General features: G+C 65.1%; 200 protein-coding genes, 1 other RNA gene and 1 riboswitch (1 of these 202 cut by a window edge). Of the genes, 79 read left to right on the top strand and 122 right to left on the bottom strand.

Translation table 11 applies throughout. The annotated features are described in order from the left end of the window. From BEP01S_RS12170 to BEP01S_RS12140, 7 genes are all read right to left on the bottom strand, one after another. On the bottom strand, positions 1-207 hold the beginning of the coding sequence (locus BEP01S_RS12170) for a class I SAM-dependent methyltransferase (protein WP_062243612.1). 1,098 nt of this gene lie to the left of the window's left edge; only the first 207 of its 1,305 coding nucleotides appear in the window; it begins with the start codon at positions 205-207; its stop codon lies off the left edge, out of view. Positions 208-260: 53 nt separating this feature from the next. Further along, the gene (locus BEP01S_RS12165) at positions 261-542 is read right to left on the bottom strand and encodes an HPr family phosphocarrier protein (protein ID WP_025778672.1); all 282 of its coding nucleotides are present in this window, start codon (positions 540-542) and stop codon (positions 261-263) included. Between the two features lie 121 nt (positions 543-663). Beyond that, positions 664-2,334 (bottom strand): phosphoenolpyruvate--protein phosphotransferase, encoded by a 1,671-nt coding sequence (ptsP, locus tag BEP01S_RS12160; RefSeq protein ID WP_062243609.1) that lies wholly within the window; start codon positions 2,332-2,334, stop codon positions 664-666. Positions 2,335-2,372: 38 nt separating this feature from the next. After that, a complete protein-coding gene (locus tag BEP01S_RS12155; RefSeq protein ID WP_083532697.1) occupies positions 2,373-4,604 on the bottom strand; it encodes a PTS fructose transporter subunit IIABC in 2,232 nt (743 codons plus the stop codon). Continuing rightward, positions 4,601-5,824: a 1-phosphofructokinase family hexose kinase gene (locus BEP01S_RS12150; RefSeq protein WP_083532696.1), complete on the bottom strand. Its 1,224-nt coding sequence runs from the start codon at positions 5,822-5,824 to the stop codon at positions 4,601-4,603. Before BEP01S_RS12150 ends, BEP01S_RS12155 begins: the two co-directional genes overlap by 4 nt. Beyond that, the gene (locus BEP01S_RS12145; protein ID WP_062243607.1) at positions 5,821-6,615 is read right to left on the bottom strand and encodes a DeoR/GlpR family DNA-binding transcription regulator; all 795 of its coding nucleotides are present in this window, start codon (positions 6,613-6,615) and stop codon (positions 5,821-5,823) included. The genes BEP01S_RS12150 and BEP01S_RS12145 overlap by 4 nt, the downstream gene beginning before the upstream one ends. Positions 6,616-6,890: 275 nt before the next feature. Further along, complete coding sequence (locus BEP01S_RS12140) at positions 6,891-8,252, bottom strand: MFS transporter (protein WP_062243604.1); 1,362 nt, start codon at positions 8,250-8,252, stop codon at positions 6,891-6,893. A gap of 225 nt (positions 8,253-8,477) precedes the next feature. Here BEP01S_RS12140 and BEP01S_RS12135 point away from each other — a divergent pair, with 225 nt between their 5' ends. Beyond that, positions 8,478-8,888: a universal stress protein gene (locus BEP01S_RS12135; protein ID WP_039209735.1), complete on the top strand. Its 411-nt coding sequence runs from the start codon at positions 8,478-8,480 to the stop codon at positions 8,886-8,888. A 120-nt stretch (positions 8,889-9,008) separates the two neighbouring features. On the opposite strand, the gene BEP01S_RS12130 is transcribed toward BEP01S_RS12135, so the two are convergent. The 4 genes from BEP01S_RS12130 to sucC form a co-directional block, all read right to left on the bottom strand. Beyond that, positions 9,009-9,797, bottom strand: coding sequence for an HAD family acid phosphatase (locus BEP01S_RS12130; RefSeq protein ID WP_062243599.1), 789 nt, complete (start codon positions 9,795-9,797; stop codon positions 9,009-9,011). A 111-nt stretch (positions 9,798-9,908) separates the two neighbouring features. Then, positions 9,909-11,000, bottom strand: coding sequence for a threonine aldolase family protein (locus BEP01S_RS12125; protein ID WP_157070579.1), 1,092 nt, complete (start codon positions 10,998-11,000; stop codon positions 9,909-9,911). Between the two features lie 193 nt (positions 11,001-11,193). Then, positions 11,194-12,090, bottom strand: coding sequence for a succinate--CoA ligase subunit alpha (gene sucD / locus BEP01S_RS12120; protein WP_062243595.1), 897 nt, complete (start codon positions 12,088-12,090; stop codon positions 11,194-11,196). A gap of 18 nt (positions 12,091-12,108) precedes the next feature. Then, positions 12,109-13,278: an ADP-forming succinate--CoA ligase subunit beta gene (gene sucC / locus BEP01S_RS12115; RefSeq protein WP_062243592.1), complete on the bottom strand. Its 1,170-nt coding sequence runs from the start codon at positions 13,276-13,278 to the stop codon at positions 12,109-12,111. A 197-nt stretch (positions 13,279-13,475) separates the two neighbouring features. Between sucC and BEP01S_RS12110 the strand changes: the two genes are divergently transcribed. From BEP01S_RS12110 to BEP01S_RS12095, 4 genes are all read left to right on the top strand, one after another. Further along, positions 13,476-13,970 carry a MarR family winged helix-turn-helix transcriptional regulator gene (locus tag BEP01S_RS12110; protein ID WP_039209741.1) on the top strand — a complete coding sequence of 165 codons (495 nt, stop codon included), beginning with the start codon at positions 13,476-13,478 and terminating at the stop codon, positions 13,968-13,970. Between the two features lie 55 nt (positions 13,971-14,025). Then, positions 14,026-14,715: a GNAT family N-acetyltransferase gene (locus BEP01S_RS12105; RefSeq protein WP_039209743.1), complete on the top strand. Its 690-nt coding sequence runs from the start codon at positions 14,026-14,028 to the stop codon at positions 14,713-14,715. Positions 14,716-14,825: 110 nt separating this feature from the next. Then, complete coding sequence (locus tag BEP01S_RS12100; protein ID WP_062243589.1) at positions 14,826-15,536, top strand: hypothetical protein; 711 nt, start codon at positions 14,826-14,828, stop codon at positions 15,534-15,536. 39 nt (positions 15,537-15,575) lie between these two features. Next, a complete protein-coding gene (locus BEP01S_RS12095) occupies positions 15,576-16,772 on the top strand; it encodes an FAD-dependent oxidoreductase (protein ID WP_062243586.1) in 1,197 nt (398 codons plus the stop codon). Here the strand turns inward: BEP01S_RS12095 and BEP01S_RS12090 are convergent. The 5 genes from BEP01S_RS12090 to BEP01S_RS12070 form a co-directional block, all read right to left on the bottom strand. Continuing rightward, entirely contained in the window at positions 16,748-17,188 is a 441-nt protein-coding gene (locus BEP01S_RS12090; RefSeq protein WP_244882212.1) for a hypothetical protein, read from the bottom strand. The two genes, BEP01S_RS12095 and BEP01S_RS12090, sit on opposite strands and share 25 nt — an antisense overlap. Further along, positions 17,185-18,288 carry an adenosine deaminase gene (locus BEP01S_RS12085; RefSeq protein WP_039209750.1) on the bottom strand — a complete coding sequence of 368 codons (1,104 nt, stop codon included), beginning with the start codon at positions 18,286-18,288 and terminating at the stop codon, positions 17,185-17,187. Before BEP01S_RS12085 ends, BEP01S_RS12090 begins: the two co-directional genes overlap by 4 nt. Positions 18,289-18,323: 35 nt before the next feature. Next, positions 18,324-19,490, bottom strand: a complete 1,167-nt coding sequence (locus BEP01S_RS12080) for a BMP family lipoprotein (RefSeq protein ID WP_062243583.1) — start codon at positions 19,488-19,490, stop codon at positions 18,324-18,326. 38 nt (positions 19,491-19,528) lie between these two features. Beyond that, positions 19,529-20,701, bottom strand: coding sequence for an amidohydrolase (locus BEP01S_RS12075; RefSeq protein WP_062244327.1), 1,173 nt, complete (start codon positions 20,699-20,701; stop codon positions 19,529-19,531). A gap of 150 nt (positions 20,702-20,851) precedes the next feature. Continuing rightward, positions 20,852-21,961, bottom strand: coding sequence for a mannose-1-phosphate guanylyltransferase (locus BEP01S_RS12070; protein ID WP_039209754.1), 1,110 nt, complete (start codon positions 21,959-21,961; stop codon positions 20,852-20,854). Positions 21,962-22,306: 345 nt separating this feature from the next. Here BEP01S_RS12070 and sdhC point away from each other — a divergent pair, with 345 nt between their 5' ends. The 6 genes from sdhC (at position 22,307) to BEP01S_RS16845 (ending at position 27,632) form a co-directional block, all read left to right on the top strand. After that, positions 22,307-22,684: a succinate dehydrogenase, cytochrome b556 subunit gene (gene sdhC, locus BEP01S_RS12065; protein WP_082018941.1), complete on the top strand. Its 378-nt coding sequence runs from the start codon at positions 22,307-22,309 to the stop codon at positions 22,682-22,684. Between the two features lies 1 nt (position 22,685). Continuing rightward, entirely contained in the window at positions 22,686-23,135 is a 450-nt protein-coding gene (locus tag BEP01S_RS12060; RefSeq protein ID WP_062243580.1) for a succinate dehydrogenase hydrophobic membrane anchor subunit, read from the top strand. Between the two features lie 9 nt (positions 23,136-23,144). Further along, on the top strand, positions 23,145-24,905 hold the full coding sequence (sdhA, locus tag BEP01S_RS12055) for a succinate dehydrogenase flavoprotein subunit (protein ID WP_062243578.1): 1,761 nt from the start codon (positions 23,145-23,147) through the stop codon (positions 24,903-24,905). Then, positions 24,905-25,693, top strand: a complete 789-nt coding sequence (locus BEP01S_RS12050; RefSeq protein ID WP_062243576.1) for a succinate dehydrogenase iron-sulfur subunit — start codon at positions 24,905-24,907, stop codon at positions 25,691-25,693. The genes sdhA and BEP01S_RS12050 overlap by 1 nt, the downstream gene beginning before the upstream one ends. 164 nt (positions 25,694-25,857) lie before the next feature. Continuing rightward, complete coding sequence (locus BEP01S_RS12045) at positions 25,858-27,084, top strand: D-alanyl-D-alanine carboxypeptidase family protein (RefSeq protein ID WP_062243574.1); 1,227 nt, start codon at positions 25,858-25,860, stop codon at positions 27,082-27,084. A 377-nt stretch (positions 27,085-27,461) separates the two neighbouring features. Next, positions 27,462-27,632: a hypothetical protein gene (locus tag BEP01S_RS16845; protein ID WP_157070567.1), complete on the top strand. Its 171-nt coding sequence runs from the start codon at positions 27,462-27,464 to the stop codon at positions 27,630-27,632. A gap of 232 nt (positions 27,633-27,864) precedes the next feature. Here BEP01S_RS16845 and nrdF read toward each other — a convergent pair whose 3' ends face one another. The 4 genes from nrdF to nrdH form a co-directional block, all read right to left on the bottom strand. After that, positions 27,865-28,836: a class 1b ribonucleoside-diphosphate reductase subunit beta gene (nrdF, locus tag BEP01S_RS12040; protein WP_062243572.1), complete on the bottom strand. Its 972-nt coding sequence runs from the start codon at positions 28,834-28,836 to the stop codon at positions 27,865-27,867. A 146-nt stretch (positions 28,837-28,982) separates the two neighbouring features. Next, positions 28,983-31,109 (bottom strand): class 1b ribonucleoside-diphosphate reductase subunit alpha, encoded by a 2,127-nt coding sequence (nrdE, locus tag BEP01S_RS12035; RefSeq protein WP_244882246.1) that lies wholly within the window; start codon positions 31,107-31,109, stop codon positions 28,983-28,985. Between the two features lie 5 nt (positions 31,110-31,114). Next, positions 31,115-31,528 (bottom strand): class Ib ribonucleoside-diphosphate reductase assembly flavoprotein NrdI, encoded by a 414-nt coding sequence (gene nrdI, locus BEP01S_RS12030; RefSeq protein WP_039209767.1) that lies wholly within the window; start codon positions 31,526-31,528, stop codon positions 31,115-31,117. A 5-nt stretch (positions 31,529-31,533) separates the two neighbouring features. Next, positions 31,534-31,779, bottom strand: coding sequence for a glutaredoxin-like protein NrdH (nrdH, locus tag BEP01S_RS12025; RefSeq protein ID WP_025778731.1), 246 nt, complete (start codon positions 31,777-31,779; stop codon positions 31,534-31,536). A gap of 728 nt (positions 31,780-32,507) precedes the next feature. On the opposite strand from nrdH, the gene BEP01S_RS12020 reads away from it, so the two are divergent. From BEP01S_RS12020 to BEP01S_RS11990, 7 genes are all read left to right on the top strand, one after another. Next, complete coding sequence (locus BEP01S_RS12020; RefSeq protein WP_062243569.1) at positions 32,508-33,503, top strand: AAA family ATPase; 996 nt, start codon at positions 32,508-32,510, stop codon at positions 33,501-33,503. A gap of 12 nt (positions 33,504-33,515) precedes the next feature. After that, the gene (locus tag BEP01S_RS12015) at positions 33,516-34,400 is read left to right on the top strand and encodes a DUF58 domain-containing protein (protein ID WP_062243566.1); all 885 of its coding nucleotides are present in this window, start codon (positions 33,516-33,518) and stop codon (positions 34,398-34,400) included. Next, positions 34,387-34,839: a hypothetical protein gene (locus tag BEP01S_RS12010; protein WP_039209775.1), complete on the top strand. Its 453-nt coding sequence runs from the start codon at positions 34,387-34,389 to the stop codon at positions 34,837-34,839. Before BEP01S_RS12015 ends, BEP01S_RS12010 begins: the two co-directional genes overlap by 14 nt. Then, positions 34,830-35,804, top strand: a complete 975-nt coding sequence (locus BEP01S_RS12005) for a vWA domain-containing protein (protein ID WP_062243563.1) — start codon at positions 34,830-34,832, stop codon at positions 35,802-35,804. Before BEP01S_RS12010 ends, BEP01S_RS12005 begins: the two co-directional genes overlap by 10 nt. After that, positions 35,801-36,967, top strand: a complete 1,167-nt coding sequence (locus BEP01S_RS12000; RefSeq protein WP_083532694.1) for a vWA domain-containing protein — start codon at positions 35,801-35,803, stop codon at positions 36,965-36,967. Before BEP01S_RS12005 ends, BEP01S_RS12000 begins: the two co-directional genes overlap by 4 nt. After that, positions 36,964-37,746, top strand: a complete 783-nt coding sequence (locus BEP01S_RS11995) for a tetratricopeptide repeat protein (protein ID WP_062243559.1) — start codon at positions 36,964-36,966, stop codon at positions 37,744-37,746. The genes BEP01S_RS12000 and BEP01S_RS11995 overlap by 4 nt, the downstream gene beginning before the upstream one ends. A gap of 70 nt (positions 37,747-37,816) precedes the next feature. After that, the gene (locus BEP01S_RS11990) at positions 37,817-38,941 is read left to right on the top strand and encodes a histidinol-phosphate transaminase (protein ID WP_062243557.1); all 1,125 of its coding nucleotides are present in this window, start codon (positions 37,817-37,819) and stop codon (positions 38,939-38,941) included. Between the two features lie 54 nt (positions 38,942-38,995). Here BEP01S_RS11990 and BEP01S_RS11985 read toward each other — a convergent pair whose 3' ends face one another. Further along, positions 38,996-40,417, bottom strand: a complete 1,422-nt coding sequence (locus tag BEP01S_RS11985; RefSeq protein WP_062243555.1) for a PucR family transcriptional regulator — start codon at positions 40,415-40,417, stop codon at positions 38,996-38,998. Positions 40,418-40,562: 145 nt separating this feature from the next. On the opposite strand from BEP01S_RS11985, the gene speB reads away from it, so the two are divergent. The 4 genes from speB to BEP01S_RS11965 all read left to right on the top strand — a co-directional run bounded on the left by speB (position 40,563) and on the right by BEP01S_RS11965 (position 46,909). Then, the gene (speB, locus tag BEP01S_RS11980; protein WP_062243552.1) at positions 40,563-41,573 is read left to right on the top strand and encodes an agmatinase; all 1,011 of its coding nucleotides are present in this window, start codon (positions 40,563-40,565) and stop codon (positions 41,571-41,573) included. Positions 41,574-41,575: 2 nt separating this feature from the next. Beyond that, positions 41,576-43,279: a thiamine pyrophosphate-binding protein gene (locus BEP01S_RS11975; RefSeq protein WP_062243549.1), complete on the top strand. Its 1,704-nt coding sequence runs from the start codon at positions 41,576-41,578 to the stop codon at positions 43,277-43,279. A 24-nt stretch (positions 43,280-43,303) separates the two neighbouring features. Further along, positions 43,304-44,890, top strand: coding sequence for a sodium:solute symporter family protein (locus tag BEP01S_RS11970; protein WP_062243545.1), 1,587 nt, complete (start codon positions 43,304-43,306; stop codon positions 44,888-44,890). Between the two features lie 342 nt (positions 44,891-45,232). Continuing rightward, a complete protein-coding gene (locus tag BEP01S_RS11965; protein ID WP_062243542.1) occupies positions 45,233-46,909 on the top strand; it encodes a thiamine pyrophosphate-binding protein in 1,677 nt (558 codons plus the stop codon). On the opposite strand, the gene BEP01S_RS11960 is transcribed toward BEP01S_RS11965, so the two are convergent. The 12 genes from BEP01S_RS11960 to BEP01S_RS11905 all read right to left on the bottom strand — a co-directional run bounded on the left by BEP01S_RS11960 (position 46,890) and on the right by BEP01S_RS11905 (position 59,462). Then, positions 46,890-47,084 (bottom strand): DUF418 domain-containing protein, encoded by a 195-nt coding sequence (locus BEP01S_RS11960; RefSeq protein WP_062243539.1) that lies wholly within the window; start codon positions 47,082-47,084, stop codon positions 46,890-46,892. The two genes, BEP01S_RS11965 and BEP01S_RS11960, sit on opposite strands and share 20 nt — an antisense overlap. Before the next feature lie 223 nt (positions 47,085-47,307). After that, positions 47,308-47,661, bottom strand: a complete 354-nt coding sequence (locus tag BEP01S_RS11955; RefSeq protein WP_062243537.1) for an SdpI family protein — start codon at positions 47,659-47,661, stop codon at positions 47,308-47,310. Positions 47,662-47,859: 198 nt separating this feature from the next. Continuing rightward, positions 47,860-48,237, bottom strand: a transfer-messenger RNA (tmRNA) gene (gene ssrA / locus BEP01S_RS11950). Between the two features lie 222 nt (positions 48,238-48,459). Then, a complete protein-coding gene (smpB, locus tag BEP01S_RS11945; RefSeq protein WP_062243535.1) occupies positions 48,460-48,930 on the bottom strand; it encodes an SsrA-binding protein SmpB in 471 nt (156 codons plus the stop codon). Positions 48,931-49,093: 163 nt separating this feature from the next. Next, on the bottom strand, positions 49,094-50,323 hold the full coding sequence (locus tag BEP01S_RS11940; protein WP_039209808.1) for a peptidoglycan DD-metalloendopeptidase family protein: 1,230 nt from the start codon (positions 50,321-50,323) through the stop codon (positions 49,094-49,096). A gap of 1 nt (position 50,324) precedes the next feature. Then, positions 50,325-51,239 (bottom strand): permease-like cell division protein FtsX, encoded by a 915-nt coding sequence (gene ftsX, locus BEP01S_RS11935; RefSeq protein ID WP_039209809.1) that lies wholly within the window; start codon positions 51,237-51,239, stop codon positions 50,325-50,327. After that, a complete protein-coding gene (ftsE, locus tag BEP01S_RS11930; protein ID WP_025780920.1) occupies positions 51,236-51,925 on the bottom strand; it encodes a cell division ATP-binding protein FtsE in 690 nt (229 codons plus the stop codon). The genes ftsX and ftsE overlap by 4 nt, the downstream gene beginning before the upstream one ends. A gap of 163 nt (positions 51,926-52,088) precedes the next feature. Further along, complete coding sequence (gene prfB, locus BEP01S_RS11925; RefSeq protein WP_062243533.1) at positions 52,089-53,213, bottom strand: peptide chain release factor 2; 1,125 nt, start codon at positions 53,211-53,213, stop codon at positions 52,089-52,091. A gap of 148 nt (positions 53,214-53,361) precedes the next feature. Continuing rightward, a complete protein-coding gene (locus BEP01S_RS11920; RefSeq protein WP_062243531.1) occupies positions 53,362-54,588 on the bottom strand; it encodes a globin domain-containing protein in 1,227 nt (408 codons plus the stop codon). Between the two features lie 172 nt (positions 54,589-54,760). Continuing rightward, entirely contained in the window at positions 54,761-57,565 is a 2,805-nt protein-coding gene (locus BEP01S_RS11915) for a multicopper oxidase domain-containing protein (protein ID WP_083532693.1), read from the bottom strand. Then, on the bottom strand, positions 57,562-58,677 hold the full coding sequence (locus tag BEP01S_RS11910; RefSeq protein ID WP_083532692.1) for a DUF8744 domain-containing protein: 1,116 nt from the start codon (positions 58,675-58,677) through the stop codon (positions 57,562-57,564). Before BEP01S_RS11910 ends, BEP01S_RS11915 begins: the two co-directional genes overlap by 4 nt. Further along, a complete protein-coding gene (locus BEP01S_RS11905; RefSeq protein WP_218004337.1) occupies positions 58,674-59,462 on the bottom strand; it encodes a helix-turn-helix transcriptional regulator in 789 nt (262 codons plus the stop codon). Before BEP01S_RS11905 ends, BEP01S_RS11910 begins: the two co-directional genes overlap by 4 nt. Positions 59,463-59,792: 330 nt before the next feature. Here BEP01S_RS11905 and BEP01S_RS11900 point away from each other — a divergent pair, with 330 nt between their 5' ends. The 8 genes from BEP01S_RS11900 (at position 59,793) to BEP01S_RS11865 (ending at position 68,627) form a co-directional block, all read left to right on the top strand. Continuing rightward, positions 59,793-61,016: a TadA family conjugal transfer-associated ATPase gene (locus tag BEP01S_RS11900; protein ID WP_062243526.1), complete on the top strand. Its 1,224-nt coding sequence runs from the start codon at positions 59,793-59,795 to the stop codon at positions 61,014-61,016. Next, complete coding sequence (locus BEP01S_RS11895; RefSeq protein ID WP_062243523.1) at positions 61,013-61,987, top strand: type II secretion system F family protein; 975 nt, start codon at positions 61,013-61,015, stop codon at positions 61,985-61,987. The genes BEP01S_RS11900 and BEP01S_RS11895 overlap by 4 nt, the downstream gene beginning before the upstream one ends. Continuing rightward, a complete protein-coding gene (locus tag BEP01S_RS11890; protein ID WP_039209816.1) occupies positions 61,984-62,922 on the top strand; it encodes a type II secretion system F family protein in 939 nt (312 codons plus the stop codon). The genes BEP01S_RS11895 and BEP01S_RS11890 overlap by 4 nt, the downstream gene beginning before the upstream one ends. A gap of 101 nt (positions 62,923-63,023) precedes the next feature. Continuing rightward, a complete protein-coding gene (locus tag BEP01S_RS11885; protein ID WP_157070566.1) occupies positions 63,024-63,302 on the top strand; it encodes a hypothetical protein in 279 nt (92 codons plus the stop codon). Between the two features lie 7 nt (positions 63,303-63,309). Beyond that, the gene (locus tag BEP01S_RS11880) at positions 63,310-63,759 is read left to right on the top strand and encodes a TadE/TadG family type IV pilus assembly protein (protein ID WP_244882210.1); all 450 of its coding nucleotides are present in this window, start codon (positions 63,310-63,312) and stop codon (positions 63,757-63,759) included. Next, positions 63,752-64,201: a hypothetical protein gene (locus BEP01S_RS11875; protein ID WP_062243516.1), complete on the top strand. Its 450-nt coding sequence runs from the start codon at positions 63,752-63,754 to the stop codon at positions 64,199-64,201. Before BEP01S_RS11880 ends, BEP01S_RS11875 begins: the two co-directional genes overlap by 8 nt. 1 nt (position 64,202) lies before the next feature. Further along, positions 64,203-64,676, top strand: coding sequence for a pilus assembly protein TadG-related protein (locus BEP01S_RS11870; protein ID WP_062243513.1), 474 nt, complete (start codon positions 64,203-64,205; stop codon positions 64,674-64,676). A 144-nt stretch (positions 64,677-64,820) separates the two neighbouring features. Further along, positions 64,821-68,627, top strand: a complete 3,807-nt coding sequence (locus BEP01S_RS11865; RefSeq protein WP_167348278.1) for an FtsK/SpoIIIE domain-containing protein — start codon at positions 64,821-64,823, stop codon at positions 68,625-68,627. Here BEP01S_RS11865 and BEP01S_RS11860 read toward each other — a convergent pair. Then, a complete protein-coding gene (locus tag BEP01S_RS11860; protein ID WP_062243507.1) occupies positions 68,601-69,641 on the bottom strand; it encodes a GNAT family N-acetyltransferase in 1,041 nt (346 codons plus the stop codon). The two genes, BEP01S_RS11865 and BEP01S_RS11860, sit on opposite strands and share 27 nt — an antisense overlap. 44 nt (positions 69,642-69,685) lie before the next feature. On the opposite strand from BEP01S_RS11860, the gene BEP01S_RS11855 reads away from it, so the two are divergent. Together BEP01S_RS11855 and BEP01S_RS11850 are read left to right on the top strand one after the other, a co-directional pair. Next, positions 69,686-70,495: a purine-nucleoside phosphorylase gene (locus BEP01S_RS11855; protein WP_039209829.1), complete on the top strand. Its 810-nt coding sequence runs from the start codon at positions 69,686-69,688 to the stop codon at positions 70,493-70,495. A gap of 71 nt (positions 70,496-70,566) precedes the next feature. Further along, positions 70,567-72,390 (top strand): phospho-sugar mutase, encoded by a 1,824-nt coding sequence (locus BEP01S_RS11850; RefSeq protein WP_062243504.1) that lies wholly within the window; start codon positions 70,567-70,569, stop codon positions 72,388-72,390. Positions 72,391-72,403: 13 nt separating this feature from the next. On the opposite strand, the gene deoC is transcribed toward BEP01S_RS11850, so the two are convergent. The 7 genes from deoC to BEP01S_RS11815 form a co-directional block, all read right to left on the bottom strand. Further along, the gene (deoC, locus tag BEP01S_RS11845) at positions 72,404-73,006 is read right to left on the bottom strand and encodes a deoxyribose-phosphate aldolase (RefSeq protein WP_062243502.1); all 603 of its coding nucleotides are present in this window, start codon (positions 73,004-73,006) and stop codon (positions 72,404-72,406) included. Positions 73,007-73,103: 97 nt separating this feature from the next. Then, complete coding sequence (locus BEP01S_RS11840) at positions 73,104-74,393, bottom strand: thymidine phosphorylase (protein WP_062243500.1); 1,290 nt, start codon at positions 74,391-74,393, stop codon at positions 73,104-73,106. 25 nt (positions 74,394-74,418) lie between these two features. Next, on the bottom strand, positions 74,419-74,925 hold the full coding sequence (locus tag BEP01S_RS11835; protein WP_062243498.1) for a cytidine deaminase: 507 nt from the start codon (positions 74,923-74,925) through the stop codon (positions 74,419-74,421). A 71-nt stretch (positions 74,926-74,996) separates the two neighbouring features. Next, a complete protein-coding gene (locus BEP01S_RS11830; RefSeq protein ID WP_062243496.1) occupies positions 74,997-76,280 on the bottom strand; it encodes an ABC transporter permease in 1,284 nt (427 codons plus the stop codon). A 1-nt stretch (position 76,281) separates the two neighbouring features. Continuing rightward, complete coding sequence (locus BEP01S_RS11825) at positions 76,282-77,514, bottom strand: ABC transporter permease (protein WP_039209838.1); 1,233 nt, start codon at positions 77,512-77,514, stop codon at positions 76,282-76,284. After that, positions 77,511-79,070, bottom strand: coding sequence for an ABC transporter ATP-binding protein (locus BEP01S_RS11820; protein ID WP_039209840.1), 1,560 nt, complete (start codon positions 79,068-79,070; stop codon positions 77,511-77,513). Before BEP01S_RS11820 ends, BEP01S_RS11825 begins: the two co-directional genes overlap by 4 nt. Before the next feature lie 74 nt (positions 79,071-79,144). Continuing rightward, a complete protein-coding gene (locus BEP01S_RS11815) occupies positions 79,145-80,212 on the bottom strand; it encodes a BMP family lipoprotein (RefSeq protein ID WP_373277911.1) in 1,068 nt (355 codons plus the stop codon). 338 nt (positions 80,213-80,550) lie between these two features. Between BEP01S_RS11815 and BEP01S_RS11810 the strand changes: the two genes are divergently transcribed. The 4 genes from BEP01S_RS11810 to BEP01S_RS11795 all read left to right on the top strand — a co-directional run bounded on the left by BEP01S_RS11810 (position 80,551) and on the right by BEP01S_RS11795 (position 85,593). Then, a complete protein-coding gene (locus tag BEP01S_RS11810) occupies positions 80,551-82,404 on the top strand; it encodes an ABC-F family ATP-binding cassette domain-containing protein (RefSeq protein WP_062243493.1) in 1,854 nt (617 codons plus the stop codon). 92 nt (positions 82,405-82,496) lie between these two features. Then, the gene (locus BEP01S_RS11805; protein ID WP_062243491.1) at positions 82,497-82,847 is read left to right on the top strand and encodes a TraR/DksA family transcriptional regulator; all 351 of its coding nucleotides are present in this window, start codon (positions 82,497-82,499) and stop codon (positions 82,845-82,847) included. A 113-nt stretch (positions 82,848-82,960) separates the two neighbouring features. Further along, on the top strand, positions 82,961-84,331 hold the full coding sequence (locus BEP01S_RS11800) for an acyltransferase family protein (RefSeq protein WP_083532691.1): 1,371 nt from the start codon (positions 82,961-82,963) through the stop codon (positions 84,329-84,331). Between the two features lie 212 nt (positions 84,332-84,543). Continuing rightward, entirely contained in the window at positions 84,544-85,593 is a 1,050-nt protein-coding gene (locus BEP01S_RS11795) for a homocysteine S-methyltransferase family protein (RefSeq protein WP_062243489.1), read from the top strand. 145 nt (positions 85,594-85,738) lie between these two features. Here the strand turns inward: BEP01S_RS11795 and BEP01S_RS11790 are convergent, their stop codons facing one another. Both BEP01S_RS11790 and gnd read right to left on the bottom strand, forming a co-directional pair. Next, entirely contained in the window at positions 85,739-86,881 is a 1,143-nt protein-coding gene (locus BEP01S_RS11790; protein WP_062243487.1) for a pyridoxal-phosphate-dependent aminotransferase family protein, read from the bottom strand. A gap of 81 nt (positions 86,882-86,962) precedes the next feature. Continuing rightward, the gene (gene gnd / locus BEP01S_RS11785) at positions 86,963-88,405 is read right to left on the bottom strand and encodes an NADP-dependent phosphogluconate dehydrogenase (RefSeq protein WP_083532690.1); all 1,443 of its coding nucleotides are present in this window, start codon (positions 88,403-88,405) and stop codon (positions 86,963-86,965) included. Positions 88,406-88,530: 125 nt separating this feature from the next. Between gnd and BEP01S_RS11780 the strand changes: the two genes are divergently transcribed. Both BEP01S_RS11780 and BEP01S_RS11775 read left to right on the top strand, forming a co-directional pair. Next, the gene (locus BEP01S_RS11780; RefSeq protein WP_039209853.1) at positions 88,531-89,043 is read left to right on the top strand and encodes a gluconokinase; all 513 of its coding nucleotides are present in this window, start codon (positions 88,531-88,533) and stop codon (positions 89,041-89,043) included. Positions 89,044-89,093: 50 nt separating this feature from the next. Next, a complete protein-coding gene (locus tag BEP01S_RS11775) occupies positions 89,094-90,497 on the top strand; it encodes a GntP family permease (protein WP_062243482.1) in 1,404 nt (467 codons plus the stop codon). A 70-nt stretch (positions 90,498-90,567) separates the two neighbouring features. Here the strand turns inward: BEP01S_RS11775 and BEP01S_RS11770 are convergent, their stop codons facing one another. The 3 genes from BEP01S_RS11770 to rsmA are packed head-to-tail and all read right to left on the bottom strand — an operon-like array spanning position 90,568 to position 93,163. After that, positions 90,568-91,290: a FadR/GntR family transcriptional regulator gene (locus tag BEP01S_RS11770; protein ID WP_062243480.1), complete on the bottom strand. Its 723-nt coding sequence runs from the start codon at positions 91,288-91,290 to the stop codon at positions 90,568-90,570. Positions 91,291-91,292: 2 nt separating this feature from the next. Beyond that, positions 91,293-92,240, bottom strand: a complete 948-nt coding sequence (locus BEP01S_RS11765) for a 4-(cytidine 5'-diphospho)-2-C-methyl-D-erythritol kinase (protein ID WP_062243478.1) — start codon at positions 92,238-92,240, stop codon at positions 91,293-91,295. Next, on the bottom strand, positions 92,237-93,163 hold the full coding sequence (gene rsmA / locus BEP01S_RS11760) for a 16S rRNA (adenine(1518)-N(6)/adenine(1519)-N(6))-dimethyltransferase RsmA (protein WP_083532689.1): 927 nt from the start codon (positions 93,161-93,163) through the stop codon (positions 92,237-92,239). The genes BEP01S_RS11765 and rsmA overlap by 4 nt, the downstream gene beginning before the upstream one ends. A 114-nt stretch (positions 93,164-93,277) precedes the next feature. On the opposite strand from rsmA, the gene BEP01S_RS11755 reads away from it, so the two are divergent. From BEP01S_RS11755 to BEP01S_RS11745, 3 genes are all read left to right on the top strand, one after another. Further along, positions 93,278-94,495: a class I SAM-dependent methyltransferase gene (locus BEP01S_RS11755; protein ID WP_062243474.1), complete on the top strand. Its 1,218-nt coding sequence runs from the start codon at positions 93,278-93,280 to the stop codon at positions 94,493-94,495. Between the two features lie 36 nt (positions 94,496-94,531). Further along, a complete protein-coding gene (locus BEP01S_RS11750) occupies positions 94,532-95,365 on the top strand; it encodes a sulfurtransferase (RefSeq protein ID WP_083532688.1) in 834 nt (277 codons plus the stop codon). A 419-nt stretch (positions 95,366-95,784) separates the two neighbouring features. Then, on the top strand, positions 95,785-96,684 hold the full coding sequence (locus BEP01S_RS11745) for a C40 family peptidase (protein WP_062243472.1): 900 nt from the start codon (positions 95,785-95,787) through the stop codon (positions 96,682-96,684). Between the two features lie 197 nt (positions 96,685-96,881). Here BEP01S_RS11745 and BEP01S_RS11740 read toward each other — a convergent pair whose 3' ends face one another. From BEP01S_RS11740 to BEP01S_RS11720, 5 genes are read right to left on the bottom strand one after another with little or no spacing between them, the layout of a single operon-like run. After that, positions 96,882-98,525: a glycoside hydrolase family 3 N-terminal domain-containing protein gene (locus BEP01S_RS11740; protein ID WP_244882208.1), complete on the bottom strand. Its 1,644-nt coding sequence runs from the start codon at positions 98,523-98,525 to the stop codon at positions 96,882-96,884. Positions 98,526-98,563: 38 nt separating this feature from the next. Further along, a complete protein-coding gene (locus tag BEP01S_RS11735; RefSeq protein ID WP_062243469.1) occupies positions 98,564-100,078 on the bottom strand; it encodes a mannitol dehydrogenase family protein in 1,515 nt (504 codons plus the stop codon). Beyond that, a complete protein-coding gene (locus tag BEP01S_RS11730; RefSeq protein WP_083532687.1) occupies positions 100,075-101,028 on the bottom strand; it encodes a carbohydrate ABC transporter permease in 954 nt (317 codons plus the stop codon). Before BEP01S_RS11730 ends, BEP01S_RS11735 begins: the two co-directional genes overlap by 4 nt. Continuing rightward, complete coding sequence (locus BEP01S_RS11725; protein WP_062243466.1) at positions 101,025-101,966, bottom strand: carbohydrate ABC transporter permease; 942 nt, start codon at positions 101,964-101,966, stop codon at positions 101,025-101,027. Before BEP01S_RS11725 ends, BEP01S_RS11730 begins: the two co-directional genes overlap by 4 nt. Positions 101,967-101,993: 27 nt before the next feature. Next, positions 101,994-103,352: an ABC transporter substrate-binding protein gene (locus tag BEP01S_RS11720; RefSeq protein ID WP_062243463.1), complete on the bottom strand. Its 1,359-nt coding sequence runs from the start codon at positions 103,350-103,352 to the stop codon at positions 101,994-101,996. Between the two features lie 130 nt (positions 103,353-103,482). On the opposite strand from BEP01S_RS11720, the gene BEP01S_RS11715 reads away from it, so the two are divergent. The 4 genes from BEP01S_RS11715 to BEP01S_RS11700 all read left to right on the top strand — a co-directional run bounded on the left by BEP01S_RS11715 (position 103,483) and on the right by BEP01S_RS11700 (position 108,502). Then, on the top strand, positions 103,483-104,490 hold the full coding sequence (locus BEP01S_RS11715) for a sugar-binding domain-containing protein (RefSeq protein ID WP_062243459.1): 1,008 nt from the start codon (positions 103,483-103,485) through the stop codon (positions 104,488-104,490). Then, on the top strand, positions 104,490-106,094 hold the full coding sequence (locus BEP01S_RS11710; protein ID WP_083532686.1) for a xylulokinase: 1,605 nt from the start codon (positions 104,490-104,492) through the stop codon (positions 106,092-106,094). The genes BEP01S_RS11715 and BEP01S_RS11710 overlap by 1 nt, the downstream gene beginning before the upstream one ends. Positions 106,095-106,100: 6 nt before the next feature. Further along, positions 106,101-107,198: an ABC transporter ATP-binding protein gene (locus BEP01S_RS11705; protein WP_039209878.1), complete on the top strand. Its 1,098-nt coding sequence runs from the start codon at positions 106,101-106,103 to the stop codon at positions 107,196-107,198. A gap of 176 nt (positions 107,199-107,374) precedes the next feature. Continuing rightward, complete coding sequence (locus tag BEP01S_RS11700) at positions 107,375-108,502, top strand: glutamate--cysteine ligase (RefSeq protein ID WP_083532730.1); 1,128 nt, start codon at positions 107,375-107,377, stop codon at positions 108,500-108,502. A gap of 109 nt (positions 108,503-108,611) precedes the next feature. Here the strand turns inward: BEP01S_RS11700 and BEP01S_RS11695 are convergent, their stop codons facing one another. Genes BEP01S_RS11695 through BEP01S_RS11680 form a run of 4 tightly spaced genes read right to left on the bottom strand, consistent with a single transcriptional unit; the run spans position 108,612 to position 111,700 of the window. Then, on the bottom strand, positions 108,612-109,166 hold the full coding sequence (locus BEP01S_RS11695; RefSeq protein ID WP_062244300.1) for an NUDIX domain-containing protein: 555 nt from the start codon (positions 109,164-109,166) through the stop codon (positions 108,612-108,614). Next, on the bottom strand, positions 109,153-110,232 hold the full coding sequence (gene tsaD / locus BEP01S_RS11690; protein WP_062243456.1) for a tRNA (adenosine(37)-N6)-threonylcarbamoyltransferase complex transferase subunit TsaD: 1,080 nt from the start codon (positions 110,230-110,232) through the stop codon (positions 109,153-109,155). Before tsaD ends, BEP01S_RS11695 begins: the two co-directional genes overlap by 14 nt. Continuing rightward, positions 110,229-110,756, bottom strand: a complete 528-nt coding sequence (locus BEP01S_RS11685) for an SRPBCC domain-containing protein (RefSeq protein WP_062243453.1) — start codon at positions 110,754-110,756, stop codon at positions 110,229-110,231. Before BEP01S_RS11685 ends, tsaD begins: the two co-directional genes overlap by 4 nt. After that, positions 110,753-111,700, bottom strand: coding sequence for an aldo/keto reductase (locus tag BEP01S_RS11680; RefSeq protein WP_062243452.1), 948 nt, complete (start codon positions 111,698-111,700; stop codon positions 110,753-110,755). Before BEP01S_RS11680 ends, BEP01S_RS11685 begins: the two co-directional genes overlap by 4 nt. A 151-nt stretch (positions 111,701-111,851) precedes the next feature. Between BEP01S_RS11680 and BEP01S_RS11675 the strand changes: the two genes are divergently transcribed. Continuing rightward, on the top strand, positions 111,852-112,493 hold the full coding sequence (locus BEP01S_RS11675) for a biliverdin-producing heme oxygenase (protein WP_039209888.1): 642 nt from the start codon (positions 111,852-111,854) through the stop codon (positions 112,491-112,493). On the opposite strand, the gene BEP01S_RS11670 is transcribed toward BEP01S_RS11675, so the two are convergent. Genes BEP01S_RS11670 through alr form a run of 4 tightly spaced genes read right to left on the bottom strand, consistent with a single transcriptional unit; the run spans position 112,490 to position 115,525 of the window. Beyond that, on the bottom strand, positions 112,490-112,996 hold the full coding sequence (locus tag BEP01S_RS11670) for a GNAT family N-acetyltransferase (RefSeq protein WP_062243449.1): 507 nt from the start codon (positions 112,994-112,996) through the stop codon (positions 112,490-112,492). The genes BEP01S_RS11675 and BEP01S_RS11670 overlap by 4 nt on opposite strands. Further along, positions 112,993-113,685, bottom strand: a complete 693-nt coding sequence (tsaB, locus tag BEP01S_RS11665; RefSeq protein ID WP_062243447.1) for a tRNA (adenosine(37)-N6)-threonylcarbamoyltransferase complex dimerization subunit type 1 TsaB — start codon at positions 113,683-113,685, stop codon at positions 112,993-112,995. The genes BEP01S_RS11670 and tsaB overlap by 4 nt, the downstream gene beginning before the upstream one ends. After that, positions 113,682-114,296 (bottom strand): tRNA (adenosine(37)-N6)-threonylcarbamoyltransferase complex ATPase subunit type 1 TsaE, encoded by a 615-nt coding sequence (tsaE, locus tag BEP01S_RS11660; protein WP_064485806.1) that lies wholly within the window; start codon positions 114,294-114,296, stop codon positions 113,682-113,684. Before tsaE ends, tsaB begins: the two co-directional genes overlap by 4 nt. Continuing rightward, a complete protein-coding gene (alr, locus tag BEP01S_RS11655; protein ID WP_062243445.1) occupies positions 114,293-115,525 on the bottom strand; it encodes an alanine racemase in 1,233 nt (410 codons plus the stop codon). The genes tsaE and alr overlap by 4 nt, the downstream gene beginning before the upstream one ends. Before the next feature lie 253 nt (positions 115,526-115,778). Here alr and BEP01S_RS11650 point away from each other — a divergent pair, with 253 nt between their 5' ends. After that, positions 115,779-116,456 (top strand): hypothetical protein, encoded by a 678-nt coding sequence (locus BEP01S_RS11650; RefSeq protein WP_062243442.1) that lies wholly within the window; start codon positions 115,779-115,781, stop codon positions 116,454-116,456. Positions 116,457-116,635: 179 nt separating this feature from the next. Next, entirely contained in the window at positions 116,636-117,121 is a 486-nt protein-coding gene (locus BEP01S_RS11645; RefSeq protein ID WP_062243439.1) for a hypothetical protein, read from the top strand. A gap of 6 nt (positions 117,122-117,127) precedes the next feature. Here BEP01S_RS11645 and BEP01S_RS11640 read toward each other — a convergent pair whose 3' ends face one another. Both BEP01S_RS11640 and BEP01S_RS11635 read right to left on the bottom strand, forming a co-directional pair. Next, positions 117,128-118,657 (bottom strand): bifunctional ADP-dependent NAD(P)H-hydrate dehydratase/NAD(P)H-hydrate epimerase, encoded by a 1,530-nt coding sequence (locus BEP01S_RS11640; RefSeq protein WP_062243436.1) that lies wholly within the window; start codon positions 118,655-118,657, stop codon positions 117,128-117,130. Positions 118,658-118,739: 82 nt separating this feature from the next. Further along, positions 118,740-120,044, bottom strand: a complete 1,305-nt coding sequence (locus BEP01S_RS11635) for a M20 metallopeptidase family protein (protein ID WP_083532685.1) — start codon at positions 120,042-120,044, stop codon at positions 118,740-118,742. 114 nt (positions 120,045-120,158) lie between these two features. Here BEP01S_RS11635 and BEP01S_RS11630 point away from each other — a divergent pair, with 114 nt between their 5' ends. After that, complete coding sequence (locus BEP01S_RS11630; protein ID WP_062243433.1) at positions 120,159-120,683, top strand: GNAT family N-acetyltransferase; 525 nt, start codon at positions 120,159-120,161, stop codon at positions 120,681-120,683. Positions 120,684-120,703: 20 nt separating this feature from the next. Here BEP01S_RS11630 and BEP01S_RS11625 read toward each other — a convergent pair whose 3' ends face one another. Both BEP01S_RS11625 and glmS read right to left on the bottom strand, forming a co-directional pair. After that, the gene (locus BEP01S_RS11625; protein WP_052239989.1) at positions 120,704-121,174 is read right to left on the bottom strand and encodes a holo-ACP synthase; all 471 of its coding nucleotides are present in this window, start codon (positions 121,172-121,174) and stop codon (positions 120,704-120,706) included. Between the two features lie 10 nt (positions 121,175-121,184). After that, positions 121,185-123,059 (bottom strand): glutamine--fructose-6-phosphate transaminase (isomerizing), encoded by a 1,875-nt coding sequence (gene glmS / locus BEP01S_RS11620; RefSeq protein WP_062243431.1) that lies wholly within the window; start codon positions 123,057-123,059, stop codon positions 121,185-121,187. Between the two features lie 170 nt (positions 123,060-123,229). Between glmS and coaA the strand changes: the two genes are divergently transcribed. The 3 genes from coaA (at position 123,230) to BEP01S_RS11605 (ending at position 128,361) form a co-directional block, all read left to right on the top strand. Further along, positions 123,230-124,267 carry a type I pantothenate kinase gene (gene coaA, locus BEP01S_RS11615; protein WP_062243429.1) on the top strand — a complete coding sequence of 346 codons (1,038 nt, stop codon included), beginning with the start codon at positions 123,230-123,232 and terminating at the stop codon, positions 124,265-124,267. Positions 124,268-124,572: 305 nt separating this feature from the next. Beyond that, entirely contained in the window at positions 124,573-126,435 is a 1,863-nt protein-coding gene (locus BEP01S_RS11610; protein ID WP_062243427.1) for an ABC transporter ATP-binding protein, read from the top strand. Between the two features lie 189 nt (positions 126,436-126,624). Further along, the gene (locus BEP01S_RS11605; protein ID WP_083532684.1) at positions 126,625-128,361 is read left to right on the top strand and encodes an AfsR/SARP family transcriptional regulator; all 1,737 of its coding nucleotides are present in this window, start codon (positions 126,625-126,627) and stop codon (positions 128,359-128,361) included. Here BEP01S_RS11605 and BEP01S_RS11600 read toward each other — a convergent pair. The 5 genes from BEP01S_RS11600 to rplM form a co-directional block, all read right to left on the bottom strand. After that, positions 128,300-129,721, bottom strand: a complete 1,422-nt coding sequence (locus BEP01S_RS11600) for an FAD-binding oxidoreductase (RefSeq protein ID WP_062243422.1) — start codon at positions 129,719-129,721, stop codon at positions 128,300-128,302. The genes BEP01S_RS11605 and BEP01S_RS11600 overlap by 62 nt on opposite strands. Before the next feature lie 368 nt (positions 129,722-130,089). Then, positions 130,090-130,416: a putative endonuclease domain-containing protein gene (locus BEP01S_RS16840; RefSeq protein WP_157070565.1), complete on the bottom strand. Its 327-nt coding sequence runs from the start codon at positions 130,414-130,416 to the stop codon at positions 130,090-130,092. Positions 130,417-131,223: 807 nt separating this feature from the next. Next, the gene (glmM, locus tag BEP01S_RS11590; protein ID WP_039209913.1) at positions 131,224-132,576 is read right to left on the bottom strand and encodes a phosphoglucosamine mutase; all 1,353 of its coding nucleotides are present in this window, start codon (positions 132,574-132,576) and stop codon (positions 131,224-131,226) included. Positions 132,577-132,865: 289 nt separating this feature from the next. Next, positions 132,866-133,375 (bottom strand): 30S ribosomal protein S9, encoded by a 510-nt coding sequence (gene rpsI, locus BEP01S_RS11585; protein ID WP_025779545.1) that lies wholly within the window; start codon positions 133,373-133,375, stop codon positions 132,866-132,868. 32 nt (positions 133,376-133,407) lie between these two features. Continuing rightward, entirely contained in the window at positions 133,408-133,851 is a 444-nt protein-coding gene (gene rplM / locus BEP01S_RS11580; protein WP_062243419.1) for a 50S ribosomal protein L13, read from the bottom strand. 319 nt (positions 133,852-134,170) lie between these two features. Here rplM and BEP01S_RS11575 point away from each other — a divergent pair, with 319 nt between their 5' ends. Together BEP01S_RS11575 and BEP01S_RS11570 are read left to right on the top strand one after the other, a co-directional pair. After that, on the top strand, positions 134,171-136,582 hold the full coding sequence (locus tag BEP01S_RS11575; RefSeq protein WP_062243417.1) for an alkaline phosphatase family protein: 2,412 nt from the start codon (positions 134,171-134,173) through the stop codon (positions 136,580-136,582). Continuing rightward, positions 136,579-138,822 (top strand): hypothetical protein, encoded by a 2,244-nt coding sequence (locus BEP01S_RS11570; protein WP_244882206.1) that lies wholly within the window; start codon positions 136,579-136,581, stop codon positions 138,820-138,822. The genes BEP01S_RS11575 and BEP01S_RS11570 overlap by 4 nt, the downstream gene beginning before the upstream one ends. A 99-nt stretch (positions 138,823-138,921) precedes the next feature. On the opposite strand, the gene BEP01S_RS11565 is transcribed toward BEP01S_RS11570, so the two are convergent. The 3 genes from BEP01S_RS11565 to BEP01S_RS11555 all read right to left on the bottom strand — a co-directional run bounded on the left by BEP01S_RS11565 (position 138,922) and on the right by BEP01S_RS11555 (position 143,211). Next, entirely contained in the window at positions 138,922-141,537 is a 2,616-nt protein-coding gene (locus tag BEP01S_RS11565; RefSeq protein ID WP_062243415.1) for a bifunctional metallophosphatase/5'-nucleotidase, read from the bottom strand. 196 nt (positions 141,538-141,733) lie between these two features. Next, entirely contained in the window at positions 141,734-142,588 is an 855-nt protein-coding gene (truA, locus tag BEP01S_RS11560) for a tRNA pseudouridine(38-40) synthase TruA (RefSeq protein WP_039209922.1), read from the bottom strand. Continuing rightward, positions 142,585-143,211, bottom strand: coding sequence for a LemA family protein (locus BEP01S_RS11555; RefSeq protein ID WP_052239993.1), 627 nt, complete (start codon positions 143,209-143,211; stop codon positions 142,585-142,587). Before BEP01S_RS11555 ends, truA begins: the two co-directional genes overlap by 4 nt. A 250-nt stretch (positions 143,212-143,461) precedes the next feature. Here BEP01S_RS11555 and BEP01S_RS11550 point away from each other — a divergent pair, with 250 nt between their 5' ends. Then, positions 143,462-144,643 carry a glycosyltransferase family 4 protein gene (locus BEP01S_RS11550; protein ID WP_174521231.1) on the top strand — a complete coding sequence of 394 codons (1,182 nt, stop codon included), beginning with the start codon at positions 143,462-143,464 and terminating at the stop codon, positions 144,641-144,643. Between the two features lie 129 nt (positions 144,644-144,772). Here the strand turns inward: BEP01S_RS11550 and BEP01S_RS11545 are convergent, their stop codons facing one another. The 10 genes from BEP01S_RS11545 to BEP01S_RS11500 all read right to left on the bottom strand — a co-directional run bounded on the left by BEP01S_RS11545 (position 144,773) and on the right by BEP01S_RS11500 (position 154,281). Continuing rightward, positions 144,773-145,342, bottom strand: a complete 570-nt coding sequence (locus BEP01S_RS11545; protein ID WP_244882205.1) for a cysteine hydrolase family protein — start codon at positions 145,340-145,342, stop codon at positions 144,773-144,775. A gap of 270 nt (positions 145,343-145,612) precedes the next feature. Next, entirely contained in the window at positions 145,613-146,563 is a 951-nt protein-coding gene (locus tag BEP01S_RS11540) for a hypothetical protein (protein WP_062243409.1), read from the bottom strand. 108 nt (positions 146,564-146,671) lie between these two features. Beyond that, on the bottom strand, positions 146,672-147,370 hold the full coding sequence (locus tag BEP01S_RS11535; RefSeq protein ID WP_244882203.1) for an energy-coupling factor transporter transmembrane component T family protein: 699 nt from the start codon (positions 147,368-147,370) through the stop codon (positions 146,672-146,674). Continuing rightward, a complete protein-coding gene (locus tag BEP01S_RS11530) occupies positions 147,367-148,095 on the bottom strand; it encodes an energy-coupling factor ABC transporter ATP-binding protein (protein ID WP_083532683.1) in 729 nt (242 codons plus the stop codon). Before BEP01S_RS11530 ends, BEP01S_RS11535 begins: the two co-directional genes overlap by 4 nt. Further along, a complete protein-coding gene (locus BEP01S_RS11525; RefSeq protein WP_062243406.1) occupies positions 148,092-148,748 on the bottom strand; it encodes a biotin transporter BioY in 657 nt (218 codons plus the stop codon). Before BEP01S_RS11525 ends, BEP01S_RS11530 begins: the two co-directional genes overlap by 4 nt. A 181-nt stretch (positions 148,749-148,929) precedes the next feature. Further along, on the bottom strand, positions 148,930-150,513 hold the full coding sequence (gene guaA, locus BEP01S_RS11520; RefSeq protein WP_062243403.1) for a glutamine-hydrolyzing GMP synthase: 1,584 nt from the start codon (positions 150,511-150,513) through the stop codon (positions 148,930-148,932). A 171-nt stretch (positions 150,514-150,684) separates the two neighbouring features. Continuing rightward, positions 150,685-151,122, bottom strand: a complete 438-nt coding sequence (locus BEP01S_RS11515) for a DUF3817 domain-containing protein (protein ID WP_062243400.1) — start codon at positions 151,120-151,122, stop codon at positions 150,685-150,687. A gap of 2 nt (positions 151,123-151,124) precedes the next feature. Continuing rightward, positions 151,125-152,075: an SURF1 family protein gene (locus BEP01S_RS11510; RefSeq protein WP_083532682.1), complete on the bottom strand. Its 951-nt coding sequence runs from the start codon at positions 152,073-152,075 to the stop codon at positions 151,125-151,127. A gap of 31 nt (positions 152,076-152,106) precedes the next feature. Beyond that, positions 152,107-153,240 carry a GuaB3 family IMP dehydrogenase-related protein gene (locus BEP01S_RS11505; RefSeq protein ID WP_039209937.1) on the bottom strand — a complete coding sequence of 378 codons (1,134 nt, stop codon included), beginning with the start codon at positions 153,238-153,240 and terminating at the stop codon, positions 152,107-152,109. Between the two features lie 135 nt (positions 153,241-153,375). Next, positions 153,376-154,281: a LysR family transcriptional regulator gene (locus BEP01S_RS11500; RefSeq protein WP_062243397.1), complete on the bottom strand. Its 906-nt coding sequence runs from the start codon at positions 154,279-154,281 to the stop codon at positions 153,376-153,378. A 214-nt stretch (positions 154,282-154,495) separates the two neighbouring features. Here BEP01S_RS11500 and BEP01S_RS11495 point away from each other — a divergent pair, with 214 nt between their 5' ends. Beyond that, the gene (locus BEP01S_RS11495; RefSeq protein ID WP_062243394.1) at positions 154,496-155,221 is read left to right on the top strand and encodes a LysE family translocator; all 726 of its coding nucleotides are present in this window, start codon (positions 154,496-154,498) and stop codon (positions 155,219-155,221) included. Positions 155,222-155,312: 91 nt separating this feature from the next. On the opposite strand, the gene BEP01S_RS11490 is transcribed toward BEP01S_RS11495, so the two are convergent. The 3 genes from BEP01S_RS11490 to panB all read right to left on the bottom strand — a co-directional run bounded on the left by BEP01S_RS11490 (position 155,313) and on the right by panB (position 158,789). Further along, a complete protein-coding gene (locus BEP01S_RS11490) occupies positions 155,313-156,719 on the bottom strand; it encodes a mechanosensitive ion channel (protein WP_083532681.1) in 1,407 nt (468 codons plus the stop codon). 211 nt (positions 156,720-156,930) lie between these two features. Continuing rightward, positions 156,931-157,839, bottom strand: coding sequence for a pantoate--beta-alanine ligase (gene panC, locus BEP01S_RS11485; protein WP_062243392.1), 909 nt, complete (start codon positions 157,837-157,839; stop codon positions 156,931-156,933). Beyond that, positions 157,839-158,789, bottom strand: a complete 951-nt coding sequence (gene panB, locus BEP01S_RS11480; RefSeq protein ID WP_062243389.1) for a 3-methyl-2-oxobutanoate hydroxymethyltransferase — start codon at positions 158,787-158,789, stop codon at positions 157,839-157,841. Before panB ends, panC begins: the two co-directional genes overlap by 1 nt. 396 nt (positions 158,790-159,185) lie before the next feature. On the opposite strand from panB, the gene nadA reads away from it, so the two are divergent. The 7 genes from nadA (at position 159,186) to BEP01S_RS11445 (ending at position 166,275) form a co-directional block, all read left to right on the top strand. Then, positions 159,186-160,469 (top strand): quinolinate synthase NadA, encoded by a 1,284-nt coding sequence (gene nadA / locus BEP01S_RS11475; RefSeq protein WP_062243386.1) that lies wholly within the window; start codon positions 159,186-159,188, stop codon positions 160,467-160,469. Further along, on the top strand, positions 160,469-162,091 hold the full coding sequence (gene nadB / locus BEP01S_RS11470) for an L-aspartate oxidase (protein WP_062243383.1): 1,623 nt from the start codon (positions 160,469-160,471) through the stop codon (positions 162,089-162,091). Before nadA ends, nadB begins: the two co-directional genes overlap by 1 nt. After that, entirely contained in the window at positions 162,085-162,936 is an 852-nt protein-coding gene (gene nadC / locus BEP01S_RS11465; protein WP_062243380.1) for a carboxylating nicotinate-nucleotide diphosphorylase, read from the top strand. Before nadB ends, nadC begins: the two co-directional genes overlap by 7 nt. 1 nt (position 162,937) lies before the next feature. Continuing rightward, positions 162,938-164,131, top strand: a complete 1,194-nt coding sequence (locus BEP01S_RS11460; RefSeq protein WP_062243378.1) for a cysteine desulfurase family protein — start codon at positions 162,938-162,940, stop codon at positions 164,129-164,131. Positions 164,132-164,291: 160 nt separating this feature from the next. Continuing rightward, a complete protein-coding gene (locus tag BEP01S_RS11455; protein WP_062243375.1) occupies positions 164,292-165,296 on the top strand; it encodes a universal stress protein in 1,005 nt (334 codons plus the stop codon). Positions 165,297-165,461: 165 nt separating this feature from the next. After that, the gene (locus BEP01S_RS11450) at positions 165,462-165,677 is read left to right on the top strand and encodes a hypothetical protein (RefSeq protein ID WP_157070564.1); all 216 of its coding nucleotides are present in this window, start codon (positions 165,462-165,464) and stop codon (positions 165,675-165,677) included. Positions 165,678-165,759: 82 nt separating this feature from the next. Beyond that, entirely contained in the window at positions 165,760-166,275 is a 516-nt protein-coding gene (locus tag BEP01S_RS11445) for a DUF1648 domain-containing protein (protein WP_083532680.1), read from the top strand. A gap of 83 nt (positions 166,276-166,358) precedes the next feature. Here BEP01S_RS11445 and BEP01S_RS11440 read toward each other — a convergent pair whose 3' ends face one another. The 14 genes from BEP01S_RS11440 to BEP01S_RS11375 form a co-directional block, all read right to left on the bottom strand. Beyond that, a complete protein-coding gene (locus tag BEP01S_RS11440; RefSeq protein WP_062243366.1) occupies positions 166,359-167,102 on the bottom strand; it encodes a TenA family protein in 744 nt (247 codons plus the stop codon). Positions 167,103-167,203: 101 nt separating this feature from the next. Continuing rightward, on the bottom strand, positions 167,204-168,073 hold the full coding sequence (thiD, locus tag BEP01S_RS11435; RefSeq protein WP_083532679.1) for a bifunctional hydroxymethylpyrimidine kinase/phosphomethylpyrimidine kinase: 870 nt from the start codon (positions 168,071-168,073) through the stop codon (positions 167,204-167,206). Next, positions 168,070-168,828, bottom strand: a complete 759-nt coding sequence (gene thiE / locus BEP01S_RS11430; RefSeq protein ID WP_083532678.1) for a thiamine phosphate synthase — start codon at positions 168,826-168,828, stop codon at positions 168,070-168,072. Before thiE ends, thiD begins: the two co-directional genes overlap by 4 nt. Further along, positions 168,825-169,739, bottom strand: coding sequence for a hydroxyethylthiazole kinase (thiM, locus tag BEP01S_RS11425; RefSeq protein WP_062243363.1), 915 nt, complete (start codon positions 169,737-169,739; stop codon positions 168,825-168,827). The genes thiE and thiM overlap by 4 nt, the downstream gene beginning before the upstream one ends. After that, positions 169,727-169,845, bottom strand: a riboswitch (TPP riboswitch). It overlaps the preceding gene by 13 nt. A gap of 137 nt (positions 169,846-169,982) precedes the next feature. Then, entirely contained in the window at positions 169,983-171,194 is a 1,212-nt protein-coding gene (locus tag BEP01S_RS11420) for a sugar ABC transporter permease (protein WP_062243360.1), read from the bottom strand. Continuing rightward, positions 171,191-172,015 carry an ATP-binding cassette domain-containing protein gene (locus BEP01S_RS11415; protein ID WP_062243358.1) on the bottom strand — a complete coding sequence of 275 codons (825 nt, stop codon included), beginning with the start codon at positions 172,013-172,015 and terminating at the stop codon, positions 171,191-171,193. Before BEP01S_RS11415 ends, BEP01S_RS11420 begins: the two co-directional genes overlap by 4 nt. Before the next feature lie 98 nt (positions 172,016-172,113). Next, positions 172,114-173,208, bottom strand: a complete 1,095-nt coding sequence (locus BEP01S_RS11410) for a substrate-binding domain-containing protein (RefSeq protein ID WP_062243355.1) — start codon at positions 173,206-173,208, stop codon at positions 172,114-172,116. Positions 173,209-173,300: 92 nt separating this feature from the next. Further along, entirely contained in the window at positions 173,301-174,398 is a 1,098-nt protein-coding gene (locus BEP01S_RS11405; RefSeq protein ID WP_083532677.1) for a LacI family DNA-binding transcriptional regulator, read from the bottom strand. 161 nt (positions 174,399-174,559) lie between these two features. Further along, positions 174,560-177,139, bottom strand: coding sequence for a GNAT family N-acetyltransferase (locus BEP01S_RS11400; protein WP_062243351.1), 2,580 nt, complete (start codon positions 177,137-177,139; stop codon positions 174,560-174,562). Then, entirely contained in the window at positions 177,136-178,641 is a 1,506-nt protein-coding gene (locus tag BEP01S_RS11395; RefSeq protein WP_062243347.1) for a lysine N(6)-hydroxylase/L-ornithine N(5)-oxygenase family protein, read from the bottom strand. The genes BEP01S_RS11400 and BEP01S_RS11395 overlap by 4 nt, the downstream gene beginning before the upstream one ends. Further along, positions 178,638-180,368 carry a pyridoxal phosphate-dependent decarboxylase family protein gene (locus BEP01S_RS11390; protein WP_306306264.1) on the bottom strand — a complete coding sequence of 577 codons (1,731 nt, stop codon included), beginning with the start codon at positions 180,366-180,368 and terminating at the stop codon, positions 178,638-178,640. Before BEP01S_RS11390 ends, BEP01S_RS11395 begins: the two co-directional genes overlap by 4 nt. Positions 180,369-180,790: 422 nt before the next feature. Continuing rightward, positions 180,791-182,317 (bottom strand): IMP dehydrogenase, encoded by a 1,527-nt coding sequence (guaB, locus tag BEP01S_RS11385; RefSeq protein ID WP_062243344.1) that lies wholly within the window; start codon positions 182,315-182,317, stop codon positions 180,791-180,793. A 178-nt stretch (positions 182,318-182,495) separates the two neighbouring features. Next, the gene (locus tag BEP01S_RS11380) at positions 182,496-183,158 is read right to left on the bottom strand and encodes a GntR family transcriptional regulator (RefSeq protein WP_062243341.1); all 663 of its coding nucleotides are present in this window, start codon (positions 183,156-183,158) and stop codon (positions 182,496-182,498) included. A 9-nt stretch (positions 183,159-183,167) separates the two neighbouring features. Beyond that, positions 183,168-184,256 carry a pseudouridine synthase gene (locus BEP01S_RS11375; RefSeq protein WP_062243338.1) on the bottom strand — a complete coding sequence of 363 codons (1,089 nt, stop codon included), beginning with the start codon at positions 184,254-184,256 and terminating at the stop codon, positions 183,168-183,170. A gap of 155 nt (positions 184,257-184,411) precedes the next feature. Between BEP01S_RS11375 and BEP01S_RS11370 the strand changes: the two genes are divergently transcribed. Continuing rightward, a complete protein-coding gene (locus tag BEP01S_RS11370; protein ID WP_157070563.1) occupies positions 184,412-184,864 on the top strand; it encodes a hypothetical protein in 453 nt (150 codons plus the stop codon). Positions 184,865-185,015: 151 nt separating this feature from the next. On the opposite strand, the gene BEP01S_RS16835 is transcribed toward BEP01S_RS11370, so the two are convergent. The 4 genes from BEP01S_RS16835 to BEP01S_RS11355 all read right to left on the bottom strand — a co-directional run bounded on the left by BEP01S_RS16835 (position 185,016) and on the right by BEP01S_RS11355 (position 189,330). Then, on the bottom strand, positions 185,016-185,210 hold the full coding sequence (locus BEP01S_RS16835) for a hypothetical protein (protein ID WP_157070562.1): 195 nt from the start codon (positions 185,208-185,210) through the stop codon (positions 185,016-185,018). 99 nt (positions 185,211-185,309) lie between these two features. Further along, the gene (locus BEP01S_RS11365) at positions 185,310-187,031 is read right to left on the bottom strand and encodes an acyl-CoA dehydrogenase family protein (RefSeq protein WP_083532676.1); all 1,722 of its coding nucleotides are present in this window, start codon (positions 187,029-187,031) and stop codon (positions 185,310-185,312) included. 104 nt (positions 187,032-187,135) lie between these two features. Next, entirely contained in the window at positions 187,136-188,557 is a 1,422-nt protein-coding gene (locus BEP01S_RS11360; RefSeq protein WP_062243331.1) for an ABC transporter permease, read from the bottom strand. Then, the gene (locus tag BEP01S_RS11355) at positions 188,554-189,330 is read right to left on the bottom strand and encodes an ABC transporter ATP-binding protein (RefSeq protein ID WP_062243327.1); all 777 of its coding nucleotides are present in this window, start codon (positions 189,328-189,330) and stop codon (positions 188,554-188,556) included. The genes BEP01S_RS11360 and BEP01S_RS11355 overlap by 4 nt, the downstream gene beginning before the upstream one ends. A 181-nt stretch (positions 189,331-189,511) precedes the next feature. On the opposite strand from BEP01S_RS11355, the gene BEP01S_RS11350 reads away from it, so the two are divergent. Further along, positions 189,512-189,916: an SRPBCC family protein gene (locus BEP01S_RS11350; RefSeq protein WP_062243325.1), complete on the top strand. Its 405-nt coding sequence runs from the start codon at positions 189,512-189,514 to the stop codon at positions 189,914-189,916. Positions 189,917-190,154: 238 nt separating this feature from the next. Here BEP01S_RS11350 and BEP01S_RS11345 read toward each other — a convergent pair whose 3' ends face one another. From BEP01S_RS11345 to BEP01S_RS17230, 11 genes are all read right to left on the bottom strand, one after another. Continuing rightward, positions 190,155-191,723 (bottom strand): polysaccharide pyruvyl transferase family protein, encoded by a 1,569-nt coding sequence (locus tag BEP01S_RS11345; protein ID WP_157070561.1) that lies wholly within the window; start codon positions 191,721-191,723, stop codon positions 190,155-190,157. A gap of 297 nt (positions 191,724-192,020) precedes the next feature. Beyond that, on the bottom strand, positions 192,021-193,613 hold the full coding sequence (groL, locus tag BEP01S_RS11335) for a chaperonin GroEL (RefSeq protein ID WP_062243316.1): 1,593 nt from the start codon (positions 193,611-193,613) through the stop codon (positions 192,021-192,023). A gap of 36 nt (positions 193,614-193,649) precedes the next feature. After that, positions 193,650-193,943, bottom strand: coding sequence for a co-chaperone GroES (groES, locus tag BEP01S_RS11330; protein ID WP_039209993.1), 294 nt, complete (start codon positions 193,941-193,943; stop codon positions 193,650-193,652). 478 nt (positions 193,944-194,421) lie between these two features. Next, positions 194,422-195,681: a resuscitation-promoting factor gene (locus BEP01S_RS11325; protein WP_062243313.1), complete on the bottom strand. Its 1,260-nt coding sequence runs from the start codon at positions 195,679-195,681 to the stop codon at positions 194,422-194,424. Between the two features lie 218 nt (positions 195,682-195,899). Beyond that, a complete protein-coding gene (locus BEP01S_RS11320; RefSeq protein WP_062243310.1) occupies positions 195,900-196,871 on the bottom strand; it encodes a TatD family hydrolase in 972 nt (323 codons plus the stop codon). Then, the gene (metG, locus tag BEP01S_RS11315; RefSeq protein ID WP_062243307.1) at positions 196,871-198,586 is read right to left on the bottom strand and encodes a methionine--tRNA ligase; all 1,716 of its coding nucleotides are present in this window, start codon (positions 198,584-198,586) and stop codon (positions 196,871-196,873) included. The genes BEP01S_RS11320 and metG overlap by 1 nt, the downstream gene beginning before the upstream one ends. Positions 198,587-198,731: 145 nt before the next feature. Further along, positions 198,732-199,796 carry a putative endonuclease domain-containing protein gene (locus BEP01S_RS11310; RefSeq protein WP_062243304.1) on the bottom strand — a complete coding sequence of 355 codons (1,065 nt, stop codon included), beginning with the start codon at positions 199,794-199,796 and terminating at the stop codon, positions 198,732-198,734. 290 nt (positions 199,797-200,086) lie between these two features. Next, entirely contained in the window at positions 200,087-201,055 is a 969-nt protein-coding gene (gene rsmI, locus BEP01S_RS11305) for a 16S rRNA (cytidine(1402)-2'-O)-methyltransferase (protein ID WP_306306263.1), read from the bottom strand. Further along, entirely contained in the window at positions 201,052-201,483 is a 432-nt protein-coding gene (locus tag BEP01S_RS11300) for a DUF4190 domain-containing protein (protein ID WP_039210001.1), read from the bottom strand. Before BEP01S_RS11300 ends, rsmI begins: the two co-directional genes overlap by 4 nt. A gap of 97 nt (positions 201,484-201,580) precedes the next feature. After that, the gene (locus tag BEP01S_RS11295) at positions 201,581-202,042 is read right to left on the bottom strand and encodes a DUF4190 domain-containing protein (RefSeq protein WP_083532728.1); all 462 of its coding nucleotides are present in this window, start codon (positions 202,040-202,042) and stop codon (positions 201,581-201,583) included. 224 nt (positions 202,043-202,266) lie between these two features. Further along, positions 202,267-202,938, bottom strand: a complete 672-nt coding sequence (locus tag BEP01S_RS17230; RefSeq protein WP_280512735.1) for a DUF4190 domain-containing protein — start codon at positions 202,936-202,938, stop codon at positions 202,267-202,269. A 271-nt stretch (positions 202,939-203,209) separates the two neighbouring features. On the opposite strand from BEP01S_RS17230, the gene BEP01S_RS17130 reads away from it, so the two are divergent. The 8 genes from BEP01S_RS17130 (at position 203,210) to BEP01S_RS11245 (ending at position 213,417) form a co-directional block, all read left to right on the top strand. Further along, a complete protein-coding gene (locus BEP01S_RS17130) occupies positions 203,210-205,162 on the top strand; it encodes a dolichyl-phosphate-mannose--protein mannosyltransferase (RefSeq protein WP_244882202.1) in 1,953 nt (650 codons plus the stop codon). Positions 205,163-205,592: 430 nt separating this feature from the next. Beyond that, positions 205,593-207,047 carry an acylneuraminate cytidylyltransferase gene (locus BEP01S_RS11275; protein ID WP_083532726.1) on the top strand — a complete coding sequence of 485 codons (1,455 nt, stop codon included), beginning with the start codon at positions 205,593-205,595 and terminating at the stop codon, positions 207,045-207,047. Beyond that, on the top strand, positions 207,044-207,931 hold the full coding sequence (locus BEP01S_RS11270; RefSeq protein WP_062243298.1) for an N-acetylneuraminate synthase family protein: 888 nt from the start codon (positions 207,044-207,046) through the stop codon (positions 207,929-207,931). Before BEP01S_RS11275 ends, BEP01S_RS11270 begins: the two co-directional genes overlap by 4 nt. Positions 207,932-208,045: 114 nt before the next feature. Beyond that, positions 208,046-209,041: a glycosyltransferase family 2 protein gene (locus BEP01S_RS11265; protein WP_062243296.1), complete on the top strand. Its 996-nt coding sequence runs from the start codon at positions 208,046-208,048 to the stop codon at positions 209,039-209,041. Then, positions 209,038-210,498, top strand: coding sequence for a polysialyltransferase family glycosyltransferase (locus tag BEP01S_RS11260; RefSeq protein WP_062243294.1), 1,461 nt, complete (start codon positions 209,038-209,040; stop codon positions 210,496-210,498). The genes BEP01S_RS11265 and BEP01S_RS11260 overlap by 4 nt, the downstream gene beginning before the upstream one ends. Next, on the top strand, positions 210,495-211,496 hold the full coding sequence (locus BEP01S_RS11255) for a polysialyltransferase family glycosyltransferase (protein WP_062243292.1): 1,002 nt from the start codon (positions 210,495-210,497) through the stop codon (positions 211,494-211,496). The genes BEP01S_RS11260 and BEP01S_RS11255 overlap by 4 nt, the downstream gene beginning before the upstream one ends. Next, positions 211,483-212,925 carry a DUF6716 putative glycosyltransferase gene (locus BEP01S_RS11250; protein ID WP_244882201.1) on the top strand — a complete coding sequence of 481 codons (1,443 nt, stop codon included), beginning with the start codon at positions 211,483-211,485 and terminating at the stop codon, positions 212,923-212,925. The genes BEP01S_RS11255 and BEP01S_RS11250 overlap by 14 nt, the downstream gene beginning before the upstream one ends. Positions 212,926-213,177: 252 nt before the next feature. Next, the gene (locus BEP01S_RS11245; protein ID WP_062243290.1) at positions 213,178-213,417 is read left to right on the top strand and encodes a hypothetical protein; all 240 of its coding nucleotides are present in this window, start codon (positions 213,178-213,180) and stop codon (positions 213,415-213,417) included. 36 nt (positions 213,418-213,453) lie between these two features. Here BEP01S_RS11245 and BEP01S_RS11240 read toward each other — a convergent pair whose 3' ends face one another. From BEP01S_RS11240 to BEP01S_RS11230, 3 genes are read right to left on the bottom strand one after another with little or no spacing between them, the layout of a single operon-like run. Then, entirely contained in the window at positions 213,454-213,966 is a 513-nt protein-coding gene (locus BEP01S_RS11240; protein ID WP_062243289.1) for a GtrA family protein, read from the bottom strand. Between the two features lie 21 nt (positions 213,967-213,987). Continuing rightward, on the bottom strand, positions 213,988-215,586 hold the full coding sequence (locus tag BEP01S_RS11235) for a hypothetical protein (protein ID WP_157070559.1): 1,599 nt from the start codon (positions 215,584-215,586) through the stop codon (positions 213,988-213,990). Beyond that, complete coding sequence (locus tag BEP01S_RS11230) at positions 215,583-216,653, bottom strand: glycosyltransferase (RefSeq protein ID WP_083532674.1); 1,071 nt, start codon at positions 216,651-216,653, stop codon at positions 215,583-215,585. Before BEP01S_RS11230 ends, BEP01S_RS11235 begins: the two co-directional genes overlap by 4 nt. 384 nt (positions 216,654-217,037) lie before the next feature. On the opposite strand from BEP01S_RS11230, the gene BEP01S_RS11225 reads away from it, so the two are divergent. The 5 genes from BEP01S_RS11225 (at position 217,038) to BEP01S_RS11205 (ending at position 221,688) form a co-directional block, all read left to right on the top strand. Beyond that, entirely contained in the window at positions 217,038-218,006 is a 969-nt protein-coding gene (locus tag BEP01S_RS11225) for a methionine ABC transporter ATP-binding protein (RefSeq protein WP_062243282.1), read from the top strand. Then, positions 218,006-218,680 (top strand): methionine ABC transporter permease, encoded by a 675-nt coding sequence (locus tag BEP01S_RS11220; protein WP_039210016.1) that lies wholly within the window; start codon positions 218,006-218,008, stop codon positions 218,678-218,680. Before BEP01S_RS11225 ends, BEP01S_RS11220 begins: the two co-directional genes overlap by 1 nt. A gap of 65 nt (positions 218,681-218,745) precedes the next feature. Next, on the top strand, positions 218,746-219,582 hold the full coding sequence (locus BEP01S_RS11215; protein WP_062243279.1) for a MetQ/NlpA family ABC transporter substrate-binding protein: 837 nt from the start codon (positions 218,746-218,748) through the stop codon (positions 219,580-219,582). Between the two features lie 219 nt (positions 219,583-219,801). Further along, positions 219,802-220,734, top strand: coding sequence for a class A beta-lactamase (bla, locus tag BEP01S_RS11210; protein WP_062243277.1), 933 nt, complete (start codon positions 219,802-219,804; stop codon positions 220,732-220,734). Between the two features lie 177 nt (positions 220,735-220,911). Next, positions 220,912-221,688 (top strand): NAD(P)-binding domain-containing protein, encoded by a 777-nt coding sequence (locus BEP01S_RS11205; protein WP_062243274.1) that lies wholly within the window; start codon positions 220,912-220,914, stop codon positions 221,686-221,688. Positions 221,689-221,763: 75 nt separating this feature from the next. Here the strand turns inward: BEP01S_RS11205 and BEP01S_RS11200 are convergent, their stop codons facing one another. The 6 genes from BEP01S_RS11200 to galE form a co-directional block, all read right to left on the bottom strand. Continuing rightward, on the bottom strand, positions 221,764-223,470 hold the full coding sequence (locus tag BEP01S_RS11200) for a formate--tetrahydrofolate ligase (protein WP_062243272.1): 1,707 nt from the start codon (positions 223,468-223,470) through the stop codon (positions 221,764-221,766). Positions 223,471-223,606: 136 nt separating this feature from the next. Continuing rightward, on the bottom strand, positions 223,607-224,854 hold the full coding sequence (locus BEP01S_RS11195) for a pyridoxal phosphate-dependent decarboxylase family protein (RefSeq protein ID WP_167348277.1): 1,248 nt from the start codon (positions 224,852-224,854) through the stop codon (positions 223,607-223,609). Continuing rightward, the gene (locus BEP01S_RS16935; RefSeq protein ID WP_062243265.1) at positions 224,791-225,057 is read right to left on the bottom strand and encodes a hypothetical protein; all 267 of its coding nucleotides are present in this window, start codon (positions 225,055-225,057) and stop codon (positions 224,791-224,793) included. The genes BEP01S_RS11195 and BEP01S_RS16935 overlap by 64 nt, the downstream gene beginning before the upstream one ends. After that, positions 225,054-225,638, bottom strand: coding sequence for a helix-turn-helix domain-containing protein (locus BEP01S_RS11185; protein WP_062243262.1), 585 nt, complete (start codon positions 225,636-225,638; stop codon positions 225,054-225,056). The genes BEP01S_RS16935 and BEP01S_RS11185 overlap by 4 nt, the downstream gene beginning before the upstream one ends. Positions 225,639-225,749: 111 nt before the next feature. Continuing rightward, the gene (locus BEP01S_RS11180) at positions 225,750-226,889 is read right to left on the bottom strand and encodes an FAD-dependent oxidoreductase (RefSeq protein ID WP_062243259.1); all 1,140 of its coding nucleotides are present in this window, start codon (positions 226,887-226,889) and stop codon (positions 225,750-225,752) included. Next, on the bottom strand, positions 226,886-227,869 hold the full coding sequence (gene galE / locus BEP01S_RS11175; protein ID WP_062243257.1) for a UDP-glucose 4-epimerase GalE: 984 nt from the start codon (positions 227,867-227,869) through the stop codon (positions 226,886-226,888). The genes BEP01S_RS11180 and galE overlap by 4 nt, the downstream gene beginning before the upstream one ends. A 530-nt stretch (positions 227,870-228,399) precedes the next feature. Between galE and BEP01S_RS11170 the strand changes: the two genes are divergently transcribed. After that, a partial coding sequence (locus BEP01S_RS11170) for a choice-of-anchor G family protein (protein ID WP_062243254.1) occupies positions 228,400-230,686 on the top strand: 2,287 nt, incomplete at its 3' end.

Below are 230,686 nucleotides of genomic sequence, written 5' to 3'. Positions count from 1 at the left end.
GTCAGCGGTGTTCTCGGCGTCGATGAAGGCACCGGCCGCATCGCGACCGGACACGTCGAGTTCGCGCAGTCGGCGGCCGATGATGTACTCGACGAGCATGCGCGCCTGTGGCAGACCAGGCAGGTCGATCAGTTGGGGGAATTCCGCCAGCAGATCCCGGCTGCGGTGGGCGGCGGCAGAGTCAGAGGGCAGCAGGGAGGCGGACATTCGATCAGTCTAGACTGAGCGGACCGGTCGCCGCCTCCTCGCGGGTGTGCCGCTCAGCCTTCGGCGTCGTGGTCGGTCTCGATGAGCTGCTTGAGGTCGGCCAGTGCTTCGTCGGCTCCGTCACCCTCGGCGCGCAGAACGACCTTCTGACCGTATTCCGCGCCGAGGCCCATGAGGGAGAGCACGCTGGCCGCATCGAGGGCGTCCTCGGCCGGTTCTCCCTCCAAGGCGATAGTGATCTCGAGGTCATAGTCTGCGGCGGCCTCGGCCAGCAGTGCTGCTGGACGGGCGTGCAGGCCGACGGTGCTTCCGACTGTTGCGATGGTCTCTGCCATGAGTTGTCCTTCCTGATCAGACCGGCCGTGGTTCGGCCTGCCCGGTGTTTCGGCATTTCCTGTTGGCGGTGTCTGTGGTGGTGCTGAGTATGTCACGGGGTCACTCCCCCGACGGCCGGACTCACAGGCCGAGCTCGTCGAGGAACGGCAGCTCGGCTCGCACCGCGGCCTTCGCCTCGCTCGGGCTGCGCGCCGCAAGTGCACTGCCGGCGATCTGCTGTGCCCGCTCCGGGGAGACACCGGACAGCACCTCGGCGACGGCAGGCAGCGCTCGGGGCGCCATGGACAGGCTGGTGACTCCGAGACCGACGAGCACGACGGCCAATGCCGGATCGGCTGCGGCCTCTCCGCACACGCCCACCGACTTCTCCGCCGCAGCTCCATGGGCGGCGGCCATGCCGATGAGCTGCAGGACTGCCGGCTGCCAGGAGTCACTGAGTTCGGCCAGACCGCCGAGCATGCGGTCGGAGGCCATGACGTACTGAGTGAGATCATTCGTGCCGATGGACGCGAATTCGACTTCCTCGAGGATCGTGGCGGCCTGCAGCGCCGCTGAGGGGACCTCGACCATGACACCGGCGGTGGGGAGTCCTGCCGCATGGACGAGTTCTGCGAACTGCCGGGCCTCCTCCGCGGTGGCGATCATCGGAGCCATGACGTGGACGGTCACCGCATGCTTCGAAGCGGCCAGCGCGATCGCCTCAAGCTGACGTTCGAGGACTCCCTGAGCCCTGCGGCTGGTCCGGAATCCGCGTACACCCAGGGCCGGGTTCGGTTCATCGGAGTCGGTGAGGAACGGCAGAGGCTTGTCGGCTCCGGCGTCGAGAGTGCGCACGACGACTTTGTGATCGTCGAAGGCCGCGAACACCTGCCCGTAGGCGTCGGCCTGTTCCTCGACGCTGGGTTCGGTGTCGCGATCGAGGAAGCAGAACTCGGTGCGCAGCAGTCCGACACCTTCGGCACCGGCGGCCGCCGCTGCCCGTGCCTGAGCGCCGTCGCCGACATTCGCACGCAGCGGAATCCGCGTGCCGTCTGCCAGCAGACAGGGTCCCGTGAAGGACTGCAGCCGTCCGGCCGTCTCCACCCACGCTTCGACGAGTTCAGTCTCCGACGCTCCGGGTTCGGTGCGCAGGATGCCCGCACCGCCGTCGACGAAGACGGGTGTGCGGTCGGTGATCTCGCGGACTCCGGTGGCTGCAACCACGGCCGGAATGCCCAGCGATCGGGCGAGGATGGCCGTATGGCTCTGTGGCCCGCCCTCTTCGCAGACGAGCCCGATCACAAGCTCGGGATCGAGCGTCGCGGTGTCGGCGGGAGCGAGGTCGGTGGCGATGAGCACGAACGGCTCGGTCGAGTGCGGGATGCCGGGTGCCGGCACTCCGCGCAGGTGGGCGACGAGGCGGGCACGGACGTCGAGGACGTCGGCTGCGCGTTCGGCCATATAGCCGCCGAGCTTCTCCAGCTGGGCTGCGGTTTCCGCGGCCACCGTCCAGACGGCGGTTTCCGCGTCGGTGTCGGACAGGCGTTTGATCGCCGTCTTCACCAGGGTGGGGTCTTTGGCCATGAGTGCGGTGGCCTTGAGTACGTCGCGGGCGTCTCCGGTGACGGTCTCCGCCCGCTCACGCAGTTCGGCGTGGACGGCGGCCGAGGCTTCACGGATTCTGTTCGCCTCCGCCTCGGTGTCGGCCGGGGCCGGCTTCGCCACGGGTACGGACACGGGTTCGGGCATGCTGAGCGCCGGGGCGATGACCCGTCCGGGTACGACTCCGATGCCTGAGATCTCTGAGGACATCCCCATTCCTTCCTCTCTTGCCTCTCGCACTATGGCGTTCAGACTCGCGTGGAGTCAGCGTTCGACGATACCGGTTCAGTCGGATTCGCCTCGTCGGCTGAACCGGATCCGGTGGTCGAATCGGTTCCGGTGGTCGAACCGGTCGTCGCGGCTGCGGTCGCGGTCGCTGCGGACGGGGCGGTCGCCTCGGCGAGGCCTGCCGCTCCGCCCTTGCGGACGAAGATCTTGAGCGCGAGCACGAGCAGGGCGCTGATGATCGTGCCGACGACGACGGAGAGCAGGAACAGCAGGAACGAGTCGATGGCGAAGAAGACGAACACTCCGCCGTGCGGGGCCTGGCTGGTGACGGAGAAGGCCATCGTCATGCCGCCGGTGACGCCGGCCCCGACGACCGATGCGGGGATCACGCGCAGCGGATCGGAGGCGGCGAAGGGAATCGCGCCTTCGGAGATGAATGCGGCGCCGAGCAGCCAGGCGGCCTTGCCGTTCTCCTTCTCCGCCTGGGAGAAGATGCGCGGGCGGACGGCGGTGGCCAACGCCATGGCCAGGGGCGGAACCATTCCGGCGGCCATGACCGTGGCCATGATCTCCCACGGCACGGGGTTCTCGACGGAGCCTGCGGCGAGCCCGGCTACGGCGAACGAGTACGCGACCTTGTTGACGGGGCCGCCCAGGTCGACGGCCATCATGGTGCCGAGGATGAGCCCGAGGATGACGGCGGCGGTTCCCGTCATCGAGCTCAGCCAGCTGTCGAGGCCCTTGGTCAGGGCGCTGATCGGTCCGCCGAGGACCATGAACATCAGCCCCGAGGAGACGAGGGAGGCCACCAGCGGAATGATGACGACGGGCATGAGTCCGCGCAGCCACCTCGGTGCGGCGAAGGAGCCGATCCAGTGGGCGATGTAGCCGGCGAGGAGTCCGCCGATGATGCCGCCGATGAAGCCGGCGCCCATGAGCACGGCGACGGCGCCGACGGTGAAGCCGGGAGCGATTCCGGGCCGGTCGGCGATTCCGAAGGCGATGTATCCGGCCAGGGCGGCGACGAGGAAGCTCATCGACAGGTTGCCGATCTGGAAGGCCACGGCGCCTAAGTAGGCGCCGACGGGTCCGAGGGCCAGGTCGCCGTATTCGGTGGGCAGGTTCCACAGGGAGTTGCCGAGGACGATGTCCTCGGCGTAGTCGGGGATGTCGAAACCGCCGAGGAGGAAGCCCAAGGCCATGAGCAGACCGCCGGCGGCGACGAAGGGGATCATATAGCTGACGCCGGTCAGCAGCACGCGTTTGAGATGGGCGCCGACGCTTTCGCGTGAGCCGGACTGTGCGTCGGACGAGTCGTCGGCGGCGTGAGCGGCGGTGATCCTGCGGCCGTTGGGGGCGTCCGCCTCGGCGAGGGCCTTCGTGATGAGGCCCTGCGGATCGTCGATCCCGGCCTTGACCGGCACCTGCACATAGGGTTTGCCGGCGAACCGTGCCTTGTCGCGGACGTCGACGTCGACGGCGAAGACGACGGCGTCGGCGGCATCGATGACGGCTTGGTCGATCGGGGTCGTGCCGCTCGATCCCTGGGTCTCGGTGACGACGTCGATGCCCATCTCGGAGCCGGCCTGGGCGAGCGCGTCGGCGGCCATGTAGGTGTGAGCGATTCCCGTCGGGCAGGCCGTGACGGCGACGACGCGGCGGGGATTGTCGGTCGAGGATGCGGGGGATTCGGTGGGGGCTGCTGATGTGGGGGTCGGCTCGGTGGTGGTCGGCGCTCCGCCGGTGGGGGCCGCCTCGGTGGGGGCCGCCTCGGTGGGAGTCGCCTCTTCGGGCGTCTCGCGCAGGCCCAGTGCGGTTTCGACGAGGTCGACGATCTCCTGCTCGGTCGCAGCCGCGCGCAGTGAGGCGACGAAGTCCTTCTTGACCAACGATCGCGCGAGCTTCGACAGGAGCTTGAGGTGGTCCTTGCCGGCGCCTTCGGGGGCGGCGATCATGAACACGAGGTCGGCGGGGCCGTCCTTGGCACCGAAGTCCACCGGAAGGTTCAGTCGGGCCATCGCGAGGCTGGGTTCGGTGACCGCCTCGGTGCGGGCGTGCGGGATGGCGATGCCTCCGGGAACACCTGTCGGGGTCTTCTCTTCGCGGGCGATCGCCGCGGCGGCCAGCCCGTCGGCTGAGTTCGCGCGGTCCTGTTCTGCGATCGTGGCGGCCAGGGCGCGGATGACAGCGGACGACTCCGTCCCCTGATCCGCGTCGAGGATCACCAGTTCTGTTGTGATGAGCGATGTCATCGTGCCTCCTCGGCTTCGGGGACTGTGCCCTCATGTCGGTGGGAAGAGTCGTCGGTGGGTGCGGCAGCTTGTGCTGCGGGCGCGGCTGCTGGTGCTGCCACGGTTGCTTCAAGTGGTGTCACGGTCACCGCGTCGGTCCGGGCGTCCTCCGGGCTCGGCACTCCGGTGCCGCGCAGCCCGGCTGCCGCGGCCCCATAGGCGACGGCCTGGGCCAGCGCTGCACTGGGTTCACGACCGCCTGTCAGTCCGAGCAGGTACCCGGCCAGGGTGGAATCGCCTGCGCCCACGGTGCTGACAACGTCCATCGGCGGATGCTGGGCATGCCACGCGGTCTCCGGCTGGGCGAGGACTGCTCCACCGGCGCCCAGAGTTGCCAGGATCGATCGTGGGTGGGCGCCGCCTGCCGTGAGCAGAGCCGATGTGGCGCGGGCTGTGAGCTGCGGTGAGGATTCCAGGCGCCCGGCGATCGCGAGCAGGTCTGCGGTTTCGAGGGGTGCGTCGGACTCATGCGCTTCTGCGGTCTTGCGAAGTTCGGCGGCCTCGAACGATTCGGTCGCGCCTCTGTCGCTGTCCGCCCGAGCGTCGTCCCGGGGTCCTCCGGCGTTGAGGAGACCGGCAGCCCGCAGGAGCCCTGCGGCACTGAGGAGTTCGGCGAGTTCCTCGGCGTTCGGTTTGATGAGATCCGGTGAGGCCGTCAGGGCCGCAGCCAGTGGAGCACCGGACGTGTCGACGGCGATCAGCGGCGGCTCATCGAGCTCACGGATGCGTTCGATTGCGCGGGCGTAGAAGTCATCATCGACTCCCGGCGGCAGCGACCCGGCCAGGACGACCCAGCTCGCGCCGGCGGCCTGGTCGGCAACGAGGTCGAGCAGTGCGTTCTGGGACTGCGGGCTCAAGAGTGAGCCTGGTTCGTTGATCTTCGTCGTCGTGCCGTCGGGTTCGGTGACGGTGATATTGGACCGCAGCGGTGTGCCGGTGGGAATGGAACGATGAGCCAATCCGATCGCGTCGAGGCCGGTGAGCACCGGGTCGTCGACGTCTCCGGGCAGAACCGCCAGAGTGTCACGATCGGCGGCGGCCACGGCACGGGAGACATTGACTCCCTTGCCGCCGGGCTGCTGTCCGGCCCAGACTGCGCGCTGAACCTGACCACGGAGAACCGGGCCGGGCAGTTCGATGGTCCGGTCGAGGCTGGGGTTGGCTGTGAGGGTGAGGATCATGGAGCGACGACCTCGACTTCCGCGGTCTCCAGGTGGGTCGCCATCGGCTCGTCCGGCGCATCGTCGGTGATGAGAACATCGATCTGGTCGAGTTCGGCGAACCGCACAAGCGAGACGGCATCGAACTTTGCGGAATCGGCGAGCACGGCGACCTTGCGTCCGGAGTGCACGAAAGCCGACTTCGTCGCCGCCTCATCATGATCGGGGGTGGAGACACCGTCGTCGCTGAGTCCGTTGGTGCCGAGCACCGCGAGGTCAACTCGGTGGCCGTCGATGGCCGTGACCGTCTGCGGTCCGACCATGGCCCGAGTGACCGGGCGGAAGCGACCGGGCAGGACGAAGATCTCGACGCCGGGTGCACCGGCCAGACTGTCGATGGCGGACAGGGAGTTCGTAATCACGCGCAGCTGTCGCGGGGTCTGTCCGGCAGACTGGCGCGCGTTGGCTTCGTCGGCGATCGCGCGGGCGAAGGCCGCGCAGGTCGTGCCGCCGTCCAAGGAGATGCTCATCGTCTCCTCCAGCAGGCTCAGCGCGGACCGTGCGATCGCGGTCTTCTCATCGAGATTGTGGATCTCTCTGTCGCCGAAGGTCGGCTCTTCGAGGCTGTGGGGACGGCACGGTACGGCTCCCCCATGGACGCGCTGGAGGGCTCCGGCCTTTTCCAGGGCGGCGAGGTCGCGTCGGACGGTTTCCGTGGTGATGTCGAAATCGGCGGCCAGATCGGTGACATTGACCCGGCCCGCTTCGCTGACCAGCTCAGCGATGCGTCGTTGCCGTTCTTCAGCGAACACGTCCGGCCCTTTCCTTCGCGCGACTCATCGTCAAACGGACGAATAACCACGTGGCTATCTGTTGGTTTGAATGATCTTAGGACTCTATTCACGTGCCGTCAATCACGTTCCAACATATTTCCAAATATTCCAACACCGAGTTCCGGGCAGACGACGAGTGCCCCAGAACGCAGGGCTCTGGGGCACTCGTCATTCACGGCCGGGGCGAGCCGCCTCGGTGACGGGATCAGCCGATCTGGCCGGCCGCCTCGGTGATGGGGTCGGCTATCGGCGAATCAGCTGCCGATGCGTTTGTACGCCGAGGAATCGGCGTTGTCGATCGTCGAGTGTTTGCGGTTGTCGTGCATGAACGCCACGGCGACGAAGCCGACGATCGCGATGACGACGACGTAGACGGCGAACCACGTGCCGATTCCCGCGCTGCTGAACCACAGGGCGACGTATTCGGCAGAGCCGCCGAACAGCGAGTTGCCGACCGCATAGGTGAAGCCGACGCCGATTCCGCGGATGTGGGCTGGGAACATCTCGGCCTTCACAATTCCGGAGATCGAGGTATACATGCTGATGAACGCCATGGCGATGACGATGAGGATGCCGGCGGTGAGGACGGATTCGGCCCTGCCGATCATGCCCAGCAGCGGGATGGGCAGCGCGATCATGCCGATGACGAAGATGAGCATGTTGTTCTTGCGGCCGATCTTGTCCGAGATCTTGCCGGCGATGGGCTGCATGACGACGAAGATGAGCAGGCAGATGGTCATGAGGTCGGCAATGGAGCCCTTGTTGAACTCCGCTTCGCCCGGTGTGCCTTCGTTCTGCAGCAGCAGGAACTTCTGCATGTACGTGGTGAAGACGTAGAACACGAGCGATCCGACGCTGGTGATGCCGAGGACAACGAAGAAGGCGCGCGGGTGGCGCAGCACTTCGCGGAAGCTGCCGGAGTTCTCGTCCTTGCGGCTGTCCTCGGAGGTGGTCTCTTGAAGTCCGCGACGCAGCCACAGTGAGACGATCGCGGCGGCGGCGCCGATGGCGAAGGGCAGTCGCCACCAACCGGCTTCGATCTGGTCGGTGCCCAGGGTATGGGTCATGACAACGGCCAGCAGGCTGGCCAGCAGCTGGCCGCCGATGAGGGTGACGTACTGGAAGGAGGAGTAGAAGCCGCGCTTGCCTTCGGTGGCGACTTCAGACATATATGTGGCGGTGGCGCCGTATTCGCCGCCGACAGCCAGGCCCTGGAGCATGCGCACGAGGAGCAGCAGGATCGCGGCCCAGGAGCCTACGGTCGCGCTCGTGGGCAGAAGGGCCATCATCAGGGATCCCGCGCACATAAGCAGGATCGAGATGAGCATCGAGTTCTTGCGGCCGATTCGGTCGGCAGCGCGGCCGAAGATGTACCCGCCGATTGGACGCATGAGGAAACCGACGAAGAAGACTCCGGCGGCCTGCATCAGTGACAGTGTCTGGTTGTCAGCGACGAAGAACTGGTCAGCGAAGTAGACGCTGAAGAACGCGTAGATGTAGAAGTCGAACCATTCGACGAGGTTGCCCGACGAGGCGGCCATGATGGCCTTGACCGTCTGCCATTCTGACTTCTTGCCCGCGGCCGCAGGGGCTTGGGTGGTATTCGATTCGGTCACTGAGACTTCTTTCTGTCCTGGTGGTCTTGCGGGGAGAACGCAGATCACCTTACTGCTCGGTCAAGTGAACCGACGAAGCGGTCAGTATTCGATCAGCCGTTAAGTGAGGTATCTCTCAGGGGCCGTCGGCTCTCCGGCTTCGCGGATCGGACTGCTGCCCGGGCGACCAGGGCGGATATGCTAGTAATTGAGAGAGCTTCGTCCAATGTCGCACCAGGAGAGATCATGACAATTCTCGTCGGTTATTCCCCCTCGCCCGAAGGCAAGGCCGCTGTCGAATTCGGCATCGAGCAGGCCCGCGCATTCGACGACGTCCTCGTCGTCCTCAATGCCGGAATCGGTGAGACTCCCGACGAGCGCGGCGTGGCCACCAGCAAGGACATCGAGGAGCTCAAGGAGACGCTGAAGTCCTCCGAGGTCTCTCACGAGATCCTTCAGTTCCTCCGCGGCAATGATCCCGTCGAAGAGCTCCTGGCCCTCGCCGAGGCGACCACCGACACCCGCATGATCGTCATCGGATCACGCCGCCGCTCCCCCGTCGGCAAGCTCATCATGGGTTCGACGGCCCAGCGCATCATTCTCGACTCCGAGGTTCCCGTCGTCTCCGTCAAGGTCGACCGGCGCAAGAAGAAGTAGTCGCGCGCCGGTTCGCTGGAACGAGAATGCCCCGCACTGTCGTCAGTGCGGGGCAATTTCAATGGGATCGCTGCTGGGGTCGGCGTTCAGCCGGGCCCGCAGTCGGTCCGCCGACCGACTTCAGTCATCAGCGCGAACCGGTGCGTCCCATGCGTCCAGGTCGGATTCGCTCCAGTCGCCGTAGGTCGGATTGGGTAGGACGATCCATTCGGTGCCGAACTTCGCACGGTTCTTCTCCACCAGTTTCCTCTGCTCGTCGACGGACGCATCCGCGAATGCGCCATCGAAATCGTGCAATGTGTCACCGAGCTGCATGAGCAGGGTGTGGTTCGCCTCGACCTTCGCGCGCCGTTCATCCTTCGGCGGGCCAAGCAGCATCACGTGTTCGTCATCGGCCTGGGGCAGGCCCAACTTGGCAATAGCTTCGACATTCTTCGCCCGATTCTCTTCCGTCCGGTCCGAGACGTAGTAGATGTCGACTCCGAGCTGGTCGGCATGTTCGAAGAATTCCAACGCACCGGGGATCATTGCCGGCTCCCCGTTCTCCTCCCAGTCGTCCCAGGTGTCCCAGCCGCTGAAGTCATGGCACTTGGCGATATCACGGGCCAGCAGCTTCGAATTGTCGATGGCAGTCTCGTCGAGGTCGGTCATGATAGCCAGATCGTCCCCGCCCGGGGCCTTGGAAACGGCCTTGTCGAGCTGACGCGCAGCCATCTCATAGGTCTGTCCCTGCAGTGCCATCGCCTCAGCGCTCTGCTGTTGCCACTTCACACCCATGGTGTAGGCCGAGACGTCGCAGTCATCCGCCGCTTCGTCGCCCGATACCGGACCCGAATTGAGGATGTATCCGATCACCCCGACGATGAGCACGAGCAGAATCGTCAGGGCAGGAACGAGGGCTTTCTTCATTCATCTTTTTTCTTCAGTGTTGTTCTCTGCGGACAATTGTCAGTTCAGGAGGGTATCAGCCGTCGTGGCTGGCACGGCCGCTCGACGGTTCCGCAGCCTGGGAGCGTCGGATCAGTCCCCTGCGATGGCGGCGACGAGTGCGTCGATGTCCTCGGTCGTCGTGTCGAAGGCGCACATGAGGCGGACGATGTCCTTCTCCAAGGGCCAGTCGGCGAAGGCGAACGTCTGTCGGGCACGGGCGGCCACCTCGGCGGGCATCCGGACGAACACGACGTTCGACTCAACTCTCTGCACGATCTCGATGCCGTGGACACGGCTCTGAGCGACCGCCTCGGCGAGGCTGTCCGCGAGATACAGCGCCATCTCGTTCGAGCGGGTGGCGGAGTTCCGCCACAGGTCGCCTTCGTACAGGGCGTTGAGCTGTGCGGAGAGGAAGCGCATCTTCGACGCCAGCTGCAGATTCATCTTGCGCAGGAAGCGCATTCCGTGGCCGATGTCGGGGTTGAGGACGACGACCGCCTCGGCGCCGAGCAGGCCGTTCTTCGTCCCGCCCAGGCTGATGATGTCGACGCCGACCGCGGTCGTGATATCGCCGAGTCCGACACCGAGGTGGGCGGCGGCATTGCCCAGACGGGAGCCGTCGACGTGGAGGATCATGTCGAGCTCGTGCGCAGTAGCCGCGATCGCCGCGATCTCGTCCGGAGTGTAGGTCGTGCCCCATTCGGTTGACTGGGAGATGCTCACGGCCAGCGGCTGCGCATTGTGTTCGTGGCCGCGGCCGATGATCGCGCCCTTGATGGTCTCGGGGGTGAGTTTGCCGTTCTCGGTGGCGGCACCGACGATCTTGAGCCCGCCGACCTTCTCCGGGGCCCCGGTCTCGTCGTAGTTGATGTGCGCCGAGGCGGCCGTGATCACCGCTGCCCACCGCGGCAGAGCCGACTGCAGGGCCAGCACGTTGGCGCCGGTGCCGTTGAAGACGGGGAACGCCTGAGCTTCGGGCCCGAAATGGTGGGCCATGATGTCGCGGAAACGCTGCGTCCACGGATCTCCGCCGTAGCCGGGGGTGTGGCCGACGTTGGCCTCGGCGATGGCAGCGATGACCTCGGGGTGGACTCCGGCCCAGTTGTCGGAGCCGAAGTTGCGCGGGTGCGCCTCGGGGCTGGTGTCCACGGGAGGGGCGGCGGAGCCGGTGTCGGGGAGGATGTCCGCGGGGTTCGTCGACTGCGCTGTCTGATCAGATGTCTGGGAGTTCACGATCCCAGCCTAGACCTTCCCCCTGCCCCCTGACACGGCGGTCCGAGATCGCACTACGGCCCGCCTCCGAGTGTGGAGGCGGGCCGCGGTCTGGTTCGGATGAGTGCCGGTCAGGCGCTCACCCGTGGCGGGAGTGCTCGACTCAGGCGAGGAGTCCGCGCATGAGCTCAGCGGTCTCGGTCGGGGTCTTGCCGACCTTGACGCCTGCAGCCTCGAGGGCTTCCTTCTTGGCCTGAGCGGTTCCCGAGGAGCCGGAGACGATGGCTCCTGCGTGGCCCATGGTCTTGCCCTCGGGAGCGGTGAAGCCTGCGACGTAGCCGACGACCGGCTTCGTCACGTTCTCCTTGATGAAGGCGGCTGCGCGCTCTTCGGCGTCTCCGCCGATCTCGCCGATCATGACGATGGCTTCGGTCTCCGGGTCGGCCTCGAAAGCTTCGAGCGCATCGATGTGCGTGGTGCCGATGACCGGGTCTCCGCCGATGCCGATGGCAGTCGAGAAGCCGAGGTCACGCAGTTCGTACATCATCTGGTAGGTCAGGGTGCCCGACTTCGAGACGAGGCCCAGCTTGCCCTTCTTCGTGATGTCGGCCGGGATGATGCCGGCCAGCGACTCACCGGGGGTGATGATGCCGGGGCAGTTGGGTCCGATGATGCGGGTGGCGTTTCCTGCCGCCTGCGCACGAGCCCAGACCTCTGCCGAGTCCTGCACCGGGATGCCCTCGGTGATGATGACGAGCAGACCGATCTTCGCGTCGATGGCCTCGATCGCGGCGTCCTTGGAGAATGCCGGCGGCACGAAGGCCACGGAAACGTCGGCACCGGTGGCTTCCATCGCTTCGGACACGGAGCCGAAGACGGGCAGCTCGACCTCGTTGCCGTCCTTGTCGTTGTGCTTCACGGTGGTGCCGGCCTTGCGGGCGTTGACACCGCCGACGACGTTCGATCCGGCGGCGAGCATGCGAGCGGTGTGCTTCGAGCCCTCTCCGCCGGTGATGCCCTGGACGATGATCTTCGAATCGGAATTCAGAAAGATAGACATTGTTGTAAAGACCTTTCCTTACTTGGCCGCAGCCAGTTCGGCGGCCTTGTCGGCTCCACCGTCCATCGTGTCAGTGAGCGTGACGAGCGGGTGCGCTGCGTTCTTCAGGATCGCGCGTCCCTCTTCCACGTTGTTGCCGTCGAGGCGGACGACGAGCGGCTTGGTGGCCTGGTCGCCGAGGATCTCGAGGGCCTTGACGATGCCGTCGGCCACAGCGTCACAGGCGGTGATTCCGCCGAAGACGTTGACGAACACGGACTTCACCTGATCATCGCCGAGGATGACGTCGAGACCGTTGGCCATGACCTCAGCCGAGGCGCCGCCTCCGATGTCGAGGAAGTTCGCGGGCTTGACGCCGTTGTGGTTCTCACCTGCGTAGGCGACGACGTCGAGGGTCGACATGACCAGTCCTGCGCCGTTGCCGATGATTCCGACCTCACCGTCGAGCTTGACGTAGTTGAGGTCGAGCTTCTTGGCCTTGAGCTCCAGCGGGTTCTCTGCGCTGATGTCGCGCAGTTCCTCGTGCTCCTTCTGGCGGAAGTCGGCGTTGTCGTCGAGGGAGACCTTGCCGTCGAGGGCGATGATGTCACCGGCACCGGTCTTGACCAGCGGGTTGACCTCGACGAGGGTGGCGTCTTCCTTCTCGAAGACGGTCCACAGGCTGGTCAGCACGGGGGCGACCTTCGCGGCGGTGTCGGCGTCGAAGCCGGCCGCCTCGGCGATTTCAGCTGCCTTGGCATCGTTGATTCCGTCGATAGCGGAAACGGGGATCTTGGCGAGCGCTTCCGGACGTTCCACGGCCAGCTGCTCGATCTCCATGCCGCCTTCCTTCGAGCACATGGCCAGATAGGTGCGGTTGGACCGGTCGAGGAGGACGGAGAAGTAGTACTCCTCAGCAATGTCGGCACCTTCGGCGATCATCACCTTTTCAGTGATGTGGCCCTTGATGTCGAGACCCAGGATGTCCTTGGCGCGTGCCTCGGCCTCATCGGGGTTCTTGGCGACCTTGACGCCGCCGGCCTTTCCACGGCCGCCGATCTTGACCTGAGACTTGACGACGACGACACCGCCGCCAAGATCTTCGGCTGCCTTCTTCGCTGCTTCTGGCGTCGTCGCGACCTGGGCCTTGAGCACGGGCACTCCGTGCTTCTCGAACAGGTCACGTGCTTGATACTCGAAAAGATCCACGTGTTTTCCTTCGTTTCTGCTGCCGGGTGGTTGGCCCCTGCAGGTTCGTTGACGGATGCAACAACCAAGGACAACCATATTCCCAAACGCACCCGTCCATCCAACCTTGCAGGTTAAATGGACCCTGAGCGTAAGGAATCTCTCGTCAAAAAGTATCTTTGCTATCAAGATTCTTGATATGGACGTAAAATCGATTCATGGACGAAGTGGATCGAATAGTCGCAGCCTGGCGACGAGAGCGTCCGGATCTCGACGTCTCCCCGATGGAGATCCTCTCCCGAGTCTCGCGTCTGGCCAGACAGCTGGACCTGGCACGGAAGTCGAGCTTCTCCGACTACGGCATCGAGGGATGGGCCTTCGACGTGCTCTCCGCCCTCCGCCGAGCCGGTGAGCCCTATCAGCTCTCACCCTCGACGCTGCTGCAGGAGACGCTTGTTACGAGCGGCACCATGACCAATCGCATCGACCGACTGGTCGCCCGCGGATGGGTCGAACGCCGTCCCGACCCAGGTGACAGACGTGGAGTGCTCGTCCACCTCACCGACAGCGGCCGCGCCACGGTCGACTCCGCGCTGGCGGATCTGCTCGTGAAGGAGCGAGACATCCTCAGCGGACTCACCACCGCCGGCAGCCGCAAACTGGCCACGCTGCTGCGGGAGCTGTCCACCGGTTTCGACGGCGGCGAGGACTGAGCCGGACTCCGATCCCTCCCGCCTCTCCACGAACCCCGACGACGAGGACTCAGCCATGCACGATGACCTCACGCAATTCCAGGGCGCACAGCCGCCTCGGCGAGAGACGATCCATGGTCGATATGTCGACCTCGAACCGATCGATGCGACCGATCACGGCGATAGCCTCTTCGCTGCGGTTTCGACCGCAGCGGGGATCGACGAACGGTTCCGATATCTGCCGCAGACACCGCAGACCGACCGTGGGGATTTCGATTCCTGGATCGCCGAGGCGGCCGATTCGTCCGATCCCCTCTTCTTCGCCGTCGTGGACCGGTCCACCGGTCGGGTCGAAGGTCGGCAGGCGCTGATGCGCATCGACGCGGCCAACGGCGTCATGGAGATCGGGCACATCCTCTGGGGTCCTGCACTGTCGCGGACTCGGGAGGCCACCGAGGCGCTGTTCCTCTGTGCCGATCTCGCCTTCTCTTCCGGGTTCCGCCGGTTCGAGTGGAAATGCGATGACGCGAATGCTCCGTCGAAGAAGGCCGCCGAGCGCTTCGGATTCACTTTCGAAGGAGTGTTCCGGCAGCACCTCGTATACAAGGGCCGCAATCGCGACACCGCATGGTTCTCGATCATCGACAGCGAATGGCCCGCGCTGCGGTCGGCGTATGAAGCGTGGCTCGACGAAGCGAACTTCGATGCCTCGGGTGCCCAGAGGCAGGGCCTGCGCGAGCTCATCGCCGCGGCCCGTCGCGGCTGAGGCACCCCGCCGCTTTCGCCTTCTCGCCGCGCGTCCACCCTGGCTCGGAGTCTCCCCCGCATTAGGCTGGATGCGATACCACCTGGACGCTGACGACACTTCGAGGAACCATGCGACTTCGCCCCCTTACCCTGCTGTCCGCCGCTGCGATTGTGGCCACGACGACGGCCTGCGTGTCGACCCCCGAAGAGACCCGCCCGCAGCCGCGCCCGTCGGTGAGCAAGGAAGAGGTCACCCCGATCGAGACGCCGGACGATGCACCGAAGGTGTCCATCGTCGACTCCTCCCCCGGCGGCGCGAAGGACGTCGACCCGCTGTGGCAGGGCCTCGCCGAGGCGGCCGAGAAGAAGACCGAGGCCTACCTCAAGGTCTACGTGCACACCGGCAACCCCGAGGTTCCCGAGTCCGGCGAGACGACCGTGACCGCCGACAGTCCCGACAGCGTCAGTGTCACCGTCGATGCGAAGAACGTCGATGACGGAGCCTCCCCGTTCCTGCTCATCCACGGCACCTTCGACGTCGAAGAGATCGGCAACTCGGCGTACACGCTCAAGACCGTCGACGACGAAGACATCCCCGAGCTCGACCCGAAGGGCCCGGATGACGAGAAGCGCTGCACCGCCGACGACGCTCAAGCGCGCATCGGCCTTGCCGCCGACGACCTCGCAGAAGATCCCGGCCGTCGCGAAGAGTTCCGCCAGCAGTGGGGCGGTTCGCCGCGCGTGTGGTGGGGCATCCAGAAGACCGCCATCAGCCTCGGCGAAGAGGGCGGAGTCGCCGGCGACTTCCTCACCGAAGCCTGCGGAGAGTTCCTCCAGTAGTCTCTCGCCAGCCGATGACCCGCGTGCGACGATGACTCTATGAAGATCGCTGTCATCGGAGCTGGAATCGGCGGACTCTCGGCGGCTGTCGGTCTGCAGAGAGCCGGCGCGAAAGTGACAGTGTTCGAACGTGCGCCCGAGGTCAGGGCCGAAGGGTCGGGACTGTCGATATTCGCAAACGGTCTGGCAGCGCTGGAGACTCTGGGGCTGCGTGAAGCGTTCGAAACCGTGACCGACCCCAGCGTCGAAGGTTTCGCCGCAGGTCAGCGGCTCGCCGACGGACGCTGGATCGTGCAGGTGCCCAATGATGCGGTCGGTGCCCTGCGCATCGTCGACCGTGTCGACCTCCACCGCATCCTCCTCGACGCTCTGGCTCCGGACACGGTACGCACAGGCTCCGAGGCGGCCGTGACCGGTACCGACGGAACAATGACTCTCGAAGCCGGATCCACTGGTTCCGCAGGATCCGAACGATTCGATCTCATCATCGGCGCCGACGGTCTGCACAGCGGTACCCGCACCGTCGTCGCTGGGGAGACTGTCGCTCCGCGGTACTCAGGGTATTCCGCGTGGCGGGGCATCACCACGGTGCCGGTGGATCTGTCCGGTGAAGCCGGGGAATCGGTCGGGCACGGGCGTCGCTTCGGCATCGCCCCGTTGGCCGATGGCCGCGTCTACTGGTTCGCGGTGGCGAATATGTCGCAGAACGCGGTCTTCGCCGACGAGAAGGCCACCGTCGAACAGATGTTCACCGGCTGGCACTCCCCCATCGCCGATCTCATCGCCGCCACCCCCGCCGAGGAGGTCCGCCGCACCGCGATCTCCGACCTCTCCCGCCGGCTGGCCAGGTTCTATCGTGGCCGTGTCGTGCTCATCGGCGATGCCGCTCATGCGATGACGCCGAACCTCGGCCAGGGCGGAGGTCAGGCGCTCGAAGATGCAGCGACGCTCACCGTCCTGCTCACTCCGCTGATTGCGCGCGGTCGTGCAGGAGACTCTGCCGCACTCAAGGCAGCACTTCAGCGCTATGACGCTTTGCGTCGGCCGCGGGCGCAGTCGATCGCACAGAAGTCCCGCCTCATGGGTCAGGTGTTCCAGCTCGAATCGCCGCTGTTGGCAGGCCTGCGCAATGCTGTCTTCTCAGCCGTACCGTCGAGATTCATCGCCGCTCAGGCCGCGAGCGTCCAGAAATGGTTGCCGCCGAGTCCGGCTCAGTCGGTCAGGGCGCGGTTGTAGGCGTCGACGACGGCGGGCAGGAAGAAGCCCAGGAGCACGGCGATGGCGGTGACCAGGCAGGCCAACCCCAGCCAGAGGGATCCGCCGATGACGCTGAAGGCGAAGACGATGACGAGCAGCTCGAACGCGATCGCCGCCGGACGAGCCCACCGGTGCAGGCGCCATGCACCTCGCGCCGCGGCGCCGACTCCAGCCGCGAAGATGAGGAACATGACGGCCAGGCCGATCAGCGAGGCCGCCAGCGGTCCGGCGGTGATCGCCGTGATGATGAACGACACTGCCGATCCGACCAGGGCCAGCGCCTGTATGCCGAGGACGGTCACGGGCACCAGCATCGCCCGCGGGGTCGGAACGCCGTGCCCCGCAGGCTCAGGTGTTGCACCGGACGCTGCGGCCCGGTCATTGCGTGCGGTCAAATGGTCACCCGGGCGAATCCGGGGATGAGGATTTCGTCGAGCATGCGCTCACGCACATCCAGGGGCAGGAAGGCAGCGGTCACGGCGTTGACCGTCGCCCATTCGAGGTCGGTCTGGTTCCAACCGGCTTCGTCGACGAGCAGACGCATCTCACGCGACACGGAAGTGCCGGACATGAGCCGGTTGTCCGGGTTGATGGTGACCGCGAAGCCGAGATCCTTGAGCCCGGTGATCGGGTGGCTGGCGATGGTGCCGCCGATGTCGGTCTGCAGGTTGGAGCTCGGGCACAGTTCGAGCGGGATCTGCTGGTCGAGGACCCAGGCGGCGAGGCTGCCGAGCTGTCCCTGACCTTCGACGATGTCCATGTCCTCGACGATGCGAGCACCATGGCCCAGGCGCTGGGCGTGGCAGATGGTGACCGCCTCGTGGATGGATTCCTTGCCGGCGGCCTCACCAGCGTGGATCGTCACCGGCACATATGCCTGGTGCAGGGCGTTGAATGCGGAGAGGTGCGCAGACGGCGGGAAGCCGTTCTCGGGTCCGGCGATGTCGAAGCCGACGACACCGGAGTCCGCACCCTTCTCACGATGGCGGATGGCCAGTTCGGCGATCGCCAGCGAGTTGTCGGCCTGACGCATGGCCGTGATGAGCTGTCCAACGCGGATGTACTTGCCGTCGGCAGCCGCCTCGGACACGCCCTCCTCGAGACCGGCCTGGACTGCCTCGACGACGGTGTCGAGTTCGAGCCCGCCCTCGAGGTGCTGTTCGGGAGCCCATCGGGCCTCGGCGTAGAAGACCCCGTCGGCCACCTGGTCGAGGACCCATTCCTTGGCCACGCGGCGCAGGTTGTCCTCGCTCTGCATGACCGCCACGGTGTGCGAGAACGTCTCGAGGTAGCGGACCAGGTCACCGGAGTTCGCGGACTCCGAGAACCAACGGCCCAGCGACTCGGCGTCGGTGGCAGGCAGGGTGTGGCCGATCGAGTCGGCCAGTTCGATCATCGTCGACGGGCGCAGACCGCCGTCGAGGTGATCATGGAGGGAGACTTTGGGCAGCTGCAGGATGGGGTCGTCCGATGCGACGCCGGCGGGTACATTCATCACCGTCTCAGCTTATCCGATGACGCCAGAGCCCCTCATCCTTTCTCCGGGTCGATCTCCCCGCTCTTGATCCGCTCCCTGAGGTCCGTGATTCCGCGCCCGGCGTCGGAGACGCGGGAGAGGAATCCGTCCTCGGCGACGATGCGCACCCCGCCGTTGTCGAGGGTGCCCCAGTAGTGTCGGTCGGCGACGCGGAAGCCGCCGATCTCCGCGGGCTCGGTCTTCGGTGCCGGGGCCACCTCGTCGGGGTTCTTGCTCTGCGGCCAATCGGGGAACATCGCGCGCAGTCCGCGGCGCACGTTCGGCTCGACGCTGGCCACGATCGTCTTCGAGAATCCGCCCGCAGTTCCGTACCAGACGACCTTCGGCAGACTCGGCCCATCCTCGTCGCCGTCGGGGTCCTCCGTGACCGTGTTCAGCTTCATCCGCTTCTCATCGGCTGCGGTGACCACACCCATTGCGGCGGCCGATCCGAAGGGGACGAGAACGTCGACGTCGGCGTCGAAGGACCGTTCGAAGTACTCCTGCCCCGCGCCGCGGGTATCGTCGATCGACCGAGGCGAACCCTTCGCCGAGGCGGCCCCACCCGAGGAAGGACGATAGGACTGAGCTTTCGGCTGGTCTTCGTCCTTCTCCTTGTTGTACAGGTCGACGCCGGCGTCGAAGGCAGTCAGGATGCGGTCGGACTGCGGGAATCCGTGCGAGACGACGACTCCGACCTTCCCCGTCTCCGAGGCGGTGGCCGCGGTGTAGCCGGCGATGAAGGCGGGCGGGACGAGGTCGAAATCCATGCTCAGCACGTTCTTCGGCAGGTCAACGGTGCCGCTGGAGACACCGAGGAACAGGTCGTCGGGATGGTTTGCGGCGAAGTCCGCGAGTTCGTCCGCTCCGCCGGGCCCGATGACCGTGGTCAGTGCACAGTCGTGCTTATTCATCCGATCCAGAGCCGCCGAGGTGGCCGACCCACTCGAAACGCGTTGACTCGAGGTGCCGGAGAAGACACCGGCCGCGCGGGCCAGTTCCGTCTCCTCGAGGGTGAGTGCACCGGCGGAGTGATCGTCGAAGCCGGCCGGTGCCGAGACGAGGCAACCTAGCCGTTCCTCTTCGAGAGCTTCAGGGGCAGTGACGGAGCAGCCGGTCAGCACCAGGGTGCCCACCGCAGCGAAGGCGGCGATGGAGGTGCTGCGGGCTCGAAGACTCATGGCACCCAGATTATCGGCCCGGGACACCGGCCGGGTAATCAGCGGTCGCGGTCGAGGACCTTGAGCGCGGTGGCTGTGAACACGCGGGCGGCGATCTCCACGGCGCGTTCGTCGATGAGCAGATCACCCTGGTGGATGTCGTAGGTGATGCCGCCGGGGGTGCGGGTGCCCAGTCGGATGAGGGCTCCCGGGCAGTGGGTGAGGTACCAGGCGAAGTCCTCCCCGCCCATGGACTGCGGGGTCAGCTGGACGGAGTTCTCTCCGAGCTCCCCGCGGACGGCGGATTCGATGAGGGTGACCTGGTCTTCTGTGTTGACCACCGGAGGGACGCCTCGGCGATGTTCGAGGTCGACCTCGACTCCGTAGGGTCCTGCGATGCGATCGACGAGCTCGGGCAGCACCTCGGCGACCTGGTTCCAGCCGTCGACGTCGAGGCAGCGCAGGGTTCCGCGCAGGATCCCCTCGCTGGGGACGACGTTCGCGGCATGGCCGGCGCTGATCTCACCCCACACGAGCGAGATCGCGTGACGCGGATCGATGAGGCGTCCGAGAGTCGAGGGCAGGTCGGTGGCGAGTTTGCCGAGCGCGTAGACGAGGTCCTCGGTCAGGTGCGGACGCGAGGTGTGTCCGCCGTGACCGGACAGGCGGATGATGACGGTGTCGCCGGCTGCGGTGATGGCGCCGATGCGCGATCCGACCTTGCCGATGTCGACGTTCGGGTCGCAGTGGACGGCGTAGACCTCGGGCACGTCGTCGAGGACGCCTTGGGAGATCACGCGCAGCGCACCACCAGGGGTGACTTCCTCGCCGGGCTGGAAGATCAGACGCACGCGTCCGCCGAGTCCGCCGGGACGTGACTCGTGGATCTTCTGCAGGGCGATGCCGGCGCCGATGAGTGAGGTCAGGTGGACGTCATGGCCGCAGGCATGGGCGACGCCGGGAACGGTGGACCGGAAGTCCTCATCGATGAGGTCGTCGACGGGCAGCGCGTCGATATCGGCTCGCAGTCCCACTGCAACCGGCCCTTCGCCGACTTCGCAGACGACGCCGGTGCCTTCGAGGCGCTTCGGTGTGAGCCCGGCAGCCTCGAGGCGGGCGACGATCTTGTCTGTGGTGTCGAACTCCTGGAAGGACAGTTCCGGATGAGCATGGATGTCGCGGCGGAAATCGATGAGCTCTGCACCGATCTCAGCGATTGTCGATCTGATCACGTCTGGTCCTTCAGTGCGGGGAGGTCGGGGATGGGCGATGTCGAACATTTCAAGCAATGCTAGGCACTCGATGTCACAAATGTGCCCATTGCGACCAATTTCGACATACTTCCCGCTTCGCTCCCCCAAGCCTGGAGGTGGGCGGTCGGCTCAGAGCAGTTCGTCGAGTCCGCGCTCACCGGCGACGGACACTGCCTTCTTCACATCCTGCGCGTGTGAGCGGGAGGTGATGAGCAGGACGTCGTCGGTGTCGACGACGACGAGGTCTTCGAGTCCGACGATCGCCACCGTCCGCGGCCCTTCGGAGAACACGACACCCGAGGCGTCGACTTCGAGCAGGTCGGTGTTCCCGCCGATCGAGATCACTCCCCGCGGCTCCCCCGGCACCGGCTGGCGCAGTCGGGCCACTGAGTCGAAGTCGCCGACATCGTCCCAGCCGAAGTCACCGGGAATGACGATGACCCGACCGGCCGCTGCCGCGGGCTCGGCCACCACATAGTCGATGGCTCGCTTCTCCAGTCCGGGCCACACGGCGCTGAGCACCTCGTCGTGGTCGGGGGTGTCCCAGGCCTCTGCGATCCGGGCCAGTCCGGAGTAGAGGGCGGGGTCCTCCTCGGCGAGGATGTCGAGCAGGGAAGAGGCCTTGGCGATGAACATGCCCGCATTCCAGCGGTAGCGCCCGGAGTTCACATACTGACGAGCCGTGCTCGCCTCCGGCTTCTCCGCGAAGGCCAGCGCGCGCCTGGCCGTGGGCGCCCCGTCGAGGCCGAGCAGGTCGCCGGTCTCGATATAGCCGTAGGCGGTAGCGGGATTGCGGGGCATGATGCCGATCGTGACGATATCCCCGGTCTCCGCGGCCGCGACGGCCTGGTCGATGACGAGACGGAATTCGTCGACGTTCGTGATCGAGTGGTCGGCGGAGAACGATCCGACGATGGCATCGGGATCCTCGCGGGCGATGAGCATAGCGGCCAGTCCGATGGCGGCGGCGGAATCCTTCGGGGAGGGTTCGGCGATGATCTGGCCGCGGGCGATGTGCGGCAGCTGTTCGGCGACCTGATCGAAGTGGTTCTCACCGGTGACCACCCAGACTCTGTCTTCGCCGACGATCGGCGCGACCCGGTCCCAGGTGGCCTGGATGAGGCTCCGACCGAGACCGAGGACATCGTGGAGGAACTTCGGCGTCGCCCGACGCGAGAGCGGCCACAGGCGCGTTCCGGACCCGCCGGCGGGGATGATGGCGTGGAAGTGCGTGTTCACGATTTCAGTGTCTCAGAGTTCGGGCAGACGTTCCCCGAGGTTGCCCGCCGTGTCGGATGAGCCGATCCTTAAGGCTCCGGTGGGGATCTCCCCACCTCAGGGCCGCCTCGGTGATGGTGTTCCCGTATTCCGGGGCAGTCCAGGTCAGAACGGGAGCGAAACAATTTAGAGCACACGACTGTGATGTAAATGAACTTCCGTGAGACGGTGAATCCCAGTTTTGAGGGAATTGCCAGGGTTGTCGTGTGATCCGAGCCGCTCAGCCGTGTCCCGACTGGCACAGACGGCGTCTTCGGCGTAGTTTCTAGACGTACACACCCGAATAATCAAGATGGAGGATGCTCCGTGGCCAAAGCGTCTACGGGCACTCTGTACCGAGGAAACGAAGGAATGTGGTCCTGGGTCGCGCATCGCGTCACAGGCGTCGGAATCTTCTTCTTCCTTCTGGTCCACGTGCTCGATACTGCCCTCGTCCGCGTCTCGCCCGAGGCGTACAACGCAGTGATCGGAACCTATAAGACACCGGTCATGGCATTCGGTGAGATCGCGCTCGTCGCCGCAATCGCATTCCATGCGTTCAACGGTCTGCGCGTCATTCTCGTCGATTTCTCGAAGAGTGGCCCGAAAAACCAGAAGAAGCTGTTCTGGGGAGTCATGATCATCTGGCTGATCATCATGATCGCCTTCATTCCCCGCCAGCTGATGCACACCTTCGGAGGCTGACATGAGCACAACATCCATTCCGGCTCCGCGGACCGGCTATTCCCGGCACAAGTCGACACGCTCGAAGTTCGAGATGTTCGCATGGCTGTTCATGCGCATCTCCGGCGTCGTGCTCGTCATCCTCATCTTCGGCCACCTGTTCGTGAACCTGTGGGCCGGAGACGGCGTCCAGGCCATCGACTTCGGCTTCGTCGCAGGCAAGTGGGCCAGCCCGTTCTGGCAGATCTGGGATCTGCTCATGCTGTGGCTGGCGATGCTGCACGGCACCAACGGTCTGCGCACCATCATCATGGACTACTCCGAGAAGCCCGGCACGCGCATGGCCCTGCAGGTGATCCTCTACATCGCCTCGGTCATCGTCATCGTGCTCGGCACGCTCGTCATCTTCACGTTCGATCCCTGCCCGGCCGGAGCGGACCCCTCGGTCCTGGCTGAGTTCTGCAAGGCCTAAAGGAGAAACATGCAGGTACATCATTACGACGTCGTCATCGTCGGCGCCGGCGGCGCCGGCATGCGTGCGGCGATCGAGTCGGGCCAGCGTGCCCGCACCGCCGTTCTCACCAAGCTCTACCCCACCCGTTCACACACCGGCGCCGCCCAGGGCGGAATGTGCGCCGCACTGGCGAACGTGGAAGAGGACAACTGGGAATGGCACACCTTCGACACCGTCAAGGGCGGTGACTATCTGGTCGACCAGGACGCCGCCGAGGTGATGGCCAAGGAAGCCATCGACGCCGTCCTCGACCTCGAGAAGATGGGGCTGCCGTTCAACCGCACCCCCGAGGGCAAGATCGACCAGCGTCGCTTCGGCGGGCACACCCGCGACCACGGCAAGTCCGCCGTGCGCCGCTCCTGCTACGCCGCTGACCGCACCGGTCACATGATCCTCCAGACCCTGTACCAGCAGTGCGTCAAGCACGGCGTGGAGTTCTATAACGAGTTCTACGTCCTCGACCTCGTCATGACCGAGGTCGACGGGGTCAAGCGTCCCGCCGGCGTCGTGTCCTACGAACTGGCCACCGGCGAGATCCACGTCTTCCAGGCCAAGTCTGTCGTCTTCGCCACCGGCGGTGTCGGCAAGGTCTTCAAGACCACGTCGAACGCGCACACCCTGACCGGCGACGGCATGGCCGTGACCTACAACCGCGGCATCCCGCTGGAGGACATGGAGTTCTTCCAGTTCCACCCCACAGGCCTCGCCGGCCTGGGCATCCTCCTGTCCGAGGCTGCACGTGGTGAGGGCGGCATCCTCCGCAACTCCGAGGGTGAGCGCTTCATGGAGCGCTACGCCCCCACGATCAAGGACCTCGCCCCGCGTGACATCGTGGCCCGTTCGATGGCCAACGAAGTCCGTGAAGGCCGTGGCTGCGGACCGAACAAGGACTACGTCCTGCTCGACCTCACCCACCTCGAGCCCTCGCATATCGACGAAAAGCTGCCCGACATCACCGAGTTCGCTCGCACCTACCTCGGTGTCGAGCCCTACACGGAGCCGGTGCCGGTCTTCCCGACCGCGCACTATGCGATGGGCGGCATCCCGACGAACATCAAGGCCGAAGTGCTGGCGGACAACGACAACGTCATCCCCGGCCTCTACGCCGCCGGTGAGGTCGCCTGCGTGTCCGTACACGGCTCGAACCGCCTGGGCACGAACTCGCTGCTCGACATCAACGTCTTCGGCAAGCGCGCCGGCATCGCCGCCGCGGAATACGCGAAGACCGCTGAGTTCGTCGAGCTTCCGGAGAACCCGGAGACCGAGGTCGTCGAGATGCTCGAGAAGATGCGCACCTCGGACGGCACCGAACGCATCGCCGCCATCCGCAAGGACCTGCAGGACCTCATGGACGCCAACGTCCAGGTGTTCCGCACCGACGAGACTCTCCGGGCTGCTCTGGACGAGATCGCGAAGCTGCGCGAACGCTACAACAACGTGGGCATCCAGGACCGCGGCAAGCGGTACAACCTCGATCTGCTCGAGGCCGTCGAGCTCGGCTTCCTGCTCGAGCTCGCCGAGGTCATCTCTGTCGCCGCCATCCACCGCAAGGAATCGCGTGGAGGACACTTCCGCGAGGACTTCCCGGATCGTGACGACGAGAACTTCATGCACCACACGATGACCTACCTCGATCCCGAAGCGGAGACCGACGGCATCAAGGGCATGCGTCTGGAGACGAAGCCCGTCATCGTCACCCGTTACCAGCCGATGGAGCGTAAGTACTGATGAGCACCGATACCACCCCAGAGCCAGCGTCGAAGATCGACCTGCCGACACACGTGTCCGGCGAAGGCGGAACCATTCCGTCCTTCGACTGCACCTTCCGGATCGCTCGTTTCGACCCCGAGGTCGATTCCGAAGCGCACTGGGAGGAATACAACGTCACGATGTACGGCACCGACCGTGTGCTCGACGCTCTCCACAAGATCAAGTGGGAGATCGACGGCTCGCTGTCTTTCCGCCGGTCCTGCGCCCACGGCGTCTGCGGCTCCGATGCGATGCGCATCAACGGCCGCAACCGCCTGGCCTGCAAGACTCTGCTCAAGGACCTCGACACCTCGAAGCCGATCACCATCGAAGCGATCAAGGGCCTTCCGCTCGAGAAGGACATGATCGTCGACATGGAGCCGTTCTTCCAGTCGTACCGCGAGGTCATGCCGTTCCTCGTCACCTCGGGACACGAGCCCACGCGTGAGCGTCTGCAGTCGGCCGAACAGCGTGCGGCCTTCGACGACACCACGAAGTGCATCCTCTGCGCTGCGTGCACCTCGTCCTGCCCCGTGTTCTGGACCGACGGCCAGTACTTCGGTCCTGCCGCGATCGTCAACGCGCACCGTTTCATCTTCGATTCGCGTGACGAAGGCGGAGACATGCGCCTCGAGGTCCTCAACGACAAGGAAGGCGTGTGGCGCTGCCGCACCACCTTCAACTGCACCGAGGCCTGCCCTCGCGGCATCGAGATCACCAAGGCCATCGCCGAGGTGAAGCAGGCGATCCTCCAGCGCGCCTTCTGATCGCGTCAGTCTGAGACAGACTGCAGCGGCCCCGCACCACACGGTGCGGGGCCGCTTTCGTCTGTCCAGCCTCGGTGGGGGGTGTTTCTTCGCTTGAGGACGATGATGTGCAGGTGAGGGAAACCTGAGGACGGACCGGTTGCAGCGAAAGTAGACTGGGGCGCATGCGTTTCACCCGCTCGACTGCTTCCTCACAACGTGTCCTGTCCCTGAGCATCCTCGGCATCGCTGCCGCGCTGCTCATGCTTGCCGCACAGCTCGTCCACTCCCCCGCACCCGCGCAGGCGGCGCCCCAGCCGGCAGAATCGACGGCACCGGCGTACGTCAGCCCCGATGACCTCGGTGACGAGACGAAGCCGCCGAAGCCGACGGGTACGTCCTGGCTCGTGGGCGACCTCGACTCCGGTGAGCTGCATGTGGCGAAGAACGTAGAGAAACGACACGCTCCGGCTTCGACGATCAAACTGCTCACGGCTCTGGCTCTCGTCGACGAGTTCGACGACAAGAAGAAGAAAGTGACCGCCGAGTTCGAGGATATGGAGATCGACGGGACGAAGGTCGGTCTCATGCAGACGAACAAGTACTCCATCGATCTGCTCTTCCACGCGATGCTGATGTCGAGCGCCAATGATGCGGCGAATGCTCTGGGGCGAGCAGCAGGCGGGCAGGCCAAGGCAGTGAAGCTGATGAATGAGAAGGCCGCGGAGCTGGGCATGTCGAACACGCAGGCGAAGAACACGTCGGGTCTGGACGCGAAAGGCCAGTACACGACCGCTGAGGACCTCATGAAGCTCGCGTGGGCGGTCTGTGAGGACGACTACCTCATGAAGGTCATCGGCACGGAGACCTTTAAGTTCCCGGGCGGGAAGAACCCGCAGACGAAGGAGAAGTTCAAAGGCTACGAGATCCAGAACCACACGAAGATCGTCGGTCAGGTCGACGGTGGGCTGGGTCTGAAGAACGGGTTCACCCGGGCCGCGAAGGGCTCGTATGTGGCCGTGGCCGAACGTGACGGGCACCGTGTGGTCGCGACGATGCTCGGCATCGACAACAATTCCCGCCAGGTCGCCAAGGACCTGCTCGAATGGGATTTCGCCCAGAAGGACCCGAAATCGCTGCAGACCGTTCCCGTAGGGGTACAGGCCACCGCCGAGGCAGATCCAACCGCCACCGAAAGCTCGAGTGATGCCGGCGGTGCCGAATCGGATTCCAACGGACCGATGAGAACTCAGGACTCAGACGAATCGGGATCGTCGACGGCAGCCCAATCCGTCGGTGTGGCACTGGAGAATCCCCTCGCGCTCGGTCTCCTGGTCGGCGGAGTCGTACTGTTCGTCCTCACCGTGGTCCTGTGGCTGCGACTGCGCGCACGCATGCAGGGACGACGATAACCGAATTCCAGGGCCGCCTCGGCGAGCGAGTCGGCGCAGATGCCAGGGATGGAGTCGGCGCGGGCGTCGGGGAGGCATCCGCGAACACAATTCGCGATCTCTGACGTCGAATGGACAACCTGAGCGTGAACGCGCTATGATGGTCACTTGCGTTCGAAGTTGTCCGCATTCATCGAACCGATCGTTGCGTTGCTCCTGACGACAAGCTTTTGAAGTCGTAGGCCCCGATCGTGGTTCGACTTTGCAGATGAATGTTCCGGACACTGTGTCTCTTCGACTCGCAGATCCCCATGGCGACCACCCAATCGCCGACTTGAGAACCTGAAGAATAGCGCGCGTCGTTGCCTGCTATTCACAATTGAAGAAAGGAGGGAACCATGTCTGAGTTCCCACAGTGGGTCCAGCGCGGACTCGCACACGCAGGAATGATCGAACCCCGGATCAGCCGTCAGGCTCCTGGCGAGATCACGATCGAGGATGCGACCGGCCGTCTCGTGCTGTTCACCGGCACCTCGCTGCGTGAGATCACGCCGATGGCCGCCGCCTGACCCGATATCGGTCACCCTGATCTGCAGGGATCAGCACGGCCCCATAGGACCGGCCTGATCCGGACTGATTGAGAAGACGCCCACTTGCTGCCGGGTTTTACGCAGCAAGTGGGCGTCTGTCATTCACAGCGAAGTCGGTCTCGGAGTCGTCTCGTCTCCGATCATCAAGACGAACGGCCCACCCGAGCGTACGTGCTCGAATGGGCCGTTTCGGTATGTGTGGGACGAGGACTCAGAAGTCCCAGTCGTCGTCTTCGGTGTTCTCGGCCTTGCCGATGACGTAGGACGAACCCGAGCCGGAGAAGAAGTCATGGTTCTCATCGCTGCCGGGCGAGAGAGCCGCGAGGATAGCCGGGTTGACCTTCGTGACCTCCTTGGGGAACATCGCCTCGTAGCCGAGGTTCATCAGCGCCTTGTTGGCGTTGTAGTGGAGGAACATCTTGCAGTCCTCCGACAGACCCACCGGATCGTAGATGTCGTGGGTGTAGGCGACCTCGTTCTCGTAGAGCTCGAACATGAGGTTCATGGTGTAGTCCTTGAGCTCCTGCTTGCGCTCCTCGGACTGCGACTCCAGACCCTTCTGGTACTTGTATCCGATGTAGTAGCCGTGCACAGCCTCATCACGGATGATCAGACGGATGAGGTCAGCGGTGTTCGTCAGTTTCGCATGAGCCGACCAGTACATGGGCAGGTAGAAGCCGGAGTAGAAGAGGAAGGACTCGAGCAGCGTCGAAGCGACCTTGCGCTTGAGCGGATCGTCACCCCGGTAGTAGCTGAGAATGATGTCAGCCTTCTTCTGGAGGTAGGTGTTCTCACGCGACCAGCGGAAAGCCTCGTCGATCTCCTTCGTCGAGCACAGCGTCGAGAAGATCGAGGAGTACGACTTCGCGTGCACGCTCTCCATGAACGCGATGTTCGTCAGGACCGCCTCTTCGTGCGGAGTCACGGCATCCGGGATGAGCGAGATCGCACCGACGGTGCCCTGGATCGTGTCGAGCAGAGTCAGGCCGGTGAAGACACGCATCGTCAGCGTCTTCTCATCATCGGTCAGCGTCGCCCAGGACTGGATGTCGTTGCTCAGCGGAACCTTCTCAGGCAGCCAGAAGTTGCCGGTCAGGCGGTCCCAGACCTCGTCATCGATCGGATCGACGACGCGGTTCCAGTTGATGGCGTCGACATGCGATGCCAGTGTCAGATTCTCCAACGCTTTCTCTCTTCCCAAAGTGCTGTTCGTCGTGAGTACGAGTTGTCTGCGCGGCAGACGAAAGTCATATGCGCGGGCCCGGCCGGTGGTGTGGGACCCGCATGAAGCCGGCGGACCGATTCACATCGGTCCGCCGATTCCATTGATCAGAGCATGCAGGAAACGCAGCCTTCGACTTCCGTGCCCTGCAGAGCAAGCTGCCTCAGCCGGATGTAGTAGATCGTCTTGATGCCCTTGCGCCAGGCGTAGATCTGCGCCTTGTTGATGTCACGAGTGGTGGCCGTGTCCATGAAGAACAGCGTCAGCGACAGACCCTGATCCACGTGCTTCGTGGCCTCGGCATACGTGTCGATGATCTTCTCGTAGCCGATCTCGTAGGCATCCTGGTAGTACTCGAGATTGTCGTTGTCCATGAAGGGGGCCGGGTAGTACACGCGACCGACCTTGCCCTCCTTGCGGATCTCGATCTTCGAAGCGACCGGGTGGATCGACGAGGTCGAGTTGTTGATGTACGAGATCGAACCGGTCGGCGGCACAGCCTGGAGGTTCTGGTTGTAGATGCCATGCTCGGCCACCTGAGCCTTGAGCTCACGCCAGTCATCCTGCGTCGGGATGTGCACGTTCGCCTCGGCGAACAGCTCAGCCACACGCGCGGTCCGCGGTTCCCAGACCTCATCGGTGTACTTGTCGAAGTATTCGCCGGTGGCGTACTTCGAGCGCTCGAAGCCGGCGAAGGTCTCGCCGCGCTCCTTCGCGATCTCCATCGACGCCCGCACACAGTGATAGGCGACGGTGTAGAAGTACATGTTCGTGAAGTCCAGGCCTTCGTCCGAGCCGTAGTAGATGTGCTCACGGGCCAGGTAGCCGTGCAGGTTCATCTGTCCCAGGCCGATGGCATGCGACATGTCGTTACCGCGGGCGATCGAGGGCACGGACTGGATGTCCGAGGTCTCGGCGACTGCGGTGAGTCCGCGGATCGCGGTCTCGATGGTCTGCCCGAAGTTGCTCGAGTCCATCGTCAGCGCGATGTTGAGCGAACCGAGGTTGCAGGAGATGTCCTTGCCGACGACGTCGTAGCCGAGGTCATCGTCGTACTTGCTCGGTTCGGAGACCTGGAGGATCTCCGAGCACAGGTTGGACATGATGATCTTGCCGTCGATCGGGTTCGCCTTGTTGACGGTGTCCTCGAACATCACGTACGGGTAGCCGGACTCGAACTGGATCTCGGCCAGCGTCTGGAAGAACTCGCGGGCGTTGATCTTCTTCTTCTTGATCGCCGCGTTGTCGACCATCTCGGTGTACTTCTCGGAGACGTTGATGTCGGAGAAGGGCACACCGTAGACGCGCTCGACGTCGTAGGGGCTGAAGAGGTACATGTCCTCGTTGCGCTTGGCCAGTTCGAAGGTGATGTCCGGGATCACGACGCCCAGGGACAGGGTCTTGATCCGGATCTTCTCGTCGGCGTTCTCGCGCTTGGTGTCGAGGAAGCTGTAGATGTCGGGGTGGTGGGCGTGCAGATACACGGCACCGGCGCCCTGACGTGCTCCGAGCTGGTTGGCGTAGGAGAACGAGTCCTCGAGCAGCTTCATGACGGGGATGACGCCGGATGACTGGTTCTCGATCTTCTTGATCGGGGCACCGGACTCGCGGATGTTCGTCAGAGCGAAGGCCACACCGCCGCCGCGCTTGGACAGCTGCAGAGCGGAGTTGATGGAGCGGCCGATTGACTCCATATTGTCTTCGATGCGCAGCAGGAAGCAGGAGACGAGCTCACCGCGCTGCCTCTTGCCGGCGTTGAGGAACGTCGGAGTGGCTGGCTGGAAGCGACCGGAGATGATCTCGTCGACGAGCTGGGTGGCCAGCGTCTCGTCTCCGCGTGCCAGGAAGAGAGCAACCATGACGACGCGGTCCTCGAAGCGTTCGAGGTAGCGCTTTCCGTCGAAGGTCTTCAGCGTGTAGGAGGTGTAGAACTTGAAGGCGCCGAGGAAGGTCTGGAAGCGGAACTTCTGATCGTAGGCGCGTGCCGACAGCTTCTCGATGAACTCGAAGGAGTACTGCTCGAGGACCTCGGGCTCGTAGTAGTCCTTCTCGACGAGGTAGTCGAGCTTCTCCTTGAGGTTGTGGAAGAAGACGGTGTTGTTGTTCACGTGCTGCAGGAAGTACTGACGTGCAGCCTGCTTGTCACGCTCGAACTGGATCCTGCCGTCCTCGTCGTACAGGTTCAGCATCGCGTTGAGCGCGTGGTAATCCAGATCCGTCTCTTCGCGGATGATGTCCTCTACATTGCGGTCTTCAGCGAGCTCGCGCACAGTTTGTCCAATCCTTGGTTTACAGCGTCGACATCCTCCTGAGTGCCCAGGAGTTCGACTCGATACATGAGGGGTACTTGACACTTTTCCGCGACCTTGAAGGCCGCGCGGCAGAAGTCTTCGCCGAAGTTGGTGTTTCCAGCGCCGATGACACCAAGCAGATGGCGCCGGTTCTCTTCGACATTGAGGAATTTGATGACTTGCTTGGGAACCGCCCCGCGATTGCGACCGGCCCCGTAGGTGGGGGTGACGAGAACGAATGGCTCATCCACTCGCAGCGTCGGCTCTTTGGTCAACGTCGGCAACCGCACTGCCGGGTGATGCAGCTTCGCAACGAAGCGGTGCGTGTACTCGGAGTTGGCAGAGAAGTAGACCAGCAACATTGTCGTCAGGCCACGACGGATGCAGACTGTTCGCCGGTCAGAGTAGCGATCTTGTCCGGACGGAAGCCCGACCAGTGATCGTTGTCGGTGACGACGACGGGAGCCTGCATGTAGCCCATGGCCTTGACGACGTCGAGGGCGTTCTCGTCGACGCTGAGATCCACCGACTTGTACTTCAGGCCCTTTGCGTCGAGAGCACGGTAGGTGGCATTGCACTGGACGCAAGCTGGCTTGGTGTACACGGTGATCATGACGACTCCTTCATTCTGCTGTGCAGTTCGGCATTCTGATGGCTGTGACCGTGTCCCGTCAACTGCTCGATCATGATGAAAATCACGAGGCGCAGGCTCAGGGGTGACCACTAGATGTTGTGTTCGGGTTAGACCTTACCCCTATATCCAGTGTTACACCAGTGTCATTTGAAGGTTCCACACCCTGTGTCCTCACCGTCCACAATCGTCCACAGGCTGTGAACGACACTCATGTAGTTCGATCACCTGCGCGGACGCTGGCATCGGCGGCTTCCGAGCCGATTTTCGACTCGTTCTCCACCTCCGTTTTCCACCGCTTTCCACAGGAAAAATTTTTGCCTGTGGGCATGTCGCGGAACCTGCGATCGTCGATTTCGAACTTCTCCGTGCGGTGCCGGTCACGTCGATATGGAGGCGATCATCACAAGCTCCTCCTCCCATCTGTTAGTCGGTTCCATCGACACTACAGATCGGTCCTGACATGGGATTGCCCCGCCGTGAACGCACGGTGGCGGGCCGCCGGGAACGCAAGGCGGCGGGCCGGCGGCAGCAGACCGAATCGTTGCCACCGTGTGTCAGCACTGCAACGTCCTCGGCTGTTGCGTGTCAGTGCCAGCCAATATGCTGGAGACCACAGAGACGCATCGCGCTGCGTGACTGAACGACCACGGTCACACCAAGAGACACGTGACAGCGAGCGACCAGTATCACCGAGAGACTGAGGGACCATGACGGCAACGGCACCGGCGAACACGCAGGAGATCGCGCACGCACAGACGATCCTCAAGGCCCTGGAGTCCTACCTCGACCATTTCGTCGTCGGGCAGCAGCGGCTGCGCGAATCACTGCTCATCGGACTCCTCTCCAGCGGTCACCTGCTGCTGGAGAGTGTGCCGGGTCTGGCGAAGACCACGGCGGCTGCCGCTCTGGCCAATGCCGTGGACGGCAAGTTCTCCCGCATCCAGTGCACCCCGGATCTGCTGCCGGCCGACATCATCGGCTCACAGATCTACAACGCGCACGAAGGTTCGTTCAACACCGTGCTCGGTCCGGTACATGCGAACATCGTCCTCCTCGACGAGATCAACCGGTCGTCGGCGAAGACCCAGTCGGCGATGCTCGAGGCCATGCAGGAGAAGCAGACGACGATCGGCGGCAAGCGCTTCGAACTCCCCCGCCCCTTCCTCGTCATGGCTACGCAGAACCCGATCGAACAGGAGGGTACCTACCAGCTGCCCGAAGCCCAGCTCGACCGGTTCATGATCAAGGATCTGCTCACTCACCCGAACCCCAACGAAGAGGTCGAGATCCTCTCCCGTCTCGACTCCGGGATCTTCGACAAGGACTCGGTGCCCGATCCTGCCTGCACCCTCGACGATGTCGTGACCATGCAGAGCTATGCCCGCACCGTCTACATCGACCCGGCCATCACCCGCTATCTCGTCGAACTCGTCCACGCCACCCGCAATACGACGAAGTACCTCGGCCGCTTCGCCCCGTTCATCGAATACGGGGCCAGCCCGCGCGCTTCCATCGCGTTCACGAACGCCGGCCGGGCGCTGGCGATGATCCGCGGCCGCAACTACGTCATCCCCGAAGACATCAAGGACCTCGCCCACCGCGTGCTGGCCCACCGCATCCAACTCAATTTCGAAGCCGCCGCCGAGAACATCACGAGCGCACAGATCGTCGATGCCCTTCTCATGGCCGTGCCCACTCCCTGATCGGCGAATCCGATGACTGTCCTGCTCAATCGCATCAAGGCGCGGATGACCATCCACGCCCACAGGCGGACCCGGCGCCTCCTCGACGGCGATTACTCCTCGGTCTTCCACGGCCACAGCCTCGACTTCGACGATCTGCGCGACTACATCCCCGGTGACGAGATCCGCGACATCGACTGGAAGGCCACGGCCAGGCACACAGAACCCCTGGTCAAACGCTATGTCGCCCACCGGCGGCACATCCTCGGCCTCGTCGTCGACACTTCCAGGAACTTCGACGCCGTGACCTCCGCCGGAGCCGACAAACGCCACCTGGCCATCCTCATGGCCGGGATGGTCGGCTACCTCGCCGTCCGTCACGCCGACGACGTCATGCTCATCCACGGGAATGCCGACCACACCACCGCCTCCCCGCGGAAGGGCAGCGAAGCCCACCTCGAACACCTCCTGCAGCAGATCCTCGCCGAATCCGGCAGCACCTCCCCCGGGTCCATCAACACCCAGCTGCAGTGGATCACCAGCCATATCAACCATCGGATGCTCCTCGTCGTCATCTCCGACCAAGCTCCGCTGGGACCGGAGGCCGAAGCGACGATCCGTCGCCTGCGCGCCCAACACGAAGTCCTGTGGATCACGATCACCGACGCGGACCTCGCAGGCCTGCCAGCCGCCTCGGCGCCGTTCGACGTCGCCCGACCCGAGCACGGACTGCCGACCTCGGTGATGACGAAACCCGAGGTCCGACAGGAATTCGCCCTCGCCGAGGCGGCCAGCCGTCAACAGCGCATCGACCTTCTCGCGAAGCTCTGCATCGCCCACATCGAAATCGATCACCCGAAGTCGGCCCTCGGCCGGCTCCACACTCTCCTGCTGAGGCACCGCCGTGGGCCCCGCTGAACTCATCGGGCCCCTGGAGGTCTCACCGGCGTGGTACGTGGCGGCCTGCTTCGTACTGCTGCTGGTGCTCGGAAACTTCTTCGCCCCGCTCTTCCGCGCCGCAGCCGGAGCCACACCGTCGGCAGGACCGCGCATCCCTATCCCCGTGCGCAGCACCTACCTCTCCCGCATCAGCGCAGTGGAGTCCGACCTGAGCGCCGAGGCGGCTGACGTGCGCGAATCGGCACAGGAGCTGGCGACGATCGTGCGCGAATTCGCCCATGACGCGTGGGGTGTCAAAGCCGAACACCTGACCTACCGAGATGCGGCCGTGGCCGGTCTCGACGACCTCGCGGACTGCCTGCTCGGCCTCTACGAGGCAGAGTTCGCCGAAGCAGAGCCGACCGGTCTGCAGCCGCAGATCGCCGAGGCGCGGAAGCTGGTGGCGCGATGGTCCTGATGTTCTGGTGGCTGGCACTCATCCTGCTGGCCCTCGCCGCAGCCGCAGTTTTCTTCTTCCGCCGTCCGAAGGCGACGGAGTCCTCGCTCGCCGTCGCCCACAGCGGACGGATGACGGGCCTGCCGAGTTTCCGCAGGGCCATGCACAGACGGCTGGTGACTACGGTCGCCCTCCTCGGCGTCATCGTCCTCACCGGGCTCTCCGCGTTGGCGGGAATCGCACGACCGGCCTGGGTGGAGACGGTCAACCCGGAGCGGAAGATGCGCGATGTCATGCTCTGCCTCGACGTGTCCGGGTCGATGCTCGGCTACGATGCCGATCTGCTCGAGTCCTATCAGGAGCTCGTCGACCGCTTCGACGGCGAACGCATCGGCCTGACCGTGTTCAATGCCACCGCAGTCTCCGCGTTCCCGCTCACCGACGACTACGACATGGTCCAGAACTTCCTCTCCGAAGCCGAGGAGGGGTTCCGCACCTGGGGCGCCGAGGGCACTGACTATTCGTGGTCGACCTCGCCTCCGAACATCGGCGGCTCCTCGCTCATCGGCGACGGGCTCGTCAGCTGCGTCGACAACTTCGACCGGAAGGACGAGGACCGGTCCCGGTCGATCATCTTCGCCACGGACAATATGCTCGCCGGTGAACCGCTGTTCGAACTCAACGAAGCCGCCGATATCGCCGTCGATGCGAAGGTCCGCGTCTACAGCCTCTCCCCTCCCTCCGTGCTGACGACCACTCAGACGAAGGAGCTGCGTTCCGTGTCCGACCGCACCGGCGGCGAACAGTTCGACATGGGATCGGCCTCGACGATCGACCGCATCGTCGAAGAGATCCAGAGCCAGGAAGCGGCGAACACCCCCGGACGTTCGTACACGATCGTCCACGATATGCCCGTGCTTCCGCTCGGAATCGCCGTCTTCGGCCTCGCGGGAGTGTTCGTGCTGGCGTGGAGGACGAAATCATGATCTTCGATCCCGTCTTCACTTGGTTCGGCTGGGGCTTCATCGTCCTCGCCCTGCTCACCGTGTGCATCATCCCGGCCATCCGCGGCGACGGTGCACGCTGGAAGTGGTTCGCCCGCATGGGCGTCGTCGCCGTGCTCGCGCTCGCACTGGCGCGCCCCGGCATCCCGATCAAGTCATCGACCGAGGAGTACGAGGCGCGAGCCGATGTGTACTTCGTCGTCGATGTCACGACGTCGATGGCCGCAGAGGACTTCGACGGGGACAGGACTCGCCTCGACGGGGTCAAGGAGGACATGCTCGAACTCGCCGATGCCTTCCCGGGCACCCGGATGAGCATCATCACCTTCGCCTCGACCGCGGCCACCGTGATGCCGCTGACGACCGATCACGCGGCCTTCGCCTCCGCTGTCGACGTCCTCGATCCCGAATCGTCAATGAACTCCCGTGGATCGTCGATCACCGAAGCCGGCGAGGAGCTCGAGAAGCGGATGTCGTCGAACGATGAGGACCGTCCGGAGAACAAGAACGTCGTGTTCTACTTCGGCGACGGTGAGCAGACCGTGTCGGAGTCCCCGGAATCGTGGTCGTCCTTCGCTTCTCGCATCGACAGCGGAGCCGTCTTCGGATACGGCACCGAAGAGGGCGGGAAGATGCGCGACGTGCAGCCGTTCGGCTACGGGTCCGGTGTCGGCAACCCCGGCAATGCCCCGGGAATCGGCGACCCCGATGACCCGGATGACGATCAGGCACCGCCCGAATATGTCCAGGACCGCGACGGCAATCCGGGAATTTCGAAGATCGACGAGGGCAACCTGCGTCAGATCGCCTCGGACCTCGGCGTCGACTACCACCACCGCGACGGGAAAGGCGCGATCTCCAGCGTCTATAAGGCTCCGAAATACGACCAGGCACTGGTGAAGAAGGACGGCCGGGTGACCGTCGACGAATACTATTGGGTCCCGCTCATCCTCGTCTTCGCGTGGATCGCCGTGGAGCTCGTCTTCGGAGTCCGCGAATACCTTCGCCTCAAGGCGATCACCCCGAAGCGCCCTCGCCGAGGCGGCCCGCCCGGTCCCGGAGTCATGCCGGGCCCCGGTGGTCCACCCGGCCCCGGAGGCCGAGTTCCCTACCAGCCGGTGTCCCGCCAGGGAGGTCCGCGATGAACCGCGTGAAGAGTCTGTGGTCACGGCTGCGCCGGATCACGAAGATCAACCTCACCCTCGGCACCATCTTCGCCCTGCTGTTCGGCTATATCGCGATGGCCACATACTTCGGAACCGCCTCGCAGGTCCGTTACACCTCGAACGACTTCCCCGGCGCGAAGAAGGCGGCGACGGCATTCCTCAAGGTCAGTCCGTTCCAACGCCATATCGGCTACTACAACCGCGGCACCGCCGAGGCAGCCGTCGGCGATTTCGATGCCGCCCAGACCGACCTCGAAGCCGCTTTGGACATCGCCCCGACTTCAGTCGAATGTGCGGTGCGGATCAACCTGTCCTATGTCTATGAGAAGCAGGCAGACCAGATTGCCTCGCAGGACCCCGACCAGTCGCAGGAGCTCTACGACCGTTCACTCAAGACCCTCGAAGACGCTCCCGAGGAATGTCAGCCGAAGAAGAGCGAAGAGAAGCAGAAGAGCAACCAGGCGAAGAAACGCGTCGAGGACAAGAAGCAGGGCGAGAAGGCCAAGGAAGAGGGAACCGACGACAGCGAGTCCGATGACGAGGATTCGCAGGATCAGGACTCCGAGGACGAGAAATCCTCCGGAGACGAGGGCGAGGAATCCGGCGAGGAGGAGAAGTCGGACGACTCCTCGGGCAAGTCCGAACAGGAGAAGAAACGTGACGAGCTGGAGAAGCGCCGTGAGGAATCCGAACGGCACCAGCGCCAGCAGGGCCCCGGCGGCGACGGAGGCCGGTCGACCCCGGAGAAGCCCTGGTGATCGTCATCCACGGTGTGTGATCGCTCCGGCGAGTGGCGGCGGCGCAGATCCCCTGTGACATCATGAGTCCATGAACGACTCCGACCCCGCCGCCACAGATTCCGCTTCCTCCGCAGCCGCACCCCGTCTGCGGTCCGCTCTGGATACGTTCCCGCCTTATATTCCGGGCAAACCCCCTCGCAAGGTCGAGGGATTGGAATCGTTCAAACTCTCCTCGAATGAGAACTTCCTGCCTCCCCTGCCGGCTGTCCTCGAGGCCATGGTCGCTCATGCGACGAACCCCGCGCTCTACCCCGATGATGCGGCTCTGGCGCTGCGTCAGGGACTGGCCGACCGCCTCGGTGTCGGGCTGGATCAGCTCGTCGTCACCACCGGTGCCAGCGAACTGCTCGTCGCTCTGACCCAGATCACGTCGGACGTCACCACCGAGGCGATCTATCCGTGGCCATCGTTCGAGATGTATCCGCAGACCACTGGGCTCGTCGGGTCCACCCGTCACGAGGTGCCGCTGACTGCGGAGGGTCGCCACGACCTCGACGCGATGGCGGCGGCGATCACCGATCGCACCAGCCTCATCATCCTGTGTTCGCCGAACAACCCGACCGGTCCGGTTCTGCGCGATGACGAAGTCCGCGCCTTCCTCGACAAGGTGCCGTCCCACGTCCTCGTCGCCCTCGACGAAGCGTACTGGGAGTTCGCCACGGCACCCGGCCGGGCCGATGGACTCAGTCTCGTTCGCGACTATCCGAATCTCGTCCTGCTCCGCACCTTCTCCAAGGCGCACGGACTCGCTGGACTGCGAGTCGGCTACGCAGTCGCCCACCCGCCGGTCATCGAAGGTCTGCTCAAGGCCGTCATCCCCTTCGGTGTCACCGATCTCAGCCAGGCTGCCGCCCTCGAATCCCTCAACCACTGGGATGAAGTGCTCGATCGTGCCGCCCGTATCGCGCAGTCCCGTGACGCTTTCGCGGCCGCCCTGCGAGAACAGGGGTGGGACGTGCCCGAAGCCCAAGCGAACTATGTGTGGCTGCCTCTGGGTGAGAAGTCCTCGGCGTTCGAAGACGCCTGCGTCGAACAGGCCGTGGCAGTGCGCAATCTCGGTGCCGGTGTGCGCATCAGCATCGGAGAAGACGAGGCTCTCGCCCGGGTGCTTGAGATCGCCGAACGCTTCCGCGTCGAACACTTCGCGGAGTAGTCAGCGGACACTGCCGCACAGAACACCGCGCCGAGCAGTCGGTAAGAGGGATGCCTAGAGTTCGGCGAGTTCGAGCGCCATCGACACCGCCTGCCGTGTTTCGGCGCGGGAGAGGTCGCGGCCAAGCAGCTTTTCGATCTTCGCCAACCGCGCCCGCACCGTATGCCGGTGGACTCCCAGATCGGCGGCGATGCGCTCCCGCGCCCCGGACGCGGCGATGAAAGCGCGCAGAGTCTCCAGCAGCTCTTGACCACCGCGTGCCCGGAAGAGTTCGCCGAGGACCCGATCGACGAACCGGTCGGCAGCCTCCTCATCGACTGCCGAGAGCAGCGCTCTGACCTCGGAGGCCTCGGACTCGTGCTGCGTCCGCCACAGCATCCACGTGTGGTGGAGCTGTCCCAAGGGCAGCCGCTTCTGCGTGAGCACCTCCAGTCCGGTGACCTCGGCAGCCTTCGTCACGAGCTCATCGAGTCCGCGCTCCTGTGCCCCGACGACTCCGAGCAGAGAACCGGAGCGGGTGAGCAGACTGCGGCCGACGATATCGGCGATGAGGCGTTCGGCAGAGTCCCCGCGGACCCCGCCGAAGATGTGGATCCCCACTGTCGCCACCGGGGCCAGACCCGTCGCCCGGGTCCACTCCTCGCGCGCCTCAACGTCGCTCAGATCGGTGTCGAAGAGCACCGCACGACCAGAGGGAACGGGCAGGTCTGTCAGCGTCATCGCCAACAGCGCCGAGGCGGTCGACAGCAGCAGGGCACGAGTCTTCGGAGATCCGACCGCCTCGGCGGGGGTGAGAATCCACCCGAGCGGATGGTCACCCCCGATCGGAACGGCCTCGACGATTCGCGAACCCGTGCGGATCAGACGAGGCCCGGTCGTCGGTTTCAATGACTCTTCGATGAGTGCTGAACGCACGTCTTCCTCGGCATCGTCTCCGCTCAAGGCTCTGCCGGTGGGCGAGACGAAGCGGACCGGCGCTTCCAAGGTCTCCGCCAGATCGGCGACGAGAGCTGCGGGGCCAACGCCCGCCAACGCGGTCGCGAAACGACGAGCCGCGCTGCTCGCCCGGGTCAGCTCTCTGTTCGTCTCGGCCTCGCGCATCCGGGTGAAGGCACCGACGACGGCGACGAACGGAACGGGCTCGGGCACCCCGAACAGCGCCAGCCCCTCCTCCTGCGCGGCAGCGATGAGCTTCGGCGGGACCTGCTTCCACGGCAGGTCGGATCCCAAGCCGATGCCGAGCGCATGAACGCCGACGGACTTGAGGCGGCGCACATAGTCCCCGACCGTGTCCCCGCCGAGGTCCTGGCCGACCCCGATCGTCAGCAGCACCTCTCCGCCGGCAAGCCATTCGTCGACCTCCGGCAGCTCCGAGGAGTGGACGATCGTGACCTCCTGGTCCGCGGCAGTCGGCGAATCGACGATGACGTCGAGCGCGAGTTCTGCACGTGACCAGATCTGTTCCAAGGTGACCATGCATCCGATTCTATCCACCCTGGATAGCCTGGGTTTCAAATGCGCCGTCCTGGATATCGGTGTTGTGTGAGCCACGTCCTAGGCTGAGCACACGACCACCGGCCTGTCCGGATCCGGTCAACCGCCACGACGAAGGAGAAAGCCAGTGACGTCTCAGCCGCTCGGCCCAGCCGACTACAGCAAGACACCCCGCTACGCAGGACCCCCGACGTTCGGACTGCTGCCGCGCATCGACGAAGTCGAAGCCGAGCGTCCCGGCGAGAAGATCGACGTCAAGGTCATCGGCATCCCCTTCGACGCCGGCGTCAGCTACCGTCCCGGCGCCCGCTTCGGACCCGCTCATATCCGCCAGTCCTCGAAGCTGCTGCGCCCCTACAACCAGGCCACGAACGTCCACCCGTTCACCTGGCAGCAGGTCGCTGACTGCGGTGACCTCGGCGTCAACCCCTTCGACATCGAAGAGGCCATCACCACCGTCGAGGACAACGCCGACGCCATGCGCGCCGATGGCGCCAAGCTGCTCACCCTCGGCGGGGACCACACCCTGGCTCTGCCGAATCTGCGCTCCCTGCACAAGACGCACGGCAAGATCGCAGTCCTCCATTTCGATGCGCACCTGGACACCTGGGACACCTACTTCGGTGCGCCCTACACGCACGGCACTCCGTTCCGTCGCGCCAGCGAAGAGGGCCTCATCGATATGACGGCCTCGATGCACATCGGCATCCGCGGCCCCCTCTACGGGAAGAAGGACCTCGAGGACGATGAGGTGCTCGGCTTCCAGATCATCCGCAGCGACGAATACCAGTTCACTTCCGTCCAGGACGTCGTCGCCCGGATGCGCAAGCGACTCGGCGATGCCCCGGTCTATCTGTCCGTCGACATCGACGTCCTCGATCCGGCGGCCGCACCCGGCACCGGCACCCCCGAGGCCGGCGGTATGACCAGCCGTGAGCTGCTCAACTCGATCCGCGGCCTCCAGGGACTCAACGTCGTCGGTGCCGAGATCGTCGAAGTCGCCCCGGCCTACGACCATGCCGAAGTCACCGGACTCGCCGCCGCCCATGTCGGCTACGAGATCCTGTCCCTGTGGGCAGCGGAGAACAACGGAGTCACTGCTCCCTCCGGCCCGTCCGGCACTGCCCTCGGAGTCTGAGCATGAGCACCGAGAACAACGTCCGCAACGGCGGTCGTGCAGTGGTGGCGACCCTGGCTGCCCATGGTGTCGACACGATCTTCGGAATCCCCGGCACCCATAATCTCGAGTTCTACCGGCATCTGCCGGAGTTCGGGATCCGTGCCGTGACTCCCCGCCACGAGCAGGGGGCAGGCTACGGTGCCGACGGGTACTTCCTCGTCTCCGGCAAGCCCGGGGTCGTCATCACGACCTCGGGGCCGGGGCTGACGAATGTCATCACCGCCGCCGCGACCGCCTATGCCGAGTCCCGACCGATGCTCATCCTCTCCCCCGGTGTGCCCACCGGGTTCGAGCGCGCCGACGTCGGAATGCTGCACGAGACGAAGGACTCCTCCGGGGCACTCAATCGCCTCCTCGTGTCCTCCCAGCGCACCCGCACCGCCGAAGGCGCTGCACAGGCCGTCGCCGAGGCGTTCGCCATGTTCGACTCGGCCCGTCCCGGACCCGTGCACATCGAGGTTCCCCTCGACGTGCTCGAGGGAGCGTGGAACGGCAGCGTTCCGGTTCCGTTCGCCGGCCACCGCCCTGGGCTCGACGACCATGTTGTGGCCCGTGCGGCAGAGGCGATCAGCGCGGCGAAGCGTCCGCTGGTCATCGCCGGCGGCGGTGCCAGGAGAGCACACGCCGAGGTGGTCCGACTCATCGAGACCCTCGACGCTCCCCTGGCGACGACGGCCAACGGCAAGGGCATCGTGTCCGAGACGCATCCGCTGTCGCTGGGTTCGAACGTGCGCTTCCCGAGCGTGCAGGCCGAATCCGCGGCTGCCGATGTGCTCATCGTGCTCGGATCCGAACTGGCCGACTCCGATCTGTGGGGCGGAGCCATCGGCGCTCAGACGAGCATCGGTGTGCGTGATGAGTCTGCCCGGCAGACCGTCATCCGCTGCGATATCGATCCTGACCAGCTGAACAAGAACCTGCCCGGCGACATCCTCGCCTGCGCGGACACAGGCGAGTTCCTCACCGCGCTCATGAGCGCGCTCGAGTCCGCACCGGCCACCGCCGCCTCGGCGAGCGAGGACGGGACGGAATCGTCCGACGCACACGGATCGGCCGCCTCGGCGAGGGAATCCGGGGCCGATCGGGTCACTCGGATCCGGCAGAGCTGGGCCACTGATTTCGATTTCGACGCGATCGGTGCCAGGGTCACCCGGCTCGTCGAAGACGGAGCGGGATCGAACGTCGTCATCTCCGGTGACTCCTCGCAGGTCACCTATGACGGCACGGTGCACGCACTGACGGCGAGCACGCCCGATCAGCTGCTCTACATGCCCGGATTCGCCACCTTGGGCTACGGCATTCCCGCCGCCCTCGGGGCGAAGCTCGCCGATCCGGCACGTCCGGTCGTGTGCATCCTCGGCGACGGTGCGGCCATGTTCTCCATCCAGGAGCTCATGACCGCGGCCGAGCTGGGACTGGGCATCCCGTTCGTCATCGTCGACAACGGCGGGTACGCGGAGATCGAGGGTCAGATGGTCGACCGCGACATCGAGCCCTTCGCCGTCAGGCTCGCCCGTCCGGACTTCGCGAAGCTCGGTCAGTCCATGGGCGGGGCCGGGGTGACGATCGCCGAGGCGGACATCGACTCCGCTCTGCCGCAGGCCGTCGCCGAGGCGCTCGATCGCACTGTTCCCACCGCCATTCACATCACCGTCGGTCACTGAGCCGATCCAACAGAAAGGGTCGCTGTGGACTCTTTGGTAGTCATCATCTATCTCGCCGCCATGGTGGGATTCGGAGTCTGGGGCCGGTTCAAGGCCCATAACCAGGAGGACTTCCTGGTCGCCGGGCGCCGCCTCGGCGGACTCCTGTACACCGGCACGATGTCGGCCGTCGTCCTCGGCGGCGCGTCGACGATCGGCGGTGTGGGCCTGGGCTATACGGCCGGGCTGTCGGGAATGTGGCTCGTGCTGTCGATCGGTCTGGGTATCGTCGCGCTGTCGCTGTTCTTCGCCCCGAAGATCCAAAAGCTCGAGATCTACACGGTCTCGCAGATGCTCGAGCTCCGCTACGGCAAGGGCTCCCGGTTCGTCTCCGGAGCGATCATGACCGCCTACGGTCTGATGATCTCGACGACGTCGACGGTCGCCTATGCCACGGTCTTCCACGCCCTGTTCGATCTCAACAAGGTGTGGTCGGTGCTCATCGGCGGCGGCATCGTCATCCTCTACTCGATGCTCGGCGGCATGTGGTCGATCACGCTGACGGACTTCGTGCAGTTCTTCATCCAGACGATCGGCATCTTCCTCATCATGCTGCCGCTCGTGCTCTCGAAGTCCGGAGGCATCTCCGAGCTGTTCGCCTCACTGCCCGAATCGCACACCTCGCCTGTGGGCATCGGCTGGCAGGCGATCCTCGGCTATATCCTCATCTACACCCTCGGTCTGCTCATCGGCCAGGACATCTGGCAGCGTGTGTTCACCGCGCGCAGCCCGGGTGTGGCCCGGTGGGGCGGCTTCTCCGCCGGCGTCTACTGCCTGCTCTATGCCGTCGCCGGTGCGCTCATCGGCATGGCCGCAACGAAGATCGTGCCCGGCATCGAGGTCCAAGACGATGTGTTCGTCGCCGTCGTCGATGCGTCGATGAATCCGGTGCTCGGCGGAATCGTGCTCGCCGCGGCTCTGGCCGCGATGATGTCGACGGCCTCGGGTTCGCTCATGGCCGCCTCGACGGTGTGCCGCCAGGACATCGTCGAACCGATCCTCGCCCGCAAGGACATCGTGCCGGATTCGGGTGGCAACGTTGGTGCGGGCTCGGGTGCCGCGGTTGACGGAGCCGGGGCGGACGGCGTTGCTGCGGACGGCGCAGCGACGGGTGGATCGGCCGCCTCGGCGAATGCGTCGGGCGTTGCCGGCTCCGGCTCCGGTGCGAAGTCGACGCTCGTGCGGTCGCTGGTCCGCGAGACCGGTGACGAGGTGCGCGACTCGCGCATCTATCTCATCGGGCTCGGCGTCGTCACGCTGGTGCTCGCGATGATCATGCCCAGCGTGGTCGAGGCCCTCACCGTGGCGTACAACCTGCTGGTGGCAGGCCTGTTCATCCCGATCCTCGGCGGTCTCGTGTTCAAGCGCGGCACGATCGTCGGCGTGATGGCGGGAATGATCCTCGGCGCCGTGACCACAGTGGTCGTCATGATCGTCTCGGGCATCTACGCCGAATCGGCCATCTACCTGGGCCTCATCGCCTCGTTGGTCGGATACCTCGTCGGGTCCTTCGCATCGAAGCCGACTCCGCCCGAGGTCATGACCGCCTGGAAGGAACGCATCAACCGCTGATAATTACTACCTGACGGCGGCCCAGCAACCTCGCGCGAGGTATCTGGGCCGCCGTCAGGTAGTTCTGGTGGGTGCGGTCGGCACGGCGGGCCCGGCGATCAGCCGACTTGGTGCTGCACGCCACAGTCACCTATATTCGAAGTGTCAGGCTGAGCCGCCCTCAGCGATGCCGGAACCGGCGAGCGAGGCGAGCGCACATCAGCCGGTGTCCGAAAAAGGGGCACGAAGCCGCCGGGCCGGCGCTCGACTGAACCGCAGCGCCCACCAAGGTCGCAGAGGCCGAGTCAGCGTGTGAGACATATATGGATCGAACTTCCATATCTCATTCGCGAAAGGCCGACCATGGCTCATACCTCCGCGCACGTCGCTCACACCCTTGCCGCCCATATCGACGAGGTCTTCGGCCTCATGGGCAACGGCAACGCCTACTTCCTCGACGCCCTGCTGCGTGACACCTCGGCGACATACACCGCCGTCCGCCACGAAGCCGGAGCCGTCGTCGCCGCCGATGCCCACTTCCGCACCTCCGGGCGGATCGCCGCCGCCACCACGACCTATGGCGCGGGGTTCACGAATACGCTCACCGCACTCGCCGAGGCGGCCCAAGCCAGAGTGCCCCTCGTCCTTGTCGTCGGGGATGAGCCCACATCCGGTCCCCGGCCGTGGGACGTCGACCAGATCGCGATGGCCTCGGCCGTGGGTGTGCGCACCTACACCGTCGGTCGGGTCGATGCCGCCGCCGCGACCGTGACCGCCATCGAGCATGCGCTGACCTACCGGGTGCCCGTCGTCCTGGCCATCCCCTACGACGTCGCGACCCTCGACATCGGCGACATCCCGGCCGTTCCCGGGCCCGGTCGGCCGACGCCGATGGCTCCGACCGGCGAATTCGCTCATGCCGCTCTCGATCGCCTCGCGGCCGATCTTGCCGGAGCAGAACGTCCTCTTCTGCTCGCCGGCCGCGGAGCCTGGTTGGCCGGAGCCGAAACCGAACTCGGTGCACTCGTCGACATCACGGGTGCCCTGACCGTGACAACCGCACTGGGTCGCAACATCTTCCCAGCAAGCGAACACGACTTGGGAGTCGCCGGCGGGTTCGGCGCCCCGGCCGCGATGGAACGCGTCCGCGAAGCCGATGTGGCAGTGGTCTTCGGCGCCTCGCTCAACCAGTTCACGATGCGTTTCGGCGAGCTCTTCCATCCCTCGACAACCGTGTGGCAGATCGACACCGACGAACGCGCGACGAATGCTCGAGTCGGCGGGTTCGTCCGAGCCGACGCGAAACTTGCCGCTGCTGAACTTGTGACACGGCTGAAGGCGGGCACCGTCGACCGCGCAGGGAGCACGGACGAGGCCACCACGCGCTGGCACGATTCCGTCGACACCGCGACCGACCGCGCCTACGTCGTCGGTTCGGAACTCGCCGAGGATGGACGGCTCGATCCACGGGCGGCGGCGAACCGCCTCGGCGAGGTTCTGCCCGAGGATCGGGTCGTCGTCTCCGACGGCGGACATTTCATCGCCTGGGCGAACATGTTCTGGGAGCCCAGCGCACCGGACCGGCTGGCGATGGTCGGCACGGCGTTCCAATCGATCGGGCTCGGCTGGCACAGCGTCGCCGGAGCCGCCCGCGCGAACCCGGACTCGACGATCGTGCTGACCAGCGGTGATGGGGGCGGAGCCATGGCACTGTCCGACCTCGATACGGCGATCCGGGTGGCCGGTGGTCGCGGGATGGCCGTGATCTTCAACGACGCCGCCTATGGCGCCGAGGTCAACCTGTACGGGCTCAAGGGGTTGGAGAAGTCGCCGATGCTCATCGACGAGATCGATTTCGCGGCCTTGGCGACGGCCGCAGGCGGGCACGGAGTCGCCGTGCGCACCCTGGCCGACCTCGCCGTCGTCGAGCGGTGGAAGTCTCGTCCGATCGATGGACGGCCCTTCCTGCTCCTTGATCTGCGGATCTCCGGCGAAGTCATCGCGCCGTACCAGGAAGAGGTCATTCGTGTGAACTCGTGAGCGCACCCGGCTGGTCGCGGTGCTGATGTCGGTGCGTCGCCGAGTGTTTCACGCGGCCCCAGGTGACGAGTCGCCACAGTTTCTCCAGAGGTCCCTGTCCGAAGCGGCGCAGCCACAGGGTCGAGACGATGATCTGGACGACGATGATCACCAGCGCGATGAGTGCCTTCATCATCAGTGGTGGGAAACCTTGCCGGATCGGAATGGGCAGTCACCGCGCTCGGCCACAGGATCGTGGTCGGCAGGTGGCTGCTGTCTGACTCCCTCGATCCTTCCGGTTTCGAGCAGGCGGAACCTCGGCCGAATGGCTGATCGTGCTCGGCCGAGTGGCCGGAAAAGTGTCTGTCTGGCGGGCGGGTCGCGGGCGGACGTGTCGTCGCCGGACTGCGGACTGTCGGTCAGTCGGCTGCGGGCCGCGCCGCGCGGTTGGCAGTCATCCAGACTCGGATGAAGAGGCCGAGGATGAGCAGCCACCCCGAGACCGCGAGAACATCTCCGACTGCTTTCGGCCAGGCAAAGGATTCAACACCCAATAGCGCAAGTGCGAACCCGATGGCGATGATGCTGATTGTGCTGAGCATGGGGATAGCCGCACGGTGGCCCGACCGCCACGCAGCATCGGACCTCATCGTCTGTGCCGACCGGATTCCGATCGCACGATTACGGGGCAGGCGATCGCTGCGGATGACCTGCACGAGGACGACGCAGACAACGGCGAATACGAGGCAGCCGATCAACGGCGGATAGAACATCGGTGCCGGTCTCCTCTCGGAACTCGGATCCACCGTATCGCACTGGTAGTTGAACTCAACGGAGGACGAAGGGACAGGTGGGAGGGGAACTGTTTGGCCGCCTCGGCGAGGGTGTCCTTTCGACGGGGCGACGTTGCTTGTCCGGGGGCTTTCGGACAGCGAAAAGCCCCGGATCCTTGCGGAATCCGGGGCTGTGACACGTGGAGATGGCGGGAATCGAACCCGCGTCCGTCGGCAGATTGTCAGGACTTCTCCGGGCGCAGTTCGTGAAGTAGTGTCTTAGGTTCTGGCTATCGCACGAACACGTAAGCCAACGAACGGAGTTGAGTAAAAGTCCCTCAGGCACCCCCAACATGTACCTGAAGCAGTGGCCTCTTAAGCGACGCCAGGACCTAGAGCAGAGGCAACTCTAGGCTGACGGATTCGCAGCTCGCGCTCTATCAGGCAGCGAGGGCGAAATCGGTGCGGTTGTTAGACTTAGCACCTATTGTTTTGCAGAGGACATTAACGAGATGACTCTGCATTCTCGGCCCGCTTCTCCCGACGCAGTGTCCAACGTCGAAACCGATCATCCCCATATTCTGTTACCAAACTTGATCAGCGATTTCATCCGCCGAGGCGGCTGCTGGCGCTGATCAGATACTCCAGCATACTCGTAGAACACACACCGAGCCAATTGCATTCCCTGAGCTCCGCAACCGTTCAAGCGCACATGTTCGGATGCGCTCCGGCCGCCTCGGCGAGGGAGGCGAGAGACGGTGGAGATGGCGGGAATCGACCCCGCGCACCGGCCGACCCTTACAGGTACTGCTTGGACTTCATCGCGCGTTCGGCTTCGCGCTTGTCCTGCGCCTCGCGCAGAGCCTGACGCTTATCCCATTCGCGCTTGCCCTTGGCCAGGGCGATCTCGACCTTGACGCGTGAACCGTCGAAGTAGAGCTCGAGCGGGACCAGGGTCCGGCCGGATTCCTTGACCTTCTGCGAGATCCTCAGGATCTCCTCGCGGTGGAGCAGCAGCTTGCGGCGGCGCCTGGCCGAATGGTTCGTCCACGTCCCCTGCAGATATTCGGGGATGTAGACGTTCTCCAGCCAGGCCTCATTCTGGAAGATGAGGGCGAAGCCATCGGTGAGCGAGGCACGGCCTTCGCGCAGCGATTTCACCTCGGTGCCGGTGAGTACGAGTCCGGCCTCCCACGTGTCTTCGATGTGATAGTCGTGGCGCGCCTTGCGGTTCCTCGCAATGACTTTCTTGCCTGTGTCCTTCGGCATGACCGGCCTCCTCTCTGCTCCCGATCACCTGTGCGTGCGTTTGCGGGCACAGCCATCAATTCTATCCCATCGGCCGCGTCCCGCACGCCCGTCCCCTCTTAGAACTACCTGACGGCGGCCCAGATACCTCGCGCGAGGTTGCTGGGCCGCCGTCAGGTAGCAATCAGAAGATGAAGGGTTTCGGGTCGACGTAGCCGCCGTTCTCCATGATCTCGAAGTGCAGGTGGCAGCCGGTTGAAGCACCCGTCGTGCCGGAGTACGAGATGACGTCGCCCTTCTTGATCCGCTGCCCGTCGTGGACCTTGAGCTTCGTGTTGTGGTTGTAGGTCGACGCGATCGACTTGCCCTTGATCTTGCCGTGGGAGATGACGACGCGGTTGCCGTAGCCGCCGGTCCAGCCGGAGGTGACGACGATGCCGTCGCCGGCCGCGCGGATCGGGGTGCCGCAGGGCACGCCGAAGTCCATTCCGGTGTGCAGCTTCTTCGCCCCCGTGATCGGGTGGACGCGGTATCCGAACGGAGACGTCGTCGGGTAGCCCTTGGCCGGGTTGGCCAGGACTCCGTCGCCGAAGACAAACTTGCCCTTCTTCTCCTGTTCCTTCTCCCACTCCCGGACCTTTTCGGCCAGCCGATCCTGCTCGGCCTTCTCGTCGGCCAGCTGCTTCTCGGTCTTGTCCTTGTTGTCGGAGATCGTCTTCTCCGCATCGTCCTTCGCGGAGATGAGGTCGTTGAGGCTGTCGGCCTTCTTCTTCGCGTCGACCTGCGCGGCCTCCTTGGCCACCACCGCCTCGGCGGCTTCGTCCTTGAGATCGGAGATCTTATCGGTCACGCCCGAGAGCCGCTCTTCGTTGTTCTTGTTCAGCGCCCGCTGTTCGGAGAGTTTGTCGATCGTGCGCTGCTGAGACCGCACGGCGGAGTCGACGCGGCCGATGCCGCCGTCGGCGCTCGTGCCCTCGGCCATCTGCAGAAGCATCGCCAGATCGGAGGTGATGCCCGAGTTCTGGTAGGCCTGTCGCCCGATACGTGCGGCCGAGGTCTTGTGCTTGTCGATCTCCTCAGTGCCGGTCTTGATTGTGTCCTTGAGGTCCTTCTGCGCGTTCTCCGCCGAGGTCAGGCGCGCGGCCATGTCCTCGTCCTTCTCGATCGCCTTCGCCAGCGCATCGTCGGCGGCCTTCGACTCGGCCTCGGCGTCCGGCAGCTTCTCCTTCGCTGCGTCGCGTTCGGCGATGACGCGGGCGAGGTCCTCGTCGAGGCCTTCGAACTCCTGCTGGAGTTCTTTCACGCGGTCGTCGACCGCGCTTTTGTCGTCGCGCGGGTCGGCCACCACGGAGGTGGCCGGCAGGAGCACCGCCAGCGCGGCTGCTGTGAGAACGAGTCCGAGTCTGCGCTTCATCTCAGACCTTCGTGTACTTGTTCAAGGTGATCAGCGACGAGGCTCCGGCCATGAGCACGCCGATGATGATGAGCACGGGGGTGATGAGGAGGACGTCCCATCCGGAGATGAGGCTGAATCCGGTGGCCTGCGACTGCAGCCAGCCGCTGACTCCGAAGTGGACGAGCAGGCCCAACGCGCCGGCGGACAGAGTCGCACCGATGGCCGAGGCGATGACGCCCTCGAGCAGGAACGGCATCTGGATGAAGGTGTTCGACGCACCGACCAGACGCATGATGCCGGTCTCTCTGCGTCTTGAGAACGCGGAGAGTCTGATGGTGGTGGCGATGAGCAGCATCGCGCACAGCAGCATGATGCCGGCTATCGCGATCGCGACGATGGTCGCGATGTTGAGCACCCCGAACAGGCGGTCGAGCAGCTGGTTCTGGTCGACTACCTCTTCCACCCCGGGAGTGGAGGAGAACGTCTCCTTGATGATGTCGTACTTCTCGGCGTCCTTGAGTTTGACCCGGAAGGACTCGTTCATCTCGTCCTTGGGCACGGTGCCTTCGAGGCTGGTGCCCTTGAACTGCTCCTGGAAGTGCTCGTAGGCCTCGGTCTTGTCTTCGAAGTAGACCTTGTCGACATAGGGTGCGAGCTCGGAGCTTTCGAGGTCGGCCCGGATCTGGTCCTTCTGGTCCCCGGTGACCTCACCGTCAACGCAGTTCGTCGCTTCCGAATCCGGCGGGCACAGGAACACTGAGACCTGCACGCGGTCGTACCAGAAGTCCTTCATCTGCCCGACCTGCATCTGCAGCAGGATCGCGGCACCGACGAAGAGCAGGGACACGAAGGTCACGAGCACGACGGAGATGACCATGGAGAAGTTCCGGCGCAGGCCCGACCAGACTTCGGAGAGGATGAACCCGGCCCTCATGAGGCGACTCCGTAGGTGCCTTCTTCGACGTCGCGGACGATTTCGCCCTCGCGCAGTTCGATGACCCGTCGGCGCATCCGGTTGACGATCTCTCCGTCGTGGGTGGCCATGAGCACGGTGGTGCCGTTGCGGTTGATCTTCTCGAGTACGTTCATGATGTCGGCACTGGTCGCCGGGTCGAGGTTGCCTGTCGGCTCGTCGGCGAGCAGGATTCCGGGTTTGTTGACCACGGCGCGGGCGATGGCCACGCGCTGCTGCTCACCGCCGGAGAGCTCACTGGGATAGCGCTTCTCCTTGCCGGCCAGGCCCACGGTCTCGAGGACGTCGGGGACGAGGGTCGACATGGCCGCGCGGGATTTTCCGATCACCTGGAGGGCGAAGGCAACATTGGCGAACACGGTCTTGTTCGGCAGCAGGCGGAAGTCCTGGAACACGGTTCCGATCCCCCGCCGCAGGTAGGGCACCTTCCAGCTGGGCATCTTCACCACGGATTTTCCGGCGATGTGGATGCGACCGGCGCTGGGAACCTCTTCACGCAGAATGAGTCGGATGACCGTGGACTTGCCCGAACCGGAGGCCCCGACGAGGAACACGAATTCCCCGCGGTCAGCCTCGAACGAGATGTCGTCGAGTGCTTTGCGGGAACGTGTGTCGTAAGACTTCGAAACGGAGTCGAATCTGATCAAGTCGGTCTTCAATCATGTTGCGGGTGGCTCGGCCGATTCCACTGTACGTAACAGTTCCGTGATGTTCGCGGAGGCGGCCGGGCGTGTGTTGCGATCTGATGAAGTTCACAGTCGCCTCGGTGATGGTCGATCCCTCGCCGAGGCGGCCCCGCTCAGATTACGGTCAGGCGTCGGCCTCTTCGGCCATCTCCTGCTCCTTGCGCCAGCGGATGCCGGCTTCGATGAGTCCGTCGAGGTCACCGTCGAACACGGCCGAGGGGTTGTTGACCTCGTAGCCGGTGCGCAGGTCCTTGACCATCTGGTACGGGTGCGTGACGTAGGAGCGCATCTGGTCGCCCCAGCTGGCCTTGATGTCTCCGGCCAGTTCCTTCTTCTGCGCGGCCTCTTCCTGGCGCTTGAGGTCGAGGAGGCGGGACTGGAGGACGCGCATTGCGGCCTCACGGTTCTGGATCTGGGACTTCTCGTTCTGCATGCTCACGACCACACCGGTGGGGATGTGCGTGATGCGCACGGCCGAGTCAGTCGTGTTCACCGACTGTCCGCCAGGCCCGGAGGAACGGTAGACGTCGATGCGCAGATCGTTCTCGTCGACCTCGACATGGTCGGTCGATTCGATGAGCGGAACCACTTCGACGGCAGCGAACGAGGTCTGGCGGCGCCCCTGGTTGTCGAAGGGGCTGATGCGCACGAGGCGGTGGGTGCCGGCTTCGACCGACAGCGTGCCGTAGGCATAGGGCGCATCGATCTGGATGGTCGCGGACTTGATGCCCGCGCCCTCGGCGTAGGAGGTGTCGAGTTCCTGGACCTTGTAGCCGCGGTTCTCCGCCCACCGGACGTACATGCGGGTGAGCATCTGCGCCCAGTCGGTCGCGTCGTCGCCGCCGGCGCCCGAGCGCACGGTCACGACGGCGGAGCGCTCATCGTATTCGTGGCTGAGCAGGGTCGAGATCTCGAGTTCGGCGAGCTGATCGTGCAGCTTCTTGATGTCGCGGTCGGCTTCTTCGAGCGAGTCCGCGTCGCCTTCGTCCTGGGACATCTCGACGAGCAGTTCGGCATCGTCGATGCGCTGCCCGAACTTCTCGAGCTTCTCCAGGGTGCCCTGCTTGTGCGAGAGCTTGGCCGAGGTCTTCTGCGCCGAATCAGGGTCGTCCCAGAACGTCGGTGACGATGCCTGCTCCGTGAGTTCGGCAACCTCGTCGCGCAGATTGTCCAGATCGGACACGTCGAGAATCGCTTTGTACGTCTGGCGGAGGTTGGCGATTTCAGAAGAGTAATCAGTGGAGGCCATAATGATCCGATTCTAGTGCATGCCCCCGCCCCACCCAGAACCGACGGATGCGCGCCGAGGTGGGACCACCTCGGCGCGCATCTGCACAGTCTCCCGGTTGAGGGCTCAGGCACCGGTTCGATCTGACTCAGCCGGGCACCGGCTGGGGTCAGGCGGGGACGAGATCGGGCACGGTCGCCCAAGTGTCGGGGCCAAAGACCTCGAAGTGGATGTTGTCCTCGGGCACATCGAGTTCGTCGAGTCCGCGACGCACGGCCTTCATGAACGGGGGCGGGCCGCACAGGTAGACCTGCGCGTCAGCTGGGACGTCCACCTCGGTGAGGTCGATGAAGCCTTCGTGGATGGTTTCGTTCGTCGTCCGTGCGCCGAGCTGTTCGTACCAGTGGTGCATTCGGGCGCCCGGCAGCTGGGCGACGAGCTGCGCCATATCCTGCCGGTGGGCGTGGGAGGCCATCGACTGATCGGCGTGGAGGACCGTGACTTCGCGCTGAGATTCCTTGGACACGAGGTCGTTGAGCGCGCCGAGGATCGGGGTGCAGCCGATGCCTGCGGAGACGAGCAACAGCGGGGTCTCGGCGTCTTCGACGACGAGGTCACCGTAGGGCAGGGAGCATCGGATCGTGTCCCCTTCGAAGACGTTGCCGTGGATGAAGTTCGATACCTCACCCGCGGGGACGCCTGCCTCGACGCGGCCGGGTTCGGCCTTGATCGTCACGGTCCAGGACTCATGTGAGGTCGCTCGGGTGAGGCTGTACTGGCGGATCTGGTTGGCGCCGTCGGGCAGCTGGACCTGGACGGAGATGTACTGTCCGGGCCGTGCCTGCGGCAGCCGGCCGCCATCGGGACGAGCCAGGACGAGGCTGATCGTGTGCGGTGATTCCTGCCGACGGCGGATAACCTTGAGCTCTGACCAGACGTCGCCGGGTTCCACGTCGTGGTCGGCATAGAGTTCGCGTTCGGCGGCGATGAGCGTGTTCGCCATGTCCCAGTAGACCTCGGTCCAGGCATCGACGACTTCGGGGGTGGCCGCGTCGCCGAGGACCTCGCCGATGGCGGCGAAGAGGTGCTCGTAGACGATCGGGTACTGGTCTTCGGTGATGCCCAAGGACGCGTGCTTGTTCGCGATCCGGCTCATCATCGCGTCGATGTTCGGTGCATCCTCGGAGACGAGCAGGCTCGCATAGGCGGCGATCGCGCCGGCCAGCGCCTTCTGCTGCTCGCCCTGCGCCTGGTTGCCGCGGTTGAACAGATCGCGCAGCAGGTCGGGACGGGCGGTGAACATCCGGTCATAGAAGATCGGCGTGATGTCGCCGATGGCGGATCCGATGACGGGGAGGGTGTCCCTGACGACGGTGAGAGCGGGCTGGGAGATCACATCTGCTCCTTTTGCGACGCCGGTGCGCCGCGCAGCTGGAACGGCCTTTTCAGGTCGCTGTTCTTCATTGCAGTTTCGACGGTACTACGGCGTGTAGAACAATTTCTACACGTTGTAGAATTTGAGATTTTTCGCCCGATTCCTGGACGAGGTCGGCCTCGCCGGCGCCGCTTCAGTCCGTGACGTTGACGATTCCGTGGGCGCCGCGTTCGGCGTCGACCATGACGTGGGAGACGAACGGATAGTGACCCGCCTCGGCGAATTCGAGTTCGACGAACCCGCCCTGCGAGGCGGCCAGATCGAGTGTCTGGCTCGCCCCTTTCTCTTCGTTGTCCGGTTTGAGCAGGTAGGCGCCTTCCTTGAACACGGTGTCGAACTGTCCGCCGATGATGTGGAAGGCACTCGGCCGGCTCGGTCCGGCGTCGACGACCCAGATGCGCACGCGTTCGCCGACCTTCGCCCGCAGCTGATCGTGGTCGTACTGGTTGGCGAATCCGTTGAACACGACGGCGTCGGGTTCTTCGCGGGCGGCCTTCGCCGAATCGACGATCCCGCCCTGCGGCCCGAGGTAGAGCTCGGATTGGACCATGAAGTATTCGCGGTCGACTTCGGGCAGGTTCGGCGGGTCGATGATCACGGCGCCGAACATGCCGTTGGCGATGTGGTCGGTCATCGGCATCGTCGCGCAGTGGTACATCCAGGCGCCCGAATGTGTGGCCGTGAACTCGTAGGTCAGTGATTCGCCGGGAGCGATGGTGCGCATCGGCTGGTCGGGGGCGAGTTCGCCGGCGTGGAAGTCGATCGAGTGGCCCATGGACCCGTCGTTGACGAGCGTGATGACGAACTTGTCGCCGACTTTTCCGCGCAGGGTGGGCCCGGGCATGGTGCCGTTGAACAGCCACAGCTTCTGCTTGACTCCGACGGCGACTTCGCGTTCGACCTCGGAGACGGTGAAGGTCTTCTTGATCGTCTTCGGTTTCGCGGACTCGTCAGGCTTCGGCAGCGCCGCGTCGCGGGCAGAGAAGTCACGCCCGGGTTCGGCCATGAAGTCGAGATCATCGGCCGCAGAGTCCCCGCCGTCTGAGGCGCCGCCGTCCGAGGCCCCGCCGTGGTCCATCCCGTCCATCCCGCCGTGGCCGGAGTCGCCGTGACCCGATCCATCCTGACCGGACCCGTCAGAGTCCATCGCCGTCTGATCTCCGGCGGCACCGATCGCGTTGACCGCGAAGACCATTCCCATCTGCCGGTGGCCGGCGATCGAGCACCAGCCGTCGAGGTCCTCCCCGACGATGCCGACGTCGAGCGTGGCGGATTCGCCGGGGCTCAGCCGGCCGCTGTCGGTGCCGTTGTCGAGCACGAGGTCGTGGACGTCCTGGTCATCGGTGTTCTTCAGTTCGATGACGAGCCGGTTGCCGGCCGGCACGTCGATATTGTCCGGGGTGAATCGCATGTTCTTCGCTTCGACCTGGACTGTCGTGGTCTCGCCGGTCGGAGTCACCCCCGCCGAGGCGGCCCCTGCAGTGACCGTGGTTGTGGCAGTGGGATCAATGGCCACTCCCCCGGCCACGGCGATGAGCACGAGCGCCACTCCGGCCGCAGCCGATGCCAGAGCTCGGCGGTCGTCGAGTTTGGCCGCGGCGGCCCGTTCCTCCTTCGTCGGACGGGTCTTCCGGTGGATGTCGGGGTTCGCTTTGGCCTTGCGGGAAGCGCGGATGCCCCGGATGAGGAACGGCAGGAACATGGCCAGCCCCAAGGCCACGAGCCCCGAGCACAGTACACGGACCCAGCTGGGCACCGGAAGCAGGCAGATGGCCAGGCCGAGGTTGATGATTGTGATGCGGAAGGCCGCGAGTCGGTTGAGTTCGCGGTTGGCGGCGCGCACGGCTGTCGGTCCCCCGCCGAGGACGACGGGCAGCAGGTAGGACAGTGCGCCGAAGAGGATCTGCGCGGCGAATCCTGCTGCCAGTGCCGGGGTCAGCCACGTGAAGTCCGCGGTTGCATTCAGCCAGTCGTCTGCGGTGAAGAACACCCATGCTGTCGCCAGCAGGCAGATGACCAGCCAGGACATCGCCGCGGCCGCCGAATAGGTGGGGTATTCGCGTGGCGGCTTCGCAATGCCGGCGAGCACGAAGGGGCGGGCGATGAACCCGATTCCGGCGAGGTAGCCCAGCAGGCCGATGCCCGCCGCCCACGGTTGGGCGAACAGGGACGCGGCCAGGGCGATACCCAGCCCGATGAGGAGGAGGGGAAGTCCGCGACGGGCGGCCGCCTCGGCGCCGGGGATGATCTTGGTGCGCAGCATCGTCGGCCACAGGGTCATGAGCGTGCCCATGACGGTCAGCCCGATCCAGCCGAGCAGATTGAGCAGCGCGTGGGCGGCGAGCAGTCGCGAGTGCCAGGGTTCGCCGATGTCGCGAGCGAGGATGACACCGAGGGTGACGCCCAGCGGCAGGATCGCGGCCGCCGCGAGGTAATAGTGGATGGTTCCGGCGAAGCGTGAGGCCAGGGCGTGGCGGGCCTTGCCCCACAGGTCGGCACCGTGCCAGATGACGGCGGCGGCCACACCGACCGCACCGATGATGACGACTGGCCACAGCGAGGTCATCATGCCGATGACGACGGCCAGCGTGCCGGTGTTGATGAGTCCGAGGCGGATGCTCTGATTGCGTCGATCCCGCGCCGAGGCGGGAGTGTGCAGCAGCGCCTGCGCGAAGTGCTGTGACCACACGAGGATCGAGTGGCTGACCGCGCCGAGGACGAGCAGATGGATCATCAACCACCTGGCGACCGGCAGTCCAGGATGGGCGGCGATGACGACGAGGAGGAACACGATCCAGACGACGACAGGGATGTCGCGGACGAGCCAACGTCCGCGCCCGATGCCGAGTTCCGCATCGCGGCTGCGGTCGCCCAGGCCAGTGCCGGACTTGTCACCCTTAGAACTGTGGTCGCCCGGTGAGGACAGCTGCGGGGTCATCGGTTGAAGTCCTCCTTCGCCGAGGCGGTCCCGGCCTTCGTCGTCTCCGCCTTCTTCCTTGACGCGGTGATCGCCGAGGCGGCTGCCATGAGCGCGAATCCGAGCAGGGCGATGACGTTGATGACTCCACCCCAGCGCACGGCCCAACCCAGGTCGAGGCCGTCGCCGAGGCCGATGCGCAGGATGAGACTGAGATGCAGGAGCGCGGCGGGGATATAGAACCCGCGGTGGTAGGGCAGGCGGATCCGCAGCACAGCGGGCAGGATGACCGAGGCATGGGCCATGATCATCGAGATCGCGAAGCCGAGGAACACCGCATGGATGGTCGCATCCATGGCGCGGACACTCGTCGGCGGTCCGCCGAGGACCCAGATGAGTCCGGCCACGGCCAGCCACACGTACCCGACCATGAGGCAGACGCCGATGAACCCCGGCTGGCCGGGAGCGCGCCAGGTGCGGCGGGCGACATCGTTGATGAGCAGCCAGGCGACGAGCGTGAGCAGCGCGACGCCGAAGACGGTCATACCGACGCCAGGCCACAGCAGTGAGGCGAGCAGCGCGAGGCAGAAGAGTCCGACGAGGAGGCGGAAGACCACCACGGCCGGAGCGCTGATGCTCATGCGCGCGAGTTCGAGCCGTTCGGCGGCGATGGTGAGCACGACGTAGCCGGTCAGCCAGGCAATGAGACCGGAGACCGGCACACCGCCCATCCACATGAGCGCCGCGGCCATGAGCATCGCCGCACCGAGCGCTTGGACGAGCACTGCGTCGTCGAAGTTGCGTCTGAACAGGGGAATGTAGAGCAGGGTGAAGGCGAGGCTGCCGGCGAGCAGGCCGATCTGGCCGACGATGAGAGGGGCCGGGGTGAGGATCGCGATCGCACCGAGCCCGAGCAGAGCCGGAGCGATGAAGCCCGCGGGTTCGGCCAGGGCGACGGAGCGTTCCAAAGCGATGAGGGTGCCGAGGAATCCGAAGACCATGAGGATGCCGTGGAGGTCGGGCAGCGAGGCAGCATCGACCGGGGCCCAGACGCCGAGCAGCAACAGGGCGGCGTCGAGTCCGGCGAGGAGCGCCAGGGCGCCGGGGATGAGGAAGACGAGACGGCGGATCATGGATGTGTGCTTCCGGACGCGCCGTCGCTCAGGTGCAGACGGCAGGCTCCGGGTTCGGAGAACGGGTCCAGCTCGGATTCGGCAGCGGGGTCACCGAAGACCTCGAGGGCACCGCGGACCAGGCCGAGGTGGACGCCGCAGACAATGTCAGGGTATTCGTGTGCCGCCTCGAGCAGCGGGCAGCGGGTGAGTCGGAAGCTGTGTACGTCTGCACCAGGCGCCTGTTCGTCGGACGGAATCGCCTCGGCGCCTGAAGTCACGGATTCGGGTGCGAAACCGAGGTTGTCGAGGAGAGCGAGAGTCTCCTCGGCGGGGGTGCGCTCATCCGCGGGAGTGCCCTCATCCGTGTCGGCACGGTTATGCGCGACCTCGCGAGCGAGGTCACGGCCCCAGTCGAGGCCGGCGGCGATCCCGTCTGCACGTGGGTTCGTGCTCGTGCGATCGATCTGCGCGGCCAGCACCGAGGCGAGGCCGAGGTATTCCGAGGACCCGGTCTTCGGCGATCCGATCGCCCGGTACAGCCAGGCGGGACGCCCGCGACCCGAGGAGGGAGCCTTCGTCTTTGTGGCGGCACCTGCTTCGACGAGCTGGTCGAGGTGTTCGCGCACGGTGTTCTGGTGCAGTCCGGTCATCGCCGCCAGAGCCGAGATCGTCACGGCTCCAGCCTGCGCTACGAGGTGCTCATGGACGAATACGACTGCCGGGCTCAGGTCGGCTTGCGGAGCCGCGGGCTCGGGCCCGAGCGCTGCGGAATCGCCGTCTGAGTGCTCCCGATTGTTTTTCACGGTTTCCATTGTATTAAATGATTCCGGCTCGCGAACACCCGGTGCCGACAGGAACAAAAGCGCCGCCGGCGGGAGATCTGATTCATCCCGCCGGCGGCGCGGCTCATATCGCGTCATGCGAAGGCTAGTGAGGAAAATATAGACCGGATCCCACCCCCGCGCAAGACGAAGAATCGGCGCAATGACAGTCGTGAAACTACACGTTGAGCATTTGCGGAATCGATTCCCGGTTATCCACAGATTTGGGAATACACTAGATTCTTCATTCGACTACAGCTAGGTTAAACAGCAAATAACGCTGTCAATTGAATGATCGGGCAAGGGTTCAGAGTGGAAGCCACCGAAGTCATCACCAGCGAGGTTCACAAACGGATCAGAGATCTCGATGTGGATCCCCGCGCCGATATTCAGCGCTCTCGCGAGCTCATTCGCACCGTCATCGCCGAATACGATGAGCGCAGCCTCGTCGCTGATCTCCCCCTGCTCGAGGACAAAGAGGCGACGTTCCGTCATATCGATAATCAATTGTCGGGCTTCGGTGCCCTGCAGGATTATTTCGATGATCCGCACGTCGAAGAGATCTGGGTGAATTCGCCGAGTGAGGTCTTCATCGCCGTTGACGGAGTCCACCAGCTGACGACGACGAAGCTGAGCTCCGGTGAGCTCGATGACCTCATCGAGCGGATGCTTCGGACCTCCGGTCGCCGCGTGGATTTATCTCAGCCATTTGTCGACGCCATCCTGCCCGACGGGTCCCGACTGCATGTCGTGCTGCCCGATATCACTCGCACTCACCCGGCCGTGAATATCCGCAAGTTCATCGCCCGGCCACGCAATCTCGCCAATCTGGTCGCCCAGGGATCGCTGACTGCTGGCGCCGCCGAGTTCCTCGACGCAGCCGTGGCGTGCGGGGCCAATATCCTCGTCTCCGGGGCCACTCAGGCTGGCAAGACGACGATGCTCAACGCCTTGGCCGGCTCGATTCCGGCCCGCGAGCGCACGATCTCCTGCGAAGAGGTCTTCGAACTCAATCTGCCCAGCCGCGACTGGGTCCCCATGCAATGTCGCCAGCCGTCCCTCGAGGGCACCGGCGAAGTCACCCTCCGCGCCCTCGTCAAAGAAGCACTGCGGATGCGGCCGACGCGCATCATCGTCGGCGAGGTCAGAGAGGCCGAAAGCCTCGACCTCCTCGTTGCCTTGAATTCAGGGCTGCCCGGGATGGGCACCATTCACGCGAACTCGGCCCGGGCGGCGATCACGAAGATCTGCACTCTGCCTCTTCTTGCCGGGGCGAACATCTCCTCGGCGTTCGTCGTGCCCACCGTTGCCGTCAGCCTCGACGTCGTCGTCCATCTGCGGCGGGACCCCTCCGGGGTGCGCCGGGTCGATGAGATCTGCGCGGTGCCCGGAGGAGTCGAAGGCGACGTCGTCGAACTCGACACGATCTTCCATTCGCCACGAGGACAGCTCATCCGTGGTCAGGGGTTCGGCCACCTCGGCGAGCGATTTGCGGCCATCGGCCGCGATCTTCACACCGTTCTGGAGGCGGCGTGAGCTATTCGCAGTCCGCGCTGCTCATCGGTGCCTGCCTCGGGGCGGGACTATTCCTCATCTGGATGTCACTGTGGCAGCGACCGCAGGGCAAGCGGACGCAGTCGCGGTGGGTGCGCGAACTCGATGACATGCTCACCGGGGCCGGTTTCCCCAGACTGCGGCCTGCTCATCTGCTGCTCATCTCGGTCGCGGCGTTCTGTGCGGTTGCGGTCGTCTCGACGGTACTCACCGGCTCGTGGGCGATCGCATTGTGCTTCGGCGTCTTCGCTTCCTGGCTGCCGCACCGGGCGCTGCAGCATCGAGCACGCAGTAGGCAGGTGATGCGGCGGGAACTGTGGCCCGAAACTCTCGACCATCTCAATTCCGGAGTCCGCGCAGGACTGTCCCTGCCGGAAGCACTGAGTTCTCTGGCCCATCGCGGACCCGAACCGCTGCGACCGCTGTTCGAAGTCTTCGCCGAGGAATATCGGGCCAGCGGCTCGTTCGCTTTGGCGCTGGAGAGGTTCAGGCAGGTCAGCGCCGACCCCGTGGCCGACCGTATCGTCGTCGCGCTCAGTGTCACTCGGCAGGTCGGCGGCAGCGATCTGGGCACCATGCTGCGGGCCCTAGCGCAGTTCGTCCGTGATGATGCCCGCACCCGCAATGAGCTCTCCGCCAGGCAGCAGTGGACGGTCAACGGCGCCCGACTGGCCGTCGCCGCACCATGGGTGGTGCTCGCGTTCCTATCGACGCGTCCCGAAACGGCGGTGGCGTACAACTCGCGCACCGGACTGATCCTCCTGGCGGCTGGCTTCGTCGTCTCTCTGCTGGCGTATCAGGCGATGAAGCGCATCGGTCGGCTCCCGGCCGAGCCCCGGGTCATCGAGGGGTCCTCGCTCAGCGCCGCCCACCGACGCTTCGCAGGCAGCGCCGGGACGAGCGGCGGATTCACCTCAGACAATGAGGACGCTGCGGACGGGCGGGCGGCATGAGCCTCCTCGGCGAGCCTCTATCGATCCTGGCCCTCGGACTCTTCAACGGCTTCGCCTTGTGCATCTTCGTCCTCTCCCTCCCGCCGCTGCGAAAGCCGACGCTGTCCTCACGGATCGCGCCCTATCTGCGGGATCAGGAGTCCCTGGTCGACATCTACGCCCCGCCGACCCCGCGCACCGAGGGATTCTGGGGACTGGTGAAGTCATGGCTGGTCAGCTCGACGCTGTGGGTGACATCGCGCATCACCACCGATGCGACTCTGCGGCTGCGCATCGACCGCCTCGGCGGCAATGCCACGATCGAACGTTTCCGCATCAACCAGGTGCTGAGCATCCTCGTCGGGATGATCGTCGCCGGCGGACTGGCCGGCGCCCTATCGGCACAGCGCGGCTTCTCCCCCATCGTCACCCTCGTCCTCGTCATCAGCGGCGGCATCGCCGGGCACGTCGTCAACGATTGGCGGCTCAGTCAAGCCATCGCCCGCCACGAATCCCGAGTGCTCGCCGAATTCCCCACCGTCGCCGAACTCCTCGCCCTGTCCATCACCGCTGGTGAGGGGATCGTGGAGGCCCTCGAACGAGTGTGCCGCACCTGCTCCGGCGATCTCATCGACGAACTCCGCGCAGCCTTGGCCGCCACCCGCACCGGCACACCCTTGGTCGAAGCGCTCGACGCGATGGCCACACGCATCGCCATCCCCGAGATCGTCCAGTTCGTCGACGGCCTCGCCGTGTCGATGACTCGCGGCACCCCGCTGGCCGAAGTGCTTCGCTCCCAAGCCGCTGACGTGCGCGAACAGTCCCGACGACGGCTGCTCGAACTGTCCGGTCGCAAAGAGATTGGAATGCTCGTTCCGGTTGTCGTCTTCGTACTACCCGTCACCGTCATCTTCGCAGTCTTCCCCTCCCTGACCGTCCTCGACCTCAGCCCGTAACCGCCGATCCTGCACCAACGACCAGTTCTGCCCATACGACCATGCCCGGCACCAACGATCACGCGGATCGAATTCTCGACCTCGCCGATGAAGGAGACACAATGTTCCGCCAGTTCACCTACCGCCTCGTCCCGCTCATGCTCGGGCTCTTCCCCGGTTCTCCTCCGCGAGGAGGAAACACCATCGCCGAGGCGGCCGACCAGGGCATCGACCAGAACCTCACTGACGATGTCGACCGTCCCGATCGCGGGGACGTTCCCGGCTGGGTCCTCATCACGCTGATGACCGCGGGACTGGTAGTCGCGTTGTGGGCGCTGGCTGGCGAAGCCTTCACCTCGATGTTCCAAGACGCGATGAATAAGGTCCGCGGGGCCGGGTGACCGGACGGTGACCAGAGTCGACGAGACGGAACAGGCGGGCCGAATGGGTGCCGCCTCGGTGACGGCGGCAGGCGAGCGCAGCGATTCGGGATCTGCCGTCGCCGAGTTCGCTCTCATCGCCTCACTGCTGGCCCTCATCCTGGCCGGGGCCCTGCAGATCGGCCTCGTCATCCACGTCCGCAACACGGTCATCGACTCCGCCATCGCCGGAGCAAGGCAGGCGAGCCTGGCTGATCAGACCCCACGCGACGGGCAGAAACTCACCCGCGACCTCATTCGAGTATCCGTGGGCGAGCGCTACGCCCAGAAGGTCACTGTCTCGACGTCACAGCGCGGTGCCATCGAGATCGTCGAGGTGCGCGTGACGACTCCGCTCCCGGTCCTCGGGCTGTGGGGACCGGCTGAAGTGTGGGACCTGCGCGGACGGTCCATCGTCGAGGACGTCGACCGTGACTGAGCCGGAGCGCGATCAAGGGGTTGCGTCCGGCGACGCTGATGAGGGAACGGCGGTCATCGAGTTCATCTTTGCCTCCATCGTCCTGCTCATTCCCGTCATCTACCTCATGCTCACGCTCTCCCAACTGCAGGCGGCCAGCTATGCGACCACCTCGGCGGCCATGTCGGCCTCGCGCATCGCCGCTCGCGACGCGAACCCCTCGGAGGCTCGCGCCCATGCTGTTGCCGACATGCATTTCGCGGACTTCGGGCTGCGGGATGCGCCGACCTCCATCACCTACTCGTGCGCCGGACCCTGTGGACAGGCCGGTTCCCTCGTCACCGCACGGGTCGAGACGAAGGTGTCTCTGCCCGGGTTCCCACTCCTCTTCGGCTCCGACCGGTCGCCGCACATCACCCTGCGTGCGAACCACACCGACGTCGTCGCCACAGGACGTCAGTGATATGCAGACCGTAGGCGAGCACGATTCGGAGCCAGGCCGAGCAGCGCAGTTCGATCATGAATCGGATGCCGGGTCGATCACACCGCTGGCCATCGGCTTCGTCGTCATCGCCTTGTTGCTGGCCTTCCTCATTGCGGCTCTGACCGATCTGCACATGGCACGCCGTGAGCTGCAGGGCTTGGCCGATTCTGCGGCGCTGGCGGCCTCGGACTCGTTCGAACCGGCTCCCGGTGACGATCCCGGTCTCGTGTTCTCGTCTCCCGCGGCCAAACGAGCCGCCGGGCGGTACCTGAGCGCGGTGCCGACTCCGAAGGATATGGGTGATCTGCGGTTGAGTGCCGATGCCGATGGGACGCATTCGGTGCGCATTCGCATCGAAGCCCGCTACTCTCCGGCGCTGCTCTCGCCGTTCGTGCCCGGCCTCATCGACCTCCACGCCACCGCTTATGCCAGGGGTGCCCTGCGCCTCGACTGATCGGTGCGAGTCGTCGACTCCGACGCCGATTCCTGTGCGCGACGGCCCCACTCACGCATTGTGGGGCTGTGGACGCCCACGTCGTTTCCACAGGGCGTTTTGTCCCTCTTGTACCAGCAGAATTCTCGCGGTGATTCTATGGGCATGAGAACCCTGGGGCTCATCCACCGAGTCGAGACGAATGGAGCCGTCACGAGCATGACTGTCGAAGCCGATTCCGCCGAGCCGGCCTTCGACGTCTTCCGGTCTGCTTTCGGACCGGAACTGACTCATCAGGACCTCGTGACCGGCAACCGGCTCGAGGACCACAGGCTCGAGTCGATCAGCTGGGGTCACTGGCAGAGACTCAATCCCATCACCATCGTCGGCGCGAATTCTCTGCGCACCACCGACGCCTGTGCCGACTCCGCACGGACGACCGTATCCGTCGTGGCAGGCCCCGACTCCGGCTTCACTCTGACGCTCGACCCGCGGCGAGCCCGCCTGTCTCGACTGCCCCATGCCGACTGCCTGACGCTCGTCGACCCCTGCATCTCCCGTACACCTCAACCGCTGCGACTCGACGCCACGGGCGCTCAGCCCGCAGTTCATGTGGGAGCGACCGTGCTCGCACCGGGCACGACAGACTGGTCGTCGGCCGACGCTTCGTCTTCAACTGCCCGTTCGGCCCCGCCGATACGATCCCCACCTCTGCAGCGCAACGACGACGTTCATATCGTGCCGAAGACGATCGACGATCCCCGGCCGGCCAGGCCACCGCAGTGGTGGACGTTCCTCATCCCCGTCGGCATCGGCGTAGTGCTGGCCGTGGCCACCGGAATGTGGTGGTTCCTGCTCTTCAGCGTCTCTGCCCCGCTCTCCGGCTGGATCGCCTACCTGGTCGAGAAGAAGCGCTTCGCCCGCGACAGTGCACAATGCCGACTCGACCGCGACGACGCCTTGACCGAGGCTCGAGCCAGGCTCAACCGCCTCGAGGCGACGCACCGACACATGATCTTCTCCTCCCCCGGTCTGTGCCTTGGTTTCGGGACGGTCTTCACCGACCTCACCATCGACGAACAGCTGCAGGACGGAACCGACCACGTCGACGGCCGAGTCGTCTGCGCCGACATTCCGGTCCGCATCGATCCCCGCACGACCACGGTCACCGTCCGCGGAAACGCCGCAGTCCTGCGCACCATGGCCTTCGCCTGGCTGGCCGACCGGCGATTCCAATGGCGACCGAGTCCCGAACTCGCACTGCTGCCGGAGCTGGCAGGCACGGAATTCTCCGCCGACCATGCATCGAGCTCGGTCCCTTCGGGGTCCGGCCCGGGAGGCAACATTGACGACCCCATCTCGATCACCCTCGACGAGGCGGCCCACCCCGCCGTACTCACGCTCACCGCCCCGCATGCCGGCCCAGCGGTGTCGATGACAGTGGGCACTCTCGCGCAGGCTCGCACCACTTTGTCGACCGCACCCGGCGGACCGGTGCCCGGACGGGCGCTCATCGCCACTCTCATGCCGGCTGCCCGATTCGTCACCCTGCACCGTGGTCGCGCGGTCGAAACCGAACCCAGGGCATGGCCCGATCACGGACTCGGCGAACTCTGCAACGATGCGCCCGAGGTCATCAGGGCACGGTGGCACCGTCCCGCCTCGGGGCCGGTGCTGATCGGTCGCGGAGCCGACGGTGACGTCGGAATCGATCTGTTCTCCGACGGCCCACATGCTCTCGTCGCCGGCACCACGGGCAGCGGAAAATCTCTGCTCCTCCAGGCGTGGCTGCTGTCGATGGCGCTGGCACAGCCGCCTCGGCGACTGCGTTTCGTCCTCATCGATTTCAAAGGCGGAGCCACCTTCTCCCCTCTGCAGGACCTACCGCACACGGACAGTGTGCTCGACGATTTCGACTCGGGTCTCGCCTTTCGCGCTCTCGTCTCGGTGCGCGCCGAGATCACCCACCGTGAACGTCTGCTGGCCGACCGCGGGTGCACCGATGTTGCCGATCTCGCCGACCCTCCTCCGCGTCTCATCGTCGTCATCGATGAGTTCCATTCGCTCATGGCCACTCATCCACGCGCCGCTGATCTGCTCGAACACCTCACCGCTTTGGGCAGGTCCCTCGGCGTCCACCTCATCCTCGCCACCCAGCGCCCCATGGGCGTCGTGACCGGTCAGATGAAGGCGAACATCAACATCCGCGTGTGCCTGCGGGTACGCGATGAGACCGATTCCTTCGACGTCATCGGTACCGAGGCGGGCGCGTTCCTTCCCGCGGACAAGCCGGGAGCCGCCTGCCTGGACTCCGGAATCAGCGTCACCCAGTTCCGCGTAGCGGTGCCCTTCGGCACCAATTCCGGCACCGAGGCGGCTATCCGCCCCCGCGTCCGGCCCTGGGTCCGTGGACCGGTTCCGTCCCTGGCCAGCGGGGTTCACGGTGTCAGCGTCGACAACATCGTCGCCGCGACACGGGAAAATGCTGGGGCCGTAAACGATCCAGCGGCCGGAGCTGACGAGGTGATTGAGAAATCATCGTTTGAGGGGCAGACGCGACAGATCGTGTTGCCGCCTCTGCCTGCTCCGGAAGACATGGCAGCCTGGGCAGCTGGCATGTCGGCGAGAGCCACCGATGGAACGGTGGAGGCAGTCGGTGATCCCGGCACAGCGGTCTCGGGGATCATCGATGTCCCCAGCGAGCAGCGGCAGCAGTTATGGACATTCGATCCGGATGTGGACGGTTCCACGATCCTCACGGGCGGCACCCCCGAAACCATTGAAACCGTGCTCGTGAATATGGCTCGCGCGGCCGCTCCGACCAGACGGATCATCGCGATCGGCAGGATCGCCGCTGCTCTCGACTGGGCCGACATCAGCTGCGGAATGAGCACGGGCTGGCAGATCCAGGCGATTCTCGACCACCTCACCGTCAACGGAGACCCGGGCAGGATCGCGCAAGACGGCGACGGCACAGCGACCTCGGCAGGTTCGGTCACGAGCCGACAACCGCCGAGCCTGCTCGTCTGCGGCAATTGGGCCGAGTTCGTCGATTCGCTCGACCACTTTTGGGCGGAGCGCGCCGAACGTCTGCTTGGTCATGGTGCCGGTTCGGATCTCGTGTTCCTGCTCGCTGGGTGCCGAAACATGACGAGCAGAAGTTCTCGGTTCGCCACTCAAATCATCTTCCCGCCCGATGTCGGCGAAGACGGGACGAGCTTCGGACTCAGCCGGCAGCGGTTCGCCGGCAGCTGGCCGGATCTTCGCGCTGTCATTCGCGGTCCATGTGTGCAGACTTCCAGCGGAGAAGGCGCCGATGTGCAATTCGGACCCGGTGACGCGGCACGAAATGATTCGTCCGAACCGGAAACAGAAACGGTCAGCATCGGCGGATGGGAGTCCCCCGACGGGCTGCAGCGTCGGGAAGGATTCGCTCCACGCTGGCGCGGTCTCGACCGTCCTGCAAGCGAGGGCGAAGCATCATTCGGCACCAACACTTCGGCGGGCCGCGTCCCCATCGGCATCGACGCTTTCGGCGACCTCGTCATGTGGGATCCCTTGCGGGACGGTTCCGTTCTCACGGTTCGCGGTTCTCCGCAGAGCGGCAAGACTGGATTCGCGACTCTCCTCCACCGCCTCGGCGAGGTTCTTGTCCACGATGATGCCCACAAGGAGTCAGACCCGGTCGACTGGGATCTGCTCGACGGACGATTCCATGTGCTCACCGTGCCGACTCGATTCACACCCAGCTATGGATCTCCGCTGGCCAAGGCACAGAATCTCGGTCCGCTGCTCGTGCTCGGTGTGCACACCAAACAGGATCTCACCGGGCTCGGGGTGCTTCGACAGGCTCCACTCGACGGATTGCCGGGAACGGGCTGGTTCGTCACCGAGGATCAGACTCGCCCCGTGCGCCTCTTCAGCACAACGGGAATCGAGCCTGATTCAATTCGCGTCGGAAGGAGGTCCTGAGAGAGTCTCGTAACGGTAGAGCTCGGTCGCAGTCCCTGCCTCGAGCAGACGGTCGGCCAGCGCCGAGACCACGGGCATTCCGCTCGTGACTTCGATGACGACATCGGCGTCGACCGACAAACGCGCCAGCAGGAGTTCGGCATCGGCGACTGCGGCGGCGAACTCTTCACCTGTGACATCGGCGGCATCGTCACGGGTTTCGAACATCGATCCGAGGATGAGCTCGGTCGGCGGTTCCTCGTCGACGTGATCGACGACAGCGGTCCCGTCCCCAGCAGCGGCCTCGGCGCCCGGCTCACCGGCCGACGGCAGAACACCGGCGGTCTCTTCGGCTTCCCTGGCATAGGACACGGCGAAGGCGCTGAGCCCGCCCGCCTCGGCGGTCCCGGCAGCGCCATTGAGCAGCGCGGCACCATGGGCTCCGGCCGCCTCGGAGAGGAACGCGTTGTTCACCTGTCCGATGGTCAGCGGGCCGACGGCATCGTCGCGGTTGACCGCGGTGTACCAGGCGAAGAATGCCTTCGTCAGCTTCACCGAGCCGGTCGCGACGATCTCGAGGTCCTCGGCCCGACCACCGCCGGCCGGCGGCAGAGCACCTGCGGGCACCCTGATCACGCGGGTCGTCGTCAGCGGGGTGAAACCGAGCGCCTGAGCGAAGCCTTCGCCCGCACTTCCGGCCTGCACACGGGCCCGCAAATCGAGTCCCTCGAGAGCGGTTCCTCGAGTCTCCGCGCACACTGCCTCGAAGAGTTCACGCCCCTGACCGTGCCCCTGTTCCTCGGCGGCGACCTCGACGTGGACCCACGCACGGTAGGGGTGAAGCGGGGATTCGGCGATCGCGGCGGCTCCGACGGGAACGTCGGGAACCACCTCGGCGATAACGGAGCGGATCAGGGGCGAATCCGAGGACGGACGGAACAGGGACCTGGCCATATGGCCGGCCGGGGTGGTCGCATCGGCGAACACCTCGTTCAGGCGCAGATCGTCACCGTCGTTCAGCTCTCGAATCGGCATGTGCTCGCTCCTTGGGCGGTGGGGAACTTGATAATCTTGGCGTCATGACTGACTTAAGCGATCCTACCGCCGCCGCGCACGCCGCGGCCACGACCATCAACTCGAACGCGGGCATCGAATCGCACGACATCGCGCTCGTCCTCGGATCCGGTTGGGGCGGGGCGGCAGACCTCCTCGGCGAAACCGTTGCCGAGATCTCCGCTGCAGAAGTTCCCGGATTCCACGCTCCGGCCGTCGAAGGCCACGGTGCAACCCTGCGCACGGTGCGGATCGAGGCCAGCGGCAAGCATGCACTCGTCCTCGGATCGCGCACCCACTACTACGAAGGCAAGGGCGTGCGGGCGGTCGCCCACGGTGTGCGCACCGCGGCCGCGGCCGGCTGCTCCTCGCTCGTGCTGACGAACGGGTGCGGCGGACTCAACCGCAACTGGGCACCCGGTACTCCGGTGCTCATCTCCGATCACCTCAACCTCACCGGTACCTCCCCGATCGAGGGCGCGAACTTCGTCGATCTCACCGATCTGTACTCGCCGCGCATGCGGGCCATCGCCAAGGAGATCGACCCGACGCTCGACGAAGGCGTGTACGCGCAGTTCCGCGGACCTCATTACGAAACCCCCGCCGAGGTGCGAATGGCCGGAATCCTCGGCGCGGACCTGGTGGGCATGTCGACGACGCTGGAGGCCATCGCCGCACGTCAGGCCGGGCTCGAGCTCATGGGCATCTCGCTGGTCACGAACCTCGCCGCCGGCATCCAGGAGACCCCACTCTCCCACGCCGAGGTCATCGAGGCCGGAGCCGCTGCCGCCCCGCGCATCTCTCGACTGCTCGCCGATATCGTCGCGAAGCTCTGAGCCACAGCACCGACGACAGCAGCACTCCCCTACCCCACCCCTCTTCACCGCAGACCCGCAAAGGACGGAACATGACTCGCGTAGCCGACCGGTTCACAAATGGATTCGACGCCGAGGTGGTCCGTGCCTGGATCGCCGACGACCCCGACCAGCAGACAGCCACCTCGTTGGAGCACATCCTCGCCGAGGCTGAAGCCGGGGATGCGGCCGCGATCGCCGATCTCGAAGACCGGTTCTCCGGTCCCCTCGTCTTCGGCACCGCCGGACTGCGCGGTGAGATCGCTGCCGGTCCGAACCGGATGAACCGGGCAGTCGTCATCCGTGCCGCCGCCGGTTTGGCCGCGTTCCTCGCTGAGACCGTCGGTGAGGGATTCCGCGTCGTCATCGGCTGCGATGCCCGGTACAAGTCCGCAGAGTTCGCGGCCGATACCGCCGCTGTCGTCACCGCCGCCGGTGGAGTCGCGATCCAACTGCCCGAGCAGCTGCCGACCCCGCTGCTGGCCTTCGCGTTGTCGCATCTCGAAGCCGACGCCGGTGTCATGGTCACGGCCAGTCACAACCCGCCAGCTGACAATGGCTACAAGGTCTACCTGGGCAAACGTCCCCTGCAGGCGATCGGCTCCGAGGCTGACGCCGAGGCGGGTGCGGGCGCACAGATCGTCAGCCCGGCCGATGCACTGATCGCCGAGAAGATCGCGGCTGTGGAGTCCGTCGCTTCTGCGCCTCGGGCTGAGTCCGGGTGGGAGCACCTCGATGAGTCAATCGTCGAGGACTACCTGTCCCGCATCGATGATCTGGGTGTGCGTGCAGAGGCAGATCTGTCGATCGTCCTGACGTCCCTGCACGGTGTGGGTGCCGGTGTCGCCGAGGCGGCCCTGAGCCGGACCGGGTTCACGAACCTCCACCCGGTGGCTTCTCAGCAGGCCCCGGATCCGGAGTTTCCGACGGTGTCATTCCCGAACCCTGAGGAGGCCGGGGCACTCGATGAGTCCTATGCGCTTGCTCGGGAGATCGGTGCCGAACTCATCATCGCCAACGATCCGGATGCCGACCGGTTCTCCGCGGCCATCCCGGATGCGTCAGCGGCGGTCGGGTACCGGCAGCTGACCGGCGACGAGGTGGGACTCCTCCTCGGTGAGGATGCCGCGACTCGGCTGGCGGCGGGAACACATCATGCGACGGGAACTGAGGCTCCGGTCTTTGCGAACTCGATCGTGTCCTCCCGCGGTCTGGCGGCAGCGGCTGCCAGCCACGGCTTCACTGCGGTGAACACGCTCACTGGTTTCAAGTGGATCTCTCGAGTGGCCGGACTCGTCTTCGGCTACGAAGAGGCACTCGGTTACTGTGTCGACCCGGCTGCAGTACGCGACAAGGACGGCATCTCCACAGCTGTGACGTTCGCGTCCCTGGCGTCGCGGCTGAAGTCGGAAGGCAGCAGCATCGAGGCCGAACTCGATCGGATCCGCAACCGCGACGGCTACTTCGCCACCGCTCCGCTGAGTTTCCGCCTCGACGACGTCTCTCTCATCGCCACGGCGATGGCGAAGCTGCGGGAGAATCCGCCGGCCACTCTGGCTGGGTCCCCCGTCGTCGAGGTTCATGACCTCTCCGCCGGGTACGAAGGTCTGCCGCCGACCGACGGAATCCTGCTGCTCTCGGAGTCGAACTCGCGGGTCATCGTGCGTCCTTCGGGCACCGAGCCGAAGCTCAAGTGCTATCTCGAAGTCGTCGCCGATCCCTCGGAACTCCAGGCTGCGGCCGATGCCGATGCACGTGCGGCAGCCAGCGCAGGAGTGCGACTGTCGACCACCTCGGCGAGTGCGTCCCTCAAGCCGGCCCTGACAGAACGTCTGGCCTCGATCAGCACCGAACTGAAAGCCTTCTTCGGCCTCTGACACACCCCAAGAACTACCTGACGGCGGCGATCATCTCTTCGGCGGCCTCGGCGGTGCGGATTCCGCCGGAGGCCTTGACGCCCAGGCGATCGCCCACGGTCTCGCGCATCAGCGACACAGCGTGAGCGCTGGCTCCGCCGGCCGGGTGGAAACCGGTCGAGGTCTTGACGAATCCGGCACCAGCTGCCTCGGAGCGGCGGCACGCCTCGACGATCTGCTCATCGGTCAGCGCCGCCGACTCGATGATGACCTTGACGACGGCATCCCCGCTGGCTTCGACGACACCGCGGATATCGGCCTCGAGCCCGTCGAAATCTCCGGCGACGGCCTGTCCGATGTTGATGACCATGTCGACCTCGGCGGCACCGTCAGCGACAGCCTGCTTCGCCTCGGCAGCCTTGATCTCCGGCTTCACCTGGCCGGAGGGGAACCCGACGACGGTGGCCACGACGAGCTCACCCGGATCGGTGACCGGCAGCATGGACGGCGACACGCAGATAGCGAGCACGCCCAGCTCCTTCGCCTCCGCTACGAGGGCGTCGACGTCGGCGGGGGTCGCTTCGGGCTTGAGCAGGGTGTGGTCGATCATGGCTGCGACATCGGTGCGGCTGGTCATGGGTTCCTCCAAGTTCGGTGATGCTGGTTCTAGGGCTGTGGTTCCAGAGTAGTGAGGTCGGCGGCCGCGCAGTAGTGCCGCCGGTGTGCGATCGAACTCAGGTGATCGTGTCGAAGACGATCGATTCCGGCACCGAGGCGGCGTCCCCGCCGATCTCGACTGCTGAGTCCAGGGCCTCGATCGCCCGTTCGAAGCGTTCCGGGGTCGCCGTGTGCAGTGTCATGAGCGGCTGACCGGCCGTGACCGTGTCCCCGGGCTTGGCGTGCAGTTCGATGCCCGCCACGTCCTGGACCGGATCTTCCTTCCGTGCCCGTCCGGCGCCCAACCTCCACGAGGCGACTCCCACCGAGAGTGCGTCGAGCTGGGTGAGCACCCCGGATTCGGTCGCGGTGACGACCTCCGTGTGCTCGGCGACGGGCAGGGCTGCCTCCGGGTCACCGTGCTGGGCGCGGATCATCTGCTTCCACTTGTCCATGGCACGACCGTCGGTCAGTGCGGCGCGGACGTCGACATCGGTCTTGCCGGCCAGGCGCAGCATCTCCTCGGCCAAGGCGACGGTGAGGTCGACGACGTCGGCTGGTCCTGCGCCGGCCAGGACCTCGACGGATTCGCGGACCTCGAGGGCATTGCCGACGGTCAGGCCCAAGGGCGTGGACATATCGGTCAGCAGCGCCGAGGTATTCACCCCGGCGGCCTTGCCGAGCTCGACCATCGTCTGGGCAAGCTCGCGGGCCTTCGTCAGGTCCTTCATGAACGCACCGGATCCGACCTTGACGTCGAGGACGAGCCCGGAGGTGCCCTCGGCGATCTTCTTCGACATGATCGACGAAGCGATGAGCGGAATGCAGTCGACCGTCGAGGTGATGTCGCGCAGAGCGTAGAGCTTCTTGTCCGCCGGAGCCAGACCGGTTCCGGCCGCGCAGATGACGGCCCCGACGTCCTCGAGCTGGTCGACGATCGCCTGATTGCTCAGGCCCGCCTGCCAGCCGGGAATCGATTCGAGTTTGTCCAGGGTGCCGCCGGTGTGACCGAGACCGCGGCCGGAGAGCTGTGGGACGGCGACGTCGAAGACCGCGACGAGCGGGGCCAGCGGCAGGGTGATCTTGTCGCCGACTCCCCCGGTCGAATGCTTGTCGGAGGTCGGCCGGGACAGGGACGAGAAGTCCATGCGCTCACCGGAGTCGATCATCGCCTGCGTCCAGTGCGCGATCTCTTCGGGCTCCATGTCGTTGATGAAGATCGCCATGGCCAGGGCCGCCATCTGCTCTTCGGCGACGGCGCCGCGGGTGTAGGCGTCGATCACCCAGTCGATCTGCTCCTTGCTCAGGGCTCGGCCATCGCGCTTGGCGGCGATGACGTCGACGGTGTCGAATGCTTCTACGCTCACGGTCTCAATCCTTCGTTTTCGTCGATCAGTGCTTGGCCTCACGGTCGCGGCGTGCGGCGGCCAGGTGGTCGGGTCCGAAAGCTTCGGGCAGGACCACGGACATCGGGGCGCGTCCGCTGGGCATGTTGATGACGAGATCGTTGCCGCCGTGTTCGAACAGCAGCTGTCGGCATCGCCCGCAGGGGACGAGGGTGTTGCCCTCTCCGTCCACGCAGTCGAAGGCGACGAGGCGGCCCCCGCCGGTCATGAACAGCTCGGAGAGGAGCGAGCATTCCGCACACAGGGTCACACCGAATGAGGCGTTCTCGATATTGCATCCGCCGACGATGCGGCCGTCGTCGACGAGGCCGGCCGCCCCGACCGGGTAGTTCGAGTACGGCACATAGGCCTTCGTCATCGCCCGTTTCGCTTCTGCTCGCAGAAGCTCCCAGGTGCCTTCGCTGAGGTCCTCGGGGCAGACGGGGGTGGGTTCCTCACTCCAGACCGGGGCGGTCGATTCGGGTGCGGAAGCGCGGGGTTCGGGGACAGTCATGGGGATACTTCCTTCAGGTTGCGACTGCGGGGTATTCGAGGGGTCGTGCTGGTCCGTCGCCGAGGCGGGACTCACTTCACGTAGGGCACACCTTCCGCGGCGGGCGGGCGGACCCGACCGACGAAGCCGGCGACGGCGAAGACGGTGACGATGTAGGGCAGCATGAGCAGCAGCTCGTTGGCCACCGGGGTGCCGATGGACTGCAGAGTGTTGCCGAGGCTCTTGGAGAAGCCGAACAGCAGCGCCGCGAACAGCGCACCCTTCGGGTTCCACTTGCCCAGGATCATCGCCGCCAGGGCGATATAGCCCTGTCCTGCCGACATCTCCTTGCCGAAGGCCAGTCCGGAGCCGACGGTGAAGAAGGCACCGCCGAGGCCCGCGATGGCACCGGCGAGCAGAGTGTTGCGCACGCGGGTGAAGTTGACCTTGATGCCGACGGTGTCCGCGGCCTTCGGGTGCTCGCCGACGGCCCGCATCCGCAGACCCCACTTCGAGCGGAAGACGAAGATCTGCAGGGCGATGACGACGACATACATAATGTAGACGAGGATGTTCTGGTCGAACAGCACTCGTCCGAGCACCGGAATGTCCGCAAGCAGCGGGATCGGCAGATTCGGCAGCTTCTGGCGGGAGTTCCACAGTTCCGGATCCTGGGTGAGAACCGTCGAGTAGAGGAAGCTCGTGACGCCGACGACGAGGACGTTGAGGACGACGCCGATGATGATCTGGTTGACCCAGTACTTCACCGCGAAGAAGGTGAGCACCACGGCGACCAGGGCACCGGCGATGGGAGCGGCGAGCAGACCCGCGTACGGGTTCTTCACCACGGAGGCGACGACCGCTGCGAGGAACGCACCGGCCAGCAGCTGGCCTTCGATGGCGATGTTGATGATGCCCGAACGCTCTCCCACGAGACCGCACATGGCGCCGAAGATCAGCGGCACGGACAGCGCCAGGGCACCGGCGAGCAGCGTGGTCAGCGGGATCACGCCACCGGATCCGCCGCCTGCCCACGCGAGGAAGGACAGGACGAAGATCACGCCGAAGAGCATCGGGAACCAGGAGCCGAGGTCGATGCGCTTGACCGACACATAGATCGACACGGCGGCCATGATGACGAGGATGATGCCCAGCGTCAGACCTGCCGCGGTCGAGGACACGGCGAAGTCGGGGATGGCGAAGAAGTCTCCGCCGGTGGCCACTCGGAAGGTCGTGTCGCCGTCACGGCCGATGAGGCCGAAGAAGATGAGTGAGACGAGGGCGAGGATCGTATAGACGATCGGGAATTTCCAGGCGATCGGCGCAAGCGCCTTGACCTGGGTCGAAGGTGTTCTATCCATGGTCTGAGCAGTCATCTCAGTCCTCCTTCCGCTTGAGCACCGGTGTGGGCAACCGGAAGATCGACCTCACCAGGGGCGGGGCCGCGATGAGCAGCACGATGACGGACTGGACGACGAGGACGATGTCGATCGGCGTTCCCGTCTGGGACTGCATGAGGTAGCCGCCGGCTTTGAACGCACCGAAGAGCAGCCCGGCGAGGAATGTGCCCAGCGGCTTCGACCGTCCCAGCAGGGCCACGGTGATGGCGTCGAAGCCGATCGATCCGCTGATGCCGCCGGTGAGTTTGAATTCGGTGCCGAGCACCTGAGCGGCGCCGCCGAGTCCGGCCAGGGCACCGGCGACGATCATGACGAGGATCGTCACCTTCGACACGGAGATGCCTGCGGTCCGTGCCGCGTGCGGGTTCGCGCCGACGGCCTTGAACTCGAAGCCGACGGTCGAGCGTTCGAGCAGCCACCACACGAAGATCGTGGCGAGGATGGCGATGATGAAGCCGAAATGCAGGCGGAACGGCGGCGGCAGGAGCAGGAACATCTGCGCGGAGTCGTCGACGACGCGTGACTGCGGGTTCGCCGACGTCGTGTGCGTGAACCAGTTCTCCTTGAGCAGGTAGCCCAGCGCATACCCGGCGATCGAGTTGAGCATGATCGTCACGATCACCTCGTTGGCCCCGGTGCGCGCCTTGAGGACACCGGCGATTCCGGCCCAGATCGCACCGCCGATGATGCCGCCGATCGCAGCCACGAGCATGTGGACGACGGGAGGCAGCGGCAGCGCATAGCCGAGGAAGCCGGCGATGGTCGCGCCGAGGATGACCTGGCCCTGTCCGCCGATGTTGAACAGACCGCAGCGGAAGGCCAGAGCGATGCCGAGACCGGTGAGGATGAGCGGTGTGCCCGAGACCATCGACTCGGTCAGGGGGCGGATGGCACGTTCGGTCGTGCGGGCTTCCCAGTCGAAGACCGCGCCGCGGAACAGCGCCGAATAGGCGTTTCCGACGGTTTGGAAGAGGGCGGAGAAGAACTCGCCGGGGGCGGCGAAGAAGTTCTCGGCTGCCGCAACGACCTCGGCATTCGACACGGCGATGAGGACACCGCCGAGGAGGAGTGCGAGCACGATCGCCAACAGCGAGACGAGCCACGAACCCGACATGATCTGCTGCAGCAGCGTCTGTTCCTTGCCGTCCTCGGCCTCGGACTCCGGCGGCGGTGCCGCCGAGGGAGCCGCCGGTGAGATATCAGTCGTCATTTGGTCTCCTCCGCCGAGGTGGTGGCTGAGTCGTCGTCCGTTGCTTCGAGGGCTTCGTCGGCGGGCACGCCGGCCATCATCAGGCCCAGTGCCTCACGGGAGGTCTCGGGTCCGACGATGCCGACGATGCGTCCGGCGTACATCACGGCGATGCGATCGGCGAGTCCGTAGACCTCGTCGAGTTCGGTCGAGACGATGATGCAGGGCGTGCCGGCATCGCGTTCGGCGATGACGCGCTTGTGCACGAATTCGATCGATCCGACGTCGAGGCCGCGGGTGGGCTGGCTGGCGATGAACAGTCGCAGATCGCGCCCGAGCTCACGGGAGAGCACCACCTTCTGCTGGTTTCCGCCGGAGAGCGTCGAGATCGGATCGGAGACGCTGCCGAGTCGGATGTCGAATTCCTCGACCTTCTTCTTCGCCTCTTCGTTGATGACCTTCGACCGCATATTCAGGCCCTTGGCATAGGGCTCACGGTCGTAGACGTCGAGGATCATGTTCTCGCGGATCGCGAATTCCGCGATGATGCCGTCGGTCGAACGGTCTTCGGGAACGAAGCCGATGCCGGCACCGAGGCGGTCCTTGACCGAGCTGCCGACGAGCTTCTCCCCGTCGAGAGTGATCGTGCCCAGACGCGGTTCGGTGAGTCCGATGATCGTCTCGGCCAGTTCCGTCTGTCCGTTGCCCTGGACACCGGCGACGGCGAGAATCTCACCACGCCGGACGTCGAAGGACACATCGTCGACGACGACGTTCTCGGCCTTGTCGACGACGGTGAGGCCCCGGACCTGGAAAGTCGCATCGCCCGGATCGGCGGCTTCCTTCTCGGTCGTCAGCGACACGGCGCGGCCGACCATCTGGCTGGCCAGTTCGGCCTCGGTCGACTCGGGCGAGGCCTCGCCAACGATCTTGCCGCGGCGGATGACCGTGATCGCGTCGGCGATCGCGCGGACCTCACGGAGTTTGTGGGTGATGAACACGATCGATGTGCCCTGCTCCTTGAGCTGGCGCATGATCGAGATGAGTTCGTCGGTCTCCTGCGGAGTCAGCACGGCCGTCGGCTCGTCGAGGATGAGGATCTTGGCATCCCGGGACAGAGCCTTGATGATCTCCACACGCTGCTGTGCGCCGACCGGCAGATCCTCGATGAGGGCGTCGGGATCGATGTTGAAGTTGAAGCGCGAAGAGATCTCCTTGACCTTCTTCCGCGCCTCGTTGATGTCGAGGAGCCCGAGGCTCTTCGTGGGTTCGTAGCCCAGCGCCACGGATTCGGCGACGGTGAACACGGGCACGAGCATGAAGTGCTGGTGGACCATGCCGATTCCCGCGGCCACGGCATCGCCGGGGCCGGAGAACTTCACCGGCTTGTCGTCGATGAGGATCTCTCCCCCATCGGCATCGTAGAGTCCGTAGAGGACATTCATCATGGTGGATTTGCCGGCGCCGTTCTCACCCAGCAGAGCGTGGATCTCGCCCGGCTCGATGGTGAGATCGATGTGGTCGTTCGCCACGAACGATCCGAACACCTTGGTCATCCCGCGAAGCTCGAGTTTCACTGCTTCCGGTTCTCCTCACAAACTTGAAAACTGCAGGGCCGACAATGTCCGGCCCTGCAGTTTAACCGACGAGCTTACTTCGGTGTGCTCTCCGACTCGACGACGAGGCTGCCGTCGATGATCTGCTTCTTGAGCTCTTCGACTTCCTTCTTCACGTCTTCGGGAACTTCCTTGTCGAGGTCGTGGTAGGGAGCGATGCCCACGCCTTCGTTTTCGAGGGTGCCGACGTAGGGTTCGTTGGTGAACTTGTCCTCCGTGCCTTCCTTGACGGTGTCCTCGACCGCGTTGGCGATCTGCTTGACGACCGAGGTGAGCATGATGTCGCCGTATTCGGTCGACTCGTAGCCGTCGGAATCGACCCACACGAGCTTGACGTCGCCGGCTTCCTTCGCCGCAGCGGCGGCACCGAGGCCGACGGGTCCGGCGACCGGCATGATGACGTCGGCACCCTGGGAGATCATCTGCTTGGTCAGTTCCTGACCCTGTCCCTGGTTCTCGAAGTCACCGGAGAACGATCCGTCCTGCTTCTCCTTGTTCCAGCCGAGCAGCTTGACGTCCTTCTTCTTGTCTTCGTTGAACCTCTTCACACCATCGGAGAAGCCGTCCATGAAGATCGTCACCGACGGAATCTGGACGCCGCCGAAGGTGCCGACCTTGCCGGACTTCGAGGTCGCGGCCGCAACATAGCCGGCGAGGTAGGCGGCCTCTGCGGTGTTGAAGACGACGGGCTTCGCATTCTCGAGCGTCACCGGCTTGCCGTCGGCGTCGGAGAAGCCCGAGTCGATGAGGGCGAAGTTGAGGTCCGGGTTCGCCTCGGCGGCTTCCTGGATCGTGTCCTCGAGGAGGAATCCGACACCGAAGGTGAGGTTGCAGCCCTGCTGGACCATGTTGTCGACGTTCGGCCCGAAGTCGGCGTCGCCCTGGGACTCGGCGAGGCTCTCCTCGATGCCGAGGTTCTTCTTCGCGTTGTCCAGGCCCTCGCGGCTCGACTGGTTGAACGACTGGTCGTCCCAGCCGCCGGAGTCGGAGACCATGCAGGCGAGGTAGTCCGAGCCGGATTCGCCGCCTTCGGCGGAACCGCAGGCGGAGAGGACGAGGGCGGAGGCGGCGATCATCGACACCGCGGAAGCGAGCTTCTTCACGTTTTCTCTTTTCTGATTCAGACAGCGCACACGGATGAGGGCCCTGTCTGCCCTTACCGAAAATGTGAAACCACTGGACGAACTGTCATATTTTGATGAGTTTCGGTCAGTCTAATGCACTGAACTCGTTTCAGCGGCTCCGGTAACACTTCAATCACGCACACCGATATGAAAAAGAAATATTCCGTCATCCACGACCGTTTTCGGTCCAGAATGCGAACGCGAAAGCCCTCGACTTTGAGACAGACAACCGACGAGTGCAGTGAGTCGACCGACGTGTCGGCAGACGCCCGGCAGGCACAGGAGTCCGCCCGTCGTGAACTAGGCTAGAGAGTCCTATGGCACATCTCCTCGGGGCAGAAGCCCTCCACCTCGAATACCCCACGCGCGTCGTCTTCGACTCCGTCACCCTCGGCGTCGAGTCCGGCGACATGATCGGCATCGTCGGCCGCAACGGCGACGGCAAATCGAGCCTGCTCGGCATGCTCGCCGGCACCATCGAACCCGATTCCGGACGGGTGACCTATCGCGGTGGTCTGCGCTTAGGGATGCTCGGACAGCGTGATGACCTCGATGACGAGGCCACGGTCGGCTTCTCCGTCGTCGGCGATGCCGCCGATCACGAATGGGCTGCAGATCCGCAGGCCCGAGACATCATCTCCGGTCTCATCGCCGATCTCGATTGGGATGCGCAGATCTCCTCACTTTCCGGCGGTCAGCGCCGCCGAGTGGCCCTGGCGGCTCTGCTCATCGGCGATTGGGACATGCTCATCCTCGATGAGCCGACGAACCACCTCGACGTCGACGGCATCGCATGGTTGGCGAAGCATATTCGCGCCCGCTGGCCGAAGAACTCCGGCGCCCTGCTGCTGGTCACCCACGACCGGTGGTTCCTCGACGAAGTCTGCACGAAGACCTGGGAGGTCCACGACCGCATCGTCGAACCCTTCGAAGGCGGTTATGCCGCCTATGTCCTCCAGCGGGTCGAACGCGACCGGATCGCCGCCGCCACCGAGGCGAAGCGACAGAATCTCATGCGCAAGGAACTCGCGTGGCTGCGGCGCGGTGCACCCGCCCGAACGTCGAAGCCGAAGTTCCGCATCGAAGCGGCCAATCAGCTCATCGCCGATGTGCCCGAGGTGCGCAATCCGATCGAATTGAAGAAGATGGCCACGGCCCGTCTGGGCAAGGACGTCGTCGACCTGCTCGACGTGTCCAAGCATTTCGGCCAGACCACGATCCTCGAGGATGTCACGTGGCGCATCGGTCCCGGTGAGCGCACCGGGATCCTCGGCCCCAACGGTGCCGGGAAGTCGACCCTGCTCGGCCTGGTCTCAGGGGAGATCGAACCCGATGCCGGTCGGGTCAAGCGCGGCAAGACAGTGCAGATCGGAGTGCTCGATCAGCAGTTCAAGGATCTGGCCCGCATCGCCGATGCGCGAGTACGTGAGGTTCTGGCCGAGTCGAAGACCTCATTCAACATCGAGGGCAAGGACTTCACTCCGGCTCAGCTGCTCGAACGCCTCGGCTTCGCAAAGGAACATCTGTCTGCCCGGGTCAAGGAACTCTCCGGTGGACAGAAGCGCCGGCTCCAGCTTCTGATGCTGCTCATGGCCGAACCCAATGTCATCATCCTCGACGAGCCGACGAATGACGTCGACTCGGACATGCTCGCGGCGATGGAGGATCTGCTCGATTCCTGGCCGGGCACTCTCATCGTCGTCTCCCACGACCGGTACCTGTTGGAGCGCGTCACCGATCAGCAGTACGCGATCCTCGACAACGGTCTGCGCCATGTCCCCGGCGGCGTCGAAGAGTACCTGCGGCTGCGCGCCGAACAGGAACGCCGAGGCTCTGCCGGTTCGAATAAGACCGCCGGTTCGAACGGGGCCACGGCGGGAGCCGGCGGGAACGATTCCGGTGGGGCCGCCTCGGCGAGCGAGGGATCGGAATCGGCCGCGAAGCTCACCGGCGCGGAAGCCCGCGCGGCGAAGAAGGAAGTGTCCTCGATCGAGCGGCGGATGGACAAGCTCACTTCTCAGATCGCGAAGAAGCACGAGGAGATGGCCGCCCACGACCAGACCGACTTCGAAGGACTGGCCACTCTCACGGCCGCGATCCGTGAGTACCAGGACGAACTCGACGAACTCGAGATGCGCTGGCTCGAAGCGTCCGAGGCACTCGAAGCCTGAGCTTTCGAGGCCCGAGCGCTCGCGACCTGAACGTTCGGGGCCTTCACTAGAGGCCACCGGCGACACAGCCGGAAGGAATCGAGGAGAAGACGATGATCGACGAAGCGAAGATGCGGAGACTGCTCGAGGAGGAGCGGGAGGATGCGCAGGCGCTCATCGCCCGCCTGACCCAGGGCATCGATGAGGTCTCGGCCGCCCGCGAGGGTGACAACAGCGACGACGAACATGATCCGGAGGGCGCGACGCTCGCCTTCGAACGCTCGCAGGCCGCGACCCTGCTCGAACAGTCCGAGAATCGACTCACAGAGATCGCCGAGGCGGTCGACCGCCTCGCCGCGGGAACGTTCGGAACCTGCATCGACTGCGGCAAGCCCATCGCCGAGGCGCGACTGGAAGCTCGCCCCTACGCGGCGAAATGCGTGGACTGCGCCGCCCGCAGCTAGGCATCCACAACTCCGTTCGCACGCGCGAGTACACGGCCCTACGGGAGCGTCCGGCCGCCTCGGCGAAGCTGTGATCTTTCCCCTTATACGGCCGGGTACGGTAGTGTATCGGCGTGTCAACACGGAACTATCGCATCGACCGCGCCAAAGGAATACTCATCTTCCTGGTGGTTCTGGGCCACCTTCTCGCTCGGACCTCTCCGTGGGAGTCGCCCATCCTGGGCGCGCCGATGTACTTCATCTACATGTTCCACATGCCGGCGTTCGTCTTCCTCGCCGGCATCACGGCGAAGTCGAACAAACTGGCCGAGCGGGTTCTGACCTACTTCGTCCTCCTGGCCACAGTGCTGCCGCTCATGTGGGGGTGGATGTGGCTCTTCGGACTCAATCCCGACTACGACTTCCTCAGACCCTTCTGGTACACGTGGTTCCTGCTGTCGATGGCGTGGTGGATGATCACGGTTCCCTTCATCGAGCGCTTCCCGCGCACGATGCTCGTCGCCTCGCTCGTCGCCGGGCTCTTCGGCGGAATTCTGCCGATCCTCGACACCGAACTCTCCGCTGCTCGGACGCTGGCGTTCTGGCCGTTCTTCGTCATCGGCAAGCTCTACGGCAAGCAGATCATCGGCTGGGCGGGCAGTCTTGCGATCTGGCAGAAGCTCTGCCTCAGCGCCGCTGCCCTCGGCGCCGTCGGATACTTCTATCTCGACGAAGTCGATCACAACTGGCTCTACGGCAGCCTCAACTTCGCCCACTTCGACGTCAGCGTTCCCGAAGGCGTGGGACTGCGCCTCATCGTCGACATCGGAGCGGTGCTGCTGACATTGGCCCTGCTGTCGTGGCTGAGCAACACGAAGGACACGCTCGCGAAGATCGGCAAGAACAGCCTCGCCGTCTACATCCTCCACGGATTCGTCGTCCGCGCCCTGCAGCCCGTCCTCGACGACAGCCGCAACGTCCTCCACGACGCCGTCGTCCTCCTCATCTGTGTGGCCCTTGCCGTCGTCTGGACGGGCCTGCTGGCGTGGTCGCCCTTCGAACGCGCCCTGCGCTGGTGGTCCTCGACCGTCACGGGCCTCCTGCTCAAACCGTTCCCGTTCCTGCGACCGGAGGATTCCGACCGTCGCGGCGGGCGTGGTCGTCGCGGGGACGTCGACGCCCATGCCGCCTACCCCGGCGTCACTCATCATCCCGGCAACGCCTACAGCGAAGGCGACGGACCGGACCGGCAGGGCCTCGGACTGCAGCCGCTGCCCGGAGTCGGCTACCAGCACTCCCCCGGCTCCGAACAGCAGCCCGGTCAGCAGCAGTCCTTCGCCTCCCCCGCCCCTGCCACGGGCGACCCGTTCCCACTGCCCGGTTCGCACGAGGTTCCGCAGAACAACGCCACCTATGAACCGACTCAGGAAGTTCCCGCCGGTGCCGCCCAACGGGCGGTGCGCTACCGCCGGCTGCCGGTGTACCTCAGCGGCGACGACCACTGACGGTCGGGCCGCCTCGGCGGACCCTGTCACCTACCGGAACCCTGCGTTGCTTGCTCTTCGTCGGGCCGCCGCGGCGCAGGTCGTGTCATTTCATGGCGATCGACGACGTTTTATGTCGATGTGACGCACCTCGCTCCCTCATTTGATGGTGTGATACCGGAGTTCGGGCCGCTCGCCCGGGCTCGACCACATCATCGAATCGGAGAGCATCCATGACCGCGACCAACGCCCTGACCCAACGCCTCGACGCCGGCCCCGTGATCTGCGCGGAAGGTTTCCTGTTCGAGCTCGAGAAGCGCGGATATCTGTCCGCCGGCGAGTTCGTCCCCGAGGTGGCCCTCGAATTCCCCGACGCCCTGCGTTCCCTCCACGTCGACTTCCAGCGGGCCGGTTCCGACATCGTCGAGGCCTTCACCTACAACGGACACCGTGAGAAGATGCGCGTGATCGGCAAGGAGGACCTGCTCGAGCCGCTCAATCGCGCCGCCTTGCAGATCGCCCGGTCCGTTGCCGACGCCAAGCCCGGGAACTTCATGGCCGGCAACATCTCGAACTCGAACATCTGGGACCCCGCCGACGAGGCCAAGCAGAACGAGGTCCGCTCGATGTTCGCCGAGATGGTCGGCTGGGCCGTCGAGGAAGGCGCCGACCTCATCATCGGCGAGACCTTCTACTTCGCAGGTGAGGCCATCGCCGCCGCCGAGATCGCCAAGGCCAGCGGCCTGCCCGTCGTCCTCACCCTCGCCCCCATGGGCTTCCAGGAGATGGCCGACGGGGTCGGGATCGTCGAGACTGCGCAGCGTCTCGAACAGCTCGGCGTCGATGTCGTCGGCCTCAACTGCTTCCGCGGACCGGCGACGATGCTGCCGTGGCTGAAGGAGATCCGCGCGGCCGTGTCCTGTCACGTCGGCGCCCTGCCGATCCCCTACCGCACCACGGAGACCGAGCCGACGTTCTTCAACCTCTCCGACCCCCGCGCCGAGGTAGCCTCCCCGCACGGACGCACGTTCCCCACCGCTCTCGATCCCCTGCAGACGAACCGCTACGAGATCGGTGCGTTCGCCAAGGAGGCCTTCGACCTGGGCGTCAACTACATCGGCGTGTGCTGCGGCGCGACCCCGATGCACATCCGCGAAGTCGCCGAGGCGGTCGGGCTGACGACCGATGCCAGCCGGTTCTCCGAGAACATGGCCAACCACTTCATGTACGGCAGCAACGAACGGCTCGCCGACAACGTCGTCGCCCTCGGAGACACTGCCTGAGGCTCCACCTGAAGCTCGGGAGCATCCCTCACCGGTAGGGTCACAACATACATTCAGCGCCATAACCCCTCGTTGCAACGGGAGGTTATGGCGCTGAATGTGTGTTGTGCGACGAGGTGTCGCCGGAGGCGCTAGCCGTGCGGGACTACTTGTCGGCGGTCACGCCGATCGAGTCGAGGGCAGCCTCGAGGCGCGAGATCGTACCGTCGATGTCGCCGAGCTTGTCGAGACCGAACAGGCCGATGCGGAAGCTCGAGAAGTCCTCGGGCTCATCGCACTGCAACGGCACACCGGCAGCGATCTGCACGCCGGCTTCCTTGAAGCTGGCACCGGTGGCGAGCTTCGGGTTGTCGGTGTGGACGACGACCACGCTCGGCGAAGCGAACTCCGGCGAAGCCACCGAAGGCAGTCCGCGGTCAGAGAAGACGGTGCGCACCCGCTCGCCGAGTTCGGCCTGCGCGGCGGCGAGCTTGTCGAAGCCGCGCTCCTCGCTTTCGAGCATGAGTTTGGCGTTGTGTGCCAGAGCGTCGGTGGGCATCGTCGCATGGTATGGCGCACGGCCCTCTTCGTATTCGTCGGCGATGAACAGCCACTTCTTCAGGTCCATCGCGAAGCTCGTCGAGGTCGATGCCTCCACGGCGGCGCGGCCGGCCTTGCTGAGCATGACGTAGCCGGCGCACGGCGATCCGCTCCAGCCCTTCTGCGGGGCGGAGATGAGCACATCGACACCGAGAGCGGTCATCGACGCCCACACCGCACCCGAGGCGATGCAGTCGAGAACGAAGATTCCGCCGACGTTGTGGGTGGCCTCGGCAACCTGGCGGACGTAGTCGTCAGGCAGGAGCATCCCCGAGGCGGTCTCGACGTGGGGAGCAAACACGACAGCGGGCTTCTCGCGCTCGATCGCGGCGACCACGTCGGCGACGGGGGCCGGCGACCAGGCGGACTGGTGCTCAGCGCTGTCCGGGGAGGCCTTGAGCACGGTCGTCTCCGAGGCGATGGCTCCGGCGTCGAGGATCTGCGACCAGCGGAAGGAGAACAGACCGTTGCGCACGATCAGCGCCTTCTTGCCGGTGGCCAGCTGACGGGCCACGGATTCCATGGCGTAGCTGCCGCCGCCGGGGACGATGGCGACGCTGTCGGCATCGTAGGCCGAGCGCAGGATCCGGTTGATGTTCTGCATCACGGACACGAACCGCTTCGACATGTGGTTGAGCGATCGGTCGGTGAAGACCACCGAGTATTCGAGCAGGCCGTCTGGGTCAACATCTTCGAGAGGCAAAGTCATATCCCTAACATATCGACAGTCCGTCATTCGGGCCACCACAGTCGATAGGTGAGACCGAACCGACCGTCGCCGAGGCGGTGCTCAGACCTCGACCTCAGCGCGGTCGCCCGACCACTGCGTGTGGAAGACACCGGGACGATCGGTGCGCGCATAGGTGTGCGAACCGAAGCGGTCACGCTGGGCTTGGATCAGAGCGGCACTGCCTGCCTCGGTGCGCAGTCCGTCGAAGTACGACAGGGTCGAGGCCAGCCCGGGCACGGCGATGCCGTGGCCGATGGCCTGGACCACTGTCGAACGCAGGGATTCCTGGCAGCTCTCGGCGATTTCGCGGACGAAGTCGGCGGCAAGCAGATTCTCCGGCGGGGTCTCGACGTCGAAGGCCGCGACGATGCGGTCGAGCAGGCGGGCGCGGATGATGCAGCCGGCCCGCCAGATTCCGGCGAGCGCTCCGAGGTCGATGTTCCAGTCGTGCTCGCGGGCGCCGACGGCGATCTCGTGGAAGCCCTGGACGTAGGCCATGACCTTGCCGAGCAGTAGGGCTTTGCCGATCTCATCGATTCGGGACGCACGGTCGTCCGCAGACAGTGCAGGAGATTCGGCTCCGGGACGGGGACCGGGCAGGTTGAGTCCTTCGGCCCGCAGATCGGCGGCGGATGACAGCGAACGGGAGAAGACCGCCTCGGCGATGGTGGGCACCGGAACCCCGAGGTCCAGCCCGACCTGCGCCGTCCACGCACCCGTGCCCTTGGCCTTCGCGGCATCGGCGACGATGTCGACGAAGGGTCGGCCCGTCGCCTCGTCTACGTGGGCGAGGACGTCGGCGGTGATCTCGATGAGGTAGGACTCGAGCTCTCCGGTGTTCCAGTCGGCGAAGACCTCGGATATCTCGGCCGGGGTCATTCCCAGACTGTCGCGCAGGAGGGTGAAGGCCTCACTGATGAGCTGCATATCGGCGTATTCGATGCCGTTGTGGACCATCTTGACGAAGTGTCCGGCACCGTCGGTGCCGATGTGATCGACGCAGGCCTCGTCTCCGGCCTTCGCTGCGATGGGTTCGAGCAGGGGACGCAGGCGCTGCCATGCGGTCTCCGATCCGCCGACCATGAGGGAAGGTCCGAGCAGGGCGCCGACCTCTCCCCCGGAGATGCCGACCCCGGCGAACTCGGTGCCGGTGCCCTCGAGGCGGACCCCGCGATCGATCGTGTCCTGGAAATGGGAGTTGCCGCCGTCGACGATGATGTCACCGGGGGCGAACGCCTCGGCGAGGTCGCCGATCGCCGAATCCGTGGCTCGTCCGGCATTGACCATGAGGATGGCCACCCGCGGCTCGGCGAGCTTCCCTGCCAGGTCAGCCGGATCGGAAGCGACGATGAAATCGGCTTCAGGGAAGTCCGCAGCCAGCTTCTGCGCACGCTCGACGTCGCGGTCGTAGATTGCCACTCGGTGGCCTGACTGGCGGGCGAGGTTGCGGGCCAGGTTCGACCCCATCACGCCGGTTCCGATCACTGCGACATCGGCCTTCATGAGCATTCCTCTTCCCTCTGATCAGCAGTGTTGACAGTCGCTTCCCACCAGCACTACGGTGCAATAAATCTGTTTTAATAACTGATTATAGATATTTCTTCATATTTTATCGAGAGGTTTCGGTAATGGGTCACAGCCCTTTCCTTCCACCGCTCGTCATCATGGGTGTCTCGGGAACCGGCAAAACCGTCCTCGGCGCGCAGGTGGCGCATGCCCTCGACCGTCGATTCGTCGACGCCGACGATCTGCACTCCGCGGCAAACAAGGCGAAGATGGGCTCCGGAGTCCCGCTGACGGATGAGGATCGGGCACCGTGGCTCGACAGCGTCGCCGTCGAAGCCGCCCGCACCCCGGCCCCGGTCATCGCCTGCTCCGCCCTCAAACGCACCTACCGCGACCTGCTACGCAGGTCCGCACCATCGCTCGTCTTCATCCACCTCGACGGCCCCCGCGAGGTCATCGCCGACCACCTGGCCCGCCGCGACCACGAGTTCATGTCCCCGGATCTGCTCGACTCGCAGCTGGCCACTCTCGAACCACTGGCCGCCGAGGAGGCTCATGCCACCGTCGACGTCGACCAGTCGATTCCCGATGTCCTGAATGCGATCCTCGACTCCGTGAATCGGATGAGCGCATGATCGCCCAGTCCACCGTCCGCCCATCTAACTGACCTCAAGGAAGAGGAACAATGACCGAACTCGAATTGGCCTGGACTCTGTCGACTCCGGCCCTGCTGGGAATCGCGGCCGCGGCCATCGCCGTGCTGCTCCTGCTCATCATCAAGGCACGAGTGCATGCCTTCATCGCCCTCGTCATCGTCTCCGTAATCACTGCTCTGGCCGCAGGAATCATGCCGGGCGACCTCATCGACGTCCTCTATGACGGCTTCGGATCCACCCTGGCCAGCGTCGCCCTGCTCGTGGGACTCGGCGCGATGCTCGGGCGGATGCTCGAACTCTCCGGCGGCGCCGAGGTGCTCACCGACGCCCTCATCCGCCTCTTCGGTGAGAAGCGAGCACCCTTCGCCCTCGGTGTGACCTCTCTGCTCTTCGGCTTCCCGATCTTCTTCGATGCCGGCCTCGTCGTCATGCTGCCGATCATCTTCACGATCGCGCGCCGCCTCGGTGGGTCTCTGCTGCTCTACGCGATGCCTGCGGCCATGGCGTTCTCCGCCATGCACATCTTCGTGCCCCCGCACCCCGGCCCGGTCGCGGCTTCCGGACTGCTCGGAGCGAACGTCGGACTCGTCCTCATCTGCGGACTCATCATCGCCATCCCCTCTTGGTATCTCACCGGGTACCTGTTCGGACTGATCATCGGAAAGCGCATCGACGTCGCGGTCCCGAACGTACTCTCGGCAGGAAAGAACGACTCCTACGCGGACTTCGCCTCCCGCCCGAAGCTCGGGCATGTCATCTTCCTGCTCGTCCTGCCGCTCGTGCTCATCTTCCTCAACACCGGGCTGAACTTCGCCGGTGAGGCCGGATGGGTCGATACCGATTCGGTGCTCATCAGCTCCCTACGGCTGCTCGGCGAGACCCCGATCGCCCTGCTCATCACCGTCGTCATCGCCATGTGGCTGCTCGGCTGGAAGCAGAAGAAGGACCAGTCGCTGGTCGAGACCGTCGTCGACTCGGCCCTCGGCCCGGTGTGCTCAATCATCCTCATCACGGGTGCCGGCGGAATGTTCGGCGGAGTGCTGCGCGCCAGCGGCATCGGCGATTCCCTCGCCGATTCGCTCGCCGCCCTGGGCCTGCCCGTCATCGTCGCCGGCTTCGTCATCGCCGCGATCGTGCGCATCGCGCAGGGTTCGGCCACCGTTGCGCTGACGACAGCGGCAGCTCTCGTCCAGCCGATCGTCGTCGGCAACCCGGACTTCTCGAGCCTGCAGGTCGTGGCGATCGTGCTGTCGCTGGCCGCCGGTTCGGTCTTCGCCAGCCACGTCAATGACTCCGGTTTCTGGCTCGTCTCCCGCTTCTTCGGCATGGATACGAAGACGACGCTGAAGACCTGGACCGTCGCCGAGACGCTGCTGGGCACCGTCGGATTCCTGCTCAGTCTCGCGCTCTACGGAGTCGTCAGCCTGTTCTAGAGTCGGATCCCTGTTGCCCGGGTGCCAGACACCCGGGTGCCAGGGCGCTCAGCTGCCCGTACTCGAGTCCTCAGTTCCCCTGGTGCCGGGGTTCGTCGGCCCAGACGCTTTCCATCTCTGCATCGGCTTTGGCCACGATCTTCGCCATCGCCTCTTTGGCTCGCTCTGCGTCCTGTCCGCCGATAGCATCGGCGACGTCGAAATGCCATTGCAGGGCGTCCGGGTTCGGGAACTTCGGCATCAGTCCCGCCCCGGTGCGGCCGGCGAGGATCTCACCGATGACGGTGTCGAAGGCGGCGAAGAGCTCATTGCCTCCGGCGCCGAGCACTGCCCGGTGGAACGCCACATCGGCTTCGAGAAACGCTTCGACATCGCCTTGTCTGCCCGTTGCCCGCATGCGGGCGGCCAGGCCCATGATCTCTTCGGCGGCTTCCGCCGGAGCATGCTGCGCGGCCAGGCCTGCGGCCTCGGGCTCGATGGCCACTCGCAGTTCGGTCAGCGAACGCAGCTGCCGCGCCGGCGCCTCGGTCATCCTCCAGCGGATGACGAGCGGGTCAAGCAGCATCCATTCGCTCATGGCGAGCACGACTAGACCGACCCGACGGATCGGCTGCAGCATGCCCAATGATTCGAGGACTCGGACGACTTCACGCACCACCGACAGCGACACGTCGTAGCGGGCACGCAGATCCTCGGCCTTGATGATCGTCCCGGCGGCGAGCCGTCCGGCGACGATGTCCTGTCCGACCTGGTCACGTAGGATTTCGTGGAGGTTGCCGCGGTTCTCCCCCACGGTCAGTCGCCGTCCACGATATGCGCTCCGGGCGCGGGCCCGGTGGTGCGCAGCGCTTCGTTGACGCCTCGTGTGGCCTGCAGGAGCACGGCCAGGTCGAGGGCGTGGTGGGCGTCGCGGGCAAGGAAGCCGATCGTCGGTCCCGAGCCGCTGAGCAGGGGCAGGACGGCTCCGGCGTCCCTGCCGGCCTCCATGATTTCGGCGATTTCGGGCATAAAGGACACGGCCGCCTCGGTGAGGTCGTTCGCTGCGAATTCCGCCAGAGTATCCGGTTCTCCGGCGGCGAGCGCCTTGAGCACCTGATCGGGGACGGCAGCCGGGGCCGGGTCGGGGTTGAGTTCGTCGAAGCGGGCGTAGACGTCCGGAGTGGGCAGGGGCGACGTCGAGGTGGCCATCACCCAGTGGAAGGTTCCGCGTGTGAGCACGGGGCTCAGCAGTTCCCCGCGACCTTGGCCGATGGCCGTGCCCCCGCGCAGGAGGAACGCGACATCGGCTCCGACGGCGACCGCACATTCGTGGACGATCGCGTCATCGACGCCGCCGACGAGGTGGGCGGCTCCGACGAGTGCGGCTGCCGCGTCGGCCGATCCCCCGCCCATTCCGCCGGCCACGGGCACCTGCTTGTCGATGACGATGTCGAGGTCACGCAGCACATCGACGTCACGCTCGCCTTCGAGCGCGGTGATGAGGAGGTCGACGGCGCGTCTGGCGAAGTTCGTTTCGTCGTGCGGGACCGCGGCATCCGCGTAGCGGCCTTGGACGATGATCGAGCGTGTTCCGCCGGGAATGAGGGTGAGGGTCTCGCCGAGGTTGAGCGCTTGGAACACTGTCGCGAGCTCGTGATATCCGTCGTTCGCCGCACCCACACCGAGGTGGATGTTGATCTTGCCCGGCGCCTGCACTCTCACCGGGGCTGGGATCGTCGTGCGGGGGTGCAGCGGCGTGGTCATTGTGAGGGATCCTCGGCGGGCGGGCCCGGTGCGGTGGCGCCGCCGTCGACGGCGGCGAGGCGTTCGAAGTCGGCGACGGTGAGTGCCTCACCGCGGGTCTTCGGGTCGATTCCGGCCGCCGTCAGCAGGTCTTCGGACTGCTGCGGGCTGCCGGCCCATCCGGACAGGGCGGCGCGCAGGGTCTTTCGGCGTTGGGCGAAGGCGGCGTCGATGAGGGTGAAGAGGCGACGGCGGACTGCCGGGTCGCGGTCGGTGCGGGTGACGTCGATGCGCACGAGTCCGGAGTCGATGTTCGGGGCCGGCCAGAACACGTTCTTGCCGATCTTTCCCGCCAGCGCCACCTCGCCGTACCACTGGGCTTTGACGCTGGGGACTCCGTAGGTGCGGGAGCCGGGAGCGGCGGCGAGCCGTTCGGCGACTTCGAGCTGGACCATGACGAGGACGGTCTTCAGGCTCGGGAAGGTCTCGAGGAAGTGCAGCAACACGGGCACGGCCACGTTGTAGGGCAGGTTCGCCACAAGGGCATCGGGCTGATTCGCAGCAGAGTCAGTAGTGTCTGCTGCTACGTCGGTGGTGTGCTGCTGCGCGGGAAGCGTCGTGACGCGCAGGGCATCGGCGTTGACCAGCTGGAACGGTGCGTCGCTGCCGGCGAACTTCTCGACAGTGCTCGGCAGCTTCTGCGCGAGCAGTTCGTCGATCTCGACCGCGGTGACTGTATGTCCTGCCTCGAGCAGGCCGAGGGTGAGCGAACCGAGTCCCGGACCGATCTCGACGACGTTCGAGTTCTCTTCAAGACCCGCGGCGGTGACGATCGAGCGCACGGTATTGGGGTCGATGACGAAGTTCTGGCCCTTCTGCTTCGTCGGGCGCAGACCGATGTCAGCGGCTAATTTGCGGATATCGCGGGCGGTCAATAACGTCACAGCCAACAACTTACCGCAACGGTCGGCTGGCACAATCACCACAGCGGCCCGGCGGTTCGGCCGGGCCGCCTCGACGAGGAGATCGCCCCACCGCGCAGACGATAGGGTGAAGCCATGGATCCGCAGACACTGACCGAACTGCTCGACGTCGCCGTCCTCGACAGGCTCGACCGCATCGACGACCTCAAAGGCGATGAGCTCGCCCGGTCAACGGCCCTGCGGAAAGAGGGCTTCTCCGCAGATGTGACTGCAGCCCTGCTCACGCAGGCCCGCCTGCGGCAGGAGGCGGCAGCGAAGCTCGGACCTTTCGCCGAGGATATGCTCTTCACCCGCGACGGACTGGCCCAGGCCACACGACTGCCGGTCGCCGCTCATCACGCCCGTCGCCTCATCGGCGATGTGGCCGAGGGCGAGTCCTTCCGCATCGCCGACCTCGGATGCGGGATCGGCGCGGATTCGGTCGCCTTCGCCGGAATGGGTGCTCACGTCTCGGCCGTCGACGCCGACGAAGTCACCGCCGCCATCGCCGCCTTCAACCTCCGTCATCTGCCCGATGCCGCCGTCAAACATGCTCGCGCCGAGGATGTCGACCTGGATGGATTCGATGCCCTCTGGTTCGATCCCGCCCGGCGAACCATCGGCAAGGCAGACAAACGCGGATCAACCTCCCGCATCACCGACCCCGAAGCCTTCTCCCCCTCCCTGTCATGGGTCATCGAGAAAGCGAGCGCGGCGAAGGCGGCTGGAGTGAAGCTCGGCCCGGCACTCGACCACAACCTCGTCCCCGACGAAGCCGAAGCACAGTGGGTCTCCCACAACGGCGAAGTCGTCGAGGTCTGCCTCTACTTCGGTGAGGCCAGGCAGCGCCCCGGCCGCGGAGCTCTCGTCATGGGCGAACGCACCCTCCTCGTCCACGAGGACAACCTGCCCGACGAGGACGAGGCGGACATCGGGGAACTCGGGAAGTATCTGCTCGAACCCGACGGTGCGATCGTGCGCGCCGGACTCGTCGCCGCCCTGTGCGCACCACTGCAGGCACGCCGACTGCACCCGAAGATCGCGTATCTGACTACTGACGTCGAACCGAGCGGCCCGGCGTCTGCAGGAGTCACCGCCTACGAGGTCGTCGATGTTCTGCCCGCGAAGATCCCGAGCCTGCGCAAGGAGCTCGTCTCCCGCGGGATCGGCTCGGTCGTGATCAAGAAACGCGGCGCGGATATCGTGCCCGACCAGGTCCGACGCCAACTCAAACTACCCAAGGGCGACAAAGCCACACTCGTGTTCACTCGCCTCGGCGAGAAGCACGTCGTTCTGCTCACCCAACCGGTGTGACCCCGCCCTAGGCCCCCATCTAAGAAGGAGATCGAATTGACCCGCTCCGACGTTCTCATCAGCGCCGCTGAACTGCTTACCCGCATGGCCGATTCGCCGGCGCCGAGGCTGCTCGACGTCCGCTGGACCCTGCCGAAACCCGATGGCCGCGAGGACTTCGCCGCAGGACACATCCCTGGGGCCCTCTACGTCGACCTCGACACCGAGCTCGCCGACCACGGCAGCACCGACCCGACGGCCGGCCGGCACCCGCTGCCGAGCCCCGAAGCCTTCCAAGAGACTGTGCGCTCCTGGGGCATCGATGCCGACACCGAGGTCGTGGTCTACGACGACAATTCCGCCCTCGGCGCGGCCCGTGCCTGGTGGCTGCTGCGATGGGCCGGGTTGAGCGCCCGTGTCCTCGACGGCGGACTCGCCGCGTTCCGTGACGCCGGCGGGACGCTCGAGACAGGACCCACCCCCGAGGTTGCGCCCTCCGCTGTGGAGATCACCCCGGGACGCCTGCCCGTCATCGACGCCGAGGCGGCGGCCGACTTCGACGGAGTCCTGCTCGATGCCCGCGCCGGTGAGCGCTTCCGCGGAGAGACCGAGCCGCTCGATCCGCAGGCCGGGCATATCCCCGGGGCGAGGAGTGCCCCGGCCACGGACAACGTCCCCGCGGGGACGTTCCTGCCCGAGGCTCTTCTGCGGGAACGCTTCGACGAGCTGGGCGCCCTCGACGGACCGGTAGGCGTGTACTGCGGTTCGGGCGTCACCGCCTGTCACAATGCCCTGGCGCTGGCGACCCTAGGCATCGAGCCCAGTCTCTACCCAGCGAGCTGGTCCGGATGGTCATCCGATCCCAGCCGACCTGTCGAGACCGGAGCCTAACGCTCAGTCACCACCACGCGCGATCCGGCACCGTCGCCACTGCGTTGCCATCACCACACACGCGATCCCGCGCCGTCACCACTGCACACGCGATCCCGCGCCGTCGGCATTCTTGGGTCGATCCACGGTGGTTTGGGCGTGAAAAACGCCGCGGATCGACCCAAGAATTGCACTCCACGATTGACACGTCGATTGTCACGAAACGTTATTCAGGACCGGGAGTGCGCGCTGAATCACAGACATTCTCAGACTCCGTTACGTCGCCTCCAATGCCATTCTCACGGCACGCAACCCTCTGACCTGGGATTATGCTCGAGAATCTGCCCGAGAATCCGTTTGTAACAAAAAAGTGACAGAAGATCACGAATTCGTTACAGTGGAGGACATCGTCATACTCAGACAGGCAACGAGAGGAAATCGTGGCATCTAAGCAGCACGGCCGCCGCGCCGCGAACGCCAAGGCCAAAACACCACTGACCGAGCTGAGCGAACTGCTCGCCTCGAACTCCGGCGCATTCGGCCGCCGTGCCGCAGTCGTCGCCGCCAGCGGCGGACTGCTCACCGCAGCGATCATGCCCGCCGCAGGGCAGGGAACCGACGACGAGGCGAAGGTCGCAGCCGAGTCCGAGAAGCAGGCGCCCGTCGAGTTCAAGAACCAGACGCCGACCATCGATGCCGGCGGTTCTTCGAAGAAGGGTGACCAGGAGTCCTCGGTCACCGTCGACACGGACGTGGTCACGGCCGAAGCCGCCCCCAAGCCGAAGCCCAAGCCGAAACCGAAGCCTGAGCCGAAGGAAGAACCGGAGGAGACCGTCGCAGAGCCGGCACCCGCCGAGGAGCCGAAGGAAGTGCCGGACGAGAAATCCGACGATGATTCCGCCGGCACCGGCGATGAGGGCTCCGGTTCGGGCGACGACAAGAGCAAGGACGACGGCGCGGACTCGGGCTCCGGGGACGTCAAGGTCCCGGACGGCTCGAAGGCCGAGCAGGTCATCGCCATCGCGAAGCAGTACGTCGGAACGCCCTACGTGATGGGTGGGACTTCACCCAGCGGCTGGGACTGCTCCGGCTACACCTCATTCGTCTACGGCAAAGTCGGCGTGGACCTGCCGCGCACGTCTTCGGCACAGAAGGGCGCCGGACAGGTCGTCTCGGCCTCCGAGGCGAAGGCCGGAGATATCATCTGGTCACCGGGCCACGTCGGCATCTACGCAGGCGACGGCATGATGTACGACGCTGGCAACTCTTCGGTGGACACCAGCTACCGCAGCGTCGATTGGATGACCCAGCAGGGCGCCCAGTACATCCGCGTGCTCTGATCTCCACCCAGAACTGAATACATAAGGAATCCCCTCGCCGGCACTGCGCCGACGAGGGGACTTCTCGTCTCCGAATCCCTGGAACGGCTGAGCTTCTCGGCCCCGAGGGGTCTCAGGAGCGAGTTCCGGACGATGTGTGCGGGATTCCCAGTTGTTTTCCGGCATGCATCGTCCGGAAGTCGCAGAGCCGGCCGTGATCACCCGCAGTCGGGAGCTTTGTCGCTGCCGTCGTATTCGGCAGGCAACTGCCCGGACGCTTCGAGGTCGCCCTTCAGCCACTTCGCCACGGCTCGCAGCGCATAGGAATTCGAATCGTACGCGGTCACTGCGGACTTCGCCGAGGTGCTGCGCATCGTCCACGGAGCAGCGGTGCCCACAGCCACCTCGGCGGAGGTCGACGGGCTCAGACTCACGGAGGTTCCACCGGATCCGACGGTGAGGTCCTCGGCTTCGGCCGCTTCCTTCAGCGCCGCCTTCTCCTTGTCACTGCCGCCGACGATCGAGATCGAGTCCGTACCCGCGAAGGAGCATTTGCCCTTGAGCACGGTCAGCGACTTGTCGGCGACCTCGGTGAGGACCTTCTTCGGATCCTTCGCATCCGAGTCCCCGGCCTGCACGCTCTTCTGAGCCTCGGCGGTGGCCAGCTGTGCGGCGACGACGCGTTCGGACTTCTCGACGAGGTCCTTCTTCTCAAGCGTCCCGTCCCCCATCGCCTGGACGATCGCCTTCTGTGCCGCACCGGAGTCCGGGGGCATGAGCGCGATATCGGCTCCAGCAGCGAGCGCCTTGACGGTCTCTCCGCCGTTCAGATTCTGCGGCACGGCTTTCATGTTCAGCGCATCCGTGGTGATGACGCCGTCATAGTCGAGGGTCTCGCGCAGTGCCGAGTACGCCTTCTTGTTGAGCGTCGCCGGCGTCGTCTTCGCATCGGGCAGCCCGATATGGCCCATCATCACCATCGGCACCCCGGCCTTGACCGCGGATTTGAACGGCAGGAGATCCGAGTCCTCCATCTCCTCGATCGACTTCTCCGACACCGGCAGGCTCTCGTGCGAATCCACGCCGAGGCGGCCGTGTCCCGGGAAATGCTTCGCCGAACTCGACACCCCACCGGAGCGGTATCCCTCGACGGCGTCGGCGACGACCTCGGCGACGTCCTCATGATCGGTGCCGCCCGAGCGGACGTTGATCGCCTTGTCCTTCGGCCCGACCGTGACGTCGGAATCCGGGGCGAAGTCGATCGTGAAGCCCAGATCTGTGAGGTTCTTCCCCTGCACGGTCGTGGCTTCGGTGATGAGGTCGGAATCATCGGTGGCGGCCAAGCCCATGAGCGGGGGGAACGGCAGCGCGGCCGAACTCAGTCGAGACACCGGACCGCCTTCCTGGTCGACGCCGATCGACACCGGCTGACCTTTCGTCCGCGCCGCGGAGATCTGACCAGTCAGTTCTGTGACCTGATCCTTCGTCGGGTTCTCCGACAGGTTGTAGCCCATGACGATGACCCCGCCGAGGTGGTTCTGCTTGACCATGTCCACCGGGGTCTGCGTGTCCGTGCCTTCCCAGGTGCCGATGATGAGGGACCCGGCGAGTTCGTCATCGGAGAAGTCGCCGACGATGTCCGCGGCCTCATCCTTGAAATCGGCCGGATCCGCGTCGGCGGGATCGACCAGAGACGATTCGGTCTCCGTCTGGGCACCCGTCTGCGGATTGGATTCAGCGGCCGATCCCGCTGATGACTGTGTGTCCTTCTCATCGGCTTCGGGCGTCGACGCTCCGCCGGAACAGCCGACGAGCGCGAGAGTCGTGGTCAGGGCCAGGAGGCTCAGGCGAGAACGCAACATGCCTCCATGCTAAACGTTCGCGCCTGCGCACCTCCTATTCACAGCTCTTCGTGAGCGGCCAGGCGGCGGGCGGTCTCCTTCGCTCCTCGTTCGTGCAGTGATGCCAGTGCCTGCAGGTACGGTTCGGTGAACCGCGGCTCCTCGGCCAGCGGCCCGAAGAACTGTTCCTGCCGGACGAAGGCCAGCGGGTCCTCTCCCTGTGTCGCGGCAACCGCCTGCAGTTCATCGGCATAGCGGTCGACGATGGTGAACCGACCGCCGGATTCGTCATGCCCTTCGGCATACCGAGCCCACGAGGCGCAGATCGCCGCGGCCACCTCGATCGGGTGGCCCGATGCGAGGTTGTCCTTGACGACCGGCAGCAGCCACTTGGGGATCCGGTCAGACGACTCTGCGCCGAGGCGGGCGAGGGTGTCGCGGATCTCCGGGTTGCTGAAGCGTTCGATGAGCGAATCCTTGTACTTCTCGAGGTCGATTCCGGGCAGCGAGGCCAGGCTCGGTGTGCCTTCCTCGTCCATGTATCGACGCAGGTAAACGGGGATGTCCGGGTTCGCCATCGCCTCGTGCGCGAAGGTAAATCCGCCGAGGAGACCGAAGTACGCGAGCCCCTGATGCCCGGAGTTGAGCAGCCGCAGCTTCATATGCTCGTAGGGCTGCACATCGTCGACGACCTGGACGCGGGCGTGTTCGTAGGGCGGACGTCCGGAGGTGAAATCGTCTTCGAGCACCCACTGGAAGAAGGGCTCGGCGACGACCGGCCAGGCATCGGTGACTCCCGTGTCGGCCAGCAGGTCGGCCCGGTCACCATCGGTCGTGGCCGGGGTGATGCGGTCGACCATCGAGTTCGGGAACGACACGGACTCACTGATCCACTCGGCGAGTTCGGCATCGACGAGGCGTGCGAAGGCAGAGAACATCTTCGCGGCCACCTCACCGTTCTCGGAGATGTTGTCACACGACTGCACGGTGAACGGAGCGACTCCGGCTTCACGCCGGGCCCGCAGGGCAGAGACGATGTATCCGAAGACGGTCGCCGGCAGCTCACCGGCGCGCAGGGCCTCGACATCGGCGACGATCGTCGGCTCGTCGGCGATGAACTCTCCGGTGACGGGGTTGACGTTGTACCCGCCCTCGGTGACGGTCAGTGAGACGATCCGAATCGTCTCATCGGTGAGCAGATCGAGCAGTCCCTGCGGGTCGTCGGGTCCGAACCGGTAGTCGATGATCGACCCGATCACCCGGCGTTCCTTGGCCCCGTCGGCGTGCTTGAGCGTCAGCGTGTACAGATGATCCTGGTCGGCCAGGGCGTCGCGCATGGCCACATCGTGGGGCAGCACTCCGGCTCCGACGATCCCCCAGTCGGTCGCGAGCCCTGACTGCATAAGGTCGTCGAGGACCATCGCCATATGAGCGCGGTGGAATCCGCCGACTCCGAAGTGGACGATGCCGGGACGAACGGCCGACCGATCATAGGTGGGGACGGCGATTCCGTGGTCGGCCACCTCGGCGAGGTTATGGGTGTTGAGGGACAGCGCGGTGGTCGGTGCGGTCATTTGACGGCTCCCATGGACAGGCCCTGGACGAGTTTGTCCTGGGCGGCGATTCCGGCCACGAGCACGGGCACGGAGATGATGAGCGAGGCCGCGCACACCTGCGACAGGAACAGACCCTGGGAGGTGACGAAGCTGGTGAGGAACACGGGTGCCGTCGACGCCGCCGTGGAGGTGAGCACCGTGGCGAAGAGGAGTTCGTTCCACGAGAAGATGAAGCAGATCAGCGCGGTCGCAGCCAGTCCCGGCGCGGTCAGCGGCAGCAGGATCTGCATGAATACACGCGGCAGTCGGGCGCCGTCGAGTTCGGCGGCTTCGAGGACTTCGACAGGCACCTCGGCGAGGAAGGAGCGCATCATCCACACGGCGATCGGCATGTTCATCGCCGAGTAGATGATGATGAGCAGCAGCCAGGTGTCGAGGATGCCGAAGGACTTCGCGACGAGGTAGACGGGCAGGAGGCCCGCCACCATCGGCAGCATCTTCGTCGACAGCAGGAAGAACAGCACGTCCGACCAGCGTTCGATGCGGCGGATCGCCAGCGAATACGCGGCCATCGTGGAGAGGACGAGGACGATGAGGGTCGAGACGATCGCGGCGACCGCGGAGTTGATGAGGAACGGCCACGGGTTCGCGCCGTTGCCGCCGCCGAAGAAGTTGGCATAGGACTCCAAGGTCAGCGGGGCGAAGTAGCTCGGCGGGTTCGTCGAGGCGTCGGCCTCCGCGTGCAGGCTGGTCAGCAGCATCCACAGCAGAGGTGAGACGAACAGGAGTCCGACGAACCAAGCCAACAGGCCGAGGAGGATCTTGCCCGCCCGACCCTGGCCGGGCCGCCTCGGTGCGTTCGCCTTCCGCCGAGGCGGCTCTGCGGATCCGGGTCCGCCCGGTTCGGTCGGGGTGGGGGTCACCCCGGGCGCGGGGTGGGAGTCCACGGTGAGGTCGGGGGTGCTCATGAGTTCTCCTCCTTGAGCAGGGTCGATGCGGTGCGCAGGGCGAAGGTCGCGGTGATGAGCGAGGCGATGACGACGATGACGCCGACGGCGGACGCGACTCCGTAGTCCTGGGCGACGAAGAACTCCTGGTAGATGACGTACGGCAGGGTGGCCGTGCCGAGCCCTCCGGATGTCATGGTGAAGACCATGTCGAAGTTCTGGACGATGTAGATCGTACCCAGCAGCGCGGCGAGCTCGATGTATCGACGCAGGTGGGGCAGGGTGATGAAGCGGAAGGTCTGCCACGGTCCGGCCCCGTCGACCAGCGCCGCCTCGTAGACGTCCATGGGTCGCGACTGCAGTCCGGCGAGCATGATGAGCATCATGAACGGCGTCCACTGCCAGACGAGGACGATCCCGATGCCCAGCAGCGGATTGGAGGTCATGAGGTCCGGCTGCGGAGCGTTCTCACCGAACACTGTGGTCAGCAGCCCGTTGATCAGACCGTAGGAGGGGTTGAAGATCGCGTGCTTGAACAGCAGTGCGGCGGCGACGGGGACGACGAGGAACGGGGTGATCATCAGGGTGCGGACGAGACCGCGGCCGATGAACTTCCGATCGAGCAGCAGGGCGATGCCCAGGCCCAGCAGAGCCGAGGCCAGCACGACGCCGACCGTGAGCCCGACGGTGACGATGACGGCCTTGAGCAGGTTCGCATCGGTGAACACGGTGACGTAGTTCTGCACGGTGCCGAAGCTGATGTCATCGGGGTAGGCGGCGTTCCAGTTCATGAACGAGATGATGATCGTGATCGCGAACGGGATCTGGGTGACGAGGATGACGAAGATCAGCGCCGGCAGCATGGGCGCGCGCTTGAGCCATCGGTCCTTGGCACGGGGTTTCGGCGGCGTGATCGGCTGCGATGCACGCTCGGCGGCTGGAGCTGACACTTCGAACATCCTTCGTCAGGTGGGTGGTGCGGGCAGTCACTTCTTGTACTTGTCTCCGACCTTCTCGGCTTCCTTCTGGCCCTTCTTCAGGGCCGCATCGGCCGAGGTCCGACCGGCGATGGCGGAGCTGACGTCTTCGGAGATGCCCGTGGCGAGGTCTGCAAATTCGGGGATCGTCACGAACTGGACTCCCAGCGTCGGCCGCGGCTGGACTCCGGGGCTGACCGGATCGGCCGAGTTGATGGCGTCCTCGGTCTGCTGGTAGAAGGGCTTCGCGGCCTTCTGGTACTCGGGGTTCTCATAGGTCGAGGTCCGCTTGCCGGCAGGCACGTGCTGCCAGCCGAGCTCCTCGGCGACGGTCTCCTCGTAGTCCTTCGACGAGGCCCAGGCGACGAACTGCTTCGCCGCGTCCTGGTTCTTGCCTGCGGCCTGGATGCCCCATGCCCAGGTGTAGAGCCAGGAGCTCGACTCCGTTTCCTTCACCGGTGCCGCGACGTAGCCGATCTTGCCCTTGACGGGAGAGTCATCGGCCTCGAGGGTTCCGGTGGCGGCCGTCGAGTCGTACCACATGGCGACCTTGCCCTGCTGCAGGTTCGTCAGGCACTCGGTGTAGCCGGCCTGCGGGGCTCCGGATTCGCCGTGGTCCTTGATGAGGTCGACGTAGAAGTTCGTCGCTTCCTTGAATTCCTTCGAGTCGACCTGGGCGTTCCAGTCCTCGTCGAACCACGTGCCGCCGAAGGTGTTGACCACGGTCGTCAGCGGGGCGAACATCTCACCCCAGCCGGGCAGCCCGCGCAGGCAGATGCCCTTCGTGCCCTTCTCCGCACCGTCGACCTTCGCCGCGAGCTTCGAGACTTCGTCCCAGGTGGGCTTCTCCGGCATCTCCACGCCGGCCTTCTCGAAGATGTCCGTGCGGTACATGAGGAACGAGCCCTCACCGTAGAACGGCTCGCCATAGATCTTGTCGTCGACCGTCATCGATTCGGCCATGGGGGCGAGGATGTCGTCCTGGTCGAAGCCTTCGGCATCGACGACGCCTTCGTCCATGGGGGTGAGCCACTTGTTCTTCGCGTAGGTCGGGATCTCGTAGTTCGACATCGACGCGACGTCGTAGTTGCCGGCCTGGGCGGCGAACTCCTGGCCGATCTTCGCCCGCACTTCGTTCTCGGGCAGCACGGTGTAGTTGACCTTGATGCCGGTGTCCTTGGTGAAATGGTCGGCCGTGAGCTTCTGCAGGTCCTGCATCTGCGGGTTGTTGACCATGAGGACGTTGACCTCATCGCCGCCGCCTCCAGCCGAGCTTCCGCCGGCGCCGCCACAGCCGGACATTGCCAGCGCTCCAACCATGCCGATGGCCGCCCATGTGACTCTCCGGCCTGTGATCAGGTGTTTCATCGTTGTGCCTTCCCTCGTCCTTGCGGGATTGCAGCCCGCCATCGGTTCGCTGCGAGAAAATCATATGAGCATCCGTGCTCATATGTGCAATACTGTGTCACGAACCAATCAGATGTGCAACACTTCACATATGAGCGAACACAAAGTCGTCGACGCCGAAGGGAGGACAATGTCCACGGTTCCCACCGCCCGCCACCGCCGCTTCCTCGCACAGCTGGCCCGCGATCACTATCTCGAGGGCCGCTCGAAGGTCGAGATCGGCAAGGCGAACGGACTCAGCCGGTTCCAGGTCGCCCGCCTCCTCCAAGAAGCCGTCGACACCGGAGTCGTGACCATCACCATCGAAGCCGATGCCGGAGAAGCCGACGGTCTGGCCGAACAGGTCGCCGAGACGCTCGGCCTGGACTCGGTCGTCATCGTCGACGTCCCCGACGAGACGCAGGCTTCTCAGCAGATGGGTCGGGCCGCACTGTCGCTGGTCGGACGGCATGCTCATGCGGGAATGCGCATCGGCCTGTCCTGGTCGCGCACGCTCGACTCTGCGGCCGCTTTCACCCCGGCCCTGCCCCGGTGCACAATCGTCCAGCTCGCCGGTGCCCTCCGCCTCGAATCGCACCGTCCGAGCTCGGAGATCTTCACCCGCCTGGGCCAGGATCCGGCCGTGAGCATGGTCCGCCTGCCCGCCCCGCTGCTCGTCACCGAGGCCGGAACAGCCGAAGACCTGCGTGCCCTGCCCGAGATCTCCGGGACCCTGGCCGCCGCCGATGACCTCGATCTCGCCGTGGTGTCAGTGGCCTCGTGGGCCGAGGGCCTGTCCTCGGTGTGGGAGAAGTGCTCCCCCGCCCAGCGTCAGGCGGGCATCGACGATGGTGCCATCGCCGAGGTGTCCGGACGTCTGTTCGCCGCTGACGGAGCCGATGTCACCACGATCGACGATCGGGTCATCGCCGTCACCCTCGACCAGCTTCGCCGCGCCACGACGACCGTCGGAGTCGCCCGCGGAGCCGAACGCGCCCGCGCCGTCCGTGCCGCCTGTGCCGCCGGGATCCTCGACATCGCGATCATCGACCGTGCCCTCGCCGATGAAATCCTCGCCGAGGCGGCCAGCACTCCCCCATCTGAATCTGAGGAGGCGTAATGAGCACGAATCGCAGTTTTGTCGCCGGCGTCGACTCCTCGACCCAGAGCTGCAAGGTCGTCATCGCCGACCCGGTCTCCGGTGACATCATCCGCACCGGTTCGGCCTTGCACCCTCCCGGCACCGAGGTCGACCCCGAAGCGTGGTGGGAGGCCCTGCAGAAGGCGATCGCGGCCGCCGGCGGGCTCGACGATGTCGCGGGACTGAGCATCAGCGGTCAGCAGCACGGACTCGTCGCTCTCGATGCCCAGGGCCAGGTCATCCGCGATGCTCTGCTGTGGAACGATCTGCGCAGCAAGGCCGCGGCCAGAGACCTCATCGCCGAGGTCGGAGCTTCCGACTACGTCGCCCGCACCGGGATCCTGCCCGTCGCCTCCTTCACCGCCGCAAAACTGCGGTGGCTGCGCGATGCCGAACCGGACAATGCTGCCCGGGTCGCCGCCGTTGCCCTGCCCCATGATTGGCTGACCTGGCGTTTCCTCGGATACGGACCCGCCGATTCCTCGGCCCGCGGTCCCGTGCTCGAGGCGCTGGTCACCGACGCGTCCGACGCCAGCGGCACCGCCTATTTCGACCCCTCCACCTCTCGCTACGATCTCGACCTCTTCATTACTGCCTTCGGTCAGCCCGCTCGTGAAGCTGCGGGCCTGCCGTGCGCCGCGGATACGGACGTGGCTGTGGAGGGGGAAGCCGCCTCGGCGATCATCCTTCCCCGTGTCCTCACCCCCAACGAGGCGGCCGGGCACAGCCCGGGCGGAATCGTCGTGGGCCCCGGGGCCGGGGACAATGCGGCCGCGGCGCTGGGACTCGGGGTCACCTCGGGGGATCTCGTCATCTCGATCGGCACCTCGGGCACGGTCTTCGGCACCACCGACCTGTCCATCGCCGATTCGACCGGCGCGGTCGCCGGCTTCGCGTCGGCCGACGGCGGGCGCCTGCCGCTGGTCGCCACGCTCAATGCCGCCCGGGTCCTCGATTCGGCGGCGAAGCTGCTGCGTGTCAGCCACAACGAACTCGCGGCACTGGCGCTGGCGTCCCGGCCGGGGGCGGACGGGCTCACGCTCGTGCCGTATTTCGAGGGCGAGCGCACCCCGAATCTGCCCGATGCCACGGCCCGCCTCGAGGGGATGACCTTGGCGAACTCCTCGGCGGAGAACGTCGCCCGCGCTTTCGTCGAAGGCATGCTGTGCGGTCTGGCAGACGGACTCGACGCGGTGCAGGCGCAGGGCCTGGAAGCCGGCCGTCTGCTGCTCATCGGTGGGGCGGCGCGCAATCCTGCTGTCCGCGAGGTCGCCCGAGACATCTTCACCGTGCCCATCGACGTTCCCGAACAGGCCGAATACGTTGCCATCGGGGCGGCCCGGCAGGCGGCGTGGACGCTGTCGGGGACCCTGCCGGACTGGTCCGTCGAGCTCGTCGCCACTCTGCATCCGCGGCCCTCGCGGGTGCGGCAGCAGTACCGGTCCTATGCCCAGCAGACGGCGAGCCTCATCTCGCCCGATCATTCATCATCCGAACACTCGTTGTCCGGTCAAACCCTGTCCGATCAGTCACTGACCGATCACCGTGGATCTTCGGGTGCGAACGCATCCGTGAAAGGTTGAGAACTCATGGCCACAGTCACCTTCGACAAAGCACTGCGTCAGTATCCTGAAGCGCTGACGCCCTCCGTCGACGAGATCAGCCTCGATATCGCCGACGGGGAATTCCTCGTCCTTGTCGGCCCTTCGGGCTGCGGGAAGTCGACGACCCTGCGCATGCTCGCCGGACTCGAACCCGTCGATTCCGGGCACATCCGCATCGGCGAGCACGATGTCACGGACCTCTCCCCCAGGGAACGCGATATTGCGATGGTGTTCCAGAACTATGCGCTCTACCCGCATATGAGCGTGCGCGAGAACATGGCTTTCGCCCTGAAGATCGCAGGAGTGCCGAAGGAGGAACGCAATCAGCGCGTCGAGGAGGCCGCCCGACTGCTCGACCTGGAGGCGTACCTCGACCGCAAGCCGAAAGCTCTGTCCGGTGGGCAGCGGCAGCGTGTGGCGATGGGTCGAGCCATCGTCCGGTCCCCGCAGGTCTTCCTCATGGACGAGCCGCTGTCGAACCTCGATGCGAAGCTGCGTGTGCAGACTCGCGCGCAGATCGCCTCCCTGACCCGCCGCCTCGGCGTCACCACCGTCTACGTCACCCACGATCAGGTGGAGGCGATGACGATGGGCGACCGGGTCGCGGTCCTCGCCGACGGACGCCTGCAGCAGGTGGATACTCCCGCGAATCTCTACGATCGTCCGGCGAACCTCTTCGTCGCAGGCTTCATGGGCTCTCCGGCGATGAACCTCATCGAGGTGCCGGTCGAGGGAACGTCGCTGCGCCTCGGCGATGTCGAACTCTCCCTGACCGCGGAACAGCGTGACCAGGTCTCGGGTGAGACGGTCACCGTCGGCATCCGCCCGGAGGACCTGCAGGTCACCGAGTCCGAAGGCCTCGAGGTCACCGTCGATCTCGTCGAAGAGCTCGGCGCCGATGCCTATGTCCATGGTCGGGCGGGACTGGCCTCCGGCGAGAAGACGGTCGTGGCCCGTGTCGCCGGTCGGTCGACGATCCGCCGTGGGGACACCGTGCGCGTCGTCCCCGATGCCACGCGCCTGCACCTCTTCGACACCGATTCGGGCAGCCGGCTGGAGGAGGACGCACGCCGGGCCGCATGATCGGCGGGCCGGGCGCCGTGCACGGCGAGCCGACGGAAGCGAGCGCACCGCGGGACGGCGGGGCCGCCTCGGCGAGGGAATTCAGAGTTTCTCTGGCGAGGGAATGCGGGGCATCACACAGCTCGAATCTGACCGCCGAGTCCGGGGAATCGGGCGCGCGCGATTATGATCGGATCATGGTCGATTTCGCACGCTCTCCCCGCTCCACCCTCGGTGTCGAGTGGGAACTGGCTCTGCTGGACTCTCGCAGCCTGGACCTGACCCCGGCTGCCGAGACTCTGTTGGCGGATGTGGCCGAGTACGCGCCCGAGTTCGAGAAGAAGATCGTCGGTGAGATGCTGACGAACACGATCGAGCTCGTCACCGGTGTCCATACCCAGGTGTCGACCGTCGCCGAGGATCTGGCCACCTCGATGGGTGCTGTGCGGAAGCTCACCGAAGCGCGCGGAGTCGAACTGATGTCGGCGGGCACCCACCCGTTCGCGCAGTGGCAGTCGCAGGAGGTCCGAGCGAAGGACCGTTACCTCGAACTCGTCGACCGCACCCAGTGGTGGGGTCGGAACATGCTGATCTTCGGTGTCCATGTCCACGTCGGCATCGACTCGCGCGACAAGGTGCTGCCGATCGTCAACGCACTGCTCGCCTATGTCCCGCACCTGCAGGCGCTGTCCGCGTCGTCTCCGTTCTGGGGCGGCACGGACACCGGCTATGCCTCGAACCGGGCGATGATGTTCCAGCAGCTGCCGACGGCGGGTCTGCCGTTCCAGTTCGATGAGTGGGCGGACTACGAGAAATACGTCGACGATATGCTCACCACCGGAATCATCGACAACATCAACGAGATCCGCTGGGACATCCGGCCAGCCCCGCACTGGGGCACCGTCGAGGTCCGCGTCTGCGACGGACTGCCGACGCTCGAGGAGATCCTCGCGGTCACCGCGTTCATCCAGTGCCTCGTCGATGACATGTCGGAGCGCCTCGACGCCGGTGAGACCCTGCCGACGATGCCCGATTGGTTCCACAACGAGAACAAATGGCGTGCCGCCCGCTACGGCATGGACGCGATCATCATCGAAAACGCCGAGGCTGACGAGCGTCTCGTCACAGAATGCTTGGCCGATGAGATCGAGCGGCTCTCACCCGTCGCCGAACGCCTCGGCTGCGCCGAAGAGCTGCACTCGATCACTTCGATCATCGAACGCGGTGTGCCCTACCAGCGTCTGCAGAAGGTCTTCGGCGCCACAGGTTCCCTCACCGAGGTGACCCGCTCCCTCATCAGCGACCTCCGCAACTCCTACAGCTGAGGGGTAGCCGTTCGCCGAGAAACGGGCTGAGCGTCGAAAAACGGTTGCGCACACCCGTGTCTCGACACGTTGCCCGTTTCTCGGCGAATCGGTGTGAGCCTCAGCCCGCTCACAGATGCGGGCGGAGCAGTTCCAACAGCGTCGGCAGCGCTGAGGCGACTCCCGGGTGCAGCTTGTAGTCGTCGAGCTCATCCAAAGGCACCCACGACAGTTGGATGCTCTCGGGGTCGTTGATGACGGCATCGAAGTGGCGCAGGGTCTTCGCGATCACCGTCGTGTACGACCAGGTGTCGAGGTCGAGGACATGCGTCTCGAGGATCTCGATGCCCGATCCGTCCTGGTCAGGAACCCCGGCCTCTTCCCACGATTCGCGGATCGCGGCCTCGACAGCCGACTCGCCCATATCGCGCGCACCGCCGGGAAATCCCCAGGTCCCGCCCTCGACCGACCACAGCGCCCGATGCTGCATGAGCACCCCGCGCTCGGGATCGACGAGCATAAGTCCCGCGGCCCCATTGAGGCCCCAATGCTTCTTCCCATCGGCTCCGTACGTCCACCCATCCCCGGATCGCCGAGGCGGCCGACCGGCAGGCAATCGCGTTGACTTCGCCGCTTGTGAGTTCCGTTCGGCAGCACTGTTCGGGTCGTTCTCAGACGAGGACATGATCGACATCCAATGAGGAGACGGCAGCGAAAGACAGGTCGCTCGGCCCGATTCCGCGGGAGACGAGCTCCGCGCCCAAGGCTGCGACCATGGCTCCATTATCAGTGCAGAGTTTCAGCGGCGGCACCCGGAGAGTCACGCCCGCTTCGGTGCAGCGTTCAGCGAGCACCTCACGCAGGTGAGTATTTGCGGCCACTCCCCCGCCGAGGACGACATGGTTGATTCCCGTGTCGGCTGCGGCGAGCAGGGTCTTGGTCACGAGGACGTCGACGACGGCGTCTTCGAACCCGGCGGCGATATCGGCCACCCGCAGGTCCGCACCCAAAGTCTCTGCCTTCGTGACCTCGCGCAGGGCCGCGGTCTTGAGCCCGGAGAACGAGAAGTTATACCGTCGCTCGGGGTCACGGAGGTCCTGCTTCTTCGCGAGTCCGCGCGGGAACTTCACGGCATTACGGTCACCGGGAATGCCGGTGCCATCGAGCAGCCCGAGGGCTGCCTTCGAGATGTTCGGACCGCCGGGATAGTTGAGCCCCAGCAGACGCGCGGTCTTGTCGAAGGCCTCGCCTGCGGCGTCGTCGATGGTGGCGCCGAGGAGTTCGATGTCGTCGACGACGTCTCCGATGCGCAGAATCTCCGTGTGCCCACCCGAGACGAGCAGGGCGATGGTCGGTGTGGTCAGACCGTCGATGTCCTCGGCGACGAGGTCGACGGCCACATGCGCGGCCAGATGGTTCACTCCGTAGAGCGGTTTGTTCAGCGCCGCGGCAAGCCCTTTGGCCGCGCCGACTCCGACCATGAGTGCACCGGAGAGCCCAGGCCCGGCGGTCACGGCGACGGCGTCGATATCGGCCAACTCCACTTCGGCGGTCTCACACGCCGACGCGATGGCCGGGCCGATGGCCTGCACATGAGCGCGGGAGGCGACTTCGGGCACGACTCCGCCGAAGCGGACGTGCTCGTCCATCGACGAGGACACGGTGTTCGTCAGCAGTGTGCGTCCGCGGACGATGCCGACCCCGGTTTCGTCGCACGAGGATTCGATGCCCAGGACGAGCGGTTCGCTCATGCCTCGCCCTCCGTGCCGTCCGCAGTCTCTGCGATTTCGAGGTCGAGGTCGGAATAGGTGGCGACGAGTTCGGGTTCGGTCGCCTCGGCGATATCGATGCCGAGGGTGCGGGCGAACAGGCGCAGATGCGTGTCCCACATCGGCCCCACCTCGGCGGCCTGGGCCCGGGCGGTCTCAACATCCGATGCAGTGTGGGTGAACACGAGCAGGGTCTCCTGACCGGTCTCCCCCTCGAGCGGCATCACGCGGAGGCCGAGCACTCCGAAGTCAACGAGTTCGAGCAGAACGTGGTCGAAGTCCTCGCAGCTGAGGACGGACCCGCTCAGATCGATGTCTTCTAGTGCGAACGCAATCGTGCGTGTCTCTCCGTCCTCGCCGAGGCGGAACGGCGCGAACCATGTCCGCACACTGTCCGAATCGGTCAGCGCGTTCCACACCGTTTCGACGTCGCGGCCCAGGAGCAGCTCGATGACGAGATCGGTGCCGTTCTCCCAGGTGACCAGGCGCGGGCTGGTGTCGCTCATGCTTCCACCCAGGCTCCGTCGAGGGCGGCCTTCTGATCAGGACTCAGCTGCATCTCTGTTCCGGCGAGCAGCTCGGTGAGCTGTTCGGGCACGCGCGCCGAGGCGATCGTCGAGGGAATGAAATCGTGGGTAAGCTGCCAGGCGATGGCCGTGGCCGTCATCGTGGCACCGTGGTCGGCGGCGACATCGTGGAGGACTTCGAGAGCTCCGAGTGCCTTCTGATCCTCGACGAAATCGGCCACACGTTCACCGCGCACACTGCCGGTGGCGTCACCGCCGGTGTGCTTTCCGGTGAGGAACCCGGAAGCCAGCGAGTGGAACGGCAGTTCGGCGATGCCCTCGGAGCGCAGGTACGCCTGCTTCTGCGGATCGACCGCGGCGCGGGAGACGAGGTTGAAACGGTCCTGGACGACCCGGTAGCAGGCCAGGGAGAACTTCGTCGAGATCTTCCGCGCCTTCTGCAGACGTTCGAGGCTGAAGTTCGATGCCCCGAGGTAGCTGACCTTGCCGGAGCGGACGAGCGCGTCGAAGGTCTCGGCGACGGCGACCTGGTCGACGTCGGGATCGTCTTTGTGGGCGTAGTAAACGTCGATATGGTCGGTGCCGAGCCGGCGCAGCGAATCATCGACGCAGTTGCGGATGTTCGCCGGGTCGAGGCCCTGAGCTTTCGGGTGCATCCCGACCTTGGTGGCGATGACCATGTCGTCGCGATTGCCGCGAGCCTTCATCCATTCGCCGATGATCGTCTCGGATTCTCCGCCCGAGTTTCCCTCGACCCAGGCCGAGTACGCGTCCGCGGTGTCGATGAAGTTTCCGCCCGCCTCGGCGTAGGCGTCGAGGACAGCAAAGCTCTGATCCCGATCCGCACCCCAGCCGAAGGGGTTGCCTCCCAGCTGAAGTGGGTGAACGAAGAGATCGGTATCTGCCAATTGCACACGTGTCATACCCCCAGACTACCCGTTTGACCTCCATCACTTCGGGGCCGGACCTCCTCCCGGAAGTCAGGTTAGGCTAAGCTACAAATATGCAATGATGCCGATCACCCCACCTCGGCGGCACATCAACATTCGATTGGCCGCACTCCCCCAAGGAAACATGATGTCTGAACAGTTCTCCACCCGCCTCAAGTCCAGCACCGCCACCATCCACGACGAGGTCGAACACACTACATTCATGGTCGACCTCATGGAAGGACGGCTCGATTCCCGGGCCTACGCTCTTCTGCTCAAGCAGTACGACGTCATCTACGGCGTGCTCGAGTCCAAGTCGCGCGAGTTCGCCGACGATCCGGTGTTCGCACCGTTCTTCGACGCGGCTCTGTTCCGTGCCGAACGCATCGCCGCCGACCTGGTCGCGCTCGACTGCACCGAGCTACCGGTAATGCCCAGCGCCACCGCCTATGCCGCACACTTGGCGGGGCTCGAACGCGCCGAGCAGGTCATCGCGCACCACTACACGCGCTACCTCGGGGATCTCTCGGGCGGACAGGCGATCGGCGCACTCATGAACCGGCACTACAGTCTGCCGGCGACCTCACTGACGATGTGGGATTTCGCAGAGCTCGGCAAGACGAAGCCGTACAAGGACGCCTACCGCAGACTCCTCGATCAGGTTGCGACGACCGGCGGCGATGAGCAGATCGTCATAGACGAGACGATGGAGGCGTTCCGACTCAACGGAGCGCTACTCGTCGACCTCACCGAGGCGACTGAAAACCGCGCGGTTCCGGTCGCTTAGCCGCCGATCCGCAGGCGCATGAGGATTCCCGCGGCACCTGGATAGTAGTCCGGGCGCCGTCCCCATTCTTCGAATCCGAAGGCCGCGTACATCGCCAGCGCCGCGGCATTGCGCTCATCGACCTCGAGGTGGACGACCTCGGCGCCGCGGTCCTTCGCCCATTCGATTCCTGCCTGCAGAAGGGTGCGGCCGATGCCCTTACCACGCGCCGCCTCGGTGGTGGCGATCGTCATCACGTCGGCTTCCGCACCGGCCCCTGACATGACGATCCAGCCGGTCAATTCCCCCGCCGAGGCGGTGACGACCTCATCGCCGGTTGCGGAGTCCGCATTCGGATCCCCCGCCGAGGCGGTCCTGGCAGCGAGCATGACCGTGCCGTTCTGTGCTTTCACCGACCAGTAGTAGCCGAGCGTCCACGCCGTCGGGCCGAAGATCGCCGCATCATGGTCGGCCACCTCGGCGAGGTCCCACCAGGGAAGCTCGGCGATGGTCGTGGAGGTCATTTCAGTGAGCTCTCCCGCACCGGGGTCGCTTTCGCATCGGGCTCGCGCAGATATTCGGGGATCGGCTCTCGCAGCTCTCGACCGGCCGCAAGCTCACGGGCCGCCGCGAAGGCGAGGTACTCGGCACGAGGATCGGTGATCGACTCGGAGCTCGACGCTCCGAGGACGTCCGGATAGAGGAGGAACCCTCGGCCGTACTTTTCGTCGATCGCGTCAAACTGGAAGCCGGCGTCGGCGAGGACCGAGGCGACCTCGGACGGTTTCGCCACGAACGGTCCGGCGCTCAACGTCGCGTCGGCGGAGTCGAAGACGCTGAAGTAGACCTCTTTGCGACGGGCGTCCGAGGCGATGAGGACCGGGTGGCCCGATTCGTTCGCAGTGGTGCGCACGAGCTCTTCGGCAATCGCTGTTTGGGACAGCAGTCCCTTGACGGGGATCCCGCGGGCCTGACCGACAGCGATTCCAGCGGCGATGCCCACGCGCAGCCCGGTGAAGGGGCCGGGTCCGATGCCAACGACGACGAGCTCGGGTTGGGCATCCTCGGCGAGGATCCGGGCAAGGGCCGGGCCGATGAACTCGACGTGTCGACGCTGGTCATCGGCCTGTTCAGCAGCGATGACCGAACCTGTGTCCGTGTCCACGAGCGCCACCGAGGCCGACTGCGAGGTGTCGATGCTCAGTATGATCATGATTCGTCTCCCCCATTCGCCGAGTCTTCGGCAGGCAGGTCCTCGGAGGCCGTGGCCTCTACTCTTATGCCCGCAAGCGCCGAGATTGCGGCCTCAACCTGCGGCAGGCGTTCGGCCCAGTCGGCTCCATGACCGGTGAGGTCGACGGTGCGCCGTTCGTCTTCGAGTTCGTCCTCATCATCTGCACCGACTGACTCATCGTCCTCAGTGGACTCGGCAGCTTCGTCCCACACCGGGGTGATGGTGATGTCGAGGTGGTCGTTGCTCAGCTGCTCGGCCATGCCGGCGCCCCATTCGACGACCGTGATCGACTCGTCCAGTTCGGAGTCGAGGTCGAGGTCTTCGAGCTCCTCACCGTCGGCTAACCGGTACGCGTCGACGTGGACGAGGGCAGGTCCGCCCGTCCGCGACAGGTGTTCGCGAGCAATGACAAACGTCGGCGAGGTGATCCGCCCGGCCACGTCGAGGGCCTTCCCCAGCGACTGCGTGAACGTCGTCTTCCCCGCACCGAGGTTGCCCGTGAGGATGAGCAGGTCACCGGCGCGCAGATGCTCGGCCAAGGCCGCGGCGAACGTGCGCATCTGCTCCAGGGATTCGAGATGGACCCTCATCGTCCGTCTCCCTTCCGAGCGACTCGGTCGACGCGGGCGCTGAGCTGAGTGACGATCTCGTAGTTGATCGTATTCGCCCAGGTCCCCCACTCGGCCGCGCTCGGCCCACCGGGACCGAAGATGACGGCTTCGTCTCCGATGGCCACCTCATTGTTGCCGGCACCGATGTCGATGATCATCTGATCCATGGCGATGCGCCCGACGACAGGATAACGACGACCGCGGATGGCCACCTCGGCGCGGTTCGATGCCGCCCGCGGCAGTCCGTCCCCGTACCCACCGGGCACGAGCGCGAACCGGGTGTCGGTCGCAGCGGTGAACGTCAGTCCGTAGGAGGCACCGTGACCTGCGGGAATGTCCTTGAGATTGATGACGGTGGAGACCAGCCGCATGACCGGCCGCAGCCCGAGAACCGCCGGATCCCCGTCCTCGAGTGGGGACAGTCCGTAGAGGGCGAGTCCCACCCTCGCCGAGGTGCCCGGGCACGGTCCCAGAGTGAGTGCTCCCGGTGAGTTCGCGATGTGAACGTCCAGATCATCGGATTCGCCGAGGCGGCCGTCCGCGGCGTCGAGCACTGCCCGAAGCTGCCCGTGGGCGGAGGAGAAGACCGCGCTCTGCGCTGCGGTCTCGGGGCGTTCGGGCTCGTCGGCGACCGCGAAGTGGCTCATGATTCCGACGATGCGGATATCGGCAGCGGCGTCGGGGGCCGTTGCGAGGTCGCCGTGGTCGGTGTCAGCGGTGCGGCGTTCTTCGGCGTGACGTCGCAGCCAGTCGAAGGCGCGGACGAGTGCTTCCGGAGCCAGTCCGTTGCGGCCGAGGCCGGTGTCGATCTTCAGGTGGGCTCGGGCAGTGATACCGGTGCGGCGGGCCGCCTCGGCGAGTCGGTCGAGGGAGTCGACCGTCGAAACGCCCAACTGGATATCGGCGCGCACCGCCTCGTCGAGGTCAGTGGTGGGTCCGTAGAGCCAGGCGAGGATCTGCGCTTCGGGGCCCAGCAAGCTGCGCAGGTGAAGGGCTTCGGGGATCGTGGCGACGCAGAACTCGCGCCACCCGGCCGAGAAGAGGGCGGGTGCGACGAGGTCGATGCCGTGGCCGTAGGCGTTGGCTTTGACGACGCATTTGAGGCGAGCAGGTGAGAGGCGATCGGCAAGGACGGCGGCGTTGTCGCACAGGGCCGCCTCGTCGATCTCGGCCCGTACGAGAGCCTCGGGGATGTCGAAAGATGTCACTGGATAAGACTACCGCCGACCCCTGTCGGCCAGCAGTATCGGGACCTGCTGTCGGAGCCGGAAGAGGCCGATCCCGCAACGGCTGCGCACGGTTCGGATCTTCATCGTGAGAATGCTCCGTCCCCGGTCAGCACCTTCGTTACGCTGATCCCCCGCGACCGTCGGGGCAGCTGGCGCCGACGTCGCAGGTGCAGCCGACGACCCGTTCGGCGAAGTTCGGCTCGTTGAGCCATTCGATGAAGAAGGAGACATCATGCACACCACGACAGCCCGCACCCTCGCGATGGTGATCACGACTAGCCTGTTCGCCGCGGTCCTCACCGTCGTCGGTCAGACCAGTCCGGCCGAAGCGGCCGCGAAGTACTGCACGGGAGTCGAGGCGAACTCGTCAGTCACGGCGGCGAAGGCCTTCGAGGTCAAGCAGCGGTCGACGATCACCGCCGATATCTACCTGTGCGAGAAGTCCGGCGACCGGTACGTTCGCGACAGCGGCCCGTATAAGGCCCGCCTCGGCTACAACGGAACGACATCGAGCAAGAAGGAAGGCGACGGGAAGACTCCGAAGGGCGTGTTCTGGATGCGCGACGGCTTCGGCACCTCGTCGAATCCAGGGCTGGGCAAACCGTGGACGAAGGTCACCCGCGACCACGTCTGGGTCGACGGCGACGCGACGAAGGCCGAGGGCTACAACACGATGCAGCTGAAGTCAGAAGGGTTCGAGGGCGAATCGCTCTATCAGCCGAAGCCGTATAAGTATGCGCAGGTCATCGGCTACAACGAGGCGCGCACACCGGGCAAGGGATCGGCGATCTTCCTGCATGCGAATACGGAGTCAATGAAGACCGCCGGCTGCGTGTCGATGTACGAGTCCAGTCTCGTCAAGGCGATGAAGTGGGAGGGATCGACGAAGACGCAGATCCTCATCCACTGAGGCTCGGTCCCGTTCTGTCTGTTCGTCAAGTTCCGTAGTCCTTCTGTTTGTCGCGTCCCACAGTCCCTCGGCATCCCCCGCAGGGACTACCTGTCGCGCTGAGATTCACTACCTCACGGTGATGACCCCGGGATAACTGCCCTGGTCGTATGGGACTCACCGAAGAGGAGGACAGATAAATGGAACGAACCAGTCGACAGATAGAACCATCTTTCGGGCAGACAGACGGAGACGAGCAGCAGGATGCCTGGACGCGCAGACGCCTGGCGGTCATGGCGCTATTCACGGCGCTGGCGGCCGGAATCGTCGAAATGGCTGCTCACCTGTGGCCGTTCGACGCCCTCGCGGACAATGCCGGGGCGGTGAGCATCCGCCTGGCGGTCTATGCCGTCGTTGCCCTTTTCATCGTTCAGTTCGCACGCGGCAGGGAGTGGGCACGGCTCTTCCTCATCGTCGGACTGGGCGTGGTCGGGACGGCGTCTCTGCTCGTCGAACCCGCCATGTGGCTGTTCGATGGCGCCGATTTCGACGCCTACTTCGGCGCTCTCGATGGCCCCGGTGCGGTGATTCTCGTCAGCCGTCTCGTGCATCTGGTTGCTGTGGTCGTCGGCGTGGCCGCCATGTTGACCATGCGTCCACGAAAGGCCGCCGGCATCAGCGAGTGACCAAAGTCAGTCCACACCGTGGATGAGTTCGCTGACCACCTCGGCGAGGGCGTCGGCGAAACCGGACGCGGTCACCGCGCGCCGGCCGGCCTCGTTGTGCAGCAGCACTCCGAGTCCGGCGAGGCGTGCCCACTCGCGCGGTGGACGCGTCCGGTCGTCGCTGTCGTAGCGGCCGTGGGCGGCGGTGATCGCGGCGAGTGTGCCGAGGATCCCGGCGAGCACGTCTCCGGACCCGGCCGTGGCGAGGCTGCCCGGCCCCGGCTCGGGCAGGACGACGTGCCCGTCGGGTGCGGCGATGACCGTGTGGTGGCCCTTGAGCAGAACGATCGCGCCGGTCAGCTCCGCGGCCCGCTGCGCCCACCGGATCGGGTTCGCCCCGATCCGATTTGCGGTGATGATCTCGCCGAGGAGGCGGCTGAGCAGCCGCGCCAGCTCCGCGGCATGCGGGGTGATGATGAGCGGTCGGTCAGCCAGCCAGGTGCCGGCCATCGATTCGGCCCGGGCGATCATGTCGAGGCCGCCGGCGTCGACGACGATCGGGGTGTGGTTTCCGGTCAGGGCGTCGGCGACACCTTGCACGAATTCTGGTTCGGGGTCGCCTGGGCCGAAGACGACGGCGTCGATGCGTCCCGACGCACTGACCACCTCGGGGTGGAGGCCGAGGACGAATTCGGCGACGAGCGGGGATCCGAGATAGCGGACCATTCCGGCTCCGGTGTTCACCGCCGAAGTGGTGGTGAGCACCCCAGCGCCCGGGTACTCCTCGGAGCCGGCGAGGACCCCGGTGACACCACGAGAGTATTTGTGCGCGGTCTCATCGGGGCGCGGGAATCCTGTGACGAGGTCACCGGAATCGAGCAGTTCTGCAGTGGCCAGGCCGGGGTCGAGACCGAGCCCGATATCAATGACGTCGATGGTGCCGATGAACTCGTCCACGCGGGGATCGATGAGTTCGGTCTTGAGCCCGCCGAAGGTCACAGCGCGGTCGGCGTGGAGTCGCTTCCCAGCACCGGCGTGGTTCGGGTCGAGGTCGGAGGGGACGTCGACGGCGATGAGGCGGCCGGTGCGGTGAGGGGCCCAGTCGGCGATGAGTGTGGAGATGTGCTCGGGCAGTCCGCGCCGGCCGCCGGTGCCGAGGATCCCGTCGAGGACGAGGTCCGCGCGAGAGAGTTCGCTCAAGGCGTCGGCACGCGCAGATTCGGCCTGCGCCGTCGTGAATGTGACGACCTGTGCGCCTGCACTCCGTGCCGCGGCCAGCCCCTCGTCGTGAGTGCGATCGAAGAGGGTGATGACCGTGACGGCGGCTCCGCGCCTGCCCAAGGTCGCCGCGGCGAAGAGGGCGTCTCCGGCGTTGTTTCCTGGTCCCGCGAGGACGCACACACGAGTACCGCTGACCTGTCCGTGGTCGGACTTCAAGATGGCGGCCGCGCTGTTCGCCAGGGCTCGGGCCGCGCGGGCCATGAGCGGAATGCCGGCCTCGAGCAGCGGCTTTTCGGCCTCCCTGATGGTCTCGCTCGGGTAGGCGAACACACTCATCGACTGCTCCTGCACATTGTCATGATTCGATTCCTCATTGCACCGTATGCCTTCTCACGCACACGTGCCAGAGCCGGACGTTTCAGTCCTCGGCCAACTGCGCCAGACGGCGCCCGGCCAGATGCGCGAGGAACAGGGCCTGATCGGCCAGCCCGTCGTCGCTGTGGCGAGCGCGCGGGGAATGGTTGGCTTCGCGTTCCTCGACCGGCAGGTTCGGCAGGGCGACTCCGAAGTGTCCATAGGCTCCGGGCACGGCATCGAGTACGCGGGAGAAGTCCTCGGACCCGGGCAGCGGATTCGCCCTGCGCACGGTCCTCTCCTCGCCGAAGAGGTCGGTGAAGGTGGAGAGGAAGAACTCGGCTTCGGCGTCGTTGTTGATCGTCGGGGGAAGGATCTGTTCGTACTCGACGTCGGCGGTCAGACCGTGGGCGGCGACGAGGTCACGGACGAGCTGAGGGAGCTCCGCCTCGGCGCGGGATGTCACTGTTTCGGAGAACGTGCGCACACTGACGACCAAGGTCGCGAGGTCGGGGACGACGTTGGGAGCGGTGCCGCCGTTGAACTGGCCGACAGTGACGACGAGCGGGTCGAAGATGTCGAAGCGGCGGGTGACGTATTCCTGCAGCTGGCCCACGAGCATGGCGCCGACCTGGATGGGGTCCTTGCCGGTGGCCGGACGGGAGGCGTGCGTACCTTTGCCGTTCACGGTGATCGTCATCTTCGAGAACGCCGCCATGTACGGGCCGGGGCGGGAGCTCGCGACGCCGAGGTCGGCGTCGGCGGAGACGTGGATGCCGAAGGCGGCCTTGACGCGGGGACCTGCTGCGTCGAGGACGCCTTCGTCGATCATCTTCCCGGCCCCGTCAAAGCCTTCTTCGCCGGGCTGGAACATGAACACGACGTCGCCGGGCAGGGAGTCTCGATCGCGGTGGAGGAGTTTGAGGGCTCCGACGAGCCCGGCGGTGTGCAGGTCGTGGCCGCAAGCGTGCATCCTCCCCGAGGTGGCCGCGAAGTCGAATCCGGTCGCCTCGGTGACGGGCAGTCCGTCCATGTCCCCGCGCAGGAGGACGGCGGGTACGACCCCGGTCGAGTCGGTCTTCCGGGCTCCGCCGCGCAGGACGACGACGATCGACGACAGCCCCTCCCCTGTGGTGACCTCGACGTCGAGGCCTTCGATGGCTTCGAGGACGAGCTTCTGCGTCACCGGCAGGTCGAGTCCGACCTCGACGTTCTCGTGCAGCGCTCGGCGCAGGGTGACAAGGCCGGGTGCGATGTCGTTCGCGTCATCGGCGGTGGGCAGGTGCACGGTGTCGGCCGTCTCAGTGAGGGCCGGGATCGTGTGGGTGTCGGCGGTTGCGGTGGCGGCGTCATTGGGAAGTGAACTCATGCCTTGAGTCTATTACCGAGCCTGTTGTTTGGGACGTCGGTTCTTCCACCGAGGTGGCTGTCGTGGGAACTCGACATCCGTTGTCTCAGCGACCAGTACGGCATACTGGCGGACATGGTCCACGACGTCGAAATCCGCACTGCGCGACTGAGACTGCGTCCCTGGCGGATTGGTGACGCGACCTTCCACCACCGGCTGTGGGAGGAGCGTGACGAACGCGTTCCCGCACGGCGGCACATCTCCGCGGACGGCCATCCCACAGTAGTGGATCTCGAGGAGCGGATTCGCACCTACGATTCGATTCCGGAGCCGGGACTACTCGTCGTCGAACAGGAGCTGACCGAGATTCCAATGGGCTATTGCGGGCTCGTGGAGAACAGTGTGGGTCAGCCCGACGAGCCTGAGCTGGCGTTCGAGTTCCTGCAGGAGTTCTGGGGGCAGGGGTTCGGCACCGAAGCCTCACATGCGGTCGTCGACCGGGCAGAGATCATCGGCTATCGGCACCTGGCCTCCACTGTCCGCGAGTGGAACACCGCTTCGTTCAACGTGTTCGGCAAGTTGGGGTTCGAATCCACCGGTGAGCGGGAGCCTGACTCCGTCCATGGAGATTCGCTTCTGATGCGACTCTCGCTGCGCTGAGTAGACCCCGGGCTGCTGTACTACCGTTCCGGCATCTCTCCCAGGCGCGCACCCTTGCCGTACATCGAGTGGGTGAAGTGCTCGGCGGCTCCCTCGATGCCGGGACTCAGCGAAGGCCCCTCTCCCTCGGCGATGACGAACGTCATCGTCAGGTGCGCATCGTGGGTGATCGACAGATGGATGTTCGTCCCGCCGATGGCACGGAAGTGTTCGAGGACGAGCCCGCGCAGACGGAAACTCGGCGCACCGGACCTCGCAGGAACCACCTCGGCGGACTGCCAGGGCAGCCATCCGGGAAAGCCGATCGCCTTCTTCAGCGCCTCCTTCGCGGAGAACCGCGCCGCCAAGGAGGCGTCCGTCCGGCGTTTGCCGTTGCGTTTGAGCTGCTCACCCGGGGTGAGCAGACGGTCGAGGAGTTCAGGCACCCGCTCGATGTGCTCGGCGAAGCGCGGCACGTCGGCAATATCGGTGCCGATTCCCAAGATCGCCATGCTCGCGTCCTTACTCGACCGTGACCGACTTCGCGAGGTTGCGCGGCTGGTCGACGTCGAGGCCCTTGGCCGTGGCCAGCTCCATCGCGAAGATCTGCAGCGGAACGGTCGTCAGCAGCGGCGCCATGAGCGTCGTCGTCTCGGGGACGAAGATGACCTCGGAGGCGAACTGATCGACCTCTTCGTCGCCTTCCTCGGCGATGACGACGGTGTTCGCACCGCGGGCGCGGACTTCCTGGATGTTCGAGATGACCTTCGCGTGCAGCGAATCCCGGCCGCGCTTGGACGGCACAACGATGATGACGAGCTGGCCTTCGTCGATGAGCGCGATCGGTCCGTGCTTAAGCTCACCGGCGGCGAAGCCCTCGGCGTGGATGTACGCGAGCTCCTTGAGCTTGAGCGCACCTTCCATCGCCACCGGGTAGCCGACGTGACGGCCGAGGAACAGCACCGAACCGACGTCCTGGTTGCGGTCGGCCAGGGCCAGGACCTGCGACTTCGTCTCGTCGAGGATGTGCTGGATCTTCTCTGGGATGGTCTGCAGCTCGGCGAGGATCGTCGCGATCTCATCGCGGAACTTATTCCCCCGTAGCTGAGCGAGGTAGAGGCCGAGCAGGTAGCAGGCGACGACCTGCGACAGGAACGCCTTCGTCGAGGCCACGGCGATCTCCGGGCCGGCATGCGTATACAGCGCGGCATCGGATTCGCGTGGAATCGTCGAGCCGAAGGTGTTGCAGATCGCGATGACCTTCGCACCCTGCTGACGTGCGTGGCGCACGGCCATGATCGTGTCCATGGTCTCGCCGGACTGCGAGATCGCCACGACGAGCGTCTTCTCCGTGACCACCGGATCCCGGTAGCGGAATTCGTGGGCCAGCTCCACCTCGGTGGGGATGCGGCACCAGTGCTCGATCGCGTACTTCGCGACCTGACCGGCGTACGCTGCGGTGCCGCAGGCGATGACGACGATCTTGTCCACGGACTTGAGCACGTTCTCATCGATGTGCATCTCGTCCAGCGTCAGGCGGCCCTCGGTGTCGAGGCGGCCGAGCAGGGTATCGGCCACGGCCTGCGGCTGATCGTGGATCTCCTTGTCCATGAAGGACGCGAAGCCGCCCTTCTCCGCCGAGGCGGTGTCCCAGTCGACCTCGAACTGCTCGCCCTCGACGAGGTTGCCCTGCGTATCCGTGATCGTGACCTCGTCCGGCGTGATCGTCACGACCTCGTCCTGGCCGATCTCGACGGCTGTGCGGGTGTAGTCGATGAATGCGGCGACGTCGGAGCCGAGGAAGTTCTCGCCTTCGCCGAGGCCGATGACCAGCGGCGAGTTCCGGCGGGCGGCGACGACCTGACCGGGAGCATCGGCGTGGACGGCGAGCAGAGTGAATGCGCCTTCGAGCTGATCGGCGGTCTTGCGCATCGCGGCGGTGAGGTCGCCGGTTTCCTTATAGTTCTTCGCCAGCTGGGCGGCGGCCACCTCGGTGTCGGTCTCAGAGAGGAACTCGACGCCCTCGGCGACGAGGTCCTTCTTCAGGTAGGCGAAGTTCTCGATGATCCCGTTGTGGATGAGTGCGAGCTTGCCGCCGTCGGCCAGGTGCGGGTGAGCGTTGACGTCGGTGGGTCCACCGTGGGTGGCCCAGCGGGTATGTCCGATTCCGGTCTGCGCAGCGGGCAGCGGGTTGGCCTCGATCTCCTCGGTCAGGGCGGAGAACTTTCCGGCCTTCTTCGCCGAGGCGAGCTGACCGTCGGGCGTCACGAGCGCGACGCCGGCCGAGTCGTAGCCGCGGTACTCGAGCCTCTTCAGGCCGCCGAGCACGACATCGAGCGCCGAGTGGTCGGCATTGTCAACGGGGGCCTTGGATACATAGCCAACGATTCCACACATGAGGGAGATTTTACGTGCTCCCAGCCCATCTCGTGTATTTCGGCGAGTCACGATCGGGTCAACGTGACGAACTGCACGCGCACGCGGGGCGGTGGGGCCGCCTCGGCGAGGGTGAGAGCGTTGCCCGACCTGGGGCGGGCGGCGGACATGACGCATGACACAATGGGGGAATGAGCCATGTCGACCCTCAATTGGACCGTGCGCGCAAACTTGCCGGCCTCAATACCGCCCGGCGCAGCGAACCGGACACGACGTCTCCGTTCTGGGAGTTCGACCGGGACGTGTGGGGCACTCTCGCCCAGGCCACTCCCCTGCCGCTGAAGCAGCGCGATATCGAACGGCTGCGCGGGCTCGGCGATCGGATCAACCTCGACGAGGTCTCCCAGGTCTATCTGCCACTTTCACGGCTGCTCAACCTCTACGTCTCGGCTCGGCGGGCGAAACACGATCTGACCAGGGAGTTCTTCTCTCCCCTCCACGATCGCGGGCTGGAACCGCAGGATGCCAAGCGCACACCGTTTGTCATCGGCGTCGCCGGATCGGTGGCCGTGGGCAAGTCGACGACGGCGCGTGTGCTGCGCGAGCTGCTCGCCCGTTGGCCCGATACTCCGCGCGTCGAGCTCATCACCACCGACGGGTTCCTCTACCCCAATGCCGAACTCGACCGTCGCCGCCTCAACGGCCGGAAGGGATTCCCCGAGTCCTACGACCGGCGCAAGCTGCTCAAGTTCATCTCCGCCGTGAAATCCGGGGCCCCCGAGGTCCGCGCGCCCGTGTATTCGCACCACACCTATGACATCGTTCCCGGCGCCGAGGTGGTTGTGCGCTCCCCCGATGTCCTCATCGTCGAAGGCCTCAACGTCCTCCAACCCGCCCGTCCCCGTCAGGACGGAACCGTGGGCTTGGCCATCAGCGACTACTTCGACTTCTCCGTCTACGTCGATGCGCGCTCACGCGATATCCGCCAGTGGTACATCTCGCGGTTCCTCAAACTCAAGCACGGTGCGTTCCAGGACGAGGACTCGTACTTCCACCGCTACTCGCAGCTCGACGATGACGAGGCGATCACCCTGGCCACGGAGATCTGGGACTCCATCAACTTCCCGAACCTGCGCGAGAACGTCCAGCCCAGCCGCGGCCGGGCCGACCTCGTGCTCCACAAATCCTCTGATCACACCATCCGGAAGGTGCAGCTGCGGAAGCTGTGATTCCGGGGCGCTGGTTGGGCCCATTTTGGGGTCTGTGACAGGGATCGCCGCGCGGTGAGGAAATAGTTTCGCCGTCGGCACGGTTGCACCGTGTGCACGAAGATCTCACCGACGGAGGGCGACCTGCCCTCGACGGCGACCGGATGCGGGCGATCCCTGCATCGGCGAGAGCCCTGGCGCATCTGTGCGGATGCGCCTCATCTGTGCGGCTGCGACTTGCGCGTCCGCTCGGATATGGCCTTCGCATCCACGTGGATGCGGCTCGCGCCCGAGCGGTCGATTCGGCAGCAGAAAGGGACCCCGTTATGAGCATGCCCTCCGCGCATCGTCTGATGTATTCGACGGTCAAGAACAAGAAGACCCCGCAGACGACCATCCAGCCGGGCATCTATAAGAGGATCGCCGGATACGCCAGCAGGCACAAGCGCAAGCTCATCGTCTTCCTCATCCTCTCCGTGCTCACCGCCGTCATCGGCGTGCTCAACCCGGTGCTCGCCGGCGACGTCGTCAACGCGATCACCGGCGGCGGCCCCGTCTCCACCGTGGTGTGGCTGGCCGTGGCCATCGGCGGGCTGGCCATTGCCGATGCGGCCATCTCGATCACGAACCGGTACCTGTCCTCACGGATCGGCGAGGGGCTCATCTTCGATCTGCGCACAGCCGTCTACGACCATGTGCAGTCGATGCCGATCGCGTTCTTCAATCGCACGCGCACCGGCGCTCTGGTCTCCCGCCTGAACACGGATGTCATCGGTGCACAGCGGGCATTCTCGAACACGCTGTCGGGGATCGTGTCTAACTTCGTCTCTCTGGCTCTGACCGTCGGCGTCATGGTCACGATCTCCTGGCAGGTGACAGTGATGTCGATTCTCCTGCTGCCGCTGTTCATCGTCCCCACTCGCATGCTCAGCGGAAGACTCGCGTCCCTGCAGTTCGAGGCCGCGAACAACTCTGCCGACATGTCGACGAGGATGACCGAGCGGTTCTCCGCAGCCGGTGCCACGCTGATCAAGCTCTTCGGAAATCCCCGCAAGGAGAACGAGGAGTTCGCCGACCGCGCCGGTCAGGTCCGCGATATCGGGGTCAAGGTCGCGATGCTGCAGTCGACGTTCGTCTCCTCGCTGACTCTGGTTTCTGCCCTGGCGCTGGCGCTGGTCTACGGCGTCGGTGGTGCACAAGCGGTGCTCGGCAACCTCAACGCCGGTCAGGTCGTGACCCTGGCGCTGCTGCTGACCCGCCTCTACACACCGCTGACGATGCTCGCCAACGCACGCCTGGACATCCAGAGCGCGGTCGTGTCGTTCCAGCGCGTCTTCGAGATCCTCGATCTTGTGCCCTATTTCAAGGAGCCCTCGCAGCCGAAAGCTCTGCCCGCCGGTGGGCTGGACGTGAAGTTCGATCACGTCGACTTCGCCTACCCCAGTGCCTCGCAGGTCAGCCTGGCCAGTCTCGAGGACGTCTCCATGCTCGACTCTCGCGGCGGCGATCAGGTTCTCCATGACCTGAGCTTCACGATTCCCGCCGGGCACACCGTCGCCCTCGTCGGCTCCTCGGGTGCCGGAAAGTCGACGATCGCCTCACTTCTGCCGCGGCTCTACGACGTCACGGGCGGCAAGATCACCATCGGCGGAGTTGATGTCAGAGACCTGTCATTCGCCGATCTGCGCGAGGCCGTCGGCGTCGTCACCCAGGACGGTCATGTCTTCCACGAATCGATTCGCGCCAACCTCCAGCTCGTCAGCCCCGATGCCACAGAGGAGCAGATGCTCGACGCGATCGACCGGGCGCAGCTGACCGGAGTCATCGACGCTCTGCCCGATGGCCTGGACACGGTCGTCGGCGAGCGCGGGTACCGACTCTCCGGTGGCGAGCGTCAGCGGCTGACCATTGCTCGGATGCTGCTGGCGTCTCCGGAGATCGTCGTGCTCGATGAAGCCACCTCGGCGTTGGATTCGACGAATGAGGCTGCGATCCAGCGGGCTCTGGCCCAGGCGATGCACGGACGGACAGCTCTGGTCATCGCACACCGCCTGTCGACGATCCGGCAGGCCGACACGATTCTCGTCGTCGAGGCCGGTCGCATCGTCGAGAAGGGCACCCACGAGGAGCTAGTGGGCAGCGGCGGCCGCTACGCCGAGCTCTACGCCACCCAGTTCGCCTCGAGCTGACGGACTCGCTCCCCCTCAGTCAACGCGAAACTCGAAAAAGTCGTCACTGGCGGCGACTTTTCTGAGTTTCGCGTGACATGAGCGGTGACCGCCGTTGCTGCCTGGTCTATCGTGGCCGCGAGCAGCCTGAAAGTTCGTGAGGTTCGTCGAGGTATTCCGCTTGATTCAGCGAGACTCTACGATGTCCCGATGGAATTGCGTGTAATGGGGCGCGTGGAGATTCTCCATGATGGTGTGGCCCGCGGAGTACAGGGACGCACTCAGCGAGCCCTGCTGTCTCTGTTGGTTCTACGGCTCCGCGCCTGGACGCCCGCATCGCTCATCGTCGAAGCACTGTGGCCGGGTGAGTGGTCCGAACGTGTCGCCACTCGCATGCACGTCCAGATCCACCGTCTGCGCAAACAGCTGGGAAACGGCATTCTGCTCAGCTCTCCGAACGGCTACAGGCTCGATCTCAGCCAGCACTCCGTCGATGCGTGGCGCTTCGAACACAGTGCCCGAACCGCCCTCGGCGACGATATGCCCGACCATGACCTCGAAACACTGCGGTGCCTCGAGGCGGCCGCGGATCAATGGGGCGGAGAACCGTTTCCCGACGTCGACCTGCCGGGCACGGCGGACTGGCAGTCCGAACTCCGCGACCTGCACACCCGGATTCGGGAAAGATGCGCCGAGTTCCATTTGGAGTTCGGCGAAGGGAACACTGCCCTGAAGCTGCTCACTCGCCTGACGCATGAGCACCCGGAGAACGAGCACGCTCAGTTCCTCAGAGTCTCGGCCCTGCAGCAGACGGGTCAGGAGACAGAACTGCCCGGAGCATTCGACGAGGTGCACCGCTCCCTCGAGGAACTGGGACTCGATCCGAGTCCGGACCTGCTCCACACCCAGCGAATGCTCGTCCACAATCGCGAAGAGGAGATCCGGTCCAACCTCGCAGTCATCGACCCCGCCGGTGATCTCACCCCCGGTACCGAGGATGAGGCGGATCCGACGATGCGCGGATCGGTTCTGCGCCGTGAGCTCGCCTATATCCTCATGGCAAAGGGCCGTCACAGTGAAGCACTGTCGCTGTTGGAGCGTTTGGAAGCACTTCACTCCGGACTGGGACACGAGAACCTGTGTGCGATCCTGCTCCGCGACATGGTGGCGGTCATGGCGCTGACAGGAGACCTGCGCCGTGCCCTGCGACTCCTCGGTGAGGCGTCGCGACTCGACCAGCGGACGACGGGCACCGATGCGACGCTCCACATCATCCGTGCCCTCGTCCTCACTCACATGTCGCGCCTGCGCCGAGCCGAGGACGCACTGGCGGCGGCCGGCGAACCGACTGGCCCCAAGGCACGGCAGGTCATGTGGTGGCGCACTCGCAGCCAGATCGACCGGCGGACCGGTCGGCATCACGACGCCGTCACCGGAGCCCTCACTGCCTGGAACATGGCTCGACACGACGCCGTCGAAGCCGATGTGGGCCCGATCCTGCTCGATATCGCTTGTTCGATGCGTGATAACGGCGATGCCGAATGCTTCGATTGGTACCGGACCGTGCTCCGGTTCGCCCACGAGGACATGCGCTTCCCGCTGGCGGCCAGCGCCCATGCATCGATGGCGAAGGCACAGCTTCTGTGGGGCCGACCGAAGACTGCGATCGTGCACTCGCGAGCGGGTCTCGAGCTCGCCCGTTGGTCCGGCTGCTGGCTGTTCGCAGGAAAAGCCGCCGCACGCCTCGCCGAGGCGGAAGAGCAGATGGGAGACACCTCCTCCGCTCTCCGCCACCGGCAGGAAGCCCAGTCCTTCTATCGTCGCATCGACTTCCCGACACCGTCCCCGGTCCATAGCGGACCGGGTGACGGTACGGGGCTCCGGGCTAAGCAGGCGGCACAGGATGGTTCGCAGCGAACACATTCTCCGGATCGTATGCGCTCTTGACCCGGGTCAGCGTCAGCCACTCGCGAGCGCCATAGTTGTCTCCGACGTCGACGGGCTCCTCGGCGAAGTTGAGATACTGACGCCCGGTGCTCCACGGCGACATGGCCCGGACCAGGTCGTTCGCATCCTTCTTGCCCCGGGCTTCGTTCTCAGGTGTGTCGGCAATCGCCGCTCCGAACAGCAGGAAGCTCCCATCCATCCGGCTGAGCGCACCTCCGTCGGGGTGCTTCCTGGCCAGAGCACCGCCGAGCTGACGCAGTTCGGCAGAGAGCAGAGAATTCTCCGTTCCGGCACCGACCTGGCTGAGGAACGCATCGATGGCCTCGTCCGTCAGGCGTCCCAGCAGTGCAGTGTCCCCGGTGACCGGTGTCGGCCCTTCCGGGTCCATGTGGAGCCGAGTGATCGAACTCGGCGGCACTTGGGCGAAGGTGTCAGTCCGTGGGGACAGTTCGCGCAGGGGTGCCAGCACCCTTCGCGCACGCTTCTTATCGGCCAAGACAGCCCCGTCCATGCAGACGACGGGACGGCCAGCCACCGATTCGGGTATGCCCGGTGCGTCCGGAAGGTTGAGGATGCGCATCGACGTCGTGATCTCGTGCGGCGCGGTCGGAGCCCATTCTGCCCAGGCCCGCAGCACCTGGTCAGCGTCGTCGATGTCCCAGACCATCATTCCCGCGTGCACGGTCTCCAGTGGGTAGAGCGAGAATTCGAAAGCAGTGACAATGCCGAAATTGCCGCCACCCCCACGCAATGCCCAGAACAGCGACTGGTGCTGAGTGTGGTCGGCGCGGATGAGTTCGCCGTCGGCGAGGACGATTTCGACAGCGGTGAGGCCGCTGGTGGCCATGCCCAACCGGCGCGCGTAGAGGAAGATGCCTCCACCCAGGAGGTACCCGCCCACGCCGACGTCGGGCGACGATCCGTGCAGGCAGGCCAGTCCGTGCCGACCGGCCGCTTCGGTGACATCACCCCACAGGGCACCGCCCTGAACTCGTGCCATGGCGGTCAAGGGGTTGATCTCGATCCCGTTCATGGCATCAAGCTTGACCAGGACGGTCGAAGCGAGGTCGTGCTGGACGAGCGGGCCGGCGTTGTGGCCGGTGCTCACCGGTGCGACCTGGTATCCGAGCTGGCTGGAGGCCGTGACCACAGCCGACACTTCGGCAGCGGTAGTCGGTTCGGCAACTGCGGCGGGACGCAGATCGACCGCTGTGTTCCACAGCGTCCGCGCCTCGTCATAGCCCGAATCGCCCGGCAGATGGATCACGGTCGAACCGACCATCGCCGCAAGGCGCACAGCAGGATCGACGGAGTCCTCACTCCTGACTTCGGTGAGGACCGTGTGTGATTGCAGAGTCATGAATCTCCGATCGTTGGAAGAGATGAGGTTCTCATCCGACGACAGTCGACTCTGATCCGCCGTCGGATGCCTCGATGCTCCCAAACGACGCTTACATCGCACTTACGTCTGCGCTCTCAACGGGGTTTGCGTGATGCCGATCGGTTGCCGAAGCTGCTCCGGATGTTTCTTCCGCCCGGCCCGCCCCTAAGTCAACGCGAAACGCGAAAGAGTCGTCGCCAGTGACAACTTTTCCGAGCTTCGCGTTGCCTGGCGGAGGCCTGCTGCACATCGACTGACTGAGCACCATCACTTCCCTCCCCCCGCAGCTCTGCTCTCAGGCTCGTCACCACCCCACGGAGGTCCGCAGGTTTCCCGCCTGAGACCGTTCATCCGCTGCGTCGTTTGACGCTGTCCTTGATCCGCAGGAAGAGGTCGCCTCTGAAAAGGTCCCTCCAAGTGATCCTGAAGACCTGAATGCCAAGATTGCGCAGGGAATACTCCCTGCGACGCTCAAGCTCGAAGGCACGTTTCGGGTCGGCACCGTCGAGGTAGTACTTCCCGGCCCCGTCGAATTCAGCGACGACCCGCGCCTTCGGATTGGCGAAGTCGGTCCGCGCGACGAAATCCCCTCTCTCATCTCGAATGACTACCTGCGGCTCGAAACCCGCAATCGAGTATTCGACGAATCGGACTGCAGTGATCGATTCGGCCACGGATTCCCGTCGCGCGTCAGCATTCGCGATGACTGCATCAATGCGACCTTGCCGCGTTCTCACCGGATTGTGAGCACAGTAGTCTGCGAATTCTCGAACCGAGATGAGATTTCTACGAAGCGCTGCGTCCACAGCTGCGACGGAGAACGCCAGTGGGTAGTCCCGGGCGACGTCCAGAAGTGTCTGAGGCAAGGTGGTGACTCGAAAGTCGTTGACGACCTCAGTGCTTCCCTCGAGCGGCCTCTTCCTGATGTGGACGAATGAACGCCGCACTCCGACCTCCGGATGGACGAACTCTGCGCAAAGAGGTGCACCGTTCTCGAAATACGGGATCGGCAAGCCGTGAATGATCAGGGCGCTGCGGTGAGAGAACGCTGCTCCTTCGGGACAATCATCGACATAGGATCGTACGAGGATGCGCAGATCCTCATCGCGCTTCATAGTCCCTGCCGATTCACACGGCAGAGTCGTCCCCGGCCCTGCACCAACAGCGGCGATGAATCGATGTGTCGGTTCGGCGCAGACCGATGTCACAACGTAGACGCCCCGTCGGACTCTTCTCAGGCAGCAACGCTCAGCTATTCGCAGCTGGTGGGAACTCAATCCGGCCGCGCTGAGTTCTGCGGAAGTCAGACACGCGAACATCCCTCAAGCATTCCGGAGCTGGGTGGCCGACCACAACGGTCACTACCGGGCCTGTGGATAACGGCCGACTCAGTTCCACAGGCTCAATCAACGCGAAACGCGAAAAAGTCGTCACTAGTGACGACTTTTTCGCGTTTCGCGTTGACTGAGACCGGAGAGACGTTACAGCGCGAGGTGCTCCTTGACCGACGCGGCCAGGCGTTCGGCCTGGGCGGTGGCGGCATCCTCGGTGGCGGCCTCGACCATGACGCGGATGAGCGGCTCAGTGCCCGAGGCGCGCAGCAGCACACGGCCAGTGTCGGCGAGCTCGGCCTCGACGGCGGCCACCTCGGCGGCGACCTGCGGATGATCGACGTTGTTCTTGTCGACGCCCTTGACGTTGACGAGTGCCTGCGGCAGCTGTGGGATCTCCGCGGCGAGGTCGGCCAGGGTGCGCTTGGCGTCGGCCATGCGCTTCATCAGGTGCAGGGCAGTCTGCACACCGTCACCGGTGGTGCCGTGGTCGAGCATGAGCACGTGGCCGGACTGCTCCCCGCCGAGCGCGTACCCGTCGGCGATCATCCGTTCGAGCACGTAGCGGTCGCCGACGGCGGTCTGCACGGTCTTGATGCCGTACTTCTCCATCGCCTGTGTCAGCCCCAGGTTCGACATGACGGTTGTGACGAGGGTGTTCCCGCGCAGCTCGCCGAGCTCCTTGAGCCCGATGGCCAGGATGCCCATGACCTGGTCGCCGTTGACGACGCGTCCCAGGGAGTCCACGGCCAGGCAGCGGTCGGCGTCGCCGTCGAATGCCACGCCCAGGTCGGACTGGGTTTCGACGACGAGGCGCTGCAGCGGTTCGAGGTGGGTCGATCCGACACCGTCGTTGATGTTGAAGCCGTCGGGTTCGGCGGCGGAGACGATGACTTCGGCACCGGCCTGACGCAGTGCGGCGGGTCCGACGATGGAGGCGGCACCGTGGGCGCAGTCGACGACGACCTTGAGTCCGGACAGCGGGCGCACGTTCTCAGCATCGACGCAGCGCACGAGGTGTTCGGTGTACTCATCGGCGGCGGCCGGGTAGCGGGAGATGCGACCGACGGCCGAGCCGGTGGGGCGGTCCCAGTCCTGGTCGAAGATTTCGAGGATCTCGTCTTCGACAGCGTCGTCGAGCTTCGTTCCGCCGGCGGCGAAGAACTTGATCCCGTTGTCGGGCATGGGGTTGTGGGAGGCGGAGATGACGACGCCGAAGGCGGCACCCGTGTCCTTGACGACCTGAGCGATGCCCGGGGTCGGCAGCATTCCCGCGTCGAGGACGTCGACTCCGGTGGAGGCGATGCCGGCGCTCAGTGCGGCTGAGAGGAATTCGCCGGAGACACGTGTGTCACGTCCGACCACGGCGAAGGGGCGCTTCTCGCCTTTCCAGTCGCGAGCGAGCACGCGTGAACCTGCGACCGAGAGCTGGAGGGCGAGTTTGGCCGTGATGTCGCGATTGGCCAGTCCGCGCACTCCGTCGGTGCCGAAGAGTCGAGACATGCGGGGATCCTTTCGTCAATGTCGGAGTCGATCTTAGTCGATCCGCTGGAAGCGCCTGGGCATCCTCGCCGAGGCGGCCGACCACGACCGCCGCCACCGCGGTGATCGTGGTGGCGGCATGGTCACAGCTGCCACGGCCACGTCAGTGACCGTGCGAAATGTGTCCGGATATGAGAAATGCGGCCCCGAACTTGGTTCGGGACCGCATTGCATTCTCATGTTCATGAAGCTGAACTGTCGATGACTGCGACTCAGTGGCAGACCAGCCGCAGTCGGTTCGCCAGCGAGATCAGCGCTTCGAGAACTGAGGTGCCTTACGGGCCTTCTTGAGACCGGCCTTCTTGCGCTCAGGAACGCGAGCATCGCGGCTGAGGTATCCGGCCTTCTTCAGCTCGGCGCGGTTGGATTCCGCGTCGATCTGGTTGAGCGAACGAGCCACGCCCAGGCGGACGGCGCCGGCCTGGCCGGAGGGTCCACCGCCGGAGATCCGGACGATGACGTCGAAACGTCCGCCCAGGTCCAGCAGGGTGAAGGGCTCGTTGACGAGCTGCTGGTGCAGCTTGTTCGGGAAGTACTCTTCGAGAGTACGTCCGTTGATGGTCCACTCGCCGGTGCCGGGGACGAGGCGCACGCGAGCAATTGCCTGCTTGCGGCGGCCCACTCCGTTGCCGGGGGCGGTCAGGGACTGTCCACGTCCACCGGCGGTGCTTTCGCCCAGGCCAGCGGATGCGGGAGTCTCGGAAGTGTATTCGGTGATCTCTTCTTCGACAGTTTCTGTCGCGTTGGTGGTATCAGCCACGGTTCTCCTCGGTATGTCTAGAGCTCAGGCGCTTACTGCGCGACCTGGCTGAGTTCGTACGGCTGCGGATTCTGAGCGGCGTGCGGGTGCTCGGCACCTGCATAGACCTTCAGCTTCTGCATCTGGGCACGTCCGAGACGAGTCTTCGGGACCATACCGGCGACAGCCTTTTCGACTGCACGCTCGGGGTGGGTGGCGAGGAGCTCGGCGTAGTTGACGCTCTTGAGGCCACCCGGGTAACCGGAGTGACGGTAAGCGCGCTTCTTCTCGAGCTTCGCACCTGTCAGCGCGACCTTGTCGGCGTTGATGATGATGACGAAGTCACCGGTGTCGGCGTTCGGAGTGAACGTGGTCTTGTGCTTGCCGCGCAGGAGGCGTGCAACCTGCGCGGCAAGGCGACCGAGCACCTGGTCAGTGGCGTCAATGACGTGCCACTGGTGCTCAATGTCACCGGGCTTAGCTGTGTACGTACGCAAAAGTAGCCTTCTTTTCGTATCTTGTTCAGTGCAGCGCCGGGCCCTCATCGAGTCGTGAGTTCAATGGGTCTCGAGCGCTGGTTGTCTTCAATCGGGTGAACCTATCGACGCATTCCCCTCACCTACGGGCCTGCAACGCATGAGGCTATGTAAGGGAGTGCGACAAGCACACACAACGACAATCAAATATACATGGCGTCGGGCCTGGGGAGCAAACGCCCAGAGCGGTCTCAGGCCCAGCTGAAACCTGAGCCGATAGTATTGATCTGTGCCGACTCACTCCAGCCTGCTCTTCCGACTTCCCGCATTGAGAATCCTGATGCTGGGTCTCCTGGTCGGGCTCCTGATGGCAGGCCTCGGACTCGGCACCGCTTCAGCGTCGACGTCGACAGACGACTCAGCTGCCGAGGTGAACGCCCCTTCGGCGCAGGATCCGACCGATCCCGCTTCGACGCAGTCCGCGGACACCAGCAGAGCCCCAGCCGGGCAGACGGTCGTCTTCGGCATTCCGGGCCTGACCATCGATGATATCGATCCCGAGCGCACTCCGAACCTCTATCGCCTGCTCTCCGAGGGCGCGGCCGCAAACCTCAACGTGCGCACGATCGGCTCGGCCACCTGCCCGGCTTCCGGTTGGCTGTCCTTCGGCGCGGGCGCCCGTGCGCAGGCCGGACCCTCCCCCGTCGCCGAGGATGCCGACCCCGATGACTCGGCCCGCTGCCCGACCATGATCTCCCCCACCACGAACGTCGACGACGATTCCGCGGACTCCGGGGCCGCCTCGGCGAACGACGCGGCGAAGCGTGATGAAGCTCATGCCGACGAATCCGTAGCCGGGACGACGACGGCGCGGATCGAGGGCTTCGACGCGGTCAAGGAGCCCAATGTCGGCTCCGGGTACTCCGTCGACTATGGAATGCTCGCACGCACCGTTGCCGAAGCCGGCAAGGCAGTTCCCGCCGGCACCGACGCAGCCGATGAGGATGCCCTGCTCGAACCCTGCGTTGCGGCCGAAGGTCCCGGCGCCGCCTATGCCGCCGCGGACGAAAACGGAGTGGTGACGAACTTCACGGAGGATGCGACGGCCACGGACTGCCGCCTCGGCGTCGTCGATCTCGGTGCGGTCGGCATCCGCTCCTGGCTGTTCGACCCGATCCCGAACTACTCCTATACCGTTCCGCCGAACTTCGATCGGGAGACCCGCGTCGCCGAAGCCGACCGCCGCCTCGGCGCGCGTCTGCAGGAAATGGACGACAACGCGAAGGACGGGGCCGCCGATCCGACGATCATCGTCGCGGGCCTCGGAGACAGTTCCGGTCTGCCGCAGCTGCGGGCGTTCATCGCCGCAGGTCCCGGCTTCGAACCCGGGTCCCTGTCCTCGGCGACGACCCGCACCCCGGGGCTGCTGCAGATCACCGATCTGGCTCCGGGCATCCTCGATGTCCTCGACGTCGATTCCCCGCGCGCCGTCGGCTTCCATTCCACCCCCACCGATGATGATCCGCAGAAACGCATCGACGATCTCGTCGCCGAGGCGCAGAAATCGACGACGATCCACCAGAACCTCTCGACGTTCTCCATCACCCTCGACGTCATCTTCTACGTCCTCTTCATCGCGTGCGCGATCCTGCTCAACCGCTCCATCCTCGGTCGCCGAGGCGGCGCCACCCTGGCTCCCCACGTCCACCGATTCCTCGGCTGGGCATCCCTGGCGATCGCGGCTCTGCCGATGGGAGCGTTCCTCGCCGGGCTCGTCCCTTGGTCGCGGACTGCTGAGCCCGGGCTCGGTCTGTTCCTCTCGGTCGTCGGCACGGCCGCCGTTCTGTTCGTCCTCGCTCTCATCCCACCGTGGGGTCGGACCTGGCGGGGCCGAGTCGGCGCTTTGGCCGGGGCGAACCTGCTCATCCTCGCCACCGATCTGGCCACCGGGTCCCATTTGCAGGCGAACTCGCTGCTCGGCTACAACCCGATCGTCGGCGGCCGCTACTACGGCCTCGGCAATCAGGGTGCAGCGATCTTCATCGTCAGCCTCTTCATCTTCTTAGGCATCGCAGTCTCCTGGCTGCGGGCGCGCGGCCATCGCCGAGCCGTGTTCGCCGTGCCGATCGTCGTCGGACTGGCCGCCGTGTTCGTCTCCGGCAACCCGTCCTGGGGTGCGAAGTTCGGCGGCACGATCGCCATCCTCGCCGGCCTCATGGTCCTGCTCGCGCTGCTGTCGAAGATCCGTCTGACTCTCCTCCGCCTTGCGCTGATCGGCGTGGCATCGTTGGCGATCCTCATCGGCATCGCCTTCCTCGACTGGCTGCGCCCGGCCGGAGCACGCTCGCACTTCGGCACGTTCTTCGACCAGATCGTTACCGGTGAGGCCCTGCAGGTCGTCGGCCGCAAGCTCGGCGCGAACCTCCACATCATCCAGATCAACCCGGCCCTGGCGATCGTCACCCCGCTCGCGGCCATCGCGATCCTCGTCTTCCTCCGCTACCTCCTCCACTTCCCCCGCGTCCACGCCGGCAGCCGCACCGGACGCCTGGTCAACAAATGGCGGGGACGACTCCCCCAGCTCTTCGCGGATTCCGACCTGCACTTCGGCTTCCTCGCTGCCGCCACCGGACTCGGCGTCGGGCTCGTGCTCACCGATTCGGGTGTCGCCGTGCCCTCGACCGGAGCCATGGTTCTTCTGCCCTTCCTGCTGGCGCTCAGTGCTGAACACGCCGAGGAGGCTCACCGATGAGAACCTCCGTGACCTCGCCCGCCGTCCGGGTTCTCCTCGGGATCCTGGCCATCGCCCTCTTCGTCCTCGGCCTGCCCCAAGCCGGGCAGGCGGCCCCGGCCGCGGGAGACGATGACGGTGGGGCCGCCTCGGCGAAACCCGGGGTCGTATCGATCAACGTCTCCGGGTTCAGCTTCGAGGACCTCGATCCGCGCACCACACCGAATCTGTGGGTGATGATGAAGGGCGGGCAGATCGGGACGATCACGCCGCGCAGCGTGCGCGCGACGAGCTGCCCGGTCGACGGCTGGCTGGGACTCGGATCCGGACGGCGAGCTGCCGACGAACCCCGCGATCAGTGCCGCGAACCGGCATCACCCCTCGACGGCTGGGTCGCCGACTGGGACGTGTACGCACAGGTGGCACGCGGTGACAACTACGATGCATCCCTCGGGGCGCTGGCCGAGGCAGTGCCCGATATCCGCGCCTTCGGCAACGGTGCCGCGATCGCCGCCGCCACCCCCTCCGGCCACGTCGAGAACTGGTCGCCCGTCGGCTCGGACCTGGGTAAGGACGTCGCGAACTCGGCCGCGGACGGTCAGCTCACCCTCGTCGACCTCGGCAATACCGCCGCCGACGGCTACTCGCTGAAGAATCTCGATGCCCAGGTCGGGGACATCCTCGAATCGACCGGGTGGATGAGTGCGGATCGGCCGAACCGCCTCGGCGAGGGTCGCGTTCCCGTAGTGTTCTCCTCGATTGCCGACGGCGCGCATGAGGGATCGTCGATGCAGGCGACGATGATGGTCGAGCCGGGCGAGTCCGCAGGACTGCTCACATCCTCGTCAACGCGGCAGCCCGGCCTGGTGCAGGTGCCCGATCTGGCGCCGACGCTCGTGGCTCTGTCCGGGGCCGAGGAGATGGACAATGCGGCCGGTGCGCCGATGACTTCGGGGGCGCATGGATCCGATTGGCATGCGCGCTATCAGGCCGTGCTCGACCGGCAGGTGGCGGTGAAGACGCAGAACGATCTGTCAACGTGGTTCTTCCCCGTCGTCGCCGTGCTCATGGTCGGGCTGCTGGGGCTGGCGTGGTTCATGCGGAAGAACCACCGGGAGCTCGTCCATTCCGGGGCGTACCGCCTCGGTGTCGTGTTCGCTGCGATGCCGATCTCGACGTACCTAGTCAATACCGTGCCGTGGGAGCGTGCGACGAACCCGGACATCGCGATGCTCGGTGCGCTGGCGGGGTGGGCGCTGCTGCTTGGAGTGCTGGCGCTGCTCGGCCCGTGGCGGCGGCACAAGTTCGGGCCCGTGCTCTTCGTGTCCACGGTGACCGTCGCGGTGCTCGCCTACGACGTCGTCACCGGGTCCCAGCTGCAGATGTCGACCCTGTTGGGTGAGCCGCTGCTCATCGCTTCCCGGTTCTATGGGATCGGGAACTCGGCGTTGGCGCTGTACTGCTGTGCTCTGCTGTTGGCGGTCGCCGGGTTTGCGTCTCTGGTGACCAAGCCGCTGCATCGCGTCCTCATCGTCACTCTTCCCGTGCTCGTGTCCTGCGTCATCCTCGCCGCACCTGGTCTGGGGACTAAGTTCGGATCCGTGCCGACTCTCATCATCGGAGTGGCCTACCTCGTGCTGGCCGCGGCGAGCATCCGGTTTTCGCTCAAACGTCTGGGCCTGACGGTGGGCATCGCCGGTTTCGTCATGCTCACCGTGCTGTTTCTCGACTGGCTGCGCCCGGCCGACCAGCGTACGCACTTCGGGCGGTTCTTCGACTCGATCATCAGCGGTCAGGCGCTCAGTGTGCTGGCCCGCAAGATCGGGATGAACATCGACATCCTCACGCAGTCGTGGATGACTCTGGTGCTGCCGCTCATCATCATCGGCGTGTTCTGGATGGCGCTCGATCCTGCGCGCTTCCGCCTGCACGGAATCCAGGACACCTATCGACGGATCCCGCTGCTGCGTGCGGCGATGATCAGCCTGGCGATCCTGCTGGGAGTCGGCACCGTCATCAATGATTCGGGCATCGTGGTGCCGGCCGTCGGCATTCTCTTCCTCGTCCCGGTGCTCACTCACCTCGAGACCTTCCGCGCCAGCTTCCCGCCTGTTCCGGCGGCGGAGGCCACCGTTACCGGTAGCGAGACCACAGACACCGACGCCAAAGCCGACGAGGCCGATGCCAAGGCCGACGAGGCTGGCGAAGCTGGCAAGGCTGAGATCTCAGACGCCGACTCCGACGGCATTACACACCAGTAGCCTCAGCACGCACCTGGAAACAGCGGCGGGGCCGGAGAGATGAACTCTCCGGCCCCGCCTTTCAGCATCAGCTACGCCACGTGATCGACTACTGCTGGCTCAGCTCTGGATGCTCAGCTTGCGGCGGCGGACGATCGTGACCGCTGTGCCGCCTGCGACGATGAGAGCCAGAGCCGCAGCGACGATGTTGAAGGTCTCGAAGCCGGTGCGCGGCAGGTCGCCGCCGTCCTTCGAACCGTTCGCGTCGGCCCCGGAACCATCGGCCGAACCACCGTCGGCAGACGCATTCGCACCGTCGGCTCCGCCACCGGCATTCGACGAACCGTCCGATCCGCCGGCGGCGTTGTCTCCGCCATCGGCGCTGCCGCCATCAGCTGCACCACCGTCGGCGTTGCCGCCGTCGGCCGAACCGTCATCACCGGCCGAAGCATCTGCGTCGTCACCGACTGCAACGGTGGCTTCGAATTCGTGAGCCAGCGGCAGAGGGTTGTCATCCCACCACGGACCTTCGACATTCGCCTGCACGGTGACCTTGACGGTCACTTCACCGGAGGCGTCCTTCGGCGCGGTCACGGTCACAGGAGTCTCGGACTCCCCCGCCGGAATCGAGTCGAGAGTGATCGTCTTGGCGGCCGCTTCGGCGCTGACCTCGGGAGCCTTGCCCTTGGTGACGCCGGCGGTAGCCGACTGGGCCTTGGACTGTGCGGCCGCCTCGGCGGTATAGCCATCCGGCAGGTCGACGGTGACGTCGACGGGACCGGAGACCTCGGACTTCGCATCCGTCTTGAGCACGAACTCGGCGCTCTCGCCCGGCTTGATGGCCTTAGGCCCGGTCAACTCGGCGGTCAGCTCACCATTGTCGATGACGTCCTTGGCCGCGTCGGCCTGTCGTTCGTTCTTGTCCGGGGCAACGTCCTCGCCCTCGGCCTGGTGCTTGTTGAAGTAGTTCTCCCAGGTCTCGAAGTCGGTCAGTCCCGACTGTTCGAAGTCGCCCTTGGCGAAGGAGGTGTAGTTGTCACCACCAGCGGCGAGGAAGCTCAGCGTCGCAACCCGGTAGTCCTTGTTCGGATCGATCTCCTCGCCATCGACCTTGACGGACTTCACGTGCTCGCCCTTGTCCGCGTCGCTGTCGTAGACGACGTCGACGTCATCGGAGACGCCCAGGTGGAGGAACGGGCGCGACGCATCGTCGGGCTGCCACTGTTCCTCGAACACGCCGATGACGTCCTCACCCTTCAACGTCACAACGCCGTGGTCGTTGGCGAAGGGAAGCACCCCGTTGAGTTCGGCGACAGTGACTTCGCACTTGTCCTCATTGTTGTAGATCTGGTCGCAGAGCAGGTCGGTGCGCAGTCCGCCAGCGTTCGTGACACCGAAGTCAGCTTCTTCCAGCTGGGTCTCCTCGACACCTTCCTTGAGCGCATCGGCAACGAGGTTGCCCAGCGTGGACTCGGCACCGCGGTCTTCTTCGCCGTCCTTGGTCGCTCGAGTGATGTCCTCGCTGATCGTTCCGGTGACCTCGGAACCGAGGTCCTTGGCCTTCTCCTCTGCGTCACTGATGATGCCGGCGACCTTGTCGACGACCTCGGAGTCATAGCTCTTGTCCTCGGTGTCGATGAGGTCGATGCCGCTGGCCTGCCAGTTGCTGTTCCCATCGACCCTCATGGTCACCTGCCCGACGTATTCGCCGTAGCTGCCGGCCTCGATGACGGGACGAGTCCGGTCGGGTTCGCCGGGCACAGGGGCTTCGAAGGCATACGGCATGTGGGTGTGACCGGTGAACATGGCGTCGACCGAGGCATCGGCCTCCGTGACGAGCTTCTTGAACTCGGCGTTCGACGCTTTCGCGTCCTCGAGGCTCTCGGTCGATGACGCACCGAGGTGGGCCTCCACAACCGTCATATCCGGCTGTTCGTCCTCGGGCAGATTCTCGAGATCCTCGGCGACACGGTTGACGGCGTCCGTGGGATCGCCGAATTCGAGGTCGGCGATTCCGTCCGGTGAGACGAGCGAAGCGGTGTCTTTGGTGACGACTCCGATGACGGCGATGCTGACTCCCCCGACATCGACGATGGAGTATTCGTCGAGGCCGTCGACAACGTTCTCTGTTCCCTTGTCGTAGACGTTGGCCGCCGAGTATGGGAAATCTGCTGCATCGCTCACACGTCCCGTGAGGTCATCGATGCCCTTGTCGAATTCGTGGTTGCCGACAGCCGAGGTCTGAACGCCGATGGCGTTGAGGACGTCAAGGGTGGGCTTGTCGTTCTGCGACGAGGAAGTGTAGGTCGAAGCGCCGATGTTGTCACCGGTCGACAGAACCCCGGTGCCCATGTTGTCGCCGCCGGTGCCGAATTTCGCTCGCTCTTCCTCGACTACTGAGGCGACTTGAGTGCCTGCCTCGGAGATGCGTCCGTGGAAGTCGGTGATATTGAGCAGCTGGACCTTAGTCCCCTCGGGTGCAGCCTGAGCATCAATGCCGGAATCCTGCTCGTCGGTGGCGTCATTCTCCGACGTCGCGGAGCTGCCGCCTGCTGACGTTTCGTTCGCCGACTCGTCGGGGTTCGCGGGAGCCGATTCGCTCGGTGATGTGGCGCTGTCTTCAGGTGCGTTTCCGTTTCCCAGGGAAGGTGCCGCAATGGCCGGCGTGAGCCCCGGCAGTGTCAGCATCGACACTGCGGCGCCCGTGGCCAGCACTTTGGTCACAACTTTCGACATGTATTCAGTTCCTTCGATCAGTCAGTCGGGCGCACATCAACCGTGCATAAGGGGATGAAGACGGATTCCATCCTGCAGTGCCAATGCGAACTAAAAGTTACTTACATGTGAATCTACACAGGATTCTCACACCTGGAAAGAGGAATTCTCACATAATCACGACAGATGTCCTGATTGACGGCGCGAGAGTGCGGCCTTATTCCTGGTCGCGGCGGGCCATCGTCTGGGCATTCCGCGCCGCGTAATCCTCGGGCGCCGGGTAGCCGACTTCAGTGAGGACGAGGCCTTCGGCGGGCGTGACGAACATTGGCACATCGGGAGTCAGCCCGGCGTCCGCCTCGGCGATCAATTCGGCCGGGCGGGTCACCGCCCAATTTCCGGACCCGACCTTGATCAGTCCGCCGACGAGCGCTCGGACCATGTGATGGCAGAAGGCGTCGGCGCGCAGATCGATGGTGATCACCGCATCCTGATCGCGCACGACTCGCAGTTCATGGAGGGTGCGGATCGTCGTCGCTCCCTCCCGAGGTTTGCAGAACGGCAGGAAGTCATGGAGTCCCTGGACCTCGCTCGCGGCCTCGGCCATGGCTTCGACGTCGAGTTCGCCCTTATGACGTGGTGTCACCTGGGTCAGCAGCGGATCGATGAAGGAGCGGTGATCGGCCAACCGATACTGATAGGACCGCCACAGGGCAGAGAACCGCGCGTCGAAATCCTCGGACACCTCGGCCACCGCGTGGACGACGATGTCGTGGAACTCACCAGCGGCGAGGACTCCGCGCAGACGCGAAAGCAGTGCCACCTCGGCGGATCGATTCGACTGGCCGATGAGCTTCTCGATCGCCGCATCGCTCAGATCGATGTGGACGACTTGGCGTCGCGCGTGGACGCCGGCGTCGGTGCGCCCGGCGACGACGGTGGCCACCTCGGTGCCGGTGATCCGTTCCAGCCCGGATTCGACGGCGGTCTGCACCGTGCGCAGGCCCGGCTGTTTGGCCCAGCCGTGGAAATCCGTGCCGCGGTAGCCCAGGTCGAGGCGGAAGCGGGTCATGGGGTCATCCTCGCCGAGGCGGGGCCCGCCACTCCGTGGTCGCCATCGTCATCGATCGCCTCGGTGAATGGGTCGCGGGCCTTGAAGACTCTGCCGAAGAAACGTGAGAACGGGCGCATCCGCTGCTGGTGATAGCGTGCGACGTTCGTGTTGTAGAACCGGGCGCCGGCGAGGATCCGTTCGGTGAGCACCTGCAGCTGACCGTGCAGGAGTTGGATCGTCGTGTCGATCTCTTCATTGACCGCTGCCTGCTGGGAACGGGCATAGTCCGAGGTCAGGGACCGCTCGGTCAGTGCCGCGGGGATGAGCGCGGCGTCGTTGACGGCATCGGTCAGGGCATTTTCGGCTGCGGCGCCGCGGTGGTCGAAGGGGGCGCGTTCGGCGGAGGCGAGCGCGAGTTCGAGCCTGGACAGGTCTTGGCCTGCGATCTGTTGGAGCGTGCCGATATAGGCGGGCACGAGTGCGTGGCGGGCGCGGATCTCGCCGATGAGCTGGCGTTTGGCTTCGTCGCACAGCGACCGAGCCATGGACAGTTGGTTGAAGCGCAGGACGGTGAGGACGATGAAGAGGATGATGAGGGCGGCGAGTACGCAACCGCCGACGATGAACCAGACCACGGTCATTCCCCTCGTTCTATGTGCTGCGTGAGCATTTCCGACACCTCAGTTTACGCGGGGTTCAGAATCGTCGCGAACAGGTCATCATCCGGACACCGAGGCGGCTGAGAAGAGTCACCGAGAAGGACCGCGCCCGGACACCGGCCCCGGCATTCTGCAGTCACCGCAGAGAGTGCGGACCGATTTCGGCCAGATGTCGCCGACCTGTCGCCTTCGGGTCATGCGTTCGTCACTCGGCGGGCCTTAGCTGGAAGCCGTGAGAGTAGCGATCATTGCAGAATCCTTCCTCCCCAATATGAATGGGGTCACCCACTCACTCCTGCGGGTCCTCGACCATCTGGCCGACCGCGGCGACGAGGTCCTCGTCATCGCTCCGGGCACTCGCAGGGACGGTCCGAAGGAGGTCGCAGGCGCCCGCGTCGTCCGGGTCCCCTCGATCGCCTTGCCGAAGTATCGGCGCATCCGCGTCGCACCTGGCGGCGTCACCCGCATCCGCCGGCTGCTGCAGCGCTTTGCCCCGGACGTCGTCCACCTGGCCAGCCCGTTCGTCCTCGGTTGGCGCGGGGTGCTGGCCGCCCAGGCGCTCAATCTGCCGACCGTGGCGATCTATCAGACCGAGGTTCCCGCCTATGCCGCCCGGTATGGGATGCACGGCCTCGAGGCCATGTTGTGGAACCACGTCCGCAATATCCATCAGCATTCCTCCCTGACGCTGGCCCCATCGTCGTACACGATCGATCAGTTGGAAGGACTCGGTGTCGCCGAGGTGGCCCTGTGGGTCCGTGGGGTCGATTCCTCCCGCTTCGACCCGGGTCACCGATCCGAGGCCTGGCGTCGTTCCGTGGCCCCGAACGGAGAGAAGATCATCGGCTTCGTCGGCAGGTTGGCGGCGGAGAAGCAGGTCGAGGACCTTGCCGCGCTCACCGATCTGCCCGGGGCCAAAGTCGTCATCGTCGGTGACGGCCCCTGGCGGACGCGTCTGCAGCGGCTGCTGCCGGAGGCTCATTTCACCGGGTTCCTCGGCGGGGATGCCCTCGCCCAAGCTGTGGCGAGCTTCGACCTCATGGTCGCCCCGGGTGAGCTCGAGACCTTCTGCCAGACGATTCAGGAGGCCATGGCCTCCGAGGTGCCGGTCATCGCTCCCGCCAGAGGCGGCCCACTCGACCTCGTCGACTCCTCGCGCACCGGGTGGCTCTACACCCCGAAGGATCTCGGTGCCATGCGAGCGCATGCGGCGGACCTCCTCGGCGACGAGGCGAAACGGCGGGCCTTCGGGGTCGCCGGTCGTGAGCAGGTGCAGGCCAGGAGTTGGAAGAGCGTGTGCTCACAGCTCGTCGGCCACTATTCGCGGGCGATCGAGAATCCAGCCCCGCAGGTGCTCGGCCGCGGATTCAGCTCGATGGTCAACTCCGGACTGGAGAATCCACTGCCCTACTGAGGCGATCGCGCAGGTCAGCTTCCGGCCCTTTCGCCGACCGCTCAAGTTACCGCCGCTGTATCAAGCTATACGGTGAGCGCTGGGCGCCGAGGTGAGCGGTCGGCGCGCGCGAGCCTTCAGATGCCGAGCTCAGGCGAGGCCGGCCGTCCAGTCGGCGACGGTGACCACTGTCGCCTGCTTGGGGAACACCTTCTCGGTGAGCACCGCGTGGACCTCGGGGTCGCGGTCGGCGCAGGCGTCGGAGAGCACAGTGAGCTCGAAGTCGAGATCGGCGGCCTGGCGCACCGTCGAGAGCACGACACCGCTCGTGGCGACTCCGGCGAGCACGAGAGACGATGCCCCGTAGCCGCGCAGCAGCACCTCGAGATCGCTGCCGGTGAAGGCGCTGATGCGACGCTTGGTCACGATCGGCTCGCCCTGATGCCGGTCAAGGGTGTCGTGGATGCTCGTCGAGGCATGGGTCTCGTCAAGGTCGCCGTGGGCGGCGATCTGCGCGAACGATGCCGTTGCCGACAGTTCCGGATGCCCCTCGCGCAGCGCCACTCGTACCCAGACGACGGGGATGTCGTGGCTGCGGGCCGCGGCGACGGCGTCACGTGCGCGTTCGAGCACACCGGTCGAGGCGAAGGCGTCGTCCCCGGCGATGCCGTTCTGGAAGTCCATGGCCAACAGGACTGTGTTCTCGGTGCCGGTCATCATGTCTCCTTCGGTTCGTGCGGGGCTGATTCCCTCTTCCGCCGAGGTTACTCCTGACTCCAGTTGGTCCGCTGAGTCGAGGCTCAATGCCGACTGAGACCGGAGCGACGGCTAGCAGTGGAGTGCCGTTGTCCGCCGAAGGCGGCATCGATATAATGAAGAGGAAGCAACGTCAGGCCCCGGGCTACCGGATAATCCCGGCCCTTGGGAAGACGGCCCCCTGGTTTTTGCGGAAGCACCCAGGGGGTGCTTCATATTCACGGACCTATCGTTTCAACCGCCTGCCTTCCGTCGAGCCGCTTCGCCCAAGGCGCGGATCTGGCGCAGAAGATCATGGCCCACCGACTGGCCGGGAGCAAACAACGCGCCGTTGTCGACCGCATAACGCGCTGGTATCCTGGAAGATGAAGCAACGTCATGCCCCGGGCTACCGGATAATCCCGGCCTTTGGGAAGACGGCCCCCTGGCGAATGCGGAAGCACCCAGGGGGTGCTTCATATTCAAGAGCTTTCCGTCGATAGCATTGATGACCGTCAACTTGCCTTCCTGCAGAACCGGCTCGATGAATCTGACATCATCGCGCGCGATGTCACGTTGCATCGCCCATGAGATCGCGTCTGCTGACCACAACAACGGTTCGAACGCCATTCCGCCGTGAGTGAAGGCGACACCAGGGTGAATCGCGCCCGTCCTCCGCAAACTATCGACCACCCGCTCATCTGCACGGTTGAGTCTCTGATCCCTATTGTTGTCAGCGACGATCCCCCGAACAGCCCCCTCTCCGGTACCGCTCGTGAGGTTACGGACGAGCCGGTCGAGACACAGCGCCCTGGCCCTCGCAATGTCGCCCTGAGAACTGCCCGCCAACGGCATCTTCACAGCAATGACATTCCACACCGATTCCTCGGTGATCGTCTCGACCATCTCGACGATGTCACCGCGGTCGAAGTCGCTTCCGCGGAACTTCTTGTTCGTATGCCAGTAGGTTCCGTCGGCCACTTCCACCAATCGCTCGCGAATGGAATCCAAGCGCGCATGAGAGAAGATGACCGCGGCCATCTGATATAACGAGACCTCCGCCGGACCCAACCGCGTTCGAGAGAAGGTGCCCTCCGCCGCGCCTGTCGGCTGCCTCATCGACTCGTCGATGAACGCGATCGGGTTCGGGGCAGCGGCGAGGTAGAACCTCTCCAGTGCAGGTGACCGCAGGTTTGGGCTCGACATATCTCCGCTCTCATCCGGCAACGCTGCTCTCTTCGAGCAGCATTGCTCTCATCCGATGATGTGCCGAACACTCTATGGGGCGGTCCTGACACGACCGACGGGGGCGGTTCAGTCGACGATGCCGCGAGCGTCGAGGGCCCGACCGGTGTCCTGCGCGTATTTCACAGACCGCAGGATCGCCGGCACCACTCGGGCCCTGATGCTCGAGTCCAGTCCCCTGGCCCGGGCTGCGCGTTCGGCTTCGCCGAGCAGACCGGAGATATGGGAGATCGCCCTGACCATGAGGCTCGCTGTCAGTGCGATCGCCTCGGTGTTCGCGCCGAAGAACCGCAAGGGCGAGACCAGCACCGTGAACGTGTCGAGCAGCTGCGCCACCGACGTCGTCAGGGTGAGGATCAGGGCCGCCTGCACACAGGCGAACACGGTCCCGCCGACAGCCAGCCCCGACTCCATGGACCCGAAGAAGTACTGCAACCCCATGACGATCGCCACGAGCACCGCCACATAGATCCATGTGCGCAGGAAGTGCTTCACCCGCAGCCGGGCGGTGAAGCCGAGGACCACGAGGACAGCGAACATCGACCAGTTGATCGCCGCATCACGGAAGATGAGCGCAACGATGCCGATCACGGCGATCACCGCCAGCTTCACTCCCGTCGGCACTGCATGCAGCCATCCCCGAGGATGCGCCACCTTCCCGAAGAGCTGCGGTCGGGCCTTGATGCCGGCGTGCTTCCGCCACGTCGTTCCGGTGTCACCGGCACCAACGCCGGTATGACCGGCCCCGACAGGACGTTTCCCACTCATGGCGTATCGCTCATGATGAGATTCCGGTAGGCGGCGACCGCCTCGGCGGGGGCGGCATCGGCCACGATCCGACCGTCGTCGACGACGATCGCGCGCTGGGCGATCTGCGCGAACTCGAGGTCATGGGTGGTGAGGACGATGCGCACCCCGCGCCTGTCCACGAGCTCCTGGAGATGCACGCGCAGCCGCTCCTTATTGCGCAGGTCGAGCAGGGTCGTCGGCTCGTCGAGGACGAGGATCTGCGGATCCACCGCAAGCACCGCGGCCAGTGCCACGAGCTGACGCTGACCGCCGGAGAGTTCGTAGACGCTGCGTTCAGCCAGGTCGGCGATGCCGAGCTCGTCGAGCACCGCCAGTGCCGCTGCCCGCCGTTCGCGTTTGGGCACGGACTTGCGCAGGGACAGTTCGATGTCCTCGATCGGGGTCGGCATGACCAGCTGCGCGGCCGGATCGGTAAAGACGAAGCCGACCATTGAGCGCACCTTCGCCGCCTGCCGGCGCGGGTCGAAACCGTCGACGAGGACCTCTCCGGCGTTCGCGGTGACCAGCCCGTTGAACAGCTGCAGCAGGGTCGACTTCCCCGAGCCGTTGGCACCGATGACGGCGACGACATCCTCGGTGAGGGTGAGATTGACGTCTTGGAGGATCGGGCGCACGACATCGCCGTCGGGTCCGTCGTCGAGGACTCCGACGCCGACGTCGCTCAACCGGATCTCACGAGTCACTTCGCGCCCTGTGCCTGCCCGGCCGACACCGATTCGACGCTGATGCCGCGACGGCGCAGCACGTCGGGGAATGCACGGTGGATGAGCACCGCCACCGAGGCGGCCAGGATGTTCTTCACAATGTCACCGGGCCAGTAGGCGAGGTCCGCGACCGCAGCCACGCCGAGCGGCAGATCGCCGTTGATCGACATGCCGAGAATGCCCAGCGGGTGGTTGAGCAGGAGGCTGCCGCCGAAGCCGCCGAGGAACAGCACCACGCCGAGCTTCATTCCGCTGAAGCGGCGCACGGCCCAGCGGGCGATGAGCCCGGCGAGGAGAGCGTAGAGCGCGAAGGAGAGGATGTAGCCGGCGCTCGGACCTGCGAGGACGCCGATTCCGCCGCGCATTCCCGAGAAGATCGGGAGTCCGACGAGACCGAGGACGACATAGAGCAGGGTGGCTGCGAATCCGCGCCAGGGTCCGAGCACCATCCCGCACAGGGCGATCGCGAAGGTCTGCAGAGTGATCGGCACGCCGAGGGGACCCACCGGAACAGGAGGCATCATCGCAAAGGCCGCGAGCATCGCTGCGAAGACCGCGACGAGGGCGATATCGCTGCCGGCCGAGCGAGGACGGGTGATCCCCGCCGAGGTGGTGCTGTGGGTCGGTGTCATGAGTACTCCATTGGTCGTGATCCTCCCCGACGGGATCGGGGACGCCCGAGGCGGCCTCGAGCACCCTCCCACTGTAACTGAACGGTGTTCAGGAGCGGTATTCGGGGTCACGGTCGAGGCCGCCTCGGCGAGGGAATCCGCGCGTTCACGTGCGCAGTGCTCCCTCAACGGTCGTGGAGGATCACTCCCATTCGATGGTGCCCGGAGGCTTCGAGGTGACGTCGAGGACGACGCGGTTGATGTCGTCGACCTCGTTGGTGATGCGGTTGGAGATCACGGACAGGACGTCGTACGGGATGCGCGTCCAATCCGCGGTCATCGCGTCCTCGCTCGAGACCGGGCGCAGCACGACGGGGTGGCCGTAGGTGCGGCCGTCGCCCTGGACGCCGACGGAGCGGACATCGGCGAGGAGCACGACCGGGCACTGCCAGATCTCTCCGTCGAGGCCGGCCTTCGTCAGCTCTTCGCGGGCGATGGCGTCGGCCTTACGCAGGATGTTCAGGCGCTCCTCGGTGACCTCGCCGATGATGCGGATGCCCAGGCCGGGGCCGGGGAACGGCTGGCGGGAGACGATGACCTCGGGCACGCCGAGTTCGCGGCCGATGGCGCGGACTTCGTCCTTGAACAGGGCGCGCAGGGGTTCGATGAGCTGGAACTGGATGTCATCGGGCAGGCCGCCGACGTTGTGGTGGCTCTTGATGTTCGCAGTGCCCGATCCCCCGCCGGATTCGACGACGTCGGGGTAGAGGGTGCCCTGGACGAGGAAGGCGATCTCTTCGCCGTCGCCTTCCTGAGCCTCGAGCACGAGGTCGGCGGCAGCGGACTCGAAGGTGCGGATGAACTCGCGGCCGATGATCTTGCGCTTCTCCTCCGGGTCGGTGACCCCAGCGAGCTGCGAGAGGAACTGCTCACGTGCGTCGACGGTGACCAGGCGGACGCCGATCGAGTCGACGTAGTCCTTCTCGACCTGGACGCGTTCGTCCTGACGCAACAGACCGTGGTCGACGAAGACGCAGGTGAGCTGGTCGCCTATGGCCTTGTGGACGAGGGCTGCGGCCACGGAGGAGTCGACTCCGCCGGACAGGCCGCAGATGACTTTCTTGGTTCCGACGCGAGCGCGGATGAGTTCGACCTGCTCGTCGATGACGGATTCGTTCGTCCAGTCGGCGGTGAGGCCGGCGACGTTGAACAGGAAGTTCTCGAGGATCTTCTGCCCGTTCTCCGAGTGGAGGACCTCGGGGTGCCACTGCACGCCGGCGAACTTCTTCGCCGCGCATTCGAAGGCCGCGACCGGGGTGTCCGGGGTGGAGGCGAGGACGTCGAAGCCGGCGGGCGCCTCGGCGACGGAGTCCCCGTGGGACATCCAGACCTTGTAGTTCTCGGGGGTCTCGGCCAGGAGTGCGCCGGTGGCAGTCACGGAGACCGGGGTCGATCCGTATTCGCGCTTGTCCGTCTTGGCCACGCGGCCGCCGAGGGCGGTCGACATGAGCTGGAAGCCGTAGCAGATGCCCATTGTGGGCACGCCGAGGTCGAACACGGAGGTGTCGAAGTTCGGCGCTGCGGCGTCATTGACGCTCGAAGGGCCACCGGAGAGCACGATGGCCACGGGGTTCTTCGCCGCGAACTCGGACGCGGGCGCGTCGTGGGCGATGATCTCCGAGTACAGGCCGGCTTCGCGGATGCGTCGCGCGATGAGCTGGGCGTACTGCGCGCCGAAATCGACGACGAGGACAGGGGGCACCTGTGTGCTCTGGGATTGCGTCATGATCCAATTCTAAGCGTCGGCGACCGGACGCCCGAATTCGGGGTTTCACCCGCCGAAATGCTCACCTGAGGGTGACGGTGGGGGCCGCCTCGGTGAGGGTGAATCGGACCGGCCTCGCCGCCGCGATTGCCCACGGAACGGTGGGCCGCCTCGGGGAGGGTGGGTTCTGTCTTAGGACTTGGGGGCGACGACGACGGCGGCTTCGAGCTCCGCGTCGACCTGGCGGTGGATGCGACGTTCGAGGATGAACGACATCACGGGCACGACGCCGGCCAGGGCGAGGATGAGGTAGCGGCCGAGCGTCCAGCGCATCTGCTGATTGAGCCAGAAGCAGCCGATGAGGTAGACGACGTAGCACCAGCCGTGGCAGATCGCGATGGCCGCGGCGAGGTTGAAGCCGCCGAAGTTCAGGGCGGTGGCCGGGTCGGCGGCGATGAGGTACTTGTAGATCATCTCGACCGTGAGGATGAGCAGCATCGTGCCGGTGATGAACGCCATCACACGGTAGAACTTCAGCGCATTGCGCGCGGAGGTGAAGCGTTTGACGCTCCACACATTGTTCTCGTCGAAGTCGGGGCGGGAGTCCAAGGACTCATGTTCTTCGCTCACGCTCAGTTTCCTCCGGTCGTGGAAGTGTCGGTATTGTTCGATTCGGGTTTCTTCCCGGTCTTCTTTCCGGGCTTCTTGCCACCGTGACGATGGGCCGGCAGTCCGGTCAGTCCGGACATCACCTCGGGGTCGATGGCCGCATCGCCGGCGGGCTTGACGACAACATACTCGACGCGCTTCTCCGAATCCTGGGAGTCCTCGCCGAGGCGGCGCCTGACGTAGTCGTCGCGCAGCAGCTGGAACCACATGTAGAGGGCCATGGCTGCGAAGATGATCCATTCGAGGGCGTAGACCGCCGACTGCAGATCGAATCCGCCTTCGTCACGCGTGGTGGTCGTCGGAACCTGTTCGAGTCCGTCGGTGCCCACCGAGGCGGCCGCCCCGTCCGCGGTTTCGGGGATGAGGAAGCCGGAGTAGGTGAGCAGGTCGGGGAACAGGTTGATGATCTGCGAGGTCGAGACCGTGTGCACCTGACCGTCGGGCAGGTCGTTACCTTCGACGGGTCCTTCGATGGGTCCGATCCGCGCGGTCAGCTCGACCTGACCGTCCCGGGCTTCGGAGTTCATCGCTGTGTCCTCGTCGGTGGTGAAACCGCGGACGACGGGAATCGCGATCGTCTTCTTCTCGGCGTTCGCAACCTTGACGCCTTCACCGAGGTGGGCACCGTCCGGGGCGAACATCGTCACGACCCAGTACCCGGAGTCACCGTCCTGGACGCGTCCGGGGATGACGACCTGGGCATCGGGAATCCAGTGTCCTGACAGGCTGACCCGCTGGTCGGCGAGGATGCCGGGCATCGGGGCCTGCGCATCCATGACGTCGTTGAAGTCCTTGAGCTCATCGACTCCGGCGGAATCGGTGACGTCGTTCTTGTGCTGGGCTCTGTCGACCTGCCACGCGGAGAGTCCGACGAAGCAGGTGACGAGCACCAGAACGAGGAGCAGGGACCCCAACCACTTGGGGGTCAGTGCCAGGCGGAACAGATCAGACCACCGAACCAGTCTGGTAGGGCGAGACGGTGACGTCGACGCGCTGGAATTCCTTGAGGTCGAGGTAGCCGGTGGTGGCCAGCGCCCGACGCAGGGCGCCGGCGAGGTTGAGTTCGCCGATCGCGGTGCGGCCGGGGCCGAAGAGCACCTGCTCGAGGCTGCCGACGGTGCCCAGCTCCACACGGTGGCCGCGCGGCAGGTCCGGGTGGTGAGCCTCGGCGCCCCAGTGCATTCCGCGGCCGGGGGCTTCGGTCGACCGGGCCAGGGCGGTGCCGAGCATGACGGCGTCGGCGCCGACTCCGAAGGCCTTGACGATCTCGCCGCTGGTGCCGAGTCCGCCGTCGGCGATGACATGGACGTAGCGACCGCCTGATTCATCCATGTAGTCCCGCCGGGCGGCGTGGACGTCGGCAACGGCCGTGGCCATCGGGGCGTGGATGCCCAGAGTCTTGCGGGTCGTGGCCGCCGCTCCCCCGCCGAAGCCGACGAGGACGCCGGCGGCACCGGTGCGCATGAGGTGCAGGGCCGCGGTGTAGGTGGCGGCTCCGCCGACGATGACGGGCACATCGAGTTCGTAGATGAACTGCTTGAGGTTGAGCGGTTCGGTGTGGGTCGAGACATGCTCGGCCGAGACCGTGGTGCCACGGATGACGAAGATATCGACTCCGGCATCGACGACGGTCTTGTAGAACTCCTGGGTCCGCTGCGGAGTCAGGGCGCCTGCCACGGTGACTCCGGCTTCACGGATCTGTTCCAGGCGAGCGGTGATGAGCTCGGCCTGGATGGGTGCGGAGTAGAGCTCCTGCATCCGGGCAGTCGCCATCTCAGCCGGCAGCTGAGCGATTTCAGCCAGCTGCGGAGTGGGATCCTCGTACCGGGTCCACAGACCTTCGAGATCGAGGACGCCGAGGCCGCCGAACTTGCCGAGCGAGATGACGGTCTCCGGCGACATGGCCGAATCCATGGGAGCGCCGATGAAGGGCAGCTCGAACTGGTAGGCGTCGATCTGCCAGCTCAGGGACACGTCTTCGGGATCACGGGTGCGCCGAGCGGGGACGATCGCGATGTCGTCGAGCGAATAGGCGCGACGGCCGCGCTTGCCTCTGCCGATTTCGATTTCAGAACTCACCCCAACAGCCTATCCCACCACCCTCCCCGCAAGGTCTCAGCCCACTATGAGGAACGGCCGGTCTCCCCTCCCAGGACTACCTGACGGCGGCCCAGATACCTGGCGCCAGGTTGCTGGGCCGCCGTCAGGTAGTAATTAGGGGGTGGTGAGGTGGGATTGGACGGCGGCCTCCGTCGCGGCGGCGAATGCGCGGACGTGCGGCAGATGGGCGTCCTTCTCCCGCACGTGCATGACGACTCGACGCGTCGGCACGGGGTCGGTGAGGTCGACGGCGGCCAGGCCGGGCGGCAGCTGCAGAGTCGAGAGCCTCGGGAGGACTGTGATGCCCATGCTCGAGGCAATGAGAGCCAGCGCCGCGAAGTCGTCCTCGCAGGCGGCGAAGCTCCGGCGTTCGAATCCGGCCGCGGCACACGCATGGTCGACGACCTTGCTCGACGGCCCGGCCCACATGTCGTAGTCGACCCAGTGTTCGTCCTCGAGGTCGATGAATGGCACCGACTCTCGACCGGCGAACCGGTGGCCTTCGGGGACCACGACCCGATAGTCATCGTCGAAGAGCGGGATGCGCCGCATCTCCGGCAGGTGGATCTCCCCGTCCTGCGGAACCTCCGCTCGGATCTCGATGAGGCAGTGCCCGCGCCGGTTCTTTGCCGGCTCGTTGAGTTGGATATCGAAACGCAGGTTCGGATGATCTTCGGCCACGGTTTCGATGATTCCCGGCAGCAGCCGCGCATTGAACGAGGTGAACGCCGCGATCTTCAACCGGGGCCTGTTGACATTGCGGAAACCTTCGACCAGATCGTCGAGGCGGCCGACCGCGGTGAAGACCTCTGCCGAATCGTCTGCCAGGCGTCGGCCGAGCTCGGTGATCTCGATGCCGCGTCCCGAACGCTGGTAGAGCGGCGCCCCGACGGCCTTCTGCAGGGTGGTGATGTGCTGGCTGACGGTCGCCGGCGTGTAGTTGAGGCTCTTCGCCGCGGCGACGACGGAACCTGTGGCCGCGACGGCGCGCCAGACCCGCAGACGATTGAGATCCCACATGCCCTCAAGAGTAGCCGCAGACAGTCCGAAAAATCATTTGGTACGACCTGATGATCATTCACGATCAGTTGCTTTTCCCGATTGATCGATTCCGGCAGAATGGTGATCGTCTCCGTCGACGTCGGAGACACCCCTGTGCCACATCCCCGTTGACCGTTCTCATCTTCCCAATCGCCCTGTCTTCCCAATAGCCCCAACTTCCTAAAGGAGTGCCGTGACCGGACCCGAGATCCTCACCATCACCGGCGCCGCTGCCGCGCTGGCAGTGACCCCCGGCCCCGAGACGATCCTGACGATCCGCCTGTCCTCGCTGCGCCGCAAGGCCGGACTCGTCTATGCCCTCGGCACTGCCACGGGCACCGTGATCTGGATGGTCCTCGCACTCACCGGCGTCTCCGCCCTGCTGACCGTCTACCCGGCCGCAGTGCAGGTGCTCAAGATCGGCGGCGGCCTCTACCTCTGCCTCCTCGGCATCCTCGCCGGTCGGCAGGCCCTTCGCCTGCGCCGTGAGCTGAAGGCCACCGAGGCGACCGGAGGACCCGCCACGAACGACCTCCTCACCCCGTCGTCCGGTTCCGACCCCGCCGACGGCCCGGTCTCCGAGATCGCCCAGGTCATGGAATCGACGTCGTGGGGCCACCTGCGCTCGTTCGTGTCCTACCGCCGCGGCATCATCTCCTCGCTGAGCAACCCGAAGGTCGGCCTGTTCTTCCTCGCGATCCTGCCGACCCTCGTGCCCGCCTCCCCGACCGGCACCGACTACACCGTGCTCGTCGCGCTGATCCTCGGCGTGCTCCTGTCCTACCAGCTCATCCTCGCGTGCCTGGCCAGCCTCGCCGCCTCCGCGATGGCTCACCGCAGCGCCGACTTCTTCATCGAAGCCGCCTCCACCGTCATCCTGCTCATCATCGGCATCGCCGTCATCGCGATCCCCATCTGAGCCGCAACCGACCCGAACACATGAGAGGGGCGGGGCACCGAGGTCGATCCTCGGCTGCCCCGCCCCTTTCGCTCGGTGCGCAGACCCTCACTCAGCTCTCATTCGCCGAGGAGGCTCCCCCACTTCCGCTGCCACCGCCGTTGCCGGTGGTGTTCGTTCCGGACCCCGGAGTGCTGCCGTCGAAAGCGTCGGGATTCGTCTTCTCGGCCGCCTCGGCGAGGTCGACCTTGTCGAGCATCTTCGCGGCCGCCTCACGTCCGCCGAGGCCGAAGGCCAGAGCGGCTGCCGCCGCACCGCCGATGACGACTGCACCGAAGGCGAGGTTGATGATCGAATCAGCCAGGCCCATGTAGCGCAGACCCATCGCGATGAACAGTGCGATCGCCGAGTAGCGCAGCACCTTGCTGGCCAGGTTGTTCGTGATGAACTTGCCGATGATCGCGGCGATGAGGAATCCTGCGGCGATGATCGCGGCGCCGAAGAGCACGCTGCCACCGAGGTCGAGGATCTCGTTGAGGATGTTCGTGATCTCGGGGAATCCGAGCATCTTGGTAGCCATGATCGCGAAGAAGATCATGATGGCCACCTGCACGAGACGGGTGATCACGTTGGAGGCGCTGGTGCCTTCGGGCACGATCCCGATCTCATTGATGGCCTTGTCGGTGCCGATGCCCTGGAGGATCTGCTCGAGCAGATTGCCGAGGAACTTGGCGATGACGAAGCCGATGGCCAGCAGGATGCCGGCGGCGATGATGACAGGAATCGCATTGAGGAAGATCTGGAGCATCTGCTGGGCAGGGTCCGAGATCGCCTTGATGCCGAGGACCTGCAGCGCCGAGATCGCGACGACGATGATGATGACGCCGAAGACCAGATTGCCGATGAGGTTCGAGATCTTCGCGTTCGCCTCAGCGTTCGGGTTCGGCGCCTGGCCCGGGTGGCCACCCTGGGGCGGCATACCTTGCTGGCCTTGCGGCGGCATGCCCTGCTGACCCTGTGCCGCGTACTGCTGGGTGGCGTCGGGATTCGGCTGAGCATTTCCGGCACCTTCGGCCACTCCGGTGGCCTTGTCACCGAGTGAGCGGAACTTCGATGTCAGCTTCGTCAGGTCCACAGCATTGAGTGCGGTCTGGACGAGCTGCTTGGCGATCTTCGCGAAGACATAGCCGATGAAGAAGATGAATCCCGCGCCGATGATATTCGGCAGGAATCCGAAGATTCCGTCGAGAAGACCCTGCAGCGGAGTAAGAACCTGATCGAGATTGAACAGCTGGAGAACGGCGATGAGCCCGAGCAGCCAGATGATGAGCCCAGCGATCTGCCCGACCGATTTTCCGATCTGCTGACCATTGCTTCCGTCGCGCTGAAGAGCAGGAACCTTTGTGACGAGTTTGCCCATCGCCCATTTGACGATGGCGGCGATGATCCAGGTGACAATGAGAATGACGATTGCCAGTCCGACTTTCATCAGGACCGACCAGATATCTAGATCTTGCATGTCGCTTATCTCCTTCGAACTCAGCGAATCGGCAAGTTTCATTTTCTCTTGCTGATTTTGAGTCTATTCTCAGAGAACACTGAGAACAAGGGTCCGGCGACTGATAACCGTTAATTGAAACCACAGATGTCGGCGCAGCTCAATCAGTTACATATGCATATGTCGATCGCTCAACAGAATCTTCATAAACCGGTCACAATTGCATATCGCGTCAGAATTCCAGCGGCAGATTGTCGATGAGATGAGTCCCGCCGACCGTCGCGGAGACGAGCAGCAGAGCCGAACCCGTGAAGCCTGGTGGGCACGGTCGCAGAGTCGCGGCCTCGACGAGGCTGCAGTAGACGATCTCGAGTTCCCCACGTTCGGCGACCGGCTCCAACTCGGCGAGCGCGGCCGCTTCGACGGCGGCGGGCAGGTCCACACCAGCACCACCGGAGCCTGCAGCAGCGCCAGCCACACTGGCGCCGGAGCCAGTCGCTCCACGGCCTCGCTCGGCCACCTCGGCGGCGGCGTTGAGAGCCCGCGGAATCGCCAGGGCACGGGCCCGGTCGTCGGCGGCCAGGTAGGTGTTGCGGCTCGACATGGCCAGCCCGTCGGCGTCACGGACGACCGGCAGACCGATGAGCTCGATATCGAAGTTGAGGTCGGCGATCATGCGTTTGACCAGGACGTACTGCTGGATGTCCTTGAGCCCGAACACCGTGACATCGGGGTCGATGAGGGTGAAGAGCTTCGCCACGACGGTGAGCACACCATCGAAGTGCCCGGGCCTGGCCGCGCCTTCGAACACGGCTCCCATGCGTCCGGCGACGACGCGGACTTCTGGTGCCGACGGATACATCTCCGCCAGCGCCGGGGCAAAGACGAAGTCGACTCCGGCCTCTTCGCACTTCTTCAGGTCCTCTTCGATCGGTCGCGGGTACTGGACGAAGTCCTCGTCGGCGCCGAACTGGAGCGGGTTGACGAAGATCGAGGCCACGACAAGATCGGATTCGGACCGGGCACGGGTCATCAGCGCCTGATGCCCGGAGTGCAGGGCGCCCATCGTCGGGACGAGACCGACGCGGCCCGTCTGCTCTGCCCGCCACCGACGCAGCGCCTGGATGCCGCCGACCTCCATCAGTCGAAGCTCCTCTCCGGTTCGGGGAAGACCCCGGACTTCACTTCCTCGACATAGGTGCCGACCGCCTCGGTGAGCACGGAATGCAGGTCGGCGTAGCGCTTGACGAAGCGCGGGGCACGGCCGGTGCGCAGGCCGGCCATGTCCTGCCATACGAGAACCTGGGCGTCACAGTCCGCGCCGGCGCCGATACCCACGGTGGGGATCGTCAGCTCGGCGGTGACCTGGCCGGCCAGTCCGGAAGGCACCATCTCCATGACCACGGAGAAGGCTCCGGCCTCAGCCACCGCACGGGCGTCGTCAAGTAGCGCCGTCCCTGCTGCGCCGCGGCCCTGGACTTTGTAACCGCCGAGGTTGTGCTCGGCCTGCGGGGTGAAGCCGATGTGCGCCATGACGGGGATGCCCGCCGTCGTGATCGCCTTGATCCGGGAGGCCATCCGCGCCCCGCCTTCGAGCTTGACCGCGTGGACTCCGGCTTCCTTCATGAAGCGCACTGCCGTGGCTACGGCCTGTTCATCGGAGATCTCGTAGCTGCCGAAGGGCAGGTCGGCGACGATGAGTGCACGGCTCGTCGCCGAGGCGACGGCTCGGGCCAGTGGGATGAGTTCGTCGACGGTGACCGGCAGAGTGGTCGCGTGGCCGTAGACGTTGTTCGCTGCGGAATCGCCGATGAGCAGGGCTTCGACTCCGGCCTGTTCGAACAGGGCCGCCGTGTACTGGTCGTAGCTGGTCAGCATCGCCCACCGCCGCCCCTCCGCCTTGGCCTTGATGAGGTCGAGAGTCCGGATCCGCCGAAGCGGCGCTGCGGGAGCGGATGCCTGACCGCCGTACGGGGCTGGCTGTTCCGCCGAGGTGGTCCCCGACGTAGCATTGCCGCCGGCAGTGCCGTTGTCGGCCGCGGTAGTGTTAGGGGTAGACGTGAACTGGTTCGAGTGTGCCGCTTCGGGCATGAGAATCCTTCAGATTTGCGATGTCGTCGGTGCCGGCGCGGGCGGGGCGAGACCGATGCTCCGGTCCGAAGCTTCGGTGTCTCTCACGGGGCGCCCACCGCAGTGCGCATCGACTCGGATTGCGAGCCAGACCACAGCATATTGCATCCCCTGGCGCAGAGCCATCGGCAGATTCACGGTCGCGGTCGCGGCACCGTCCACCTGCCGCTCGCCGGAACACGCGTCTACTTCTGACGCCTCACCCGCGCGTCGAGAGTTGTACATTGCCCACCCACAGGATTAAGCTCAAATCTGCGCAAAGAATTAAACGCATAACTGCGCAAAAGATTTCGGGCGGTTCACACCCCGTGCGAAGCACTTCAGGCACGGGCCCCGCCCACCGAGCGAAGGACGATGATGACCACGACAGCTTCCATCGAACTCACCCTCAAGGACATCTCTGCCACGGGCGCGAACGACGATATGTGCACGACGGAGCTGCTCGATGCCCCGTGGGACGTCGACGAACGCCCCGGCTACGGTCCCGGCTCCTCGATGGCCGACCCCATTCCGGCCTCCGCCCCACGTCAGGGCGATATTCCCGATGAGTTCAAGCAGGCATCGCCGGAGGAGCTCGACGCCCGCATCCGTGCCGCCAAGGCCACCCTCGGCGACCGTGTCGTCATGCTCGGCCACCACTACCAGCGGGTCGAGGTCGTCGAACATGCCGATTACATCGGCGACTCGTTCATGCTAGCCCGGGCCGCCCAGAACCACCCGGAGGCCGAGGCCATAGTCTTCTGCGGCGTCCACTTCATGGCCGAAACCGCCGACCTGCTGTCGAAACCGGAGCAATCGGTCATTCTGCCCAACCTCGCTGCCGGCTGTTCGATGGCCGATATGGCCAGCATCGATCAGGTCGAGGACTGCTGGGAGCAGCTTGCCGAGATCTTCGGCACCGAACCCGATGCCGACGGTCGCGTCCCGGTCATCCCCGTCACGTACATGAACTCTTCGGCCGCGATCAAGGGCTTCTGCGGCCGCAACGGCGGAATCGTGTGCACCTCCTCGAACGCTGAAGTCGTCCTGGAATGGGCCTTCGAACGCGGACAGCGTGTCCTGTTCTTCCCCGACCAGCACCTGGGCCGCAATACCGCGGTGAACATGGGAATCGGTCTCGACGAGATGCCGCTGTGGAATCCCGTCCGACCACTGGGCAACAACGACGAGCAGACGCTGACCGATGCCCGTGTCATCCTGTGGCAGGGTTTCTGCTCCGTGCACAAGCGCTTCACCCCCGCCCAGATCGACAAGGCCCGCGCCGACCACCCGGACGTACGTGTCATCGTCCACCCCGAATGCCCGCGTGAGACCGTCGAAGCCGCCGACGAGTCAGGTTCGACCGCGTACATCACGAAGGCCATCGCCGAGGCGACCGAACCGACCACGTTCGCCATCGGAACCGAGATCAACCTCGTCCAAAGGCTGGCCGCCGAGCATCCGCAGCATAAGATCTTCTGCCTCGATCCCGTCATCTGCCCGTGCTCGACGATGTACCGCATCCACCCCGGCTACATCGCCTGGGTCCTCGAATCCCTCATCGACGGTCAGGTGGTCAATCAGATCTCCGTCGACGCCGAGGTCGCCGATCCTGCTCGCGTATCCCTGGAGCGGATGCTCGCCGCGAAGCCGCGGATCTGATGAGCCGCGTCATCGTCGCAGGCTCCGGAATCGCGGGGCTGACCGCGGCACTGTGCCTGTCCGGCCGCCACACGGTCACGCTCGTGACGAAGGATCGCCTCGGCGAGTCGAACACCGAATGGGCGCAGGGCGGCATCGCTGGTGTCATCGGCCCCGATGACACGGTTGCCTCCCATATCGCCGATACGCTCACGGCGGGTGCCGGACACTGTGACCCGGAGGCCGTGCGCACCCTGTGCGAGGCCGGTGGGGACGAGATCGTCTCCCTCGCCGAGGCGGGGGTGGAATTCGACACGGATCAGACTGGAGCCTGGGCCCGCGGAATGGAAGGGGCGCATTCATATCCGCGCATCTTCCATTCCGGAGGGGATGCGACCGGGCGGGCGATCAGCACTGCACTGGCGGAGAAGCTGCGCGCCGAGGTAGCAGCGGGCCGCGTCACCCTGCTCGAGGACACGATGCTCGTCGACATCCTCACCAGCGACGACGAGCATCGGCCCGTTCGAGCCACGGGAATCACTGTGCTCCGCAACCGACGCGTCGAGACCCTGACCGCCGACGCAGTCGTGCTGGCCACCGGCGGGGCCGGGCAGCTCTTCGCGCACACGACGAACCCGGCCGCTGCGACCGGAGACGGTCTGGCAGCCGCCATCCGTGCCGGTGCCGAGGTCGCCGATCTCGAGTTCTTCCAATTCCATCCCACCACCCTTCCCGGTCCCGGCTTCCTCATCTCCGAAGCCGTCCGCGGGGCCGGTGCGCTCCTCCTCAATGAGCAGGGCCGCAGGTTCATGTATGACGTCGACGATCGCGCCGAGCTCGCCTCCCGCGACGTCGTCGCTCTCGCTCTGCATCGCCGTCAGGCCGCTCAGGACGGACGCCCGTGCTTCCTCGATGCGCGGGCCATCCCGGATGTGGAGGCGAAGTTCCCGAGCATCACCGCCGGTCTTGCCGCTTATGGCCTCGATCTGTCCCGGGACCTCATTCCCGTCACTCCTGCCGCCCACTACTTCATGGGCGGGGTGGCCACGGATCGCGACGGTCGCACGAGCGTCGAAGGGCTCTTCGCCATCGGCGAGGTCGCATGCACCGGAGTGCATGGCGCCAACCGGCTGGCCTCGAACTCTCTGCTCGAGGGCGCAGTCTTCGCCACCCGCGCCGCCGGCGCAATCGACGCACAATCGACCCACACAAACGATGCGGACCTCGCCTTCGAGGATTCCATTAACCATGAGCTCCCACTCCCCCAGTTCGGTTCATTCCACCAGACGGCACTGACACGGACCGAGCTGCAGGCTCTCACCTGGGCTCATCTGGGTGTGGAGCGCACGGCCGAGGGACTGCGGACCCTGCTCGACCGCCTCGGCGACGGCGCCCGCCATCACCGTGACCACGACAGCGGCTCCGCCAGCCACGATGGCCGCGGCGACGACCTCAGCACCAACCACGCCGTCCCCAGCGTCCAGGCCCTCGAGACCGCGAATCTCGCCCTCATCGCCGAATACATGGCTCGTCATGCGTTGGCCCGGGAGCACAGCCTCGGCGCGCATACCCGCACCGACACTCACACCGACACCACGCGTACTTCGCACACCGCTCTGCTTCAGGAGGCCACCGCATGCTGACAGCTGCGACCATCGATTCTGCACTGCGCATCGCCCTCGACGAGGACGCTCCCTGGGGCGATATCACCGGCGAAGTCTTCATCCCCGCCACCGCCTCGGCGAGGGCCGATCTGCGTGCCCGCGAAGACGGAGTGCTCGCCGGGATCGAGGTCTTCGCCCGCGCGTTCACTCTCGTCGACCCGAGCGTCACCGTCGAGCTTGCCGCAGCCGATGGTGATGCTTTCACCGCAGGTCAGGTGCTTGCCACGGTCACCGGCCCCGCCCGGGCGGTGCTGCAGGCCGAGCGGATCGCATTGAACTTCTGCCAGCGGATGAGCGGAATCGCCACTCAGACTCACGCCTTTGTCGAGGCCGCCGCGGGGCGGGCACGCATCGTCGACACCCGCAAGACGACTCCAGGGCTGCGCGCGTTCGAGAAGCATGCCGTGGTCTGCGGCGGCGGGCACAACCATCGCTTCGGCCTCTCCGATGCGGTCATGGCCAAGGACAATCACCTCGCCGTTCTCACCGCTGCCGGATTCAGCGTCGCCGAGGCGATCCGCACCGCCCGTGCCCGTCTGCCGCATACGACGACGATCGAGGTCGAAGTCGACCGGCTCGACCAGGTGCCCGCGGTGCTCGACGGCGGCGCCGATATCATCATGCTCGACAACTTCACCCCGGCTCAACTGCGCGAAGGCGTCGAACTCGTGGGCGGCCGCGCCGTCGTCGAAGCCAGCGGAAATGTCACGCTGGAGACGATCCCGGAGATCGCCGCCACCGGCGTCGACGTCATCTCATCGGGAGCGCTGACCCACAGTGTCCGGGCGATCGACCTCGGACTCGACCTCTCCCTCGAGGCCTGAGATGACCGGGCGCCTCTACCTCGACACCGCGGCCGCGGCCCCCGTGCGCAGGGAGGCCCTCGAAGCCGCTTGGCCGTATCTGGCCGGGGCGTTCGGCAACCCGTCGAGCCACCACGAATTCGGGCGCGGGCCCGCCGAAGCCCTCACCGATGCCCGTGCTCGCGTGGCGAAGGTGCTGGGAACGAGGGCCACGGACATCACGTTCACCAGCGGCGGCACCGAGGCGGACAACCTCGCAATCATCGGCATGGCCCTCGGCGCTCGGACTCAGAGTCGAGCTCAGGCCCAGGGCCGGGCTGGGACCGTGGCGCCGCCTCGGCGACATATCGTCACTTCCCCCATCGAACACGAAGCCGTACTCGCCTCGGTGGAGTTCCTGACCCGCGTCCACGGATTCACCGTCACCGAGGTGGCCCCGGCCTCCGATGGGACAGTGACCCCCGAAGCCCTCACAGCAGCGATCCGCCCGGACACCGTGCTCGTGAGCTTGGGATATGCGAACAATGAAATCGGCACCGTTGCGGACATTCCGACCCTCGCCAGACTCGCCCATGAGGACGGTGTCCTCTTCCATACAGACGCCGTGCAGGCCGCCGGTTGGCTGCCGCTGTCGGGCCTCGGCGCCGATGCGCTCACCCTGGCCGGGCACAAGGTCGGTGCGCCGAAGGGCATCGGGGTGGCCGCGATTCGCGCCCGCGTGCCCGTCGAACCGCTCATCCACGGCGGCGGGCAGGAGTCGGGGCGCCGGTCGGGCACGGAGAACGTGGCTTTGGCCGTTGCGTTCGCCACGGCCCTCGAACTCGCCGAGGCGGAGCGGGTCGAAGCCGCCGCTCGCGTCCGGGCCATCCGCGATGAGTTCATCGCCGCGGTCCTGGCCGCGGTTCCGGGAGCCTTCCTCACGGGCAGCCCGGATGCGCGGACACCGAACCATGCCTCGTTCTGCTTCCCGGACACCTCCGGAGAGGCCGTGCTCCTCGAACTCGAGCGCCTCGGTGTCACAGCCTCGAGCGGATCGGCCTGCGCGGTCGGTTCCGATGAGGCCTCGCATGTGCTCACGGCTCTGGGCATCGACGCCGAGGTCGCTCAGACGAGCGTGCGCTTCACTTTTCCGGCCTCCATCACCGACGAACAGGGCCGCCGAGCTTCAGAGATGCTCACAACGGCGGCTTCCCGCCTCACACAGCGCTATGCCTGAGGCTGAGCTCGCGGCGCTGGGCGCCACCGACCAGCATCTATTTTTCTACATACTGTAGAAAACTTGTGTAGACTGGAGGCAGGCGAGGACGGGCTCGGCTGCCGCTGACTTCTTTCTCGTCGTTTCCTCAGTGATTGACATTGACAGAGAACGGACGATCATGAGTCACGAAGTCTCCACCCCAACAGATAGCGTCTCCTACGATCTTCCCGAAGGCGATCTGGGAATCCTCGTCGGTTTCGACGGCTCCGCGAACTCGGTTCGAGCCCTCGAGTACGGTGCCCGACTGGCCCTGCGCCGAAAGACGAAGCTGACCGTCGTCATGACCTACAAGGTTCCGGTCAACTTCTATGCCACCTATGCGGCGATCCCGGCCGTGCCCGAGTACGAGTATCGCCGACGCGATGCCGAGCAGACGCTCGACCGAGCGCGCGAACTGCTCGAGGACTTTCCCGGCGTGTCCGCTGTGGCCACCGTCGAAGGCGATTCGGTGGGGGCACTGGCTAAGATCACCGAACGAGCCCAGACTGTCATCGTCGGAGCACGAGGACGCGGAGGGTTCCTCGGGCGCGTCCTCGGCTCCGTCGCCGCCGCCCTTCCCGCACATGCCAAATGCCCGACGATCGTCATCCCCGGAGACGAGGACGAAGCCGAGCCGCTCTCTGCGCTCGACCTCGATCCCAGACCGAACGAAGCACCGGTGTTCGCCGGTGTCGATGGTTCGCAGCTCAGCCGCATCGCCGCTCTTGCGGCAGCTGAGATAGCCTCCGAGGCCGAGACCGCACTTTCACTGGTCACCGCGCTGCACCCGCTGGACGAATCCATCCTCTGGTATGGGGGAGCCAGCGCTGCCATCCCGGAAGTGACCCATCAGATGAGGCAGGAACTCGCCGACCACCTCGATGCCGAGGTCGCCTGGGTGAAGCGACACTTCCCCGATCTGCAGGTCGAGGGCTCAGTTCGAGTCGGCCAGCCGGACCAGGTGCTGGAAGAGGCCAGCCACCGCGGCCAGCTGACCGTCGTCGGCTGTCGCGGACGCGGCGGGCTGCGCAGCGCGCTCCTCGGTTCGACCTCGCGCTCACTTCTCCACCACATGGCAGGCCCCGTCATGGTCGTGCCTCAGCTCGCCGACGACCGTGTGGAGGACGAGCCGGAGACCCGCTGACGGCGCCCTGGACGGGTGCCCGATCATCATCGGTCGGGCACCCGCTCAGCGAGGAATCCTGACTGGTGGTGATGTCCGTCCCATATCCGAGGCTCCCCCTATCTTTATCGGCGTTTCCGGGAGAAAATGGGGTCAAGCATTCGCATCGGGTGTGAGGGGGCCACCATGGATCTGCTGATTCTATTCATGATTGCCGTGATGTTCTCGACGATCGTATTCTTCATCGGGCGATACGCCTGCCCGAAACACGACCGCGTCCCCCTCATGGAAGTCGACCATGTGCTGCTGTGGACCACGCTGCGTCGCGGTTGGCATGCGCTCGGGGCGTTCGGTCCGCTCACATACTATCCAGAGGATCCCTCGGAATCTTCACGGGCCTGATCCCGGTCGTCGCAGCTGTCGAACGCCCGCGGCCCCTATGACAGAGGGCGTGGGCGACTTCCCATGTTGTTAGAGTGGCAGGGTGACTTCCTCTCCGAATCCCCGCCGGTCCCCGATGGCAGACTTCGCCGCGCTCGTGTTCGCGGTCCTCTCGATCCTCGTGTTCATCGGATCCGCCATCTGGTTCTGGGTGCAGGCTCCGGAGACTGTGGCCAGCCATTTCGACGCGTCGGGGCAGCCCGATGATTGGTCGTCGAAGGCGAGCACGCTGGGCTGGCTCGTGCCGATCGGAGTGGGAATCCCCGTGCTCTTCTCGATCCGGTGGATCTGGGAGAAGCTGCCCGCCTCCATCGTCAACATCCCGTTCAAGGACTACTGGCTGAACAACGGTGAGCGCGCCTACCTCTATGACTGCCTCATGCAGTTCATGCGCTTCACCGGTGGCGCCTTGGCGCTGCTGCTGACGTCGGTGCTTGTGATGGTCATGCGCGAAGGGCGCGGGGCGACGGGGATGACGTTCCTTCCCACGGGTGTCTTCCTCATCATCACCGCCGCGGCCCTGATCAACCTCGTCCGCCGGCTCCGCCCGCCGAGGTGACCCAGCACAGCGGGCCGGCCTCGGCGCAGCGGCGGCGATCCGGTTCAGCGCCGTCGTGGCAGCGGCGGTCTCAGCAGCTTCCCTCAGACGCTCGCAGCGCCCTGCGGCAGGAACACGGAGGCGTCCCAGTTCTGCATCGCATGTGCCGAGGCCCAGAAGTGGAGTTCGAAGACGCAGGCCTGCTCGAAGGCGGCGCGCATGCGGGCGGCTTCCTCGCTCGGGGCCTTCGCGAGCTCCTGTTCGAGGATCTGCACGGCGTGGCGGGTCGATTCGTCGAAGTCGGGAGAGTCGTAGGTCTGCACCCAGGTGCGGTAGGGGTGGTCGTCGGCCATCTGCCCGGCCCGGTCGACAAGCACCTTGCCCATATGGGCGTACACCCAGAAGCAGGGCAGCACTGAGGCCACGCCTTCGCCGTAGGCTCGGCTGGCGGCGTTGGCGACGAGGAAGGACACGTAACCCAGCGTCGTCGGGGAGGCCTTGAAACGGGAGCCTTCCGCGGTGAGCTCCTCCAGCGCCGAGGCGAGTCGGGCGTCGGCGAGCAGCTCTGCGTGCATCTCCTCTTCGACGGTGATCGCCTCGGCGGCAGATCCGGCCCAGAATCGGGATTCTTCACGGTCGACGGTCTTCGCGGCCAGGAACGACATGGCCTTGGCATATCCGTTCAGGTAGAGGCTGTCCTGCGAGATGTAATTGACGAAGGCCTTCGGATCGAGGCTGCCGTCGGCGAGCTGGGCGAGGAACGGCAACTCTTCGATCTGCTTTACGATGGGACCGACGCGGTCCCACAGCTGGGTGGTCAGTGGGCCGGCGGTAAAGGTGACGGTCATGGGAACTCCCTTGTGCTGGTGTGACGTGGTGATTCGTATGACGTGGTGGTTCGAGTGAGTTGGCGGTTCCGGTGAGGTGGTGGTCAGGCGGGATGGATACCTCAGGCGGGTCGACCGCTGACGATGTCGACCTGGTGGTCGACCGGTCCGTGGGCGCCCTCCGGATTCAGGCTCAGCTGCCAGTCCGCAGCCGAGGTGAGAGCGCGAGCAAGATAGTCGAGGGCATTGCCGACGGCCTCGCCGAGGATGTCCGACCCGATCTCTGTGTGTTCGCGGCCGAGGACGGCCACCTCGGCGGTGATCGCGGCTGACAGGGTGCACCCAGTTCCGTGCGTGTTCATCGTCGTCACGCGGGGGTGGGTGAACTCGCGAACCTGGCCGTCGGCGGTGGCGAGGATATCGATGACTTCGTCATCGCTGCCGTGTCCGCCCTTGAGCAGGACCGCTCCGGGCCCGCGTTCGAGCAGGCGCCGGGCCTGGTCACGCATGGCTTCAGTCGTCTGCGCTTCAGGTTCGTCGTCGGAGATCAGCAGGGCCGCCTCGGGGAGGTTGGGGGTGATGAGGTCGGCGACGGGCAGCAGGTGGGTGCGCACGGCGTCAACGGCATCGGTCTCGAGGAGGCGGTGGCCGGAGGTCGCGATCATCACAGGGTCGACGGTATAGAAGCCGAGCCGACCTTCGGCGGCGCGATCGACGACGAGTTCGACGAGGTCACGGCTGCCGAGCATTCCCGATTTCGTCGCATCGACGGGCAGGTCGCCGAGCACGGACTCGAACTGATCGGCGACGAAATCGACGTCGATCGGATAGACCCGGGACACACCGTGCGTGTTCTGCGCGACGAGAGCAGTGATGACGGTCGTGCCCATGGTCTTCCGCGCGGTGAAGGTCTTGAGGTCGGCATGGATTCCGGCGCCGCCGGAGGGATCGGTGCCGGCGATGGACAGGGTGATCGGCGGGCGGGTCGTCACTGTGCACTCCCGGTGAAAGCGGCGAGCAGCTCCTCGGCCGCAGTCTTCGGATCGTCAGCGATGCAGATCGCCGAGACCACGCAGATCCCGATCAGCCCACGTCCCTTCAGGTCAGGGGCACGATCGGCGTTGATGCCGCCGATCGCGACCGCGGGGATGTCCGCTTCTGCCACCAGTTCGCGGAGACGGTCCGGTCCGATTCCGTCGGGGGCGTCTGCTTTCGTGGAAGTGTCAAAGACCGGCCCGATGCCGACGAGGTCGACGACTCCGGAGTCGCGGGCGGCGGCGAACTCGTCGCTGTTCGCGGCCGAGAGACCGATGAGCGGTTCCGCACCCAGGGCGGCGCGCACCTCGGCGACGGTGGTGTCAGTTTGGCCGACGTGGATGTGCACGTTCTCGCCTTCGTCGATGAGGCGGCGGGCCACCTCGACGCGGTCGTTGAGGACGACGGGGACCGTGCGGTCGGTGTCGCGGGTGGCGGCTTCGACGGCGGCGATGACTTGGCGGGTGAGCGAGTAGAAGTCACCGTCGTCGATGTCTTTGTCGCGGACCTGGACGATGCCCACTCCCCCGGCGACGGCGGCCTGCACGGTCTCGGCGACGCTGCGACCGGCGGCCTCGCATTGCGCCGAGTCGGTGACGAGGTAGAGGCGCGTGTCGATTCCGGCGAAGCGGTCGGTCGAGCCGTCTCGGTCGTTCACGGTCGCGCCGTCGTCGGCCGAGTTGTCAGCGATGTGGGCGGATCCGGCGGTCATGCCTGGACGCCTTCGCCGGCGGTGAGCGTGTCGAGGCCGATTCTCGCCTGCGCGAGTCGGTCACCGTCGACGGTGTGGAGCGCGTCGAGGAAGTTCACCGAGTAGCTGCCCGGACCCTTCGCACCATCGGCGGCGAGTTCCCCGGCGACCGCGAAGTGGGCGTGGGCGGCGACGACGGCTTCGAACTTCGCCGAGGCGGCCCCACCGTTCGCGGACTGCTCGGGGGCGCTGATTGCTGAGACGTCGGCGTCGGGGTCGGCCAGTCCGGCACGGGCGGCGGCCAGGTATGCGACGGTGACGGCGCCGAGTGAGCAGCCGGTGCCGATGACCAGCGGCATGAATTCGTGTCCGCCGGAGATCCGGGCGACGTGATCGGTGCCGTCGATGTGGGCGACGACGGCGTCGGTGGGTCCGGAGACCGCGACGATCGCGCCGGTCTTTCGCGACAGTTGAGCCGCGGCGGGAAGGACGGCATCGACTTCATCGGTGGATTCGACTCCACGACCACCGAGTCCGACTCCGGCGAGTGCTGCGATCTCGGAGGCGTTGCCGCGGATGGCAGTCGGGTGATCGGCGGCGGCACGGCGGATGCGGGAGGTGCGGAAGTCGACGGCGCCGACGCTCACGGGGTCGAGGACCCAGGGCTTGCTGGCGGCGTTCGCGACGTCGATGGCTGCGTCGGCGGCGAGCAGCTGATGGTTCGAGGCGGTTCCGAAGTTGACGAGGATTCCGCTGGCGATTCCGGCGAACTGTCCGGCGTCGGCTTCGTGGTCGAGCATCGCCGGGGAGGCGCCGATGGCCAGGAGCACGTTCGCGCTGAACTGCTGCACCACGGTGTTCGTGATGCACTGGATGAGTGGATTGCTTGCGCGCAGTCGCGCATTGGCAGAACGCAGGTCGAAGTCAACCATGACGATCCCTTCGCTAGTATGGCCCAGATCAGGTTCGATGGGTGTTCTCTCAGCCTCGCCGATCTCCGCCTGAGCGGATCGTCATGAGGCACCCCATGTCATTGGCTCCGACTGTATCAGCCCGGTCGGACACGGGCGACTCCTCCATCCAGCAGAACCGCCGAGCGGACCCCGTCGCGGCGAAACCACCTCCGGTTCAGGGTGGTTTCGCCGCAACGGGGTCCGCTGAGGGAAGAGCAGCCGCTACCCCCGCCCGACGTACCTCTGTCCGCGGCGGCTGAGCGCATCGATGACGACGGCGGTGAGCAGGACGAGTGCGGTGATGATCTGCTGCGCATCGGAGTTGAAGCCGATGAGGTAGAGACCGTTGTTGATCGCACCGACGACCAGGGCACCGAGCACAGCGGCCCATGCGGTTCCGCGACCGCCGAACAGCGAGGTGCCGCCGATGACGGCTGCAGCGATCGCGTTGAGCAGGTCCTGCGTGCTCACCAGCGTCGATCCCGCATTCGTCGTCACACCGGTCTTGATGAACCCGAACAGTGCGGCCAACACTCCGGCTGCCATGAACACGCTGATGCGCACCCAGGTCACGCGGATGCCGGCACGCCGGGCGGCTTCGACCTTGCCGCCGACGGCGTAGATGGAACGACCGTAGCGGGTCTTGCGCAACACGAGGTCGATGATGATCGCAATGACGATCATGAGGAAGAACGGCATCGCCAGACCGAAGTCCTGATTGACGAGGATGAGGAATCCGAACACGATGGCGGCCAGCAGCACGATGCGCACGATCACCGACGCCCAGCTCGGGGCGCTGAGGCCTTCGCGGTGGCGGCGCAGCTTCGAATAGATGATGCCGCCGCCGAAGCCGATGATCGCAATCGCTCCGAAGATATAGGCCCAGATCGCCGGGAAGTAGAAGCTCGCGAAGTCGAAGGCGAAGGTGTCCGACATCGACAGGTTCTTCTGTGTGCCCAAGGTCGTCAGGGTCAGACCGGTGAATGCGAGCAGACCAGCCAAGGTGACGACGAACGCCGGGATGCCGACGACGGCGAAGAACCAGCCTTGGATCGCGCCGACGACCAGACCGAGCAGCAGCATGATGATCAGCGCCATTGCCGGGGGCACACCCTGCCTGACGACGAGGACACCGAGCAGCGAAGCGGCCAGACCGCCCAACTGCGCCAGAGACAGGTCGATCTCGCCGAGGAGCAGGATGAGGTTGATGCCCAGAGCAAGGATCGCGAGGAACGCCACCTGGGTGGAGAGATTGACGAGGTTGGCCGGCGAGATGAAGTTGGAATCGGCCGACTGGAAGACGATGACGATGACGATGAGGGCGAAGATGACGGGGAACGAACCCAGCTGCCCTTCTTTGACCCGTCTGACGAACGTCCCGACGATGCCTTCGGACGAGATCCGCTCATCGGTGATGAAGGAGTTGCGGGTCATCGGCGCTCACCCCTCCGTGCGGCGCGTTTGGTCACGACATTGTCGCTGGCTCCGGTGATCGCGGCGACCAGCACGTCCGTGCGTTCGTCTCCGGGGAAGTCACCGGCGTCCTTGCCCAGGCGCAGCACGTGCACCCGGTCGCACACGGCCTGCACATCGGCCATATTGTGGCTGACGAGCAGCACGCCGAGGTCGCGTTCCTTGAGCCGTTCGATGAGATTGAGCACCTCGGCCGTCTGGGCGACACCGAGGGCCGCCGTCGGCTCGTCGAGCATGACCAGCGAAGGATCGCCGAGGAGGGACCGGGCGATGGCGACCGTCTGACGTTGTCCGCCGGACAGTGCCGCGATCGGTACGCGCACGCTCGGGATCTTCGCCGACAGGCTGCGCAGCAGCTCCCAGGATCTGGCTTCCATGGCCACCTCGTCGAGGACTCCCCCACGGGTCTTCTCGTGCCCGAGGAACAGGTTGGCGACGACGTCGAGGTTCTCACACAGAGACAGGTCCTGGAACACGGTGGCCACTCCGGCCCTCTGCGCGTCCTTCGGGGAGGAGAACTTCTGCGATGTCCCATTTATGATGAGTTCGCCCTCATCGGCGGCGTGGACTCCGGCGATGACCTTGATGAGTGTCGATTTGCCGGCGCCGTTGTCGCCGACGAGGCCGACGACTTCGCCGCGACCGACGCTGAGATGGATGTCGGTCAGCGCTTGGACGGCGCCGAACCGTTTGTTGATTCCGCGCAGTTCGAGCACCGGCTCGCTGTCGCTGCCCGGCGTCCGCGTCGCCGCAGCTGCCGGTTCGGGTGTCTCTGGTGTCATCTGTTCCTACTTGTCGCAGTCGTTGACCCCGGCGGCCGGCGACCGGTGATGGTCGCCGGCTCGAGGTCGGTCACGTCAGATCATGAACGCTCACGCGCTCACTTCACGCCGGCATCGGCGCAGAGCTTCTCCACCTTCCCGGTGCAGATGTCCTCGGCCTTGATCTGATCACCGACGATGTCCTTGATGGTGTCGGTGGTGACGACCTTGGCTTCAACGAAGTCCGTGGGGGTGTCCTTGTAGGTCGTTCCTGCATCGACTTCCTCGCCCGCGGCCAGAGCCACGGCGGCCTTGGCTGCGAACTCGGCCTGCGGCGGAATCGACTTGTAGATCGTGGCGTACTGGTCACCTTTGAGGATGTTCTGCAGACCGTCCACCTCGGCGTCCTGACCGGTCACGACGAGATCGACCTTGGCCTTCTTCGTCGCGGCGATGACACCGCCGGCGGTGCCGTCGTTGGCCGCGTAGATCGCGATCGGCTTCTCACCCTTGCCCTGCAGCTGACCCTCGACCCACTGGCGTGCGTCGTCGGGGTTCCAGTCGAGGGTGTCGTGGCTGGCGGCGATGTCGACGCCGGCACCCTTGAGGGTCTCTTCCGCACCGGCCTTGAAGTCCGCGGCGTTCGGGTCCTTCGGGTCGCCGTTCACCATCCAGACCGGTCCCGACTTCGGGTCGACTCCAGCTTCCTTGAGCCCGTCGAGGACGGCCTGGCCCTGCAGGTTGCCGATCTTCTTGTTGTCGAACGAGGTGTAGTAGGCCGCACCTTCGAAGAAGCGGTCGTAGGAGATGACCGGGATCTTCTTCGCTTCGGCCTTCGAGAGCGCAGAGGAGACGGCGGAAGCGTCGACGGGGTCGAGGACGATGGCGTCGACACCCTCGGTCACGGCGGCCTCGACCTGTTGCTGCTGCTGAGTCGCGTCCTGATTGGCGTTGCGGTATTCGACCTTCGCGTCTGGGTCGGCCTCTTTGACGTACTTCTCGAAGTTCGGCTTGTCGAGCGACTCGTACCGGGTGGTCTTCGACTCGGGCAGCAGCAGTGCGATCGTGACATCTCCGTCACCGCCGGATCCGCTGTCGGCCTCGTCGTTTCCCTGGCCTTTCTGGTTGCCGCAGCCGCTGAGTGCAAGAGCACCGATCGCGACCGAGGCACCGAGGAGCGCCAGCTTCTTGTGGGAGTCAAGGTTGTGCCTCATTGTGAACCTTTCAATCTTTCTGACAACGTTGTCAGGCTGTTGAATATGATTCGCCGAACGTCGCCTGCTGTCAACTGTTTCGTCAAAAGTTTTCAGCGGGTGTCGGGAGGCTCCTCACCGCTGCCGCGAGCGATGACACAGAGCGCGTTGTCGAATTCCGGCATACCGTCATCGACGCGTTCGCGCCCGGTCGTCTCCGCCGGATGCGGATTCCCACCTTCGCCGAGGCGGCCCTCTCCTCCCCCGGAATCGGTGGGTTCCGCGCCGGACCGGAGTCGTCGGACCGCCTCGGCGGCGAGGGATTCGACGTTGCGATCGACGACGGTGACGTCGAGGAGTTCGGCGGTGGGGAAATCGTCGATGCCGACCAGGGCCGGCCATTCGCCGAGGCGGCGGCAGGCGTCGATGGCACCTTGAGTCACGGTCGCGGACAGGGTGATGAGTGCGCTGGGGGCGCTGCGCGAGCCCAGCCAGGCGGCGACGACGTTCTTCGCGCTGGCTTCGTCGTGGGCGTCTTCGCGCATATAGGCGCGCCACCCGACGCCGCGGCGGCCGGCGATGGCGTCCCGGATTCCCTGCAGCCGGCGGGTGGTGATGAGGCTGGGCGAATGGTCGCCGATGACGCCGAGCGCCATGTGTCCGTGGGCGAGCAGCTGTTCGGCCGCGAGGCGCCCCGCTTCATGGTCGTCACCTGCGAAGACGCTGATCCCTGGGCCGCCTACCGCAGGGTCGAGGGCGACGATTCGGATGCCCGGCGCCGAGGCGGCTCGTGCGTAGGTCTCGGCCGCCTCGGGGTGGGCGCGGATGACGATGATCCCGGTCAGGTCGTTGGCGAGGCATTCGTCGAGGAAGGCTTCCTCTCGGTCGGGATCGTCGCCGACGACTGTCACCACCGGGCGCAGGTCGAGGGCGGCGAGTTCGGCTTCGACAGCGGCGAAGGCACGGGCTTGGAAGGCGTCCCCCGCGTCGGAGAGGACGACGCCGATATAGGGTGAGCGGCCTCCGGCGCGGAGTCGGCGGGCCGTGGAATTGAGGCGGAATCCGAGTTCTTCTGCGGCGGCTTCGACCTTCTCCGCGGTTGAGGCGGCGACGTGCTTTTCGCCGTTGAGGACGCGGGAGGCGGTTTTGATGCTCACACCGGCGCGTTCGGCGACCGTGGCCAGAGTTGGCCGATCGTTTCGCTTCGCCATGTGCGCACCTTTGAGTCTGCGGACCGGTTCGTGACTCTGCGCATCGACGCGCAGGCAACCGTTGGAATGATACTAACCGGTGGGCATGAGGGATGAACGCACTCGCCGAGGCGGGACATCCTTCCGGAGTCCCACCTCGGCGAGGTTGTCGTCGGCTCGGCTCAGCGGGCCACGGGGTTGGGCATGGTGCCGGCGTAGAGCAGCGATTCGGCTTGATTGCCGATGTCGACCATCTGCTTCGTGTTCTTCAGCTGCAGTCGGTTGAGGCACGAATGAGCGAAATGATCGGCGCGCAGATCAACGTCACCGCTGACCCCGCGTGCGGACTCCGGGTGCTCTGCCTCGTAGTCGTCGAGGGTCTCGGCGACGATCGCCCAGAACCGATCGGCCGGCAACAGTCCATCGGCGTCGAGGATTCCCGACAGGTGCCGCAGCACCCCGTCGAACATGTCGGTGAAGACTGACAGGGCCTTCTCCTCCCCCGACACCACGGCTCGGATGCGTTCGACGTCGGCAGGCAGTTCGCGGTGGCCGAGCACGGCGACTTCCTCACCGCTGTCCTTCATGAATGCCCCGGTCACCGTGTGCTCGTCGAGAATGAGGATGAGGTTCTCCCCGTGCGGCATGAATACGAGATCGTGCGCGAGCAGCGCATGCACGAGCGGTTTCAGGTAGGCCCGCAGGTAGCTGCGCATCCATGCCGCGGCGCTCAGCCCCGAGGCGTTGATCAATTCACTAGCCAAGGACACACCCTGATGGTCCCGGTGCAGCAGCGCGGCCATCGTGATGAGCCTCTGACCTGGAGCGATCTGCTCGATGGGGTTCTCCCGCCATAGGGCGGCGAGCATCTTCCGGTGCGGGTTCGTCTCCTTCGTCCGGTGGTAGACATCGCCGGTGTAGCCGAGTGCGGCACGCTCCCGCAGCACTCGGAATCCGGTCGCGGCGAAGGTGTCATCGGCGGAGATGAGGTTCGCGACCCAGTCGTTGATGGCCGGAGTGTCGCGCATGTACTTCGGCGACAGCCCGCGCAGGAATCCCATGTTCTGCACGGCGAGCGCGACCTTGACGTACGGCGCTCCGGTCCGCGAGTGGTTGAAGAACGTGCGCAGGGACTGCTGCGCCTGATGCTTATCAAGCCCCTCCCCGAGCGGCAGCAGATCACCTCGGGCGATGTCCGCGGCGAAGGTGATCGACAGTCGATGGTCGGCCTGCCACGGGTGGATCGGCATGAGGTGGAAATCCGCTGGGTCCTGTCCCGCCGCCCGGATCCGGGAACCGAAGAGGTCCCGTTCGGCTTCGCTGAGCGCCTCACCGAGGTGGCTCTCCTCATCGAGTCCAACGCCCAAAGAGAGATGGCTGAGTTCGCGCCTCACCGCCACCCATTCGATGCGATTGAGTTCGCCGTTCTCCGGTGCCCATGTGCGGAAGTCGCTGAGGCCGAATCCGATGCGGCCGTTGTTCGCGAGGAACCCGGGGTGGCCTTCGGTCATGGCCGCCTCGGTGGTCTGGAAGTCCGCATCGGCGAGCGTCCGTGCATCCGGCCTGCGACCGGCTCGGGCGTCTTCGAGTTTGAAAGCGGCCCCGGCCAGGGTCGACGCGAGTTCCTCGAGGTAAGTGGAGATGAGGTCCTCGGGGATGGAGAGTGCGTCTTGGAGTTCGACGACGAGTTCCTGCGCGTCGAGCGGAACCTCGGTTCCGTCGCGCCACCGGGTGATGCTGGTTTCGTCGATGACCCAGTGTTCGAGCGGCAGCACGCGAGCGGTGAATGTGTACCGGCTGGCTCCGTCGATGTTCAGTTCCCAAGTCTGGCCTTCACCATTCGCCGAGGCGACTCCCCCATCCGCATGTGCGCTGCCGTTCGCGGCAACTCCCTCACTTTCGCCGACGGTCACCGGTTGGATGAGTCGTTCGTGGGCGAATTCGGACAGGGCTTTGGCGACGAGGTGGCGCTGCACGACGGCGAACGCATCAGAGTTGAGATGGGCGTACGGGGCCGGCGGCGTTGCGGCTCTCCGGCTCGAGCGTGGCTCGTTGGACCGCTGGTCACTATCCGATTCCCCGTTCTCAGCGACGAGCGATGCTCGTGCTCCGGCCGTGACGAACGGTGCCAATGCACTGGCCTCGAAATCTGCGCGGGTGCATACGCTGACGAGCGCGAGTTTCTCGATCTCGCCCATCATGATAGTCGCCTCGGTGATGGGGGTGAAACCGGCGGCCCGGTTCTTCTCGATGATCGCGTCGTTACGCGCATCGGGTTCGACGACGACGCGCTCGGCGCCGCGTCCTCCCCGGTCACTGGGCTTCAGACAGAAGTCGATGACCTCCGCCATGATCCGGTCGGTGAGTCCGTGCACGGCGGGTCCTGCCGGTGGCGCGACGAGCAGGTGCATCCCGATGTCGCCGGGCTCGGTGGCCAGGACGTTCTGCGGGATGAGGCTGTCGGGCGTGTAGGTCTCGACGTAGAAGCAGTCGATTCCGTCGACGGATCCGACCCAGCCGGCATCATCTGCAGAGTCTCGAATGCCCTCGAGGTAGGTCCGGATTTCGGCCTCGTCGAGGTCGGTCATCATCCAATAGTGGGCGCGCGGATGGGTGAGCCATTCGTGGATTCGGGCGGCGTCGCGGTCGACGTCGAGCGGGCGGATGGACACTGTCGCCGAGGCGGCCGTGAGCTTTACGTCCGCGTTCGGCGTCGTGCCGTTGACGGGAGCAGTCGGTTCGGTGATGAGTTCGGTGGTCATGCGTGTGACATCTCCTTGGAGTCGTCGAGTGCGAAGGTGGCGGAGTCGACCTCGGAATCAGCGTCGGTCGAGCCGGCCCGGGTATTTCCATTGGTCGAGTTCGCAGCTGCCAGAGTGGAGGCATAGGATTCGTCGGCCGGCACTCCGAAGGTCTGGAAGGCGATGGTCCGTTCGATCGGATAGGGTTCCCGACCGGTCACCGCGGCAAGAACCACCGAGGCCCGCCAGGGACCGAAGCCGAGGTCAGGTGCGGTGACGCCGTGGGTGTGCTCTTCGCCGTTGAGGACGTGGATGGTGCCCTCGTCGTTGATCGTGTAATGGCGGCTGACGTCGAGGCGGCCGCGGGAGTCCAGATGGATATCGTCGCCGAGGGGGCTGAGAAAGTCCGGCACTTGCGACTTGTATCCGGTGGCTGCAACGACCGATCCGCTTCGTCTGGTGAAGGTCTTGTCCAGTGCGGTGTTGCGGAAGCCGAGCAGAAATTCACCGCTGATCGGATCGATGTCGGCGGTCTCGAGTTCGGCCTCGGAGATGAGGTTCGTCAGCAGTTCTCGCCCGCCGCGGCTGAGTCGGTAGAGAGTGTCGTGGATGTCGTCGACGAGGTCAGCCGAGATTCCCTTGTACAGAGTCCGCTGTTCACGGCCAACGCGTTCGCGCAGCTCGTCGGGCAGAGCTCGGAAGTGGTCGGTGTATTCCGGGGAGGTCATCTCAAGGGTGAGCTTCGTGTACTCCATCGGGAAGAACCGCGGCGAGCGGGTCACCCAGTCCAGGCGTACGCCTCGATCTTCGGCATCGTCGATGAGGTCGCGGTAGATCTCGGCGGCGGACTGGCCGCTGCCGACGATCGTGATCGCACCCGATTCGAGCAGTGCTTCCCGGTTCTCGAGGTAGTCGGCGGTGTGGATGAGCGGCCCCGCAGCAACCGAGCCGCCACCGGCACCTGCATCTGCTGACGATCCAGCGCCATCGGCCTCTCCCCCGAGTCCCCGCAGCGCGGGCGGCAGCACTGGCTGCGTTCCCACCCCGAGGACGAGATGCCGGGCGCGGTAGGTCTCGGTCGTCACGATCGATCCGGAGTCATCGGCCACCTCGGCGAGCGCCGTGAACACACCATCCTCCCTGGTCACGGACACGACGCGACGGTTCCACCGCAGCGTATCCAACTGGGCGGCGACCCACCGGCAGTACTCGTCGAATTCGGCGCGCAGGGGGTAGAACGATTCGCGGATGTAGAACGGGTAGAGCCGCCGGCGCTCCTTGAGGAAGTTGAGGAACGAGTACGGCGAGGTGGGGTCGGCCATGGTGACGAGGTCGGCGAGGAACGGAACCTGGATGGTCGAGCCTTCGATCATCATGCCCGGATGCCAGCGGAATTCGGGCCGCTGGTCGAGGAAGATCGCATCGACGTCGTCGAGGGGTTCCGACAGTGCGGCCAGGCCGAGGCCGAAGGGGCCGATGCCGACGCCGAGGATGTCGTGGATGTGCGTGGAATCTGCGCTCATGATGCGCCTCCTTCTGTTACGGCGCCCTGGATGTCTGCGGTGCCCTCGAGATCTCGGCCGGCGAGGATGCCATGGCCGGTCGCGCGGACGAGATCGAGCACAGCGGTGATGTCATCGATGCTGGTGTCGGGGTTGAGCAGGGTGAGTTTGAGCCACGGTGTGCCGTCGATGACGGTGCGGGCGATGGCAGCTCGGCCGGAGCGGAAGAGGACGCGGCGGATGAGCGGCACGAGTTCGTCACAGGTGGCCCGGTCCGCGTTCGACGGGGTGAATCGGAAGAGCACCGTGGACAGGTCCGAGGCGCCGAGCACCTCGAAATCCGCCTGGTCATCGAGCAGTGCCCGGACGTCGGTCGCGAGGTCACAGACGGCGTCGATCATCACCCCGATCTCGCCTGCCCCACGGGCGCGCAGCGTGGTCCACAGTTTGAGGGCGTCGAAGCGTCGGGTGGTCTGCAGGGACTTGTCGACCTGGTTCGGTTCGGCGTCGGCGGCCTGTGCTTCGGCTTCGGGGTTGAGGTAGTCGTGGCGGTGAATCGTCGGCGCGAACAAGCTCGCGTCCCTGATCAGCAGGGCCGAGGAGGACACGGGCTGGAAGAACGTCTTGTGGAAGTCAATGGTCACCGAGGTAGCCCCGGAGATCCCGTCGAGCAGGTGGGCGCGAGCTGGGGCCCAGAGCAGACCGCCGCCGTACGCGGCATCGACGTGCAGCCACACATTCGCCGAGTCGCAGACCTCGGCGATGGTCTTCAATGGGTCGATGACTCCGAGGTCGGTGGTTCCGGCGGTGGCGACGACGGCCATGGAAACCTGGTCGCTCGCTTCGATGGCGAGCAGGCTCGCGTTGAGGGCTTCGGCGTCCATCCGGCCGGTCCCGTCGGTCGGGACGGTCACGACCGCCTCGGGGTCGAGGCCGAGGAGGAATGCTGCGCGGGACACGGAGAAGTGAGCCTGATCGGTCGCGAGGATCCGCAGCCGGGACAACTGGTCACGGCGGGTGGGCTCGCCCAGGTCAGAGCCGCCTCGGCGAGGTTTCGCGTCATCGGACCCATCACGGTCGGATTCGTCGGCGCGTTCGGCAAGCCCGGCGAGGACGTTTTCGCGGGCGAGGAACAGTGCGTGGAGGTTCGACTGGGTGCCTCCGGAGGTGAAGATTCCGTCGCCGCCGGCGAAGCCGAGGTGGCCGCAGGTCCAGTCGATGAGGCGGCGTTCCATGAGGGTGGCGACCTCGGATTGGTCGTAGGTGTCGACCGAGGTGTTGATGGCTGCGAGCATCGCCTCGGCGGCAACGGCGGGCACGGCGACGGGGCAGTTGAGGTGGGCGACGTAGCTGGGGTGGTGGAACCACACGGCGTTGTCGGCGTAGAGCGCGTCGACTTCGCGCAGGGCTTCGGCGTTGCCGACTCCGGCGGTGTCGAGATCGACGGCGTCGACTGCGGCTTGCAGTCCGGAGCGATCCTTCGCTGAGGCGGCTCGCTCGGTCGTGCGGAATCGTTCGCCGAGTGCGTCGACGACGTTGTGCATGAGCGATGTGTATTCGTCTGCGCTGTGGGCGCCGAGGAGTGCATCGGTGCGGGTCTGGTTCTGGACGTCGGCGAGGGTGGGGTTCGCGACTTCCGGCGCCGCGGTCGGTGCGTTGAGGTCGGAGTTCGTGTGGGGAATTTCGGGGGTCTGAAGGGGTGCTGAGGTGGGTGTCGCTTCGGTGTCGTAGAGCAGAGAAGTCGTCACTGTGAGGTTTCCTCCTTCGATGATGCGCACCGCGAAGCGCGGTTCGCATTAGGGAAACCTACCCTAACTTTCTCTCTTTCCGAAGAGCCTTCGGTCGGGTTCGCTGACTACGGAAGTAGACCCCTGACCCGGGCCGACACTGCCTCTTCCCAGCGCTCATAAGGCAAGGAGCCCGTTCGCACTACGGGTGCATCGGCATGAAAATGAACGCGTGGCATTCGTCACATCAGGGTGTGTCATCCAGCATCGTGAGACAGTCCGGGCGGTCGCAGTCCTCGAGTTCCGGACGCCTCGTGCGGAGTCTCAGCACAAAATCCAGCACGGATCGTCCGGGACTCGCCCCCTACCCACACGCAAGAAGCCGCAGCTCCCGCGCAAACGCGGAAACTGCGGCTTCTCACCGACCAGCGGGAATCCTTACGTCACTTCACGACGTAGTTCGGGGCCTCGACGGTCATCTGGATATCGTGCGGGTGGCTTTCTTTCAGTCCTGCCGTGGTCAGACGGACGAACTTGCCCTTGGCCTTGAGCTCGTCGACGGTGCGCGCGCCGACGTAGAACATCGTCTGGCGCAGACCTCCGGTGAGCTGGTGGGCGACCTGCTTGAGGTGACCGCGGTAGGCGACTCGGCCTTCGATACCCTCGGGGATGAGGTCGGTATCGGTGGCGATATCGGCCTGGAAGTAGCGGTCCTTCGAGTACGACTTGCCCTTGCGCGGAGCCATGGCGCCCAGCGAGCCCATGCCGCGGTAGGCCTTGTACTGTTTGCCGTTGACGAAGATGAGTTCGCCCGGCGACTCGTTGCAGCCGGCCAGCAGGGAGCCGAGCATGACGGTGTCGGCACCGGCGACCAGGGCCTTGCCGATGTCACCGGAGTACTGGAGCCCGCCATCGGCGATGACCGGGACTCCGGCGGCTCGGGCGGCCTGAGCAGCGAGGTGGACGGCCGTGACCTGCGGGACGCCGACACCGGCGACGACACGGGTGGTGCAGATCGATCCGGGTCCCACGCCGACCTTGACGGCGTCGACTCCGGCCTCGACGAGCGCCTGCGCGCCTTCCTTCGTGGCGACGTTTCCGCCGATGATCTGCACGGCGGAGAACGCCGGGTCGGACTTGATCTTCTTGATCATGTCGGTGACTCCGCGGGCGTGGCCGTTGGCGGTGTCGACGACGAGGACGTCGGCTCCCGCCTCGGCGAGCATTCCCGCGCGCTCGTAGGCGTCACCGTAGAAACCGACGGCGGCACCGACGCGCAGGCGGCCTTCGTCGTCCTTGGTGGCCAGCGGATATTCCTCGGTCTTGACGAAGTCCTTGACGGTGATGAGGCCCTGGATGACGTTGTTGTCGTCGACCAGGGGCAGCTTCTCGACCTTATGTTCGGCGAGCAGTTCGAAGGCCTTCTCGGCGGCCACCCCAACGGGCGCGGTGACCAGTGGCATCTTCGTCATCGTCTCGGCGACGGTGCGAGTTGGGAACTCACTGCGGGTGACGAAGCGCAGGTCGCGGTTCGTCACGATGCCGACGAGCACATTGTTCTCATCGACGACGGGCAGTCCGGAGATGCGGTACTTGCCGCAGATCTCGTCGAGCTCTTCGAGCGTCTTGTCCGCGGTGATCGTCAGCGGGTCGTTGATCATGCCCGATTCGGAGCGCTTGACGTAGTCGACCTGGTTCGCCTGATCCTCGGCGGACAGGTTGCGGTGGATGATGCCCAGGCCGCCGATGCGGGCCATGGCGATCGCCATCCGGGATTCGGTCACGGTGTCCATCGCTGCCGAGACGAGCGGAATGTTGAGCTCGATCTCCTTGGTCAGCCGGGAGGCCGTGGAGGCTTCGGAAGGGATGACATCGGTGTCGCCTGGCAGGAGGAGGACATCGTCATACGTGAGTCCCGTCAGCGAGAACGGATCGTTTGCGGCCTGTGATTCCTGCTCAGGGTTTCCCATGAAGACAGCCTTTCGACGCGAAGATACGGTGGCTCAATGCTATCGGAGCCAGAGTCTCGACCGCTATGGGTTCAAGCACCGGGCACTGTGAGACTGGCTACACAGGAAATGCTGTGGGAATAGCGCTAGAGCAGGGCGTTGAGTCGCGTGAACGGCAAAGTGTCCGAACGCCGGCCCCCTAGCGCCCCTCCCCCACGGACCGTGCGAGGTCGAGCGTCGAGGCTTCGGAATCGTCGAGGTGGATGCGCAGCAGTCCTTCGGCGCCCTGGCGATCCCCGGATTTCATCTTCTCGAGGATGTCCCGGTGCGGATTCGCCCAGTGTGAGTGGTATTTGCCGGGTTCGGGCGAGCGCGAGAACGTCGTCGACAGCCGGGCCATGAGGTTGAGGTAGAACTCGTCGAGCAGCGGTGAGCCCAGCAGTCCGACGATCGCCCGGTGGAACGATGCCGAGTGTTCCTGGGCGACAGCCCAGGTTTCGTTCTTCGGTGCGGTTTCGGCTCGGACCACGGAGGCTTCGACGGCGGCCATCGCCTCGTCGGTGGCGTCCTGCGATTCCTGGACGGCGCGGATTTCGAAGACTCGGCGGGCGCGGTAGAGGTCCTTGAGTTCGTCGATGCCGAAGGTGGAGACGAAGAAGCCCCGGTTGGGTTCCTGAGTGAGCAGCCCGGCGTGGCGCAGCAGGCTCAGCGATTCGCGGGCGGTGTTGCGCGAAACGTTGAACTCCTTGGCCAGGGCACCATCGCGGACCGGGCTTCCTGCCGGGTACTCACCGTCGGTGATGCGGGTGCGGACAAGGTCGACGATGGCCTCTGATGTGCATCCGGGGGCGTGTGGACTCATAACACCAGGCTACCGGGTTTCGCCTGGATCGGAGCCGACCGCAGCAGGATCGAGGCCGAGTCCGCTCTCGAATCGTCGGCTCACTCCGGTCAGCGGATCGTCGAATGCGATCTCCGCGGCCAACAGCTGCAGCGGCGACGTGAAGTCGTAGGGGTCTGGCGCGAGGTCGACCGGATAGACCGGATCACCGAGGATGGGCAGCCCGAGCGCGTTCATGTGCACCCGCAGCTGGTGGGTCTTACCGGTGACCGGCTCGAGTTCGTACTCGGCAACCCCTCGCCGAGGCGGCGCTTCGTCCTCGCCCCTTGTTCGATCGCGAGGATCGAGGTCGGAATCCCCTCGCCGAGGCGGCGCACCGACGGCGATGTCCAGTTCAGTCGCGGTGGGGCTGGGTCCAGAGATTGACGGGACGGCGCGCACCAGGCGGATCCGGCTGATCGCGTTCGACTCCCCCGCGACTTCGAGGACTTGGCGTCCTCCGACGGGCTTCACCAGGCGTGATTCACGGACGAGCGGAAACTCCATGTCTGCAGGTGGTGCCGGGGCCAGGGCGCGGTACGTTTTGTGGACCCTGCGGTCTTGGAACAGGCGCTGGTAGCGGCCGCGTGTCTCGGGCCGTTTCGACAGGACGAGCAGTCCGGCGGTGATCCGGTCGAGGCGATGGATGGCGACGAGGTCGGGCTGGTCGAGGTCGACGCGCAGACGGGTGACGACGCATTCGCGGACGAAGCGTCCGTTCGGGGTGCTGGCCAGGAAGTGGGGTTTGTCGACGACGAGCAGGTCCTCATCCTCGAACACGATGCCGACTTCGAAGGGGATTCGTTCTTCGGGCGGGACAGGACGGTGGAAGAAGTAGAACCCGCCGGGGATGACCGGATCGTCCCAGGTCACCGGGTGCCCCGCCTCGTCGCGGAGGTCCCCATCGGTCAGCAGCGCCCGTCGGGATTCGGGGGCCGCCTCGGGGAATTCGGATTCGAGCCATTCCCCGATGGAGTCGGGAACGGGCAGGTGATTCTTGGCGTGAGTGGCCTTGCCACCGGGGGCGCGCAGCGCGGTCGCCGAGATTCCCTCTCGAGGCGGAAGCGGACTGCGGGGCATGGGCCCAGTCTATGCGGTGCCGCCTTCGTCGCGGTCGCGAATGCACTGGCGCGGAACCGCACGAAGTCTGCCGGATACCGCAGATCCGCGGAGGATTCCGCAAAACTCCGAGACGCCTTCGGAATCCCGGCGGATGAGGACCTATGGTGGAACACATGGACCGCATCGAACTTACGCAGGATGTGCTCTGCGAGAAGGTCGTCACGCCGATTGTTCTCGGCATGTTCGCCAACTACGAGTGGGACAGCATCGCGATGCTTCGCGATACCGACGATGAGCGTCGGCTGATCGCGCGGATCGTCGTCGCCGGGGAGGCCATTGAAGTCCTCCTCGATTTCCCCGGAAATGATGAGAGCCTCTATGACATGCAGGAGCGGCTGGTCGAGGAGTTCCGGGCGTTCATCGAAACGTCCGAATTCGGCGCGCGCCGCACTCCGGAGTGGGAAGCCGACTCACTCGCCCTCGAGCAGAAACCCGCTGTCGTCACCCGCATTCCCCGACCGGACTTCGACGGCCCGCCGGACTGCGTACAGCGGCACCTGCGCAACCGCGGCCGGGTCATGCGCGTCGACCGCCGCCGCTGCGTCTCCGCCCACCGCCGCAGCTGAGGCTATCCGTCCCCGCGACTGAGCCTCAACGCGGCTGAGGCGGCTGAGGATCCTGCCTCGGTTCCGCTCACCGCCGCTGGCGGTTCAGCCCGCACGACGGTTCTACACGGTTTCAGCTGAATAGCCCTGTTTCAAACATGGGCTGCTCACCTCAAACTGAGCTGTTCGCCGAGGATTCCTCCGCAGCCTTCTTCGCCTCTGCCCGCTCGAGATTGTCTTCGCCGAGTCGACGGTTGAGCTTGAGCAGCACCATGAGACCGACGATCAGGACGGCCACGACCAGCACCGCGATGCACGCGTAGATGACCATCGACACCAGACTCATCATTCCCACTGTTCCAGCCATCGACGCTATCTCTCCGCTCTTTCGGCAGTTTGAATTACAAGCGATCTTGCATCATACACTTCACGGGCCGAGAGCGAATCCGGCGATCGAACCCGCATCTCATGCCCGCGCGACGAGGAAGTCGATGTCGACTCCATCAGGCAGGGCTCCGTATTCCCGGCCCCGATCAGCGCCGAGGCGAGCGGCCGCAAAGCTGGAGGCCACCTCAGCAGGGGCGGATTCGAAGAGGATCGCAGCCTGCATGAGCAGCGCCATCTTCTCCACGAGGACACGACCTCGTGTCTGCAGCGCCGCTTGCGCGGCCGCATCTCCGGAATCCAGATCCTGCACCGCGTCCTGCAGCGATCGGGCCAGCGATTCGTAGGCAGCGTCGAAGTCAGCGTGCTTGCCCAATCCGGTCTCGAGGAAGCCGAGGAAGGTCTTGGCACTCCGCGGTTCGCGGGCCAGGGCACGTAGGACGTCGAGGACGATGACGTTGCCGGAGCCTTCCCACACTGCCATGACCGGCTGCTCCCGGTAGCGGCGGGCCAGCGGGAAGGACTCGGTGTAGCCGTTGCCACCGAGGCATTCGAGGGACTCATAGGCATGTTCGGGTCCGCGTTTGCAGATCCAGTATTTGCCGACGGCCGTTGCCAGACGGCGGAAGTCGGCCGCCTCGGCGCTGTCGTCGTCGTATGCAGCGGCCAGGTGCAGCGCCGTATAAGTGGCCGCTTCGGTCTCGAGCTGGAGGTCGGCGATGACGGCGCGCATGAGCGGCTGGTCGATGAGCGTGGCACCGAAGGCGGCGCGCCCGCGGGCGTGCCAGGCTGCCTCGGCGACGCATTGGCGCATCCCCGCGGCCGAACCGAGGACGCAGTCCAAGCGGGTCTGGGCAACCATCTCGATGATCGTGCGCACGCCCTTGCCCGGCTGCCCGAGCAGCCAGCCTTCGGTGGCGTCGAACTCAACTTCCGAGGAAGCGTTGGACTTGTTCCCGAGCTTGTCCTTGAGCCGCTGGATGCGCACCGAGTTGAGGTCGCCGCCGGGCAGCACGCGGGGCACGACGAAGCAGCTAGGACCCTCATCGAGCTGGGCGATGACGAGGAACGCGTCGGACTGTGGAGCGGAGCAGAACCACTTGTGGCCGGTGATGAGATAGTGGTCGCCGGAGGGGACGGCGAAGGTGGTGTTCGCGCGGATGTCCGATCCGCCCTGTTTCTCCGTCATTGCCATGCCGAAGGTCACTGCGGATTTGTTCGCCGGGTCGATGCGTCGCGGATCAAAGCCGGCGGCGGTGGCACGTGGCACCCAGAAATCGGCCAGCGCAGAATCGGCGTGCAGGGACGGCACGACAGCATGCGTCATCGACACCGGGCAGGCGTGGCCGGGTTCGATCTGGGAGAAGAGCATGAACCTTACGGCGCGTTCGACGTTGGCTCCCGGCCCGGGATGAGTCCAGGCATAGGAGTGCGCTTCCGCGTCGAGCGCGTCGCCGATGATCCGGTGGTAAGCCGGGTGGAACTCGATCTCGTCGATGCGGTTGCCCCAGTCGTCGTGGGTCCGCAGCATCGGTCCGTGGACGTTGGCCAGGCGGGCGTCATTGATGAAGTCGGCGCTGCCGACGAGTGCTCCGATGCGTTCGAGTTCGTCGTGAGAGGCACGCGGAGCGTAGTGGGCGAGCGCATCCCTCAGAGCCGTATTCAGCGTGAATTCGTTGATATCTCGCCGAGGCGGCGCTTGGTTGAACACTGTATGCGTCGTCCGCGGAGTGGTGGGGTCCGACGCAGATGCTGCGGAGCGTGTGACCGCAGCTTTCGCGGTGCTGTCGGGCGTCGTGGTCATGGTTCTCCTCATGTGGACCAGGTAGACAGGGGCATTGCTCTGATGCGGGCCTCGATCTCCGCGAGGGGCTCCGTCTCGACGAGACCCACCCGCGCCCCCGAACTTCACACTGCTTCGAGCGCTTCGACGGGACTGATCGACGTCGCCGCTCGGGCAGGTTCGCGGCTGGCAACGAACACGGCGACGAGGGTGCCTGCGACGACGGCGATGACGACTACCCAGGGCACGCTCGGCGCGAAGAGTCCGAGCAGGGGCGAGAGCAGGGTCAGCGCGCCGACCCAGCCGAAGCCGATGCCCAGCGGCACGGCAACCAGGCACGCGGTCAGGCTCAGCTGCAGGCCTTCGGCCGTGATCATCCGCCGCACGCGCTTCGGGGTTTGGCCCAGTGCCATGAGCAGGCCGATCTCCTGAGTGCGCTGCCGCACGGAGAGCATGAGCGTGTTCGCGACGCCGATGACGGCGATGATCACGGAGAAGAGGATGAGGGCGAAGGCGAACAGCATCGACTTGTCGATGACGGTGGCCAGCGCGTCCTCGAGACCGCCCCACCCCTCTTCACCGAGGGAGCGCGCATACCGCAGCAGCTGATCGCGGAAGGTGGTCATGGCGGTGGCGAACATGACGATGAGCGTGATGCCGATGACGAGCCCGATGACCGTGCGCGCGTTCCGGGTGGGATGGCGGGCGATCGTCGATGCGGCCAGCCGGGACACCGCGGTGCGTCCGACCAGCCAGCCGATCGCCGCCTGCACCGGAGGCAGGATCCACGGATGACCGATGACGACACCGAGGAACGTCAGACTCGACCCGAACGCAGTGAGCACCACGCTCATCAGGCTGATCCGATGGTCGGCGGCTCCGATCACGGAATTGACGAGGAACGTCAGGCCCATGGACAGAAGAATCAGCGAGGCGGTGAGTCCCCCGAGTGAGGCACGGGCATCCTCGGGGCGGCTTTCGACCGCCTGCGAGGTCGCCTCGATCGGAGAGATCCCCGTGATGCGGCGCGCGCCCAAGTACGCCGACAGCCAGGTCACGATGATGGTGGCGAGCGCGGGAACGGCCATGGTCGGGGTGAGGAGAGCGACCTCCTCGGTGATGGCGTTGCCCAGGTAATTCTGGGCCGCTTTCGCCAGCCCGGTCGACGCTGCGAAGGCGAGCACCGCGGCGGGGACGGAGATGATCAGCCCCTCCACCGAGGCGGCCCTGCGCAGCCGTTTCGACGACGCCCCGATGAGGCGCAGCAGAGCCAGCTGGCGGCTGCGACCGGCGATGATGATCGAGAACGTGTTCGCGATGACGATCGCAGAGACGAATAGGGCGATGAGGAAGAAGGTGAACCCGACCATCGAGAGCAGGTTCTGCGCGGTCTCGGATTCGGCGATCATCTTCTCCGACGACAGCCATGCCGTCAGGATCGCGATGCCCTGCATGATCGCGGTGCCGAAGAGGGCGGCGATGAAGACGACGAGGACGCTGGGGAAGAACTGCCGCGGATTGGTTCGGATTTCGCGCAGTGGGTTCATCGGCTCACCGCGGAGTCGGCGCGTTCGTCGATGTCGAGCATGGTCGAGGCGATCGCCTCGGCGGTGATTGCGTCGTTGAGCTCCGTCGCCGGGGTGCCGTCGGCGATGAAGATGACTCGGTCGGCGTGGGCGGCGACGATCGGGTCGTGGGTGACGAGCACAATCGATTGGCCGAAGTCCCGGACGGCCTCGGACATGATCGCCATGACCTCCCGGCCGGATTTCGCGTCGAGGTTGCCGGTCGGTTCGTCGGCGAAGAGGATGTCGGGGCGGGTCGCGAGCGCCCGGGCGATGGCGGTGCGCTGCTGTTGGCCGCCGGAGAGCTCATTCGGTCGATGCTTGAGTCGGTCTTCCAACCCCAGGCGGTGGACGACTGTGGAGATCCAGGCGCGTTCGTCGGCTTTGGGTCGGCGGTCGTCGAGTTCGAACGGCAGTCGGATGTTCTCTTTGACCGTGAGCGTGGGCACAAGGTTGAAGGCTTGGAAGACGAATCCGATCCGGCGACGGCGCAGGGCGGTGAGATCGTCGTCGCGCAGCTTCGTGATCTCCTCGTCGCCGAGGTGGACCGTGCCGGAGGTGGGCCGGTCGAGTCCGGCGAGGACGTGCATGAGTGTTGACTTGCCCGAGCCCGAGGGCCCCATCACCGCGGTCAGCTTGGCCGGTGCGATGTCGAGGCTGACCCCACTGAGAGCCGTGACCGCGGCCCCCTTCGGGTCGAAGACCTTCGAAACGTCGCGAAGTTGGGCGATGGGCATCGTTGGGCCGGTGGTCATAGATTCCTCATGCGTCGGTGCAAGCTGTCATTTCCAGACTAACGAGGATCGGGCCTCAGAAACATGAAAAGCGACTGGCCAGTAGGTGTGAGCCAGCTGAGTGCGCGGGCACATCGGGCCGGTGAGAGGACCCGGGCTGCGCAGCCTAGCCGCGTGTGCTCCGGTGTGGTCCACTGGGGAGATGACTTACGATGCGCTCCACCTCTCGACGTCCATCGACGCCTCCCCCGCCGAGGTCGCAGCCTTCGCCGGAGATCCCGCGAACCTTCCTACCTGGGCGGCGGGACTGAGCAATGGAATCCGTGAAGTGGCCGGACGTTGGATCACGGACTCCCCGATGGGTGAGGTCGAGGTCCGCTTCGGCCCGCACACGGACCTCGGCATCCTCGATCACGACGTAATCTTCCCCGACGGCACGATCGTGCACAATCCGCTGCGGGTGCTTGCCAACGGCACCGGCGCCGAGGTGGTCTTCACTCTGTATCGCCTGCCCGGTGTCGATGATGCCGAGTTCGACCGCGACGCGGACATGGTCCGCGCCGACCTCGCCCGCCTCCGCACTCATTTCGAGAGCGACCGCGCCTGAACACACCCCCACCCGAGCACCCTTCGTCCAGGCCTCGTGCGCGTGCACACAGCCGACACCAACGACACGACCCCACGCCCGAGCTCGCCCTAGACGGCACAAAGCGCGCAAGCACGACTGGGTCACAGTGGCTTCAGGCTTTTTGTACACCTGTCTCTGAATTGCTCAGGTTCTTCAGTGTGCATTTCAGCGAAAGGTGTGTCGAAAGTGGAATCCTGCGCGCCAGGGGCCCTCGAGCCTACCTGCGCGCGGGACGCAGCCGGCGATATGCGCGGCGGGCGAAGTCTGCAGACTGTCGGCTCGCGCTCTCGACCCGTCGCGCTGCTCGGACGGCAGGCTCTGCTTCGCGCCGCTCATCACGTCGGCGGGCCTCGTCGCGTTCGGTGCGTACGCGTTGCAGCTGCGACTTGACCGCCTGCACCTCTTCGTTCGCCCGTGCCGCCTTCCGGTCCTTGAGCGCCATCACCAGCCCGTAGTTCTGGACGGCGTTGAGACGTTCGCGGACTACGCCGATGTCGTCGACGTATGGGTTGTCGATCGCTTCGGCGTGGAAGAAGCCGGGTGCTTCGGTTTCCGCCGCTCCGGGGGTGTCGCCCAGCGTCTTCGCGACGACGAAGTCCCACCACTGCCGATGCTCGGCGCGGCGCTTCTGCGACTGCGCACTCAGTCGGCCCGTGAGCTCGTCTCGGTTTCCCACCGCTCCGACGGCAGTCGACACGATGTCGTCGACCGAATCGAGCGGCAGCACGTAGTCCTCCATACCGACGTTCTCCGCGGCTCCGCGCATGCGGATGGACGAATAAAGGTTGGGGGCCAACGAGATGAAGGGAACGCCCGCAGCTCCGGCGAAGATCGCCGCGTGGTACCGGGTCCCGACGACCAGTTGGGCCTGCTCTGTCAGGGCGATGAGCTCTCGTGCGGTGAGCATCCGGGTGGGAACGACTTCAGCATGCCCGCTGGCCCGAGCGATCTTCGGGTCGGTGAGCTGGTCTCTCGTCTCCGGCGCTGGTGGCAATGCTCCGCCGTGCGGCACAAGCAGCACCCGCAGGCCGGTATCCTCGGCGAGCCGACGGGTGAGTTCCGCCAGTCGTGCGTGATAGTCGTCATCGCTGAGCATCGGGGTCGAGGCCTTCTCGGCGAAGCTGGCCAGGATGAATGGACGCTCGGTCAGATCCGACACGGCAGACCGGTCCTCGTCGCGGGCTGTCAATGAGAACGCGTCGTCGACCTGACGGCGCACCGTCGCGGAGCCTCGTCCGAGATCGTCGACGAGCTGGGTCGTGTAGCTTTCGCGGGTTCCGACGAACTCCGCCTCGGCGAGGAGGTCGTGGACGATGTCCCGATCCTCGTCGTAGATGAGCGGGCCGAGAGTCTGGCTGGTCAACGCATACGGTTTGCCGAGGGCACGGGCGATCTTCGCCAGGGTCGCACGCTCGTAGATGTGTTGGGCGAACATCGAGTTGAGGTTGCCACCGCCCGCGATGAGGACGGCCGCGGAATTCCGGACTGCCTCAATGACGTCAATCGCCGGGTCATCTGCCTTCAGCACATCCCGGTCTCCGGCGACGTAGTCGAGGATCTTCTTCATCCGAGAGGTATTGGGACGTCGGTCGCGCCTGAACCCGATGCGTCTGACAGCGTCGACGCCGTACATTTCGCTCGCGTGCTGGGGTTCACCGGCGATAAGCGTGATGGCGATATCCGCTCGGGCACGAAGCTCATCGATGGCCAGTTCCGTCATCGCCTCATCGCCGAGGTGGTAGAACCGGCTCCAGCCGACATCGCCGATCATCGTAATTCTCTTCATGGATCCCTTGTTCACTTCATGCACTGCAGAACTTCAATCGAATGTTCCGATCACTGTAACGACAGCGATGCGTTCGCTCGTGAACAGCACCTGTCTCCGAGGTGAATACGTTCGCGTCGAAGTCGACAACGGAGACAGCCGCGGAGGCAACCGCCCTGAACGCATTGAACGGGTGGCGGGCCGCCTCGGCGAGGGTGCATACGCCGATGAGTGCGAGAGTGAATGCGACAGTGGCCCGGAACGTGATGTTCCGGGCCACTGGCGTGGGTCAGAGGTGACTCAGTCCGAGCGTGTGGCTCAGGCTTCGTCCTCCTCTTCCTTCTTCTCGACGACCAGGGTCTCGGTGGTGAGAACCAGGGCGGCGATCGATGCGGCGTTGCGCAGTGCCGAACGGGTGACCTTGACTGGGTCGATGATTCCGGCGCCGATGAGGTCGCCGTATTCACCGCTGGCGGCGTTGTAGCCCTGGCCGGACTCGAGGTCCTGGACCTTGGCGACGACGACGTATCCGTCCTGGCCGGCGTTGGCGGCGATCCAGCGCAGCGGCTGGACGACTCCGCGCTTGACGATCTCGGCACCGGTGAGTGCGTCACCGGTCAGACCGAGGTCGTTGCCGTCGAGGACCTTCGCGGCGTGGATCAGAGCCGATCCACCACCGGCGACGACGCCCTCTTCGATGGCGGCACGAGTAGCGGACACGGCGTCTTCGACGCGGTGCTTGCGCTCCTTGAGCTCCACCTCGGTGGCGGCGCCGACCTTGATGACGGCGACTCCGCCGGAGAGCTTGGCCAAGCGCTCCTGCAGCTTCTCGCGGTCCCAGTCGGAATCGGTGTTCTCGACCTCGGCACGGATCTGTGCGACGCGACCGGCAACAGCATCGTCCGAACCTGCACCATCGACGATCGTGGTGTTGTCCTTGGTGACGGTGATGGTGCGGGCGTTGCCGAGCTCTTCCAGGGTGACCTGGTCGAGCTTCATGCCCATATCCGGGGTGACGACCTGGCCACCGGTGAGGACGGCGAGGTCTTCGAGGATGGCCTTGCGGCGGTCACCGAAGCCGGGAGCCTTGACGGCGGCGACGTTGATGATTCCGCGCAGCTTGTTGACGACCAGTGTCGACAGTGCTTCGCCCTCGATGTCCTCGGCGATGATGAACAGCGGCTTGCCGGCCTGCTGCACCTTCTCGAGGACGGGCAGGAGCTCCTGGATGTTGGAGATCTTGCCCTGGTTGATGAGGATGAGCGCGTCGGAGAGCACAGCCTCCTGGCGATCAGCATCGGTCACGAAGTGCGGCGACAGGAAGCCCTTGTCGAACTGCATTCCTTCGGTGATCTCGAGCTCGACGGACGCAGCCTGCGACTCGTCGATCGTGATGACGCCGTCCTTGCCGACCTTGTCGAAGGCATCGGCGATGAGCTTGCCGATCTCAGGCGACTGAGCCGACAGGCCAGCGACGTGTGCGATCTCCGAGGAGTCGGCGACGTCGCGGGCGATGGTGCCCAGCTGCTCCGAGACTGCCTCGACGGCGGTCTCGATGCCGCGCTTGAGCTGTCCGGGTGCGGCGCCTGCGGCAACGTTGCGCAGTCCTTCGTTGACGAAGGCCTGAGCGAGAACGGTCGCGGTGGTGGTTCCGTCGCCGGCGATGTCGTTGGTCTTGGTGGCGACTTCCTTGGCCAGCTGTGCGCCGAGGTTCTCGTACGGATCGTCGACCTCGACCTCACGGGCGATGGTCACACCATCGTTCGTGATCGTGGGAGCGCCCCACTTCTTGTCGAGCACGACGTTGCGGCCCTTGGGTCCCAGCGTCACCTTGACGGTGTCAGCCAGGGTGTTGACACCCTTTTCGAGTGCACGACGAGCTTCGTCGTTGAATTCCAATGATTTAGGCATTCGTCCTCCTGTCAGTGAAGTAGTTGTTCAGGGGATTCAGCCGATGACTGCGAGCACGTCGCGAGCCGAGAGCACGAGGAACTCTTCGCCTGCGTACTTGACCTCGGTGCCTCCGTACTTGGAGTAGATGACCTTGTCGCCGACGGCGACGTCGACCGGCACGCGGTTTCCGTTGTCAGCAACGCGGCCCGGGCCCACTGCGACAACTTCGCCTTCCTGAGGCTTTTCCTTGGCGGTTTCGGGAATGACCAGACCACTGGCGGTAGTCTGTTCTGCTTCGACCTGACGGATGACAATCCGATCTTCGAGTGGCTTGATGGAGACCGACATATCGGGCCCTCTCCCTTCGCTGGGTTCTATTTCATCGAGTCAGACGGCGGCTGCTGCCATGAACCTCTCGTCGTCGCGGGTGCCGAGCGATTCGACCGTCTCATGAAACTGGCACTCAATGAGTGCTAGTGCTAATTCGACTCTAGAACGCTCTTAGCACTCGGTCAACTTGAGTGCCAACAATTCGTCATGCTCTGGGCGAAAGTTCAGATTGGGTGCTGCACGGCGGTGGTGCCGGAGTCGAGTTTCGGACGATCCGTGCGGGAATCCGTGGCCCTTTCCAGCACGGATCGTCCGAAACTCGCGCCACCGTTCTGCCCCCAACAGACACCAAAAAGCGTGGGCCCCGAGGATCTCTCCTCGGGGCCCACGCTCCTTGCTGACCGCCTCAGCTCAGTTGTCGATATCTGTTGTCAATGGCGGCCAGAGTTCATTGCCTATCAGGCGCCCAGTCATCGACTGCGGCTCTGATCTCAGATCAGGCGCACGCCCACTGCCCCCAGCCCTCTTGGGCCTGCAGCTTCTTGGCGCGCTCGAACTGTTCCTTCGGGCTGGCATCGACCGGGTTGCCGCTGCCACCCATGGAGTGCCAGGTCTGGAGCTTGAACTGGAACAGGCCGAAGTGCGCGTGGTTCGACTGGTTCACCGCACGGGGGTTGAAGTTCGACTCGCACTTGGCGACCTGGTACCACTTGGATCCGGGTCCACCGAGCATGGCCTTGATCTCTGCGGTGCTCATGTCGCCGCCACCGGAGCCGGCGTCGCCGCCACCGGAGCCGGCGTCGCCGCCGCCGGTGGACGAGTCGCCGGAGTCACCGGAATCGCCCGAGTCGTTCGAACCGGAATCGCCGGAGTCACCCGAGTCGGAGCCGCCAGTGTCAGCCGGCTCTTCCTTCTTCTTGGTGCCCTGGATGACGACCTTGGTCTTGGGTTCGGAGAGGACCTTCTCGTCCTTCTTCTCCTTCTTGACCTGTTCGCCGTTGATCGTCTTGACCTTGTAGGTGACCTGCTTCTCGCCGTCCTTGCCTTCGGTCTCGACCTTGGTCTCGCCCTCATAGAGGGAATCGGACTTCTTGGTCTCGACCTTGGCCTTGATGGCCTGCTTGTCCTTGACGGTGTCGTTCTTCACGCGGTTGACGGTGAGAACCTGGCCGTCGGAGACCTCGGCGGACATCGGCACGGACAGGAAGTCATCCTTGTCGAGCTTGACGCCCGTGTCCTTGAGGGCTTCCTTCGCGGTGCCCACAGCGGCCGAGACCTTGTGGTCCTTGCCATCGGCGACGACGGTAAGGTCCTTCGACGTGGTCACGTCGATGTCGTTGCCCTCTTCCTTCAGCCGCTGGCTGGCCTTCGCGTTGAGGTCGGCACCCTTCGCGTCAACGCCGAGGTCGGCAAGAGCCTGACCCACGGTGTTCGCGTTGGTCCATTCGTTCGTTTCTTTACCATCGACGGACAGCGCAACCTTCTTCGCCGTGTTGACGGTGATCGTCATGTCACGGTCGACCTTGGTGCCCACGCCGGGCTTGACCTGGTCGCGCTTATCGACATCGATTTCGTGGCTGTCGAGGATGTCCCCGACCGTTCCACCGAAGGTCCGGATCTCTTCCGCCTGTCCGTTGACCTCCAAGGTCACAGGCTTGTTCATGGTCACAACTGCGCCCGTGCCACCGACGAGTCCGGTGATCACGACCGCCTGTGCAGCGATCTGAACCTTGCGGTTCTTCAGAAAATCAATCACAAAAATATCCCTGAGCAGAGTTTATCGACCTGTTCACTGTAACCGATTCGTTACAAGGTTCGCAAAATATCACGGAAATGTAACGGTGTGAGTTTCCTGAGGGCGTGTCTGACCTGGAGTTCCCCGTGTTTCAGGGGCATTCCCAGTCGTGATATTTCCTCGCCGAGGCGGCCCCGCGTCCCGTTATCTCGCTCACAGAACGAAGAGCTGAGTCCAGGTCAATCCCAGCTGCCGAGGGCACGCTCCGCGTTGGCCCACACGGCAGCGCACAGCTCCTCTTCGCTCATCCCGCGCACTTCGGCAAGTTTCCGCGCCGTGATCGCGGTGAGGTAGGGACCTCCCGGCTTCCCGCGGTGCGGGTGCGGGGTGAGGAAAGGCGCGTCGGTCTCCGTCAGCAGCAGCTCCAGCGGAGCGGCCGCCGCGGCGCGACGCAGCTCGTCGGCGTTCTTGAACGTGAGGTTGCCGGCGAAGGACATAAAATAGCCCTCGGCCGCGCATTCGCGAGCCATCGCTTCATCACCGGAGTAGCAGTGGAAGATCGTGACATCGGGAGCGCCTTCCTCTTTGAGGATGCGCAGCACATCGGCGTGTGCCTCCCGATCGTGGATCTGCAGGGCACGTCCGGTGCGCTTGGCGATCTCGATATGGGCCCGGAAGGAGCGCTGCTGTTCGGCGAGGCCCTCCTCTGCCGTGCGGAAGTAGTCGAGACCGGTCTCCCCCACCACGCGCATGCGATCGTGCGAGCTCACGAGTGATTCGATCTCGGTCAGCGCATCGTCGAGCAGGCCACGTTCGGCCAGCCGCGGTGCCTCGTTCGGATGCAGGGCGGCTCCGCCGATCATCCACGTCCGGCCCTCGGCAGGAGGAGTGGGCACGGTCCGGCGGTCGGCCGCCTCGGCGGGAGAACCTGAATATTGCGACGCCACGAGCGCGGTCGTCCACCGGGCTGCCGGAAGGTCGCAGCCGATCTGGACGATGCGACGAACCCCAGCCTCGGCGGCGGTGTCATGGAAGAAATCCAGCGACGGGAACTCTTCGTCCTCATCCGGGGTGACCTCGGGTTCGGGTTCGCCGGCACCCAGCGGCAGCCGCACACCCGTGCAGATGTCGAGGTGGGTGTGGGTGTCGACGACGGGGTGAGCGAGCGGTTCGGGCACCGGTGGATAGGTTCCGGCGGCGCGCGAGGCCATTATTCGGTCTCCTCCACGAACTTCGGGAACACGGGTTCGGGCTTCGGCAGGGGTGTGCCCGGCTCGAGCGGGAACTCGACGGCCGCGAACGACCGGGGATCCGCCTCGGCGGCGGCCATGCCATCGGCAGCTGCCTCGGCGACATTCGGCGCCAGGGCGGCCGAAGCGTAGGCGGCACCGGCGGCGACGCCGATGGACGCGCTCGCGGATACGGCTCCCATCGCCTCGGCGCCGGACCCGGAATCCACGGCGGTCGGCAGAACCTTCGCACCGGCCTCACCGACGCCCGCGGGCACACCGAGGAGGTCGAGGATCTTGCCCGCGGATTCGGGCATGACCGGCTGGATGAGGATGGAGATGATGCGCACGACCTCGATCGTCACCCACAGCACGGTGGCCATGCGATCCGGATCGGTCTTCTTCAGCTTCCACGGCTCCTGAGCGGAGAAGTAGCGGTTTGCCTCCGAAAGCACCTTCCAGCAGGCCTCGACGTAGAGGTGGAGGGCCTGGGTGTCGACGTGGCGACGGGCGGTGTCGGGTACGGCACGGGCGAGGGCGAGGAGCTTCTCGTCCGCCTCGGTGAGCTCACCCGGCTGCGGAACCTGGGCGTCGCAGTTCTTCTGGATCATCGACAGCGACCGCTGGGCGAGGTTGCCGTACTCGTTGGCGAGGTCGGAGTTCTTACGGGTGATGATCGAGTCCTTCGTGTACGAGCCGTCGTGGCCGTAGGAGAACTCGCGGAAGAGGAAGAAGCGCAGGGTGTCCAGTCCGAAGGCGTCGACGAGGTCGAGGGGGTCGACGACGTTGCCGACGGACTTCGACATCTTCTCACCGGAGTTGAAGAGGAAGCCATGGGCATGGACGCGCCCCGGCAGCTCGATGCCGGCGCTCATGAGGAACGCGGGCCAGTAGACGCTGTGGAAGCGGATGATGTCCTTGCCGATGATGTGGACGTCGGCGGGCCACCACTTCGCGAACTTCTCCTCGTCGTCCGGGAATCCGGCGGCGGTGATGTAGTTCGTCAGGGCGTCGATCCACACGTACATCACGTGCTTGTCGTTGCCGGGCACCGGCACACCCCAGTCGAAGGTGGTGCGGGAGACGGAGAGGTCCTTGAGCCCGGAGGCGACGAAGGAGGCGATCTCGTTGCGGCGGGAGTCGGGCCCGATGAACTCGGGGTGGTTCTTGTACAGCTCGAGCAGCTTGTCCTGGTACTTCGAGAGGCGGAAGAAGTAGGACTCCTCTTCCGTCCAGGTCACCTCGGTGCGGGTCTCCTTGGACAGGCGGACCCCGTCGACGACCTCGGTTTCGTCATCGGTGTAGAAGGCCTCGTCACGTACGGAGTACCAGCCGGAGTACGTGTCGAGGTAGATGTCGCCGGCTTCTTCGAGCTTGCGCCAGATGGCCTGCGAGGCGGTGTAGTGGTCCTCGTCGGTGGTGCGGATGAACCGGTCGAAGGTCGAGCCGAGGGCGAGTTGAGTGTCGCGGAAGTTCTTCGCGTTGTCGTCAGCGAGCTGTTTGGGGGTGATGCCGAGTTTGTTCGCCGCCTGCAGCATCTTCAGCCCGTGCTCGTCCGTGCCGGTGCAGAAGAAGACATCGTGATTGTCCAGTCGCTTGAACCGGGCGATCGTGTCGGCCGCAATGTACTCATAGGCATGCCCGATGTGAATGGCCCCGTTGGGGTAGGCAATCGCTGTCGTCAAGTAGTAACCCATAGGGAACTCAGTCTAAGGGACGCCGCCGCGCAGCCGCGCATGGGTCCCATCCCGGGTTCGGCACTGTTAAGGGTCAGCAGCACGGTTCGGAAAGCATGCTGCTCACCTCAAACGATCCAGAAGCTGCCGGGCAGGGGCTGAACGATCAGAACACAAGCCTGTCACGGCACCTGCTGCGAAGGTCAGGCACCTGTCGAAACAGTTTCTGCCCGAAGCTCTTCGGCTCGAGCACCTCATTGAATGTGAAGCGGACGACTCTGTATCCCATCGACAGCAGCCGGTTCTGCTGGCGACTCTCTTTACTCATGACGTCGAATCCGCCATCGACATACTTCTGAGTCCCGTCGACGTAGATGGCGACTCTGTCGTCACGGAGCAGGAAGTCGAGCCTGGTCAGCAAATACCCCTCCTCCCAGATATCAACCTGTTGGGCAAAGTCATGCAGCCCGAGAACGTGGAGATTGAATGCGGCACGGCTCTCTGCATAGCTTTCGGACAGCGGCGAGACGAGTTCGGCAAGCGCAGTCGCGAGCTTTCGGCCCCTTGTCAGACGCGAGATCGGTGATCGGAACACTGCCGCAGCCGTTTCCGGCACTTCGCTCAGCAGCCCGGGCGCATAGCCGATCCTGAAGATCGCCTCTTCGTCGTCACCGAGCATATGTCGACGAAGCACCTGCTCCATCGCCGCAAAGCCAGATGCAGCGCCGAGTTCCGCCCTCAGGTCCAAGGCAGTACGCACCGCAGTGGTGGTTCGAAGCCCGTCGACTGTACAGATGTCCTCGCCTGCTAACGATCTGCGTCGCCTACGCAGTTCGGAAGTGAGGGCACCGGAGGCCGGATTGAACACTGACACCGGCTGATCCGGCTGGCGGAACATCCCGATCTTGTGCAGGCGTGCGGCAGACAGTCCGCACACCACATCGGAGGGACGGTAATGAGGGTAGTGAATTATCTGCAGATATTTCAGATGTTCCTTGTATCTGCGCACCTGTTCGCGGTCCTGCTGACGGCCGGACTCATGGTATTCCAGCCATGCGGTGTCAGCGGCAAAGCCCTGAAATCTGAGGTGGGCGCGAACGCCGCACCGGCGGATGACTGAATAGACACCGCGAGACAGCTTGAGCAGACAGCAGCCCAGGCCTGTTCGAATGTCCGAGTTAGAGGCGCCGGATGCGCGGAGGTCCTGGAAATATACGACGTTGCTCTTCATCCCCGCATTGTGTTCAACCAACGGCATGGGCGACCACACGGCGATCGGGGCTTGTGGATCCAACGACTTGCATCCCCAGCGAATCACGTCCGAGTCGAATCAGATTCCACAGGCTCAGCAGAGCAAGTCATAGCGGCGCTGTGGCGTCGTTTCACGTTCGGCACTGTTTGAGGTGAGCAGCCCTGTTCGGAAACCGGGCTGTTCACCTCAAACAGTCCATTGCGTCATCCACACACTTCCACGTTCAAGTGTGGTCCGATCCCGCCTCGCCGAAACGGCTATCCGGAGCGTCACTCTCGGTGGAGCCAGGCCTCATAGACGTCGCGCTTCGACAGGCCGAACTTCTTCGCCACCTGCCCGGCCGCATCCTTGGCGCGCACACCGGAGTCGACAAGCGCGCTGACCTCGCCGAGGTGGTCCTCCGGAGCGGTTTCGACCTCGGTGGCGCCGGCGAGCACGAGGGTGAGTTCCCCACGCAGCCCCTCGGCGGCCTGATCACGCAGTGAGCCCACGGTCCCGCGCAGAGTCTCCTCGTAGGTTTTCGTCAGTTCGCGGCTGATGGCCATGGGACGGTCGATGCCGATGATCTCGGCGAAGTCGTCCATCGCGTCGGCGATGCGGTGCGGGCTTTCGAAGAACACCATCGTCCGCTTCTCGGCCTTGAGTTCGGTCAGCAGGGTCTTGCGCTGCCCGGACTTGCGCGGCAGGAACCCTTCGAAGCTGAACCGGTCGCTGGGCAGTCCCGAGACTGCGAGGGCCATGAGCACCGCGGACGGGCCCGGCGTCGACGTGATCGGAAGTCCCGCCTCGGCGCAGGCCTTGACCACGCGGTAGCCGGGGTCGGAGACGGCGGGCATCCCCGCGTCGGAGAGCAGGACAACAGTCTCACCAGCGGCGATGATGTCGACGAGTTCTGGCGCGCGGTGCCCCTCGTTATGGTCGAAGACGCTGATGACCCGCTTCGTATGTGTGAGGTCCAGCCGCTGCGCCAGCGACAGGAACCGCCGCGTGTCCTCGGCAGCGATGACATCGGCGGTTTCGATGGCTTCGCGCATCCGCGGGCTCGCATCGCCGAGGTTGCCGATCGGAGTGCCGACCAAGATGAGTCGTCCGCCGGTGAGGTCCGGACCGGAACTCGGCCCCGCGTGATCGGTCTGGTCGACGGGATCGGGCTGGGTCGCCTCGGCGAGGGTGTCGTCCCCGATTTCGGGATCAGTGTCGGCGAGCTGGTCGGAGGACGCGAAGGAGTCTGAGCTCAACTGGCCGAACCTGCGCCGACCATTGCCACGCCGAAGATGAGGACGAAGACGCCGACGTAGAGGACCCAGAAGAGGATCCAGAGCGCGGTACCGATGTAGCCGACCCACAGGGCCGCGACCGCCATGCCGTCGCCGCGCTCTCCGCGTTCACGGATCTGCTTGCGGGCGATGTGGCCCATGACGATGCCGGCGATGCCGCCGATGAAGATCGACGAGATGAAGCCGAAGATCGAGGCACACATGCCGACGATGGCCAGCACGTTCGTCGGCGGAAGCGGCTGATACACGTAGGCGGGTCCGCCGGCGTACTGCGCATTGGCCGCATACGCGTTCTGGCTGTACGACTGGGCACCGTATGAGCCGCCCGCGTTCGACTGGGGCTGCTGGTAGTACATGTCCGGGTTGTTCCAGTTGTTCTGGCTGCTCATGGCGAAGTCTCCTTGTGGTTGCCTTCAACGGTACAGAGTCGTCGGTGGTGGCAAAAGGTGGGGCGGTTACAGGTCAGTCACAGTTGGATCCGCCGTATCAGCTGACGGTTCCTCCTCCGGCGGCGATCGATGCGCCGATCATGAGGGCGATGAACCCGAAGTAGACCAGCCAGAACCCGACCCAGAAGAGCACGCTCAGGTAGCTCAGCCACAGTCCGGCGACGGCCATTCCGTTACCTCGTTCGCCGCGAGATTTGATCTGCGAGCGGGCGACGTGGCCGAAGATGATGCCGACGATACCGAGGAAGAAGAACGACGAGATGAAGGAAATGAGGCCGAGCACCAGCGCGACAATCGATGAGGAGTTCGTCGGTGTCACCTGCTGGTAGACGACGACCGGTGCCCTGTTTCCATAGGTCACGGGTGCCTGGACCAGGGCTGGCGTGCGAACTGGTGCCGGCGAATAGGCCGGTGCGGACGAGTGGACCGCGACGGGGGCGTGGACCGAACCGTTCGATCCGGTGTAGTTGTTCCCGAGAGGCAGTACGCGAGTGTTCATGTCCGTTCCGTTCCGCTGGCTGTCGCTGATCGTCATGTCTGTTCCGGGGCCGTCTGCAACGGCTGTCCCGATGTCTGAGATCAACGCTACCCACGTGCGGCGAGCGCGGTGGCCGAATCGTGTTGCAGTCCTGCACCACGCGTTGCAGAACACCCTCGCCGAGGCGGTCCGACCGTCCCGTATCCGCGTGACCTCGGCAGTAGACCGAGGTCACGCAAAGCAGCTCAGTAGCTGCTCATCATGCCCAGGAAGCCGATGCCCAGGATGCCGATCATGACGATCGCCATGATCAGGCCCAGGGCAATGGTCACGTAGCCGATGATCAGGCCGGCGATCGCCTGTCCGCGGCCTTCTTCGCCTGTGCGCTTGATCTGGCCGAGGCCGATGTGGCCGAAGATGACGGCGAGCACCGGTGCGATCCACAGGAACATCGCGATGATGCTGAAGATGATGCCGATGACCGGGATCATCGACAGCAGGCCGCAGACGAAGCCTCCGCCGATTCCGACGATGCCCATCCACATCGACCACACGGCCATCTTGTTGGGTGCGGGCCGGACGAAGACCGGCTGCGCGCCGTAGGTCATCGGCTGGCTGTACGCGCCCGACTGGCTGTATGAGTTCTGCTGACCGTAGGCATTCGGCTGGCTGTAAGCACCCGGCTGGCTAAACGAGTTCTGCTGCCCGTAGGCGCCCGACTGTCCGTACGAACCCTGCTGCCCATACGGCTGTCCCTGCGAATACTGCCCGGCACCAGACCCATACTGTCCGGCGCCCGAGCCGTACTGGCCCGACTGTCCCTGCCCGTACTGCGGCTGGGATCCATAGCTGTTGTTGAACTGCTGCGAGCCGACCTGGGGAGGATCGCTCGGGCGGTAGTTGGGGTTGTTCGACACGTTGTGCACCATTTTCGCTCGGACTCCGGATGTCTCCCACTACTCTAGTGATGCGAGTAGGCGAATGCCCAAGAATCCTGCTCAGGGTGCCGAACCTCATGCCAAGCCGGCCCTTCGGCGGTCGCCAGTCTGCCTCGCAGTCGCCACCCCACCAGACACCCAGCACACCCACGCTCCCCACCTCGACGACCAGCCCGCCCCTCAACAACCGTTCCCTTCCCTGCGGGTCGCATGAGAGCCCCGCCCGCCGAGATCTCTAAACTGGACTCCGATGACACACACCGCAGACTCCCCGGCCCCCACCAGGCGCATCGCCCGCGAGCGCCTGGCGAGGAAACGCGAAAAAGTGCGTGCCGGCGCCGCTGCGATGCGCCGCGAAACCTTCCACGCCGGGATGTGGGCCACTCGCGCCCCCGTCTGGATGTGGCCCGCTCTGCTCGTCATCACCGGAATCGGCGCGGCCCTGCGCCTCTTCCGCCTCGACTTCCCGCATCGCCTGATCTTCGATGAGACCTACTACGTCAAGGACGGCTACTCGGTCTTCAACTTCGGCTACGAACGCTCCTGGCCCGATGAGGCCGACGACTCCTTCAACGCCGGCGACCCCAGCGTCATCGAGTCCACCCCCGAATACGTCGTCCACCCGCCCCTGGGCAAATGGCTCATCGGTTGGGGCATCGACCTCTTCGGCGCCGACGATTCGTTCGGCTGGCGCTTCACCGTGGCGATCATCGGCACCCTGACGATCTTCCTCCTCGGCGTCATCGCGTGGAAGCTCTTCCGCTCGGCGTTCTTCGCCTGCGTCGCCGCCGGCCTCCTCGCCATCGACGGCGAGCACTTCGTCCACTCCCGCACGAGCCTGCTCGACATCGTGCTCATGGCCTTCGTCCTCCTCGCCTTCTTCTTCATCCTCCTCGACCGCGAGCAGGTGACGAAACGCTTGGCCACCTGGACCCAATCGACGACGAAATCCCCGTCCACGCCCACCTTCGCCGAGGTGGCGCCCACCCCCGAATCGAACCCCTCCAAGACGACATCGACGTCCACGTCGACCCCCACCGAGGCGACCGCCTCCTCTTCGTCCGACCCCGACGAGGTCCCGTCGACCCCGTCCGGCCCCGGCGAGGTCCCCCGGACCTTCCCGACCAAGCTCAGCGAGTCGGTCTCCTCCGCCGTCCCCGTCACCGAGGCGGCCCCTCCCACCGCGGGAGCCCGACGTCGGCGTCAGATCAAGTCCAGGGACGTGATGAACTTCGGGCCCCGCCTCGGCGTGCGTCCCTGGATCTTTGCCGCGGGGATCAGCCTGGGCCTGGCTACGGGAGTGAAGTGGTCGGGGCTGTATGCGCTGGCGGTGTTCGGGACTCTGCTCGTCCTGTGGGATGTGCATTCGCGGCATCGGGCCGGGGTCGTGCATCCGTGGCTGGGCATGTTCATCCGTGACAGCATCCCGTCGTTCTTCAAGCTCGTGCCGATCGCGCTCGTGACCTATGTGGCGTGCTGGACGGGGTGGATCCGGTCGGATGATGCATGGGACCGGCAGTGGGCTGCGGAGAATTTCGGCTGGTGGCGGGTGCTGCCGGAGTGGCTTGACTGGCTGCCGTCGCTGGCGCACTACCACTACACGGCGTACTCGTTCCATGTCGGGCTGGACTCGGAGCATCCGTACATGTCGAACCCGTGGGGTTGGATTGTGCAGTGGCGACCGACGTCGTTCTACTACGAGTCCTACGACAAGGGCGACATGGGGTGCACGGTCGCGAAGTGCTCCTCGGCGATCACTTCGGTGGGCAACCCCGTGATCTGGGGATTGGCCGCTTTGGCTGTGCTTGTCTGCCTCATCGTGTGGATCATCCGCCGGGATGTCCGCCCCGCCGTCATCCTCGCCGGACTCGCCGCGACCTGGCTGCCGTGGTTCGCCTACCAGGAGCGGACGATCTTCACCTTCTACACGATCGTCATGGTGCCCTTCGTGGTGCTGGCGGTGACGTACTGCCTGACCCTCGTCTGGGGGCGGGTTCCGGTTCGTGGGCTAGCGTCGCCAGGGCCGTCGACGAAGCAGCGTTTCACGCGGATCTCCGCGGCGCTGTTCGCCAGGCGACTGAGCGTCGGGCTCATCCTCGTCGCAGCGATCCTCGCCTTCGCCTACTTCTGGCCCATCTACACCGGCGAAGTCATCCCGTTCTCGGCCTGGAACAACCGCATGTGGAACATCACCTGGCGCTGATCGGCTGACGTTGGCGTGTACTTGCGCGCCGCACTGGCGTCGCCGAACCACGCCGCTGACAGCTTCGGGCCGCGCGTCATCGACTTTTGTCCCATTCGTCATCGACTTTTGATCAGATACTCATGTTCGAACCGGATTATTCGTCCAAAAGTCGATGAAGCGATGCACGGGCCTACCCAAAAGTCGATGAGACTCCCACCGGCTCTGCCCACTCAGCACCCACCGCCCGCGGGCACAGGGGCCGGCTTGAACGTCGCCGCACGGCCCCGCCCGCGGCCCACCGGCACATCCGTCACGGGTTCGCCATCGAAGGGTCGCCTCGGCGACATGGCGTGTTCACCTTGAGGTAACACCCCGTCGTTAGCGTCGAATCATTGTGAATGACCAATCGACGACCTACGAGCCCAACGCAACCGAGTTTCAGTCGGAAATGAAGCCGGATGCGCGCACCACCGTGGCCGCGAACCAGGCGGCAGAAAGCACCACCGCATCAACCAGCACCACCTCCCCCACTCCCCACCGCACCGTCGCGATCATCCCCGCGCGCGGAGGATCCAAGGGCATCCCGCTGAAGAACCTGCAGAAGGTCGCCGGAATCTCCCTGCTTGCCCGCGCCATCAATGCCGCCCAGGCCAGCCCCAGCATCGACCGCGTGATCGTCTCGACCGACCACGACGGAATCGCAGCCGAAGCCCTGCGCGCCGGCGCCGAAGTGGCCCACCGCCCCGCCGAGATCGCCGGCGACACCGCCACCAGCGAATCCGCTCTCATCCACACACTGTCGACCCTCGATGAGGACTTCGACATCACCGTGTTCATGCAGTGCACCTCCCCCTTCATCGACTCCGCCTCGATCGAGAACGCCGTGCGCACGGTCCGTGACGACAACGCCGATGTCGTCTTCTCCGCCGTCGAAGACCATTCCTTCCTGTGGCGCCTCGACGACGACACCCAGGCCGTGGCCGTCGGGCACGAAGCCAGCTTCCGGCCGCGCCGCCAGGACCGCGCCAAGCACTTCAACGAAACCGGCGCGTTCTACGTCATGCGCACCTCCGGCCTCATCGAGCACGAGCACCGCTTCTTCGGCCGCATCGGCATCGAAGAGGTCCCGCCCGAGCACGCCCGCGAGATCGACGACATGTCCGACCTCACCCTCGTCCGCGCCATCGCCTCGACGCAGGAGACCGCGCAGGTCATCGACGTCGACGCCCTCGTCACCGACTTCGACGGCGTCCACACCGACGACGGCGCCTACGTCGACGAGGACGGAAACGAACAGGTCCGCGTCCACCGCGGCGACGGCATGGGCATCTCCCGACTCGTGAAGTCCGGCGTGCCCGTGATGATCCTGTCGAAGGAACGCAACCCCGTCGTGACCCGCCGTGCGGAGAAGCTGCGCGTCGACGTTGCCCAGGGCATCGACAACAAGGCCAGCATCCTCGACGCATGGATCACCGCCAACGACCTCGACCCGGCCCGAGTCGCCTACGTCGGCAACGACATCAACGACCTCGAGGCCTTCGACGTCGTCGGCTGGCCCATCGCCGTCGCCGACGCCCACCCGCGCGTCCTCGCCGCCGCCCGCGTCATCCTCGACAGGCCAGGCGGACGGGGTGCGGTGCGTGAGGTCTGCGACCTCATTCCCATCCCCGCCGAGGCGGCCGAACCCCTGCCGAATCCGACCCTGACCTCACTGCGGTCGCCCACCGGACACCCATCGACCTTGGCAGGGCACCAGTCAGGACGCCCGGCCGGCCACCAGTCGGCGGCCCTGTCCGGCCACGCGTCCGCCTTCCCCGACCAGCGACCATCCGTCCCGCGGCACCAGCCGCAGTTCACCAACCGCGCGGAGATTTCGCGTGCCAACCGAAAGCAGGTTTCATGACTGATCAACTCGCCCCCGTGGCCATCGGAGAGCACCTCGTCGGCCCGAACCAGCCCGTGTACATGATCGGTGAGATCGGCATCAACCACAACGGCGACGTCGACATCGCCAAGCAGCTCATGGATGTCGCCGTCACCGCCGGTGCGCAGGCAGTGAAGTTCCAGAAGCGCAACCCCGAGGTGGCCGTTCCCGAACACCAGAAGTCGAAGATGCGCTCGACCCCGTGGGGCGAGATGACCTACATCGACTACAAGCACCGCGTCGAGTTCGGCATTGACGAATACTCCGAGATCGACCGCTACGCCAAGGAAGTCGGACTCCAGTGGTTCGCGTCCCCATGGGACACCGACTCCGTCGACTTCCTCGAGAACGAATTCGATGCGCTCACCTACAAGGTGGCCTCGGCCTCACTGACGGACTTCGAGCTGCTGCGCGCGATCGCCGCCACCGGCAAGCCCGTCCTGTGCTCCTCGGGCATGTCCGATTGGGAGACCCTGGATCGTGCCGTCGAGGTCTTCGACCGCGACAAGCTCGTGCTCATGCACGCCACCTCGACCTACCCGCTGCCGCCCGAAGAGGTCAACCTCAAGGCCATCCCGGCCATGCGCGAACGCTACGGTGTTCCCGTCGGCTACTCCGGCCACGAGCTCGGCCTCGAGATCTCGTTCGCCGCAGCCGCACTGGGTGCTGTGACCATCGAACGCCACATCACCCTCGACTCCTCCATGTGGGGATCCGACCAGTCCGCGTCGATGGAACCGCGCGAATTCGCCTCCCTCGTCAAGGGCGTCCGCGTCCTCGAAACCGCATTCGGCGACGGAGTCAAGCGCGTCATGCCGGGCGAGGAATCGAAGATCGATTCCCTGCGCAAGGTCACGGCCTGAGCAATCGGCTGAGCCACCTCGGCGAGGATTTTCTGCGCCGAGGTGGCTCTTCCATGTCCGATCCACTGATCTTCTGGTGGACCAACCCATGACCGCAATCTTCGGAGAAGGCCCGTGACCGATTTCGACCTGAGCATCATCATTCCCGCAAAAGATGGTGCCCCCTACCTGAGCACGCTGTTCCGTTCGCTGAGGCAGCAGGGCCCCGTCTGGGACCGCACTCAGCTGATCTTCGTCAATGACGGATCAAGTGATGAGACGCCGGAGCTGCTCGATGAGTTCAGCACTTGGTTCCCTCATTTCGAGGTCCTCACCAACCCGGAGGCGACGGGACTTGCCAATGCCCGAAACAAGGGCCTGGCATCTGCCCGGGGAGAGCACATCATCTTCCTCGATGGGGACGACTGGTTGGCCCCGGGGCATCTGTCCTCGATGCTTGCCGCAGCCCATAGGCTCGGAGTCGATTTCATCCGCTGTGACCATACGACGGTCGAGGGGACCAAGCGGGTGCGCAAACTCGCGCCGATGTCGGTCCGAGACGTGCCATTGGATCCCAAGGTGGGGATCCTGCCCGTCTACGAATCGACGATGGTCGACTATCCGTTCGCCTGGGCCGGCATCTTCCACCGGCGAGTGCTCGAACAGGGGATCCTCCATTTCCCGGAGAACTTCATGACTGCCGAAGACCGGTCCTGGATCTGGCGGCTGCACCTGCAGGCCGAGTCCTTCGCCGTCGTCGATGCTCCAGGGATCCTCTATCGAAGAGGGATGGCGGGCTCTCTGTCGCGCATCGTCGACATTCGACAGCTGGATTTCATCCGCGCATTCGGACAGATCTTCGATCTCGTCGCTGCCGAGCCGGACGCCGACCGACTGTGGCCGAAGGCGATCCGCAACTGGTTGGCAATCCTCGACCATCAGATCAATCGTTTCGCAGCGTCGCCGGCGTCCCTGCGAAACCAGTTGCGAAGGGGTGCACGAACGATTTCGGCGAAGATTCCGCCAGAGTATCTGCGTGAGGAATTCGTTCTGCAGAAACAGGGACGACAGCTCAACGTCAGCAGCTACCTCAATGACGCACCTTCGTTAATGCTGGAGATGGTGAAGTGAAACAGATCTTTCTGGCCTCGACCCTGTTCGAACTCGTCTGCTTGGCGGCAGGAATCGATGGCGGTGACTACGACCGGCCGGCGGCTCCGGCGCTGATGGGAACCGATGGATTCGCGCCCGAGGACACCCCGGCTCCGACCGAACGGATCCTGCTGGTCAGCAACAACGCCGTGGTCATGGAGCTCTCGGAATCCTTCGTCGATTCGCCGGGAGCCGCCTCGTTGATCGCCCGGTTCGATCGGGTCGTCAACCTCAATGAGGCGCTCGCGCCTCTGCACGTCCATCCTTCGTCATGGCGGCCCGATCATACGGATCTGCCGGTCGTGGAATCGTATCTGCGTGGCCGGTGGGGGTTGGACGATACCGACGAGATCGAACTCGTAATCGAATCACCCCAGGTCAACCCGGCCATTGCGCTTAGCCGAGTGTTCTCCCGCGCGACGATCAGGGTACATGCCGACGGACTGATGAGCTTCGGCCCGACCCGCAATCAGATTCCGCTGACGAACGGTCAGCGGATGTCCGTGCTGCATTACTTGCCACTGGTGCCGGGAATCTCGCCGAAGCTGCTCCGCGAGTTCGGAATCGTCCACCGCCCACTGGGTGTCGAGTCGTTCACCGGTGTGGTGCGCGAGCTCGGCGAGCATTCGGCCGAAGCGCTGGAGGACGAGCTGGGAGGGGTTCTCAGCGCCGCGCCGTCGAGCAATCGTCCGTGGGCACTGGTCGTCGGCCAGTATCTGTCGGCGCTCGGACTCATCACTTCTGAGGAAGAGACGCAGCTGCACATCGACATGATCGAGGCCGCCGCTGCGCGCGGAATGGAAGTCGTCGTGTTCAAACCGCACCCGGCCGCTCCTCCCTCGCAGACAGGACCACTGTTCGAGGCGGCACAGAGACTCCGGATCACTCTGCAGCTTTTCGACCTGCCCGTCATGGCCGAGGTCATCATCGATCGTCTGGCTCCCGACCTCATCGTCGGCGGGTTCTCCACCGCACTGATGACTGCTCGCCAGATCTATCAGGTACCTGCCCTGGCTGTGGGTACGGATCTGCTGCTCGAAGCCATCGCTCCTTATCAGAACAGCAATCGCATCCCATTGACGATCATCTCCGAGATCTGCGACGGCAGCGCCCCGGACAAGACCGACGCGCATCCGCAGCTGGGGCGTCTGCTCGCAGCCGTCTCTTACTGCATGGCACCGACGCTGTCGCACGATCTGCGTGACGCGGCAACAGACTTCCTCACAGAGGTCTTCGAGGTCAGCACAGGCCGCGGCGAGTCAGCTGACCGATTCAGTCGCTATTTCAAACGCCGACGCCTCACCGCGCTCGCTCTGCCGGGCAGCACGTCGAAGGCGTTTGCTCCGAAGCGGATGATCAAACGATCGGGAACGCTCGTGATCAAAGCGGTGGCAAGAAAACAACAACGCATCATGAAACGGATCCAACAGCGGTGACACCGAAGAAGAAGCGCCGGAGCGCCGTCGCTTTCGTCGAATCCCCACTGCAGTTCCTTTCGGCGCTCGAATCACATGAGCCGACGGAGGATCTGCTCATTCGGGCCCGGGCAAGCGCGAAAGGCATGACGTCCTTCCTCGATGCCTTCGATCCGGCCTGGTTGCCGAAGAATGTCCGCCTCGAGCGAGATGGGGCGAAACCGGGAGTGTTGCGGAAGACGAACTTCGACCGGATCTACCTCGGCGATGCCTGCTCCGGTCAGGTGCACAGAGCCTTGGCGCTGGCATACCTGGAACGTCGTCTGCCGGAGGTCGTCATTCTCGATGACGGTCTGGCCACGTACTCTGCGATCGAGATCCTCACCGCCAAGCGCGGTCCCCTCGTCCGTCCCCGGCAGAAGCTCAAAGCTTCGCGCACGGTCATGGCCGCTCACGTCGCCGACCGGCTTCGCCACCTCGCCACTGTGGGCAAGCTGCGCTGGCACACGGCGCTGCCGGTGGCGAAGCCGCTGCGCAAGGCGTTCCTCAAGTCCGGTGGCGAAATCACCCGCCACCGGTTCGAACACCTGCAGACTCTGCCCACCGGCGGCAGCCACCCGCGGGACAACCCGGTCATCGGTTCGTCCCTGGCCGCCGACGGGCTCATCGACGCCTTCGCCTACCGGGCGTGGGTCGATGACATCATCGACACTCACGGATCGATCACCTATTACCCGCATCGGCGTGAGACGGAGGAGTTCCTCGCCGATCTCGCCCAGGACGAGCGCGTCAGGATCAAACATCTCGGCCTGCCCATCGAGCTGCGTCTGATCAACCTGCCGCCGGATTCGACGATCCGCAGCCTGCCGTCGACGGCGGCGGTGTCCCTGGCCGTACTCAATCCGGATGTGACCATCGATGTCACCGAGATCCCCGCGAAGTGGTGGACCGGCGCCTCACCCGATAGTCTGCGAAAGTCCCTCAACGCCCAGTCAGTCAAGGCAGATGACGATTCCTGAACCAGGCGATCCCCACTACAGCGGGCCGATCATGCCGACGCCCCTCTCCGACGCACCGCCTCGGCCCTCACATCTGACCGAGCGCACTCGCGCGGACGGTCAGTCGTCGCAGTCGAACTTCCCGGACGGTCCGGTGCTCCCGCCGCGGCGGTCGACCGGGCTCGACCCCATCCGCATCCTCTCGATTTCCGACAGCGAGTCGTACCTCAAGTGGGCGACCCAGCTTCTGTCGTCCCTGCCCGACGTCGAGGGACGCGTGTTCCTCGTCGACAATCCGATTCTGCCGACAGATGAGCAGATCGCCAGCGCCGTCGCCGGCACCGACTGGGAACACCGAGAGGTCCCCGTCATCGCGCGGGCCGACCTCGCGCAGGTCATCGCCGATCACTCCCCCGATATCGTCCTCGGCGCCGCCACCGGCCCGATCGTCGCCCAGGTCTTCCTCACCGCGCACACCCGCACGGACCGTCCGGCCCTGATCTCGGGGCTGCCCGGAATGGGTCTGCCTGCCAGCGGCAAGGGGATGAACTATCGCCGGCTAATGGATGCGTTCATCGCCCATTCCTCCGCCGAGGTTGCCGCGTACACCGAGGCGAGCGCACGATCGCAGGTGCCCTGCGAAGTTCTGTTGGCGCGCCTGCCGATGCTGCGTTCGGAAAGCATTCCGCAACTCGCGGCACCAGCGGAATCCCTCGCCGAGGCGCCCCCACCATCCGACGCCGCCGCGCCGTCCTCGGCGGGTGCCGCACGAACCGGTGCCCCTGCGGCCCCACGCACTCTGCTCTTCGCCCCGCAGGCGAAGGTTCCTGCCGAGCGAGCCGACCGTGAGGCGATCATCGCGGCACTGGCCGAGTTCGCCGACCGGCACCCGGATTCGACGGCGGTCATCAAGATGCGGTCGCGTCCCGGTGAGTTCGAAACCCATCACGAACAGCACTCCTACTTCGAGATCCTCGACGACTTCCGCACCCGCAGAGTGCCTGGAGCGAACCGCATCGAGCTCGGGTATGGTCCTCTCAGCGACTTCCTCACCGACGGCTCGGCCTTGGTCACTGTGTCCTCGACTGCGGCCCTCGAATCCATCGATCGGGGCATTCCGACCCTGCTCGTCTCGGACTTCGGCTTCAACGCCGAGCTGCTCAACGAGGTCTTCGCAGACTCCGGTGCCACCGGCACATTGGCCGAAGTCGCCGCCGGATCAATCGGATTCCCTGACCCGGAATGGCTGACCGAGAACTACTTCCACGCGCAAGACGGACAGCTGCGCCGAGATCTGGGGCTGTTGGCCACCCGAGCACGGGCCGGTCAACTGCCGAACCGTCGGTCGGCACTGCTCAAGCAGAAGCGGATGCTCATCAGGGCCGAACTGCGCACCGTCACTCCGGCCCCCGTCGTCAGCGCCTACCGCAAGCTGCGCCGCACCCGCTGACGGCCAACCCCTGGCGCCCCGAGAATAGGTCACCAACGGACGTTCGGGTCCAAACATGGGTCAGCATCGGATACTTTTGGCGCCCGAGACTATCCGATGCTGACCTAGGTTCTGGGGTGAACAGCGCTTTTCGGAGCTCAGAACGCGATGGTTCGCCCAGCCGTTTCCGGGAGTCGGATGAGCAGCGGCCTGTAAGCTGATCGACCACACGACCGCACAGACAAAGCAGCGACCAAAAGGACACTGAATCCGATGACCGTCCCCAAGCCGATTGTGATCGCTCTGCTGTCTCTGTTCGGCGGCAGCGTTCTGACGATCCTCGCGATAGCCGCAGTCACGTTCTCCACCGAAGGCGGCGGATTCTCCGGTTCCGAGTGGCTTGTCGGACTCGGCTTTGCTGCTGCCGGCCTTGCGATGCTCTGTCCAGTGCTTCTTGCGGTACTGGCCGTGATGCACCGAATAGCTCGCAACCAGTCTTCGAACCCTCGTTAGTCCGATAAGCACGCCGGCGCTGTCGGCCGGTGGCGCTCAGCCCCGGTCGTCGGGGACCCGGCTCGATTCCTCCATGGGAACGACCACCTCGGCGTGGGGTGACTCGTCTTTGAACACCCAGGTGCGGTAGGCGTAGAAGCGGAAGATCATCGCCAGTCCGATGCCGATGATGTTCGTCGAGATGTTGTAGGTGAGCTGGTCGCGCATATCGAGCAGGTACCAAGTCACACCGAGCGGGATGACCGTGATGACCATGCCGGCGAGATTGACCGCGATGAACAGGACGATGCCGCGCATGTTCGAGTTCGTGGTCCGGTCGCCGTAGGTCCAGAGTCTGTTGCCGATCCACACGACGACCATCGACAGAATCGTCGAGATGATCTTCGACTTGATCGGGCTGCCCTCGAGGAGGGCGGGGATCGGACCGAATCCATAGGCCAATAGGTTCGACAGGCCGACGTCGACGATATAGCCGAGCCCGCCGACGGTGAGGAACTTGAAGGCTTCCACCGCCAGGCGCCGGAGACGGTCCGAAAATGACTCTTTCATAACTGCTACCAGTCTATGGCCCTAGGATTCGGACTTGCTGGATGCCGAGCCCGGCGGAGTGGCCGCGTCCCGGTCCGGGTCGGAACGGCCGTGTGCGGATCCGTTCTTGGTCGTGTCTGGGCGTCGCCGCCACATTGCAATCGCAAGTACGACGGCCGCAGTCAGTGCCAGAGCCGGCCAGAACGTATACCGGAAATGGTTCGCCGGTACGATCGGGAAATACCCGAAGATATAGCACAGCGCCGAGGCGGCCAGAGCGGTAATCTCGGGCCAGAACGACCGCGGCCGGTGGGCAGACGCGTTCAGTTCGCGACGGGTGCGGCTGTGCGATCGGTACCCGAGACCGAGCAGCAGAACGGCGACGAGGGCCCAGAACCAGGGCTTGAAGAGCATCGGGAAAGTTCCCAGCGCGAAGTCCTCGACATACGGCCGGACGATGTAGTCAGCCTTTGCGCTCCCTGCGGGCAAGCGTGCCTTCTGCGCATCACCATCCCAGTCGGCCTCCCAGTATTCGAGCTTCGAGGTGAAGAAGTAGGAGGAGTAGACCGATATCCGATATTCGATGTAGCTGACCGGATGAGTGACGACTTCGTTCAGCCACAGCGACTTCAGCTCATCCTGGTAGGCAATGGGACTGAATGCCTTCCCAGTCGTGCCTCTGCCGTAGCAGTTCCAGTAGGCGTCCCAGATCTCGCCTCTCTTCAGGCATTTGTCGCGCGCAGAACTGATGTGGTCCTTGAGCGCTCTGGGTGCGTCAGACGACTGCAGTCGAGATTCCGGCACGGAGAACATCACGTCGTCGAGTAAGATCTGTGAGATCTGGCCGGTCTTCGTCACTCCCATCTGCGAGTCGATGACCGCGTCGGTGACTTTGACGCCTCCGCCGATGAGTCCGAGCACGATCAGCGACGAAACCGCCGTCAGCAGAAAAGGGCGTCCTTTTATCGCGGAGTCTGTTGTCGGCTCTGAAGTCTCCGATGACGCGGAGCCTGCAGGCGTGGCAGAGTCTCCAGATCGTCCTCGCCGATGGCGCCACAGATGCACCAGGCACCACCCGCCATACACGGCGATCGGGACGACCGCGAACACCGCATTCTTGCGCACCCCCACCGCGTAGACGAGGAGGGCCAGCGTCGGAAGCCACAGCAGCCACGTCTTCGGAACCAAGCGGGTGATCATGATGAGGACGACGGCGAGCAGGATGGCCACGGCCATCTGCGAATCCTTCCACAGCGTCGTCATCTGGGAGACGACCCAGGGAGTGACCATGATGGTCGGACCCAAGAGCGACACCCACCTCGGCGCCCCAGATCGGTGGACGAGCACCCCGATCCCCCACGCGGCCGCGGCCAGCAGGCCGACCTGCACCATGAGCAGACTGCCCGGGTCTCCGGTGATGTCGATGAGGATTCGCCACACCGCGCTCATCACCGGCGCATGCCAATCGGAGTACGGGATCTTTCCGGTTGCCTGCAGGTACTGATTGGCGATATCGACGTTGACCCGACCGGGCCAGAACAGGCGCAGGAAGATAAACGACCATGCGACGGTGAAGAGAGCAAGCAGCAGGTCCCATGCCAACGGGGACGTCAGCCACCTGCGAATAGCAGAACGACTCATGAAGCGAAGCGTGCCCGCACCTGCCGGCTCGGCTTCATCCGTGCTGCGTCGGCAAAGATCTCTGCCTCCGGGGCTGAAAACTCTCGGTCCGCGGGAGCAGTCTGCTGCGGCGTCTGACGCTGCGTGACGGGTCGACCGGTCACCGCGGGCAAGCTGAGATAGACCAGGCGGGAGGTCTCACGACGGGCTCGGCGCAGACCGTCCAAAGTCAGGCCGACGCTGCCGAGCAGGAACGCCAGTCCCATGAGTGCAGTGGCGAGGATCGCGGTCGGGAACCTCGGTACGAGCCCGGTCTGCCAGAACTCCCACACCACAGGCAGTCCGAAGATCAGCGACAGTGTGGCAAGCAACAGAGTCAGCGTGCCATAGAACAGGCGGGGCCGTTCGTGTCGGACGAGCGCGGAGATGAGCCCGAGGATGCGGAACCCGTCCTTGAAGGTCGAAAGCTTCGACTCGCTTCCGTCGGGTCGGTCACGGAAGTCCACGGCCACCTCGGTGGTGGGAAGGCGCAGGGACATCGTGTGCACGGTCAGCTCGGTTTCGATCTCAAACCTACGGCTGATGGCGGGGAATGATTTGACGAAGCGGCGGGAGAACACGCGGTAGCCCGAGAGCATGTCGGAGACCTGCGAACCGAAGAGCCACCCGGTCAGCCGGTTGAACATCTTGTTCCCGGCCTCATGCCCGGGTCGGTAGGACGTGGTCTCCTGATTGTCTTGGCGAACTCCGAGCACGTGGTCGTACGGTCCGGAGATCAGGGTGTCGATCATGTCGGGCAGGTGGGCCGCCTCGTAGGTGTCGTCGCCGTCGATCATCACGTAGATGTCGGCATCGATGTCGGCGAAGGCGCGGCGGACGACGTTGCCCTTGCCGGGGACGTTCTCCTTGCGGACGATGGCGCCGGCTTCGGCGGCGCGCTGCGCGGTCCTGTCGCTCGAGCAGTTGTCGTAGACGTAGACCGTGATGCCCGGAACGGCGGCCTTGAGGTCGCCGACGACCTTGGCGACGGTGATCTCTTCGTTGTGGCAGGGAACGATCGCGGCGATCCTCGTCGTCTGCTCGTGCATTCACCGGTCCCGTCGTGGAGCTCATCCGCCCGCCGGGTGCTCCGGGCAGGCGGACCTGTCGATCATTCACAGGTACGCCCCGGACATGGACATCGGGTTACGTCGGAGGAAAATGCCGCTGGATTCTGCCCCGACTTCCCTTGCCGTTCACCGTTTCGTCATCTCTGCCTCCCCGAGGCGGTCAGCCACGTTCTACCTTTCAGCAGTGAGGCCTTCGTCACGATGGGCCGCCAATGCGTCCTTTTATGACATCCCGTGACGGCGCCGAGGCGCTTCCTTGTCATCCTGAATCGTCGGCCCTACTGGACCGTAGGCTGACCCATCCCCATTTTTCTGCCGTCCACCACCGTGTGCGGCATTCGTCAACCACACGAGGAGGCGCCTGTGATCGAACTGCGCGCGCTGCGGAAGGTGTTCGGAGAGACCGTCGCCCTGGAGGAGATCGATCTCTCGGTCCCTGCCGGAGAGATCCACGGCATCGTCGGACGCTCCGGCGCCGGCAAGTCCACGCTTATCCGCTGCCTGACCGGGCTCGAGTCCCCTACCTCCGGGACGGTGTCGATCGACGGTGTCGACCTCACGAACCAGTCCGGTTCAGGTCTGCGCGAGGCCCGTCGCAGCATCGGCATGGTCTTCCAGCACGTCAACCTCCTCGACTCGAGCACGGCGCTGAAGAACGTCGCCCACCCGCTCAAGATCGCCGGTGTCGGTAAGGCCGAACGTCTGGACAAGGCTCGTGAGCTCCTCGAGTTCGTCGGCCTCGGCGACCGTGTCGACAACTACCCCTCTCAGCTCTCGGGCGGTCAGAAGCAGCGCGTCGGCATCGCCCGCGCCCTTGCCGCCGAGCCGAAGGTGCTGCTGTGCGATGAGCCCACCTCGGCACTGGATGCGTCGACGACGGACCAGATCCTCGGTCTCATCCGCTCGCTGCGCGACCGTCTGGGCATCACCGTCCTCATCATCACTCACGAGATGTCCGTCATCCGCGAGATCTGCGACTCCGTGACACTGCTCGCCGATGGCCGTGTGGCCAAGACCGGGAAGCTCGCCGAGGTCATCTCCGAGCCCGGATCGGATCTGGCCAAGGACCTCGTCCCCCTGCCTCCGGTCAGCATCGATGACGGGGCGAGCCGCCTCGTCGAGGTGTCCCTGGCCGGAACCGATCTGCCCACCGTGCTCACCGCCGCGCGGAACGCCGGAGCAAGCGCCGAGGCGATCCTCGCGGGAGCCGTGGAGACGATCGAAGGCCGTCAGATCGGTCGGCTGCGCTTCTCCGTGGACTCGGTCGAACAGGCGAAAGAGCTGATCAGCGCTCTGAAAGCCGATGGCATCTATGCGGAGGAGGCTGCCTGATGAACGATCCCACATGGTTCGACAACCCGGCGATCACCGATCAGATGTGGCCGGCCACCATCGAGACTCTGCTTATGACCGCGTGGTCGACCGGGCTGGCTGTGCTCATCGGTCTGCCTCTGGGCGTCTGGCTGTTCACCGCTTCGAAGGGCGGGCTGAATTCGAACCCGGTCGTCTACCGGGTGCTTTCCTTCATCGTCGACGTCACTCGTTCGATCCCGTTCATCATCCTCATCATCGCGCTCATCCCCTTCGCACGATTCGTCGTCGGCTCGGCACTGGGCTGGCAGGCAACCGTGGTGTCGCTGACGATCGGTGCGATCCCCTTCTATGCCCGCCTCGTCGAGAACTCGCTGCGCGAGGTCTCCGAGGGCAAGATCGAAGCCGCGCTGATGATGGGGGCCTCGAACGGGCAGGTCATCCGCCAGGTCTACGTGCCCGAGGCTCTGCCCGGTCTCATCGGAGCAGCCACGGTCACCTCGGTGACGTTGGTGTCGTACACCGCGATGGCCGGCGCCGTGGGCGGTGGCGGTCTGGGTGCGCTGGCGATCTCGTACGGCTACCAGCGGTACCAGGCGGACACGATGATCGCCTGCATCATCGTCCTCGTCCTCATCGTCACGATCATCCAGTTCATCGGCGACCGGATGGCCCGCGTGGTCGACCACCGCTGAACCGCCTCGGCGAATCCCACCTCAACTGCACTCTTCACAACACAAAGATCACATCAAGGAGAATCATGAAGACCAAGCTCATTGCGATCGCGGCCAGCGCGACTCTGCTGCTCTCGGGCTGCGGACTCGTCGGCGGCGGCACGGATTCCGTCGGTGAGAAGGACGGCGACGTCACGAAGCTGACCGTGGGCGCGACCCCGGTTCCGCAGGGCGACATCCTGCGCTACGTCGATGAGAACCTCGCCGAGGACGCCGGCCTCGACATCGAGGTCACCGAGTACACGGACTACACGCTGCCGAACAAGGCGCTCAACGACGGTGACATCGACGCGAACTACTTCCAGCACAAGCCCTACCTCGACTCCGAGGTCGAAGGCCAGGGATACGAGATCACCGGCTTCAAGCCCATCAACCTCGAACCCTTCGCGCTGTTCTCGAACGACATCAAGGACGTGGGTGACATCCCGAAGAACGCGAAGATCGGCATCAACAACGACCCGTCGAACCAGGGTCGTGCGCTGAAGATGCTCGAAGACGCGAAGCTCATCACCCTCAAGGACGGCGTGGACGCGATCGACGCGAAGCTCTCCGACGTCGAGGAGAACCCGAAGAACGTGAAGTTCGTCGAGGCCGACGCCGCACAGCTGGCTCGCACCCTCGAAGACGTCGACGCATCGGTCATCAACGGCAACAATGCCCTCGAGGCCGGCCTGAACCCGGCCAAGGATGGCATCCTGCTGGAGAAGGCCGACGACAACCCGTACGGCAACTTCCTCGCTGTACGCACCGAAAACAAGGATGACGAGAACATCAAGAAGCTCGACGAGCTGCTCCACTCCCCCGAGGTGAAGAAGTTCATCGAGAAGAAGTGGGCCGACGGCTCCGTCCTCCCCTCCTTCTGACCCCAATTACTACCTGACGGCGGCTCAGATACCTCGCGCGAGGTATCTGGGCCGCCGTCGGGTTGTTTGAGCAGGGAAACATTGCTTGATTCGCGGAGAACCGCGAAGACGGAGGAGACTGGTCATTAGTGAGGTTCAAGGACGCGCCTGGGCCAGTTCGAGCCTCGTCCACGAAGACTGCCCATGTCGACTCCCACCGGGAGAGAACGGAACGTTTCGATGACCACGCGAACTCTGCAGCTTCTCGCTACGGCAACGTTGGCCGCTTTGGCAGTCAGCGGCTGCGCTCCCGGTGATGCTCAGCCCCCGGACGGCAGCGACTCCCACACCGAAGCTTCATCAAGTTCGGCAGATGCCTCCGACAACCAAAAGGTCGAAGACCAGCTCAAGAAACTCGAAGCTCGCTACGACGCGAGAGTCGGCGTCAGCGCGGTCGATACCGAGTCCGGCGAATCAGTTGACCACCGTGCAGACGAGCGCTTCGGCTTCGCTTCCTCTCTCAAGGTGTTCGCCGTCGCCGAACTCCTTGATCGCACGACGCCGAAAGAGCTTGAGAAGAACGTGACCTGGACTCAGGCCGATGTCGATGAGGCCGGATGGACACCGGTGACGGAGGAGCACGTCGACGACGGGCTGCCACTGGAAGATGTGGCCGAGAGCGGGCTGAGGGTCAGCGACAACCTGGCGATGAACATTGTGCTTGATGAGCTTGGCGGACCAGAGGCTCTCGACGACGCCATGGAGAAGGACGGTGACTCGACGACCGAGGTGACTGACGAAGAGCCGGAGCTCAACGACGTCGAAGAGGGTGACACGGACAACACCACCACCCCGGCCGCATTCACCGCCAACCTGCAGGACCTCCTCGATGCGAAGCGACTCTCGGACGATGATCGCAAGGTTCTCTTCGACTGGATGTCGGCGAACGAGACGGGAGACCCGCTCATCCGCGCGGGCGCGCCCGACGGCTGGGTCGTCAGAGACAAGTCGGGGCATTCGGATGCGATTCAGAACGACATCGCAGTGGTGACGCCTCCCGATCGCAAGCCCATCGTCCTATCCGTGATGACAGAGACCGATGACCCCGAATCGGAGGACGGGCCGGCCCTGGTCGCTGCCGTCGCCGAGGTGGTGCTTAACGAATTCGAGTGAAGCCGACCCGCTCGAATTACTACCTGACGGCGGCTCAGATACCTTGCGCGAAGTATCTGGGCCGCCGTCGGGTTGTTTGGACACGCGTCAGCTCGCCTCCCCTTCGAGGTCCGCGCACCCGGACCATTGAGTCGATGACAGAATGCGAACAGGAACAAGCCACTCGAGGAGGAGCACATGACACGCATTGGTTTCATCGGAGTCGGAGAGATCGCCTCGGCGATAGTCGAAGGGCTTGCTGGCAGTGAGGCGAAAGCCGACCTCCAGATCTTCCTCTCCCCACGCAATGCCGACCGTGCAGCGAAACTCAGTGAGTCCATCGAGTCTGCCACGGCCTGCCAGAGCAATCAGGATGTCGTCGACCACAGCGACCTCATCGTCCTCGCAGTTCTGCCGCAGCAGACTGACGCAGTCCTGGACGAACTCGACATCCCTGCAGAGAAGACCTTGGTCAGCGCCGTCGCCGGCGTTTCAACGGACACGCTCGACACCCATCTTCCGCAATCCCCTACGATCGTGCGCGTCATCCCGCTGCCCGCCGTCCGCGAGCGCAAGGGAGTGACCGCCGTGTTCCCGGCCAACGACGCGGTCGAAAACATGCTGAGCCACCTCGGCGGATCGGTGACCGCGGCCGATGAGACGATGTTCTCCACGCTCTCGGCCGTGACAGCGACAATGTCGGCGCACTTCGCGTTCCTGCAGACGATCACTGCATGGCTCGTCAATCGCGGTTGGGACCAGGCGGATGCCGATCATTTCATCCGCGGCCAGTTCGTCGGTCTCGGCACCACCCTCGCCCAGACCACCGACCCCATCGACGACCTCGTCGCCGCACACGAGACGCCGGGCGGCCTCAACGAAATGCTCAATAACGCGTGGATGGATGAGACCAACCGCGACTCTCTCGCAGCAGCTCTCGACGCCGTCTTCGATCGCGTCACGAAATCCGACTGACCCCTATTGCTACATGACGGCGGCTGAGCAACCTGGCGCCAGGTTGCTGAGCCGCCGTCGGGTAGTAATTAGAGGTCAGAAGAGGCCGGTGATGTTGCCGTCGTCGGTGACGTCGATCTTCAGCGCCGAGGGTTCGCGCGGCAGGCCCGGCATCGTCATGATGTCGCCGGCGATGACGACGATGAACCCGGCACCGGCCGACAGCCGCACGTCCTTGATCTCAATGATGTGATCGGTCGGCGCCCCGCGCAGGCTGGCGTCCGTCGACAGCGAGTACTGGGTCTTCGCGACGCACACTGGCGCATCGCCGTATCCTTCGTCCGTGAACTGACGCAGCTTCCGCTTCACCTTGGCCGGCAGGTCAATATCGGCTGCCTGGTAGATCCGCTGCGCGATGGTCCGGATCTTCTCCTCCAGAGGCGCCCCAAGCTCGTACGAATACCTCGCCGAGGCGGCCGGATCCTCCGGTGCCCCGCCCGCAGCCTCGACAACCGCCTCCGCCAGTGCCAAAGCACCCTTGCCGCCGTCGGCCCAGTGCGTGGACTCCACAGCCGCAACCCCAAGACCATCCAGGTGGTTGATCGCCGCGGCCATCTCCTCGTCGGTGTCCGTGGGGAACCGGTTGAAGCACACGACGGGCGTCAGTCCGTAGATCTCGCGCAGGTTCCGGCAGTGCAGCTCGAGGTTGCTCATGCCCTCCAGCACCGCACCAACATCAGCCGAGTTCACATCCTTCACGTCGACTCCCCCGTGGTACTTCAGGGCCCGCAGGGTCGCGACGACGACCACGGCCGAGGGCCAGATGCCCGCTGTCCGGCACTTGATGTCGAGGAACTTCTCGGCGCCGAGGTCCGCACCGAATCCAGCCTCGGTGACGACCCAGTCTCCCAGGGCCAGCCCGGCCTTCGTGGCGAGCAGGCTGTTGCACCCGTGCGCGATGTTCGCGAAAGGTCCACCATGGATGAATGCCGGGGAGTGCTCGAGCGTCTGCACGAGGTTCGGGGCCAGAGCATTGCGCAGCAGCGCGGTCATCGCCCCGGCAGCCCCAATATCGGCAACGGTGATCGGTTCGCGCCCACGGCTGTGCGCGAGCACGATCCGTCCCAGCCGTTCCTTGAGATCGGCCAACGAGGTGGACAGGCAGAACACGGCCATGACCTCGCTGGCGACGACGATGTCGAAGGCGTCCTCGCGGGGCACTCCCCCGTTGATTCCGCCGAGTCCGACGACGACCCCGCGCAGCGCACGATCGTTGAGGTCGACGACGCGACGGATGTGGATCCGCCGTGGGTCGACGTCGAGCTCGTTGCCGAAGTGGATGTGGTTATCGAGCATGGTCGCGGCGAGGTTGTTCGCCGCCGCGATGGCCGCGAAGTCGCCGGTGAAGTGGAGGTTGATGTCCTCCATCGGCACGACCTGCGCATATCCGCCGCCGGCCGCTCCGCCCTTCATCCCGAAGACCGGCCCCATGCTCGGCTCCCGCAGGGCGAGTACGGCCCGGCCGACCTCGGGTTTCGATCGGGCGAGTTCGTTGAGCCCGTCGGCCAGGCCGATGCTCGTCGTCGTCTTTCCCTCCCCCGCCGGGGTCGGGCTCATGGCGGTGACGAGGATGAGTCGTCCATCCTCGGCGCCGGCCGAAGCCTGGTCGAGGACGTCGATGGGGACCTTGGCCTTCGTCCAGCCGTGGGGGATGATGTCCTTCGATTCGAGACCGAGTCCGGCGGCGATGTCGACGATCGGATCGAGCTCGGCGCTGAGCGCAATATCCATATCAGTGGTCATAAGGCCATCATGCCGCTTATGGTCCGTTTTGTGACCACCGCCGCCCCGAGATTCTGCTCAATGTCCGCCGAGTCCCGTACACCGAAGCTTTCCCTCGCCGAGGTGGCCCTCCGTCCCAGCTCGCCCCGACTTCCCATCAAGCCGAGGAATCACCGGCCCGGCGGATGATCTCGATGACTTCGTCGATATCGCCGGTCGTCGTTCCCGGGTTGACGATGCAGGCCCGCAGCACCGTCCGACCGTTCACCGCAGACGGGGCGAGGAATGCGTCCCCTTCGGTCTGCAGGCTAGTGGCCAGCCGGGACTGATGGGCATCGAGGTCTTCCTCGGCGACGCCATCTGGGCGGTGGCGGAAGCACACGACCGAGAGTCCGGTGGCGACGATTTCGAAGTCCGTTGCTTCGTCGAGTCGAGCGGCGAGGTGATCGGCGACGGCGATGTCGCGGGCGATGAGTTCCCGGTAGCCGTTCCACCCGAGGTGCATGATCTGCGTCCAGACCTTGAGTGCTCGGAACGACCTCGTCTGCTCGAGGCCGTATTCGGAGAACCACACCGGTTCGTCCGGGGTCGGCTCCGAGCGCAGATAGCTCGGCACCAGGCTGAATGTCTCGCGTACGGCCCGGCCGTCACGGTAGAGAACCATGCCGACATCGACCGGGGAGTACAGCCATTTGTGGGCGTCGATGCCGACGCTGTCGGCCCGTGCCAGACCTTCACGCGCCTCGACCAGGTCGTCAAGCAGCATGACGGCCGGCCCACCGTAGGCCCCGTCGACGTGGAGCCAGACACCGGCCTCGGCACAGATGTCGGCGATCTCGCCGAGGGGATCGATGGCCCCGGTGTTGACGGTGCCGGCACTGGCGACCACGGCCAGAGGCACATGGCCGGCGGCGAGGTCGGAGGCGATCATCTCGCACAGCGCCACACAGTCCATCCGGGCCGCCTCGTCGACGGGGATCTCACGGATGCTGTCGGTGCCGAGACCCAACGATTCGACGGCCTTCGTCACGCAGGAGTGCGCCTCTGCGGTGGCGTAGACACGCACGGAAATGGCGCCGACCCCCTGCTTCCGGACGTCGATACCCGCTTTGGCGAAGGCACGCTGTCTGGCCGCCTGCAGTCCGAGCAGCGCAGCGGCCGAGCCGCCGCTGGTGAGCAGTCCGTGCGCGCCCTCGGCCCGGCTCCAACCGAGCAGTTCGAGGAACCACCGGATGACCTCGTGCTCGACGTGGACCGCGGCGTGGCGCCCTCCGGCGACGCTCGGGTCCAGGGCCGCGGCGATGAGGGAGGACGCGACACCGATCGGGTGGGGTGCCGAGTTCACCCACGCGAGGAATCGGGGGCTGCCGTTTCCGAAAGGGTACGGGGTGATGCGCTGGCGCACGGCGGCCAGGACTTCACCCTCGCTGCGGCCATCCTCGGGGCGGATTCCGTGGCGAATTCGGTGAGCGCGGACTCGGGAAGCACTCGTGTGACGGGCCCGTTCGCTGCGTCGTCGAAGATGTTCGCCGCGATGCGAGAGGCCTCGTCGAAGGTGGCGCGGAGGCGAGCATCGTTCCAGGTCCAGCCGGGTTCTGCGGGGTTCACTGCTCGTCTCCGTTCCCGTGGCTGCCCATGTCCATGACGAGGTAATACAGGCAGGTCTCGTCTGTTTCGTTGCGGAATTCGTGGTGCATCGTCCCTGGGAAGTAGATGCTGTCTCCGGCACCGAGCCTCTGCTCATTTCCGTCGAGGACAAGGGTGAGCTCACCGGTCTCGACGGCAATGTATTCGCGACTGCCGGATCCGTGCGGCGGGTAGGCACCGGCATCGGTGTGCGGTTCGATCTCGACGCGCATGAACTCGAAATCGAGGCCTGGCAACACCGGGTTGAGGACACGACGGTGCCAGCCGTCCTCGCCGATCACGGTCTGCTCACTGTGCCGCTGGCGGGCGATCTCTCCGGAGGCTTCGACGGCAAGCAATCGTGCACTCGTCGTGCCCAAGGCGCCTGCGAGGCGGTCGAGGGTGACGATGGTCGGCGTCCGACCGCCGCGTTCGACCTCGGAGATCATGCTGCGACTCACCCCGCTCGCCTGAGCAAGGCCATTGACGGAGAGCCCGCGCTCGACTCGCCGGTCCTTGATGCGCTCCCCGATGACTGCGGGGTCGACGGATGAATAGGTCATATTGTCCACTATAGTGACACCTTAAATCAGATGTCCACTATAGTGGTCAGGCTGCTATCGCCGAGGCCACCGTCCCCGTCACCGCCGCAGCAGGACGCCTCCGTCAGAGACCTACCGAGCGCCCACCCGGAAACGGTCCGGCACGTCGCCGCTACCCAATGCCAAATCGGCGGCGAACTCACCGAGCAGCGGCGCGAACTTCGCCCCGTGCCCCGAACAGGCCGAGACGATGACGAGGCCATCGATCTCGTCGATGACGAAGTCCTCGTTCGGAGTGTTCGTGAACAGGCACGTCGTCTCCGCGTACGGCTCCGGGACGAGCCCGGGCAGGTGCCGCTTCGCGTAGTCGATCATGCGACCTCGCATCACTTCGGTGATCTGACCGTCCTGGTCGAGTGCGGAGCCGATCACACGACCGCCGTTGAACTGGGCGAGTTTCTGTCCGGCGAATCCGGCATCCCGACCGCCAGGCAGCCCGTAGGTGAAGATCTCGGAGGACTTATGGATGAATGTCGGCCAGGGCGTGCGCGGCCGCCCGTCCGAGTCTGCGTCTCGGTAGGGCATATGGAAGGCCTGCTCCTGCCGAACCTCGAAACGCGGCAGAGCCGAGAGGAACCCGTCCGGAAGCCCAAGACCGCCGAGGAGGGCGGGCAGCCATCCGCCGGCGGCAACGATGACTCGGTCCCCCTCGACAACTGCTCCCGTCACCGAGGTGACGCTGAAGCCGCCCTCGGAACGTCGGGCCACCTCGGCGACCGTCCAATCGGTGAGTACCCGCGCGTGTCCGGTGGCCACGGCCAGGTCGAGGAAGGTGCTCACAGTGGTTTCGGCATCGATGACCCCGGCATCGGGATGGAAGAGCACCTCGGTGTCGAAGGCGAACTGGGGCCAGCGCTCGGCCGCCTGCGCCGGGTCGAGCACTTCGTGATCGACTCCGACGCCCTCGAAGATGCGGGTGAGTTCGGCGGTGTGCCGGACGTCGCCGTGGTCGACCGCACCGGTGACCGAAATGAGTTCGGTGCCGGATGCGGACTCGACCTCTGTCCAGAGTTCACGCGACCGGACGACGAGCTCGGTGTAGAGCCGGTCGGGGTAGGCGTAGCGAAAGATTCGGGCAGAGCCGTGGGAGCTGCCGAGGTCATTGGCGGGGGTGTGCCGTTCAAGGACGGTGACGTCTTCGCCGCGGGCGGTCAGCGCATAAGCGGTCGCGGCTCCGGCGAGGCCGGCGCCGATGACGATGTGGTGGGTCACCGGCCCATTCCTGCGGCGTCGACGGCGCTGCGGACGATCTCCTCGAGACCGAATTCGGCCTTCCAGCTCAGCAGTGCACCGATCCGGGAGACGTCGGCAACGAGTGCCGGCGGGTCTCCCGCACGACGCTCGCCCATTTCGGGGACGATGTCTCGGCCGGTCGCCTCGGCGATGGTGTCGATGACCTCCTTCACGGATGCTCCGGTGCCGGTGCCGACGTTGAACACGGTCTCCGTGGTGCCGCCGGCCTTCATGTAGTCGAGGGCGGCGATGTGGGCCTCGGCTAGGTCTTTGACGTGGACGTAGTCGCGGATGCAGGTGCCGTCGGGGGTGTCGTAGTCATCGCCGAAGATGACGGGAGCCCTCCCGTCGGCGAGGCGGCCGAGGACGATCGGGATGAGGTTCATGACTGCGGTGTCGGCGAGCTCGGGCCAGCCGGCTCCGGCGACGTTGAAGTAGCGCAGCTTCACGGCGTTGAACGTTGTTCCGCGCATCGTCGCGGCGGTAATGGCGTTGTCGATCATCCATTCGCCAATGAGCTTGGTCTGGCCGTACGGGTTGATCGGGCGACAGTCGAGATCTTCGGGGACCATGTCGACATCGGGCATGCCGTAGGTGGCCGCTGAGGAGGAGAAGACGAGCGAGGTGATGCCGGTGCGTTCGACGGCGGCGAGGATGTTCGTCAGTCCGCCGATGTTCTGCCGGTAGTACATGACCGGTTCCTCGACGGATTCGCCGACCTGCTTCTTCGCGGCGAAGTGGATGATCGAGTCGACCTTGTGCTCCTCGATGGCGGCGACGAGGCGGTCCTCGGCATCCGCGGCAGCGAGGTCGAGGTCGACGACGGGGAGTCCGTCGACGCGGGAGGCGATCCCTGTCGAGAAGTCGTCGACGACGAGGACGTCGTCACCGCGTTCGGTGAGCAGCCTCACCACGTGCGAACCGATGTAGCCTGCTCCGCCGGTCACGAGAACTGCCATGCGCCGAATGCTCCTTCGTGTGTCGTTCACCGCGTATCACGCGATTTCTGTGCTCAGATCGCGGGGCGATCCGTCGTCGATGTCAGCTTAGTCGAGGAAGCTAGGTCGCAGCTGTGGTGTCTGGTGCGGTCCCGTAAACGCCCTAGAGGTTGTGCCCTTACTTGTCACCGCTTGGTCACAGAGCAGCGGCGCGAAGAGGTTTCCGTGCCTCAAACCGTGACAATTCAGATCTTCTCAATGACTCAACTATGACTGTGGCACTTTTCTGACCTCTGTGTTCATCTGAATTCAATAAGCCTGCCACCTGCAAGTTCCTCTTATGAGTGCTACAGAGGATCCGCCCCGGCGCATCTTTGCAACGGGTCCTTGAATCTACCTGGGCGTAACTATAACGACGATGCAACTTTATCTGTGTTCAGATGATTACATTTTGATTACTCCGTAATGTTGTGAGAGATCTGCCAGGAAACTGCCTGTTTCCGTCCAGGCTGCGCTTGGGACTGATCAGGATCCGAACGATGTGGAGAACCATGAGAATACTGAGAGGCCGGCCTGGTACCGGCCGGAAGATTGCTGTGGGATCAGTTGCCGCAGCCACGGTGATCGGGCTGACGATGATGACGGTTTCACCGGCAAGTGCTGACAAGGTGAAACCAGACGAGCATGCAGAAGCATTCGCCCAGCTCATCGATGCCGACTTCATTGAAGCGGACCTACTCGATGTTTCGTCTGCTTACCGAAGCTACCCGATAGACAAAGATGAGACAGCAGACAACCAGGCACTCAACTTGGCGTTGCTCCAAGAACTCGGACTCACGCTTCCAAACATAGGGCTTCCCCTCATCTCTTCGGATGGCGAAGACGGTCTACTGAAAATCGGAAACGCAGGAGCGTTGAACTCCTACGCGGACGCACCCGGCCGGACTTCGGCAAGAGCCGGAACCGGAGCAGTCGACAAGAACGGCGCTCTTAATTTTGATCCCTCGAATCCCGCTGCCAGCGGGAACGCCAGCCTGGAATTGACTAGCCTCCTTGAACAGATTGATGCCGACGAACTCACGGACGACATCATCGATCAGCTCTCCATAGAGCTTGGCGCAATCGGGTCTACTGCGCAGGCCGCCGGTAGTAAGAACTACACCTCCGGTTACACCGTCGCCGACGCAAAATTGGACCTTTCCAGCCCTCTGCTTGGCGGTCTCGTCACCGATATCAATACTACTGTCGACGGCCTCGGAACCACCGTGCACGATGTACTCGGTGAGGAAGGTACAGCCAGCGGGGTATTGAGCGATCTTGATTTCGACGCATCAATCGGCGGCAAGCTTTTAGGTGTTAACGTCCGGAGCGGGACAATTGCTGTCGACGGAATCAATCAGGCGCTCGCTGGCGTGAAGGGCGAGGTCATCAATAAGCCTCTTGTCGACGAAAACGAGATCGTATCGATCGACCTTCAATACGGAACAGTCTCTGTCGACGTAGAAAAGGCCACCGGCGCAGATGACCTCAATGACCTGCCGGCCAACACTGAACTACTCAACGACGTCACAATTAACAATATTGTCGACGCCGTATCCGACGCTCTAGGACAAGTAACAACGCGCGTGACCGATGGCTTGGAAGAGGTCTTCAATAACGCGAAAGTCACTCTCGACCTCAAAGCTAATTTGAAAGTCGCAACCGTTTCGGCAGTCGGTGTCACGATTGCCGTTGATACTACAATCGGGCAACTGGTCGGCACCGACGACTCGGCACCGTCTCTCACGATTACTCCAGATGGAGGGGTCGGCTTGTTGCTGGATCTTCTACTCGGAGTCTTGGGAACAAGCGTCACTGAACTTGCCAACGACCTTGCGCTCGACCTCCTCGACGAGCTTACAAGCAATATAGGTGTACTTCTAGACGCTCTCGGCCCAGATCTCGAACCTACCCTTACGGGTCTCGTCAAACCGGTCATCACTGATCTCAGTGGAGTATTCGCGGCGATCAATAGCAAACTCGCAACTATCGTCATAAATGAACAGTCACCGCTTCCCAACGATTCTGTCGAAGGTGTTTCTGCTCAAGCATCGCCGCCTGATTCCAGCCAGGTTGTCGGCACTAACGGCCCCGGTTTTACGATCAGTGCAGTCAGCGTCGAGGTACTTCCCCAATCTGACGCTATCGATCTCAACCTCGCTTCGTCGTCCGTACGTGCTACCGAGAACGCTGCACCAGGCGACGCCAACACCAACGCATCTGCTTCTGCCTCGGCATCGGCGAATGCCGACAACAACCAAAATGCAGTTGCGCAGGCTGCCGCTCAGGCTGCAGCGATGGCCGATGAGACAGCCACAGCCTCTGCTGCAGCCGATGCGGATGCAACAGCTGCAGCCCAATCTGCAGCAAACGAAAATGCCTCAGAAGATGCATCGGCTGATGCGACCTCCGACCCCAATGCATCGTCTATTGCGGCGGCGCAAGCCGCAGCAGACCCCGAAGCAGAGTCTAACGACGATTCGAACGCAAGTGCTTCGGTAGCTTCTGATGCGAATTCAGCAGTAGCGTCCGAAGCCGCAGCAACCGCGAACTCCTCTACTAACGCATCTGCAGACGCAGCTACTAACCCAGATGCGGGAACCGATCCGGACGCTGGAACTGATCCAGATGCAGGGAACGACCCGGACGCTGGAACCGACCCTGATGCGGGCACGGACCCCGACGCGGGCACGGACCCTGATGCAGGCACGGACCCCGACGCCGGAACCGACCCGGACGCGGGCACGGACCCTGATGCGGGCACGGACCCCGACGCGGGCACGGACCCCGACGCGGGCA

The sequence above is a fragment of the Brevibacterium epidermidis NBRC 14811 genome (assembly GCF_001570805.1).
GTDB classification, from domain to species: Bacteria; Actinomycetota; Actinomycetes; order Actinomycetales; family Brevibacteriaceae; genus Brevibacterium; species Brevibacterium epidermidis.
The sequence above is the reverse complement of the archived record's forward strand: the minus strand, read 5'-3'. Positions and strand labels throughout refer to the sequence as shown.

Coding starts and splice junctions, on each gene's coding strand:
- BEP01S_RS12165 (WP_025778672.1), bottom strand. CDS start 542: ATGGCAGAGACCATCGCAACAGTCGGAAGCACCGTCGGCCTGCACGCC.
- ptsP (WP_062243609.1), bottom strand. CDS start 2,334: ATGTCCTCAGAGATCTCAGGCATCGGAGTCGTACCCGGACGGGTCATC.
- BEP01S_RS12155 (WP_083532697.1), bottom strand. CDS start 4,604: ATGACATCGCTCATCACAACAGAACTGGTGATCCTCGACGCGGATCAG.
- BEP01S_RS12150 (WP_083532696.1), bottom strand. CDS start 5,824: ATGATCCTCACCCTCACAGCCAACCCCAGCCTCGACCGGACCATCGAA.
- BEP01S_RS12135 (WP_039209735.1), top strand. CDS start 8,478: ATGACAATTCTCGTCGGTTATTCCCCCTCGCCCGAAGGCAAGGCCGCT.
- BEP01S_RS12130 (WP_062243599.1), bottom strand. CDS start 9,797: ATGAAGAAAGCCCTCGTTCCTGCCCTGACGATTCTGCTCGTGCTCATC.
- sucD (WP_062243595.1), bottom strand. CDS start 12,090: ATGTCTATCTTTCTGAATTCCGATTCGAAGATCATCGTCCAGGGCATC.
- BEP01S_RS12110 (WP_039209741.1), top strand. CDS start 13,476: ATGGACGAAGTGGATCGAATAGTCGCAGCCTGGCGACGAGAGCGTCCG.
- BEP01S_RS12105 (WP_039209743.1), top strand. CDS start 14,026: ATGCACGATGACCTCACGCAATTCCAGGGCGCACAGCCGCCTCGGCGA.
- BEP01S_RS12100 (WP_062243589.1), top strand. CDS start 14,826: ATGCGACTTCGCCCCCTTACCCTGCTGTCCGCCGCTGCGATTGTGGCC.
- BEP01S_RS12095 (WP_062243586.1), top strand. CDS start 15,576: ATGAAGATCGCTGTCATCGGAGCTGGAATCGGCGGACTCTCGGCGGCT.
- BEP01S_RS12085 (WP_039209750.1), bottom strand. CDS start 18,288: ATGAATGTACCCGCCGGCGTCGCATCGGACGACCCCATCCTGCAGCTG.
- BEP01S_RS12080 (WP_062243583.1), bottom strand. CDS start 19,490: ATGAGTCTTCGAGCCCGCAGCACCTCCATCGCCGCCTTCGCTGCGGTG.
- BEP01S_RS12060 (WP_062243580.1), top strand. CDS start 22,686: ATGAGCACAACATCCATTCCGGCTCCGCGGACCGGCTATTCCCGGCAC.
- sdhA (WP_062243578.1), top strand. CDS start 23,145: ATGCAGGTACATCATTACGACGTCGTCATCGTCGGCGCCGGCGGCGCC.
- BEP01S_RS12050 (WP_062243576.1), top strand. CDS start 24,905: ATGAGCACCGATACCACCCCAGAGCCAGCGTCGAAGATCGACCTGCCG.
- BEP01S_RS12045 (WP_062243574.1), top strand. CDS start 25,858: ATGCGTTTCACCCGCTCGACTGCTTCCTCACAACGTGTCCTGTCCCTG.
- BEP01S_RS16845 (WP_157070567.1), top strand. CDS start 27,462: ATGTCTGAGTTCCCACAGTGGGTCCAGCGCGGACTCGCACACGCAGGA.
- nrdI (WP_039209767.1), bottom strand. CDS start 31,528: ATGTTGCTGGTCTACTTCTCTGCCAACTCCGAGTACACGCACCGCTTC.
- nrdH (WP_025778731.1), bottom strand. CDS start 31,779: ATGATCACCGTGTACACCAAGCCAGCTTGCGTCCAGTGCAATGCCACC.
- BEP01S_RS12020 (WP_062243569.1), top strand. CDS start 32,508: ATGACGGCAACGGCACCGGCGAACACGCAGGAGATCGCGCACGCACAG.
- BEP01S_RS12015 (WP_062243566.1), top strand. CDS start 33,516: ATGACTGTCCTGCTCAATCGCATCAAGGCGCGGATGACCATCCACGCC.
- BEP01S_RS12005 (WP_062243563.1), top strand. CDS start 34,830: ATGGTCCTGATGTTCTGGTGGCTGGCACTCATCCTGCTGGCCCTCGCC.
- BEP01S_RS12000 (WP_083532694.1), top strand. CDS start 35,801: ATGATCTTCGATCCCGTCTTCACTTGGTTCGGCTGGGGCTTCATCGTC.
- BEP01S_RS11995 (WP_062243559.1), top strand. CDS start 36,964: ATGAACCGCGTGAAGAGTCTGTGGTCACGGCTGCGCCGGATCACGAAG.
- BEP01S_RS11990 (WP_062243557.1), top strand. CDS start 37,817: ATGAACGACTCCGACCCCGCCGCCACAGATTCCGCTTCCTCCGCAGCC.
- BEP01S_RS11985 (WP_062243555.1), bottom strand. CDS start 40,417: ATGGTCACCTTGGAACAGATCTGGTCACGTGCAGAACTCGCGCTCGAC.
- BEP01S_RS11975 (WP_062243549.1), top strand. CDS start 41,576: ATGAGCACCGAGAACAACGTCCGCAACGGCGGTCGTGCAGTGGTGGCG.
- BEP01S_RS11965 (WP_062243542.1), top strand. CDS start 45,233: ATGGCTCATACCTCCGCGCACGTCGCTCACACCCTTGCCGCCCATATC.
- BEP01S_RS11960 (WP_062243539.1), bottom strand. CDS start 47,084: ATGATGAAGGCACTCATCGCGCTGGTGATCATCGTCGTCCAGATCATC.
- BEP01S_RS11955 (WP_062243537.1), bottom strand. CDS start 47,661: ATGTTCTATCCGCCGTTGATCGGCTGCCTCGTATTCGCCGTTGTCTGC.
- smpB (WP_062243535.1), bottom strand. CDS start 48,930: ATGCCGAAGGACACAGGCAAGAAAGTCATTGCGAGGAACCGCAAGGCG.
- BEP01S_RS11940 (WP_039209808.1), bottom strand. CDS start 50,323: ATGAAGCGCAGACTCGGACTCGTTCTCACAGCAGCCGCGCTGGCGGTG.
- ftsX (WP_039209809.1), bottom strand. CDS start 51,239: ATGAGGGCCGGGTTCATCCTCTCCGAAGTCTGGTCGGGCCTGCGCCGG.
- prfB (WP_062243533.1), bottom strand. CDS start 53,213: ATGGCCTCCACTGATTACTCTTCTGAAATCGCCAACCTCCGCCAGACG.
- BEP01S_RS11915 (WP_083532693.1), bottom strand. CDS start 57,565: ATGACCCCGCAGCTGTCCTCACCGGGCGACCACAGTTCTAAGGGTGAC.
- BEP01S_RS11910 (WP_083532692.1), bottom strand. CDS start 58,677: ATGATCCGCCGTCTCGTCTTCCTCATCCCCGGCGCCCTGGCGCTCCTC.
- BEP01S_RS11890 (WP_039209816.1), top strand. CDS start 61,984: ATGAGCCTCCTCGGCGAGCCTCTATCGATCCTGGCCCTCGGACTCTTC.
- BEP01S_RS11885 (WP_157070566.1), top strand. CDS start 63,024: ATGTTCCGCCAGTTCACCTACCGCCTCGTCCCGCTCATGCTCGGGCTC.
- BEP01S_RS11870 (WP_062243513.1), top strand. CDS start 64,203: ATGCAGACCGTAGGCGAGCACGATTCGGAGCCAGGCCGAGCAGCGCAG.
- BEP01S_RS11865 (WP_167348278.1), top strand. CDS start 64,821: ATGAGAACCCTGGGGCTCATCCACCGAGTCGAGACGAATGGAGCCGTC.
- BEP01S_RS11860 (WP_062243507.1), bottom strand. CDS start 69,641: ATGCCGATTCGAGAGCTGAACGACGGTGACGATCTGCGCCTGAACGAG.
- BEP01S_RS11855 (WP_039209829.1), top strand. CDS start 69,686: ATGACTGACTTAAGCGATCCTACCGCCGCCGCGCACGCCGCGGCCACG.
- BEP01S_RS11850 (WP_062243504.1), top strand. CDS start 70,567: ATGACTCGCGTAGCCGACCGGTTCACAAATGGATTCGACGCCGAGGTG.
- deoC (WP_062243502.1), bottom strand. CDS start 73,006: ATGACCAGCCGCACCGATGTCGCAGCCATGATCGACCACACCCTGCTC.
- BEP01S_RS11835 (WP_062243498.1), bottom strand. CDS start 74,925: ATGACTGTCCCCGAACCCCGCGCTTCCGCACCCGAATCGACCGCCCCG.
- BEP01S_RS11830 (WP_062243496.1), bottom strand. CDS start 76,280: ATGACTGCTCAGACCATGGATAGAACACCTTCGACCCAGGTCAAGGCG.
- BEP01S_RS11825 (WP_039209838.1), bottom strand. CDS start 77,514: ATGACGACTGATATCTCACCGGCGGCTCCCTCGGCGGCACCGCCGCCG.
- BEP01S_RS11810 (WP_062243493.1), top strand. CDS start 80,551: ATGGCACATCTCCTCGGGGCAGAAGCCCTCCACCTCGAATACCCCACG.
- BEP01S_RS11805 (WP_062243491.1), top strand. CDS start 82,497: ATGATCGACGAAGCGAAGATGCGGAGACTGCTCGAGGAGGAGCGGGAG.
- BEP01S_RS11795 (WP_062243489.1), top strand. CDS start 84,544: ATGACCGCGACCAACGCCCTGACCCAACGCCTCGACGCCGGCCCCGTG.
- BEP01S_RS11790 (WP_062243487.1), bottom strand. CDS start 86,881: ATGACTTTGCCTCTCGAAGATGTTGACCCAGACGGCCTGCTCGAATAC.
- gnd (WP_083532690.1), bottom strand. CDS start 88,405: ATGAAGGCCGATGTCGCAGTGATCGGAACCGGCGTGATGGGGTCGAAC.
- BEP01S_RS11780 (WP_039209853.1), top strand. CDS start 88,531: ATGGGTCACAGCCCTTTCCTTCCACCGCTCGTCATCATGGGTGTCTCG.
- BEP01S_RS11775 (WP_062243482.1), top strand. CDS start 89,094: ATGACCGAACTCGAATTGGCCTGGACTCTGTCGACTCCGGCCCTGCTG.
- BEP01S_RS11765 (WP_062243478.1), bottom strand. CDS start 92,240: ATGACCACGCCGCTGCACCCCCGCACGACGATCCCAGCCCCGGTGAGA.
- BEP01S_RS11755 (WP_062243474.1), top strand. CDS start 93,278: ATGGATCCGCAGACACTGACCGAACTGCTCGACGTCGCCGTCCTCGAC.
- BEP01S_RS11740 (WP_244882208.1), bottom strand. CDS start 98,525: ATGTTGCGTTCTCGCCTGAGCCTCCTGGCCCTGACCACGACTCTCGCG.
- BEP01S_RS11735 (WP_062243469.1), bottom strand. CDS start 100,078: ATGACCGCACCGACCACCGCGCTGTCCCTCAACACCCATAACCTCGCC.
- BEP01S_RS11730 (WP_083532687.1), bottom strand. CDS start 101,028: ATGAGCACCCCCGACCTCACCGTGGACTCCCACCCCGCGCCCGGGGTG.
- BEP01S_RS11725 (WP_062243466.1), bottom strand. CDS start 101,966: ATGTTCGAAGTGTCAGCTCCAGCCGCCGAGCGTGCATCGCAGCCGATC.
- BEP01S_RS11720 (WP_062243463.1), bottom strand. CDS start 103,352: ATGAAACACCTGATCACAGGCCGGAGAGTCACATGGGCGGCCATCGGC.
- BEP01S_RS11715 (WP_062243459.1), top strand. CDS start 103,483: ATGAGCGAACACAAAGTCGTCGACGCCGAAGGGAGGACAATGTCCACG.
- BEP01S_RS11710 (WP_083532686.1), top strand. CDS start 104,490: ATGAGCACGAATCGCAGTTTTGTCGCCGGCGTCGACTCCTCGACCCAG.
- BEP01S_RS11705 (WP_039209878.1), top strand. CDS start 106,101: ATGGCCACAGTCACCTTCGACAAAGCACTGCGTCAGTATCCTGAAGCG.
- BEP01S_RS11700 (WP_083532730.1), top strand. CDS start 107,375: ATGGTCGATTTCGCACGCTCTCCCCGCTCCACCCTCGGTGTCGAGTGG.
- BEP01S_RS11695 (WP_062244300.1), bottom strand. CDS start 109,166: ATGTCCTCGTCTGAGAACGACCCGAACAGTGCTGCCGAACGGAACTCA.
- tsaD (WP_062243456.1), bottom strand. CDS start 110,232: ATGAGCGAACCGCTCGTCCTGGGCATCGAATCCTCGTGCGACGAAACC.
- BEP01S_RS11685 (WP_062243453.1), bottom strand. CDS start 110,756: ATGAGCGACACCAGCCCGCGCCTGGTCACCTGGGAGAACGGCACCGAT.
- BEP01S_RS11680 (WP_062243452.1), bottom strand. CDS start 111,700: ATGACACGTGTGCAATTGGCAGATACCGATCTCTTCGTTCACCCACTT.
- BEP01S_RS11675 (WP_039209888.1), top strand. CDS start 111,852: ATGATGTCTGAACAGTTCTCCACCCGCCTCAAGTCCAGCACCGCCACC.
- BEP01S_RS11670 (WP_062243449.1), bottom strand. CDS start 112,996: ATGACCTCCACGACCATCGCCGAGCTTCCCTGGTGGGACCTCGCCGAG.
- tsaB (WP_062243447.1), bottom strand. CDS start 113,685: ATGATCATACTGAGCATCGACACCTCGCAGTCGGCCTCGGTGGCGCTC.
- tsaE (WP_064485806.1), bottom strand. CDS start 114,296: ATGAGGGTCCATCTCGAATCCCTGGAGCAGATGCGCACGTTCGCCGCG.
- BEP01S_RS11650 (WP_062243442.1), top strand. CDS start 115,779: ATGCACACCACGACAGCCCGCACCCTCGCGATGGTGATCACGACTAGC.
- BEP01S_RS11645 (WP_062243439.1), top strand. CDS start 116,636: ATGGAACGAACCAGTCGACAGATAGAACCATCTTTCGGGCAGACAGAC.
- BEP01S_RS11640 (WP_062243436.1), bottom strand. CDS start 118,657: ATGAGTGTGTTCGCCTACCCGAGCGAGACCATCAGGGAGGCCGAAAAG.
- BEP01S_RS11635 (WP_083532685.1), bottom strand. CDS start 120,044: ATGAGTTCACTTCCCAATGACGCCGCCACCGCAACCGCCGACACCCAC.
- BEP01S_RS11630 (WP_062243433.1), top strand. CDS start 120,159: ATGGTCCACGACGTCGAAATCCGCACTGCGCGACTGAGACTGCGTCCC.
- BEP01S_RS11625 (WP_052239989.1), bottom strand. CDS start 121,174: ATGGCGATCTTGGGAATCGGCACCGATATTGCCGACGTGCCGCGCTTC.
- glmS (WP_062243431.1), bottom strand. CDS start 123,059: ATGTGTGGAATCGTTGGCTATGTATCCAAGGCCCCCGTTGACAATGCC.
- coaA (WP_062243429.1), top strand. CDS start 123,230: ATGAGCCATGTCGACCCTCAATTGGACCGTGCGCGCAAACTTGCCGGC.
- BEP01S_RS11610 (WP_062243427.1), top strand. CDS start 124,573: ATGAGCATGCCCTCCGCGCATCGTCTGATGTATTCGACGGTCAAGAAC.
- BEP01S_RS11605 (WP_083532684.1), top strand. CDS start 126,625: ATGGAATTGCGTGTAATGGGGCGCGTGGAGATTCTCCATGATGGTGTG.
- BEP01S_RS11600 (WP_062243422.1), bottom strand. CDS start 129,721: ATGACTCTGCAATCACACACGGTCCTCACCGAAGTCAGGAGTGAGGAC.
- glmM (WP_039209913.1), bottom strand. CDS start 132,576: ATGTCTCGACTCTTCGGCACCGACGGAGTGCGCGGACTGGCCAATCGC.
- BEP01S_RS11575 (WP_062243417.1), top strand. CDS start 134,171: ATGCTGGGTCTCCTGGTCGGGCTCCTGATGGCAGGCCTCGGACTCGGC.
- BEP01S_RS11570 (WP_244882206.1), top strand. CDS start 136,579: ATGAGAACCTCCGTGACCTCGCCCGCCGTCCGGGTTCTCCTCGGGATC.
- BEP01S_RS11565 (WP_062243415.1), bottom strand. CDS start 141,537: ATGTCGAAAGTTGTGACCAAAGTGCTGGCCACGGGCGCCGCAGTGTCG.
- truA (WP_039209922.1), bottom strand. CDS start 142,588: ATGACCCGCTTCCGCCTCGACCTGGGCTACCGCGGCACGGATTTCCAC.
- BEP01S_RS11555 (WP_052239993.1), bottom strand. CDS start 143,211: ATGACCGTGGTCTGGTTCATCGTCGGCGGTTGCGTACTCGCCGCCCTC.
- BEP01S_RS11545 (WP_244882205.1), bottom strand. CDS start 145,342: ATGATGACCGGCACCGAGAACACAGTCCTGTTGGCCATGGACTTCCAG.
- BEP01S_RS11540 (WP_062243409.1), bottom strand. CDS start 146,563: ATGTCGAGCCCAAACCTGCGGTCACCTGCACTGGAGAGGTTCTACCTC.
- BEP01S_RS11535 (WP_244882203.1), bottom strand. CDS start 147,370: ATGAGTGGGAAACGTCCTGTCGGGGCCGGTCATACCGGCGTTGGTGCC.
- BEP01S_RS11525 (WP_062243406.1), bottom strand. CDS start 148,748: ATGACACCGACCCACAGCACCACCTCGGCGGGGATCACCCGTCCTCGC.
- guaA (WP_062243403.1), bottom strand. CDS start 150,513: ATGACGCAATCCCAGAGCACACAGGTGCCCCCTGTCCTCGTCGTCGAT.
- BEP01S_RS11500 (WP_062243397.1), bottom strand. CDS start 154,281: ATGTGGGATCTCAATCGTCTGCGGGTCTGGCGCGCCGTCGCGGCCACA.
- BEP01S_RS11490 (WP_083532681.1), bottom strand. CDS start 156,719: ATGCAAGATCTAGATATCTGGTCGGTCCTGATGAAAGTCGGACTGGCA.
- panC (WP_062243392.1), bottom strand. CDS start 157,839: ATGGAGGTCGGCGGCATCCAGGCGCTGCGTCGGTGGCGGGCAGAGCAG.
- panB (WP_062243389.1), bottom strand. CDS start 158,789: ATGCCCGAAGCGGCACACTCGAACCAGTTCACGTCTACCCCTAACACT.
- nadA (WP_062243386.1), top strand. CDS start 159,186: ATGACCACGACAGCTTCCATCGAACTCACCCTCAAGGACATCTCTGCC.
- nadB (WP_062243383.1), top strand. CDS start 160,469: ATGAGCCGCGTCATCGTCGCAGGCTCCGGAATCGCGGGGCTGACCGCG.
- nadC (WP_062243380.1), top strand. CDS start 162,085: ATGCTGACAGCTGCGACCATCGATTCTGCACTGCGCATCGCCCTCGAC.
- BEP01S_RS11460 (WP_062243378.1), top strand. CDS start 162,938: ATGACCGGGCGCCTCTACCTCGACACCGCGGCCGCGGCCCCCGTGCGC.
- BEP01S_RS11455 (WP_062243375.1), top strand. CDS start 164,292: ATGAGTCACGAAGTCTCCACCCCAACAGATAGCGTCTCCTACGATCTT.
- BEP01S_RS11450 (WP_157070564.1), top strand. CDS start 165,462: ATGGATCTGCTGATTCTATTCATGATTGCCGTGATGTTCTCGACGATC.
- BEP01S_RS11440 (WP_062243366.1), bottom strand. CDS start 167,102: ATGACCGTCACCTTTACCGCCGGCCCACTGACCACCCAGCTGTGGGAC.
- thiE (WP_083532678.1), bottom strand. CDS start 168,828: ATGACCGCCGGATCCGCCCACATCGCTGACAACTCGGCCGACGACGGC.
- thiM (WP_062243363.1), bottom strand. CDS start 169,739: ATGGTTGACTTCGACCTGCGTTCTGCCAATGCGCGACTGCGCGCAAGC.
- BEP01S_RS11420 (WP_062243360.1), bottom strand. CDS start 171,194: ATGACCCGCAACTCCTTCATCACCGATGAGCGGATCTCGTCCGAAGGC.
- BEP01S_RS11415 (WP_062243358.1), bottom strand. CDS start 172,015: ATGACACCAGAGACACCCGAACCGGCAGCTGCGGCGACGCGGACGCCG.
- BEP01S_RS11410 (WP_062243355.1), bottom strand. CDS start 173,208: ATGAGGCACAACCTTGACTCCCACAAGAAGCTGGCGCTCCTCGGTGCC.
- BEP01S_RS11405 (WP_083532677.1), bottom strand. CDS start 174,398: ATGGCGAAGCGAAACGATCGGCCAACTCTGGCCACGGTCGCCGAACGC.
- BEP01S_RS11400 (WP_062243351.1), bottom strand. CDS start 177,139: ATGACCACCGAACTCATCACCGAACCGACTGCTCCCGTCAACGGCACG.
- BEP01S_RS11395 (WP_062243347.1), bottom strand. CDS start 178,641: ATGAGCGCAGATTCCACGCACATCCACGACATCCTCGGCGTCGGCATC.
- guaB (WP_062243344.1), bottom strand. CDS start 182,317: ATGGGAAACCCTGAGCAGGAATCACAGGCCGCAAACGATCCGTTCTCG.
- BEP01S_RS11380 (WP_062243341.1), bottom strand. CDS start 183,158: ATGAGTCCACACGCCCCCGGATGCACATCAGAGGCCATCGTCGACCTT.
- BEP01S_RS11375 (WP_062243338.1), bottom strand. CDS start 184,256: ATGCCCCGCAGTCCGCTTCCGCCTCGAGAGGGAATCTCGGCGACCGCG.
- BEP01S_RS11370 (WP_157070563.1), top strand. CDS start 184,412: ATGGACCGCATCGAACTTACGCAGGATGTGCTCTGCGAGAAGGTCGTC.
- BEP01S_RS16835 (WP_157070562.1), bottom strand. CDS start 185,210: ATGGCTGGAACAGTGGGAATGATGAGTCTGGTGTCGATGGTCATCTAC.
- BEP01S_RS11365 (WP_083532676.1), bottom strand. CDS start 187,031: ATGACCACGACGCCCGACAGCACCGCGAAAGCTGCGGTCACACGCTCC.
- BEP01S_RS11360 (WP_062243331.1), bottom strand. CDS start 188,557: ATGAACCCACTGCGCGAAATCCGAACCAATCCGCGGCAGTTCTTCCCC.
- BEP01S_RS11355 (WP_062243327.1), bottom strand. CDS start 189,330: ATGACCACCGGCCCAACGATGCCCATCGCCCAACTTCGCGACGTTTCG.
- BEP01S_RS11350 (WP_062243325.1), top strand. CDS start 189,512: ATGACTTACGATGCGCTCCACCTCTCGACGTCCATCGACGCCTCCCCC.
- BEP01S_RS11345 (WP_157070561.1), bottom strand. CDS start 191,723: ATGAAGAGAATTACGATGATCGGCGATGTCGGCTGGAGCCGGTTCTAC.
- groL (WP_062243316.1), bottom strand. CDS start 193,613: ATGCCTAAATCATTGGAATTCAACGACGAAGCTCGTCGTGCACTCGAA.
- groES (WP_039209993.1), bottom strand. CDS start 193,943: ATGTCGGTCTCCATCAAGCCACTCGAAGATCGGATTGTCATCCGTCAG.
- BEP01S_RS11320 (WP_062243310.1), bottom strand. CDS start 196,871: ATGGCCTCGCGCGCCGCCGGAACCTATCCACCGGTGCCCGAACCGCTC.
- metG (WP_062243307.1), bottom strand. CDS start 198,586: ATGGGTTACTACTTGACGACAGCGATTGCCTACCCCAACGGGGCCATT.
- BEP01S_RS11310 (WP_062243304.1), bottom strand. CDS start 199,796: ATGAAGAGCAACGTCGTATATTTCCAGGACCTCCGCGCATCCGGCGCC.
- BEP01S_RS11300 (WP_039210001.1), bottom strand. CDS start 201,483: ATGAGCAGCCAGAACAACTGGAACAACCCGGACATGTACTACCAGCAG.
- BEP01S_RS11295 (WP_083532728.1), bottom strand. CDS start 202,042: ATGAACACTCGCGTACTGCCTCTCGGGAACAACTACACCGGATCGAAC.
- BEP01S_RS17130 (WP_244882202.1), top strand. CDS start 203,210: ATGACACACACCGCAGACTCCCCGGCCCCCACCAGGCGCATCGCCCGC.
- BEP01S_RS11275 (WP_083532726.1), top strand. CDS start 205,593: ATGAAGCCGGATGCGCGCACCACCGTGGCCGCGAACCAGGCGGCAGAA.
- BEP01S_RS11270 (WP_062243298.1), top strand. CDS start 207,044: ATGACTGATCAACTCGCCCCCGTGGCCATCGGAGAGCACCTCGTCGGC.
- BEP01S_RS11250 (WP_244882201.1), top strand. CDS start 211,483: ATGACGATTCCTGAACCAGGCGATCCCCACTACAGCGGGCCGATCATG.
- BEP01S_RS11245 (WP_062243290.1), top strand. CDS start 213,178: ATGACCGTCCCCAAGCCGATTGTGATCGCTCTGCTGTCTCTGTTCGGC.
- BEP01S_RS11240 (WP_062243289.1), bottom strand. CDS start 213,966: ATGAAAGAGTCATTTTCGGACCGTCTCCGGCGCCTGGCGGTGGAAGCC.
- BEP01S_RS11235 (WP_157070559.1), bottom strand. CDS start 215,586: ATGAGTCGTTCTGCTATTCGCAGGTGGCTGACGTCCCCGTTGGCATGG.
- BEP01S_RS11230 (WP_083532674.1), bottom strand. CDS start 216,653: ATGCACGAGCAGACGACGAGGATCGCCGCGATCGTTCCCTGCCACAAC.
- BEP01S_RS11220 (WP_039210016.1), top strand. CDS start 218,006: ATGAACGATCCCACATGGTTCGACAACCCGGCGATCACCGATCAGATG.
- BEP01S_RS11215 (WP_062243279.1), top strand. CDS start 218,746: ATGAAGACCAAGCTCATTGCGATCGCGGCCAGCGCGACTCTGCTGCTC.
- bla (WP_062243277.1), top strand. CDS start 219,802: ATGACCACGCGAACTCTGCAGCTTCTCGCTACGGCAACGTTGGCCGCT.
- BEP01S_RS11205 (WP_062243274.1), top strand. CDS start 220,912: ATGACACGCATTGGTTTCATCGGAGTCGGAGAGATCGCCTCGGCGATA.
- BEP01S_RS11200 (WP_062243272.1), bottom strand. CDS start 223,470: ATGACCACTGATATGGATATTGCGCTCAGCGCCGAGCTCGATCCGATC.
- BEP01S_RS11185 (WP_062243262.1), bottom strand. CDS start 225,638: ATGACCTATTCATCCGTCGACCCCGCAGTCATCGGGGAGCGCATCAAG.
- galE (WP_062243257.1), bottom strand. CDS start 227,869: ATGGCAGTTCTCGTGACCGGCGGAGCAGGCTACATCGGTTCGCACGTG.